This window comes from Lentibacillus sp. CBA3610 (genome assembly GCF_013373365.1).
Taxonomy (GTDB): Bacteria; Bacillota; Bacilli; order Bacillales; family Amphibacillaceae; genus Lentibacillus.
On record NZ_CP035925.1, the window covers coordinates 2,940,995 to 3,171,680 of the forward strand.

Here is a 230,686-nt window from a genome sequence, read left to right on the forward strand (position 1 = left end):
TGCCATACTTGGGTACTTCCTGTTCGCGGCATTGTTTATAGGCGTGGGTGCAACCATGGCGGACGTGTCATCAGCCGGCAATTTCCAGGGTATGGTCATGATGCTGCCATTCCCTGCCGTTTATTTTCATTGCACCGATCATCAATGACCCGAGCGGCCTGATGGCACAAGTTGGTACCTACGTGCCATTCACGACACCGGGTGTGCTCTTAATGCGGCTGATTGTGATGGAAGAGTGGCCGTGGATGGAAATCATAATTGCGCTGGCCATTCTAATCGTCAGTATTTGGATTTTCATGAAACTGGCCGGGAAAATATTCAAAACCGGCATCCTCATGTACGGAAAAAATGCCACACCAGCCGAGATCTGGAAATGGATCCCGGGCTTAATAAGCGAAACGTTATTCAGCGGAGCGGGTTTTCCTCCGCTGAATGTCAGCCCGAACAGAATCGGGCATTTACGGACAGTTGCCCGCCGTTCTTAGGCGGGTTACTGTCGTTAGTTTTTTCTAAGTTAACAATAAAAAACAGGGTACTAATCGATATGTGATTAGTACCCTTAATCCTTTGCTATTCCAAAAACTGAATTTGTTACTATTAGAGGTTGTTCCCTTTTTTTGCTTGACACCCCTTCTCACGTTAAGCATTGGAGTAGAGTAAAACAGCACTTGCTTCTATGGAATCTATGCCAACGCCAGTACTGGTAGGTACAGAGGGATCACCCGTATATTCGATTATCAGAAAAAACGCCACCATAAGCACAGCCAGCACCACAAACGTTACCAGTGTTTTTTGCATATATAACACCGCCTTTCACAAAACTTAATGACCTTCAGCAAAAGTCCGTCGGGAATTCCGTGACAATAGTTTTGCCCTACTGTTTAGATTATAAGGAATGGCATTACTATGATACTTCCGATTTTGCCAGCCTAAAATAGCATTGGGATAATTGCTAACACGTTTCCTGAAGGCTCATTCATCTAAGGGCCGGCGTGCCATTCCTGTTCCGGTAAGCGGCATTCGCTCCGCACGATATGCCTGCTTGTGACTCTTTTTTTCAAAACTTGATACAACCAGCTCATAAGTTACATCGGCAGGCTGCTTATCATTGACTTCAACGATTCTGCTGTTCATACCTTCTTCAGCTTCAATATACCCTGAAGTCAACAAACGATTGCCGGTCTCCTCCAGATAATCGGCATCACCGACAATTCTCGAATAAAAGTCTTCGCCGCGTTCCCGGCCAAATTGCCAGACCTCCTCAACTGTCATTTCCTCAGGATTGATCCGGTACTGAACACCTTGACTGAAGTCTCCACTGAGCGGATCTTTTCCACGGGTGACCACGACATTATTATCAAATAACAAATAATCATTGGTTGCTTCATTGTTATCAAAGTCCGGCATTGTCATGGGAGCATGGGGACCGGCAGGGAATTTAAAGTCATCATTTACTGGCTCCAGCAAGTATTTGTCATAGGCGTCAGGCCATTTCTCATGATCGGCTAAAATCCAGTCAATTTCTCCATCGGGATAGGACAATTTCATAATTAAATCCTGGTGACGGCTGGAGACAAGGATTGAGTCATCTTTTTCCACATACCAGATGGCATTCTGATGGAACCAGTCGACACCATTGTCAAATGTATTGGAGATTATATTGCCATAATCCTCGTAGAAATCTTCAGGGAACAAATCACGGAAACTGAAATCCCGTACCGTTTCCCCCGTCTCCCGGTCAATCTCAATCATTTCATCTTCAATATATGGTGATGCCATATCGTGCACAGTTGCCAGTAAATTACCATTCGGCAATTCAATTATCTCATGGTGCACGACATTTGTTTTCTCATAATCATCCAGTTGTATCAGATAGGAGTTGTACACTTTTCCAAGCATATCCATCTCAAGAACTTCATTATATTCATCCTGACCTTCTTCCTTTGTGATGTACAGGACATTTCCATTATCCAACCGTTTGAAAATGTGCGAATTCCATAAAGTCGAGTACCATCTGACATCAGCGTTATGATCAACCGCATAGGCATGACGGGTGCTTGGAATAATAAACGTCATACCGTTCTCCATTTTTTCCGGATGGGCTTCAGCTGCTTCATTCGTCAAAAAATCATCCGGCAGCGGATCAGTTTCAACGGTAAATGTATGCTCGGCTGTATCCCCCGCTTCGTTCGTCGCTTCGATAGTTACCATATTTTCATAATCCGGATACAAACCAAGCACAGGAATCGAGTGTTTTGTTTTATACGCATCAATGGAGTGGCTGACATCACTATACTCATCTTTACCCTTAACGGTTACTGTAATCCGAACAGGGTCGTCCGTTTCAAACATCGTGAGCGCCGTTAATGGGGCAACACCATACGGATCATGCTTCACAAAAGGGTTTTGCAGTGAATAAGAGCCGGCATCATATTCCTTTTGAAGTGCTTGTTCCACTTTTTCCTGTTCACGGATACGACGGGTGTCAGAGGTAGAGAGTTGCTCCACCTCTCCATCAGGTTTAAATGAAATGGTGCTGTTCTGTGCTGCTTCCACCTTTTGTCCGGCACCCTTGGCGAGCTCATCCGGAGCGTCTCCGGTATACTCCAGGATGACAAAAAATGCAATCATTATAATCGCCAGCACCACAAAGGTTGCCAGTGTTTTTCGCATGATGCTTCCCCCCTTCCAATAGACTGATAGATTTCAAACCGTACATTTATGAATTGAAACTTATGATTTCAGTATAAATTATACAACCGCTATCTACAAGCAATCGTTTATGAGGGCTCTTCAAACCATGAAACTAGGTCCCAGGCCAAACCCGGGATTAAAGACCTTCATAATTCCTCCCAATTCGGGAAAACTTTAACGGAGGTGATAACGTGGATAAAAATGATTTGAAACTGACATCGGCTGAAATCGGGACACTGTGGAGCGAGTATGTCAATGGATCCGCCATTAACATTGTGAATAAATATATGTCTTCCATCATAGAAGACCAACAGATAAAAATGTTGTTTGACGAAGCAATCCAAATATTCGAGGGTCAAAAACGCCAAATTGAAACGTTTATCAGGAATGAAGGATTCCCAGTGCCAATAGGCTTTACCGAAACTGATTTGATCGGCGGTGCCAAACGGCTGTTTTCGGACATATTCTGCTTGCATTATTTGCACATTATGACGTCACATGGGTTGCTGGGACATATTTCGGGACTGCAGGCCTCCACCAGAAAAGACCTGCGTGAATTTTATGATGCCTGTGATAATGAAGGTAAAATGCTATATCATAAAACCACTGATTTATTACTGGAAAAAGGTCATTTTCAGCGTGACCCGTACATTTATCCTGAAGGGAATCCGCAATTTGTATCAGGGCAACAATTCCTGAGCAGTTTCTTTGGAAAAAACCGCCCGTTAAGTGCCATGGAACTTGTTAACCTAACCTTTAATATCAAGAAAAAAATTACTGCCAAAACGTTGTCCATCGGTTTCAGTCAAGTAGCACGATCGACGGAAGTCAGGAAATTTTTAAAGCACGCACAGAAAACGTCCGATCAACAGATTCAATCGTTAAGCACTATTTTGCATGATGACAGCCTGCCGATACCAATGTCATGGGAATCAGAGATAACAACTTCACAGGAGTCTCCTTTTTCAGATAAATTGCTATTATATCACATAGGTTTTCTATTTCAGACCTCGCAGGCGTATCACGGTGCGAGTATTGCAACAGCCATGCGGACTGACCTTTTGATGGCCTACGAAAAAATAATCTTCAAGAACATCATGGTCACAAAGGAATGGTTCAACCTCATGACAAAAAATAAGTGGTTTGAACAGCCGCCACTCGCTCCCGACCGGCAAAACATTGCCAGAAACAGATGAAGGAAGCCCCCCTTAACCAGCGGGACAATCGGCAACCGGTTAAGGGGCTAAATAAAGGGAACATGATTAAGCCTGATTAGAGGCCATGCACACCCATATCAATATTGGGGCAGTTGATGATGAATAATATCATAACTCCGTCGAATATCCTCTTCCTTTACCTTAATATGATATGTCGTCACGGTGCCATTCCTTCTATTATTTCCGGTATCAGTCGTCAAGGTATTTATTTTGTAGGCTATACGGCTTTTACTTAGTCTTGTTTTGGCTTTGTAATAATCATCAATACGCTGTGTGGCATAAACAATTTCCCATTTCTGAAACAAACCCTTTAATAACTGACGCATAAGGGGATTCCTCCTCGTACCGGTCACCCGGATATAATGTGATTCTCAGAAACAGCCCCAGCCAGTGTGATCAATCATTGGATTAACCACGGTGCAATCGCCCGAAAGACGCCCACTTCGGAACATAAACTAACGGACGCTAACATTCTTATTCATTTAACGAAGCATCAGTGAGTATTTAGGGACACCCACCGATGAAGCTTCATTTAGGTCGCTGCTTTCAACTCCTTTCTTTTCACTATATTCTATGCTCTCTCCCCTATGGCCAATTCTTAAACAAAGACAATATTCCTCCCACAAACCATTTAAAAGGCCAGACAATTAACTCCGGCATATTAATTAAAAATTCAGTGAGCCAGCCCCGGTCTTTAGATCTTTTTCGTTTTTCCTTTTTGGCTGTCATGCTTTTATCCACCTCACGATTGATTGCAAAAAATAAGTTTCTGCAATGACGGGATAATATGATGATCTTGCAGCCACTTGGTTTTATCTTTTGCATATGTTACCATATTTTTCATATTCAATTACCTATATATTCGCGACTATTTTTTAATAATCCTTCTATTTTTCTAAAACTTTCGATTGATTTTACCGATATTGAGTTTAGAATTTTTTTGTGATGGAAACTATGAAATAAAAAAGGAGAGGTTTTATGGGGAAAATACGTTTTTTTATGATTACAACAGGCTTCGTTTTGTTTTTCGCATTATTAGTCCCAACAGCACAAGCGGAGGCTAGTGATACATATCAGGTCGGGACTAATGTGCTGAATGTCAGGTCCGCTCCATCACATAGTGCAGATGTTGTGGGTTATCTTGGCAATGGTGACCGTGTTAATGTTTTTCAGGAACGGCATGGATGGGCGCAAACCTATTATGACGGACAAGTTGTATGGGTAGCGTCACAGTATCTTTTTCCGGCTGAAGGTAACAACACAGCAGTCAGCGGCGTATCCTCCGCTGGAAATGAAAGCAGCGACGAAACTCAAGCGGTCAATGAATCATCCGCGGCACTGAATGGCTACACGATCGTCCTCGACCCCGGGCATGGCGGAGCGGATCCAGGTGCCATTGGTATTAGAGGGACACTTGAAAAAAGTCAAACAATGAAAACAGCTGACAATGTTGCTCAAGGATTGCGTGAGGCAGGTGCAAATGTTGTCCTGACACGTTCAAGCGATTCATATGTGTCACTTGAGGAACGTGTCAATACCAGTAACACACACGCAACAGATGCTTTTATCAGTTTGCACTATAATGCATTCCCGCTTGAAGGAGTAAATGGTTTCAGCACCTATTATGATACAAATGGGAATAACCGTGCACTTGCGGACGACATCCAATCCGGCCTTGAACAGCACATGGATCTGAACAGCCGCGGCCTTATGCAAAATGACTTTCATGTCCTGCAAGAGAACAATGCTCTATCCGCATTGGTAGAACTCGGGTTCATTACCAATCCATATGATCTGTCGGTGATACAAACTGCGGATCATCAAAGGAATGTTGCGGATGGAATCGTTGACGGGGTTACGGATTATTTTAATGACTAACGATAAAAGTTTTATCACCGTATTTATCAGTTTATTTACAAGTTAAAAGCAATAAAAAGCCAACCTTCTGAAATGATATCAAAAGGTTGGCTTCTTTTGTTCATATATTAATGAATGCCTTCCAACCATTGTTCTACTAAATCCGGATTGTCATCCATAAATTTTTGTGCGGCAGCTTCCGCGTCCATACCTTCTTGAACGTCAAACATCATTTCTTGTGTATCTTCTTTCGTGATGCTAAATTGACTGATGAACTGATAGGCTGCCGGTGCATCTTCCTGGAATCCTGTTCGTGATACCGATAATATATCGTCTGGATCACCAAATGCATTTTGCGGATCATCCAAGAGTTTTAAATCGAATTCATTAAAAGTCCAATGCGGTGTCCACAACGTGACAACAATGGGCTCTTGATTACTAATGGCATCTGATAAGGAAGCTGACATGGCAGCACCTGAACTTTCCAGCAGAGTCCAATCATTATTCAGTTCATATCCCGGCATCACTTCACTGTTCATTAGTTCCATTTGTCCGGCTCCCGGGCTGATCCCAGTGATTTCCCATTCCAACTGTTCACCAATATTATTCGTGTTGTCTCTCAGATCCTCAATCGAATTAATATCCTCCATGTAAGAAGGAACAACTAATGCGAGCTCAACTTCTTCTGTAACTGTACTAATTTCTACGAGGTCATCTTGATACTCTTCCCAATAACTGCCATGTGTATTTGGAAGCCATGCACCAACAATGACATCTGTCGTCCCGTCAGCTAAGCCGGTATATTGTACACCAACGTCCGTTTGGTTAACTTCGACAGTATAACCGATTTCTTCAAGTAATAGTTTGGCCAAATACGAGTTCACAGTGTTGGACACATAGTTATCGGTTCCGAGCGCAATTTCTGTCTGCCCGAGATCGATTTCAGCATTGGTGTTATTATCTTCTGATTCTTCAGTCTCATTATTTTCATTATTGCCATTACTGTTTCCACATGCTGCTAACACGATGATTAACGTCATAACAGCCAATAATCCTAAGATTCTATTTTGTTTCCACATTGCGTAATTTAGTCTCTCCTTTTTTAAACAATTATAGGACTATTATGCTGCAGGAATCATATTGAATACAAATACAGTATTATTTTCTATTTGGATAAATATCAGCATTTGCGCTTTATGAACGGGTTGTAAAATGCCTGTTCTCTTGATTTCTCTATTTTATTGGATGACACACTTAATTTGCTGATTGCAGAAAAAACGAATCCTTCTCAAACAACAGGAAGGGGCCTCCCTCTAAAGCTGCTTATGCAAAACCATTTGTTCTCCCTATTTTCTGATGCCGTTCCAGTGTTCAAGCCATGCAGCACTAGATAGCCGATGACTGTCTGGTTGTTTAAAATAACAATTGGATGAAGGTCCTGACCCCGCTCTTTTACGGTATCGTCCTATCGCTTCGCATAAATCATACTTAAAATATCGTTAAACTGATATGTTTCGACTTGATAACCCCTTGCCGTGAACCATTCAATCAGCTTGGACCTGTCCGCGTAAAATTCATCTTCTATTGCATAGACTGCTTCCGAGTTGCCATCATCCTCAAAACGTCTGACCATATCAGTACGGTGCTGCATGTTTTTGAACATCAGGTCAACTATGCAAATTTGGCCGTGACTTTTTAGTACGCGTGACATTTCGTCCAGTGCGAGCAGTTTTTCATCGTCCGGTATATGATGAAGCGCATAGCTTGAAACGATGGCATCAGCCTCATGATTCAGTAATGGCAGTGCGAGAAAATGACCTTTCCGTGTATCAATGGCCGGATATTTTTCAGTACATACCTTGAGCATTTCTTCAGATTGATCGACACCAATGACCCGGGCGGCTTTATCAAGAAATTTCGCGTCCAGATTACCGGTTCCAACACCGACATCCACGCAAATATCAGTCGGCTGCAGATGGATTGTTTCGGCAGCTTTGGACAGTGCTTTATCATAATCCTGATGAACATTGAACCGATAGCCGGCCATTTTGATGTTTTGATCATACCCTCTGGCCTGATGATCAAAATGCCACTTGTCCTCCCAGTTATTCCGCACGCTTTTCATGTTTTTCAAATGCCTGGATAATGCGATAATAGCTTCGGTAGCATCTGTATTTTCAGTTGTCCTTTCAATCATTTGATCGATTGTTTGAATCATATCCTTCATTTCAATCCATTTTTCAAATAATGCCGAGCGCTGGACGTTCAAATAATCAGTCATGTTCATATCCTGATCGTCCAGGATGGCTTTAATGGTGTCGATGCGCATGCCAATTTCGCGCAGTGCGAGAATGGTGCTGAGACGGAGCAGATCGTTATCCGTGAACATACGGTAGTCGTTGTCCGCATCCTTCTGCGGTTTGATCAGTCCTTTTTCCTCGTAAAAGCGGATCGTTCGCGATGTGGTGTTCAATTGTTTGGCGGCTTGTTTGATGTGCATTGGCCTCCCCCTTTCATAACCTACTATAAACGTTGACGTTACGTTAATGTAAAGCGTTTTTTCATTTTATTTCATTATACGACAGCTATTCTTTTGTGGACCCCTGAATCCTGCTCGGCTGCAGTGATTACTGAGCTCTGAAATATGAATTCTCCAAGAAAGAACTGTCCTATCCAAAAGACGGCAGTTTACTCAAGTAACAATTTACGTGAAATTGCCAGTGTGACAATAAACAGGACAATCACCGCTACCCGGCAGTGCTATGATAACACTGTTCAAGTCAAAAGGTTTTGCGAGCGAAATCTTCCACAGCAAGGTTACTTTTACATTAATTTTGTGCCGTTTTAAATGTTATACTTGAGATGATTACACGTAAGTGAGGTTTACATATGAATGAGCAATTACAGAAAATGATAAATGATATCCGCGAGAAGCTGGGACTCCATCAACATGAAATGAAACGATATGATTTTTACCGTGAAAAAAATCATCTTGATGAAACAACCTATATTTTCAGTATGGAATGGTTTCCGAATGGTAGTGAGGCCTCGGATGATGGTTCAAATCCCGCGGGGACTGCCGTTGTGGATATCGATTTTCATTCCGGATCAGTGCGGCGGCTTATTTTCGTCCGTGGTGTCAACAGTGCGGACAACAGCCTGTATCCGACGTCATCGGTCAAGGAAAATGTGATTGAGTGGATTGAAGAGATGACCGGGCTGACGTTTGGCCGGCAATTTTTGATAGACCGTGATGAAGAGAAAGAACTGCGATTTGAGGCGGCGGTTGATATATTCCGGTATCGCCTGGTGGGACGATCAATGTTCAATTCAATGATGACGGTGTGCTGACGTCGTTTTATATTGACGGGGAATTCCCGAATGAGGAGCAGATTGAATGGGAGCCGTTTGCGCTGACACCTGACAAATATGAACCACTTGCAAAAGACCAGTGCCAGCTGCTGGAACTGCCTCACCAGGAACAGGAAAAATGGCTGCCGATCTTTGGTATTGAGGAAGTGTTTTTAACCAATGATGCTAAGCGGACCATCCCCTTTACGTTTACTGAGGACGGCAGCTCGTTTGTGGCATTGGATAAAGTTTTGCGTTGGGATTCGCCGCTGGACGGAGGATTTGAACGGAAAGAAATTGATCTGTCGTCGGAAGTGACACTCGATACGGTGCTTGCCAACGCGCCCCACCCGGATACGTTTCCATTATCGGATGACGAAATGGCAACTTGCGAACGGGAAATACTAAGGTTTATGCGGATTGTATATCCGGAGGAGAGCGGCAAACGGAGACTAACAGGATTACATCTGAAGGATGGCTATATCAAGGCCGAAATCAAACGCGTGGAGGACGCAAAAAGCACACTTGATATTAAAATAAATCTGCTTATTGAACGAAAAACACTGACTGCGGTTAATTATTTTGATCAGGACAAATTATTCGCAGCATTCAGGCATTTTACGGAGGCCGGGGAACCAGTTGTGTCGCTGGAAGAAGCATTCGAAAAATTGCGCGGGTATCTCAAAGTTGACCCGGTTTATGTATATGACAGCGAGAAAGATCGCTATATCATGTGCGGCAAGGTGGACAATAAGTATGGCGTGAATGCGGTGACTGGTGAGGTTATGACGCTGAATGAAATGGGGTAGGTGGGACAAAGAGTCTGACCCCATGTCCCACTCATAAATCATCAAATCCGTTCAGGTCGCTGGTTTTGGTATACTGGCGTGATTTTTGTTCAAAAAAGTCAGTTTTGGTGCTATCAAAGTTATCGGCGTACGCGCGGATCCATTTCATTGGGTTCTCCGTATGTTCCGGGTAAATGTCATCCAGCCCTATCATCCGAAGCATTTTGTTGGCGCGGTACTTGATATAACCGGCCATTTCGTCCAGATCAATCCCGTCAATATTACCAAGCACATACGTGGACCATTCGATTTCGAGATCAACCGACTCGCTGAACCTGCTGTAAACCCAATCGGAAAATTCACCTGTATTCAAATCAGGATTTTCATGTAACGTTGCCCGGAATAACTCAGCAATAAAGCGGCCGTGCTCGAGTTCGTCCCGGTTGATATAACTGATCATCGTTGACGTGCCGACCATTTTATTTTGCCTGGCAAGATGGTAGAAGAAAGCGAATCCGGAATAGAAAAACATCCCTTCCAGAAGTGACGTATATACCAATGTTTTCAAGATATTTTCAACCGACGGCTCCTCGACAAAGGCATTATATTGCCGCATGATCATCTCATTCCGCTCCAGCAAAACAGGATCTGTACGCCCGAGCTGAAATGACGCGTTCTGCTCATCGAATGACACAACCGACGACAGAACATACGAATAGCTTTCATTATGGACGGCCTCCTGCTGAGCGATTACCGCCATAATCGACTGGACGGACGGATCGGTCGCATACAGTGATAACAGCAATGCTGTCCGTGTCTGCGGGGCATCCAGTGTTGACAATAAACCGATTATTTTGAGGTAGGCATCCTGTTCCTCATCCGTCAATGAAGCAAACTGGCGCAGATCATCAGACATATTGACTTCATCCGCTTGCCAGTAATTCCCAATTAATCGCTTGTACATTTTATACCAGTGCGGATAAGCGATGTCGTTCCAGTTTAAAATGCCGCTTGATTCCCCGCCAAACAGTGCTGTCGATTTGTTCGGATTCATGGGTTCCAGTGTTTTCGCTTTTTCAAGCAAGTCTTTTGACATCATGAAGCACTCCTTCCAGCCAATTTTTTACGTTAAATTCTTGTGAGCCGCGTGGTGACTGTTCAATTTTCAATCCGTCCCAATTGCTGCCATAAAACTTAGCCAGTTTATCCACTGCCAGGCAAAAAAGCTCATCACCGCCGAATTGCGTATCTCCTGTGCCAAATACAGCGACGTTTTCCGGTTTATAGCCAACTTCGAGCACAAAATCCTTCACTTCATCAGGAGTTGCGCCCATTTCCCACGTGAATGTGCCGATAAAAATCAAATCATATTCAGACGCATCGATCGGCGCATCAACGCCAATTCGATGCATATCAATTATCAACCCATCTTCCGCCAAGTGCTCTGCAATCATTTCTGCCGATTCCTTTGTATTGCCGCTATATGATAAATACGCTACCAAGGTTCTCAACTTTCACACCACTCACATTCCTCGACATCATTGGCTGTTGACCGAACATAATACGTTGTTTTCAAGCCCTCGCGCCACGCCTGCAAATGCAAATCCAGCAAAACCGAGGCCTTAATCGTATTCGGTACATAGATATTAAACGAAATGCTCTGATCGATATGTTTTTGCCGAGCCGCATTCTGCCTGACTGACCAGCGCTGATCGAGAATATAGGCAGAGCGCCGGTAAATGTCATACGTGTTATGGTCCAAATCCGGTGCGGTGAAGGCAATTTTAAAATCTTTCTTTTCTTCAAAATAAAATGGTTTGAACACCGGATCGATACTGGCAGTCGATCCGGCGATCATCGACGTGGACGAATTCGGCGCCACCGCCATCAGATAGCCATTGCGAATGCCGTGCTTCGCTACATCCTGCTGCAGCTCTGCCCATTCGTCACTCGTATACCCTTTGTCGGTGAAATAACGGCCTGTCTGCCATTTGCTGCCTGCAAACGCCGGATAGCTGCCTTTTTCTTCACTCAGCCCCATGCTTGTTTTAATCGTCAGATAGGCGATTTTTTCATATAATTTATCAGCATATTCGACTGCTTCATCCGACTCCCAGCTGACATTTTCTTGTGCCAGCAGGTGGTGCCAGCCAAACGTTCCCAGTCCGATGGCGCGATATTTCTGGTTGGTCATCTGTGTCTGTCTGAGCGGCAGTGTATTAATATCAATGACATTATCAAGCATGCGAACCTGAATGCTGATGAGCCGCTCCAGCACCCGATCAGGTACAGCACGTCCAAGATTGATTGAGCTCAGGTTACAGACGACATAGTCACCTGGTTTATATTTTTTCACAATCGTGCCGTCCGCCTCTGTCAACTCCTCCAGAAATTCAGTTGGTGACTGGTTCTGTGTAATTTCAGTGCACAGATTTGAACAGTAAATCATGCCTTCGTGCGGATTGTTATTCTGCCTGTTCACCTCATCCCGGTAAAACATGAATGGCGTACCTGATTCGAGCTGTGATTTCATAATCCGTTTCATAATATCAATTGCCGGTACAGTTCGTTTGGTGAGCTTATCAGACGCGACACATTCCAGATACCGGGAACGCCATGAACCGGAACCTTTTTCTTCATCATAAGCATCTTCAAGCGAATAGCCCATGACCTCCCGTACTTCATGCGGGTCAAACAAGTACCAGTCACCGCGTTTTTCCACCTGCTCCATGAAATAGTCAGGGAGATTAACGCCTGTGAAAATATCATGTGCGCGCAATCGTTCATCACCATTATTCAATTTCAAATCGAGAAACGCCTCAATATCGGCATGCCAGACATCCAGATAAATCGCGATGGCGCCTTTCCGTGTACCGAGCTGATCAACACTGACAGCCGTGTTGTTCAACTGTTTAATCCATGGCACGACACCACTGGACATGCCTTTGTAACCTTTGATCGAACTTCCGCGGCTGCGGATTTTTCCCATGTAAACACCAATTCCGCCGCCATTTTTGGAGAGCTTGGCAATATCGGTATTGCTCTCATAAATCGACTGCAGGCTGTCATCAACTGTATCGATAAAGCAGCTCGACAACTGTCCGTGCGTTTTGCCGGCGTTGGTAAGGGTCGGAGTTGCCACCGTCATATAAAGATTGCTGAGTGCCCAATACGCTTCGGCAACATAATGGCGGCGATTGGCCGGGTTCTCCTGCTGCATCAGGTGCATCGCAATAATCAGCCAACGCTCCTGCGGCAACTCGAATGTATTTTGATCATGATCGGTTGCCAAGTACCGGGTAGTCAGTGTATAGAGACCCAGATAGTTGAACAGCAAATCACGCTCAGGTTCAATCAGTTCGGCAAGAGCATCAATCTCATCTTTTGTGTAAGTTTGCAGCAGCCGCTCGGTATAAATACCCTTTTCAGTAAGCATCCGGATCAGCTCATAAAAACTGCCGTACCGCTCATCGGCATCATATCCCCTGTTTGCTGCGGCTTGTTCGTATAATCTCTGCAAGTACAGGCGGCTGGCCACAAATGTCCAATCAGGACTGACTTCATCAATGTTTTCCAGCGCCCGTTTGATTAACTGATCTTTATTGGCAGTTGAACCTGCTTGATATACTTTTTCCTGAAAGATTTCCCTGTTCACATTCAGCCCTTCTGTTAATTGGTCAATCCATTGTGTCTGTTTATCGACTGTAGTCAGTGTCATACGCTTTGCCTCCTTTATGATTGCAAAATAAAAACCGTTCATCCCGGGGCCCCCGGGATGAACGGCTGCAAAACGACAGAAAAAATGTAACATGTTCCGTCGTTTCGCCTTCACTTGCCCCGAGGAATCGAAACATCCAAGCTCTGGCAGGTCTCCTGACTCGTGCGTCGCTCTACTAGGACCTTCCCGCATGACAGCCTTAAAGCTTCAGTCATGCAGTGGTTCACCCGTTCGTCTGCACTCACAGTTGCGGGGACAGTTCCGGATTTGCACCGGATTCCCATTTCAGACTTAAATGTCACCATAGCTTGTCGAACACTATATGTAGTGTCAATATGTGATTTTTATATTCATATATTGTATTGACCAGCTTAGCATACAATCTTGGTCGATGCAATAGAATTTTGGAAAAGTTCTCCGGGATGCCTGCCTGAAACACAAAACACGCTATTTTTCAAAATTTCTTGACTTCCAGTAAAATAAATGTTAAGTTAAATGAAATGGAATAAGTTCTCTTACTTCAATACGTTGAAGTGAGGTAGAGGCGCGAAGATCATCAGTACGCAATCAGAGGTTGATGAGGTCCGGTGACGATTGCGGAAAGGGAAATTCGCCGAAACTTAAGAGAATCTCATTTTCTCGGGAGTTGGTTCTGCTATTGAAGAAATACAGGACTGTCATATAGGCAACTATATGGAGGGCTATCTTGCGTATAGGGACGGTTAAGTGACGTTTCTAAATGCAACAGCGACCCCTCGTTGTTGTTTTTATTATGCTCAAAATAATGATAGCCCTTTTTTAAACTTTGAAAAAGGGTGTGACTAACGATGAATTTCGGACAAGTATTAACCGCTATGGTGACGCCATTTGATCAAAATGGCACTATCGACTTTGACGCAACACGGACATTGGTCAATTATTTAATCGCAAATGGATCGGATGGATTAGTCATCGCAGGAACAACCGGTGAATCCCCGACCCTGACAGATAACGAAAAACTGGACTTGTTTCGATTCGTTGCAAACGTCGTCAGCGGACGTGTGCCCGTCATTGCGGGAACCGGATCCAATAACACGCTGGGCTCCATCGAATTGACCAAACAGGCTGAGCAGACTGGTGTCGATGCGATCATGCTTACGACCCCATATTACAACAAGCCTTCTCAGGAAGGACTTTATCAACACTATAAAGCCATTGCCGGAGCCACATCTCTCCCAGTGATGCTGTATAACATCCCGGGCCGGAGCGCAGTGGGCATCGCACCGGAAACGATTATCCGGCTTGCTGAAGTCGACAATATTGTATCCGTCAAAGAAGCAAGCGGCAGCCTTGATGCGATGACCAGCATCATTAGCCGAACACCTGATGACTTCACGCTCTACAGCGGTGATGATGATTTGACACTTCCAGTATTGTCAATCGGCGGAAATGGCATCATATCCGTCTCCGCTCATATTCTCGGCAACGACATACAGGAAATGGTGCAAAGCTTTCAAAATGGCGATGTTAAACGAGCGGCTGCCATCCATCAGCAAATTCTGCCGGTGATGAAGGCCATGTTTGCACAACCAAGCCCTGCGCCGGTAAAAGGTGCCCTCAATATGACAGGTGTTTATGTTGGCGATGTCCGCTTGCCAATGATTCCGTTGTCTGGCGAAGAAAAACAGCAACTAAGGCAAATGCTGCCACCCAGTAAGGTAACTGAAGCAGGCTGAGTTGAAACAGCTGTATGAACGTTTTTTCTCCGCTGAATATCAGTTAAACAGAATCGGGTAATTACGGCCAGTTACCCCCCGTTTTATGGCGGAGAACTGGCCGTTATATGCAAGCGAAAGTGAAACGTTATTCAGCGGGGCGTTTTTCTGTGGCTAAAATCCGTATATATTTATGGATAACCGATACCGTTTCTAATCTTGAATAAAAAGAGTGCTAAGCCACGCAACTAATTGATAATTCCTTAGTTAGTTCTCGTGATGGTATTGATTCTATTTTATCATATATTATCTTCATGGTGTATCTCATACAGACAAACCTCTATAAAATCCAGGCATTATAGTTGGGTTTGAGTTGAATCTTATTACGGAATCGCGTCCGATTGCCTAATTGTGCTTCTTTTCCCATTTGGCGCATATTAATGCTCGAATGTACTTTCCTTCTTTTGCAACAGCAATAGCCTCGCTTGTGTTCGTTTCCTTGATTTTCAAATATTTCGTTCCTTCCTTAAGGGCATTTGAAAAGTTTCCTGAGTATGTCCCTTCTCTATCTAAGTAATTTGTAATTATATTCAGTTTGCGCCAATACTTATTCCTGACTGGCGCCTGTTTGCTTAAATACAATTATTCACATTAACGGGTTTTTAATTACTTTTAAATTCAACAAATCTAAATGTTATATGAAATAAGGATAAGAAACGGTGTTTGCTCACCTTCTTATCCTTTCTTTATTTGACTTGTTGCTTTCTCACATATAAGAAGTGAATCCTAGAGATAATAGAATTATAAAGTGTAATTTTTCGGAGGGAGCTTTTGTATGACTATGGAGCAAATTATTTTAGTACTGGTGTGGGTAACCTCTATCTCTATTCTTTTAATATTTATTCCAAAAGATAAAATTCTTAATGCCTTAGTAGCATTCCAAGTTAAGCAGGTATTAACATGGTTGTTTGGTCTTTTGGTTGTTGAAATGAGACTGATTAAGTATCCTGTCAGGTTGTTTGATTATGCAAGTAAGGCAAGTTTCACTTTTGAATTTTTGGCATACCCTGCAGTTTGTGCCATCTTTAATGTTCATTATCCAGAGGGAAAGGGTAAAATAGCTCAATTTGGTTATTATGCTCTATATACTTCAGCTATGACAGTTACTGAGACAATACTTGAAAAATATACTGATGTAATTGACTATATCGACTGGTCATGGTACTGGACTTGGATAACATTGTTTACAACATTCTTTTTGGCACGTTCATATTATAAGTGGTTTTTTAAGAAAATAACCACTGGACATACCAAATAAATAGAGGGAACTGCATACAAGGGCTTAGGTCAGTTTGGTTCGTTTATCCATTCTTAAATTTCTCCGTTTGATTTCATCAAAGTAAATTTGAATAGTCTCAATAAAGACAACGACAGTATTGACAACTCTTTGTCTTTATTTGTTTCTCTGCCCTTTTGACAATTTCGTTCTGTCCTGTGCTTGTGGAGGTTCCTCCATCCAACCGTTTTTAATCATGACCTGTCCGGTGTTTTTAGAAAGTGAAGACGTCTTTTGCAATTTTCGCCAATTTTAGAGGTAAATCGCTTCGCAAACTAAAAGCTGAACCTATAGCATTGCTTGTCAGACCAAAACTGCTAAAAACACTGGTACATCATCAATTTGGCTGAAAAAGGAGTATTGGTCGAATTAGATGTACTGTTAAAAGTCCCATATTGATGGCTGTAATCATACGCAAGTGCATGATATCAAACATTTCATCGAATAAACGAGGTGCACCAGGTTCTACGTCTTTTTGAGTAAAACCAACCGGCAGAACAGCCCCTTCGTCCTGAAATATTTCTATCAGTGTTTCGACATGTTCACGTTTCTTGTTGTAATAGGATTCTAAAATATCTTTGGCTTCCGGATTCTCTGCTTTTTCAATGTAATATTCCAAAAACCGCATGTTCATCGTCTTGTTTTGATAAGATTGCGCGAGAATTTACCAAAATTTTTTTACGATAACTTTTAATTGTTCCGCTAAATAGCCCGATGATTGAAAATGCCTGTTCGACAATCGTGCCAGTTTACGGAAGATTGAATAACACGAAAAGGTCATCAACGTTCTTTAATTTTTTGGTACTGCCTTTACTAAAAGAGTACCATTTCCTTAGGGTTCTATTTCTTCTAACTTGTTACTTTCTTTTCCAATAAACATTTTCTCGCTTATGTTTAATACCATCAATCCACACAACAGATTCTTCTTCATTAACCTCAAATATTAGAGTTACTTGATATAAACCAAGTCTTACCCAATAGCCTTTTAAAGTCCCATAGGGTATTTGTTTTGCAGTCAAAACAGGCATATATGACAATCATTTATAAGCATCCAAATATATCCGTTCCTTAACTTCTGGAGGATATGCAAGTATATTGCCTAATTCATCAAGGGCAGTTTGTGACCAATAGACATTATAAGTTTTGTTCACTTTCAAACTCCCTGATTTTATGCTGAAGATACTTTAATCCCTGCTCTTGATCATAAATACGTCCATTTTCACGATCATCCCGACTTTTCTGTACTTGCTGAATGAGTTCCTTATCCTTAGAAAAAAGGTCTAAATCCATTTGATCAATGGCTTCTCTTTCCCGTTTCATATTTAAATAACCAATAAAGTCATATATCTCAGCCGTATCTTCTTCGTGAATAAAGTCAATTAGCCGTTTTAGTTCTTCACGATTAACACTCATTTTAAACACCGCCTTATTATTTACTAACACCATTATACCATTGAATGAATCATTTCTAGAACCCATCCTTATTTCAATATAAAATTTACTACCAAATCTTATTCAATAAGCGCACCCATTTGCTTAACAATGCACTTTTCCACCCCCTGCTTCTCTCGGAAAACCTATTCTGATGGTTGGTTAGATAACAATCGACGATAAGAAGTAACGAGATACAATGTAGAGCTTTTCATTAGAGAAATGGAAATTTTTACCACTTCCTATTGTATAAGAACCAGAAGACTTATGAGTGAGAACAAAAACTGCCGAATTCTCGACAGTTTTTATACAACACAAAGTCTTATATTAATGATAGCTGGTATCTTGGCTGTTGTTTAGGTCGACCTTATCTTTTATTTTTTCTATGCCTTGTTCAGCCACTTCGCCTGCAATCGTCACAACGTCTGTATCATAATTTGCTTCTTTTGATACCTCGAATTGGAGTTGCTCTGCATAAGGTGCTGGTCTATTCATCATGAAAGCAGAGATTGCTTCACTATTTTTATCACGAGCTTCTTCAGCGCTTAATTTGCCTGTAACGATATCATTCATTAAATTGAGGGCAGCGATATTAGCGGCTTCCATATCACATCGAGATGATACTTCACCTTTTGTTCTTTCAACAATCACGCTTCCATCAAATTTTGCAAGCTCACTAAACATTTCGGATGGGACGGAATAGTTAATATAGTTTTCAATACAGTCCGTATGCGGTTCTGGAAAATCGTGTGGAATCTCATCGCGATATACAATCGTTCGTTTCCAAGGTCCATTATTATACCAAATCAATCGGCTTTGTGTTGCTTCATTTGGTGAACCGTATTGTTCAATTGTAAGATTGGCTGCTTTTTTAGGCATATCATTCCAATCATTAACAATATCTTTAACTTTCCCTATATCTTCAACTGTTTTAGTTGTTTGTTCACCACCCCCAACGGTCTGCAATTTAAAATCACTTCTCATAGCAATTGCGGCAGTCTTCAGCTTTTCTTCTTGTTCCATTAATACCTCCGTGTATTTGTGTTTAATATCTATTTTGTAATTTGTACTTCCTCTGCGAAAATATTCACTTTCCTTGAATGATTGTGATCTTTTTTAAGGAATCTTATATTAGTGTTAAATGCAGGTATTATTGCATTTAGAATCCTTTGAATTTTATTTTTGAAATACTTTTGTACAGTTAATACTTCCGTGCCATAACGATCTTTCACACTAATTTTCCTTGTAGAGTTTTTCATTGCGGGGAGTTCATATTCTAAATAATTTATAATTATAATCATCTCCATAATCAACAGCGTGGTCCGATAAACCAATAATCGAAGAAAGCACTTTTGTTCAGAAAAGCGCCTGATTGTTCAATATGCAGTTGCTGTTTGTAAGCTAAAATGGCCCTTTAGGCGCTCATACTTATTCAAGGAAAGCGCCCGATTGTGGCAGAATGTGTACTTTCCTACAAAAATGGCAATCTAAGAAGTCCCATTTGACTATACATGTATATAGAACAGTAGCTAAATCCCCTAGCTACTTTGCTGAAAATTCCTTATTCCTGGAGCATGATTTGAAAAAAGCTTGATTGTTTCTAAAAAGAGTTCCGTATTTCCTTTATTAACTAATTTCACGGCAACAGAAACACCGTTGTGAAATGAAAATAAAGAATTCACTACATCTATCCGAATAATTTCTTCATAATGATAAATGGCTGTCTCGCTTTGTCCAATAAGAGGATATTTGGTATATAAAATTAACCTCTTATTGGTCGCAAGCATATTGCCAAATTTATAGGTTATGCCAAAATTCTCTTTGACTTCAAAGGTGGCTGTTATTTCATCAATTATGCTTTCATCAGGTGATAATAATGAGTTCTTCCATTTCTCCACAGTTCTCACTCCTTAAGCCCAAATGTTTTTAAAGCGCTTTAATTAAAGCTTAATTTATGAAAACATTATCAGGTCAAGGAGTTTAATTTTAATTTAAGCTATGGTAGAGACAGTATGCCGTTTCACTAACTTAAAAGGAATTTTAACTTGCTCATTAGAATCGGTATAGAACAACGTAAACGCCTGTTCCCCAATTTCTTTTATGTTTGACTCCAAAGTTGTCAGTCCTAAAGCTTCTGACATAGGGTTATTATCAAATCCTATAATGGATAGTTCTTCAGGCACTTTTAATCCAATCATTTCAGATTGGGATATCATACCAGCAGCCACTTCATCACCATTTGTTAAAATTGCCGTTGGAATACTGTTTAGATCCCGCAATTTGTTAATTATTCTTTTTCCATCATTCATTGTGTAACAATCTGTGAACATCCAGTCATCCAGTATTGGTTGATCAATTTTTGTAAGAGCTGCTTTAAACGCAGCATAACGCATTTTACTGCTTAGACTATACTTTCTTCCAGTGCAATAGCCGATTTTTCGATGACCCTCTTCAATAAGATAATTTATACCAGTAAGAAATGCATCGTAATGGTCTGTATAAGCACAAGGTAGTTTTTCAAATCGTTCACAGGACACAATAGGACCATATTCTGTATATGGAATAATTGTATTCCAGTCATTGGAACGAGAGCAGATTATTAAACCATCCAAGTTCTTTCCCTTTAGCATATCGAGGTATTTCAATTCTTCCTCTTTGTCATAACTTGTAGGGCAACATAGAACTGAATAGTTATGCATAAATGCGTTTTTCATAACCCCTCCCACCATTGCCTGAAAGTAGGGATGATCGATATAAGGAATGATAACTCCAACCGTAAGTGTTTTTCCTTTAACAAGATGGATAGCATTTAGATTTTGGTGAAATTTTAATTCCTCAATAACCTGTTCCACCTTATTTCTTTTTTCATCGTTCACATATGGATGGTTATTCAAAACCCTTGAAACCGTGGAAACAGACACCTCAGCTAATCTTGCAATGTCCTTGATATTAGTCATTTTTATTCACCCGTTAGGTTATATTATTTAAAAGACGACCTTTTTACATATTACCATATGATATTCCTTATTAGGGAAAAGCGCCTCATACTCCAATAGCAGGAAACTTTTCCTCATCATAATCAAGCTCAATATATTCTTTCCATACCTTTTGATGATCCTCTAAAATTGGACTCATCTTCGTTACTTCTTTAATCCCTGCACCTTTATGTTCTCCGTAATGCATTGACGTGTTCGTTTCATAATCAGTTCCAAGCATTAACACATAACCGTCATTACGATATATATAAGCAAGTGGTGAGTCATCACCCAGTCCGTTATCTAATGAATGATTATTTGCGATTTCATCACTGTTCTTTCCCCATACTGAAAAAGAGTGTACAGGATGATAACTACGTTTCACATCCGAGTATGTACGAAAGGACTCTGGAATAGCCCCCATTGCTAATGTTGGTGTTATATTGGTATCAAATGGTGGCAGTTCATTCATCACTTCGGTGAGCCATTCTTCTGGAATTGCTGGATTATCCCACTCTCTTGGATCCGATACATCAGCACTGTGAGCTGGCATGATAATCGTACCTTTTGAAGTAATCACATCTTGTAAAGCTTGAATTACAGCTACTGATCCCCCACAGACCCAACCTAACGATTTCATTGAAGAGTGCACAATAACAACCATACCCTCACGTAAACCTAACTTTTTTAAGTCATTTGTAAGCGAACTGCGTGTTTGTGGTGCGTTAGATTGTTGTATTAATTCTGTTTGACTCATAATGAAATATCTCCTTTATATGCATAAAAATACCGATATTAGACTACCAGTATTTTAAAATTGTCACAAATTTTCTTTTATTAACTGTTCTGATATAAAACCGTTACTCCGCATTATGGCCCCTCAAATCAAGAAAGAAGGCAATCCTTATTCCATTCTCGTTTGCGTAAGATCGATGGCACAAATATTGGCTGTCTCTATAGTGTGCTTCTACCAAGTATCTCCGCCCGTAGGAGGTGGCCACTGATTCAAAAAGCGTCTGATAATCACAACTTGCCCGGAATGGTAACTATTATGGGAAATTAACGAAAGAAGATGCTCCACCTGACCATTTGAAACGCCATGCTCGTTTTCTGCAAATCCTACAGCTTCATTTAAACCATCTATAAATTTGTTTACAGCCAATTCCCAATCCTTTTTGGCAGATGGTTTTATCTCTGTTGGCCATGTCTCTGAAGCATGTTTTGGCGGTACTGTCTCTTTTCCCTTCAAAAGACGTAAAATATATTCTTGCCAGTAGATCATATGATTTAGAATTTGCCAGATTGAATGCTGGTTAAGAACCACCTTACCTGCTTGCTCGATGCCTAATCCATCGAAAAGCGTCAATGTGTTAACGTGAGCATTTTCTCCGTATAATCCTTTGGTTAAATGGTTCATAGCTTAGTCACCTCTATGTAAAAACTACTGAAACATTCCATCATTATTCAATTCTTGCTCCCGATCATATTGCTTAAGATCCAATCTTTATATTGGTGTAAATCTTGAAGAGGTTGTTACTGCTACTATCCTATCATTTTCTTCTACTAATTGATCTCTAATAATTTGGTTAGTTGCAGCAATTACAGTGGATGATGATAACTCTAAATGAATCCCTGACCTGCTCATCAATGCTTGAGATTCTAAGGCATCTTCTTCTGTTATATTAATAGCATACCCGTTACTTTCAATGACTGCTTGCAACGCCTGCCATGTAACTGTTGTACCAGCAATTGACTTTAAATTAGTTTTTCCACCAAAGTGTTTTGTGTAATCCTCACCATCTAAAACCTTGCTAATTCTCTCAAATGGTTCAACAGCAAACAACTTAGGAATTTTTTCAATAAATTTTGCTTGCTTAAGTTCAGAATAACCTTCATAAATTCCCCAAATTAAATCTCCTCGTGACGTTGGTACAACCAATGCATTGGGATTATACCCTAATTGACGGTAACATTCCCTTGCAATCAATTTATAAGCCTGAACACCAATAGGCTGACTTCCTACTGGTGGATCAATAAAATTCGTGGCGGAAAGAAATCCATCTTTGACATACCTCTCAGTTAATTCCCATCTTTCTAAAGATGTTTTTGTCAAGACTAGTTCAGCTCCGGTACTCTTAATGTATGAAGCTAACTCATGATTCAGGCTATCAGTAGATATAATCACACAAGGAATGTTTGTATAACTCGCATACGAAGCGAGGGACAACCCTGCATTTCCACTTGAAGCAGCCACAACTCCTTTATACCTTTTTGAAATCGCCATAGATACGACAAAAGAACTCATTCGATCCTTATGTGAGCCGGTAGGATTTAAAGCTTCATTTTTTATGTAAAACTTCCCATATTCTGTTGTTACATCAAGTAATGGAGTTCTTGCCTCGCCAAGACTAACTGGTTTTAGAAATGGGAGCCAATTTTCACCGTCGAAAAAGCCTTTGTAAATCGGTTTTACACTAGCGGGCTTGCCATTCAACTTACATTTAGGACACCCTTCATACATGTCTTCAAATGGGTACTCCCTTTTACATTTAATACATTGGTAACCAATTATTTTGTCACTAAAATTTATTTGATTCATCAGCAGTCCTCCCTCTTCACTATCCCAGTATTTCGCATGAAAGTTTGAAAACGGTCATCTACAACATACTTTTTCGTATTATCCGATATTGGCGCCATTCCTTATTAGGGAAACGCGCCCGTTTGTGTAACAAAAAGGTTCATTCTCCATATACCTTTACAGGTATTTGTCAAACCAGGAAAGCACCCGATCATAATAATCCTGTAAATTTTCTTTTTGCCATGTCCCTTGCCAATGACCTTCGTCGTAAAGAACCAACTCAGCTGTTTTATCCAATCGTTTAAGAGACGAAAAAATTGGTCCTGCTTCATTACGACATAAATTATCACGAGTTCCTTGGACTACAAGTACTGGAGTTTTTATTTTGTGGAAATCAAATAATGGGGAATTTCTAATATATCGGTCTCTATTCTCCCATAAAGTCGCTCCCATATTCACTTGCCCATCCTCAATCAATCCGTAATTATGATAGAAATTATCATAATCAAAATCTGTATACAAACTAATTAAATTCCCAATACCAGCAGATACTACAGCAGCTTTAAAACGCTGTAATCTCGTAATAGCAATCAGTGTTGAATAACCGCCAAAAGAATGGCCTATAATACCGATCCTGTCGGAATCTATATCAGGATGTTCTGCAAGCGCGTTAAAAGCAGATTCAATGCCATCAGTGATTTCACTTGCCGGTTCATGGTCTTGTGCCATTGGAAGATCAGGCAAGAATACAGCATATCCATGGGATGCAAATAGCTGATGGTTATCAGCTGCTGAAGGACTTAAACCAAAAAATCGTACGTTTTGTGATTGCATTGAACCGCCATATACACGCATAATCGCTGGAACTTGACCTTCCCTATTTTTTGGTAAAAGCAAAGCACCTCTTCGTTTATTCCCTCCTTTTGTCCATGTGATTAACTGCGTAGATCCTAACTCCACTTTTGTTTGCAATTTTGTAAATTCAACAATGCATGAACCTGTTTTGGATGCTATATCAAACACTCTTATTGCTGGAGGCTGATCAGCAGCCTGAGTCCAATAGATAATCATGTCAACATTATCACTTTTCCCGCATACTGCTCCTCCCCCATACCACGGCAAGTGCCTTCCAAATTCCTCCACTATTTTCTCTGTTTCTCCAGTTGTATAATTTACTCTCCAGAATCCATCGAGTGCTTCTGCCGGATCGCTGGTTTGAACAATGACATTTGTTCCAGATTGATTTCCTTCAGGCAAAATCGCAGTAACTTTCCGCTCACGAGGTAAAGTAAACTTTTCGATATGCCCGGTTAACGAGAAATAACACCATAAATCCCCATTAGCTACCATCAAAATTGCACCATTTGACATTGGAAAAGGACCTTCGTAATCTCGCCCAAAAGAGATGTCTTTTTGTTCATAAAGACGTTTTTGATTTGATGAAGCAAGATCAACTAACCATAGACTGCCATCTGACAAAGGGCCAGTCGTGGAATAATAAATTGATTGATCATTGTGACTCCATGAAAAACTCATGCCATAATTCATACGAATTCGTTCAGCAATACACTGCTGTTCACCATGGCGTTCCTTAGTTTTCAAGGGAGAGATCCACAAGTCGAACACATTTTGTTGTGTATTTTTCTTTTCTTCTCCCAAACAACTTGTAAAAACAATATGCTCCCCATCATTAGCAAGAGCTATTCCGACCGGCCTCAATCCGCTGCTAAGAATGGTAGAAGCCTCCGTTTCAATATCAATCATAACAATATCAGCTCGATAAATATTTACCCAGGACTGTTGATTTTTTTCCTTTTCTTCTACCGTATTTCCCATTGTGGTAAACACCTTAGGCTTTGAATTGGAAGAATTCTGATTATGACCAGTTTTTGAGAATGAGTTGAAGCCATTATCTGGCATGGATTTAATGATAACGGAGCCCCCATCCTTCGTCCAAATCGGTTTTTCGAATCCAAAAAAGGGCGGGCAATGATATCAGATATAATGTTTAAGTTTCGATTTAAAGCAAACCACAGACAAAGGCGAGCTGCACCATCTATATCAGCAAAAAAAGCGAGAATTGTACCATCAGGTGACCATACCCTGCCCAACTGCTATCAGATTGAGGAGCAACCTGAAAAACACTTTCTAATACAAAATTATAAACCCATTGGGAATTACCTTTAACAGCCTCAGACACCCCGACTGATTCTTTTCCTTCAGATGTTCCACTTGTACAAAAAGCCAGCCATTTATTATCTGCTGATATAGACATATGAACTCGATCAGCAGGTTCTTCGATGCATAAAACATCTTCAAGCGTCAAGGTTTTATTCATTGAATCCCCCATAAATTAATTTTTTGGCTCATGTCACTTCTATGCAATTCTTCCAACTTAGATACATTATGAAATGATATTCAGCTATCCTGCCTAATTGAAATTATTCCCTTAAATGGCCTTTATCTACAATACGGGCGCAGATCTTTATTACAGAAAAGCGCCCAATTGATGAACATTTAGTAACTTAATTCTGTTTGATTTTAAAACCTTTACTGTATATAGTATTTTCTTAAACTGAACCCGTTCACTTTTGACTAGCATGAATAAGGCTAATACGTTGTCATATTACTACCAGTAACAGCATTGCTAAGGAGAGTGGGCAAATGTAGGTTTTAAAAGTAAAGTCTTGATACCATAATTTTTATTAGTGGCTTAATTCTATTCCTAATCGTTGATTTCAATGGAAAGTCTTTGGCTCAAGATAATACATTTGAGCAGCAAATTAAAAATTTTGGAGAAAAACAAACAAACAAAGTTCCTGAAGACTACACACCAGAAGAGGCAATGGAAAATGGTGATATTACTCCAACTAACATCACTCCAAAGCAACGTGAAAAAATCAATCAGTTTAAGAAGAACGCATGGAATGGTAATCTGACTTATTCGATTTACCCAATTTTTCAAAGTCTGGAGACCCATATATACTGAATTCCAATTTAACGGTGACCTATATACTATCGTTGGGATTACAAGAGATGAAAGCGGATCATTAGCAGAAAATATGAATACAGGGGGATTTAGCGTACAAGAAGATACTGTAAGAAGCTTGTAGACAATCCCGAAAATTGCCGTTATATCACAAAACTTTTATAAGTATGAAAGTCATGAGTTTTAATTTATTCCATCTTAAATGTAGATTTAATTTTGCACCCTCAATTTTGTGGTGCTTTATTATACAAAAAAATAACCCAGTACGGCAAGAACTCAGTAATTATTCGTATATGCTTTTAATTTTATTATTTAACTAAAGCGCCCGATTGTTGCACTAATCAATATTTCTACGGAAAGCTGTAGACCACTTCACCTTCCTGATCAAGAAATTCAAACTTCGGTACAGCAGGCAAGTTTAACGTTTGACCCGTATCTCCAAAATGAAGTATTTGGGATGGGAATGGTTGAACAAGATGGAAAAAGAGAAGTCGCGCTTGTTTGCAATTTTTATTCCTGATTAGCGCCCGTTTGCTTAAGGCCTGGTCATTGTTAATTCAGATTACAAACGTACTTATAACAAGAAACGTTGTTGACATTAAAGATAGTAAAAAAATGAATGCTGCGTAAAACAACAACTTCGCCTTTTCATTCATAGATGAAATATTGTTACGTAACGGTGAAAACCCTAACAGCACACCACTTAGGACTGTTATTAAACCGAATAATATATTGATTGTACTAGCCATAAATGTCCCAATCATAAATAACATTAAAGCCAAAGCTGGGTGAAAAAAAGTCCTAATAGCCACTTGATATCTCCTTTCTTCGTAATCTAAACAAACAGTTTTCAATAATGGCGCCCGATCGTATTCTGGAACTACTACCTTAAATTAAGAAAAAGAACAGGAATCATTAATATAAGAATTACACCTATAACAGTTACTGATATAATTTTAGTTAAATCTTTTTTTACTTTTTTCTCCAAAAAAATACCACCAATATATTTGACATTTATTCCACAACTGCGACTGACTGTAGATCGGTTTAACTCTCTTTCAAAAATTTCTTATATGCTCTTGAGGTGATTAAAGATATAACGCAAACCGCTGCAAATGAAGCAATTCCTACAACGAGCAGATAAACTGCTGTATTAGGCTTAGGGTTATCTACAACAAGAAAAGCAATAATAGTAAAAAGCAGTGAAAGTCCGATTGCCTTTAACACTGTGTTTTTTCTTGTTTTTTGCATAATTTACACTCCCTCGTAATGAACCATATTTTATTTCGCAATCTGGCCCTTCAGTCAAAAAAGGGCACAATTCTTATTCCGGATATGCGCCTCGTTTACGGAATATCGTTATAAGATCATTCTAAGCAACTGACCTGATTGTTTAGTATAATTTGTCACGATGCCTTTTCGTATTGAACAACAAATGGTGTGAAGAAAGAACCGACAATTAATATAAGAGATCCTGTACCAATGGTTACAAAAACATTATTGAAAGGGGTAAGGAAATACATAAATATCAGCATTGGTAAAATAGTCAGAATCACAAATGTAAATCTGCCAAAAATAGTTATTTTATGTCTAGCACCGCAGTTTTCACATTCAATTGGTTTATACATCCACCAAAACGATTTATAGATTTTACTCCAGCTAAATTGTGCATTGCAGTTTTCGCATTTTTGCAAATCAAACCTCCCTCCCTCCTTCTACTTTTCTGGAATAATCCATATTTATTTATTATATAAACCGATAATACCTCAACGAAATATAGTTTTCTCCCTCTACATTCGCGTAACCCGGCTTTTCGTATTTAAAAGTAAACCCTCTTGCTTCATAAAAAGGGATTCCCTTTTGATTACCCTTTTGAACTGAAACCCACTGTTCCCTGGCTCCAAACTCCTTTTGCTGATCAGTAATTGCATTTAAGATTATTGTACCTATTCCTTCATTTCTCCTCCCAGGATCTAGATATAACACAAAAATTTCACCAGTAGTATTTCCGATCATACCTCCACCACCTGCGCCAATTACTTTTTCATCCTCCACAGCAACAAAGTAGCCTCCCCAACCTCTGTTAGACACTGATACTTCCTTGGAGATTCTGTCGTGATTATAAAATTCTTTAACAACTCGACGAATGTAGTCTTTCGGATGAGTATTGTTATATGTAGCCCAGTATGCCTCAGTACATACTTCTGCAATTCCATCTATGTGTCGTTCATCTGCTTTTAGAACACTAATCATTGCTTGCATCACATCTTTTCCAATTGGTAAGATTTTGACCTTATTCTTCATCCAGTTTAGTCGCTAATACTTATTCCTGATTTGCGCCCGATTGTTGAACAGTCATTTCTTGATATTTCCCATCTTTTCTACATGTGGAAGAAGAATTGCCCAAGCAAGAAAGGTTCCGATAAACGAAGTAATTGTAACCATCCAATGAACAGAACCAAGTTGACTTTCAGTTAGGAATGCTGTCGAGATTGCTATAAAAAGTGCTGCAGATAATGCCATTCTGAATCTTTTGTTCATAAGCGTCCTCCTCACCATTTAGCTGTTTTCTATGCTCTGCCGATCTTCAACAAAATAGCCATACAATGGCAAATTGGGCGCAGTTTTATTCCATATTTGCGCCCGTTTGCGGTATAGTCAGATCAAGGCTCTCAAGCTAACATGTCCATTGTCTTAACAAATTAATATTAAAAAAGTCATTAGCAATTTTATTCATTTCATTTGGCTTTTCCACAACGGTCCAGTGACCGCAATTTTCTACTTCAATTAACTTTGCATGAGGTATATGTTCTAACAATAATTGGCTTATTAATTTGGGAGTTAAGATGTCGTGGCTGCCTTGTGCAATTAAGATAGGGATATTCTTAATCGTATCTAATTTATCAGTCAAGTCATAATGTTCCAGAATATCGTTTCCAATGGCATCATTTACTGTCTGATCAATAGATGTTTTGGCTTTTCGCTTTAATGATTCCTCTGAGTAAACGTAATATTTGTCCAGAATTGACAGGATCTCTTCATTTGATGATTCCCCTCTTTTGACACCCTCCTCCAATTTAGAGAGCTTTGTCTTGTCTTTTTCTGACAATCTTTTTTCTAATTCTTCTCCAAAGGTTTTAAAACCTTCAGCTGTAACACCTATGGCAGCAGTTAGAAGAATCTTATTTACCCTTTCTGGATAAGTGGTTGCATATAGTAGGGCAAGCATCGAACCCCATGACTCACCGAATAGATTGATTTTTTCTAGTTTAAATTCCTTCCGTAATAACTCCAATGTATTTACTTCATCTTTCATCGAATATTGATTATCTTTAGATGGTTCTGATTTTCCGCTACCTCTTTGGTCATAAAAAATTAACCTAAAGTTATGAGATAAGGGCAAAACATGAGGAAGAAAAAAACGTTGTTCGCTTCCTGGCCCACCGTGTAAGAAAACTATAGCTTCACCATCACCTATTGTATTGACATGCAATCCTTGAAAATCAGCATTAATGAAATTGACCACCTTTTCATCTTTATTATTCATTTTACGTGTCCTCCGAATAATATTTTTTTAAACCTTAATAATAATTGTTTCAAATCTCTGTTATTTTCACAAGGAGTTATTCCGTTAAATGGTCTAATTAGCCGATAATAGAAGTATTTTGTTCCTGATAAGCGCCCAATTACAGAAGAGTCGTTTATTATTTTAATGCCCTAGTAACCAATAAAATATAGCATTTGCCCTAGGACAGCATAGAATAAAGGATCTTGAATGGAAGCATCTTCATCGACTTCAATATGAGTTTTGAATTTTTCTTTTATTTTAGATTGCCACTTTGCAATCTCTTGTTCTTCTTCGTAAAACCGAACCCAATCGAACGTATCTGTTTGAGAAATGATTTTTATATTGTCACTTTCTATTAAAAACTCAGAGTTAATATTTGTATAATTTATCTGTTTTGCGTGGAATGTTAACTTTTTCTTATCCTTGCTTAAAAAGTGTATGTAATAGTCCGGCTTTTTAATCATAGCAATCTTTACATAACCGTCAATCTCCATCTCACCTGTTGGATTCATTGCTTTCACTCTAACAATTAAATTGTTTTTACCTATGAGTGAATCAATTATGCTATGAAAAGTGGAATTGTAATACCTTTGGACACTTCCCATCAATTCCCCATCAGCCCTAAGTACTTCGCAACTCTTAGTAGAATTTTTAGTTAATGGGGCTTGATAAAAATAAGTATTCATATAATCCTCCCATAATAAAAATATCATATATTATTCCATTAAATGGCCCTATGATGCAATATTAGCGCTAATCCTTATTACGGAAAAGCGCCCGTTTGCAGTAATACGTTATACCCTCGTTTTACATCTCATTAAAAAGAGTGGCTACCATAATAAATACAACAGCAACAAACCATGCCAGTTTCTTAGAGAATTCGGCGACCCTTTCCAAACCAAACGCTGTTAAAATAGTAATCCAAACAGCAAAGATCCAATTAATTATAGTATTTGTAAATAATACTTCAGGATTTCCGCCCATCATAGAAATGGTAATCCCATTAACTATTTCATTTATCCCTAATATAATCGAAATATATGCATTCATAGAACATAACTGTTTAAAAGTAACAGTTGATTTAGAGGCAATTGTTGAACTAAGCATAAATAACCCACTCAGAACAGTAACTCTTAAAATAATCCCGATGATAACTCCAATGATAATTATAATGATGGAGGTTTCATTTATACCAAACTTAAGTAATAATCCGCCGGCACATAAAACCATTACACTTACTATTGCACGCCAGATAAGTGGGCTTTCATAAATCCGATCGAATTGCTGTGACGGATTTGTAATTATTCCACTAAGAGAAGGATTTGGAACTCTTGTATTTTCGTCCGACATGTTTATTAAACTCCTTTAATCATTCGATACCCCTAATTTTCATTTCATAATCTAGCCTTTATCAAAAAGAACTGGCGTAATGAATTATTCAACTTTCGCGCCCGTTCGTATTACGGGATACCAGATGAACATCTTAGTCAAAAATTCATTTTCTAGAATGCTCATTTCCCATAGCTCCTGTATCCGGCACCTATTTGTGAAGTCTAAATGAGAAAAAAGCCATTAACGGTAGGATTTTATCGTTGATTGAAATCATTGTCTATCCCTCTATTTATCATTTTCATTGGCAGTAGGCCGTTTAACATCACTTGGACGTACTTGAAAGGGACGTTTGTTTTGCGTGTTAAACGGCAAACGGATTAAGGCATCCTTGAAATCTTGAGGGCGGAATGGAAATACCGGCGCAAAGAACGGCCTTCCTAGCGATGTCAGCCGCAGCAGGTGTACCATAATGTAGGCAATGGCAATCGCCATACCAATGATTCCGTAAACACCCGCAACAATGATTAATGGAAATCGAATAAGCCGGATCGTGTTACTCATTTTATACACCGGAATTGTAAATGATCCCAATGCAGCCAGTGCCACAAGAATCAATAGCACTTTACTTGTCAACCCCGCCTCAACAGCCGCAGTTCCGATAACGATACCGCCCACAATACCGATTGTCTGACCAATTTTGGTGGGCAGCCTGGCACCCGCCTCGCGCAGCAATTCAATGGCGAATTCAAGAATGAGCGCTTCCAGAATCGGTGGAAAAGATACCTGTGTTCTGGAATGGACGAGTGTAACGAGCATGGCCTGTGGTATGATTTCAAAATGATGGGTCAGTACCGCAACGTATAATGGCGTGATCAAAATTGAGAAAAAGACGGCAATCAAACGAATTAGTCGGAACGACGATGCAATTATCCAGTTATAAAAATAGTCGTCGAACGCCCCAAAAAATTCAATCAATGTAGTTGGACCGAGTAATGCATGCGGCGAACCATCAACGACAATCACAATTTTCCCCTCCGCCAGTACAGAGGAAACCCGATCAGGTCGCTCCGTATCCAACAGCTGCGGGAAGGGTGAATTTTGGTTATCGGCAATTGTCTGCTGAACAAACGAACTGTCAACGACCTGGTCGATTTCCACATCTTTGATACGCTGAACAGCCGTGTTGACGTTTTCTTCATCAGCTATCCCATCTATTGAAACAACAGCAACTTCTGTTTTCGTGATAGTACCGACTTTTAATTTTTTAACATTTAATTCAGGAATCGCCAGCCGTTTACGAATCAGATTCAGATTCGTATCAATATCTTCAACAAACGCTTCTTTAGGTCCAACAACACTAAATTCGATTTCAGGAGTGGATACCTGACGTTTTTGATCAAGTGGAAGCGGAATCAGCAAATATGCCGGGCTGACATTCTCCATGTAAATAAATACAAAACCATTCACAAGCTTATCGTGAATTTTATCCTGACCAGGATTATCCGCTAATTCGGTTTTTGTGAACGGGATATACTCATTTAATTCGCTTAAATCGTTATATATGTACGCTTGTATACGCGGCAGAATATATTTTTCAAGTTTTTCCGGATCAACAGCTGCTTTTAGATAACCTAAATATATTAGGCCTTTTTCATGCTCATGCTGATAATGAATGAAACCATCTTTCTGTTTTAATTCTTTTAACAGCCTGTCAAATTCCCTTTGCACTTTTTCTGTGACGCTTTCTTATTCATGCGAACATCCTTCTGAGCTAAACGATATGTTGACTTTAGCATGAAAAATTAAGTGCGTTATTATTCACCGGCTGGACCAGGGTGCCATATAGTGGTCTTTTAGAATGCTATTCAAAATTAACTTAATCACTTTATTCACTTCAGCATTAGCTTCATTCAACACTATGTTCTTATTCAATTAAATGGCCCTTATATGCGATCGGCGCTATTCCTTATTAGGCAATAGCGCCCGTTTCATGAAGAAACAGAGCTTATATTAACTGGTATTGAGCGCCAACCTTCCTTTTTATCTGGAGTTAAAAGTAATTCACAAGAAAGTCAGACAGATCACAATATACTTAATTTAGTCAAAAGCATAATTCGCTTGAATGAATTGAAAAATCATATTCTATTCCATTTAACGCTTAAAATGATATCCCCACGGCCATTTCCATAATCCTCTTTGTTGCCAAAATTACTTCTTTAATTTTTTCCGAAAATCACCTAGACATCGACCCATCAAAGGTGTAACATAACTATTCGTGATTAAAAAAGCTAAGGAAAGGGGCGTGCCTATAATGCGCTTAAACTTCTCAAGAAACATAATCCTAACCGTATTTATGCTTGGTACTTTTGCCATTGGGATGACAGAATACGTCGTGACAGGTTTATTGACACAGTTTGCTGCAGATTTAAACGTGGATGTGTCAACGACAGGATTGCTGCTGAGTGTCTACGCGATCAGCGTAGCCATCTTTGGGCCACTCCTTCGAATGACAACGATTAAATTTCCACCCAAACCGCTTCTCCTAGCGCTGACGGGTGTATTTATCATTAGCAATATCATTGCTGCCACCGCACCAAACTTTGAGGTCTTATTACTATCACGACTATTATCGGCAACCATGCATGCGCCCTTCTTCGGCTTATGTATGAATTTGGCTGTGAATATATCTAAACCTGAAGAGCGAACAAGAGCGATTGTCGCCGTACAAGGTGGGCTCACGATTGCCGTCATGCTTGGTGTTCCTTTTGGTTCATTTCTCGGAGGAGCACTTGACTGGAGACTTGTTTTTTTGTCTATAGCTATCCTCGGGATTTTGACGTTTGTTGGCCTTTCGTTCGTTACACCGAATGTCAAACCAACGGAAGCTCCGAAATTGAAAAAAGAACTTGGGATCTTTAAAAATAAAAATGCACTCATGGTGATTGCCATTATTGTGTTTGGCTTTTCTGGGAATTTCACTGCATATACGTTCATAGAACCAATGATGCAGGAATTTGCTGATTTTGGCGTGACTGGCATTACGACCGGGTTATTTTTCTTCGGACTTGGTGGTGTCGTTGGAAACCTTGTTTCCGGCAAATTTCAACCCCCTCGTCTAACAGAACGACTTATGGCAGCCTTAGGCATTTTTGCGGTTGTACTTGCGTTGTTTACTTTCTTACTCCCATACGCTCCCTTAACATTTGTGATGTGCTTCTTGTTTGGTGCAGGAGCGTTTGGAGTCGTACCCATCTTAAATTCCAAGATTATTATTGGTGCTCCCGAAGCACCATCCTTATCAGGAACCATTGCAGCCTCCGTCTTTAATTTGGCCAATTCCATCGGTGCAACATTGGGAACCATATTGTTAAACACTGGATTGACGTATACCATGATCACCTTTGTAGCCGCAGGTATGATGTTGTTTGGAATGCTTCTCACAATTTTCATGCACAGAGTTGAAGACAAATCGTTATTCCAGACGCACGGAGAAGTCGAGCAATCTTGAGGCTCGGCTTTCTTTCTATTACTAGGATTATCTTAATAACCTGAGGTACCCAGAAGTCCCGAAATTTCATGTTTGATGTCTTACATTGTTCACCCTTACATGCTAATGGCGCTGTTCCTTATTAGGGAGAAGCGCCCGTTAAAGAAGATAGATATATGTTATGTTGGCAGTAGTGATCTTCAACTTTGCTTCCGATCATTTTTTCAATGTTATTTTTGTAAGGTCTTGGAATTTAGATATTAAGTCTCTTACACATTGCTCACTTTTATATTCACCGTTTCCATTTTTGGACAATGTCCAACCTCGCATACACTTGCTTTAAAAGAGCTTTGGCATCTCCATTCATTATATTTATACTGTTCAAAGTATCTTCATATTGTTTCACAGATTCCTCAGAAGGTATCTTGTCTTCAAACATTAAACATTCTCCTGTCCCATTGATCTGTCTTATTACAGAAGAGCGTTCCATTCCACAATAACTATGCTTGCGGTTATTCCAATAAAGCGCCCTATTGAGGAAGATTGGTTTAAAGATTAGACAGCTTTAAGTGGTACTTTACTCCAACCCACGCTTATACCTTATAAACATAATACCGGAATAAACCACTGTGAAGGTTATTGAAGAAATAAGAAAATTGGATAAACCCCCCGGAAAATAAAACAAAATTCATTATAAAAAATGTGATGTTCACCAAAATCAAGGTAATAACTGTCCTACTCAATAAATTAAAATTTTTCCATTTGGGCGAGCGATCCAACATCAAAGCGAATATCCCCAAAACTAACACAAAAAAGAATCCAAATAACGATACCATTAGACTTTTCTGTTCCACGACATAAGTAGTATAGAAAACAGCAGCAGATAACACAGCAAACAGTAAAATACTAATCCACATCTTAATACCGATTGTCCAATTCATTTTTCCCCTCTTTTTAAAAACGATTTTATTCCGTAATTGGATCCATTATAACTGATTTTAGCACCATCATTTTATTAGGGAAATGCGCCCGATTACTGAATAGTCTTTTCCGATATTTAGCTGGTATTGAAGAACAAAAGGTAACCATCACTTTTGCTACTACTACCACTGCATTATACACGATAAAACAGTTTCGCTACAATGGAACTAGAGAATGTTTCAAAAAGTGAGTGATTCCATTGTCCAACATTTTGCTAATTGAAGATGATACAAGCTTGTTTCAAGAAATAGAGGAACGCCTTTCCAGTTGGGATTATGAAGTATACGGTGTAAGTAGCTTTAATGAAATCATGCAAGATTTTACAAGCCTAAAACCAGATTTGGTTATTATTGATATACAATTGCCGAAATACGATGGTTTCCATTGGTGCCGGATGATTCGGACGCACTCCAATGTTCCCATTATCTTTTTATCTTCCCGCGATCATCCGACCGATATGGTCATGTCGATGCAGCTTGGCGCGGATGATTATGTTCAGAAGCCGTTCCACTTTGATGTATTGATTGCAAAAATACAAGCGATCCTCCGACGCGTTTATGATTACAACACGGACCAAATAGAACTGCGCACGTGGAATAGCGCGACGCTTGATTATGCCAAAAATACAGTAACCAATCAGAAAGGTACGATTGAGTTAACGAAAAATGAAATGTACATTCTGAAAGTTTTAATCGAGCGTAAAAACGAAATTGTCAGCCGCGAAGAAATCATCCAGAGGCTTTGGGATGACGAACGTTTCATTAGTGACAATACCTTGACCGTCAATGTGAACCGGCTGCGAAAGCGGTTGGATGAACTCGCATTAGGCCGTTTTATCGAGACAAAAGTCGGGCAAGGCTATCAGGCAAAAGAGGTGGCCCAACCAAATGATTAAAAAGTACTTAATCGAGCGATGCAGCTGGCTAATCCTATTTATCGGGCTACAACTGCTTACGATTTTTATTGCCCTGATCGACCCGAGTATCACCGTCCGTCCCGTGTTATATATTGTTTTTTTATCGACTGTTATCCTGGTTGTATTTGTCATCGTCCGCTATCAAAAGGAAACAGCATTTTACAAACAACTACGGGATAGCGATGACGACTTAACGGATATAAGAAAAGGAACGAGTCCGTTCGAAAAAATCGTTGAAGAACGACTTGATGAGCAAACGAAACAGTACAAAAATGAGCTCACGCAGCACCATATAAAATTGGAACAGGAAAAAGATGAGCTTTTATCGTGGATTCATGAAGTGAAAACACCATTAACCGCCATGCAGCTTATGATAGAACGCGTAGAAGATAAAAAGGTTAAAGAGCAATTAAAGTACGAATGGCTGCGAATGTACCTGCTTCTTGATCAGCAGCTGCATCAAAAGCGCATTCCTTTTATGGAAAACGACTTATATATCGAACAAACCAGCCTGGAACCATTGATTTTCCAAGAAATAAAAGCATTACAGTCCTGGTGTATGCGCAAAGGGATTGGCTTTGAGGTTTCTTTAGAAATAGAGGAGGTATTAACGGATGCCAAATGGCTTGCCTTCATTATTCGGCAGCTGTTAACCAACGCCATCAAATATACGGAAAGTGCTGATATTTCGATCACCAGCTATCGTGAACAACAGCACACAACGCTCGCCATCCAGGATCACGGCAGAGGTATTGATGTCAAAGACTTGCCGCGCATTCTTGACCGTGGTTTCACCTCGACGACTGCCCACCAGGACACCGCTTCATCTGGTATGGGGCTCTATTTGGTTAAAAATGCAATAAAGCCATTACACATCAAGATCGGTGTCCAATCCAATGTCGGAGAAGGCACAACATTTACATTAACATTCCCCAACAAAAATGAATTTGTTGCGATTACTGGCATGTGACAAGATTGTCACATGCCAGTATCATTTGTTCGGTGAATCGTAGGAAAAATGGATGGCATACGTTTATGATGGAAATAGTTTAAAGGAGTGAGGACATGATGTTACAAGCAATGAAAATTCATAAAAGCTTTGGAAACAAATTTAATAAACAAGAAGTCTTAAAAGGGATTGATATTAACGTCGATAAAGGCGAATTCGTCAGTATTATGGGGGCATCTGGTTCTGGAAAGACAACACTGCTTAATGTGCTTTCTTCCATTGACCGGGTAAACCGAGGAACGATCATCATTCAAGGACAGGAATTAACATCGATGAAAGATAAACAGCTCGCAACATTCCGTAAACATCATTTAGGATTTATTTTTCAGGAGTATAATTTGCTTGATACGCTGACCGTCAAGGAAAATATTTTACTGCCACTGTCCGTTAATAACGTATCGAAAAAAGAGGCGAACCAAACGTTTAAGGAAGTAACAGACGAGCTCGGCATCTATGACATCCGGAATAAGTATCCGAATGAGCTTTCCGGCGGACAAAAGCAGCGCACATCGGCAGCGCGTGCGTTCATCCACGAACCAAGCATTATTTTTGCAGATGAACCGACTGGGGCCCTTGACTCGAAATCAGCATCCGATTTATTAGATAAACTGAACAACTTAAATCACACACGGGACGCAACGATTGTTATGGTCACCCACGACCCGGTCGCTGCCAGCTATTCAGGACGGGTTGTTTTTATCAAAGACGGCCAAATGTATACCCAGCTCAATAAAGGTGATCAAACACGGCAGACCTTTTTAAAAGACATCATGACAACACAAGGTGTCCTGGGCGGTGTTTATAATGAGCATTAAACGTCTGATTTGGCAAAGTCTGAAGAAGAATATCCGGAGCTACTACCTGTACGTATTCGCCTTGACCTTTAGTGTGGCGCTATATTTTGCATTTGTCACGCTGCAGTTTGATCCGGCATTGGACACCATGTCGGGTACCGCAAAAGGATCAGCGGGAATTTACGCCGGATCAGTATTACTTATCGCCATTGTCACCGTATTTCTGTTATATGCCAACAACCTGTTTATTAAACGTAGAAGTAAAGAGATCGGTTTATTTCAGTTGATTGGTATGACAAAAGGCAAGATTTTTCGCATTTTGAGTATCGAAAATAGTGTCCTTTATGCCGGATCGATAGTCATTGGCATTTTTCTCGGTTTTGCTGGTTCGAAACTGATCAAACTTATTTTCTTCCAAATAACGGGGATTGATCAGGTTGCGGCATTAAATTTTTCAGCTAAAGCCACGGGACAGACGCTGCTTGTCTTTCTCATCATTTACCTGTTCATTATGGTCATGAACTATTTGTTTATAAACCGGCAGAGCGTTCTGTCCCTGTTTCAGATAAGGTCCAAATCAGAGAACGTGAAAAAAATGTCGATTATGCAGATACTGATCGGAATTATTGGTATTGGACTTATTATGACCGGATATTATTTATCCACGAAACTATTCAGTGGAGATATTGATAACCAGCTCTTTTTTGCGATGTTGAGTATTTTAGGTTCGGTTATCATTGGCACCTACTTGTTTTTCAAGGGATCGGTCAGCTTTATCCTGCAGCTAATTCGCAAATCGAAAGCCGGCTACTTATCGATTAACAATGTGCTATCCTTGTCGTCGATCATGTTCCGCATGAAGTCGAATGCTGTACTGTTGACGGTCATAACAACCGTTTCTGCTTTGGCAATCGGCTTATTATCGCTCACGTATATTTCCTATTATTCAATGGGAAAATCGGCCCAGCAGATAGCGCCTAATGACTTTTCCCTTACAGATGCAGATGATGCCGATAGTTTTATGGAAGAGTTGAATGCGGAACAAATCGGATATGAAGAAACGCGGATTGATTTTATAACTGTCCGTGCCGATATAACAGACGCTCTGGAATCGGCTCTGAGCAATTTTAATGGTGAACTGGAGAATACCAGGATAGTGGTCGTCAGTGACCAAGCAACAGCGGACATCAATGTTTCGCTGGATGAAGCGGCCCTTACCGGGGTCGGTGGTTCCATTTCGCAATTCCTTTCCTTTCAAGAGGAGGGCAACATAACCCTGTCCAGTCAAACCAGTACCATTTTACAATGACGGCGGACACCCTAGCATATTATTTTTCCTTTAACATTGAATACTTTCGATAAAACTTATAGAAATAGCTACCAAAGATAACAGCCAGAATTACGGGAGACAACTTCAATAGAACAAATGGTGTTTCAAATATAAATGCTTTCCAAAATAATACGCCATTCATACTCCAAAGACCTTCATGATATAATGGTCCCGAATCCGTGTATAGACCGAAAGACATAGCTAAAAACATGATACCCAACGAAAAAGAATAACCCATTAATCGTTTATAATAATTACCCTTTGATTGACAATCCGAAAAGATTTCACTTTGACCATCGTCTTTTTTTTGCCAATAGCGAGTCCCACCAAGCAAGGTGTCTGTTATATAATTCCAGCCGAAGTCTTCGTATATCCCTTTGTATTCTTCAAGCTTTGTCTTTGGTAAATATTCTTGATAATCAAGTCGCATAACATATCTCTTATTGGTTTTTTCGAAAGTATATATTCCTAATCCACTAATATTTGTACAACGATAACCTTTTTGTAATTGCTCGTTCAGCCATTGCTCTTCTTTTTCAATATCAAAAAATACCTTTACACTCTTCATTTGATTCACTTCCTTCATACAAGGATAAAATATGCACTAGCCTCTCTTGTTCCATGTTCAAAACGGCGCGTCCTTCTTCCGTAATTTTATATATTTTTCTCCGGCCTGACTTTCCGACAGGTTCAATCCAGCCATGTTTATTCAAGTTTTCATTTGCGCCGTATAATGTACCAGCTGCTAAAACAACGGTACCATTACTTAATTGTTCTATCTTCTGCATGACTGCATAGCCGTGGAGTGGCTCACGTAGAGCTAGTAAAATATAGTGCATGGTTTCAGACAACGGCAATAATTTATGTTTCATACTTTTTCCCTCTATTCGGCTTAACTATATAGTTTGACTTTATAAAAACATAATACAGTTCAACTGAATAGTCAACAGTATTTTTAAAATTCATCGAAGTAACATAAAGTAAAATCTTAATAACAAAGCAAAATTTAATCCAAAAAAGTCGATTTCTATTACGTAGGAAAATCGACTTCTTGTGCTAATCTTATGGAAATCCCCTTTAGACAAATTACATCTAAAGGGGGCGAAAGGATAATACGTTTTTATTAACTGTTCGATTTCATTTTAAATGTGAGCACCTTGACATGCGTGAAAAATAACGGGAGCAGGATCAGAAAAATCACCCGCTACTTTTGTAACATGCATGCAGCGGGGTTTCATTTGATCGGTGGCAGCTGATCGCCAAATCTCCAGCAGTCGGTCAACATAATTCGAAAATTTGCTGCTTACTAAAACATTCATACTCGGAACATTTTCAATTGCAAGATCATCCATAAAGTGATGGGCGAATTCAATCATCTCGTTTTCCGCCAAATTTTTCGTGCCCTCAATGGTAATAAAGTTTTCGCCATTCACGATTCACCTTAGAATAATTCGGTAATCTGTTCATAGCTCCCATAGAATCCTGCTCCCTTTCCGATGCTTTATCATACGTCCCCTGTTTATCGGGAATGCGGCTGAATGCCAATAATCCTCCAAACATACCAGATTCATGCATAGCCTCTCAACAAAAAGAAAAGCTAACCGGTAGAGAGGGTGAGAAAAATGAACAAGAATTTGATTGATTGGCCTACATTTATCGGTGCTTTATTTCTGCTCTTGGCTGTCTCCATCCCCTTGGCACTTTTCCCTGAAATAGGCAAGGAAGTCGTCAATATGGCCAATGATTTCATGACGGGGAATTTCGGTGTGATGTATTTGATTTTTGGTCTGGCCGCTTTTGCCTTTCTGATTTATGTTGCATTCAGCAAAAACGGTCATATCAAACTTGGTGATAAAGATGCTGAAAAAGAATTCGGCACGATATCATGGGCTGCCATGCTGTTTGCTGCAGGTATCGGTTCAAGTATCCTTTATTGGGCGATGATTGAGTGGGCATACTACTATCAGGGTCCGCCGTTTGGGATTGAAGGTGAATCGCAGGAAGCAGTCGATTGGGCATCGGCATACGGTATATTCCACTGGGGACCAATCGCCTGGGCCATCTATACATTGCCGGCTTTACCGATTGCTTATTTTTATTACGTTCGGAAAAAGCCTGTCCTGAAAATAAGTGAAGCTGTCAGACCTGTTCTCGGCCGATTAGTTGATACACCACTTGGCGTCGTGATTGATGTTTTGTTCATGTTTGGCCTGATGGGTGGTGCTGGAACGACGCTTGCGCTGGGAACGCCGATGATTGCAGAAGGGGTTCATGACATAACCGGGTTGCCGGTCAACCTGGGGATGCAAGCGGTTATTATGCTGATTTGCACAAGTATTTTTGCGATCAGTGCCTACTCCGGTTTGCGCCGTGGGATCAAGGTACTAAGTGATATTAACCTATGGCTGGCAATCTTTGTCCTCGCGTTCATCTTTCTGTTCGGACCAACGCTGTTCATCAGTGAAACCACATTCACAAGTCTCGGCCTCATTTTGGATAACTTTTTCAAAATGGCTACATGGCTTGAACCATATGCGAATGTTGGCGGTTTTACAGAATCAGGCTTTCCGGAATCATGGACCGTCTTTTATTGGGCATGGTGGCTTGTCTATGCACCTTTTGTCGGGCTGTTCGTTGCCCGTATTTCCCGAGGACGAACCATTCAGGAAATGATTTTCGGTACGATGGTGTATGGAACCATCGGCAGTGTTCTGTTTTTCGGGATAATGGGCAACTTCGGCTTACACCTGCAGTTAACCGGAAGTTTTGATGTGATCGGCTTTATGAATGAAAATGGTGCGCCAGCTGCAATTATTGCCATTATGAATCAGCTGCCAATGGCGGGTCTAATGGTATTGGTGTTTACTGTTCTGGCAATTATTTTCCTTGCGACAACATTTGATTCATCGTCGTACATTCTCTCTGCTGTAGTTCAAAAAGAAGTACAGTCTGAACCATTGCGCTGGAACCGCCTGTTTTGGGCGTTCACCTTATGCCTGATGCCACTGGTTCTCATGTTCATCGGTGATTTGCAGACATTGCAGACAGCGAGTATTGTAGCCGGCTTTCCGGTCCTGTTCATTATGGGTCTGTTAGCCTGGTCGTTTATGAAGGCATCCAACGAGGATATACGCGCTTCCAGGGACTATGAGCCGCCTACGATCCATATCAATCGACGCGAAATATTGGAACGGATGCGCAGCCGGAAAAAGAAACGTTCGGCACTTGAAGCATTGGAAGACAGAAATATTGATGATTAAACAGGCAGAGGCAAAGCATTGCCCCTGCCTGAATTGAAAGGGGGCGAATGGATGGATTGGCTTTCTCTCATTCCCTTTGTGATTGTAATCGGACTCTCGATCTGGCTAAAGAAAATTTTACCCGGACTTGTACTGGGTCTGCTCGTTGGCGGACTGCTGGTGGAGTTCAGTGTACTGGGCGGAACACAAAAAACAGTCGACTATATTGTGACAACTTTATCGGATGCCAACAATATCAAAATCATTGCCTTTCTTTATTTATTCGGCGGTCTGATCGGCATGATGCAAATTTCAGGCGGCATTAAAGGCTTTTCCGAATGGATCGGTGATAAAATTGATTCACAGCGCGGATTGCTCAGTCTGGTGTGGCTGACACTGCCGTTTACATTCATGATGCCAATGTTCCGGATTATGATGATTGGTCCGGTAGTGAAATCACTCATGAAAGATATGAGCATCTCCAAACGCAAGGTCGGGTTTACCATGGACGTATCGACAAGCTCGGTTATCGTCCTTTTACCTGTTGCAACAGCGTTTGTCGGTTTCATGGTTTCACTCGTGGAGAGCGGTGTCCAAAAATATAACATTGGCATGGATCCATACCAGATTTTCCTGCTCAGCATTCTGTTTAATTTTTTTGCCATTGTGATGCTCGTCATCGGACTTATTCGGACATTCTGGTCATCATCGGAAAAAGAGAGGTCCAAAAAGCAGACAGACGAGGAAAATAACGGTCATGACTACCATCGGGCCGGTATTGAAAAAGAGCTGTCGACAGTAAAATCCCAGCCATGGAATTTGATTGTTCCTCTATTTTTACTGTTGGGTCTGACATTGTTTCTTTTATGGCAGGATGGCGTGGCAAATGGGGCGGATACTTTTTTCGAGGCATTTTCGGAAGGCGACGCAACGTTTGTTATGCTGCTTGGCGTATTTGTGACATTGATTCTGACGTTTGTGTTTTATATGATTCGCCGGCAATCAATGGAAGAATCAATTTATCATTTTTATGATGGCGGCAATCAGCTCATGCAGGCAATTATATTGCTGATTCTTGTTTGGGCGTTGTCACTTGTCACAGAAGATCTTGGGTTTTCACAATTTATTAATGCCACACTCGGCTCATTCCTTCCCGGTTTTACGATACCAGCGATTGTATTTATCCTGGGAGCAATCGTCAGTTATTTTATCGGATCATCCTGGGGCACATGGGGAATCATTATGCCGCTCGGTATGGCACTGGCAGTCTCCACGGGGGCGTCAATTCCTTTGACAGTCGGTGCTGTATTTGCCAGTGGTTCATTCGGAGCCATGACCTCACCACTCGGGGATACGACGATTACCACTGCTTCTATTCTGGAAATGCCACTGGTCGATTATGCTCGCTATAAATTAAAAATCTGTGCTGTCGGTGCCGGGATAGCGGTGGCGATTTATCTTGCTGTCGGTTTCTTTTTTGTCTGATTGAATGTAGAACAGGAAACCCCCCGCCATTACTGCAAGTGTTTCGGCGAGGGGGTTTCCTGATTCTCTTCATCGATTTCTTTAAACATAGCCCGTTGCGTTTGCATTTGTGCAATCTGATTATTTAAATCGTTCAGTTGGGTTCTGAGCTGATTCATTTGTGAGTTGGCATTCAGTTGAGATAAGATTTCCTGAACATCTGATGACAACTGATTGAATTCCTTTTTCGTAGCGGGCTGGGCGTCACTTTTTAAAGTGAAGCCGACTTGTCCATTTGGTTCAAGCGTTGCCCATTCCACGTCATCAAGGCTTTGAACATTATTGATCCGCAAATTCATCTCCAGCTGGTCAACCGTCATACGCAGTTTTTTCAGGTTTTGTTCAATGATGTTGCCATTTTCGATGAGCACCTTTGATTTGCCGGTGATGATTTTTTCAAATATATTCCCTTTCACCTGGATATATTCCATAAAAAACAACGTGCCAACGAGAATTCCTCCAACAGCCAGTGTGACCCAGATATTTTCACCGGCAACGGGCTGGATGAGCAGGGACCCGATCCCAATCATGATAGCCGTTTGCGGGAGCGTCATTTGAGAGATCGATTTTCTGCCGGCAAGTCTCAGGAGAAATGTGCCGCCCAGAACAATGAGTACAGCTTTCCATATCCAGTCGAATTCCACTGTATCAAACTCCTTTCTACGGATAGTTTGATTGGAATACGTTATCTTATGCACGTCTCACAAGATTCAGCCGGTAACACTTTCTCGTCCTTTCTCACCAGAAAAAACTGCCCCGATAATAGCCTCAGGACAGTTATAATGGTTCCATTATTTATTCATTTTAGAGAAAAAATCTGCCAGCGGATCTTCATTCGGATCATCCGGTTCTTCATGGTTTGCATCATGTAAATTATCTAAATTATCAACGTCGACCGCATCCAAATCAGGCTTGGGTTCTGAAACAGCTTCTTCAGGTTTTGGTTCTTCATATGGCTCAGCTTCCATAGGCTGGTTGCCGTTCAACGTAGACATAATCGCTGTCGCCCGCATCGGATCCTGCAGCAGTTGATAAACGATTGTCCCAATCAGTGCTTCCGATTGTTCGTGTTTCAGCCAATTTTTTTGTTCCTTGGTAAGCTGACGGGGAAGCGGAATTGTGATCGTTTCGCGTTCCCGGGCAAATGTTTCATTGACACCGTTCAGAACATATTGGGCAATCTGACTGGAAAAGTTGCGGCGTTCGGTTTCTTTCAGTTTCTGCAGCTGTTTCAAAAGATAATCGGGTGTATCGGACGGAATGCGGAATGTAATCGACTGTCCGCGTTCAATACTTTTTTTAGATCCTTGCATGGTATCACCCTACTCTTCTTTCGTTGCGGCTGCTTCCTTTGCCTCGGCCTGGGTCTGTTTATTCACAACATCCATAATCAGCTTATAATAGGCATTGGCCATCATCCAAATGCTTTCTTGTTCGTCTTCAAAGAAATCAATGTTAAAGCCGTCCAATTTGTTATTAAGGGCTTTAATATAATCTTTCAGTACAGCTGATCCGCCCCCGACGAAATAGCAAATTTCCGACTGGGAATTTTTTTGCCAGACATTACGGAGATTCCGGTATTCCTTTTTGGCCAGTTCCAGCAAAACGCGGTCCGTGATATCATGGATGTTCGTCCGGCTGCCTTTGACCATAATGTGATGGCGGTCGTTTTTTCGTGTGATGATATCGACAACATCACGGCGGCTGTCCAGTTCCACACCATGCCTTGTCCTGATTTCATCGCGGATCTCTTCCAATGATTCAGCAACACCGAGTGGAAACCCCTGCGCTTTATCATCATCAACATTCCGGTTGCGGATAACGGCTATATCGGTTGACAGTCCGCCAATATCCTGAATCAAAATTTGCTTATCGATCAGTTCTTTATTAATCACGTTCAATTCATTATCCATAATCAGGTTCACGTATGCGGCAAAGCCTTCCGGGTATACCTTGACTTCATCAAATTTAATGTTCACTTTTTTGCCCTGATGTTGGGGTGTAACCAGGAATTCAATTTGGTGCACCGATCCGAGCAGATGTGAGCGATAGCCTACATCTTTCCCTTCCTTCACTTCTTTTAACGGTAGTCCGGTTCCAAGGGTGTAATTTGCATCGATTACACCATTCTTGCCTTTCTTAAAGGTATTACTGCTGACAGCGTCCAATGCAATTGATGCAAACAGCATAATTAATGTCTGGTCTTCCTCGGATTTGCTGCTTCCCTGGTCAAGTTCAGTGGAGTTATTCGTTTTCGTTGCCAGTGTGCCGACACGATACACCGCATTGTTCTCCTCAAGTGCAGGGGAGTGAACCCGGATGTGCAGGTTATCAATCGGATCTTTCTCATCCAGGTCTTCAATACCGATGACCGGCCTGTCCTCAATATCCTGTGCAATAACATTCGGTATGTAATAGGCATTTTCCATTTTGCCGAAATTTGCTTTGACGGCATCGTTTCCTACATCGACTGCTGCTATTCTTGAATCTTTCATATTATGATGCTCCTCTCGAGAAAAATAGATTTTATACTTTTTCTATTAAAGCCCCTTTACTAATAGGATAATCTTTTTCATCATAATACGCAATCAGACTTTTTTTGTATTCTTTTTTGTTTTCTTGTATACATTTATCGCACACGTTGTTATATCAGTTTGTGTACGTTTCTGTTTACTTGAATACAGTTTTGATCACTTTTGTGTACTTATTGTGTACATGTGTGCAATTTTGTGTATAAAAATTTCTCCTTCAGTGAATGTACAAATAAAAAAATACGCCCCCTTTTATGGGACGCATTTATCTTAAACAACATTTTCCTTTTTAACCTGCTTACTTCTCAGCTGGCCGCATGCTGCATCAATGTCCGCACCGTTTTCCCAGCGCACACCGCAGTTTAGGCCATTCTCTTTTAATGTTTCATAAAAAGCCTGAATGGTTGATGAATCACTGCGCTGATACTGGTCATGCTCACTGACTGTGTTGTATGGAATCAGATTCACATACGATAAGTGCCGCTTATCAGACAGCAGTTCAATCAGCTCTTCCGCATCTTCCTTATGATCGTTGACATCTTTGAGCATGATGTACTCGTATGTGATCCGGTGTTTTACATTCTCCAGATAATAATCAACGGCCTTCATCAACTTTTCAATCGGGAAGGCACGATTGATTTTCATGATTGATGTACGTAATGCATTATTTGGTGCGTGCAGCGAGATAGCCAGATTGACCTGTGTACCGGTATCCGCCCACTCATAAATTTTATGGGCAAGCCCGCTCGTTGATACCGTGATGTGTCTGGCTCCGATATTCAGCCCTGCATCGTCATTGACAACATTAATGAAATCCATCAGGTTGTTGAAATTATCAAACGGTTCACCGATTCCCATGACAACGATATGGCTGACGCGCTCATCCTCGTCCTTTATGTCCATATCTTTTTGCACATTCATGATCTGTTCAACGATTTCACCGCTATTCAAGTCGCGGTTTTTCCGCAGCAGTCCGCTCGCACAGAATGAACAGCCGATATTGCAGCCGACCTGCGTCGTGACACAAACGGAAGAACCGTAATTAAAACGCATCAATACGGTTTCAATCAAATTGCCATCAGACAATCTGAAAAGATACTTAATCGTACCGTCCTCAGATTCCTGCTTGATTTCCTCTTTCATCGTATGCAGGACAAAATTTTCCTCGAGCAGCGCAATCGTTTCTTTATTAACATTTTTCATCTGGGCAAATTCATTAATGCGTTTTTTATACAGCCAATTCCATACCTGGTCTGTACGGAAACGGCGCTGGCCTTGATTCGTAAGCCATTTTTCCAATTGGTCATATGTCAAAGCGTAAATGGATTTTTTGCTCATGTATCTCCCTCATTTCAGAACGTTCCGATGGTCTATTGTACTATAATAGTGGATCAAGAGCAATGTGGCAAGTGGAGCGTCTCTAATATAGAAAGGGGAAGATAAATCTTTTATTAACTATTTGTGTAAAGAGACGCCTCTAACATTCTAGGGGTCTCTCTTCAATCTAAAAATACTTCGCAGCCAACAGTTCCGCCGTTCGTGCAGCAAGCGCCTGTGTCGTCAACGTCGGATTTGGACCACCAAGCGAATTGTTATCAGCACTGTTATCGGCAACATAAAGCCGCTCCACCTGATAGGCTTCACATGATGGATCAACGACATGCCCCATTCGCATTGTGCTTTGCAGGTGGATGTAGTAATTCGCTGGCATATCCGCCCGGTGAACGCTGTTGGCACCTGCCTGCTGTAATATATCGGTGGCGATTTTGTTTAATTGTTCCCGTCTTTCTTTCGATTTTTTGGTTGGCTCATAGTGAACGCGTGGTACGGCGCCATGCTCATCCTGAATATGCGGGTCCAGTTCAACCCGGTTATGAAATGCTACCTCATCATCGGTAATGGCAGAAAGAGTGAGCGTCCGGCTGTAGCCCTCCATAGCATTGGCCAGTTCAGAACCGACAAGTCTGCCGCGCTGATCCCACATGTCTGAACCGTCGTGATGAAGGCTGTTATAGCCAAATTGACTGAATCCAAACACTTGCATAGCTGATAGCCCGGGACTCTCCCCGATATTTTCAATCATGCCGAGACCAGGATAATCAAGCCGTGCGCCTGAGGTATGCCCAACAAATGGATTCGTCGTGCGACTGCCGACAACCTCCATTAACGTTTCTTCATCAAAAGTCCCTGTTATCAAATCAAAGTAATGATTCGTCAAACCTCGGCCGACCCAAGGATTATATGGCAAATCAGAGTTCAGCCAAAGACGTGGCGTTTCAATAACCCCGCCCGCCATCACGACGACGTTCGCACGTAATTCCTCCATTTCACCTGTCCACGTATCCCGGATCCTGACGCCTGTCGCCCGCTGATTTCCACTGGCATTAAATTCTGTTAAAACCTTTGTCACAAATGTATTCGGCCTGAACGACACATTTCCGGTCTTCATTGCCAACGGTACATAGCTAACCGTTGTTGACCGTTTTGCCATTTTTTCAAGCGTCGGGCCATACGGGCACCCCTGACCACAATGACCGCTTAATGTACAGCCTTCCATATGGCTGATTTCTTCCATCGAATAGTTTGGATCCATTAAATGTTCATTCGGCGGCAAAATAGCATTTGGCTGCGGACGGTATCCGCTGGTCGTAACATCTAACGTTTTATTCAGAGAAAAACCGGCCTTTTCCGCCCCATAGTAAAAAAGTGCTTCCTTCGTAGTGGTTGGTGCAAATTCAACGGGTAATGTCGCTTCCACTTTTTCATAGTAGGGAACGAGGTCATCGTAATTAATCGGCCACTCATTATCAATCGCTTCCGGAAAAGCCCGTAGTGAGTTGGCATAGTAATGCAGAGTTCCCCCTCCAATGCCTGAACTTTGCCATAACAACGACCGATCAGGAACGTTCCGGTACCAGGGCGCGCGTCTCCTGTCAGCCGCGCCCCAACGGAATTTGCCGCTGACCAGATCATCCATATCATTTTCAAGTCTTGTTATCTGCTGGCGATAAAGTGACCCATCCAAATCACCTGGATCAGAGCTTTCTTTGGCAACACCGCGATTCTTATTGGGTTCAGGCCATTTTTTATTGCCGTACCAGGGGCCTGCTTCTAGAACCAGCACATTGATACCTGATTCGCCAAGCTCTTTGGCCACCACAGGTCCGCCAGCACCAGCTCCGATTACAATCACATCAGCATCTATTTTCATGTCTTCACCTCCGCCATAGTTATTAAAAAACCGCGGAAATCACGGTAACCTAAAGATACTCCTGGATAGCCAACCTGCTGCCAGCTCAGAGGGAACCATTCAAGGCAGCGATCTTCTGGAGGGCAGAGCCGCGTTGACCCATATGCCGACCATTCTGAATAATAACCAAACATGGAAAAGCGATTTAAGGCATCCGTGACATGTTTGACCATGCCGGCATTATTTTGAAACGGGGATGGTAATAAGTAAAGGTCGACTTCAAGGTTCTCGAGTGCGGATAACGTTCGAATGCGATCTTCCCGGGAAAGACACGAAAACATCCGTCCGCCGGGAAAAAGACTTTGCGAATAGGCTTGTGCCTGATGTGTCATCACAAGCTGTGTTGCAGCAGCGTCCAACATAATCGCTGTGGGGTAACTAAGCGGGATAGTAAAGTGATGTAGTTGCTGCTGAACCGATACGTAATGATCCAACGCATAGATGATGTAGTCATGAACCCCCATATCTGTATAAGGAAATCCATTCGCTTCCTGTACTGATGGTACTAAGGCATCTGTCAGCGCCTGAAAACTCGCATGCACATATTCGTGTGAATAGCTATTAAAACTTATGACGTTTCACCCCCCTCACATTTAACAAACTATTACTAACGTATTGTTCAGCTTCCTCTTATATGACCAGATTTCGAAAACTTTCCCTCCCGTTATTTTCAGAATGTATCGTTAAGAAAAATAAGAAATACATTTGGCCAAATAACATACAGGGGGCACTTAACGCATAGTATTTAAGGGTGTATATGTATCTAAATTATCTACGTTCTATCACCGTCCTATCGATGGTGATAAATTTTACTTCAGGAGGGATCATGTGAACCAAATGGAACACAAGCCATACGCCCAGCTGCCCCACAAAAAAGCCACCTTCATGGCGTTTGTCGACGCAGTCATTCCACCACCCTTGGGAGGCGTGTCTATTCAGCTGGATGACTACCTGGTGTGGATATTGGATCATCACATTTCGATGCAGGAAAAGTTGAGTGTCAAAACGGTCCTTTTATCAACGCCAGCAGCTGCGATGCTTGATGCATCCGCCACACAACTCATGGCACTCAAAGGTATGAAAACTTCGGCTGATTTGCCCACTTATCCTCAAGAAGGGGCATTTGCAGCGCTTTGGCCCAGTGACCGGTTTGAAGCCATTCGTTTATTGGAGACCCTTCAAATTGATTTGGAAGCCCTGCCCTCCCCGTACCGTAACAACGCCGACCTGGTCAAAAATATCGTGACATTTCTTCATCAAATGGCTATGTTTGGCTATTATTCAGAATGGTTTGCTTATGGTTCGACACGACTGGCTTATCCTGAAGATCGTGTGCTTGAAGGAAGATCCTTCACATGGGATTTGGTGGACTACCCTGGTGTTTCATACGGCTATCGTGCACTTCGGGGATTTCCGGTTGTCGAATTTACTGAAAAGGAGATATGATAAATGAGCAGAGATGCAGATGTGATCATCATTGGGGCCGGTGCTGGCGGTGCCGTTGCTGCCAAAGAGCTTAGTGAATTGGGAATCAACGTCCTTGTTCTGGAGGCAGGTCCTTGGTACGGCAATCGCCAATGGGAAAAACCGAACCAGTATCGTGGCCCTGTCAGCAGTTCAAATCCTGATGACTTGGACGTTAACCTTTTGCGGCAGCAATATACCCGATATGAACATACGATGAATGATATTGTTGCCGGACGCTTCCGCTGGGGTCCGGCAGATCGCCGCCGGCCGACATGGTACCGAAATATCCCGGAACAAGGAATGGCCTGGCAAAACGCCGGTGTCGGCGGGACAACACAACATTACTGGGCAAACTCACCACGTGCCTATAAAATGGCGATTGATGACGTCTGGCCGATTTCCTATCGGGAATTAATCCCCTACTATCAAAAAGTTGAAGATACACTGCCTGTCCGACCTGCCCCTGCCACACCAAAAGAAGAATTGTTTTACTACGGAGCCGAAAAAGCGGGCTGGTCCTTGCTTGATACCTTAAATCCTGTTTCGCCCGGCTACCGGCCACAGCCAAATGCCATTCTGCCCCCTAATGAACGGTTAATGGATCCTCATACGAGTCTATATGAATTATCCCACATGGAAGGCTGTACACTGGCCGGGCATTGCGTCAATGGCTGTCCATATGGGTCATCCATTGATAAAGTGGCCAAACGCTCAACCCACGTCAGTTATGTCCCTCAGGCACTCAGGACTGGGAATGTCGAAATCCGGCCCAATACATACACAACTAAAATTCTAACCGATCGTCATCCAAATGAAGGTATCATCGCCAACGGTGTCCAATTTCGGGATACATGGACAGGTGAAACCGGGGAATTGTACGCAAAAACCGTTGTCATGGCGGCAGGTTGTATCGAAAGTCCACGGCTGTGGCTTAATTCGGATCTGCCCCATAATGATTGGGTTGGTCGCGGTCTGACAACCCATTATTGGAATTGGGTAACCGGCGTCTTCGATGAAAAAGATCTTATGCGTATACTGGGGCAGAACCATGTTGATCCAAATGTCGGTCACACATCCGCTGCCCGATTGGACTATCCGGGACTTGGCGTTATCCAGCCATCCGGACTCAGCCCTGGTTTGTTTTCATCGTTAACGTTTGGGTTCAGCCAAAGCGGGGATGCCTCCCATAACAAGCTGTCACCTGACACTCCGTGGGATTTAGAGGGAAGGTTAACAGGAAATGAATTGCAAAAATGGATGGACAATTACCGAAATACGTTAAGCTTTTTAATCCTTGCCGATGACCAGCCACATAAACAAAACGGTGTCACGGTTGATCCTTTGATAAAAGATGAACATGGACCGGTGCCTGTCGTTCAATATAAAGCCAGCAAGCAAGATGCCATGAAACGATATGAGTTAGCCAGAATCACCACAGACATCTTGCGTAAAGCCGGAGCGAAGAAGGTGATCAGGACTAACTGGCCCGCAACCTTATTTGCCCATATGGAATCCACCATGCGAATGGGCTATGTTGCGGACAGCAATTGTGAAGCGTACCAGGTCAAGCGGCTGTTTATCGCTGACAACAGCGTCCACTATAATGGGATTGGCGGACCGAATCCCACGATGACGACACAAGCGTTGGCTACCAGAACAGCCGAAAAATTGGCGATGAAATATTTTGGCTGAAGCACTGCTGCTTGGATCGGAGAGCTATTTCACTTGCTTGCTTCACGCCTCTTTATTTAACGACAATTGTATTCCATATTAAAAGGGGTTACGCCGCATTTCATGCGTCGTAACCCCTGTGGTCCGATTCATTTAACCATTAATCAGAAGAAAAAGCCTCACTAATTGACGGCTCACTTCGCCTTCACGTTTGGTGGTTCTTTCATAACCCCTGTTACTTTGTCCTCTGTCACATGTACCTGACATGTTTTGCCTTCGTTGTTAACAAATTTAAAGACACCGTTGTTAAAATCTGTGCCAATTTCTTTATAGAATATACCTTCGTAAAGGTTATTTTTTGATCGGGTGAAACTAAGGCTATAACCGTCTTGATCCTTTTGTAAAAATCCGCGTACACCCTTTTCATAAGAGGTGTCATCTGCGCTTTTCAGTCTCCGATCCACGGATACAACGTGAATATCAATAAACGTTATCTCACGCAGCAAAAGATTCACAAAAGAGCCTTTCGTTATTTCTTCCCATCTCTTTTGCGGGCTTTGACCAACAATGATTTGTGTAACATTATGGTCATGCGCGACTTCTTTAATTGCCTTAACAGATGATTTTTTTTCATTGTCGCGAAGAATAAATTCATCGACATCAAATTCCTCGCACAACTCTTTCCACCGGTTGACATATCGGGACTTTTCCTCATCAAATTCATCATATGGCAACGGATCAACTGTTAACACATATAAAGGACAGTCCAGGATCTGAGCTAATTTATGACCGCGCCTGATTAATCTCTCACCATTCGGCCCATAATACACACAAACAAGAATACTTTCATCCATGCGTCCTTTTACTTTTTTCATGACGGCAATCACCCCTCTAACTGTCCAAGTTATATTTCAATTATGCTTTCAAACTAATATATTGTAACACGCCAACCATGTTTGTCAAACCCTTTATTGCAAGAGTTCATAGCCTATCGTAAAGGTATTTTAACGCTCTTATGATAAAAATACAATACGTATTGTTATCGATACTAAAATATCCTTCATCATCAGTGGGAAATACACCCACAGCATGAAGATTCGTTTAATATATCATAATGTATAATGTACAAAATTGCTACAATCCATATGCAAAAAAACAAAAAATAAAACAGCATCATGTGTGCATGTCATGTCAGATTCATGTATAATTTAATTAGATGAAAAATCGTTAATGGCAGTTTGCTGATTAGTAAGTGGGCTCCTCATATTATTCCTATTTTGAATATAACATTTCGAAAAATAATCTTCTTTATCAAAGGGTATTCTACAAATAATAACATATCTGCTGACTGTTATTAGCGTTCGAATTATTATGTATACTATTCATTATTCCTTAATCACGAGTCTGAAATGGAGGTTAGCCTTTGTTGATTGTAAACCTGGCAATCTTGATTCCATTTATTATTGCCGCATTTATTCCGTTTGTACATAAAAAAATAACACGCATTCACATTGGATGGATTGTGCTATTCGTTCCTCTTTTGCTGTTTATCCTGCTGGCGAGTTTTATCCCATCAATTTCAGATGGACAGACATTCGCATACACGATTCCATGGATCCCATCTGCCGGAATCAATTTTACAACTTACCTCGATGGGTTAAGTCTAATATTCGGGCTGCTTATTACAGGCGTCGGAGCACTTGTTGTCGTCTATTCGATTTATTACTTATCCAGTAAAGAATCGCTTACCCACTTTTATATCTATTTGCTGTTATTTATGGGAGCAATGCTCGGTGTTGTCTTGTCAGATAACATCATGATTTTATACGTCTTTTGGGAATTAACAAGTATTTCCTCTTTCCTGTTAATTGCTTTTTGGTACCATCGTAAAAGATCAAGAGAAGGTGCCCAGAAGTCATTACTTATCACAGTCGCCGGCGGTTTTGCCATGCTCGTTGGTTTTATTATGATGACCGTGATGACGAATACATTCAGTGTGCGCGAGATGATCGGTGCAGCGGGAGAAGTATCCGATCATACCCTTTTTCTCCCTGCATTGTTATTGATATTGCTTGGCGCTTTTACCAAATCGGTACAATTCCCGTTTCACATCTGGCTGCCTGATGCGATGGAGGCACCGACACCGATCAGTGCTTATTTGCATTCCGCTACCATGGTTAAAGCGGGGATTTATCTCGTTGCCCGCTTCACACCAGTGTTCGGCGGTGATACAACCTGGTTCTGGCTTGTGACGGGAATTGGGCTATTAACCCTGTTCTGGGGTGCTTTCAATGCGATCAGACAGACTGATCTGAAAGCATTGCTTGCCTATTCAACGATAAGTCAGCTTGGTATGATTATGAGTATGTTCGGTATGGGATCTGCCGCGCTTCATAATGGCTATTCGCCTGATTCGGTCGTCTATACACAGGCAACATTTGCAGCACTTTTTCACCTTGTCAACCATTCAACGTTTAAAGGGGCGCTTTTCATGGTTGTCGGAATCATCGACCATGAAGTGGGGACCCGCGATATTCGCAAGTTGAGCGGTTTGATCACATTAATGCCGATATCATTTACAATAATGGCTATCGGCAGTTTCTCAATGGCTGGCTTGCCACCCTTTAATGGCTTTTTGAGCAAGGAGATGTTTTTTACAGCCGCGTTAGATACGGGTGCTCTGTCAATTTTCTCATTAGATACACTTGGCGCCACTCTCCCAGTGATTGCCTGGACAGCAAGTGTTTTAACATTTGTTTATTGTATGATTCTTGTGTTTAAAACCTTTTTCGGACCTTATCGGGAAGAGAAACTTGAGCGCCCGGCACATGAGCCGCCTGTGGGCATGATAGTCCCGCCGGCTATTCTGTCATTCTTTGTTATAGCGATTTTCTTCTTTCCGAATATACTCGGAAACCATTTGCTGCGGCCGGCTATAAACGGTATATTCCCGACGTTTGCAGCTGCCGGGGAGTCATTGGGAAGATCAATTTCACAATGGCACGGATTTAATACGGAGCTTTATATGACGATAGCTATCGTCATACTCGGCACAATCCTGTTTTTAACACTGCGTTATTGGGCAGGCATCTATCATTTATTTCCGGAAAAGTTGTCATTCAATGCATTATACGACTTTTCCCTGGAGCAACTGGAAACCCGGTCGAACTCAGTGACTAAATCGTATATGACTGGGTTTCTCCGTGACTATTTTGTATATATCTTCCTGTTATTTATTGGTTTAACAGGCGGTGCCATGATTTTCACCGGTGCTTTCGATTTTGATATATCCGGTAATGCACCAATAGCCACATATGAATGGGTACTGGTCATCATAATGTTTTCCGCCGGTATTGCCATTCCTTTTGCCAAGTCACGTTTGACGGCAGTCTTGCTTTACGGTGTGATTGGCTATCTGGTTGCCATATTCTTTGTATTAATGCGGGCGCCGGATTTAGCACTCACCCAGATTGTCATTGAAACCGTCACAACTGTTCTCTTCCTGGTGGCATACTATTTTCTGCCGGAGTGGGGCAAAGAAAATACACCAAAACGTACAAAAGTTACCAACTTAATAATTTCCCTGTCCGTTGGTGCCATTTTTATCGTGGTTGCACTGGCTGTTCAGAATGGACGTCTATTCGAATCCATCTCCAGCTTTTATGAAAATGCCTATGAACTGGCGGGCGGCCGAAATATTGTCAATACCATCTTAGGTGATTTCCGTGCATTGGATACCATGCTTGAAGTTGTGGTGCTTCTGATTGCCGGTCTCGGTGTCTACGCGTTTATTAAGCTAAAGTATGGAAAGGGGAACCAGAACCTTGAAGATAAATGATGTGATTTTGCATTCCGTTACAAAAGTCGCTGTTTTTATCATATTGACACTGGCCGTTTACCTTTTCTTTTCAGGACACCATAACCCGGGAGGAGGATTTATCGGCGGCCTCATCCTGTCGTCTGCGTTTGTCTTGCTTTTTCTTACCTTTGATGTTGAAACAGTCAAGACAGCGGTTCCTGTTGATTTCAAAACGGTTGCCGCAGTCGGGGCTTTTACTGCCGTTGCGACAGGTCTGGGGTCTCTGTTCTTCGGTCAGCCGTTCTTGTCACAGGCGTTTGGCTATTTTGGGTTGCCTATTTTGGGTGAGACGGAGCTTGCAACGGTAACACTCTTTGAATCGGGTATTGCCCTTGTAGTCGTAGGTGTTGTCGTAACAATTATTCTTAGTATCGGGGAGGATGTATAGTTATGGAAACAGTCATTACAATCCTTTCAGGTGTTCTGGTGTCTATTTCCACCTATATGATCCTGTCCAGAAGTGTCATCAGAATCATTTTAGGTATTTCCATCTTTTCACACGGTGTCCATCTTTTGCTGCTGACGATGGGTGGATTAAAAACAGGTTCAGTCCCACTTCTGGGCCGGGGAGCAGAAAGCTTTACAGATGCATTGCCTCAAGCACTGATTTTAACCTCGATTGTGATCAGCTTTGCTGTAACGGCACTGCTGCTTGTTCTGGCTTACCGCGTTTATCAGGAATTGGGGACGGATAATGTTTATGATTTGAGAGGTTTTAAAGATGATTTATAATTTGATTGTCATACCGGTAATCCTCCCTATAATAGCTGCTATTATTTCGATTTTCCTTCGTCGCTTTATAAAGACGCAGCGGTGGATTGCTTTTGGTGTCATGATTATCAATACAGGTATAAGTATCTATATTTTACAGTTGATTCAGCGTGAAGGGATTCTCCGGATCGACTTTGGCGGATGGGAACCGCCGTTTGGTATTCTGTATGTAGCTGATTCATTTTCCATGCTGCTCGTCCTGACGACAAGTATCGTTACGGCGATATGTCTTCTGTTTGCTTTTTCTTCAATCGGCGAGCATCGGGAAAAAATGTTTTTCTACCCGCTTGTGAGTTTTTTGGTGGCAGGCGTCAATGCCTCCTTTTTAACAGGGGACTTATTTAACTTATATGTCAATTTTGAGATCATGCTGCTGGCCTCTTATGTCCTTATTACCCTTGGCGGAACAAAAGTTCAGTTAAGAGAATCCATCAAGTATGTGGTCATTAACGTTGTTTCATCATTCCTCCTGCTCCTGTCGATTGCGTATTTATACGGGACAGTCGGCACATTAAACATGGCCCATATATCCGAACGCATTGCCGAGGCCGGGCAGACACCTTTATTAACCGTTATCAGCATATTCTTCCTGTTTGTTTTCAGCTTAAAAGCGGGGCTTCTTTTGTACTTTTGGCTCCCGGGCTCCTACAGTGCACCACCTGCAGCCGTTGCTGCCCTATTTGGCGCACTGCTGACAAAAGTCGGCATCTATGCACTATTTCGGGTATTTACGCTGATCTTCTATCATGATTCGGCTATTACCCATACGCTGATTGGTATAATGGCTGCATTGACCTTAATCGGAGGCAGCATTGGTGCAGTGGCATACAAGGATGTCAGGCAGATTGTATCGTACAATGTGATTATCGCTGTCGGTTTTATTCTCGTTGGACTGGCTGTTGGTACACCTGAAGCGATTGAAGGTTCTATCTATTATCTAATACATGATATGATTGTCAAAGCTTTACTGTTTTTAATTGCCGGCATCATGGTTGTGGTGAGCGGTACCGCCAGAATCGATGAAATGAGCGGGCTGATCCGAAATTATCCGTTATTGGGATGGGTCTTTTTCATCGCCATGTTATCATTAGCAGGGATTCCGCCCCTTAGTGGATTTATCGGGAAAGTATTGGTTGGACAGGGAGCTGTCGAGACAGGGGCTTATATTTTGCTCGCCCTTGCTTTCCTATCAAGTATTTTTGTCCTGTATTCCCTATTGCGCGTATTCCTGAACAGTTTCTGGGGGGAAACCATTATCACCGTGGAAGACGAAATGCCGATGAAAAAAGGCTGGATCATACCAAGTGTTATTCTTATGATTGGCACGATCGGATTAGGCCTTGGACCGGAATTCATTGCAGTGTATGTATCAGATGCGGCAAACACACTATTAAACCCTGAGACCTATATTAATGCGGTCATGACCGACTGATTGACAGTTAAGGAGGAGGTCGTTATATGGCAGCCCAGTTTCTGCTGAATATTGTTATTGCATTTCTATGGACACTCATAGCTGATGAACTGTCCGTTAACACATTTACATCCGGATTTTTAGCAGGTATCGTGATTGTATTTCTGATGCGGCGCTTTTTCGGACAGCAATTTTATTTACGAAGAGTTTATGCTGCAATAAAATTACTGGTTATTTTTATGACCAATTTATTGACATCAAGTATTCATGTTATCAACCACATTTTAAAGCCGACCATTCGCATCAAGCCTGGGATATTTAAATATGATACCGTGCTGGAAGGTGAATGGGAAATTCCCGCTCTTGCCCTGTTGATGGCATTGACACCAGGTTCGGTGGTAATGGAAGTAACACCTGAAGGCGACGCGGTGTACATTCATGCGATGGACGTTGAAGAATCCAAAGATATGCTGTTAAGATCTGTGGTTAGATACGAAAAGGCTATTATGGAGGTGACCAGATAATGATAACATTCATGCTGGTTGCTTCGCTGATATTGTTCGGGGTGGCTGTTGGTATAGCCCTGTACCGCATCATTGCAGGACCGACTTTACCTGACCGTATTACAGCAATGGATTTTATTGGTGTTAATCTCATTTCGGTTATAGGGGTTATATCGGTACTCTTTAATACACTGGCTTTTTTGGAGGCCATTCTGGTTATGGCGATCTTGCTGTTTATCAGCACGGTTGCCTTTGCCCGGTATATCGAGAGGGGTGTTATCATTGAACGTAAGCGAGATCGTTGAATTTCTGTCGGCACTCCTAATTTTAATTGGCAGTATTACAGCTGTCATTAGTGCAATTGGGCTCATACGCTTCCCGGACGTTTATACCCGTCAGCACGCTTCAACAAAAAGTATGACACTTTCCGTATTGTTAACGATGGTCGGCGCATTCTTCTTTTTTCTGGCACTTGAATCCCACATAAGTATCCGACTGCTGTTGGGTATTGTATTTATATTTCTGACAGCACCCGTATCCGGACATCTTATCGTCCGGGCTGCCTATCGCCGGAAAATTAAAACAGCTGACTCAACCCTTGAAGATGAGTTATATGATGTGTTGCATAAGGAAGAAGAACAAGACAGAGGCGAGTAGCTTGTTAACAGCAGATACTCGCCTTTTGGTCATATTTCACAAACTACCGGGCAAAATATTGGACCTTCCATCTGTCAGGTCGTATCATCTTTCATAAGGAGTGAGACATATGAGTGCCAAAACATTCAATAATATTCCACTATCTGTTCTGGACCTTGCCCCGGTTCTGGAAGGCAGCACACCGGAGCAGTCGTTCAAAAATAGTGTGGCGTTAGCACAGAACGTGGAGAAATTCGGGTTTAACCGTTACTGGCTGGCCGAGCATCATAATATGCCGGGAATTGCCAGTTCAGCAACATCCCTTCTGATCGGGCATATTGCCGGAGCCACGAACGAGATGCGTGTCGGTTCAGGCGGTGTCATGCTGCCGAACCATGCCTCTCTTGTCATCGCGGAACAATTCGGAACACTGGAAACGATCTATCCCGGTCGTATTGATTTGGGGCTGGGACGGGCTCCCGGAACCGATCAGGCAACTGCCTACGCATTACGGCGCACACTGAATCAGCGGGTTGAAGATTTTCCAATGCAAGTGGAAGAACTGGAAAACTACTTTGCCGGAACAGCCGGCGTACGCAGCGTACCCGGTGAAGGACTAAATATCCCTATTTGGCTGCTCGGATCAAGCGGGTTCAGTGCCCAGCTCTCAGCGCAAAAAGGACTGCCATTCTCATTTGCCAGTCATTTTGCACCGGATAACACGATTGCAGCGCTGAACTTATATCGCGACAATTTTACACCGTCTGAAGTAATGGATAAGCCACATGCGATGATTGGCGTTAATATCATTGCAGCAGATACAGATGAAGAGGCAAACTATCTTGCCACAACGCAACAGGAGCAAACGTTGAGTATCCGGCGCGGACAACCGGAGAAACTGCAGCCGCCGATTAAGAATCCTGATCAAGTCTGGTCGGAAATGGAAAAAGCCGTTGTCGAACAATCGAACAGCTCCCCATACACGCTGATCGGCAGCAAAGAAACCATCAAACAAGGATTGGACAAACTGCTTGAAGAAACTGAAGCAGACGAAATGATCATCAATTCGCAAATCTATGACATTAAAGCCCGGATCCGCTCGTATGAGATTGTCGGGGAACTGATGGAATAGACGATGCTTAATAAGTAAAAAGCCCGGCCATGTACCGGGTTTTTTGCTTTGGATTGCTTTCCTCAAATGTGAACTTTAGCATTTTATTTGTGAACTTTAGCGAAAACAATGTGAACTTTAGGAGTTTTAGTGTGAACTTTAGCAAAATCACTGTGAACTTTAGCATTTTGCCAAAATCCTTCAAACAAAAAGCCGTACCTCCAAACGGGAGTTACGACTTTTATTAACTGCGGTCAGTGTATATGTTTGTTCTCTAATCCAAACCCGCCAGCTTGACAGCTATCTCCGCGCCGACATGAGCGTTATGCTTAACCAACGCTATATTGGCATCCAAGCTTTTGCCGCCGGTCAGCTCTTCCACTTTGGCCAGCAAAAATGGTGTGACGTCTTTGCCGGTTACCCCGTTTGTATCTGCTTCTGTCAGAGCCTGATCAATGACCGCTGCAATTTCTGTTTCGGGGATGGCATCTGCTTGCGGAATCGGATTGGCGATAACTGCCCCGCCGGCGAGGTCAAGATCCCATTTCGTCTTCAGCGTCGAGGCAACAGTTTCCGAATCATCTGCTCGGACGTTAACCGGGAATGGACTTGTCTGGGTATAAAACGCCGGAAGCACATCTGTTTCATACCCAATAACCGGTACCCCTTTCGTTTCCAAGTATTCCATTGTCAGACCAAGATCCAGAATTGATTTTGCCCCGGCGCACACCACCGCGACATTAGTCCGGGCCAATTCCTCCAAGTCTGCCGAAATATCCATCGACGTCTCGGCACCCCGATGAACGCCGCCAATTCCGCCGGTCACAAACGTCCGGATATCGGAAAGCTCCGCACAAATCATTGTGGCTGCCACCGTCGTCGCACCTTTTTGCCCTGTTGCAACCAAGTACGCCAGATCACGCCGCGAAACTTTGGCGATGCCTTCTGCCTGGGCAAAATCCTCCAGTTCCGCATCACTCAAGCCAATTTTGATTTTGCCGTCCATGATGGCGATTGTGGCCGGAACCGCACCGTGTTCACGTATAATCTGTTCCACCTCGCGTGCCGTCTCAACGTTTTTCGGATAAGGCATGCCATGGGAAATAATCGTGGATTCGAGTGCAACAACAGGCTTGCCCTGTTCTTTCGCAGCCTGGACTTCTTCTGACAGTTCAAGATAGTGTTTCATCATGATTCCTCCAAATCTTTCTGTAATTGAGATGCTGTTAGGTCAGGGCGTACGGTATAAGATGAGCGCAATGTTTTCGTCGCGTTGGCAACGCCGGCCTGTGCACTAAGAACGGAATCATCTCCTTGCAGCCAGGCATAGGCGACAGCCGCTGAAAAGGCATCTCCCGCCCCGGTCACATCGACAATTTCTTCGGTTTCAACCGCCGGAATATGGTGAATCCCGTCTGTCTGATTGCCAACAATTGCGCCTTCTTTGCCATTGGTGATCACGACATTGGCAATGCCGATTTCCAGCCATTTTGCTGCTGAATCACGGCCTGAAAAACGTCCCTGAAAATAGGCCTCAGACTCATCCTGATTCGTGATCAGCCATGTCAGTCCGCTCAAATCATCCGGCAAACGCGTCATTTTCGGTCCGGATACCGTCACGAATATAAGCGGGATTTGGTGACTCGATGCAAAGTGATGTAAAAATGTGAGTGTTTCTTTTGGACAGTTTAAATCAGCCAGAATACACTTTGCCTGTAAAAGTACTGGTACCTGTGCCTGCAGCCATTCCTGTGTCATCAATTCAAAAATATCCATGTCAGCCAGGCCATATAATAAATCTCCTGACTGATCCAGTACAGCCGTATATGACCCGGTTGCAGCTTCCGTATATTGAGTCACATCCTGCAAATTCATATAGGGAGCTGATGCCTCCGCAATAGAATCCCAGTCTCTATCAATTCCACCAGCCGTGAGCAGCTTGGCATTCATTCCAAGCCTGCCTAGATTTTCAGCAATATTCCGGGCAACCCCTCCCGCATTTTGCGTCGACGTAATCGGGTTAGATGTTTCCGGCTGCAGAGACGCTTTCGCATAAAACTTACGGTCAACATTCGCACCCCCGATACAGACGATTTCTTCCATATCGTTCAGGACATATGCTTTGCCACGGATATAGCCTTCTTTCATCAGGCCTGAAATCAGGTTCGCTACAGATGGCCGGGACAATCCCATTTCTTCAGCCAATTCCTGCTGTGATATATATGGATTTTTTTTGATAAGCTGAAAAAGCTTGTGTTCTTTATCGTTCATAATTGCATCCTCTTATTAACATTTGTTTATATTTTAAACTTTTGTTTTAGAATCGTCAAGTGTTTTGTCAATGTGATGTTTTATATCTTCAACCGCTTCTTCTGTCAGCCAGTCGATATTAATCTGTAGTTCGCGGTCATGTTTTAGTTTAAAAATCAACAGCGGATAGTATTCAATGTAACGTTCAATCGAACTGAGGGGCAGTTTTTTCCTGGGCAGGATTGGGAAGCCCCGGTTAATCAGCATGACGCCATCTTCAATGCGAATATAGTCCTTCTGATCCATATTGATATATTGCATGCCCTGAATGAGTGCAAAAAGAAACACGATCATCGTAATGACCAGGATCACCGGATGGATTTCTCCCTGCAGCAGAGCATCGACAGTCAGCCAAATGATACTGAAGATCGCAGTGATGAACGATGATCGCCCCCACTTCACCCAAGCCTTATGATTAGCGTATTTATAAGACAAACGAATCACTCCTTATCATCATTTACGATAGCGTCCAGGCAAATGTTTCATCGTTTGGAAATAGGGCAAAAATTGTTATAGTGGAGTTAGACTAATAAAAAGTGAGGGATAACATGAACAATCTAATTATTTCGCAATTTAATATCACACACAACGGCTTCATGAATGAAATTAAAGACTTGGACAAGGCCACGCTCGATACCCAGCCGGAGGGATTTAATAACACAATCCGTTGGCACATTGGGCATGTGCTGACAACGAACGAACAATTTTTATTCGGATTTCCGGATAATACGGAGCATCTCCCGGAGCGCTACAAAGATTTGTTTGGTTTTGGCTCCAAACCGGCGGACTGGCCTGAGGATGTGCCGAGTGCAGACGAGCTGGCAGAACAATTAAGCAGTCAGCTGGAACGGATCAAAGCCATTCCCGAAGAAAAATATGCTGAAAAATTACCGGAACCTGTACTGGGCGCCCAGACATATGGCGAACTGGCAGCCGTGGCAGCATTCCACGAAGGCAACCACGCCGGCCGCGTGAATGCTATGAAAAAGGTTCTTAATAAATAATGATACTACAGCACGCCGTAGTATTACGGGTTTACTTTACTTGTGAGGTGCAAAATACTAATTTGCAGAGGAAGGCTTTCGCAAAACTAGCTAAATCATAGTTAAAAAGGTTTAGGGAGATTCTTATCTCTAAGCCTTTTTTTATTCAACTGAAGCGTCTTTTTTGCAGCTGATTATACCAATGCCATATTCCAAAGTTCTTTGTCGCCATCAAACCCCCGTCTATTAGCCGATTTATGGATTATACCGTTCAAAGCCGCATAATCCATTTTTTAAGGCATCAATGTATAGTTTACACTACTTTATGTATATGATAATCTACATTAGAGGTGGGTTTTTTGAAAAGAGGAAAAGTCTTAAATAATGTCCGTTTACATAGAAGAATGCTTGAGATGACTCAAGAAGAGCTTGCCGAACAGGCAGGTGTACACAGGCAAACCATCATTGCCATCGAAAAACAGAAATACGAGCCTGCTATTGGTGTGGTAATGGCTATATCCAAAGCGCTAAACGAACCAATTGAAGCACTGTTCTACCTGGAGGATAAAAAGGAAACCTGACTTTTTGGAGGGAAAGAAATGCGTTTAAAGAAATGGGTGATATTACTTTTTTATGTTTACTTATTCGGAGCTTTTGCATATTTAAGTTACTTGGAATTTATGGACGACAGGGGGATTATGTGGATACTTTTGGCGGTAGCGGCTATTGGTTTGGGATACCAGATCATTGACTTTTTAATCAGGAAAAAGGGTGATCGCTGGAATAGCAGTTATGTCGTTGCAGATGACCGCATTTTTCGTAAAATCCTGATTTCGCTTGCCCTCTCATATGTTTTTATTTTGGCCTTCCTATTAATTGGCACCATCGGATTATATAATGGCTTCATTGCAGGACACCCGATAAATGTTATGGTAGCTGCTATCATTTTAAGTTTGCTCATTTTTATGCTATCTCAAATTGTGCAGCGATTTATAGGGTGAATGAGCATTTTTCACCCCCTTCCTTTTAATACAAAGTAAACATATTGCCGGGCAATAATATTTTATCCCGCCCGCCCATATGTGAAGAAACACTTTGAGTACAGAGCAACTTCTATCAGTAGCATTTCATACTTCTCGACAGTAGTCATTCCAAACACGTACTCTTAATTTTTAATAATGGTGTCTTTGCTTTTTATTATATTTAAACTCATGAGTATTTTTTTAATTAATTGATAAATAATTAAAAATAGTAAAACAAGAACTGGTCCATGTAGTTGTTGAACTAAATTAAAATGGCCAATATCTGCTACAACCTCTATTAATGATCCAATTAGAAAGAAAAATATACAAACTGCCATGTTCATAAAGATAAAAATATTTAAATTATTGCTTTTCTTTTTGATAAGCCAATACGCTACTGCTATAAATAACAGTGTTAATGCAAATTCAATTACAGATGCCATGTTGTTTAACAGGTTTAGCTTATTAAATGATTCTTCGGTTATACGCTGATTGGTTCCCCAGGGCCTAGTAAAGCTATTTTTATACAATTTAAGACCTAAATAACTACAATTAACGATAATTATAAAGCTTACAAGCAACCTCATATTCTGATTAGTCACTTTCCCCCTCCTTTATTCTTTGTATTTTTCTTACGCTTAATGTTATAAAAAATTACACTAGATTTAAAGTCGTCAGGTCAAAGACGTTTTTAACGTAAAGGTCACTTGCTTCAAACCCAGGTACCGTCAGTTTTCATTATATAAGTAAATTCTGTTACCAAATCATAAACCCCGGCATCGTCTAAGCTGACGATGCCGGGGTTTTTCAATAGAACATTCATGAGCAGTGATTGATACGTTACAGCATGAACGCTGAATTACATGATGTAAGCAGTCCCCACCCCCCAATGGGTGCTAGACAGTCTCCGGTATGTGCTCTTTCATCGTGCCATGCTCGGCAAAGTGCGCATGCCAGGAGAAGGCTTTCTCCAATATATGTGGTGTCTGACCGCCGCGTTCAAGCGCTTCATTGTAGTAATCCCATAGTTGCTGGCGGTACATTGGATGAGCGCAGTTTTCAATGATCTTCGGTACACGTTCTCTTGGCGCCAATCCACGCAGATCGGCATAGCCTTGCTCAGTGACGACGACATCCACATCATGTTCCGTATGATCGATATGGGAGGCGAACGGGACAATGCTGGAGATATCACCGTCTTTTGCGATAGATTTGGTCACGAAAATGGCCAGTTTGGCGTTACGCGCGAAATCACCCGAGCCGCCGATCCCATTCATCATTTTTGTACCGGAAACGTGTGTTGAATTCACATTGCCGTAGATGTCGAATTCAAGCGCCGTATTGATGGAAATCAGTCCGAGACGGCGGATGATTTCCGGATGGTTGGAAATCTCCTGCGGTCGCATGATAAGTTTGTCACGGTATTTTTCAAAATCCGAAAAGACCTGCTTCATTTTATCTTCTGACAGCGTGATCGAACAGCATGATGCAAAATCCACTTTACCGGCATCGATCAAATCAAATACGGCATCCTGCAAAACTTCCGAATACACTTTCAGATTTTTGAATTCCGAATCAATCATACCATGCAGCACCGCATTCGCCACGGAACCAATACCTGACTGAAGCGGGGCCAGCTCTTTCGTGAGACGGCCGGATGCTACTTCATCCCGCAGAAAATCAAGCAGGTAGTCGGCCATCATTGTCGTTTCTTCATCAGGTTGTCCGATCGTTGAAGGCGAGTCTTCCTGATGTGTTAAAACGATGCCTTTAATTTTGGCCGGATTAACCTGGATGCTTGTCTCACCAATACGGTCATCAGGTTTTGTGAGTGGAATTGGCTGACGCTCGCCCTGTTTAGCCGGACTATACAGATCATGCACACCTTCAAGCAGCTGTGGGTGTGCCGTATTGATTTCTACAATGATGTTGTCCGCATTCTCAGCGAATACAAGTGAATTGCCGATGGAAGTTGACGCCACAATGCTGCCATCCTCATTTATCGCAATCGCTTCCAAAATGGCGTAATCAATCGATTCAATAACATCGTGCCGGATCCATTCCGACGTATGGGACAGATGGTGATCAACAAACAGATGCTCACCCTGATTGATTTTTTTCCGCATAAGCGGGTCTGCCTGGAACGGTAAACGCTTATTAATGATTCCTGCGTCAGCAAACATTTTATCAATATCCGATCCAAGTGATGCGCCGGTAAATACGTTTACTTTAAATGCCTCATCTTCTGCCCTGTCAACGAGAGCTGTTGGCACCGCTTTCACATCACCTGCACGTGTAAAACCGCTCATCCCCAATGTCATGCCATCCCTGATCCATGAAGCAGCATCTTGTGCTGAAACAACACGATCACGGAGGCGCTTGTCATGAATACGTTCTTCCTTAATGTTCATGATGTAACCCCTTTCTTATGAGTTGTAGAACAATTCTAACGTACTAATGGGAAATGATTGGGATTTTTTGAAGGGAATAGCAACATTCATTATGAAAAAGAAAATTCTATGAATGAAGCAGCAGATTTTTGTATAAAGCAGAAATTTTGATGTTGAAATTTAGGGAGGGCTATTAATATCAGTAGCTGAACGGGGGTTTTTCAGGCACTTGTTCCGGCTCTCGTGCCCATGTCGGCTCGTTCCGGAACATGTTCTGACTTTCCAGCCCATGTTTGACTCTCTTCGGAACATATTTTGATTCTCCAGCCCATGTTTGGCCCTCTACGGAACATATTCTGATTCTCCAGCCCATGTTTGACTCTCTTCGGAACATATTCTAATTCCCCAGCCCATGTTTGCATCTCTTCGGAACATATTCTAATTCCCCAGCCCATGTTTGGCCCTCTACGGAACATATTTTGATTCTCCAGCCCATGTTTGGCTCTTTTCGGAACATGTTCTGATTCTACAGCCCATGTCCCGCTCGCTCCGGAACATGTTCTGATTCTCCGGCCCATGTTCGGCCCTTTCCGGAACATGTTCTGATTCTACAGCCCATGTCCCGCTCGCTCCGGAACATGTTTTGATTCTCCAGCCCATATCCCGCTCTCTCTGGAACATATTCTGCTCCTTCAACCCATATTCCGCTTCCCGGGAACATAAACAGCATCCCGGATCAGTAATGTTCACCACGTAACGTCTCCATCTTTCCTTAGAACCCGAGCAGCTTCCGAAAATAGCTCGAATACGACTGGCTGACCGGTACTTGAAGACCATTATCCATCGCCAGAATAAACGTGGAGTGCGTATCCGGAAAAATATCCCGGATATGATGGACATTGACGATAAATGAGCGATGGCAACGAATGAACGTCTCCCTTGGAAGCGAATATTCGTAATCCTGCAGCGCCCGCTTTGTTGTGCCGGCCAGCTCATTGGCATACACGTGCGTTTTACGGTCTTTTGCTTCCATAAAGACAACATCATGAAATGGGATAGGCCGCCAGCCGTCTGCCGTTTTGACGGTAACAACAGACTTTCCCTCAGTCATGACCGGATAAATCGCTGTCACACAGCCTTCCATTTTACCATCCTGATGAAACGGTACAGCCATTCCGTGGTAAGGCACACCGAACACATTGCGGTCAATAAACTCCGATACCTTTTGCTCGGTATGTAACGCTTTATGCGCGATCGTCCCTTCCACCACCGGATCGCCTGGGCTTATTTTCAAATCAATCCGTTTGCTGGGACGGTAATAAATATATTCATTCATGTCTGAAACAGCAATCGATATTTCATCTGAAAACAGTTCGCCAATCACATCCAAAAGTGAGCCAAATGTTAAGCGATTCATTAGAAAACACCTTCCCTGATTGATTATCCAGCATGTAACTGGCAATACTTTATAACCATACTGTATCACTGCGACACTTTACATAACAATTCCTTTCTTTTCCTAGTTTTCCAGCGGCACTTTTGGTAATCTTAACAGTGAGAGCACTTATACATAGTTAAGGAGTTTTAAAGATGAAAAACATTGTTATCCTTGGCGGCGGATATGGCGGTATGAATATTCTGCAGAACTTAATTGAACAAAATTTGCCCGAGGATGTGCATATTACACTAATTGACCGTAATCCATATCATTCAATTAAAACGGAATTTTATACGATAGTGGCCGGTACCTCCGCTGATAAAGATGTACGCATGGACTTCCCGGAACATGATAAAGTAAGCTATGTATTCGCTGAAATTAACAAAATTGATGTCAGCGAACAACAGATTCTTTTCCAGGAAAGAAGTGAACCCGTCCACTATGACTATTTGATCATTGCCCTGGGTTGTGAAGACAATCATCACGGTGTTGAAGGAGCAGAGGAATTTACCGAAAGTGTTCAGACATTCAACAAGGCACGCAGCGCTGGAATGGCGGTCGGCAACCTCCCCGCTTATGGAAAAGTGACCATTGTCGGTGCGGGGCTGAGCGGGATTGAAGTGGCAGCGGAAACCCGGGAAAGCCGTCCTGATTTAAATATTCGGCTGCTTGACCGCGGACAATCCGTTCTTAAAGCATTCGATACAAAAATCCAGAACTATGTTGAGGACTGGTTCATGAAAAATGATGTGGGTGTGATTCATGGGGCCAACGTTGAATATGTGGAAAAAGATGGCGTCTGTGACAATGGTATCTGTTACGTAAACGACGTCACCATTTGGACAGCAGGCGTTCGTCCCAATTTTCTGGTGCGTGAACTACCGCTTGAACAGGATAACCAGGAAAAAATTGTCGTCAATGACTATTACCAGGTACCGGAACAACCGCACATTTATGTTGTCGGTGACTGTGCTTCCTCTGAACATTCCCCGAGTGCACAGCTGGCCAGGCAGCAAGGAGAGCAAATTTCAGATATCCTCGCAGCTGTCTTAAAAGGCGATAAACCGAAAAAACCCGGCAAACTCAAGTTGAAAGGAACACTTGGCTCGCTCGGAAGTTCTGAAGGCTTCGGCGAGATGATGTCCCAATCAATGGTCGGCTACATTCCGCGGCTGGCGAAATCCGGCGTGCTTTGGCTTAATAAACGGCACTAGCTGTTATGATTCATGTTTACCCGTATAGTCTTTTCCGAAAGCTGTACGGGTTTTGATTTTGCCGTGAAGACAAATGCATGTTAATGCTTGTTCAGATTGTGAAGGTCCAGGTAAGGGATGACTCTTCCAGGTGTCAGCTTTTGTAATTTAAAAAGCAAATGAAAAAAGAAGGAAGATTGATCTCTTTAAGTAGTTCACTTACAGTGGAGAGAAAATAAAAAACAATACATTTGGCGTACTACATCACATAACATTTAGTGCGCTATTTTTTACTATCATAACAACCTTTTGAAGGAAAAAATTGATGTTTTATCATTCGTATTAGCTCAATAATTAACAAAGTGACAATAAATATTTGTCATTATCCTAAGAGTATTGATAAAACGGCTAAAATACCTTTTAATTCAAACGCTATTTTAGCGTATATTATGTAAATAGAGTTACGCTTTGAAAATTTTATCCAGGTATTCTGAATATTTGTGTTAAAATAACACTAAAGATTGTAACGAATGGTCTTATTTTAAATATGTAGGCTTACAAGTTCTTTCAACAATCGGGCCATTTTGTTGAAGAAATCCGTAACCTGTTATGAATTCAATTCGTCTAACATTACAAAAGGTTTTAATAGGGAGGAAGTATTTTGTAATGAAACATTCAATATTGACTTTAACAGTTTTCACAGTATTTCTTTTGTTGGCAACTGGCTGTTCAAGTTTTAATACCCAGGACTCATCTAATCCAGAATCATCAGCAAACTGGGCATACCGATTTGTAGTGTGGAATGGCGATATGTATCGTTTGAGTGATGAATATGTTGATGAAGTATCTAAAGAAATCGGAAAAGTCACGAAGTATTCAGATATAGAGGGGACATACTCTGGAAATTTTTCTAATGAGTACGAAAAAGGTACTAAGTACTTTTCCATCAAAGATGTTAGTACAGACGAAGCTATAGCTATCCAAGAAAAGAATGGTAAATATAGAAAAGCGTTAAACGAAGGAAAATATGGAAAAAAGTAAGCTTCCTCTGTTAACGGGCGCGCTAATCGAATAAGTGCGCCCTTATAAAAAGGACTGCATTGTTGATTTAAAAAGAATAAGGATTACAACGTTAATAGGGTTGAGGAGCTCATTCTTGTGTGAGTAAAAGCAGTGTAGAAAGAAGGTATATTTAAATGGTCAACACTGAACAGATAGAAATAAAAAACCTTTCAATTGGGTTACCAAAAAAAATGAAGTGCGGAAATGGAAAGGAAATAAATACTGGAATTCGTAAACAGACAGCGGAAGAAGCTTTCCTAACAAAAGATGGCTTTAAGAGAGATGGCGTTGGGGACTTAAAGAATCACGGTGGTCTAGATCGTGCCGTATGTGTATACCCGTATGAACATTATTTACTTTGGGAAAATGAATTTGGAAATGCTTTACCACCCTCAACTTTTGGTGAGAATTTAACCGTAACGAATATGTTGGAAAAAGAAGTTTGTGTGGGGGATGTTTTTCGTCTAGGAGAAGCTATTATACAAGTTACACAAGGAAGAGTCCCGTGCAGTACAATTACAAAAAGAACTAAAAACCCTTCATTTTTGAAAAGGATGGTAGAAACAGGTTTTACAGGTTATTTATGTCGCGTTTTAGAAGAAGGTGTTGTCCGAAAAGATTCTAAAATTACATTATTGGAATCACATCCAAGAAAAGTATCTATTCTATACGGAAATGAGATTTATTTTCATAAGCAAAAGGATATTGAAGGCATAAAAAGGTTATTAGCTGTTGAAGAACTAGCTGACGAGTGGAGAGAACCACTGATGAATCGGTTAAATAAACTGACTACCCTTCATTAAATTCTTTCGTGATTCCCTTAAGATTTTATGTAGAGATATAAATTTATAAACTAATCAAGTATTTCTTAAATTAACGGACGCTCTCACGACATAAGAAATACGCCTTATCGGGCGTCATTAAAGAAGTTAGAATGATATACGAGGGGGAGGAAAGTGTGAATAAACTAGGTTTAATTTTTATCTTTTCTGGAGCCCTTCTGATGGGCTTAAGTGGATTAGAAAAAATACTTATTTTCACATCATTCAATGGTAATGCTCACCAAATGCAAGCCATTATTGATTTAACGCCATCATACTTATGGAACATTACGAACTTCACTTTTGGATTTGGTCTTGTATCTTTTATTCTTGGATTAATAAATTTTTTTAGAAAATATCTTTATCAAGTTATTAAACAATAGGGCGCAGTTGGGGAATAAAGACCAGCGCCCAAATGCCATTGTAGTGCACGTTTATGTAACACGATAAGGTAGAAGGGAACAAGTGCCTGTCAGTTAGAGCATCGTTATTTGGTTCGTGTATAATACGGTTCATGAGCATACTGCTTAATAAAGTTATGGGCAGTATGCTAGAATATATTCGAGAATGATAAAGGGAGGAAGTGCTATATGAGTCGACACATTGCAGTCCTTGTAACAGACATGGTAGAAGAAATTGAATTAACTGATCCTGTGAAAGCTTACAAAGAAGCTGGGCATACGGTAGATATTATCAGTAATGAAGCAAAAAAAACCATCAATGGCAAAAATGGGGACGAAATACAAGCAGATAGAGGCATAGATGAAGTAAATGCAAACGATTATGATGCATTACTCGTACCTGGCGGGTTTTCTCCTGACTTACTACGTATTAATCCGAAGAATAGTGAGTTTGCGAAAACATTTTTCCAAGATAATAAACCCATATTTTCAATTTGCCATGGTCCACAGTTTCTCGTTAATACAGACCAACTAAAAGGTAGAGAGCTAACAAGCTTTGTTTCCGTAAGAAAAGACTTGGAAAATGCAGGAGCAACTGTAAAAGATGAAGAAGTAATCGTAGATGGAAAACCTTGTAAACAAAGCAGAAACACCTGATGAATCTTCCTGCCATTCAATCGCGAATCTCTAAAGCTTTTAGAAAAATAATTCGTCGATCGTATAGGGGGGCTGTTAATCATGCAGCCTCTCTTTATTTTTTATTTGATAATAGATAAAGCGCTCATGCCCATCTGCCATGATCTTCCTCAAACGGGCGCGATTCTGGAACAATAATATGCATCCTGTATTGCGGAATGGGGCCAGTTTGTTGAATAAGACCTTCGATAGTTCTAAATTCCCCACGAAATAACTTTTTATGAAGGTATATGGAAGTGACAAACATGCTGGATCTGTAATATAATTAACTTAAAGGACTTTTGGAGGTGAAGTAATGGCAACAAAAGACATTCGAGAGTTAGCTCATCAAATTTTAGATGAATTGGAAGAAGAAGAGTTGTCTGAAGCCATTAAAGTGATACGCTATATAAGGAACCAAAATGTTGAAGCCCAAGAAACGGGCGATAAAGGTTTTCCTATTGAAACACCAACCGATAAAGAGCTTAAAGCTATAAAGCAAGCGAGGAGAGAATTCGCTAACGGCGAAAGTTATTCTCACGAAGATGTTTTTGAGGAAGAAGATTATGTATGACTTGAAATATTCTAAACAAGCAATGAAGTATATAAAAAAGCAGGATAAGCCAACAAAGAATAGAATTCAAAAAGCATTGCTCACCTTAGCTGAAAACCCATATCAGAGAGGGCTTCTGGATATTAGCTCACTTCAAGGTGCAGACAATGCTTTTCGTTTGAGAGTTGGAGATTTTAGAATTGTTTATGAAATTCATGATAAGGAGCTTTTGATATATATTGTTGCAGCCGGGAGTAGGGGAGATGTATATAAGTGAATGGGTAGTTAGCTGTTACAAAGGCGGACGCATTGTACAATTATAGGGCGCTATAATTGTACAGTGTTATGTTTTTAAATGGGTCATATTGTGACCTATAGTGAAGGAAATTTCTATATAAGAACAGATAATATTAAAACATGGTATAATATTTTTAAGATCAATGAAGAATGTGGGGGATGTGTTGTGTTATATGATGTTCTTCAAGAAAAGCGTGATGTGATTTTGAAAATAGCGGATGAACAGGGTATTCAAAATGTACAGATTTTTGGTTCTGTTGCAAGGCTAGAGGATGGATCTGCAAGTGACCTTGATTTACTTGTCGAATTTGAAAAGGGAAGAAGTTTGTTTGATTTGATTCGCTTTAAACAAGAAGTTGAAGACCTGTTAGACGTTAAGGTTGATGTTGTAACAGAAAACTCAATTCATTGGAGTATGAGGGATAAGGTATTAAACGGAGCAATTCAATTATGAAGGATGACAATGTTTATTTGCGTCATATTTTGGAGTGTATAGAAAATATTGAATCATACATCCCCAATGGCGAAAGTGACTTTTTCAGTTCAAAATTAATACAGGATGCGGTAATTCGCAATCTGGAAATTGTCGGAGAGGCAACTAAACGTATATCACAGGATTTTCGGAAGCAACATCCCCAATTGCCGTGGCGCGAAATGGCTGGATTAAGAGATATTCTAATTCATAATTATTTTGGGGTGGACAATGGGATTGTTTGGAATGTGATTGAAAAAGAAATACCAACATTAAAAGAACAAATAACAGATTTACTAAATGGATAATAGGCTATGAGAAGGCTTTGTTCTTAAATCTAAGGTCTTTTAATTCTGTTTAATTAAAGTTACATTTTAACTAATGGATGCGTTAGCAAAATTAATTAAAGATCAATTTTTGAATCCTTAATATTGTTTTTCTTCCCCAATCGGGCGCTTATCCGGAATAACTAACATTTGATAATCCCAAAATTTTATAACCGAACCAATTTTCCACGTCTGTAAAATTGGTTCGGTTATAGTTCTGTTGGTGGTTTCTTCTGAAATTGCTGATATAAAGGCAGCACCCAATGGGGGAGCTGATTAACTCGAAAAGTTGGTTTTCTGTCATTTATTTCTAGTATAATTTCTCCACCGTCTTTACTATTATCAATCAGAACAATGTTATCGATAATAGGTGCACATTCATAAAGGTGTTTAAATGACGTTTCATCCCTCCTGAGAATATCTTCAGTTGGGATATGATGACCGCCATTCCTAACCCTCATTGCAACTCTTTCGATATTTTTACTAACATTATTGAGTGCAATGTCATCAGGATCATCTTCCTCAAGTTCGACGACAATCTTAATCACATCATCTTCCATATTCTCAAGCTGTGCGGTATTTGCGTCATAACCTTGATATTGTTCATCACCAATTTGCCAGAGCAGTACATCCTCTTCTTCCCAGTTAAATGTGTCCGCATGTGATTCCGGATGGTCCTTTTCTGTATAGAACCAAATTCCGGGAATCATCAGAGGGTGACACATCAGGTGCTGTGGAACCACAATCAGCATCGGAAGTCGTTTCGTTCGAGCAGGTAACATGGATTGGAGGTTCACCGGATCGTCATAATCAACTTTTTCATTACAGAATTGCTATTTTATCATCATATCAAAACCTTGAAAATTTTCAATACTAAAGTGAAACGTCAAGTGAGGAATATACCTGAATATACCTGACAAAAACACTTATCTTTACACTATATCAGCAAGTTTACTCATAAGTCCCAGTCTTGCAATCTCTTATTCCTCAACCTGCTTCATGCGCCGCCACTGAAAGGATATCTCCATGATGGCTATCGCCAGTGCTGCCCAGAAAATACCCTTATCAAACGCAATGCCAACTTGGGATTCCCCTCCCAATGCTGTCAAAAGAGCCATCAATGCAACGATATAGATCAGAAAAAACACCTGTGACCGGAAGATAATCTTTTGATCAGGATTATGCTTGCGGTTACGATAGACTGTCACCATAAATAAGCCAAGCATGACAAGGATTAATACCTCCAACGGGACAGCATCAGCAAACGGGATACCGGGAAAATAGTCATAAATCAGCAGAACGGTTACAGATAATGCGAGAATCATTTCGATCGGACGAAAAAACTTCAGAATGAATCTTCCTTTCTATCAATTCTATCTGGTTTTATACTACCGTTTTACGGCTATTCACACCAGTCATAGAATTGCCACATCATTTTATCAATCATCCGTTTGCTTTCTTGCCAGCCATTTGAAGAAAAACGGGACAAACGACATAATGATCAGCAGCCGAAACAGCTGATAACTGGTTACGACAGATACATCACCGCCAATCGCCACTGCTGTCAGTCCCATTTCAACCATGCCGCCCGGGGCTGTGCTTAGCAAGGCTGTCGTGAAAGGCAATTCATACAAGAATGCCAGACCATAGCCAAGCCCAAGACCGAACAATACCAGGACGACCACGGTTACTCCTGTATAAGCCGTCACTTTTCGCCAATTGGGCAAATCTCTCGGCTGCATTTGCAAACCAATGTGCACACCGATGAAAATTTGTGCCAGATCAATGAATCCAACCGGTAGCTCGGGTGTGGGAAAGCCGACAAACGTCATCACGATTGTCAGCACCATTGGCCCAAGCAATAACGCTGTCGGTACCCGCAATCGGTAAAAAAGCCACGCACCCGCAACCATGAGCAGCGGATATAAAAAATATGTATACCAAGGCATGTCCAACCAGTTGATAGAGCCGTTCCCCATCCCGGATGGTGCCACGGCACTCGAATCACCGCCAAAGATATACACCGTCACAATCGGTAAAACAATGACAATCACCATTACGCGCATGCTCTGCAGGAACATGATCACAGTCGGATTGACGCCTTTGATCTCATCCATCAGCACCATGATTTGGGATAAGCCGCCCGGGACACTCCCAATCACACAGCTGGTAAGATCAAGCCCGGTTATTTTTGAAAAAATATACCCAAGCAGCAAGCTAAAGCCGATAGTCAGGACCGTTACCGCAATCATTGACGGAACATGTTCCCCCATTTCAACCAGCGTATCCTCTGTAAATGACGTGCCAATTAAATACCCAAGCAGGACCATCGCTATTTTCCGAAACGTAAACGGCCAGTACAATTCCCTCTGGGTTATAATACGCCAAACAGCAACCGTTACAAGTGAGCCAATCAGCCACGGAAGCGGTATATTCATAAATGAAAATATGGCAACACCAACCAGTGCCACCACAAGTGCCTCAGCAAATGCACGCCATTCGTTCAACATGTTCATCTCCTCTACTATGTACAAAAAAGAACCACCATGCAAAATGATGGCTCTTTGACATATTATAGAGGAAAAACGGCATTTGTTAAAGATGGCCTGAATTCACTGCCTCTGACCCTCTAAAACCTCTTATAAAACGAGCGCTGCAATCACACCACAAATTAACAAAGGAATGTTGTAATGGATAAATGTCGGCACGCAGGTATCCCAGATGTGATGATGCTGACCATCGACATTCAATCCTGATGTCGGTCCAAGTGTGCTGTCTGATGCCGGCGAACCTGCATCCCCAATGGCTCCGGACGTTCCGATTAAAGCTGCTGTCGCCAAAGGACTAAATCCAATCGATGCGCACAACGGCACAAAGATGGCGGCAAGAATCGGAATTGTCCCAAAAGAGGTGCCGATACCAATCGTAACCAGCAGTCCAACGCCCATCATAACGATAGCCGCCAGCAGATTGCTGTCCCCCAGCCAGGAACTTGTTGATGCTACAAGTTCCTCAACAGCACCTGTCTCCGTTAATACAGAGGCAAAACCGGATGCAACAAGCATAACAAACGCAATAGCTCCCATCATTTTCACGCCATCTTCCACGACAACTTCACCGTTTTTCCACGTTTCTGCCCGGAAGATAAATATGACCAATATACCGCCTAATGCTGCCAGAACCAATGAATCATAAGCAATTTGCAGCCCTAACGTAACAGCCAGACCAAGCAGTGTTACAAAATGCTTCATGTGCCACTTTTCGTTGCTTTCTTCTGTCGTTGCTGCTACCTCTGTGAATTCTGTCGGGATATCTTTATATTCGCGCGGCTTCCGGTAAGTGATTAAAATGGCAATGGCCAGTCCGATGACCATACCGGCTACCGGGATCGCCATCGCCAAGGGGATTTGCGACAAAGCAATTTCCATACCATTCGCGTTCATTTCATCAACGATAATCCCTTGGAAAATCAACCCAAAACCAACCGGAACAAGGATATAAGGTGCCTTTAACCCAAACGTTAGAGCTGTAGCAATCGCGCGGCGGTCAACTTTCATTTTGTTAAAGACTGCTAACAGCGGTGGAATAAGAATCGGAATGAAAGCAATATGAATCGGAATGACATTTTGTGATAAACTTGCAAGCCCTGCCAGTAAAAATAACACGACGCCACGCCTCCCGCGCATAACCGGTAAAATACGCCGAATTAAAAATCCCGTAATACCGGAGCGGGCAATCATCACGGCCAAAATACCCAGAAGAATATAGCTTAATGCTGTTTCACCCTGTCCGCCCAGACCGCCAACCAGGGTAGTAATAGTTTCCTCCAGTGACAGCCCCGCGGTAAGACCACCTACAACGGTTGCGATCAAAAGAGCAATAATGACATTGACACGTGCAAGACTAAGGGCAACTAACACAATGACAGACAAAACAACCGGGTTCAATAACATTTCTCGACTCCCCCTCAGGAATAATTTTGTGTTCCTTCATCAAATGCTTAGTCTTCAAATTTTCATGGTGTCAGTTGATCCAATAGGTTATGTTTATATTCAAACTTGCTGTCAGATAACGGATTTAAGGCAGCACTGACCGCTTCAATATCCTCCGAAAAAGCACGATCACTCGTTATCGTTGGTACAACAGTTCGAAAATCGCTCCAAAGCTTCCGTAATTTTGGTGCGGATTTTTCAGGTTCTTTATAATCAATCGCCTGTAATGCACAAATACATTCAATCGCGAGAACCCGCCTTGCATTCTGAATAATTGATCCTGCATGACGCGCTGCTATAGTGCCCATACTGACATGGTCTTCCTGATTGGCTGAAGATGGAATGGAATCCACACTGGCGGGATGTGCTAATGTTTTATTTTCTGAAACCAGTGATGCAGCGGTATATTGCATAATCATCGCCCCTGATTCCAGTCCAGGCTTAGGGCTTAAGAAAGGCGGCAGGTCATTAAGCTGCGGGTTGACTAAACGCTCGACTCTGCGCTCAGCTATGTTGGCAAGTTCGGCTATAGCAATTTTTAAAAAATCCATGGCTAACGCAATTGGCTGGCCATGAAAATTCCCGCCGGATATGACCAGTTCACCGTCATCGAAAATAAGCGGATTGTCGGTTGCTGCATTCATCTCAATCTCCAGCTTCTCCTTTACGTAATCGAGCGTCTGCCAGGTGGCACCATGAACTTGTGGAATACAGCGGATCGAATAGGCATCCTGAACCCGTTTGTCACCTTGTCGTGTGATCAATTGGCTGTCTTCCAACCAGTTATTCATTCGCTCCGCTACTTGTTCCTGCTGTTTATAACCGCGTGCTTTATGAATCGAAGGGTGAAACGCATCAATTATGCCGCCCAGCCCCTCTATTGTTAATGCTGCTATCCATTCACTGTCGTATGCCAGCTTCTCTGCTTCAATATAATTAAGGACGCCCATAGCTGTCATGGCCTGTGTCCCGTTAATCAGTGCCAGCCCTTCTTTTGCCTTTAACGTAATCGGCTGAATCGCCTTAGCATCCAACACGTTCTTTGCATCAACTGAATGCCCATCGCTATCATAAACTTTGCCCTCTCCAACCAAAACAAGCGCCAAGTGTGCTAAAGGTGCCAGATCACCGGAAGCTCCCAATGACCCCTGCTGTGGAATAACCGGATGAACCTGTTTATTGATCAGTTCCTGCAAAGCTTTAACAACTTCCGGACGAACACCTGAAAACCCTTTTAAAAGGGCGTTCAATCGGAGAACAACCATGGCTCTGGACACCACTTCAGGGAAAAACGCACCAACACCACATGCATGCGAGCGAATCAGATTCAGCTGCAGTTCTTCCACGTCTTCTTCGTTAATGATGACATCACTAAACTTTCCAAAACCTGTATTAATGCCGTAAACGGTTTGATGATTGGTTACGATCTCATCTACAGCAATCCGGCTATTTCGAACATCTGCCATGCTCTGTTCTGATATGGTGACGTCTTCCAAGTCCAGACAGATTCTTTTCATCTGGTTGATCATCAACGAATGACCTGTTAATTCAATCATTTATGAGTCCTCCCATTATTGTCTGCAACCACCGTCTCTCCCTTTTTAATAACCGTCTCAATATGATTCATCCCATAGTTGTACGACAGCATCATATAGTTCGGTACGTCAAATATAGCAATGTCAGCTTGTTTTCCCACCTCCAGACTGCCAATTTCATCAGCACAATCAATCGCATGTGCCGCATTAATCGTGGCTGCTGTCAGGACTTCTTCCGGGGGCATGCCCATTTTCAGACAGCCCAGATTCATGATGAACTGCAGGGATAATGTTGGCGATGAACCGGGATTGGCATCGGTCGACAGCGCTACAGGCACCCCGTTTTCAATCATTTTCCGTGCATCCGCAAATTCCGCCATCAGGAAAAAGGCTGTTCCAGGCAGCAGGACGCCCATCACATCGTTCTCTGCCATCTTGCGGATACCTTCATCAGAGGCTTTCAATAAATGATCAGCAGAAATAGCACCGACTTCTGCTGCCAGCTCAGCTCCGCCATATGGCTCAATTTCATCAGCATGGATTTTCGGAACCAGTCCATATTCCTTGCCGGCTTCCAAGATCCGACGTGACTGACCCGGTGTGAAAACACCCCGCTCGCAGAACACATCGTTAAATTTGGCCAGGTTCCGCCGTGCCATTTCCGGCAGCATGTCATCAATTACGCGTCTGACAAATGGTTCCGGATTGTCCCGCTCATCAATAGGAACGGCATGCGCTCCCATAAATGTAGAGACAATATCCATTGCATGATCCTCGTTCAGTTTCGCAGCAACCTCCAATTGTTTAAGTTCATGCTCCAAGGACAGTCCATACCCACTTTTGGCTTCCACTGTCGTGACTCCATACTGGAAAAATGTATCCAGACGATACTTCGACTCTTCATAAAGCTGATCAAAATCTGCATCCATTGTCGCTCTCGTTGTCGCATGAATCCCGCCCCCGGCATTCATGATTTCCATATACGACTGACCTTTCAGCCGCATCACATATTCATTTTCCCGGGTGCCGGCATGAACCAGATGTGTGTGCGGATCAATCAGACCGGGTGTAACCGTCTTCCCGGTCGCATCAATCACCTTTGCTCCGGCAATCAATCCCTGATATTGCTGTTCGAGATCTGCCAGCGTGCCAACTGCCTTGATTTTCCCGTCTTCCACGAGCACACTGCCATTTTCAATCATAGTCAATTCGCGCATGGCATCACGCTTCGCCGGACGTTCCGAATGCCCTGCCATTGTCACGACTTGGGCTGCGTTTTTGATTAAAAGTGTTTGTGCCATGTATGTGCCTCCTCTTGTTATTCTTGACGAATAAATTTTTCTATGATGCTCCTCTACCACTTATTGCCATCTACAGCGTTTTTCTAGTAATCTATTGCAAATTTCGATTTAACTATAGCGATTCCCGCTCAATCTACAGCGATTTCACACTCTTCTACAGCGCTGCGCTTCAGGTGGCAGCGACAAAAACGATGACTACTCTTCCATATTGTTCAGCATTGGAATATTGACACCTTTTTCCCGTGCGGTTTGTTCCGCCAGTTCATAACCTGCATCAACGTGCCGGGCAACCCCCATACCAGGGTCTGTCGTCAACACCCGTTCAAGCCGGGCTTCTGCATCCTTCGTGCCATCTGCAACTATCACCATCCCGGCGTGCAGTGAATACCCCATGCCGACACCGCCGCCGTGATGCACACTGACCCAACTGGCACCGCCGACACTGTTGATAAGCGCATTCAAAATCGGCCAGTCCGCAACAGCGTCACTGCCATCTTTCATGCCTTCTGTCTCACGGTTTGGCGAGGCCACCGAGCCGGAATCAAGATGGTCACGTCCAATGACAATTGGGGCTTTCAGTTCGCCGCTTGCCACCATATCGTTAATGATTTTACCGAATCGGGCGCGTTCCCCGTAGCCAAACCAGCAAATCCGTGACGGTAGTCCTTGAAAGCTGATTTTATCCCGCGCCATACGGATCCAGTTGCAGAGCGATTCGTTATAGCTGAACTCTCGTAAAATGACGTCATCCGTCTTATAAATGTCTTCCGGATCACCCGACAGCGCCACCCAGCGGAATGGGCCTTTGCCTTCGCAAAACTGCGGCCGGATATATGCCGGAACAAATCCCGGAAAGTCAAATGCCCCCTCAACCCCTTCATCCTTAGCGACTTGACGAATGTTGTTGCCATAGTCAAACGTGATGGCACCCTGTCGTTGCATCGCGAGCATCGCCTCCACGTGACGGGCAATACTTTTCCGGGACAGCATCGTGTAATGTGCTGGATCCTGACTGCGCAAATCTGCCGCCTCCTCCAGTGTCATATCCACCGGCACATAGCCATTTTTTGGATCGTGCGCTGATGTCTGATCGGTCAGTACATCCGGGACAAACCCTTTTGCAATCATGTCCGGCAAAACTTCCGCAGCATTCCCAAGCAGCCCAATCGATAGCGCCTTACCCACATCGCGTGCTTCACGGGCCAGCGTGAGCGCATGATCCAAATCATCAACCTGCGTATCAAGGTACTTCGTTTCCAGACGCCGATCAATCCGGTGCTGATCGACTTCAACAGTAATGCAAACACCATCATTCAGCGTTACCGCCAATGGCTGTGCGCCACCCATGCCGCCAAGTCCTGCTGTCAATGTAATTGTTCCCTTCAAGCTGCCGTCAAAATGCTGGCGCGCACATTCCGCAAATGTTTCATATGTTCCTTGTACAATCCCCTGACTGCCGATATAAATCCAGCTTCCGGCCGTCATTTGGCCGTACATCATCAACCCTTTTTGATCGAGTTCATTGAATTGATCCCAATTAGCCCATGCCGGAACTAGATTGGAGTTTGGCCAGCCAGTACTTTCGGTGCGTCCTTGTGTGCGTACGGAAACCCGCAACAGGCTTGCCTGGACTGCACGAGGAGCGTCCTCATCATTTTCCAGCCGCTTTCATCTCCCTGAACAATCGCCCTTCATAGCCTTGCCCAGTTTGCGTGCTGCTTTTTTCCGATACCGCCCGTAGAACTACCAGTCATCCGGATTTTCCGCCCACGTCCCGGATTCAGGTTGTTGTTCAGCATCCGGAGTGCTGCTTCCTGAAGCCACCCTTTTGTGTGTAATTTTTCGTGCCGCGATAAATACTCAACCGTATTTTCGTTTTCCCCAGTCATACCACCATCTCCCTATCATTTAATTTTAAAGCGCTTACAAAACTGCCTATTTATGAAATTCCCGTAATGGTTTTCTGCCACTAGATTTGCCGCAAGCTTTGACCGTTTCTATCCACTTTCAATCCACCAGCGGGGTTCACTTTCCGATATATCAAAACTCAATGTATTTCGCCCTTCCCCGCAATATAGTCAAAAGTGTTTTTTCACCGTTTTCGGATCAAGCCCCAGCGGTGACGGCGCACTCACACCCGGAGCCGCTGATGCCACAATCGAATCGGTGCATAATGTCATAATCAGATAATCATGCCGTTTTGAAAAATCATCGATCGCAGCAAATGAATCCTTAAAGTCATTCACTCCAAGATTTTTCTCCAAAATATACTCACAACCGAATTTTTCAGCAGTCTCGAATAAAGCTTTTGTATTGCCAAATTCCTGGATCCCCAGGCACATATAACCAGCCTTATCATCTTCCTCTAAAATTTGCCTAAACATCGTACCTGACGATGGCTCAGGGTCATCACGCATATCGAAATGCGCATCAATATTGATTATTCCGAGCGTTTTGTCAGGTCCTATAAACTCCCTTGCACCAAGATAGTGCCCATACAGCGTTTCATGTCCGCCGCCAAGAACGGTGGGTGTCATCCCTTTATTTAAAACACCTGCTACGTGCTGACCAAGTTTCAGCCTGTGCTTCCTCCAGCTTTATTTTCCCTCGCAGTATATCGTGCCACCATCGGCAAATCTCACCTGATGCATCCAAATGATACGGCAGTTTTAGCCAGGGGACTGACGAATGGCGTCCGGAGCCTGTGCAGCACCCTGCCGGCCCTTGTACGTCTAACACCTTCATCACTGGCAAAGCCGATGATTCCGAACCCTTTTTAACCGAAGTCAGATCATCCAGCTTCATCCATTTGACCATCTGATGAATCGAAAGCTCGCCCGAATCTTCAGTACCCAATCAACCCTGCCGCTCCAAAGCTTATTGTCTGTTTGCATATAAATATTAGACCACCCCACTTCATGCTGCTGATTTCAGAAAATAGTTATTATACTTAATATTATATTTTAACTGTGCTATAATTACTAATACTTATTTATTATATTTCGATAGTTTTTATCTATAGAGGAGTATAAGCGATGGATATCCGCCAATTAAACTATTTCATCACCCTTGTTGATGAACAGACTTACACGAGAGCTGCCAATATACTGCACATCTCACAACCATCTTTGAGTGCTGCAATCAAAAAACTGGAACAGGAAGTCGGATTGATTCTCATTGACCGCTCTGATCGCCAACTCCGGATCACGAAGGAAGGCCAGATTCTTTATCAGGAGGCTCAAAAATTGCTCCGGCACTATGAGCATGTTTCCTTTGAAATGGACAGGCTCAAGCAGCAGGGACCACTTGAATTATCAGTAGGCCTGATCGAATCCTCGATGTTTTTTGTGCCTGACATTCTAAACCGATTTAAACAGGAATACCGTGATGTACGCGTCAGCCTTCTGGAAACTCTTAGTCTCGGTGATGTAAAAAAGGCTTTGAACAACTTTGATATCCATCTGGCCATCACCAATCAGTATATTCACCAGGAAGATATCAAAACCATCCCGATTTACGAGGAAAACCTCGTCGCACTCATTCCTCCCGAACATGCATTGGGCCATAAAAGCTCACTTCACATTCATGATCTGGAAGGCGAAAATTTTATTGTCTGCAAAGAAGGATTCCAGACACGGCAGGACATCTTAAACGCCTTCAGCAAATCAGGTGTCAAACCGAATATCCAATTCGAAATTGAACGATTCGAAACCGGCTGCAGTCTTGTGGAAGATGGTCTTGGCATCACTGTCATCCCGGAAAATTACGTCCGCTATTCCAAACAGACAAACTGTGCTATCAAGAAAATCGATGACGTCAATATCTCGCGCATCGTGTATCTCGCCTATGACAAAAACCGCTACCAGCCACCGATTGTGATGCGGTTTATCGCATTAGTGAAAGAATTTTTTACGTGAGGGGGGGGTTTCATACCTATAATCGAAACGAGTCACGAGGAAGGGGGCATAATTCTTTAAAAAATATTCTCAAGAAATACGCCCCTTTTTTGTTTTTCATTTCGATTGTAGTTATGACCAAAGCCTTTTATAGTGTTAGGGAAATCTATTATTTATAAATCATAAGGAGATTGATAAAGCTGATAGTATAGGAGGCATAAACATCCGGGGATTAAAAGAAAGTGGCACGTGGCCAAAATCGGTTGGATGATTAACAGCCGTTGAGCTGGCATTAGTCCATCAAGCGAGTCCGGTGATTCTCTTTTAATCAAACCTTAAATGGCATACGATCGAACAAGATAACGCTCGATAAATTCAGCCAAGCCATCCTGTTCATGATGGCCGGTCACCACATCAGCGGCCATTTTCACTTCCGGGCCGGCATTTGCCATGGCAGCACTAATTCCGGCATTCCGCAGCATTTGGATATCGTTGGGACCGTCACCGATTGCTGCCGTTTCTTCGGGATTGATGCCAAACGCTCTAATCAGCACCTGGATTCCCGCCCATTTTGAAATACCGGGTGCCATGATTTCAAATCCGTCTTGCCAATCGATCACATCCGCTTCATCACGAAATAAGTGTGACAGATGCGAACCATGACGTCCGGTCCTAACATTGTATTTCAGCACGTTCCTGTAATCCGCATTCCGCAGATCACCGATATACTTTGGTGGAATGCGACTTTCTTTGGTCCACACATCGATTTCTTTGCGCACCCTGTTGCAATAAAGTCCATCTGCGGTATGCACAATGACATCACACGCGTTTTCATTCGTTACACGATGAAAATTCGCCTCATCCAGTGTGACCGGATTCATCTGTGCAATTCTTCCTGTAAATCCTTCATAAATGGAAGCGCCATTCAGACAGATCATCGGTGTCTTCAAGCCAAGCAGACTATGGTAAGGTACCGTAATCTCATAATGACGACCTGTCGCAAGGAAAACTTTAGTACCCTGATTAATCAATCTGGTTATTGCCTCTGCATTGCGTTTTGAAACTTCATTTGATGACGTCAGCAATGTTCCATCCATATCAATGAACAATGCGCGTATACTCATATATTTCTCCCTCCTTCTATATCACAAGCATATCACCTGAGTGTAAATTGCAGATTAATGTGGTGTAATGATTGTGTGAAGCATTGCTTGCAGCGGGTTCCATTCTTCTCTAATGCAACACACTTTACGTTGAATGAGCGATTTTTGACGGACGGATATATTTCATGATGAGCCCATGTTTTGGCGAAAACAAAAAGCTCAGCATAAACAGAATACCTGTTGCAAAGGCCATTGAACCGGAAATCGACGTATCAATCCAGAATGCAATCACATAACCGGCAATGGCTGCCACAACGCCAAATAGGCCACTTAACACAAGCATCACCGCAAGTTTATCTGTCCATAGATAGGCGGAGGCGGCTGGTGTGATCAGCATTGCTACAACCATAATGGCGCCAACCGCATCAAATGAGGCAACCGTTGTCACCGAAACAAGTCCCATTAAAAAATAATGCATGAATAGGACTGGAATGCCTAAACTGGCGGCCAGTGCTGGATCGAATGTTGTTATTTTCCATTCTTTATAAAAAGCAACAATGAAAAACAACACAACCAAAAAGACAAGGAGAAGAATTACAGTAGCTTCGGGAATGTCTCCGACGATTGGCAGTGTCACTGTTTGAAACGGAATAAACGTGATATCGCCCATCAAAGCATGTTGGACATCCAAGTGCACGTTACCGACCGATGTCGCAATTAAAATAACCCCAATCGCAAACAAAGTGGTAAAGACAACCCCCATTGAAGCATCATGCTGGACATTTAAGGAATGCAGCCATTGAACAAAAAAAGCCGTTAATAGCCCCGCCGCGATACCACCGACAAGCATCGCCGGGCCACTTACTTCCCTTGTCACGAGGTAGGCCACGACGATCCCCAGTAATACCGTGTGACTGATCGCATCCGCCATCATCGCTGTCTTTCGCAAAACTAAAAAGACACCGACAAGACCACAAGCCATTCCAACTAATGCAGCCGTTAAAATAATCCAAGCCGTATAAGTCATATTAAGTCACGCCTCCCGTTCTGACACGAACCCTTGTTTTTGCCTTTTTCCGATGCATCCGGAACTGAATATAAGTGACAAGCAAACCTTTTTCTTTCCCAAGAATGAGTGATACAACAAACATGCCTGCTGCTGTCACCACAATGAAAGGACCTGTTGGCAAACCGCTCCCCATTGCGCTGATCCATGTCCCCACAGCTCCGGATACACCACCGAACGAAGCGGACAACAAAATCATTGTCAGAAAGGAACGCGTCCAATATCTGGCACTGACAGCCGGCATAATGAGCATCGCCGCCATTAAAATTACCCCGACTGCTTGAATACCGATGACAATGGTGGTCACTAAAATAACCGTATATAATGTATTCATCCCGTTGATCGAGAGTCCGATCCCTTTGGCAAACTGTCTGTCAAACAAGAATAGTTTCCATTCCTTGAAACCAAAGAACACGACAAGAATGACGAGTAGAGCGAGCGTAAGCATTGTCAGGACATCTGAGGTAACCATGGCGGCTGCCTGCCCGTAAATAAAGCTATCGAGCCCGCTTTGATCGCCACCCGGAATCCGGTTAGCGATGGTCAGCAGCATAATGCCCAAGCCATAAAAAACGGCCAGTATCATCCCCATGGCACTATCCTCTGATATCCGGCTTGTCGTGGTGATCCATTGAATCAGAAGTGCACCAACGAAAGCACTGATAGCTGCGCCAATCACCAGAAAAAACAAATTCTTTTCGCCGATCAGCAAAAAGGCGATGACCACACCCGGCAAAGCAGCATGTGATAACGCATCACTCATTAAATTTTGCCTTTTCCAATAAGCCAGACAGCCAATGATACCTGCTGCTACACCTAAAATCGTGGTACTTAATAAGACCCACTGCGTATTACTGTTTAATAGAGTGTCCCACATCCTTCTGTTCGCCTCCCATCCATCGCATATTACCACCATATGCGTCAGCAATGTTTTCTTTTGTGAACGTTTCTTCCGTCTTTCCGTAATGCAGCACGGTACGATTCAGCAGCAGCACATGATCAAAATAATGTTCCACCGTTTGCAGATCATGATGCACCACCATCACGGTTTTGCCTGCTGATTTTAATTCCTTCAAAATTTCCATAATAGCGCGTTCTGTTCCCGCATCAACACCTGCCAGCGGTTCATCCATGAAATAGATATCTGCTTCTTGAACCAATGCCCGCGCCAGGAAAACACGCTGCTGCTGCCCGCCGGAAAGCTGGCTGATTTGTCGATTGGCATAGTCCTTCATCCCCATTTTTTCTAAAGCCGACATTGCCTGGGCACGATGGGTCTTGGATGGCCGTTTCAACCATCCAATCTTCCCGTACAGCCCCATCGTGACAACATCCAAGGCATCTGTTGGAAAGTCCCAATCGACTGATCCCCGCTGCGGAACATAACCAATCCGTTTCTTTACCTTGTGAAACGGCTGGCCAAAGAACGAAACATTTCCTGTCAGAATGGGGTGTAAATGTAACATCGTTTTGATCAGAGTTGACTTTCCAGCTCCATTTGGTCCGATAATACCTGTTAAGGAACCGGGGGCAACGTCAAACGTCACATCATACAGGACAGTATTTTTCTGATAGAAAGCCGACAAATGATCGACTTGAATAACCGGTTCGGACATCTTACGCGCCCCCTTCGCTCAGTGCCTCGTAAATCGTGTTGACGTTGTGACGATACATGCCAATATAGGTGCCCTTTTCAGTCCCGGATTCACCCATCGCGTCGGAAAACAGTTCACCGCCCAGTTCGACTTCTACCCCTTCATTGGATGCCCCTTCAATCACAGCTTGAATCGAATCCTGATTCACGCTGCTTTCCACAAAAATGGCAGGCACCTCATACGCCTTAATCACTTCAATGGTTTCATTGACATCTGATACACCAATTTCATCTTCTGTACTTAAACCTTGCAGTCCAACAACTTCCATATCATGCATCTCTCCAAAATAGCCAAAAGCATCATGTGCTGTTACAAGAACCCTTTGATCATCCGGGATATCAGCAAGTTTCTCCGATTCTGTTTTCATTTCTTTCATGTCTTCAAAATAATTTTGCTTATTTTCTTCCAATTGATCGGCATAGTCAGGTGCATAGGCTTTCAATTCTTCAACCGCCGCATCTAAAGCTTGCTGCCATAAATTAAGGTCAAACCAAATGTGCGGGTCAACGGCACCTTCTTCGTCCGTCAGCAAAGCATCCTCCGGGAGGGTTTCCCCAATGGCCAGCACGGGTTTTGATTTGCCAATCTGCTCAAAGACTTCCACCATATTAGCCTCTAAATCCAGACCGTTATAAAAAATCATATCCGCTTCTTCTACCGTTGAAATATCACTTTGGGTCGGATTGTATAGATGCGGATCAACCGACGGCCCCATTAAACTTTCCACATCAACCATTTCGTCACCTATCACGGATAACGGCTCACCGATTTGCGCAATAGTTGTCACAACTCGTATTTCGTCATCAGTGTTGTCATTATTATCTGATTCGCTCGCAGCATTCTCTTCCTCAGACACACAAGCTGTCATAAACAATACCAGCATGCTTAGTACCACGAACCCACCTATCCTTTGACGCAAACAATGCATTTTTACCTCTCCCTTCATTTTTTCATTAATACTTAAAAGTTGCATCAGGTAAACTTTTGATTTGTTATCAATCATTTTATGTAGTTTATTTGTAATTGTCAATACATTTTTACCTTTTATTACTTTTTTTACTTAGGTAAACTTTTTATGTATGTGCGAGTAGATTTTAATGTCCAAAAAAAGGGGGCAATTCTCATGATTAAGAACTGCCCCATGCCATTTTTGGAATTTAACTATTCAACTATTGAACCGCAATTTCTCCTGTTTTAAAACCAAAAAACCGCATGTCAACAGACGTGCGGCTTTTTTCACTTAAATAAACTATGAATCATCCTAATAGATTGTCTGATATTAAAAAAGATTGAAAACCCACCTAACAAACTGCACAATCAAACGGGGGAAAAATAGCAATACATCAGCTATGGTCACAAGCCACTCGAAACGGTCATATTTTTTATGCGTCTTACCCGTTTTTTGCGTTATAATAATCGCCTCCTCATTTGGCCTTATGATCGATTTCTGCATAGTTATCACGATTACCATGAATCAGTCCATGTCATTTTCCAAAGACCAATCATAATCATCCCGTTCATACACTGTGAACTGTGGTTTGCTTGGATGATCCAGAACGAGAGCCGAATTCGGAAATTTGGCCAGCTTCCGGTATAGGGCAATATCCCCCAAACACCCTGTCATCAAGATGATTCCCAAAAAAGATAAAGGCAATAAGTCGATCGAAACACCAAGTGCAAGCGGCAAAATCCCTGTTGGAATCAATGGAAGCAGCAGTACCTTTTTCATATGAACGGCTTTTACCGGTTTTTTAGCATGGGCATAAGCAGCACCCAATTTCCAATTAATGCCCCATGCCAGCTCCTGCCGTGGTACACCGGCTATATAGCGAAAACCCATCAAATGGATTGCCTCGTGAATACAGACGATTATGATCATTGCAGCCAAAAACAGTATTAATCCGGGAAGGGTCACCGTAAAGCCAGCCTCTCCAAAAATGGCTAAATGTATAATCGGTACACCGAAAAGCATGACGATCGTCACAATAAGAGCCCAAATATTCAGTTTAACCATTGAAATGGATACGACGGTTCCCTGTTTGTAATCCATAGATTCACCCGTATTTCCATAAGACTTAACTTAATATACGTCCAATCAGTCTCAAAGTTTCATAATTTTTCCGGACGGGCGTTTATCCCGCCCGAAAACCTACACCTTAAAACGGATTCGTTGCCCACTGCAGCGATTGTTTAATGAAAATACGCGGATGCAATTTCAGTTGTGACACCATATATTCAGCAAGGTCTTCCGGCTGCATGAATTTCTCTTTATCATTTTTATCAGGATTATCACCGAATATCATGTCCGTCCCGACCATACTCGGATTCAATGTAAAGACCCGTATATTATGCGGGCGCACTTCCTGCATGAGCGCTTCTGTCATGCCCTGCACCGCAAACTTGGATGCACTGTAGGACGTTGAACCGGCCGTTCCTTTCAGTCCGCTGCTTGATGAGATATTAATGATGTCACCCTGATTTTTCTCGATCATTTGCGGCAAAACGGCACGTGTCACATGATATGTACCGAATACATTGGTCTCAACAGTGCGCTTCCAGTCTGTCGGATCAATCTCCAGAAAATCACCGTGCATGCCGACACCCGCATTATTAATGAGAATATCTGCCGTGCCGAGATCATTCTTCAGCTGCGTTATCGCTTGATTAACAGCTTCCATATCTGCAATATCAGCAGTCACGTAATGTGCACTGACACCATATGTCCTAGCTTCTTCTGCGACTGCTTTCAGTTTGCTCTCCGTCCGGGCAATCAACCCGACATAAACACCTTCACGTGCGAGCTCCAGCGCTGTTGCACGCCCAATACCACTTCCGGCACCTGTAATATAGGCGATTTTCCCTTTGATATCTTGTCCCATTGTATATCACCCTTTTGACATTAGTATTTATCATCATTGTACGTGCTGGATAGTGCATATTCCAGTGAAAAATCTATCGAGAATTAACTTAAAGGACTGATCATTGAACGCCATTGTCCACCAGTCATTACAAAAAATAGATGAGAGCAGAAATACCAAGTGAAGCAAAACCGGCCAATCCAAAATACAGTGCCGGTTTCAGCCTCACACTCCGAGGCTCATGATATTCAGTATGAAAAGTCGTTTGCTGTTGCTCACTGCTCCTCAGACCGCCCATAAATATATTCGCCACGAAAATACATATCACCCCGACAATGAGAAAAAACGTCATCATGGCTGTTATCTCCTTTTTAAAAGACGTCATTATATACTAACCACATATATCAGCCAGCACTTATAAACGCAACAAAGGTGACGATACTCAATATGGCCAAAATATGCATGATAATACCAACAATACTGCAAATCAATCCGGAAATCGCAAAGCCCCTGCCAGTTTCATTTGTTTTGTCAATTTCTTTCAGCGCTTTTCTCGAAACGACAAGTCCTGCTATGCCAGTAAAAAACCCAATGATGGGGATGAAAATTGAAAGAATACCAAGTGTTAACGAAACAATCGAATTGCTGTTTATTTTTGCAATATCACTCAAGCGTACCACTTTCCTCTCGTCATTCGTACCTTATTCCGCAAGTTTGGGGCGCCGCTGCGCGAAGTTTAGTAGTTGTCGCGCGAAAATCCGTCTGAGTCGCGCGAATTTGGACCAATGTTGCGCGGAATTAAGCCATAGGTGCGCGAAATCATGCATAAGTCGCGCGATTTCGCCCCTTCCTTGCGCGAATCAGGTCATTTTCCAGGCGTGCCAAACCGATAAAAATATCACAATGAAAGATACTGTAGGAGCTATGAATTTTATATTTTAAAAAGGTGCAATTCTATCAAAAAGAATTACACCCATTTTAATTGCTTAACGCTTAAGCATCATCCGCAGATTCCCTGGAAGCATCTCCCTCTGCTGAATCGGCATTTTCATCTGATCCTTTGGCGGCCGAAGCTTCCTGGTAGTACTTTTCCTTTTGTGCGCCAAAATGATCAGCGTTGCCGCGGGACACATAGCTCTCAAGCATAGCCTTCAGATCCATACCGGTTGTTTCCTTGAGTGATTCCTGAATACTGAGCATGGTTGAGGTCACATTGTTGGCGACTTTTGATGAACCGCCCTGTGAATCACTGCCGCCCATATCGATTACCTTCATATCCTGAATTTGAGAAATTGGTGCGGAAACTTTTTCGGCATACTCAGGCAATACGTTGATCAGCATTTCCACAATGGCTGCCTCGCCGTATTTCTCCATCGCTTCGGCCATCCGTTCTTTGGACTCGGCTTCGGCAATACCGCGCTGACGGATAACTTCTGCCTCGGATTCACCTTTAATCCGTTCTTTTTCCGCGTCGGCTTCAGCTGCTTTTGTCGTTTTATAAGCTTCCGCATCAGCAATCGAGCGGCGGCGTTTATTTTCTTCTTCTTCCAGTTCAACCGCACGCTGCTTCTCGATGTATTGAACCTTCAATTCTTCATCCTTCACTTGCTGGGCGAGGCGCTGCCGTTCCAGTTCACCCGCCTGTTCCGCGTTAGCTCTGGCACGGTTGGTTTCTTTTTCAAATTCAGCTTCCTTAATGTCTTTTTCCTTTTTGGATTGGGCAATCGCTGTCAGGCGGCGGTTTTCCTCATCCTGTGCTTCCTGATCGTTCTGCGCTTGATAAATACGGGTTTCCTTCTTCGCATCAGACTCTGCCTGATTCGCATGTTTTTGCACTTCAGCGATATGCGGACGTCCTAAGGCATCAATATAGCCATTTTCAACATCGACGTCTTCCACATCATTTAACGCAAACGATGTAATTTCAAAACCCATGCCTTTCAGATCCGCTTCAGCAATATGCTTTACTTGTGTATTAACTTCTTTAAAATCATTATAGATTTTTTCAATGGAAAGTGATGCAATAATCGCACGCAGATGACCATTCAACACATCCCGTAATTCTGCTTCACGTTCATCCTGCTCTTTACCAAGGAATTTCTCGGCAAAATTGGCCATAATCTCCAGCTCACTGCCGATACTGATGACAGCTGTACTGACGACGCGCACCGGAATGCCTTCCTTCGTGTACGCCTTCTCTGAATCAACCTGCAGCTGAAAGGACGTCAAATCAATCGGTGTAGCAGTCTGAAACATACGGAGCCGATACCCGCCGCCACGGATGATTTTCACTGAACGTCCATTTTCATCCTGAAAAACATTCCGCTCTTCTTTAGGATCTCCCAGCTTTGGCCCGGTTACGACTAACGCTTCATTGGAGCTGGCTGTTTTATAGCGGAGTCTGAAAATAATAAACGCAATCGCTCCCCCAATAATCACTACAGCGCCAATAATGGCAAGTATTATTAAAAATAATGCATCCTGAAACAAAAAACCCACTCCCTTTTAAATTATGAAATCCGATCCACGGGTCTATGTAAGTGGATCTATATTACAATACGGTTACAAGCCACATAAAGTTTCAACATTCATATCATTCATTTAAATAAAACACTCACTTTTACCTTATTCCGGCGTGATAGGTTATAGAAGAGCAGTCGCATACGAATTAGATCACACTGGCTAAATGTTGAATCATCGATGCCGCATTCACGGCAAAACATGCCATTAAAAGGCTGCCATATACCTTTCGTCCTTCTTTGATCTCTTCAATACCTAATAACAGGAAGAACACGGGCATCACGACAAGGTAAAAATTCGGGGAGAGTTCAAAACTGCTATCAACTGTCAAACTGTATCCCATTGTTACCCCATTGTTAAAAGAATCATCGATGCCAATACAATATTGATTATACGTAAAACCAAACTATCTTGCCTCTTTCATCATTGTCATTTTAATCAGTATTAGGCCTCTCCCAATCGATCTCATCGCTTTCGACGAGTTCCTCAATCGTTTGTAAATGATTGGTCCCGCTAACAATTTCATAGCGCCCGTGGGAACTTGCTGAAATGTTAGCGTAATTTTCATCCAGTTCCACACGCAATCCCTTTGTTTCAAAATGATCCTCAGCAACCTGATTAGTCGTCTCGATCGTTACATTGTACTTCCTGAACTCATGCAAGCCATCATCTTGTTTAAGTTCCATTTCCGAAAAAACTTCCAAAATACGTCCGATTGTTTCCTTATCCTCAATCGTGACCCGGGCCTTTGTTTGCGGTATTCGTTCAGACAGGTCATTAATACGGATCGTAATGCTGTTCACTTCAGTTTCTTCATGAAGCTGCTCTGATACAACATCCTGAAATGTCGTATGTTTCATCCAGTCATCGATGAAAAATATCACCAGAACGCCAAACACACTAATGGCCATTAACAGAAGCGGAATGACATACTGTTTCGTTCCTTTCAGATATTTCCACTCCATCAATGCCTGAATACTGCACATCACGATTAACACGCACAGCAGAAACCACATCAGAGCACTGTCATTATCCCTATCAATAATCGTTGTTAAAATGATAAGACTGATGAATATACTGACAAAAATGACCCAGCGGTGGACCTTTTCGCCTTCTGTTTCAGAAATCTTCACCCGCTGCTCACCCAGCAGCCATTTGCTTAACTTAGCGTTCATTATAAGCAGTAACAGCGCCAGCCCCAATAAAGCAAGTTCCATAGTTGATCCCCTATTCTACAGATTTCCCGTCCTCTGGCATAGGCCCGCTTTTATGTAGATACCTTTTCTGCTGATTCTCACGCTATCCTGTTGATTCCGCCGCTCTTCTGTGAGCTAGCGATTCCGTTTCAGCAAATTGGCAGTACCTATACAGCTTAACCCCAGCACGACAATGAAGTAAGCGACTGCCTTATCACCCACCAGTCGATTAAATTCAACCAACCCAATCAAAAACAGCTGTCCGGTACCAAACAGAGTTAAACCAGACCAGAATAGTGCTTTATGCGACACGTCATTCACTCATCCCTTATGAATTTTTTAACGATCAAACATTACTTAACTCCATGTTCGACAAATCTACCAATATTTCCTTTCAATCAGTAAAATTCTTATAAACAAATTCATTCATGGTCATCCAAATTTGAGATAGATCAGCTGAATTCCCTAATGATACGTTTATTCATAGACGGCAAGATTAAGAAGCACAAAAAGCGCTTTTCTTAATCCGGGAAAAGCGCTGGAATATCCGGGACCCGGAGACCCCGGGACATGAACCGTGCAACTTTTTGAGCTTGTGCTGGCAGAATTCCTTTTACAGCATACAAAAAACGTACAGTCCCTATGTCGAGAATCTGTACGTTTTTGCAATCAATATCTTTTATTTAAGTTTATTGAAAAATACGGTCAATTTCCTGAATCTCATCATTTGTCAATTGAACATCATTGGTTTTCTGATTATTGAGTACCTGCTCAGCCCGTTTCGCACCAGGAATGATGGCATCAATGGTATCTCTGGTTAAGTACCAGGCTAACACAACATGTGCCACTTCTGCATCTTTTGCATCCGCAATTTGACGCAGCTTGTCCACTTTCGCCAGATTCTGCTCGAAGGCTCCTTCCTTGAAGTATGGTGAGTTCGCCCGGATATCATTAAATTGTGACTGCTTATCATATTTTCCTGCCAAAAGCCCTGCTGCGAGAGGAAAAAATGGAATAAACGAAATATTGTGCTCAGTTGTATAAGGGAAGAACGTATTCTCAGCTCCCCGGTTCAATAGATTATACTCACCCTGATAAACATCGACATAACCGTCCTGGTCGGCTGCTTTCAATTGTTCGGGCGTGAAGTTGGAAAGGCCGATAGAACGGATTTTTCCTTCATCCTTCAATTCTTTCAATGCACCGACTGCTTCGGCTTCAGGTGTTTTCTCATCCGGATAATGGATATATAATAAATCAATATAATCTGTTTGCAGCCGCTTCAGGCTATTTTCAACTTCCTGTTTTAAAAAGTCAGGTGAATTGTCATTGACCATGCCATCATCTTTAAATATTGGCGATACTTTTGTGGCAATCACCAGATCGGAGCGCTTACCGCTTTCCTTGACCACTTCACCGACCAACTCTTCTGAGCGTCCCGGGCCATATAAGTAAGCTGTATCCAGAAAGTTTACCCCATTATCGATGGCTGTTCTTACAAGTTCTTTCCCTGCTTCTTCATCTGTGTCAGGAAATAGGTTATGCCCGCCGACAGCGTTTGTACCCAGTCCAACCGGATTTACGTATAAACCTGATTTTCCGAGTTGCACGTGTTTTGTCATGTGATCAGTCTCCTTATGTTCGTAGTATATTGAAAACATTAAATCATTTGTCTGCAATATTCAACGTACATGCCCACTATTCTTGTTACTTGCTAAAAATATGCTCCACTTTTTCTTCTTCGGTTTTTCCTTCTTCTCTTTTTTGCCTAAAAAGACTTCTCTGACTTGATTCCTTTTCTTCTTCTCTATTTTATTTTACCGATTTTAATGATTTCAAACACAAAATCCGATAATTAAATTACCGGATAATATGGCGCATAGCGCGGATTGGTATAGTACGGCGGTCTTGGCCCGACCACAGGGACTGACCATGAATTGGGATTGTTATCATATAATATCATCGTTTTTTCGTCCGTCTCAGGCATTAACAAACACATCACTTTAAAGTTGTTATCATAATCATACATGTTATCCATCTCCCTTCTTACTTTCTGTCAGCCTATTCATCTTTTCCGGCTATTGAGCCTGTATATATGACAAACCAGACACGGCAACCGCCCATCTGGCATAACTTAACATGAGAGTCTATTACAAGGAAGGAGTGAATGTGATGACTGAAAATAAACAAAATAAGCGACTATACCCGCTGTATCCCAACTACGGGAAAATCACACAATATGAGGATGTTGCTATAACAGTTCCCGAGCAGCGCCAATACCGCCAACCGGGTGTCGAGCATCTTATGGTACCTCGCCCGATTGTGGAAAATCCGCATGAAAAAGGCAGTGGAAGAATGACCGGCAAAGTCGCACTTATCACGGGTGGTGACAGTGGCATTGGGGCAGCAGCTGCGATTGCTTTTGCCAAAGAAGGTGCGAATGTTGCCATTGCTTACCTCGATGAACATGAAGATGCGAATCGGACCAAACATCGTGTGGAAGAGATCGGACAGCACTGTTTACTTTTGCCGGGGGACCTCCGTGACAAACGGCAATGCATCGATGTTGTTGAAAAAACGGTTACAACATTTGGTAAACTGGATGTCCTCTGCAACCATGTCGGGATCCAGTTCCAGCAATTAAATTTAGAAGACATTACCGATGATCAGTTCGATGATACATTCAAGGTGAATATTTACTCGCATTTTTACACAACACGTGCAGCGCTGAAATACTTGGAGGCAGGTGCTTCAATCATCAATACAACCTCTGTCGTTGCATTCGAAGGAAACGATCAGCTAATGGATTACACAGCGACAAAAGGTGCCAATGTCGGATTTACCCGCGCTCTGGCCAACAATCTGGTCGATAAAGGCATCCGCGTCAATGCCATCGCGCCCGGCCGCATCTGGACACCAATCATTCCGGCAAGCTTTTCCGCTGACCAAGTAACACTTGCCGGCAACCCGATGGATCGGCAGGGACAGCCGTTCGAAGTCGCCCCGACGTTTGTCTACCTGGCCTCAGACGACTCACGCTTTGTCACCGGGCAAGTGCTGCATGTCAACGGGGGGCAGGTATTTGTCTGAGGCGATCATTGGCTGAACGGCCTTTCGGGGACAGCCCATCAGTGAACAAGCATATACCGTTCTGAACGCATTTACACGCTGAACACCAGTCCCTAAACGAACATATTGGTCCAAAGCGCCGAACCAATAAAACTGTTTTGTTAATGGCCGCTCCGGTCGTCTACTCCCGGTCGTGACAGGTCACGCTTATTAACCCAGACACGATCCTGATTTTCGGTTTCCGGAAATTTGTCACCAGCTTCCAGTTTCACTTGCCGCGGTTCCTCCACGTTGCTGCCTGTTTCACCTTTTTCAATATAAACACCGCTGTTCGGCGCTTTTTCACCGCCATGAAAACGTGACTGCTCTGCCATTTTCATCACTCCTATCGAATAAATTTGCCATTTTAGTATGCTACCGAACCCTGTTGCTTATAACTGAAAAATGAGATTGTGCATAGCTCTCCAGCAGAATATTCATTCACGTGATGTCCTCTTTTTACCCTTGATGATTACTCAAGACCGCTCATCCCCTATCTTTCGCTGTTGTCTGAGAATCAGCTCATAATATAGTGCTGTCGTCGTTTGAACGCCAAGAAATATGACAACTGAAAAGTAAACACTGTAACCATCTCCATAATGCGTCATTTCCATAAATCGTGATAATTGCTCCATCAATATCCCCAATATTGTCCATCCTGCTATGTAGAAAATAATACTTTTTCGGCCAACCTGAAAATAGTGGTAGAAATAAACGAAGAAATAACTGAACGGCGCAAACAAAAAGTAAGTAAGTAAATCCGATAGTTCATATTGACCGGAGTCGTTAACGCTATATAAATCCATCACTTTACCGCCAAGCGTAAAATCAAAAAATGTGGCAGTTGCAAATCCCCACACCAAAAACAATAAGGTGATATGCCGTGGAATTTTCTTCGGCAAAATAAAAAAGACAGTATACACGATAACTAACGCTACCAGGATATAGATTTCATTTTGATCAAATGTCTCCCATAATATCATGATTGATTCACCGCTTTCTCAGATACACTCTCCATGACCCAGTAAGCAAAATAGGCGATGAGGTTGAGCAAAAAGAAATAAATAGCATCCAAACCAAGATTCCAGTCCGTATTGTCCGTTATATTCAAAGCGGTCATAAGATAACTCAACCCGACCAATACAAGGACAGCAGACAGCATAACAACCGTCTTCCATAAGAATGAATCACGTGCCATTGACATATTCAGCTGTATTAGAAGAAGAACAGGGATTATGATGCTGCGGTTCAACAAAGATGCAGTATATGGCAGCGTTTCCTCAGTACGCTTAATCAATTCCAGCTCGTTCATCACTATCCATGAAAAGTTTATACTCACAATCAGGGTAATGAGAAATACAAACGTGTTCTCCACTAAAGACAACTTTTTCTGTATAACACCGAATGTAAAAACAGCAAGCCATGTCAGAACGAAAAATATGGAAAAAGCCAATGATATTTCCTCCAAATCGATAGCGTTTATGTGTAGTTTGACTTAACTCCATGGAGATATTCATGATAAAATCGGCTGGCCTATCTAAATAACACTGGCATTAAGCACCAATGATGCACATTAATTTGTATATACCTTTTCATATAATAAAGTCGAGTTGAAATACAAGAAGGAACGTCCATTTATATACTGGAAAATTCAAAAACTGAAGATGTGGAGTCCACACCCCTAATCTACAGTGCAGCAAGTAATGAAGATTTTGAAGATCTTGGTGATGAGGTAGATATTGAATTGGAGTTGGAGAAATAAAACTTTATAAAGCTCTTAAAAAGTATGCAGTACAAATTTGCCCGATCCCTTTAAGGGGGCCCCAGAAGAAATAGACCCCCCCTCGATACCTAGCCATTGCTCAAGGGAGGTCTATTTTTAACTTGAAAATCGCGATTCCAGTGATGATATTTCAGTTATTGTTTCTGATGATTAAATTTGCAACTTTAGCTTTTGGGTGCATCTTAACACCTCTTTTACAACACATTTTTATTCGCCTTAGGTACAAACATCGGCGGCATCTCACGCCGTAAACGCCAAACAAAATTCATTGGCTTACTGCCCGAATGCTGCACATATTCAGCAGTACCAAGAAAAATATAAGGTGAGGTATAACCATTTTCTTTCTTATATTCACGGACAAATAACATAATTTGATGGTTATTTTTCCTATGATTAATATAACGTTTAGCTGTTTTACTTGTTGGCGTCACCGTACTTTGGGTTTGCCAGTGAAATAATCGCTCATTCATGGCATAATCTTCATATAATGTCGATGGTGAAAAATCCTTTTCTGATTTGTTTAGTGTTATGAAAAACGCATCCGTATTCTTATCTTTGAAGTGTTTAACGCCCTCGCGAAAAGCCGGTGCTTTTTCCTCATTGTAGTAGCCCATCGCAGCCATTATCTGGTTAATATTATAGTTCGCATGAACACGTAATGGTGATGGATATTCCAAATCATGCATGAATTCCATTTCAGTTAGATGCTGGCGATTATAATCCAAGATTTGTAGAATCTCTGTTTTCACTTCAGGAACGCTTATAATATATTTGACGCCTGCATCGATTGAATCAAATCCTTCTTTACTCGGTTCATTCTGATAAAACGAATAATAGAACATATTAGCCATCATTTGTTCCTCATCATCACGAATCACAAAGTCATCTAAGTAACGTAAATAAAAATCAAGAATTCGTTTGGAATCTAAATGGAAAAGGTTCGGCAACCGTTTTGTAATCATTTTTTCGTCACGAAAATAAAAATCATCATTAACACCAGCCTCAACTAGCATACGGCTGAATGAGCGATCACCACTCCTGCCGTAAAAATCATATATCGACAGTTGATAATACGTTAAGAAGTACTTCAGTGTTAATGGCTGATCTGAATTAAAATGAAAATCCTTTAACTTTTGAATCATATGACTACGGCGATTGCTCAGCTGCTTAACATTCCGCAAAACATATTCCTTTGCTTGCTTCTCCATTACAATAAAAGAACCTCGAGGCAATGAACTGAACCCGTTCTCAACATAATGCTTGATTGAATGCTTTGTTTTGCCAACAAGTGCACGGAATTTATCCTCAAAATTGTAGTTTTTATGTGCCTGTCCAATAAAGTCCAATACCGTTAAGCACTCTTTTCCTTCATGCAATCGCAAGCCACGTCCAAGCTGTTGTAAAAATACCGTCAGGCTTTCAGTTGGACGCAAAAACAACGTCGTATTGACAGCCGGTATATCCACACCTTCATTATATAGATCAGCGACAAAAATAAACTTGGTAGAGCCTGATTCTAATTCTTTTTTGGCCGTTTCTCGTGTTTCCTTATCAGAGCCACCGTGCAAAGCAATTGATGAAACGCCTCGTTGATTGAAAAACTCCGCCATAAACCGGGCATGCTTAACGCCGACACAAAACCCTAAACCTTTTACATTATCTAAATCTGTAACGTATGCCTTAACACTTTTTAGAATTTGCTGAGCACGCATCGTATCACTGGTATATAAGTTTTCTAACTCCCGTACATCATAACCATGGTTCCGCCATGTAACTTGCGATAAGTCAACAATGTCTGTTATACAAAAATATTGAAATGGACTTAAAAGTTTCTGATCAACTGCTTCGGTTAACCGCATTTCAGCAGCGATTCGATCATCAAAATAGGGTAGAACGCTTTTACCGTCCATTCGTTCTGGGGTGGCAGTTAAGCCAAGCAAAACTTTCGATTGGTAGTACTGAAGCAGCTTCTGATATGAATCTGCAGCAGCATGATGAAATTCATCAACAATGATAAAGTTATAGTAATCCGGTGACGTATATTCATGTAACTTACGACTATTGAAGCTTTGGATACTGATAAATAAATGCTCGATACTATCTGGCTGATTTGAACCAACCAATAAATCGCCAAAATTTAAATCCTGCATAACCACTCTGAAGTAATCGAGATTCTGCTTTTAAAATTTCTTCCCGGGTGAAGCAATGAATAATAACCGTTTGTGGCGATCCATTTTTCCCTGAACCAAATCGCTTGTAATCAAATGCTGAGATAAACCGTTTTTCCCCACACCTGTCGCCAAGCCCACTATAGATTATTATATTTTACCGGTGTACCTTTCGTTCAACATCAAGGTTTTCAAGAATTTCCTTTTGAAAATAGTATGGCTTTATTTCAAAGGAAAAATTAATCGGCTGCTCGTCTTGCTCTTTTTTACTTAAGCTGGCTCTTAAATGTTCATGGTCATCTTCCTTATCATACAGAAAAGTTTCAAATTCTTCGTTATTCCAATAAGTTTCAAATGTAGCATCAACTTTTCTCATCACATCGAACGAATCTCTTTCCGTAATTTTAACATTCCATTCCAAACCCGATGTTAGAGCCGGGTTAGATAGATTTGATGACCCGATATAAGCCGTGCTGAAATTTGTGTCTCGCTTAAACATATATGCCTTAGCATGAAGTCTTGTTCGATCCACATCATACGAGATTTTAATCTCTGTATTTGGTAATTGACTTAATTTCCATAATAGCTTTGTTAATCGGGTCGCTTGCATATATTGAGTCGTGATAATGCGAAGTGTACCACCTTTTTTCTCAGTAAACTCTCTTAATTTTCCGGCATATACCACGGATGGCCGCTCCATTTAATAAATGATACGAGCATATCAATTTTGTCGGAGGATAAAATCTCATTTCGAAGCTCGTTCATCATATTGGGTTCAGCCTTTGCACCCGTAAACAGCGAGCTTTCGGAAATTGGCGTTACTGGACGTACTGGACTTTCATTTTTTACGCTCTGAACGCTATTTAGTTTGGAATAAATTGATGTTAAAATTTCGCCATCGTGATCCAATTCCAACTGCTTGAAGTCTTCTTCGGGTAGCAGTTCGCTAAGTTTATGGATGAGGGCATTACTAGCTTGAATCTGTTTTAATAAGGCACCCTGATCATCCTTTTTATCATGTTTATCTCGTATGTAATATAAAGCTTTTCGGGTGATTTCGGAAATATAAGCTGCTAATTTTTTACGTGCTTCTTCAACATCAAGCGTTTCTCTTCCAATCTCATAGTTTTGTCCTTCAAGCGTTTCTAAAGCGTGTTTCATCTCATTTGTTATGATTTCCTCATATATGCCTTCGTATAACAAACAATCACCTCGTTATTGCCAAATTACTCTGGATGAGAATAGATTTTAGTTAGTTAATCAAATCCAGTGCTTCTATTTTTTCAACTGTCGGAATATCTGCTGGTGCCCATTTTAAATCTCTTAACTCAGTTTGAGGTACCCATTCCAAAGCATGATGCTCTGTATTTACAGGGGATCCCTTTATAAGTTCGCAAAAATAAGTTGTTAGATGAACGACACCAAAGTCGTACTCATAAACGGTATACTCGATCTCCTCACCAACCTCAATCTGACAACAAAATTCCTCATCAATCTCCCGTTTCAATGCTTCTTCAGGTGTCTCATCATGTTCAATCTTCCCACCAGGAAATTCCCAATTATAAGGTAGCTCCATGGAAGGCCCTCTTTCCGCACATAGAACTTGATTGTTTGCTAAAATCGCGGCACCGACAACGTGTATATCTTTTTTCATAGTATCCCTATTCTCCGATGATTCTGTTCCAGCTAGAAAGAAATTTCTCTCTTTTTCTCCCCATGTCGTTAGCATATCAATGACGTGTGAAACACCTGACAATTCACCGGCAATATGCCCGTGATTATACGAAAAACGTCTTTCTCCATCAAGTTGACCCCTGAGTGTTTCTCTGAACTTGTTTAAATCCTCCAAAAGCTCATCTTTAGATATTGCGTTTTTGATTTCTTGCATAGGAAACCCTCCATTGAAAAAATTTTCATCCTAATGTCTATACTACCACAACACCTGTACACAATTATGTACAACCTCGAGCTTTTTTAAATGCATGTGAGTTTTGATATAATAACAATACATACAGTACTTATATGCTTACTTAAGTCCCCGGAATCCCCAAATCCGTATCATCCGGTACATATCCAAGCTGACGAGCCATGGAAACAATCTGACCCTTATGATGAAATTCATGAGTGATTGTATGGGTAAAGAGCCATAACACCGGCAATTCCTCATCCTCTTTCTGCCACGGCACAGGGCCTTTCACATTCATATCGAGTTTATCCGCGTATGTGTCCAGAAACCGGTAGACCAAACTGTCCACATCGCTGAAAATATTTCGGATATCCTGCACATTGCTGACCATCCGTGGTTCAGCCACCCTGGTGTTTTCTTTCAACCCAAAATTAGCAAGCCACGATTGATAGCATTCGGCTACATGTGTATGCAAATTCCGGATGGAGCCCCAGCCAAAGCCATCAAGTTCTTTTATGTAATCTTCCGGATCCAATTTTTCACAAAACCCAAACAGCAGCTCGCGTGAATTTTTAACCAAATCGTATTGACGTTTTAAAGCTATCATGTGGATCCCCCCTTAGCTCAGCATGTCGACCGTTATTAACCACCACTTTTCTAAGTATATCTATGTTAACACAAAATTGAAAAACGATTGAGCGGTTGTAAATATTTCATCGCATTCAAATTGTTCATACTATGCAAAAACAGAAAAAGGAGAGACTATGCCTCTCCTTCTATTGTGCATCAATACGGCTTCCACTTAACCTGCTTCGCCTCGGCAAAACGCTGGTTCACACTGTTCCAGCAGACAACATTCCACCAGGCATCGATGTAATCACTGCGGTTGTTGTGATACTGCAGATAATACGCGTGTTCCCAGACGTCAAGGACAAGCAGCGGAATAACATCCTGCTGGGAGAGGTTCTGATGCTTTTCGGCCTGCAGAATTTCAGTCCGCCATGAGCGCGGTGACCAGACCAGCATCGTCCAACCGACTGCCTGAACGTTTTCAGCTGCCTTCGAAAAGTGTTCTTTAAATTTATCAAAACTGCCAAATGTCTGTTTGATCTCTTTTGCGATTTCACCGTCTGGCTTTCCGCCGCCATTCGGGCTCATGTTATCCCAGAAAATCGTGTGCAAATAGTGTCCGGCTCCATTAAAGGCCGCTTCACCTTCCCAATGCTTAATCAGTGAGAAGTCGCCACTTTTTCTGGCTTTCTCCATCTCCTTTTCCGCTTGGTTCAAACCATCCACATAGCTTTGATGGTGTTCGTCATGATGCAGACGCATGATTTCCTCGCTGATATGCGGCTCCAGAGCATTATATGCATAAGGCAATGGCGGCAGCGTATGTTTGCCTATCGGGACAGCTTGATGTTTCGTTGATTTCCGATCATTATCAATATCTTCATCGTCTGTGCTCTCTACAAGTGGTTCCTCCAGCCTGTTATCCGGTTCCCCTTCCATCAACCGGGAAAATTCATTCTTGAGCTGGTGGGCTGTTGTATTCAATGATTCGATTTCACCAGCACCATCAACAATTTCGTCATCCTGCAGCAATTGTTCCCGGTAGGCATTCGCCGTTTCACCCAATTCCCGAAAACGTCCCTGCCATTCTTCCGGGTTTAATGTCACCAGCACATCTGATCGTGTTTCTATTGAAGCCACCAGCTGCTCACATTGTTCCGCCCATTCCGCTAATTGATTCAGCCAGTCTGCTTCTGTTGATTGTATTGTCATAACAGCAATATCCTCCTCTTTCTAAATAAAAATCTTCCAATCTCAGCCTATGCCGGAAAGCCCATTTTGGTAACACGTTGTTAAGTAACATGAACAGAAAATGATAGAATGCTGAAACTTTATGATATTGCGCTGACAGAGTATGAAAAATCGCTAATAACAAAAGGCCAGCCATAAATAATTGAACGTATTAAACAGCAGTCCTGATTTATTGGTTGATTATCACACCACTCTAAACAAACAGCTCAGGTTCCTGTATAATAGCTTTGTTAGCAAGGATTAAGAGGAGACTTACCATGGACGGAAAAATTCACGCTGTTATTGGGGCTGGAACAGGGGTAACCGTTGCACAGTCAATCGGAATGGAGCCGGTGGAAACGGCTGTACTGATGACAACTGGTATTATAGCTGCTCTAGTACCGGACTTGGATACAGCAGGAAAACTGGCGAATCGGATTTCATTATCACATAAAATGATTCAGGGATTTGTGCGGACAACCGGTATTATAACGGGGGCGTACGCGTGGTTTGGATTATCAGGCTATGCCATGTATATCGGTCTGGCTTTGGGTGTGTTCCTGCTATTAATTGCACCTAAATTTTCCCAAAAGCTGATGCTGTTTGTCAGTGGTGCCGCTATTATTGCCGCAGGTGTGGCCATGATGGAAATTTGGGTTTGGCTGACGGGCGTTTATGTTGCCATTGCAGCCTTAGTGGCACACAGAAGCTATACACATTCCTTAGTCGGTTTACTTTTTTTTGCAATCATTGCTTTTTATATCCAGGAACGATTTGCAATGGAAGGTTTATTTTGGACGCTCGTTTTGGCCTATGCGAGTCATTTGCTGGCGGACATGCGGTTTGTTCCGGGGAATAAGCGAGGAATCAAATTATTTTTGCCGTTCAGCCAAAAGGGGATTTGAGTGGGGAGAACGGAAACCACCCACTATCTCCTCTTTATACTTTGTCCTGTTTTGCAGGTCTGTTTAAACTTAGCATTAATGATTCCTGCAGTGTATTAATTCCCTGATATATTTGCGCGTGGTTTGGAACCTCAGGGATGTTAAACGTCTCAAGCAACTGTTGCTGCTCGATGGATTGGGCCATTGACTCAAACAGATAAACAAACCGGGCCGTTTCACTTTTCGACAATACTGTTCTCCCGCCTCTCTCTGCAGCCACCTCAAGGAAGTAACCAAGCTGTTCCATCGAAAAAATAGCCGGCGATAAACGACTCAGGTAGTCAAAGTCATTCGGGATTTCACCTAACGATGTGTTATAAACTGTACGTAAATTATTTAGATTGGTCCGCATTTTATTTTGCGTACGACGATAGTCAGCAGCAACGGACGCACTGTTATCTGAGAAAATCTTGAAAAATAATTGTGATTGACTCCTTATTGTTTTGGACACTAAATGCGGGAGGCGGCTTGAGGCTGAATGCCGTCCGACCAGCAGAACGCCCAGAATCCCAATAATCGATCCGATAATGACATCCGTTATACGGGCCGTAGCAAAGTAAGATAAGTTCGCCATTTGCGTTGTACTTTCAGCGATTAAAATCGCATTAGGTGTAATGAACGTAACGGCGAATGCATAGTTGCGAACCATAAACGTTTCTGTGAGAAAATGCAGCGCCCCGATTAATAATGCCACAACAATTGGTGCCGGGCTGATGGATAGAATGATAACAGCAACAAAAATCCCTGCCAGTGTCCCAAGCGAACGCTGAATAGAACGGTGAAACGTACTGATGATGGTAGAACCAAGCATGACAGCACCGCATGTAACGGGGATCCAGTATGACCGGTCAAATTCAAACGAAAAGGCAATTAAAGCCGCAAGCCCCAGAACAATTGCATATCGGAGAGACGTTAAAAATACAACAGCGTTTTTATCAAACGCATCCGCCAATTTTTTGATAATCGGCTGTTTTTTAAAGTGAACTTTCCCGGTCCAAATTTGGAAAAGACTCGTGAATAACGGCATTTGCCTCGATGAATTTGGCCAGCAAACGCTCCTCCAGGGCACTTAACCGTTTCATGGAAGGAGCGGTGTTGATTGTTGCCGGATGCTTTTTTCCCAGCGACTGGGTCACCTGCTTTAAAAAATCGCTCATTTCTGAGGGAACTTCCGTATTCCCTTTAGCCTCCAGCTCCAGAATGTCCATCCAGATACTATGTGCCAACTCTTTTAAAACATATAAACGCTTGAACGAATCTGTGCTGCGCCATGAAATATAGCCGGATGCCAATGTCCTTTCCGTATCCTGTAAAGAAAATAACGTTTTTTCCTTCATCTCATTGAATGTCCCCGTTCCAATCGCATCAAGTAAGTTGGATAGTGTAAGGTAGAGGCGGTAAATCGATTTCTTCTCCGGCTGATAGGGATCAGAAAACCACCCGGCCATTGCAACCAGCCAGGAGACTGTACCTCCCATAGCAACCAACCCAGCCCTGAGCAGTGCGTCATCCGGATTAATGTCCATCGCTGATGTCATGGCAAAAATAATGACAAAGAAAATCGCTGCCGGCCCCGGGATTTTCAATGCCCCAAAGACGAACGTCCCGACTCCGCCAATTAACCCTAATAAAACAGCGAATAAAACCGGAGAACCGGCAGTCAACGTACCAAGCCCCATAGCAGCTGCTAATCCCAGAATAACGAAAAAGACTTTTTTAGCCCGATGTTTATAAGGCTCGTTAAATACATATAACGATGAGAATCCCCCAATCCCGGCAATTAAGCCATATTGGAAGTTCCCGAGTAAAATGCCGATTATAACAGGAATGGATGCACTTAATGCTGCTCCGATTGCTCTTCGCAGCGGAAAGGGGGTTTTTTTAACTTTGAAAGCATCTTTAATAATCGATGTTGCCAATCAATATTCCTTCTTTCACTTAAACAAATTCATTTATATTAATATACCCAAGATCCCTTGAAAAATCTCGAGATGGCTAGCGGATGCCATAAACTAATTTTAAAGAATAAATTTGAAATGTCAATTTCCACATCTCTGTCATGACCTGTTAATAGCCTGTCTGGCCAGTCGGTCCGCATGGTAATTCTGCTTTTCAGGAATCCATTTGATAAAGAAATAGGGGAAGTCACTTGCCTTTTCATTAATGGCTGCGAGCAACGGCTGGTAGGCCGAATTTTTAACGAAACCGTCTTCGATTGCATCAACAACCAGCTTGGAGTCTGAACGGAATGATAGGATTTCTCCTGGAAAATATGCTGCACAATTCTCCAGGGCTTTTAAAACAGCATAAAATTCTGCCTCATGATTGGACATGACACCCAATGGAAAGGAAGATTCATATACCTGTCCATGGGCTTTGATGTAAACCCCCGCACCACTGACACCCGGATTACCGCTGGATGCCCCATCTGTATAAACTTCAATCAAATCGCATGACTCCTTTCCTGATGCACTGTCCGACCTGTGTAACAGGAGTAGTTTAGTCTTTATTCTCCACGTTATCCCCATGATACGCCATTTCCTCATAGCGTTGCTGCTGGCGGTAACCGTACATGATGTTTCGGGCTGTCTTTTCGCTCTCCAGGCCTGAGCCGATCGCCCCGGCAACTGTTGCAATTGAGGTGACAAGCCATCCCAGTTTTATAAAATAACCAAACCCGGCCACATCCTCCAGCCCTGCAATTTCACTGAATAAATCCGGCGGTACGATAAAGGCAACCGCAGTCAGAAACAACACCATCAGCATCATGTAATACACGACGACAGCAACGGTAATGGTCAGGATTGTAGCTGTATTATACAATAATCTGAGTTTCCGATGGCTTTTTGTGCTTGGCTTTTCCCATAGCTTATGGGCAATAATCAGCCATACAATCATACCAGTAATAGCTGATAGGGTTAATATCAAAAAACGGCTCAATTCATACGATGCACTCAGCCGCCAAAGGGTGGGAAATATTAGCCCATATGCACCGGTGGCAAAGGCGACAGCCATCACGCGTTTAAATGACGGGATAATCGACCAGGGTTTGTTTGCATGCGTCATACCGAGCAGCAGCTTTAATCTGCCATATAACTTCGGCTTCAAGATAAAGCGTACATCCGTTTTTTCAACCTGATCAGGCGGTGTTATTTTACGGATTGGCGAAAGCAGAAACTTTCTATTAAGCAGGCCTTTATGGCTGTCGACAGTGTTTCCATTATGAATGAGCTGCCCATTTACCCTGAAATATAATTCAACCAGCTGGATAATGGTTTTCTTTCACTCTTTTTTTAACAGGGGCAGCCCGAAAGCCGGAATGGATATCTGTGCAAACGCCTTCGTTGTCATTAACATCCCCCAGTACTACACCCTTATTGGAGAAGATGGGCAAGTCAGTCAGGCACACTGTGTAATCCCAGTTATTTGCTTCTCTAATGGCTTCCGCCCGGTGAATCAGCTTGTCCACATTTTCAGCAGCACCTGTCAATGGATCACGGATCACACTGAATTCCCATGAAGTATCGCCATCAATATTCTCATTGAATTCTTCAGGTAAACTGCCGACCAATTCAGAAGCAATTGTTTCCGGAAGCTCGGGAGCCGGGATTAGTCCAACCGTTATCTTTTTTGCCAAAACAAAGCGCCCCCCTTACAGCAGTTTGATATGTCTTTAGTCATTCAAGTAGTTTTTGCTTTTAATCACCTTAGACATTCCCGATTTAAGAAGCTGGAAACCAGATTGAATCACTGGAGGTTACGACATCATTTATGACTCCGGATATTTATGGCTGATAATATCTTTATTCCACTCGTTATTATCAGACTTCCTTACGAAAGAGACGATTTAAGGTACGATTTATAACAAGATAATTTATTAAATTTTGAATTTTGCTCCTTTGCATACCCAGTCTTAAATAATGAAACCCGTTCATAAAGATAATGGTAAAGCAGTTACACGCGCTAAAAGAAGGTGAGCCTGTGAACCTGACTTATTTTCTGTTTTTCCTGTGCATTATTGTGTGCACGTTAATTATTACCTATTGGGCAGCCAAGCAAAGCAAAACGACGAGTCAATTTTATGTAGCGGCAGGCAGTTTAACCGGCATCCAAAACGGCATGGCGATTGCGGGGATTACATCAGTGCGGCTTCCTTTGGGGGATTTATCGGGTACCATTGCCATTAGCGGTACGACGGCTTTTATATGCGATTTGGCTTTTGGTTTCCTATTTGATTGTATTGTTTTCATTGCTGAACCCGTTCATCGTCTGGGTAAATATTCACTCGGTTGATGTAGTATGTTCGCGCTTCCCGTAACCGTACGTTGGATGATGGCGCAAATGGTGCGCTTATTATTTCGATTTCTTTTATATGATTCCCCATTGGTGGCTGCGGGGCTTTTGCTCCGGCTGCTATTGGATAATTAATTTCCGCATCTGTGCTGATCATCGGCAGCTTAATGACCATCTTATGTTGTGTTTGGCGGGATGTTTGCCACTTCATGGGTGCAAATTGTGAAAACAGTCGTGCTCATGTCAGGGACGTTTCTTCTCGCTTTAATTGTGTTTTCAGGATTTGACTGGAATGCTGCAGAATTGGTGGCCCAGGTGAAAACGGGTACACCATTAGACGAACAATTCTTCCTGCCGGGCAACTTATACAATGAGCCATTGGAGAGTCTGTCACTGCATCTTGCGTTAATTCTCGGAACAGCAGGACTCCCGCACATTTTGATCCGCTTTTTTACGGTACAGAATACGCGGGAAGTACGCAAATCACTGCTGACTGCCAGTTGGATTATTGGGAGCTTTTATATAATTGCCCTCGTTCTCGGCTTGGGTACTGTTGCACTGATCGGGTACCAGGAATTAGTGTCACTTGATCCCACGGGAAATCTGGCTGCACCATTACTGGCAGAAGAATTGGGTGGTGATTTTCTGATGGCTTTCATTGCGGCCATCGCGTTCACAACCATTATTGCGGTGGTTGCCGGCTTAGTGATTTCAGCAACGACTGCCTTTTCACATGATGTCTACTTCCACATTCTTAAAAAGGGACAAGTCACTGAAAAAACACAATTACGTGCCGCCCAATGGACCGCTTTCGTCGTTGGCCTTATCTCAACACTATTTGCGATTGGATTGGAAAATATAAATGTGACGTTCCTTGTTTCGTTAACGTTTATTGTGGCCGCCTCGAGTAATCTGCCTGTGCTGCTGTTTACGATTTATTGGAAGCGGTTTAACGAGGTTGGTGTGATGACGGGAATGATCAGTGGTTTGGTGGCTTCTCTAACGCTTTTGTTACTCGGTCCGCATATTATGAATCCGGAGGGAGGCTGGATTCCGCATGAACCGGTTATTCCATTAGCCAATCCTGGTATTATTGCGATTCCAATCGGTTTTTTAGGCGCATTTCTCGGATCGATTTTAACACAGCGATCAGCGCAAGCCACCACAGAATTTCGCCAATTTTACCTGAAGGCTCAGACAGGGATTGAAACGAGGGAAGATCGGCCATGAATCATTTAACGCTGATTTTATTCGAACGGCTGGGTTTAATACTCGTCATTGCCTTTGTGCTGACACGCACCCGTGGTTTCAGAACGCTGCTTGAGCGTGAGTTCAGCAAAAAGATGACACTTGTTCACGCCTGTGTGTTTGGCTTTTTCGGGATTGCCGGAACCATAACAGGTGTTGTCCTGGAAGGGGGGACAGTTGCTGCCAGGGACTTTGTCTGGACGCCTGTCAGTGATGGCCGGATGGTCGTCAGTTCAAGTCTTGTCGCTACTGTTATTGCCGGTTTATTGGGCGGCCCTCTTGTAGGTCTGGGTGCAGGTATTATCGCCGGTGTACATCTTTTTTTCCTCGGAGGCATAGGCTTTATTGCAAACAGTCTGGTCAATCCGCTGACAGGACTTCTGGCCGGCTGGACAGCCCGATTTTTCTCAAATGAGCGCGTCATATCACCAATGAAAGCATTATTTATCGGTGTCTTTCCGCCGGTTTTACATATGCATATGCTGTTAATTGCTGAACCAAATTCAGATGACATGATAGCAACCGTCAACACAATTGGTCTGCCGCTTGTGTTATCAAACAGCATTTCCATTGCCATTTTTACCGCCATGATCGGAATTGTGCTCAGGGAGCAGGAACATGAAGCAGCACAGGCGACCAGAAGGGCTTTAACCATTGCGGAAGAAGCACTGCCATTTTTAAGAAAGGATTCCTCCCATGAAATGGCTGCCGGAATTGCTGATTTACTCTATGACCGCCTGAAACCGGCTGCTGTCGCCGTAACCAATGAACACGAAGTTTTGGCGCATAGGGGAATGGGCGGCGATCACCATAAAGAAGGTGATTCGGTTCTGACGTCTTTATCTGTTCAGGCAATCGAAACACGTCAGATGCAGATGGCCTATTCGCGTTCGGAAATACAGTGCCGTTATGAAAATTGTCCCTTTGAGGCTGCTATTATCATCCCTATTATGGACAAGCATGAATCGACAGGCCTTATTAAGTTTTATTTCCAAAAAGCACAACACATCCGGCCGGTCGAGCTCATGCTGGCCCAGGGGTTAGGTGAATTGATCTCCAATCAGCTGAATACCATCGCAACGGAAAAACTAAAAACGCATATACGTGATGCGGAATTAAGAAATCTTCAGGCACAGATCAACCCGCATTTTCTCTTTAATACACTGCATCTGATTGCAGCACTTTTTCGGAAAGATCCGGAAAAGGCACGTCAGATCACGGTGCACCTGGCCCATTATATGCGTTTTAATATCGGATTGGTTTCGTCATCACTGGTACAGCTGGAAAAGGAATGTCAGCACGTTAAAGCTTATATCGAGATCATCCGGACACGCTTTTCCAGCCGCTTGACCATTCAGTTTTCAGGACCTGACGAGCTTTCTCAGATATCCATCCCGCCCTCAACCATTCAGCCACTGGTCGAAAACAGCGTCCAGCACGGTCTGGAGAACGTAACGGATGGCGGTGAAGTTAACGTCACAATGACGAAAGCCGATAATAATATCCTGATTTCCGTACGTGATAATGGAACCGGTTTTCCGGATGATGTTTTAGATGATGCCGGCTACACGCCACTTGCAAAAACTAACAACGGGGGCGCCGGGCTATATAATGTGAATCAGCGTTTAATCAATCTGCTTGGTGAATCGTCACGGCTGCATATACGCAATTTGCCTGACCGCGGAAGTGAAGTCTATTTTACAATTCCATATAACGATTAATGGAGAAAGAGGGTATAATGATGAAGACCATTCACGCCATGATTGCTGAAGATGAACAACTGGCACGGGAAGAACTCATCTACTTATTGAAAAAAGAACCTGATGTCATGCTCTGCCCAAGTGCTGAAACGGGCAAACAATTAGTCGACTTATATACTGAACATGAACCTGATGTTATTTTCCTTGATGTGCAAATGCCGGGAATATCCGGTGTTGAGGCAGTCAAGCAAATTGTTGAATTAGCCTATGTCCAAAGACCGTTATTCATTTTCACAACAGCATATGATGACTATGCGGTTGATGCATTCGAAATAGAAGCTGTCGATTATTTATTAAAACCTTACGATGATGACAGGTTTCAAAAGGCAATAAAGCGCGTCCGAAAACAAATGGAACAAAACGTCCTGACCAAAGACAAATCCCCAATATCCGCGAGTCAATCAGCTGGGTCCAAACTGCTTGTTGATAATGGCGATCGGATGATTGTGTTGTCACCGGATGCCATTTATTATGCCGTCCCGTCCAACCGTATGCTGGAAATCCACACTAAGGATGAGGTGATTGAAAGCCGGATGACCTTACAGGAATTAGAGGAAAAACTGCAGGGTCTCTCTTTCTTCCGGACTCACCGGAGCTATTTGGTCAACCTGAACTACGTCAAAGAAATCACACCTTGGATTAACGGGGCCTACAATATAACTTTGCAGGATAAACATCAGACCATATTACCGGTCAGCCGCTCAGCACGCAAAATTTTACTTGAGACATTTAAACAGTAACCATTCAACATTACATTTTAACTTTTCAAACATCATGACCAACAATTGATACAAAATCCCCCACAATCACCCCTAAAGTCATCTATACTCCTGGGTAAGCGTTTACAAAATGGCGGGGGTGATAAGTTCGGCTAATCTTATATTAATTACACATCAGGCTCAACCGGAAAGCCAGGAGATCTACCGACCATGGAAAAATAAAGTGACGTTTGAATGGGGGATTTTCCACGTCAACAGGAAATTCCCCTTTGGCTAATCCAATAAGGAGGTTCTGTTATGAGCGATGTAACTGACCAGAACACAAGCAATCGTCCCCACCAAACGATTGACTTCGAAAAGGTGGAACAAAGCGGACAGTTTAAAAGCTTTATGCAAAACAAGAAAAAATTCATCATACCTTACACGCTATTTTTTCTTATTTTTTACTTTTTATTGCCGGTTTTAACATCTTACACAACCTTTTTAAATACACCTGCCATTGGAGATATTTCATGGGTATGGTTGTTTGCATTTGCGCAATTTATCATGACGTGGGTTTTATGTACCATTTATGTGAAAAAGGCTGCTTCTTTCGATGAACAGGCAGAGCAGATTATTGAACAACAGATTGACAGTGGAGATGGGGGGAGAGCCTCATGAGTACAACCGTTATTGTTTTGTTTCTGGCTATTGTTAGCTTAACACTGGCTATTACGTTCTGGGCCTCGAGACAAACCCAGACAACCGGTGACTTTTACACAGCCGGCGGAGGCTTAACGGGCTTTCAAAACGGGCTCGCCATTTCAGGTGACTACTTATCGGCGGCTTCATTTCTTGGAATCGCCGGGTCGATTGCACTTTTTGGTTTTGATGGTTTCTTTTACAGCATCGGCTTTTTAATTGCCTATCTGGTTGTTATGTTTTTAGTGGCAGAGCCGCTGCGCAATCTTGGCAAATATACGATCGCGGATATGATCAATGCCCGATTTGATGCCAAAAAGGTAAGAGGCGCCGCGGCGTTGAGCACCATTACAATCTCCCTATTTTATATGATTGCCCAGCTCGTCGGGGCAGGTGCTCTTATCCAGTTATTGTTTGATATTCCTTATACGATAGCTGTTTTGATTGTTGGTGTCATGATGACCATTTATGTCCTGTTTGGCGGCATGGTTGCCACTAGCTGGGTGCAAATCGTCAAAGCAGTTCTTTTGATGGCTGGTATGCTGATTCTTTCATTCCTTGTTTTATGGCATTTTAACTTTAATATCGGCGCCATGTTCAGTGAGGCTAAAACAGCCACCAGTCACGGGGCGGATTATTTGAATCCGGGACTGCAGTATACAGTGCCGCTTGATACCATTTCCCTGATGCTGGCGCTTGTTCTTGGTACAGCGGGACTTCCTCATATTCTCATGCGCTTTTTCACGGTTAAAGATGCCAAAACGGCCAGAAAATCAGTTGTTACCGCCACCTGGATTATTGGAATTTTCTATGTGCTGACGTTGTTTCTCGGGTTTGGCGCAGCGATTTTTGTCGGTGAGGCAACGATTGTTGATGCGAATCCAGGCGGTAACATGGCCGCACCATTACTCGCCGAGGCAATAGGCGGTGAATGGTTGTTTGCATTCATTTCTGCTGTAGCCTTTGCCACCATTCTCGCAGTTGTTGCAGGTCTTGTCCTGTCGGGTGCGTCAGCGTTCGCCCATGATTTATTCGGCCAAATCATCAAAAAGGGCAAAGCTTCAGATAGACAGCAAATGCTCGCAGCGCGCTATGCCGCGTTGGGTGTAGCCGTACTCTCGATTGTCTTGTCATTGTTCGCCCAGTATTTGAATGTGGCATTTCTTGTCTCACTCGCTTTCTGTATTGGAGCAAGTGCCAATTTGCCGGTCATCCTGTACACCGTATACTGGAAGCGATTCAATACAACAGGTGCTATTACGGCAATCTTGTCCGGCCTGATTTCGGCATTGATTCTTGTATCCATAAGTCCAAGTGTCTTTTCGCCTGTAGAAGGTGAGGCATTATTTGTCGGAGATCCGATATTCCCACTCAGCAACCCGGCACTGGTCTCAGTCCCACTCGGCTTCCTTGGCGGTTATCTGGGCACCATACTCTCAGGTGGAACAGATGCCAAACGTTATGCCGAGGTTAAAGTGAAGGCACACACAGGCTATCGGGAAACAGGGAGTTAATCTCTATTCATCAAAGGCGACTGCTTTAGCGGCAGTCGCCTTGTATGTGTATGACTGTCATAATCACTTGAGGGTTGGCTCAATTCATTGCTATCAAATGTGTCACGACACTGGAATGCTACCGATAACTCTGTCAACGTACATCTTCCCTGGCATTTGCGTCATCACGTTCAGCCATTTCTGTAAATTCATCCCCAACAGTCCGATTCCGGCCAGCACCAAAACCGACAATCGCCATGGCCAGCGACACGAAAAGCATCATGATCAGCGGTATTTCCCAGCCCATGGTGATATCATTCAAAAAGCCGATAAAAATCGGTCCCAATGCAGCCAGAAAATAACCCAGCGCCTGTGCCATTCCGGATAACTCCGCCGCCTGCTGTGCATCACTTGTCCGCATACCTAAAAAGGCCAGTGACAATGGAAACAAGCCACCCATAGCAATACCAAGTAACGTGACACTCGTAACCATGATAAAATTGGATTGTCCGAACAATAATCCGGCCGTTCCTGCAAATGCCAGCAGACAAATGCCGACTGTCAGACCGCTTTGTGATTTCAGCTTTCCGGCAACTACCGGCAGCAAACTGGCCGGCAATCCGATAAATTGTGCATATGACAGCATCCAGCCAGCAGTCCCGCCGCTTGCACCATAGTCCTGTAAAATAACTGGAAGCCAGGCAATTATGACATAATACAATAACGCCTGCAGTCCGAGAAATACAGCCACTTCCCAGGCAAGACGCGATTTCCACATCCGCACATCGCTGGCCGCGACATAATGAACGCTCACCTCATTGGCGGATCTGCGCTGCTTGACAAAATAAATCCAGATGACAATTCCAGCTGCTGCAGGCAGTGCCCAGATAGCCAGAGACACCTCCCACCCCAAACCAGCCGTATTCGCAAGAGGCAGACTGACACCGGATGCCAATGCAGCCACGAACCCCATCGCTATCGAATAGACACTCGTCATGAGCGGGACCCGATTTGGGAACCTTTCCTTAATGACGCCGGGCAGAAGGACATTGGAAACAGCAATCCCCAGCCCAATCAGCACTGTCCCGCCAAAGAGGAACGGAACCATTGGTATCGAACGTGCCAGTATCCCAGCGAGAAGCACCATCATGCCGGCAATGAGCACGACTTCATTTGAGTACCTGGATCCGAGTTTAGGAGCAATCGGCGACATCACGCCAAATGCCACAAGCGGTAAACTGGTCAGGATTCCAACGCTCCAGCTGGCGAGTCCCATATCGTCACCGATGACGTTTGCCAATGGGCCAACAGAAGTGATAGCCGCGCGCAAATTAAATGCAATTACGACAATCCCGATAACAAGTAAAAACTGATTATAGCGTTTCATGTCCTCATATTGATAAATCCCCATAAAAAATGATGCTCCTTCCTCTTAACAGATTCCACATGCATCATGTCACACGAATTGATTTCTTTTGTATCCTAACTATTCCATATGATTGGTCAATTCAAACAAAAAAACTTCTTAAACCCGTACCCTTCCGATTATCATCACTTTGTAGTATCATACAATATGAAAGAATATTTGAATGCGACAAAGGAGGTGAATACAGATGATCATTGAAATGCTAAGTGAACTATTTGCCGAAACGTCTCCTTTATATTTTTATTTTAGCGTCTTTCTGTCTGTTCTCGGCCCAGTTAAGTTCACACAGTTCGGTTTGCATAAATTCATCGGACATGCACATGTGTCTACAAAAAAGTCCCATGCCATCCAAATCCAGTCCGCCCCAATTCAGGAATCAATCGGGGGGACGACGGACATCATGGACTGGATTGTGACAAAAGCCAAGCGAATTGATGCACCGGATGACGATACCGACGACCATACCTTCTCTTTTTTCAAAACAATGATGAAAAAACGAGGAGGACATAAATGGAACGAAAATCTGTATTCACATTTGCGAAAAAATATAGCCTGATTGGGACTGGACTGATCTTTATCATTTTCCTGGCAGGCTGCGGATCACTCGATGAGCCTATCGATGCTGACACGGAAGGGTTTTTCAATCACTTCTTTGTCTACAATTTTTCCCTTTTGATTAAGGGGCTGGCATCATTTTTGAATGGGAGTTACGGGCTGTCGATAATTATCATGACACTTATCATCCGACTTGCTGTCATGCCGTTCATGCTGAAACAGACGAGAGCAGTCTCGAAATGCAGGATAAGATGCAAGAACTCAAACCGGAAATGGACGAAATCCAATCTAAATACAAGGATAAAAAGGACAAAGAATCACAAATGAACATGCAGCAGGAGATGATGCAGCTCTATCAAAAGCACAATTTCAACCCGCTTGCATCATTTGCCGGATGTTTACCAATGCTGATTCAAATGCCAATTCTAATTGCTTTCTATTATGCGATTCACCGGACACCGGAGATTGCGGCACATCAGTTTTTATGGTTTGACCTGGGAGAAACCGACATGTTGCTGACCATCCTGGCAGTTGTCATCTATTTTGTCCAGTTTAAAGTATCGCAAATCGGCCTGGACCCACAGCAGAAAAAACAAATGGCCATAATAGGCATGATGTCGCCGATTATGATTGGCATTATCTCCCTGAATGCACCGGCAGCACTGCCTTTGTACTGGGCTGTCGGGGGATTATTCATTATTGGACAGACACTGATTACCAAGAAAATTTATTTGGCACACAAGATAAGAACCGCTGAAGCGTCCTAAATAGATTAAGCTTCATAAAAAATTCAAACAAGGAGATTGCCCAACTGCAATCTCCTTGTTGAATGTTCCGGGACTTACTTATAGGAAACCGGACAGGAGAAACAAAATACTTCTCATCTGCCCGGTTTTCATAAACTTCTAATTTAATATTTGTACGATTGTCCGCCGTCAATTGGAATGACAGCCGCGTTGATAAATCCGGCTTCGTCAGACAACAGGAAGGAAACCAGATTGGCAACTTCCTCAGGCTTTCCAAACCGTTTCATTGGATTGGAGCTAACGAAATCTTTACCTGCTTCCTCCCAATTGTCTTCACCGCCCATTTGTTTCAATGACGCTTCAACCATTGGTGTCATAATCGCACCCGGGGCAATCGCTTTAATGCTCACACCATATTCCCCATACTCAACAGCTGAATTCCGGGTCAGTCCGACAACACCGTGCTTGCTGGCTGCGTAACCTGATTGATTGCCGACACCACGGATTCCGCCGACAGAAGCTGTATTGACAACAGAGCCGGATCCTTGTTTTTTCATAACATCCAGAACATATTTCATCCCATAAAAGACGCCATTGAGATTGATGTTGACAACTTTTTGGAATTCATCACTGCCGTAATCTCCGGTCAGATTTTGTTTCCCTTCAATACCTGCATTATTGAAAAACCCATCAATTCGATCGTATGTTTTAACCGTTTCATTCACATAATGTTGTACTGCTTCTTCATTCGAAACATCAGCTGTCAGCAAAAGCACTTCCGCCTCAGGTGCAGCTTCCTTTACTTTTTTCTGCGTATCCTGTAAACCGTCCTCGTTTAAATCGACCAACGACAGTTTAGCGCCTTCTTTAGCCGCTTTAATAGCTGCAGCCTGTCCCAAACCTGAACCACCGCCAGTAATTAATACAACTTGGCCTTCAAATCTGCTCATGAGAATCCTTCTTTCTTTTTGTGTTTTCAGATATGTTTTAGCGATAATTTATTTTTAATTAAAAACATCTGAATTCAGATTAATTATATGCCTGTTTGTATTTCCGGTCAATTAAAATGCTCTTATCGCGGGCCGTGTACTATTTAAATTTACGCATTCATAGACCCTTCACCACCCGGCTCGATCATCGACTGGTAAATGTCATCAAGCGACCACGTTTTGCCTTTCTCATCCTTATACACCACATGCTCGCGCTTAAAATGCAGTGGCGATTCAAGTCCCGCGGCCGCTGCTACCCGGTATAATCCTTTGCGCATGGAAATCAAGTAATTGGCGGTCCGGTGTTTCTTTTCGTCAACAACAAGTGCCTTTTGTAAATCCGGATCGGTCGTGGCAACACCTACCGGGCAAATATTGGAGTGGCATTTCAACGTCTGAATGCACCCGACCGTGATCATAAATGCGCGGGCAATATTCACAAGGTCAGCACCCATGGCCAGGGCAATAGCCACCCGATCAGGCGAGTACAGTTTCCCGGCAGCAATGATTTTCAACCGATCCCGGACACCATATTTTTTTAGTGCGTTGTCGACCAGAGGCAGGGCCGAGTTAATTGGCAGACCGACACTGTCGGTCAGCTCCTGATATGAGGCGCCCGTACCGCCTTCACTGCCATCGATTGTGATGAAATCAGGCCCTTTACCAGTGTCGCGGATCGCTTTTGCCAAATCATCTGCTTCGAAGTGACTCCCCACGACGATTTTCATACCGACTGGTTTTCCGGAATGGTCCCTCACACGTTCAATAAAGTCAAACAATGAAGGAAAATCACCGAATTCCGGAAAACGGTTCGGGCTGTCGATAGACGTAAACGGTTCAACCATCCGGATCCGTGCTATTTCTTCGTTCACCTTCTCAGCATCAACATGCCCACCGCGTGTTTTCGCACCCTGGGCTAATTTCACTTCAAACGCCTTTAGCTGTGGAATCTGACTTTTTTCCTTAAGCTCATCCCAATTGAAATTGCCTTCCTTATCCCTGAGTCCGAACATTCCAGGGCCAATCTGCATGATAAGATCGGTGCCGCCTTTTAAATGATAATCCGATAGACCGCCCTCTCCTGTATTCATCCACGTACCCTGGGCAATCCCAAGCCCTTCTGACAAAGCTGTAATCGCCCGTTCACCAAGCGATCCATAGCTCATTGCCGACATACCAATCTGCCCGCGCAGTTTAAACGGCTCCCTGCAATTCTCGCCAATCACAATCGTATCTTCTTCATCAAGCAGATAAACCGGCGACTTCTCTTCTTCCAAATGCTCTTCCCGCTGCGTAAACAACGGATCTTTGGTCAATAAATAGCGATTAGTCGTCACTTTTGACTCCCTGTCCATTTCCAATTCCTCAGTCAATTTCGGAAACATGCTATTACGGATAAAATAACCCTCTTTTTCAAAGTCGCGCTGGGAGCCAAATCCTTCAACATCCCGTTTATATTTTGCTTTTTTCACGATATGCCCGAACTCTTCCCGCGAAATCGGTTTGCTTTCACGGTCATTGTTGAAAAAATACTGCCGCAGCTCCGGACCGATTTTTTCAAAAAAATAGCGTGCCCGGCCAACAACCGGATAATTGCGGAGCACCGGATGCTGGCGCTGTGTACGGTCGACAAAGTATATGTATATGCCAATGCCCAAAAGGATAAGCACAATGATTGAAACAACAACAAACCCTATCACTGTCATAATATCTGCTACGTTCATTTGTCTGGTCCCCACCTTTTTTATAAAAACTCTATATATTTAGGGTGTGTTATTATGTGTGAAATATCCATAATGGGAAAATCCAATAAAAAAACAGCAATGATTTATCTCACTGCTGCCTGCTTAAACCTTTCACTTCTGTTTCGACGTTGAATACACGATTGTTCAGAGTATCTGTTTTATCATCAAAATGGCCAATGATTTTTTCAGTATAGTCACCTAAGCTGGCTACCATGTTTTTTTGAAGCCTTTCCTGACCGTCTTCAATTCTTTTCTGCCCCTGTTTCAAATCAGTTATATCTGTGCGCATATCAGTCATCCCTGTACGCATATCAGTCATCTCTGTGCGTACGTCCGTTACATCTGTGCGTACGCTGTCTAAACCCGTCCGTAATTCCTTCAATTCACTTAAAATCTGATTTAACGTTTCTTCCATCGAGCTTCTCCCCCTCCTCGTTTAGGTTATTATACCACTGGCGGACAGAAAAGACCACAAATCTGTCAATTTATCCAAGCTCTATCTATCCCAAGCCTCCACCGGCCTTGATGCCGTTAGTGATTAATCCAATGCTTATGGAAAACTACAGCGATTTTGGTCTGATCTAGAGCGGTTCCTGCTTTAACTACAGCGATTCTCACTTTATCTACAGCGATTTTCCATCAATCTATAGCGGCGCGCTGCAAACTACAGCGATTTCACCCGAATCTACAGCGCAAAAAGGGGAAAATATCCATATCGTCTGGTTTATCCACCTTGTACCTCAGCCAGAAACTACACCAGCTTGTACATATAATATTCATTCGCTGGCTTCCCATCGATCATTAATGAATGGACTTTCTCGCCTTCAATCTGGAAGCCCATTTTCTGATAAAGCTTAACGGCCTTCACATTATCTTTTATGACCGTAAGTTCCAGCCTTGATATGCCATTGGCTTCGGCCCAATCAAAGACTCTCATAACAAGCTTTGTTGCGATGCCCTGGCCGTGAAACGCATCATGAACACCCAATGCGAGGTATGCCGAATGACAATTCCGTTTCATTTTACCGCCAAATGCCGCTATAAAACCGGCGAGCCCGCGATCGGCTTCCGCTACAAAAAAGACTGACCGCGACTCAGATCCAATTCTTGTGATAGCTTCCTTTTGCTGCTCGACGGTTGTTTTCCGTTCGCCGGGCTCATGCAGCATGAATCCGGATTCATCAATTCGTTTACTCAATTCCAGAAATTTTTCCGCATCACTTACGTCAATTGGCCTAACCCTCAGGTTGGTCACTTCCCTTCATACAGCTATTCTTTGATTTCTCCATCACTCGTTAGCTCCTCTGGTGAAACGAGCACGCTTTGGCCTCCATCACTTGCCTGTTGTTTTGATGAATCATTGTCATCAGGTTGATCCTGGCTTTCTTTCAGTTCACCTGATTTTGCCGGTGAATTAAACTGGAAACCATATTCAAGCTCGCGGCCCAATTCCGCAATCGCCATTGGGTAAGTGAGTGCTTGTATATTAAAGCTTCCTTCCTCCGGTTCAGTGACATTATATGTGACCTCAACAGTTCCAGGACCTGCTTCAGATTCAGGGGAAACAATTTTGGAGAGCTGTATTTGTTCAATTTCAACATGATAGCCACCAGTTGATTTTTCACCCAGTAAAATGATCACATAAGTCTTCCCGTCCACATGGAAAACCTTTTTCGCTTCCTCAGACCTGTTCTTTTCAATCCATTTTCCAATCCTGTCCGGCGCTTCATCAACATCAATCGTGCTGAACGGTAGATCCGTTTGTTCCCTGGTAATTGGTCCTTCTCCATTCATTGTATCATCCTCCGTTGTTCCTGACCCGCAGCCAGTTAATAATAGGACTGATAAAATCATTAGCATGAAGTTGTTCATAGCATTCCGTTCCATAACCGATACCCCTCTTTCAGCTATAGTACTTATTCCAGCTGAATCCCGTGAACCCTTTTAAAATTGAACAATTAATCCCGTTGAACCCGTTCGAGCAGTTCTTTTTCGTTTTGAATCTTCATCGTTAACCCCTTATCATTTTTTCTTCCCATTTCCCATAGAAGCTCCAACCCCGGCGCCTATAGCAATACCAAGCGTCATGCCAATTGCAGGATTATCAAACAACAACCCAAATGCCACACCAACGCCGACACCCAGGCACATCCCTATAGCCATTTTATTTTCGGATTTATCGTTATTGCTCACAGTAATCCCCCCGAATTGGTCGTTGCTTTTCTATCATTATAATACGAACTGGATTAGTTTTCAGTTCCGTTTTTTGAATCTTTCCGCCAATTATATGCGGAGATTAACGACCCACTCCTGATAGTTCAATTCACTGTAACTGCCCAGAATTAAAAAGTATACGAATTGAAATTATTATTGTTATGTATGTCGCATCGTGATATAGTCGTGGTGTGACATATTAAAGGATGAAACAAATGAAACAGACAAAATTAATGAAATCATACATCCCCATGACCGAAACCGCATTTTATATCCTGCTGTCGCTGACTGAACCCCGTCACGGATACGGGATTATCAAGCATGTTGAACACCTGACAAATGGACGGCTACGACTGGGGTCCGGGACGGTTTATGGAACACTGACGAAAATGCAGCGGGACAGTCTTATTACTGTCTATGCCGATGAAAAACGCAAAAAGATTTACGAAATCACCGATGCAGGCCGAAACGTCATACATAAAGAAATTGACCGGCTGAAAGAGCTGCACGCAAATGCCGTAAAATTTGAGGAGGCCTTTTAATGATGCTGAAAAAGTTCAAGCCATTCTGGAGTTATGACATCACGAAAACGGAAAATTGGCTCACTTCCATGGCAGCACAGGGATGGCATGTTGGCGAACTGAACACCGTAACCCGGCAATTCTTTTTTGAAAAAGGGGAACCTGCCGATGTGACATTTCGTATTCAATATGAAACGGATGAACTGTCTTCAGCGTTGACGGATGATGGATGGCAGGACGTATTTCAGCATAACAAGTGGCATATTTTACGTAACGGGAAACCGGTACAAGATATCAGCAGATTTCCGGTTCGGGATGGTATCATCAAGCGCAACAAAATAGTTATGAATATATTTGGCGGTATCTTTCTTTATCATCTCTTAACATTTATTATTTTTCTTTTTATAAGCGGATCCATTCTCCTATTGAGCGAGGGCGGGAGTTTCAATGTGGAAGGAAGCCCTTTTTGGGTCATAACAATTGCTGCCTGGATTCTGATGTGGACATTCGTGCCATACTCAGCGATTAAACTTTATCGATCTGTCAAACAGCTTTCCGAAAACCCTGAAGTCACTGAATTTGATATGATCTCCGCCAGTAAATCAGCAGGCAACGTGAAAACAAAGTGGAAATTTGGCTGGAATTATGAACCTGATAAGTTGAAACAGTGGCTTGAGAAAATGGAACAAGATGGCTATAACCTAGTTCGCATCAGCATGGCTGGAGTCCGATTTCATTTTGTAGCAGGAAAACCGCGAAATGTCAGCTATAACGCCGATTACCAAACCACTCGCAATCAAAATTATTTTGCGATACACAAAGAGGCAGGGTGGCGACTGATGTATACGAGTGGTTCTTTCCAAACCAAATGGGCCATCTGGGCTAAAGAATACCAGGACAGTGAAGAGCCGCCGCAGCTGTACAGTGACAGTAAGCATATGCTGAAACATGCCAGAAGCGTTACGATAACCCATTTGGCGATATTCAGCCCGCTTATTGCTATGTACATCGGCTTGATTGTCATGAACATCCATCTCGCCCAAACCGGTGGAATAGACACATTGAGTTGGTTCAATACTATCTTGTTTGGGATTGTCATTATTGAGTTCGGCTTGATCTGCCTGAAGTCAGGTTTGTATTATCGGCGAATGAAACAAAAAGTGGCTGGGGTTGATTAAAGGTCTCCTTTTCTTTCAAATGGATATATTCCTATAACCACGAACGGGTTAATCCTTCTTCCTTTTTATAAAGAAATTCGACATAAGAATCAGGACGGCACCGATTATGATCGCGGGTGCAGAAAAAGAAGCGAAAATTTCGGGTCCATCTGAAATTGTACCCAGTGTTTCATTAAATACTATTCCAAAAATAAAAAGTAAAAAGCCTGTAAAAAAAATGATGTTGCCAAGCCGGGAAAGTTTCCCCATCGTTCCATCCCCCCAAAATCCATAGTAACTATTGATTCATTCCTGCTCAGACACACTAGTGCCTGTCTGTTTATGATAGGCTTCCATCAATTTATCCCGTCGGACGAATAATGTTATAATAAGAGCTGCTTCACTGACAACAAGCAAAATTGCTCCCAATACCAGGCCGCCGAAAAAGAGCTCCTCATTTATCCCCCAAGAATAAAGAAACCAGCCAAATATCGCACACACCCATAAAAATAAATTAATAAAACCCGCGACAAAAACCTGGGATCCGAACCAGCCGGTCATTTCAATCATTTTCCAACCATACAGGTAACTGACAGCCAATGCCATAACAATAGCGATAATAAAAATAATGATAGCTGGACTACTGCCTTCTAAAGTCATGCTACATGTACACCTGCCATTTTACTTAAGAAATATCAGCTTCAGAAATCTATTCCCAGTGAAATATAATATTATTATATCAGATTTATCCATTTCTACTCGATCGGATTTAGCGGTTTTCACCTTGAATCTAGTTCGATCAAATAACCAGCCTTCCAACTCAGCAATATTAGTCAATCGCCAACAACGCGCCAACGGCCCCACTGTATTCACCGTTCTGTAAAAACACCGGTTCCTTTCCAATCATCCTTGTATATGTTTCTATAATCTCCTGCAAAAGTGGATTGGAGCGGAAAGATGACCCGATATAGACAATCGTCTCTGTATTATATTGCACGGCCAGTTGACTGCTGATTGTCACAATCACTTCCCCAATGAGACCAATGATGGATGCCAGTATATCCGGTTCGGAAGGCGGTTGTTCAATCATTGTTTCTGTTTTCCCGAAGTTGCTGGCGGTCAAATCACCGGAAATGGGCGGCACCGCTCCTTCAAAAATATCCTTCACCTTGAGATCGACATTTTCCCGATTACCATCGCCGGCAGTCTGAATGATCGTTTCATAATCTTTCATACCGGTTGTCAAATGAGCGAGCCCGAGCAATGTACCGCCGCCGATACCGGAGCCGCCAACCCGCTCCTGCTTTCCATCATTCACATAATGTATCGATGTTCCGGTGCCCACATTCACAAATAGAAAATGATCGTCCAATGGGCGGTTTTCCTGATCTGCCAGATAGGCAATGCCTTTTGTGGTGGCATCGAATTCGACGACGGATTTTGCCGAAACATCCAGTCTCTCTACCAGTGCATGACTTTTCCCGCCGGTGATACATATGGCAGGATTTTCAAAATGATTGGTAATCCATGATACGACATCATCCATAGCCCGTGACGGAAACGACTGATAGTGAATCCTTTCATTTTCCGGATATGCTATTTTAATGAGTGTCCCCCCGGCATCGATGCCTATTTTTGTTTGACTCATATTATTGTTGACCTCCGTGTTTAAATTGAAATACGTTGCTGGTGTTTTCCTGGCCATTTATTGGTGACTTTATCGGCGCACTCCGCATTCTATCAACGTATTTTACTCTTACATATCAACACTTTCCCTCTTAAAACGCAAACAATCCAAACCCACCTGATTCCAGCGCAAAGTAGGTGACAGCAAGCAGAAATACCAATTGGCTGATCGTAAACAGATAATCATTGCTTTCCTTTTTATATTTCCACTCCATGACCGCACGAAAGACTTCACCAAGCGCCGCTAATAGCACGGAAGCGATAAACAATACTAACGAATAAGACTGGTGCGGCATATGTCCAATTCCTAAAATGGCAATGACAATAATCACAGCAACACTTATTCCCCTTATAATCCAGTCACCTTTTCTATGGACCGAATTGATATGGTCATTGCCTGCGAAAAATTTCCTGCGCTCAACATTCAGCACCTTACGCATGATCGTATTGAAACAATAGATCAGCAGCACCAATCCACCTATAAGTCCCAAGAATTTCAGCCAGAAATCAGGCCCAATTCCCATATGATCCATAAGTCATCACTCCCATCTGCTGCTTACTGTTCGGTTTGCCCTATTTTACCGTGCAAATTGTAAACACGCATATTTTTTCCCGCAACCCATTTGTCAAAATCAATATCAAGCACCTGATCACTTTGGGCTATAGCGGTCAGTATCCGTGAATCCTCGTAGCCATACGAAAATGTGTGCAGCGTACCAAACAAATCATCATAATCCGTATAGAAAAGCGGTGATGCGTTACTCCGGAAATGGTCAAATGCTTCTTCCTGCGGCAGCTTTTTGCCGTCCATCGTTTGCAAATATGTATGGCGATCAACAGAGTGAGTGAAATCAGGTCCGTTTTTATTTTGCAGGGACTCGTTCTGAAAATGATTAACACACGTCAAAAACGATTGGTCACGCCGGATCACCACGTCATCCGGACTTGCCTCAATGACAGCACTTCCGCCTTGATCCCCTATGGAAAAATTATAGCAAGCAGCATGCGGAATCGCCTTCAGCATATCGATTGCTTCCGGGACTGTCGAGCACGTATCGAGTACCATCCGCACCGCCGTCCAAGCCGAAATGCCGGTTGTATAGCCATGATTGCTCACGAAATGAAGACCCGCGACAAGCCCATGCTGATTGACACCGTCATGTCTGCCGAGCACCTGCAGATTGTACCCCGCTGATGCAAACGCTTCTTCCGGCTGAACCAGGCTGAAATAACCGTCATAAAGATCGGGCGAAAAATCGTAATTCCGAACATAATAAGTATCCGTGAGCATGGCCGAACAGCCCAGCGCTCCTACTTTCGGAAGGTTATACCCACTGAACAGTGCAGCCGCTTTTACCCATGGAATCTTCAGACCATCCGCCAGCCCTTCCAGCTCATCCAGCAAATGCGGTGCAAACGACCGGTAAATAGCCTTCATATTGTCCACATCAATTACCGGGCAGGTTATGTTTTCAAACATCTGTGGAATACGGGTGCCAATCAGCTTCCGGCCAAGATTCAGCCCGATTTGATACGAACTTCCTCTATATTGAAATATATTCACAGTAAAATCAGACATATCGCATCTCCTTTAAAATCCGACATTAACTGATTCGATAAGAATATTTGAAATTCCTTTATTTTGTACGGATGAAAGTGTCTGAAGTTTTCATTTTCCCGATGAAAAACCCCGGGATCATCTGTCAAATCCTGGGGGTAAATTACATATTCTTCAGTTTTTCTATTTCCGTCCTTTCAAGATGCGTCAAACCAACAATACGCTCAATCGAAATATTCTTTCTCAGCATTTCAACAGCTGCTTCTTTTCTGGTTTTTTGTTCGCCTAATTTTCTTCCTTTCTCCTCATAGGAAATTGTCACACCCAATTCCTTTCGATAGAACTCAGACTGCAATTCCTCTACTTTTTCCCTTTCAAGGTGCGTGATCTCCATAATAACGTCAAATATATACCCTTTTCTGAACATTTCTATGGCAATCTCCTGTTTTGCTTCCTCCTCACCTTCTTTCTTACCCTTTTCCTCATATCCTGTTATCAATTCCATAATCTTTTCATCGTCGTTCATCTCACCTGTGACCCCCATTTATTAAGAGTTAGAATTATCCGTAAACTCAACAAATATTATTAGCAGGATTTGACTGTGAACATCTCCCCATTGATAAAGGGATGATTCTCGCCTCGATTGCTAACCTTATTATAGCAGAAGTCACTAATCGGAATAAGGGTTCGTATAATTATTTTTCTAAAAATTTTTGTTTTCCCTGGCTGTTTTGCTGCATCTTCCCACAACTAGGCAATTTACAGACGCCTCTAAAGTTCATTTATTTTAAATTGTATCTTTTTAGATGTCAGGTTATATTATACTATATACTTAAAGAACTATTTTCAGATACATTGAGACATACCATCACAACCATTTTTGAAAGCGGGGAATAACGATGCGTTTTGAAACAAAAACGATTCACGCCGGCCGCTCAGTGGATAACACAACCAGTGCGGTAACGATGCCAATACATCTCTCAACCACGTTCGAACGGGCTGAAGATGGATCGTATCCAAATGAATTCGTCTATAGTCGTGAAAATAATCCGAATCGCCGGGCTCTGGAAGAATGCCTCACATCGCTGGAGGACGGGTATGACTGTGTCTCGTTCGCATCAGGGATGGCAGCCATCTCGTCTGTAATCGAAGCGCTTCCTGCTAATAAACCACGCCGGGTGATTATGCCGAACGATATGTATTATGGGATCCGTTCTCTACTTTCAGACACGGATATCGGTACAAATTTCGATATCGACGTTATTGACATGACAGATCTCAATCAAGTTGAGGAAGCGGTCAAAAGAGTGCCAACCGGATTGGTATGGATCGAGACACCATCTAATCCGCTTGTGAAAGTTACCGATATTGAAGCTATTGCCAAAATAGCACAGCAGGCCGGGGCTTATACTGTCGTTGACAATACGTGGGCAACGCCGGTTCTGCAGCGTCCACTTTCCCTTGGCGTTGATTTCTCGGTCCATGCCGCGACGAAATATATTGGCGGTCACAGTGATCTGATGATTGGTGCAGCTGTCGCAAGAACCGATAGCCCGATGCTCACCAATCTCCGAGCCTGGCAGCATTCAAAGGGTGCTGTGCCTTCTCCATTCGATTGCTGGCTTGCATTGCGTGGTGTGCAATCACTTGCCCCGCGTATGACGACCCACTGTTCCAATGCATCGGCCATTGCGGATTTTTTAAGTCGTCATCCGAATGTCGAAGCTGTTCATTATCCTGGTCTTGCTAGTCATCCGGGTCATCCTATTGCAGCACGGCAAATGAGCTCATTCGGTGGCATGCTGTCATTTCAAGTGAAGGGTGGTCAGCGTGAGGCAATGGCTGTTGCTGCAAATTTACGATTGCTGATTCGTGCGACAAGTCTGGGTGGAACGCACAGTCTTATTGAACACCGTGCTTCCGTTGAAGGCAGTACAACGACAGCGCCGCCTAATCTCTTACGTCTATCGATCGGACTCGAACACGTCGATGATCTCAAAGAGGATTTAGCGCAGGCGCTGGACCAGGTAACGTGATATGTCAATCAGGGGGGAGTGCTTCTTTTCCCCCTGTTTCAATATCTAATTACCAATCGGACTTCTGCAAATGCCAAGCGGGATACCTTTTTGGTTAACCATGTCTTTCACGTTTACGATAGGATTTCCTTGATAAACCTGTCCCATAATGGTTTCTATCTTCACGCTTTCTTGTTCCGTCATGTTTTGATTCGTAAGCATTTTATGAAACCATTGGGAGATTTCCACAGGTGCTGCATTGCCAGCAATTGACGATAGACGGTTAATCCCATAAGACACTTTTTCCTCTAAATCCTCTTCGCCCCCTGCATAAAAATAAAAGTCCTCTCGTTTAATATCGCTTTTTAACTGTTTGACCTTTTCTTCACCACCAGCATCTTTCACACCCATCACAAATTCTGTCTTGCTTAAATGCGTAATACTTTGTGCTGATAAGTCAAATCCGGTTCGTTTTGGGTTGTTATATAAAATAACAGGTTTTTGACTCAGGTTAATAACCTTTTCTGAATAAACGAGTGCTTCTTCCTGCGTCGGTACAACATAAGGCGGATAGCCAAGCATAATACCGGATATCGGCGTATTTTGAATTGTTTTAGCGAGTTCTTCTGCTTCCTTCTGTCTAATCGACGATACGCCAAATATGATTTCCATATGATTCATAAGTTCTGTTTCCGATACTATCCCATTCACTAATTCGATTTTCTCTTTAAGAGTCAGACTATGCTGTTCGCCGGTCGTACCTGAGACAAGCACAGACTTGACACCCTGCTGATACAGATCTTTTACATGTTCGATGGTTCCCTGAATATTTAAGGATTCATCTTGATAAAACGCTGTTGGTACAGCAACATGAAAGGCTTCTCTTAGCATAATGATCCCCTTTGTACTTTTATCCCTGCTTGGTGTACTCAGTGGTTTTTGTTTGTTCATATTATCATGCATGAAGACTCTAAAAAGATTTTGCATGTTCTTGTGTTACGGCTGTTAACGATTATCTGATTTGACATTTTTCTGATTGGCACTTTAATCATTCACCAGGAATTATCGGTTAATGCTTGGCGTTTGCAGCATAGGATATGTTTTTCAAAACAATCTTCACCTGTAAAAATGCACTAACAATCATAATCAATGTAAAACTGATGGTATGAAGGTATGCTGGGATGAGCACAATTAGTGGAAGAATAAGCCCGGTAATGAAAAAAACCAAACCCAGCTTTTTCGTCAGCCCCCTGACCTTCTTGGGATCCTTAATGGCAATCGATGCAGGAAAGGAATAGTCCTTATCCAGGCGCGGGAGCTGGTTCCCGATGATAATATAGATCCAGGCAACCAGGAAGGCGATCCCAACATAAGGTGTTGCGATCCACCCATCCGCGTATCCATACAATACCACCTGCACGCCAAATAGAAGAAACAATACATTGTTTTGAACCGTTTGGAAAAGCGGAATATGTTTTGGACCTATACTGTTAAAATAGCGTAATCCGAAAAACAAAGCAAAAATGCCGACAGAGAGAAGCGGGAAAAATAGAGCTGTCTGTAATTCTCCAAAATTCATCGGCTGCCCCGTAATCCAAAACCCAATAGATACATCGTTTTCTGCATGTAACATCACAGGGGTTACTATAGTCGCAAGTATCCATATCATCGCCCATCCATTTTTCTTCATCAACTGACTCCTTCTGACTCAATTTTTGTAACCATAAGACCACTTTATGAAATAATGTCATATTTAACGAATACACGACATATTGCCCGCGTTTCTCACGATACACAAGATCTGCACCGTGCAAGAGGCTCAAATGATTGGAAATACTTGGTTTCGTCATCTCAAAGGCGTCAGCAATTTCCCCCGCTGTCATATCTTTTTCCCGAAGCAATTCCAGAATATCTCGACGTGTATCATCGGCGAGTGCTTTAAAAGTACGTGTAGGATCCAATTTGGTTTTCTCCATTCATTATTTAGGAAAATATCTAATTACCTAAATAATACATGGAAAATAATCTAATTGAAAGAAAATTTATTAAAAAATTCCGTGGTTTTTCTTCATCCTTCCGATAATATATTCATCTTGCCTCTTTCCCTTGTTCATGCTCAAAGGAAGGGTAAACAATATCAACCCTTTTAATTCAGGGCTGCAAACTGTATCTTTGAGACACAGCAAATTTGGAAGCAATATAAGCACCGGCTGATCAACAGAAACCCGAAACGCCTCAACGAATGATATATCTCAATCCAAAAGTTCTCCTTGCCAGGCTTGAACGTCAGAGAGAAAGCTCCTCAAGTTCAAAACGACCTTCGTAAGCATGCAAAACGTCAGAGAGAAGGCTTATCTCCGCCGAAACGCACTCCGGAAGTGGTCGAAACGTCAGAGAGAAGGCTTCTCTAGCCCAAAACGACCTCCGAAATCGAGCGAAACGTCAGAGAGAAATTTTTACTATATCAGACAGCCTTTCGCTGAAAATAAATCCATCCAGCAGCAAAAAAGATCACGAGACTGCCGCCAACCACTGTCAGCACCTGCTCCCACGGAACAAAGAACACACTCTCCTGCGCCCCGCCGGCATACATCATCAGAAATGGCTGTCCCCACGGATAATAAGGACCGTACGTCTCAGAATTCACCGCCAAAATCGACGGCAACGTGAAGATAACATTAACGGCGAACGGAGCCGCAAAGCTTTTCCAGAGAATTGACAGCGTCAGTTGCAGGGCTACAAGCGGCATTGTCGCAACCCATCCGCCAAAAATGCTTTTCCAAATGATCATTATCGGAAATGGGTCCGAAATCCCCTTCATCTGACCAGCAAAGAAAACAGCTGCCAAAAACAAAAGCTGCATGACCAAAACAGCGGCCATTAATAACACATATTTGGCCACAAACACATTGCCCCTTGTCACCGGCAGCGATAAAAATTGCTTCCAGCCGCCTGCCTGATGTTCATAACGGCAGATGATACCAGCAAGCACCCCTGTCATCAACGGCAAAAACAGCAACGCATACGGCAGGATCATAAACTGCAGCAGCAGATACCATGAATTCACCCCAGCTTCGATTTGCGAAAGATTCGTCATCAGACCGATCATCAGCCCAACCAACGGACTGACAAGCAGGATGGGCAGCATACCGGACTTCCGGAACTTAAACCATTCGGAGTGTAAAGCTTTCCAAAACATATCAGGACACATCCTTTCGCACAAAATGAACCATCCCGGCGGCATATAAAAACAATCCGCAACCAATGCCAAGCCAGATAATCGTGGCTGGTTCCGCCCATCCATTCATCAACGCCGGCCACTTCCAAATCAGCCAGTCCGGCAAATTATAGGCCATATACGCTAAGATAACACCGATCACACCCATCGTCACCGGAATTCCCTGATGGCGGCTCACCAACGCTATCCAAAGATGTAACGCCAGCACCGGCAGCGCAGCCATTAACGGATAAAAGCTGAATTTGACAGCTTCAAGATATGGAATGTGGTCACCCAAATCGAGGTACATACCAAAGCCAGTGTTGAAATCAAGCAATAACACGGATGCTACAAAAAGCAGTAAGAGAAGTACCATAAACTTTGATAAATAAACGGCCATTTTAGACACGGTAAAGCGACAAGCTGCTCCATGCATTGGTTTTCATTTTCACACTGGCCGTGAGCGACGTCAGGATTTACAATGCCCAGCACCACGGCAAGCGGTGTGACATATTCACATTCAGCAAATAATATTGCCAGTTATCGTCACTCTGCTGGAGCAGATAGTCTTTACGCACACCGTAGTTACCATTTGCATGAACACGACACCGAGCGGCCAACCAGCGTCAACAGCCAAAACCTTTCGTCTGATTTCAGAAAATCCGAGCGCAAAAGTTGTCCAATCATAACGCATTCCCCTTCGTCATCTCTAGGAAAATATCCTCCAGCGACCGCTTTTCTTCTTCCGCCCGGTAGACCGCATAACCGTCCTGAACAAGCATCTGAATAGCCTTCGCAACATGCTCATCCGAACCTTCATCCAAATAAACACGCCCATCCCGGCTCTCAGCATGCATGCCCCTGACCAAAAGTGCCTGACTTGCCTCTATACTGTCACTGACACGCAGGACAACGCTTTTGCTGAGCGTGTCACGTATTTTCATGGAATCCTGAAAATCATTTTTCGTCCGAAATAATCCAACTGATGTGGCAATCTTGATCGATTTCCGATACAAATGGCTCGAGATTTAAAACAGTTTATGGCCAAATCCTCTGGCAGCTGTTTAATCAAATTTCGGATTTCAATAATGCCTGACGGGTCGAGTCCATTCGTCGGCTCATCGAGAATCAGCAGGCGGGGCTCATGCAAAAGCGCAATCGCAATCCCGAGCCGCTGCTTCATGCCAAGGGAAAATGCCTTCACCTTTTTATTGGCGACATCCTGCAAACCGACAACTTCCAGCACCTCACCAATCCGTGATTTCGGAACCTGATAAATCTTCCGGATCGCTTCAAGATTTTCCTTTGCCGTCAGATGCGGGTAATATGATGGATTTTCAACAAGTGAACCGATTTGCTTCAAAATATCAATGCGTTCCTTCTTTAAATCCTGGTTAAAGATATGAATGGAACCGGATGTCGGCTTCATCAGACCCAAAAGCATCCGAATGGTGGTGGTCTTCCCGGCACCATTCGGTCCAAGAAACCCGTACACTTCCCCTTCAGGTATAGCCAGGCTGATGTTGTTCACCACCTTGTCCGGCCAAATTGCTCAACTAAATTATTTGTCTGTATTACATATCATTTGTTTCACCTCTTCTTAAATGGTAACATCGCCATTTAAATCCTGGTTCAACAAAGGTTAAAATTTGTTTAAAAACGGGGAAGCTGCTGAAAAAATACGCTCGGAGCAAAAAGCCCCGAGCGTATTTTTATAGTGGAAGTATTCACAAAAGCACCAATTTAACGAAGAAATGTTAGTCTATAATGTAATCAACTGATTCGTTATTAGATGACTTATAAACATTTATCTTGTTAATTTCGTTGCCCATCAACCGCCAGGTCAGCAGAAATCATTGAAAAGACTAGAGAATGACACCATAACCATTATTAACAGTAGCCAAGACGATTGCAATGGCTGCTTAATAAAATTAAAATGGATTGTAATGCCAACCACTTTTTGTCTTTTAATACTGGCCAGTTCATCATCACACCACCGCAACATTCTACAAAATTTTGTTAGATATTAGCACCAGATAGTTTAATTACTATTTTCTTTACTAAAATAGTAGCATATACCAGCTGCACATGCCGAAAAAATAACCATTCCCGTAATAAGGTTTCTATGAGATAGTACATTTAGAATCATTTGAGCTATTGTAGCAATTAAAACCAATATAAACATTATATTGAATATTGATTTTGAAGTAATTGTCCTATCTCCTATTTTTATTTCCATTTTATTACCCCCTTTAGCGGAAGAAGCGACTGTACTTATTGAACAATCGCACCTTTTTGTTTACCCTACTTGGTAACCTGTTTTTTATATTTATCACTTTGTAGAGCAAACAAAAACCAAATCACAACAATAAAGATGCATAACCCTATCTTTTTCTATAGGCTACCTTCTTGAAGTATCCTGCCAGTTAGCTGAATAATGTTTGAATTCCTTATTCAAGATTTGCAACCCCATAACCTTTTTGACTATGTAAAATCACGAAGAAATTCGGATGGTGTATAGACCGTTAAATATCCTTAATTTCATCAGTATGGAAGTCTTTATCGCCGGTTATCAAAATATCAGGTTCAGCAATGACAAGTGACACGAGAATAGGGAGGGATATCCTTTTCATCACGAATATCTGGAATTAAATATGGCCTATGATCAGAAGGCGTATATGTCAACTCAAATTCAAGGGTTGTTAAAAAACGATCCCATGTGTTCACCTTATTTGGAAATTTTCTATTAATCACCTTTGAAACTTCATTAATAGAATAACTGCAAATAACCAATTGATGGCACTCGGGTTATATATTCAAGTACATGGCTTGATATAGACTTTTGGGAAAGGACAGCAGAAATGAGAATATTTGAAATCAACAAATACTCTCAGGTGTTCATTTTTTTTGCTCATTCCACATTTCCTCCCTGACCTTTTCCAGTTCAGCTTGTAAGTCTTCTTCTGTGATGCCTTGATTTTCAGCTTCCTGCCCAATTTCCTTTTGTAATTCACGCAAAGCTAAAATACTTGCCTTTGTAATAACGATCCTCCCATTATCCTCAATAAAAGCTACACGATCGCCTTCATCCAGTTTCAACTTTTGTCTAATCGTTTTCGGTACGGTTACTTGCCCTTTAGAACTAATTCTTGATACTTCCACAATCATCACCCCTTTACATTCTTTACTTCATTACATTTATTATATCACATATCGCCATTTAACGGCGGTTAAGGGCTGCTTACTGCCATCCTCTTTGTCCTCAAATATAATTTCCAGCGCAGCCAGCAGCAATGCAACTATGATCTCTGTTTCCAGGGAAAGGGTGATACCTCTCATAAACTCGTCAACTGTGAACAGGACTACCCAGTTCGATATGCTCTCGATACTGAACTGAAGAAAAAGTATCTTTAATTTTTCTTAATTGTGACTAACGACTGATGTACTTATCCTTTTATTAGAGTAACCTGCCAGTTGATTCAATAACGACAACTTCTATTTTAATCGATAGTTTGCTTTTTAATCCGAACCGCAGTCCCGCTTTCATCTGAATCAATATCCCAGTCCAGCCCCATTTGCCGAACCATCATATCAACAATTGACAACCCGATGCCGGCACCTTTTTCAGATCCTTCATTATCCATACCGGGGCCATGGTCGGTGATGAGAATGGCGTCATAGTCATGCGTTGTCTCGGTTGCTACGCCGACATACCGTCCTTCCTTGGCATAACGCATGATGTTTTGCAGCAAATTATCAAGAATCCTGTCCATCCAGAGCGGGTCGACCAGCCAATCGTTATTATCAAACGACTCCAGATTGACATTAATTTCAAAGTTTTCCTGTTCGAACAGCGGGTACCATGATGCGAGAGACGTCCGGACATGACGGATTACATCAGTTTCTTCCGGCTGGTATTTCAGTTTGCTCGCTGTTAATAACGTATATGACATCAGGTTTTCCATCAGCCGGTCGACATGATCAATGGATTCTTCCAGCCGTTCGAAAGCCTGCCCGCCCTCATCAGACAAACCTTCCCTGGTGATGGCATCCATCTGGGCCCGCATTTTGGTTAATGGCGTGCGCAAGTCATGTGACAGATTGGCAACCAGCTCGCGTCTCAGCTGCTCTTCTTCCTGTTCACGCTCCCTGCTTTCACGCAGTTCATTGACCATGTTGTTGAATGCTGTTTCAAGCTGGCCGATTTCATCATCTTTTTTCACATCAATCAATACCGGCAGATTGTCAACGTCCCGTACTGCCATCGCCTTCTGCAGATTCAGAAGCCGCTTCCGGATCTGCCTGAAAAAAATGAGTGATACGATCATAAACAGAAGAATTAAAACAAGAAATGTGACTGAGTATACCCAGGTCCGGTCACTTGTTGCGTTATCCATGACGGCTCTGGGCAATTCCAAAACGATAAAGCCTTGATTTTCTTCCTGACCGAGAAATGCGACAACTGTAAATGGATTCCCGTTATACCGATCCTTAATGAACTGCGCTGTATACGCAGCATCCCACTCCGCCAGTAAATCTGCCGCGGTATCAAGTTCTGCCGACAACCGGCCATCGTCATTCACCCAGAACATGCCGGCATCAGGATAGGCTTGTTTCCACTCCCGGAAGTGAGCCATGACCGTTTCCCTTGAAGCGTCCTGGATATCCCCGGCATCCCTGTGCCATTTATCTTCCACCCCTGAATAATCCCGTTCCAGTTCACCAACATCCGCATTAGTCAGAATTAAAGCCGATATGATCAGACTTATTTGCATAACGAAAATTGCGACAATGATAATCAGCAAATATTTCGCTTGCAGTGATCTAAAAAATTTGAAAATCCTCATTTTCTCACCCTGTATCCAATGCCCCGAATTGTCTCAATAATCGTTGGATGGGCCGGATCTTTTTCAAGTTTTTCTCGCAGGTGACGGATATGCACCATTAATGTTTTATCTCCCTCGATATATTGCTCATTCCACACGCCCTCGTACAGCTGCTCTTTTGTTAAAATCTGATTGAGATGACGCAGGAAATAACGGAAAATATGATACTGTTTGCCGGTAAGCTGGATTTCTTCTTCCGTTTCCCGGTTGGTAATGTGCAGATCCTGTGTGTTAACGGTCAGGTGCTGGAATTGCAAGAGCTCGTCCTGTTTATCAAAACGCCTTAGCAGGACATCGACACGTGCCACAAGCTCATCGGGATGAAACGGCTTTGTCACATAATCATCCGCAAAACTTAAGCCTTCCAGTTTATCTTCTACGGCCGTGCGGGCAGACAGCATCAGAATCGGCAAATCCGGCTTTTCCTTTTTTATCCGCTTGCCGAGTGAAAAACCATCCAACCCCGGCAGCATGACATCCAGAATGACAATGTCCGATTCCTGAATATAACGGCCGGCCATTTCACCGGATGACAGCCACCTAACGTCATGGTCTTTTTCCGTCAGACGCTGCTTCACCCACTCGCCAATATCTGTTTCATCTTCAATGTATAATATACGGGCCATGCTTAAACCTTCTTTCAATCATATCAGTCTGTCTATTATTTTAAGTCAAAATGAAAAGTTTTCAATGGCTCTGAATCATCATGATTTTAATTTTTAAAAATCTAACGTAAAATAGAAGTAATTTTGATAAAAGGATGAATGCCATGACAAATATACATGTTGATATCACCCAGTTCCGCGGCAGCCATTATGATTTCGGCTATGCTCAAGGGATGACACTTCGGGATTCTGCTGTGCTGCATAATCGGCAGGATAACTGGCGTGTAAGGACACCCCGTTTTAAAATTGATGAGCATGAGGCGGAGAATGCGTTTATCCAGTTTGCTCCCGGCATCTGGGATGAACTGCTGGGACTGCGCGATGCACTGAACATGTCAATGCAGGGGGTACTGCGTGATTTTGGCCATTATCGCGTGAATATGAAACCAAGCGGCTGCTCGATTTTAACTGGAGCGGATTTTATGGTGCGCAATTATGATTATCATCCGCTCACCTATGACGGCCGCTACAGCTTTTTTCAGCCAAGCGACCAGGGCTACGCCATTATCGGGCCGGCCTCACGCATTACCGGACGAATGGATGGCATGAACGAAAAAGGCCTGGTTATGGGTTACAACTTCATGCAGCGGCGTAAACCTGGTGATGGTTTTACGTGCTTCATGATCGGACGTATGATTCTGGAAACGTGCGTTACCGTTGATGATGCAATTCAGCTGCTGAAGGAAATCCCCCACCGCGGATCGTTCAGCTATGTTGTACTGGACCGGAATGAAAAAACATATGTGATTGAAGCATCGCCGCGATCGGTGGAAGTGCGGCAAGCCTATATCTGTACCAACCATTTTGAACTTCTCAAGCATGAAAACCGCCATCATTTGGATGATTCCTACAGACGAATGAATCGGATTAAGGAAGAAAACACCGGATCAATCAATGCATATGATGCTTTCCGATTGCTGAATGACAAGGGTAAAGGTGTCTTTTCGGATCTGTATAAAAGCTGGGCCGGGACTATTCATACGACTGCCTATTTTCCAAAGGATCTGAAAGCATGGTTTGCCTTAGGCGGCGATCAGGAACCAGTCGAGTTTGACTTTGCCAGCTGGCTTAAGGGTGTAGATGTTGCTCAAAAGCCAATCTACGGTGATCTCGATACCCATTTAGGCATAGCGAATATGAACTAGTGTCATAACTACAATCGAAAGTTATCGCAAAAAAGGGGCGTGTTTTCAAAAAATTTTTGAATGTCATGCCCCTTTTTTGTCATTGGATTCGATTGTAGTTAAAAGAAGGATTTATTGACGTTGCCCGATTGGGTTGTTGTCGCGCGATTTGATGGGATTTCCGCGCGAAATCATGGCTTCCTCGCGCGAGTTCATCTATTGCCGCGCGACCTGCCAAGTCCACAGTCGCGCGTTCTCGTTTGAATCAATGCAGTTAAAGCCGCGTTCACAAATTTAATACGACCTCAATGCATCCATAAACAACTGCCAAAATCTGTCCGGGTTCAGCTGGCGGGCAAAATGAACGTTTGCTTTTCTGCCCGTTGCACCTTTTAAATCAACAACGGTCATGCCATACGTGAATTCACCGGTTGTTTCCACATCGACTCGAACGCTATCCAGTTCAACTATAGCCGGGTCAATCAGGTAAGCGATCGGACAAGGGTCATGGAGAGCAGCCCCGGCAAATTTTCCTTTGTATGCGCCGGAATAAAAGGTCAGCATATCAGCAACTGCTGTCGCGACAGGATTATCAATAGCTTTCAGCTCCTCCAGCTTATCTGAAGTTGCCAATGCCTGATGGGTAACATCCAGTCCGAACATCGTAATCGGAGCGCCGCTTTCGAATACAATCTTAGCCGCTTCTGCATCCGCATAAATGTTAAATTCAGCAGCTGGTGTTCTATTCCCATATGTACCGCCGCCCATCAGTGCAATCTCTTTGATTTTCGGAACGATACGCGGTTCTTTCCGGATAGACAATGCAATGTTCGTCAGTGGTCCGATTGCTGCAATTGTAATAGCCCCATCAGAAGCCATCAATTTCTCAATCAAGACGTCTACCGCGTGCTGATCAACCGGTTGTTTGGCTGGTTCTTGCGGAAGTGCCGTCCCGTCCAGGCCGCTTTTGCCATGAACATGCGAAGCCTCCAATGGCTCACGGACGAGGGGCCGGTCAGCTCCCATTGCCACAGGAACATCATGCAGTCCAATCAGTTCACATACCCGCAGTGCATTTTTAGTGTTTTTCGCCACATCCACATTGCCGGCAACTGTTGTGATCGCGTCTAACTGCAAATGACTCGCTCCGGACGCCGCCATGATGATAGCCATCGCATCATCATGGCCAGGGTCACAGTCAATGATGATTTTCTTTTGCATTTGTTATCACCTCTTTTCTATTATACAACCGTTTGCTCTATGTAAACCAGTGAACGTAAAAAACACCAAAAGCCACCTTGGCCTTTGGTGTTAATTCGTATATTACAGGTTCTTCAAGGAATCAGCAATCGCTGTCTCACCCGACACAAGATCAAACGCTTGTTTATGCGTATTTTCCTCAGACAGCGAGGCGATAACTGTTGCCGCGACATCTTCGCGCGGCACAAATCCACGCTCGTCCAGGTTTCCAGCTATATGCACCTTACCCGTTCCGTCCTCGTTTAACAGTCCGCCCGGCCGCACAATCGTGTAATTCAGATTGCTTGCCTCGAGCATTCTGTCAGCATAATGTTTGGCCACATAGTAATGCCTGATTTTTTCGCTCCATTTTTCTCGGTTATTGGCTTGCAGGGCGCTTACCATCACAAAGCGTTCAACACCTGTTTCCTCAGCTGCTTCAATTGCTTTGACAGCACCATCCAAGTCAATGAGCAATGTTTTATCGGCACCGGTGCTCCCGCCTGATCCAGCTGTGAAAATAACCGCGTCGCAGCCTTTTGCCGCTTTGACCAATGATTTTTTACTGCCCTCAAGGTTTGCAATGACAGCGTCGATTCCATTTTTCTTCAGCTCTTCTGCTTGTTCTTCTTTTCGGACCATTGCCCGTACAGTATGTTCATCGCTTTTTTTTAATTGATTGACAATATGTTTTCCAATTTGACCATTCGCACCTATTACCAAAGCTTTCAATACAGTTCACTCCTTCATAATTTATATTTTACCATTGCAATCGCCTGCAGGTCTTATCACTTTATAAATCACACAATGTTCAGGTGGAAATCCACAGTCGCCAGCACCTTCGACTCGTATACATACTCATATTATTCCAAATGGACGGTTTCATGACAATTATATTGCTTCGTGAACTACATCGCCATTAAAATGGCGAGCTTCTCGTTTCACAGAGACGGCAACCCACCTCTCCACGAAGGCCTGTTCCGTGCCTATATGTTCTAAGATTAAGAAGCCGTTTCCAGTTGTTCTTTTGCCCTGTTTAAAATGTTCCCGGCCGCATTGACATCCCGATCCACCGTGTAACCGCAGTTTGGACAACAATGTGTACGTTCATCCAATGTTTTGCGAACCATTTGGCGGCAATTAGAACATTCCTGGCTTGTATTTTGTGGATTCACTTGAATGACACACTTACCAGCCTCTTCCGCTTTGTAAGTCGTATACACAACAAGTGAACGCCACGAAGCATCCAGTATCCATTTTGATAGTGTCTTATGTTTAACCATGTCTTGAATGTTGAGATCTTCAAAAGCGATGAGGTCGTATTGATCTACCACTTGGCGGCTCACTTTGTGCGCTCGGTCACGACGACGATTTGCCAACTGTTCATAAGCTTTTGTCAGTTGTTGCTTTGCCTTGTGCCATCGACGCGACCCTTTCTTTCGTCGTGACAGGATTTTGTTCCAATAACGAATTTTCTTCTCGGATTGTTTTAAAAAACGGTGGTTGTCGTATAAATCGCCGTTCGAGGCGGTTGCCAGATTCAGAATACCCAGGTCAATGCCGATTTCTTCGCCTGTTGATGGGGCCGGTTCCACATCAATCTCACAGGAAAAACACGCATACCATTTGTTGTTTTGACGGCGAATGGTACAAGTTTTAATCGTCCCCTCGATTTGTCGATGACACTTAATGCCGAACATTGGCCGATTTTGACAGCTTGAGGCATTTTCCCGTTTAGAGCGAAGCCACTTTGAGGATAGGTAAAACTATGATAGCGATTGTCACCCTGGAATCTCGGAAATCCTGCTTTCTGTTTAGCCTTCAGTCGTCGAAAAAAGGCTTGGAATGCTTTGTCCAGGCGTCCGACAACATCCTGTAACACTTGAGATTGTATCTGCTTGTATTCAGGGATTTCCTGCTTTAATAGGGGAAGTTCCTTTTTTTGACCATAATAACGAATGGCGACACCACGTGTTTTATAAGCAAAGATTCGCTGCTCAAGCATGGCATTATATAACTGACGGCACATCATTAACACCCAATTCATGCTGGCTTCTTGTTCCTGGTTCGGTTCAAGTTTAAACTTATACGTTTTTTTCATTATCATCTCTACCCTCTTTTGGATTGATTCGCAATATATTTTTGGATAGCATCTTCCGAAATAGAGCCAACCGTTTCAATATAAAAGCTACTGTTCCAAAGCCGTCCTTTCCACAGATATTGCTTTATATGAGGAAATTCCAAAAATAGTTTACGGGCAGAAATCCCTTTTAGCATTTTCACCATATAGGAAGGAGCTACTTTTGGATGAGCGGACACAAAAGCATGGATAGACCCGAGTTCACCCACTTCGATCATATGGACGATAAAACCTTTTTCTTCCGCTATATCCCGGAAAATTTCTTTGAGTCTTTTTTCAATGGCCTCATTTAGAATTTTTCGACGATATTTCATGGACCAAACAAGGTGATAATTGATATTATAGACACAAGTTCTTGCGTGGATAAGATTATTTTTCTTCATACATGTAGTTTATCATTTATAAGAATTAGCTTCCATTATAATAGTTATTATTGAATAACATATGGTTTAGATGGCGGTGATTCATCTCCCCATTCGAAATGAGGAGGATTCTCACCGATTATCCTAAATAGACCATCTACTCTCAGGTAGAACTTAAGCTGAAAGTAATATTAACACGAGAAAATATATTGAAAAATTCAGTAATCAAAAGGGCGAAAAGTCCCTCTACGCCACTATCAAACATAGAGGGACCTAACATTATTCCGCACGCGGCTCACTTTCAAAACCGACTTTCCGGTGGGTCCCATCGCAAAATGGTTTATTGTTTGAATGACCGCAACGGCAAAGGGAGAAAGCCTTTTTGGTTTCAAATACATTGCCGTCTGCATCTACCATCTCCACATTGCCTTTCACCAGATAAGGTCCATTATCATTTACTTTGATTTGTGCATTGTCACTCATTTTCATCCCCCTTACGCAAATATGTCTCATTAGTATATTCAACATCCTGCGCCCAAAACCCTTTTTACAACGAATATTTTCGACAGCGGGATAAACACTACATTAGTCAATCGTAATCCCGTACCACTAAGTGACACGGGATTTTTTGGTTAAAAGGGTGCTATTTCTGTTTTTTCCTCATGTGGTAATCATTAAAGAACTTTCCTTGCTTTTTGACAAACGGGTACAGCTTCTGTTCTTTGGCTTCTTTAGCATGCTGTGTCATGATTTCATCAAAGAGTGTTTCAGCATCCTTGCTTTCTGTCTCCATTCCTAAAGCTTCAGCTGTCTGAATAGTTTTCTGTTCGTGAATGGCTTTTTTCAGTTCCAGGACATCTTTTTCTTTAGTATCGATGCCTAATGTATTCGCTTCATTATCGATCGATGCTTTCATAACACTTTTCTTCAGTTCTTCTACATCTTTATTTGACTGATCAACACCCAGTTCCTCAGCCCGTTGCTTTAGCATCGTTTCGAATACTTCTTCTGCAAGTAATTGGGGATCTTTTCCGTCTTGATTAACGCCGAGTTCCTCTGCCTTATCCTTTACCTCCGCATGATGAACTTCTTTGGCAAGTTCTCTGACATCTTTACCTTCCGTTTCAATCCCATTCTCTTCTGCTGATTGTTTAATTTTTATCTCAGCTACTTCTTTGTGTAATTGCTCTTTATCTTTGCCATCTGTTTCAATCCCTAATTCCTCTGCCTCAAGTTCGAGGAAAATATGGTGATAGGTTTCCTTTCTGGCGTCTTCTGTTTGTTCTTCACTTTGCAGGTCCTCGGCAAACCCTTTATAAAAAGCAGATACAGAAGGGGCGCTCGTGAAAAACATCAGGGACATAGCCATCAGGGTAATTAAGCCTTTCATGCCGGATTCATCCTTTCGTTACTAAATTTTGCGACAAGATTTAGTGTTCCCCGAAAAGATAGATCCATGAAAAATTAATCGTGTTTTTTAACCCAGTCGGCAAATGACATAAGGTCCGGAAAATACCAATCTGCTTTGACCGTGTGCTCATTCCTGCCACCCACAAGGACTGTTTTGGTGCCTGCCTGGTTTCCGGCCTCGATATCCGGGGCCCTGTCACCGGCCATATAGCTTTCGGACAAGTTAACGTTATGTTTTTCGGCCAGGTCCAGAATCATTTGCGGTTTAGGCTTGCGGCAGGGGCAATTTGCATGCGGCTCATGCGGGCAATAGGCAATATCATCAATGACCGCACCAAATTCACCGAAATCCGCTTCCATTTTATTATGTATATCTGTCAGCGCGTCTACCTTCATATAACCAAGACCGATTCCACCCTGATTGGTCACGATGAAAACATAATACCCCATGTCATTGAAAATTTTAACCGCTTCCCCAACACCTTCCAGCAGGTAAAAATCACGCGGTCTATTGACGAATTTGACCCGCTCACTTAGTACTTCATTGATAACACCATCACGATCAAGGAACATTCCTTTGTTCATACAATCGCTCCCCTTATTCTCATTAGAAAGCGGTGTGACTCAGCCATATCACACCGCTTATTTATAATTCAGCTGTTCACAGGAGATAGCAGAGCCATTCCGGTGAATACACTTTTAATTAATCATCCTTTTTATTATCAACATATTCATTCAGCTGCTCACCATGTACACTGCTGTTTTTATATTGGCTTTTGCGGCCGTTCCGAAACTCACCATGGTTCTTATTTTCTTTGAATTGGTTGTTCTTATTCGGCATTGTGTGCACCCCTTTCCTCACCTTCATCTTTTGGAGGAGGGCTCATTTTTATACATGTAACGCCTTTCAGGTACATCGTTTCCGGGTGACTCTAAAACCACCCAAATGCTGATACGAGTACAAATCCAAACACGGCCAGCAATACCGATCCGATTAATCCGGCCAAAAACGACTTGAGACCGAGGCGTCGGAATGTGCCAATATTGACACCTAATCCAATACCGGCCATCGCCATCGCAAGCAGCAGATAAGCGACATTGACAACCTGGTTCCGGTACTATTCAAATTGAGTTAAAGGCACTTACAGGCCAGGAAGCCAAAAAGATAAAACCACGGGTATCATTACCAGGAAAATTTGCTTCTGGCAGTATTTCCCCTCCTGTTTTGAAAGAGGATTAACCAATCAATAGGATAACTGGGACAAGCAAGGCCACGCGTGTCAGCTTAACAATCACAGCAATATCGACAGCTTCATCCCCCGCCTGCTGCAGCTGCTTGCGACAAACATGGGCGATTTCATGCAGTGTCGCACCGGGCAAAAAATACCGAAAACTTCTGACTGAGACAAAGCACGAAAAAGAAACGTATAGACAAGTTAACACGTGCCCATACGGCAATCGTTGCACCCCGACAGCCTGTTTCGTCATCTTTGCCTTCACTTTGCGGGCAATCGCAACATCGCTGCCGCACCGCAAATAGCTGCCCGCCTGCCGTCAATATACCCCAGCTTTTTGTCAACGCCCATCCAGCGTGAGATGGCAATAAAAACAACGAACAAGGTGCAAATTATTTAGATTAAGCGCGGCAATCGTAAACACACTCCAGCCTGCTTCGTAAATTTCCACCAAATTCAGCCGCATTCCGAGAAGAATAATACCAAATCTCAGCAACTTCTTGCCGGAAAAAGTGACACCCGTCTTGACACTCTCGGGCAAGCCAAAAGCTGCCCGCCAGCCAATAACCAATCAGAAATCGCGATCACAAGCTGTCCCATAATCGATAAAAATGGAAATGGGCTAAAATTGAGCGATCAAGGCAATTCACAAAGTTATTTAAAATTTCCATTCAGAAACGGATGAATGGCTGTTTTAGCAGTTTTTTCATTATTGCTTCCATCGATGTACACACTCTCTTTGCGGATTTAAAAATTATCTGTTTTTACTTTATCGAACGTCTTGTCATTAGTAAAATACATATAAATGATTGTTGTCATTAATATTTTTAATAATCGGGAGGCGACAGATGTGTACTACGATGCACTAAGGACATTTGTTACGGTTGCGGATAAACAGAATTTCACGAAAGCCGCCGAGATATTGCGAATATCCCAGCCGAGTGTCAGTTTGCATATCAAAAATCTTGAAGAGGAATTTCAGACGGAATTATTTGTCCGTACTCCAAAAAAGCTGACCATTACACCAACCGGGGAAATGCTCTATGATCGCTCCAAACAGATACTTGGCATGTATGAACAGACACGCCAGGACATTCTCGAACATCACCATGCTGTAAAGGGAGCGATCAAAATTGGTGCCAGTTTTACGGTTGGTGAGTATATTGTGCCATCATTATTTAAGAAGATGCACTGGGCATTTCCCGACCTGGATCTTGAATTGGTTATTGGCAATACTGAGGAAATCGTACAGTCAGTGAAACGGCTGAACGTCGATCTTGGTTTGATCGAGGGGCAGACCAATGAACCGGAATTGCTGATTCAGCCATTTATGGAGGACGAATTGTTTGTCGTAGCACCTTCTGATCACTCGCTTGCCCATCAGGATGAAGCGGATATAGCCGATCTCCACCATGAAACATGGATTGCCCGGGAAGAGGGCTCAGGCACCCGAAAATACCTTGATCATATCATCCGCTCAAAATGGGATTTCAAGATCAAATCCATGATACAATCAGCAGCAAATCAGGTGTAAAGAATCGTGATCCGTGGACTGGGATTATCAGTTCTATCGAAAAGTGGTGTGGAGCGAAACGTGGAGACATAGCGACCTTGTTGATAATTCCCTAATAAAAAGCCATCTTTCAAGCGCCGCTTTTCCTATGTCTGTTCCCCAATTATGGCGAGGAAAAGGAATGTGGAGGCATTTATGGAAGTGTTAAATAATTAGAGAAAGATCGTGTAAAAAAAATAATCACCCGCTTCAGAGTGATTACTTTTCTTCACTAATCACTGGAGTTCACCCGCCAGCGCCCGTCCTGCTTGCCTGCCGGAAAACAGACAGCCACCCAGAAATGTGCCTTCCAATGCCCGGTAGCCATGCAGACCACCACCGCCAAATCCGGAGACTTCTCCGGCAGCGTAAAGACCGGGGATAGCCGCACCTTGTTCATTCAATACCCTGCCGGACAAATCCGTCTGCAAACCGCCTAATGTTTTACGGCTGAGAATATGCAGCCTGACAGCTATCAGTGGCCCATTTTTCCGGTCGAGCATTTTATGTGGCGCTGCCACCCGGATCAATTTGTCACCGAAGTAGGTGCGGGCTCCGCGCATTGCCGTTATTTGCAGGTCCTTTGTGAACTTATTATCCATCTCCCGGTCACGCGCCTGTACCTGCCGTTTGACATGTTCGATATCCAGCAGTTTCTTCACCTGTCAGTTTATTCATTACCGACGACCCAGATTTCAAATGTTATCGGCAATCACAAAAATCCTTCCCCATATTCTTAAACGCTCAAACCGGATCCGGAGCACCGGGCAAAACCACGGCTTCAATAAACTTTTTGATGTTCTGCTCGGTCAAGTCAGGATTTTGCTCTGACCCTGACAGCGCAAATTCCCGTTCGATAATGCCCTGTGTCAGTATAAACCACGAATAGCTGTAGCCCGTTTTTTGGATCGTTTCAAGCGTGCCAAGTGTATCGTATCCGGGGAAATTGGGGGCCGGTAACCGATGACCCTCTGCATCAAACCACAATGACGATGGTCCCGGCAAAATACGTATCCCATGATTAGGCCAAACGGGACTCCAATTTTTGATTCCCTCTGTGTAGTGCCACATGCCGATTCACCGGTTTGACGATCCGCCCGCCGGCTTGTTCGGTAAATGCAAGCATTCGTCCACAACATGAGCCGAACTTCCGGAAATCATAGCCTTAGGTGGCTCCCAGACGGCTTGGCCAGTTTCCCGGATCAAATCAAAGTTGGCGCCAATACCGCCGCTGGTCACCATTACTGCCTGTGCGCCATACTCAAACGTGTCGACAACTACCCTTGAACTTTCTTCTCCGCGCCCGACTGAACTTGGAGCAAGCACCGATCCCTCGACACCAGTTATCACACCATCTTGCATTAAAAGCTCATCAACACGGTGCCGCGGCAAATAATCGACCTTTCCATTTTTCATATGATCACGGACGCTCTGTTCAAATGGCTTCACAAGTCCGGGGCCTGTCCCCCAAGTAATATGAAAACGGGGCACCGAGTTGCCATGACCCTCTGCATCATAGCCGCCGCGTTCTGCCCAGCCGACAACCGGGAACATCTTCACCCCCATCTGACGGAGCCATTCCCGCTTTTCACCAGCTGCAAAGTCGACGTATGCTTCTGCCCATTGACGTGCCCAATGGTCTTCATCATCTTCACGGTCAAACGCTGCCGTTCCCATCCAGTCCTGCCATGCCAATTCTTTGGAGTCTTTAACACCCATCCAGCGCTGTTCCGGTGAATCAATCAGAAACAAACCGCCAAATGACCACCAGGCCTGCCCGCCGAGAGATTCTTCCGGTTCCTGATCCAGGAGCAGTACTCTCTTCCCCGCATCAGCCAATTCTTTTGTCGCAACCAACCCTGCCAATCCAGCTCCAACGACGATCACATCATGATCTGTCATGTTATCTTCCTTTCTATGTAAGGCATATTACTCTAACATTATTTTAATTTTTTCGAAAAGTCAATGCAGGGCTTAAGGATCGGAAATTAGCCAATTTCAAAACGGTATTCTCTTTCTTTTCGGTCTAAAAGGAACGCTCGGAGCTTTTTCTGCCCCGAATGTTTTCCTTCAGCTAAACCAGCAATATCATAAATTGACCGCCACAAGTAAGATAAGACGAACGGATATTAACATTATTTACTTCCGACAGATCGCTATTCCAAGCGGAAAATGCATATCTTCATCATGCTCAGCCGGCTTGATTAACGGCCCATTTTGAAAATAAAATGCTGACAACGTATAGTCCGGAAACAAATCCATAAACTCCTCAACGGTCAGCTGATGGACATGAAAAGGCGACCCGCACGGCTTGCCGCGACCTTTGCCAAACGGTGTCGACAGTATAAGGGTCCCGCCAGGCTTAAGCATATTAAACACATTGGCCAGAAATTGTTCTTCTTCTGCAACATGCTCAATCGTTTCAAAACTGACAATACAATCAAATTCGCCAAGCTTTTCCGGTAATGACGAATCTGTGATGTCGGCTTCTTTAAAAGTTGAATGAGGATGATGATAAGCACCCCGGGCATATTTTATAGGGAGATAACCCATTCGTATCAAAAATGGAAATGATATGAAACGTTATCCCGGTATTGATCATAGCCGGAATCCCCACACTAATCAGAATACCCCAGAAGGCCCACGTGCGCATCGCTTCTTTTAACGTCCAGTCCTCCTCAGATTCAGGGAGGGTCGTTCCCATGACCGGTTCGGCACCCTCGTCCTGTGACGATTTCAAACCATCCGGCTCAAGCCCCATCTGCTCCGGACGGTTACGGACACCAAACAACGCAAACGGAACAAACACCACTAAGAGCATCAGACCCCAGAACTGCCAGGCAGCCTGCCAATTCCATGTTTGGATCAGCCAAGTATTTATGATTGGAAAGAGCATGGCACTGATAAAGCTTCCCATCGTCATGAAGCTGAAGGCGCGGCCTCTTTTTTTCACAAACCATTGGGCGACGAGTGTATTCGGAATAAGCGACATCGTGCCCTGGCCCAATAAACGAACTAAAAAGAAACCAATCGCCAGCATAAACATATTCGTGACTATACTGTTAAAAAAGCAGGCGAATGCGAATATTGTCCCAACTGTGACCATCATAAATCGTTGGCCATACCGGTCAATAAACCGTCCGACAAACATCATAATCAGCCCGGCAATGAGTGTTGCAGTTGAATATAAACTGGAAACCTCTGTGCGCGACCAGCCAAAATCATTTATGTACGCATCAATAAAGGCCGAATTCGAATACGTCTGTCCGGGTCCTGAAAAGAAAATCCCCAATCCGCCGATAAAAACGATGAACCAGCCATAGTAAATCCTTTGAAATGTTTTTTTCTGCCAGTCAATTCTGCACCAACTCCTGAAAAGCATACATTTTACAGTCTAACGTCGATTTTACGGCAAACTTTAAACAAATACAATCTGTAAAATGGTTAATTCACCCTCGAATAATCGCTTCGAACCAGCAAAAAATAACCTTAAAGCCCATGTGAAAGGAGATTACGATGGATCAGGAACGCGCACAGGATATCATCAATTCCATAACCATGATTAACGTGAAATATCACGGCTTTCCTGTTTATTTAAAAGAAATAAACCCCGATCAGGAAACAGCAACCGTGTTCCCGCTTGATGAAATGGATCACGAACAAGACGTTGATTTGAATGGTTTGTTTGAAGATGGACCATAATTAAAAAGCAAATAAGTTCCATTGCATCAGCCAAAGCAGGATTTATGAACCGAAATTGGACTTTATCGACCGGATTTTAGATATGTGAGCCAAATTCAGTAAATATCAACTGAATTTTAATGTTATCAACCAATTAGGGTAATGGCCTAATTGGTTGATTAACAGCGACATCATTAACAAGGGAGGTGAATTTGATTGAATAAGCAGCGCGCAGAAGAAATTGCCCAATCAGCAGATATGAAAGATGTTACCTATAACGGACAACAAATCTATATCCAGCATGTGAACGATCAGAACACAGCCCGGATTTTTCCACTTAATGACCCTGAAAACGAATTTGATGCGCAACTGGCTAAGCTGAACGAAAGACTTTAGCAGCATGTCTGTTTTGCCGCACATTTCCGCCAATCATTATTGATGGGAGCGGAAAATTAAGCAAAAGGAGACTCCATATGAAGGCATTTAAAAACTTCTTCATTTTAATGGTAATTATCATGGTTTTAGGAGCATGCAACCTTAATGACAATGCTGCCGATAACCAATCCCGGACTGATGTGGATGATAATCAGCTGCCCATCTCTGCTGTAAAAACGGATTCATCGAGTGATGGGGCAGGTCCGGGCACTCAGAAAATCGGTTTTAATGAGGGCACAAACCATCCGAACGGTTTCAGACGTGAAAACCAAAACGATAACTTTGATGGTTTTAACGGAACAATGCGTAACCAAGGGCCACTCAGCGGTAACGCCCGTGACCCCGGCCGGGAACAGGATCAAGAACTACTAGAGCGAAACCAGCAAAGACAGGGCAGGTTACAGCCTGAACAAAACCAACCGGAACAACGGAACCAGCTAGGCCAAAATCAATCACAGCAAGGAGTGAGTGAGTATGCATCGCAAGTCATTCAGTTAACCAACGAAGAACGCAGCCAACACGGATTATCCGACTTGAAAGCCAGTAAACCATTAAGCCGGGTGGCGCGCAATAAATCCGAGGATATGCACGAAAAAAATTACTTTTCGCATACGAGTCCGACGTATGGCTCCCCGTTCAATATGATGAAAGAATTTGATGTTACGTTTGAGTCAGCCGGGGAGAATATCGCAAGAGGACAGCAATCACCAAATCAGGTTGTTGAAGCCTGGATGGACAGTGACGAACACCGTGAAAATATCCTGGATGAATCGTTCACCCATATCGGTGTCGGCTATACCGATGATGGACGCTATTGGACACAGATGCTCATTGAGAAATAATCACAAAGCCATGTTCACCGGAGCATGGCTTTCTGTATTTTGGATTAGCGAATCATTACTTTTGACAGAACAGTCCTGGAAAGATAATGTCTAATTATGAATTCTTATTAATTTTATCGGAATAGGGATCAAAAAATTTTGTACAGGATTACAAACTTTCAGAGGGGAGGTTACGAGATGAAGAGCATTTGGAGAGGATATATTGAGGCATCCTTGATTTCAAAAATTACAGTTGCACTTATTCTTGGTATTGCAGTCGGCCTGATTTTCGGGGAGGATGCAGCCGTATTGGCGCCGTTTGGGGATTTACTGCTTCGTCTCTTGCAATTTCTGATTGTTCCGCTGATATTATTCACACTGATTGTCGGGGTTAACCAGACAAAGCTGGGTGATCTTAGCCGTATGGGCGGAAAGGTATTTATCTATTACTTACTGTCATCTGCGTTTGCCATTATTGCCGGTATAGCCGTGGCCAGTATTTTCAACCCGGGAACAGGGATGACGCTGGATACAAGTGAAACATTTGAAGTCCCGGAAAACCCCGGGGTCGTCAGTGTTTTGTTAAGTATTGTCCCCGATAATATTATCACAGCGTTCAGCGAACTGAACTTGCTGGGAATCATTTTTACGGCAATAGCATTCGGAATTGCAATTTCCGCACTCAGGTCATCCGAGTCACACAAAGAACTGGGTGAAACGGTGTTTAAAGTAACTGATGGATTAAATGAAGCTACCTTGCGTATCATGAAGGCTATTATTCAGTACGTGCCGATCGGTATTTTTGCCATTATTGCTGAAGTTGTCGGCAATCAGGGTGCTGATACATTATTGGAATTAGGAAGTATGATTGGCGTTCTTTTTATATAGCGTTGATTGTTCAAGTCATGTTTTATGTCCTTGTCATGGTCTTATTCAAAATCAATATTAAGGATTTTTTCCGGCATGGACGCACACCGATGATTACAGCGTTTGTAACACAGAGCAGCTCCGGTACATTGCCACTTACGCTCAATGCCGCCAGAGGCCTGAATCTGCCGAAAAGTCTGTACGGATTCAGTTTACCACTCGGTGCAACGGCCAACATGGACGGAGCTGCCATCCGTATTGCCGTATCAGCTGTATTTGCCGCAAATGTGATTGGTGATCCGCTAAGCTTTGCAGAAATCGTGCAAGTTGTATTGATCGGTACATTGGCCTCAGTTGGTACAGCGGGCGTACCTGGTGCAGGCATCATCATGATCGCCACCGTATTCGCACAATTGGGTCTGCCAATGGAAGCTGTCGGGTTATTGACAGCAGTTGACGTCCTGGTCGGCATGGGATGCACAGCTGTAAATGTTACCGGTGACCTTGCTGGAACAAGCATTATCAGCAAGACTGAAAAATCACAGGAAAATGAGCAAATAAGTGCGAATTAACGTAAGACCATCTCCTTGAATTAGGGGGTGGTCTTTCCTTTTAAAGCTAACTATAAAAATTCGGATGATGTTTCCAATACAGAAATCGGCTAACTCGCCGATTTCTTCCAATCCGACTTCTGACCTCTGGCATCTAAAAAACCCGGACAGCGTTTTTTCTTATTGATAAAGTCCTGTTTTGAGCAAGTTCATTTCAATGTTGAAATGATACATGGCCTCTTCGTCCGATAAATTACGGGCAAATTTTTCTGCAAAATTACGGACGACAACAGATGTGAGAATTTGCATCACGTAGAATAATTCCCTATCATCTGAAATGTTCAGCTTTCGTTTATCAATCAATGAGCTGACTTCCTTAAATTGTTCATTGGTTTTTTGATCATTGAAAATCCTTGTAAATGCATCCTCTATTTTATACGTCATATTCAAAAAGGCATTTCTCATGAAATCGAGGTTTTCATCTTTCGTAATAACCACTTGAAAAAAACCTGTTATGGCATCAACCAGATCACCATCCCGTGTTTTTAGCAAGTCTATAAAGATCTCTTTTCGTTTGAATGAAACATCATCCAACAGGAAGAAGAAAGCATCTTCTTTATCATCAAAGTATTGATAAAAACTGCCTCTTGGTATGTCTGCTTCTTTTACGATATTGGAAATGGAAGCTTCGTATAGCGGCACTCTCGAAAACTCCATTTCAACAGCACTGATTAACGTTTGTTTCTTCTCCTCCGGTAAATTATAAAATGTCTGCTTCGGCACCTGTTCTTCCTCCTGTTCTTCCATAATGGGGTTACCTTGCTTGAGCGAAAGCCAGTTTTTCATAGTGTTTGTATAACGCGTGAAATTTTCCACTGTAGCGTTTTTTCCATGGCTTTTTCTTGCCGCAAAAGTGAAGGATCACAGTGTGATGAATAATATAATCCATATCACAGACGCCGTTTGATTTATTCTTATAATGGCTGTAAAACCGCGTATCGTAATTGTACAACGTTTCATCAAGGTTCTTTATTTTCTTAGAGTAAAGAGCATTTAAAACATCCTGATCCGGCATGATTAATCTGGCACGATTCTTTTCCACAAATTGATAAATTTCATGTTCGTCAATCTGCTGCCGCTGCTCTTCCAGATTCATCAGCAGCACACCGGAGTTATAGTAGGCATCAATGTTATAGGGTGTCAGTCTGATCTTATTCACTTCATTAACAGACACCTTATTATGATAGGCCGCTGCAAACAGGTAATCCGTTAAATCAGTTTCATAAAGTTCCCTGATTGGATTAATCACCAATATATCCGGATCAAGATATAAAATACGATCCAGCGTCTCAGGTAAAAATTTGAAAGCGAGGAGACGATAATACATTTCTTTCGTGTAATAGGCGTGTGCCGGCGCATCCTTAAAGTAGTCATCCGCAACGTAAACAGGTTTCAGTTCACTTCCATGCCTATCAATGTACTGGGTTAAATCATCTAATTCTGATTGTTCAATACTTGAGTGCATGAGATAAATGGCAAACGTCTCATCCTGATTGTTCAGAAACATTGATTGTAGGGCAACCTTTAAAGGCCTGATATAGTTGGCGTCCAATGCGACCAGTATATTCAACCTGATTCACCCCCTTTTTCTGAGATGCTGCAGGTTACTGTTATTATATGAAATTTAGGGAGTTTACATGAGACATCTCTTTTACCTGCGCCTGAACACATTATTTCCTGTTTTGCTCTTCTAATGTTATTACTTTCTGTCCGGTCTTTTGCAAAGTTCGGCATCAATCCCTTGCATTTGCAGTATGGACCAGGGCGTTTTTAATTTTTCTTCATAAACTCTGTTGCCATTTGTCAACGTAGAAATCTCACTCCCAAAATGTGACATTGCGTCATTCACTCCAATTACTATAATAAATGACACCATGTCACGCGTCAACCGGATATGACACGATGTCATTTTGTTGTCATAAGATTGTAATGAAAAAGCAAAAAAAGGTGATTTAATGATATTATCGCGCGAAAATCGGGTGATGCTGCGCGAAATTGGGGCATCGCCGCGCGAAATATCGGATTGCTGCGCGAAATCCTGCCATCGTCGCGCGATTTCACCCTTTCCTCGCGCGAATGAGCACATTTGCCGAGCGTGCTGCACTGTGTAAATAAATCCATAAAAATACCACAGTGACGGGTACTGTGGCAGCCATGAAATTTATTCTTTTTTATCCTTTAAGACGGGAAGTGCTCAATCATCAATAAACACCGTCAAGACCTTCGCGCCATCATTATCGACCGGCATAAACAAGTGAGGTTTAACACCTTTAAAGTGGCCAGTGTCGCCTTTTTCCATATAATGCTTTTCCCCGTCATAATAGAGCTCAATAGCACCTTCAACAATGTATATGAATTCATCCTGAGTATGGGTATACGGCTCATGCCGCACATTAAAATCCTTCGGGGTGACGTGAACAATGGTTGGCTCAATCCGTGAAAAGCGGGAGCGATTGGCAAGCAGTTCAAGCGAATAACCCATATTTTCATCGTCAGCACTGATACGCCTTTCCGCTTTCGGCAGCACAACAAGATCTGTTTCAGGATGCCCGTCCAATACCCAGGAAAGCTGAACATCCAACGTTTCTGAGATTTTAGATAATGTGGCAACCGCAGAAGATGTCTGCCCATTTTCTATTTTTGATAACAAGCTTTTGGAGATACCGCATTGATCAGCTATTTGCTGTTGTGTATGTTTACTTTTTAAACGGGCTTGTTTTAATTTTTGACCAATATTTTGAAGATCTATAGTAACTCGCTCCTTTCACCTTACTCGTGTACAAGCTTCTTTATCATAGAATAGATGAATTTTTCCGATATGGCAACAGGTAGCCTGTTCATGATGTTTATGACTTTTTTCTAATCTGCAGCGATTACAGGTCAATCTACAGCGAAAATTACAGCGATTTTATGTGAATCAACAGCGGATTCGGGCCAAATATGCAGCGTCTTGCCCGAAACTACAGCGAATTCATCTTGATCTACAGCGTTTATTTACATTAATTCTCATATCATTTAGCATACGATCTTATGTTAAGCTCTTTTGAAAGACTCTCAGGCTAAGACTTTATCAGTGATCAATTGAAATATAAAAACCCCCACCCGATGACCGGTATCCGACCGGGGGTGAGGGTTCTTTGCTTTCTATTATTTAAAAAAGATTCAGCTCTGGCTTGCGGCATACGCCAATGATTTGCTGGGCAACACTTTTCCGAGTTTATTTTGAATAAATAGTGCTGCTTCCTGAAGTTTCGTCTCATCCATTCCGGTTTTAACGCCAAGACCATTTAACAGATACAACACATCATTTGTTGCCACATTGCCGGCTGCTCCCGGTGCATATGGACAGCCGCCCAGACCGCCGATTGCACTGTCAAAACGGGTTATCCCGTGTTCCATTGATCGCATGATATTAGCGATGGCCATACCGCGTGTATCGTGAAAATGCATAATAACTTTTTCGCTCGGAAAACGGTTAAGCACTTCGTCAAGTAACTGATCCACCTGTGCCGGAACCGCTGTGCCTATCGTATCACCAAGGGAAATATCATCGACACCGAATTCGATGAGCTGTTCGCAAACATGTACGACCTGTTCAGGCGTGATTATTCCTTCATACGGACAATCAAATACCGTCGAAACATATCCTGTCACATGTTTACCTGCATCTTTTGCTTCCTGAATCACTTCCTGCAGTACCGGATACGTCTCATCGATTGATTTATTAATGTTTTTCCGATTATGCGTCTCACTCGCCGACATGAAGACAGAAGCCCCGTCAATTCCGGCTTCAAGCGCCAGATCCAAACCTTTCATATTTGGAACCAGTGCCGAATAGCGGACATCCGGGTTTCGCTTGATCCTTCTCCCGACCTCATGCGCATCAGACAATGCAGGGACCCATTTTGGATGGACAAAGGATGAATACTCAACTTCCTTCACACCCGATTCAGACAGGGTGTTTATCCAATGAATTTTATCTGCCGTCGAAATCCGCTGCTTTTCATTCTGCAGTCCATCACGCGGCCCCACTTCCTTGATCTGCACAAACTCCGGCCAACGTTCCATATACAGCCCTCCTTTAAATTTCATTGCACACCATAGACACGTTTCAAGAGCATATTGAATACGCTTACAATGATTAAAAATAATTAAAGGTTACTTCTATAAATTCCCTTGTCTTTGCTATATAGTATTCAATTCAGTTTCTTTTGATTCAACATTGTTGAATCAAGTATATAATAAAAATTCCCAAAATGTCAAATTTGGGAACAGTTAGTAACTCATTCTCTGAATTTTTCATTCAACGCAGCATGTCAACAAAATGGGAGAGGACTTTTGCCGTCAGACCCCAAATGACTTTCTCCTGATAAATATAAAAGTACTCATGAATTTGGCTGGTGCGCCAATTGTAATTCTCACCACCGGGAATCAGCTCCAGTGGAAAGGATTCGTCCGGCTGAACCTGTATATTCACATGATGGATATCCGGATCCGTCTCCAGGAAAAAAGACAATGGCACCGTAAATATCTCATCGACTTCTGACGGGTTGGGATCGAACTGTTCATCCATCCTTATCAAACCAACATGAGGGTAAACTATCATACCAAAGGGTGTAACCATGAAATCAAGCGGGTAAACATCCGAAATCAATCCTTCGCTGATACCCAACTCCTCTGTCGTTTCTCGAATAGCTGCCGCCTGAACGTCCTTATCCTGTGCATCGACCCGCCCACCCGGAAAGCAAATTTCACCCGGCTGGCGCCTCATCGTTTCCGACCGCACCTCAAAAAGCAAGTGCAGCTCGTCCTCTTTCTGAACGAGGGGCAACAGAACAGCGGACTTCATAAATTGCTCATGTCCAAGTACTGTTGGCATATGACGTTTAACTTTGTCCGTGATGCGCTCCAAATCCATTAAACCACCTCAACCCTCAACCTTGCTTAATTATACTATAGCAGAAGACATTGCTTTGTATAAACTAAATGCTCCTTCTCTGACAGACTGTTCCAGGTTGGGTAAAATGATTCGTATGTAGTAACGCCGTATCAAACTGTACTAATTAAAACTACATTCAGCGGATGATTTTCTCCGCTGAATGTAAGTTGACCCAAATCTTACATATACTGGCAGTTGATATCAAATACAACGCCATATTCTACAATGAAAGTTCCCCGATATTTCTAAGATACGACACAGACTGATTATCATTTTCCGTTTCCCTAATACTCCCTATGCTGAGCCTTAAAAGGGGTTGCAGCATACTCTTTTGCTTTCTACCAGATAACTCGATCTCCCCCAATACATCTACGGCTGCAACACTTTTCTTAAGTGTCGCTTCAGTAACATCATCATCAAGTATAAGTTTACCGTTGACGATAAAGTTCGTTTCGTTTTCCAGCGCAAGGAATTGATCATTCGACCAAACTTCCTCATCATCTATCATAATAAAGTGATATTCATATGGCAGAACCTCTGTATCAAGCAGACTGCAACGTTCGTATATAAGGTCTTCCAGCGATTCATGACAAACGATAATCGCTGACGAATGAATCGCGTCAATTGCCATTGCAAGCTGTTCCCGAGTTACATCCGCCTCAATTATAATTGGTTTTTCCGTATATATTTTTTTACTTTGAAAGCGGTGGATAGAACGTGCATTTAACTTTAGCTGCTTATTGATAACCTCAAAACCTATCGGGTAAATTTTAAATTTGGCAGTCGTTAATGAGTCTATTTTTTTATATAAAAATTCCTCCTGCTCTTCATATGCATAAATGACCCCGTTTGCCTCCAATATGCTGATTTTTTCCATAAATTCACGCATATTTAAGTCCTTTGAAAACGAAAGGACACCATTAACGACTAAATACAAGGGCTCTTCAATAGATTGAAGGAATGAATTGGTGAGCTTGAATTCGCCATTTTCAAATCGAGGCGGATATCCATCGTAAATTTCAAAATCACCCGACTCACCTTCCGACATTAATTGGTTTGCTGCTCCAGCAAGGTGGGACGGACAATAAATCTTGCCATTCACCATTAGATTTAAATACCCCGAAGAAATGTGATCAGCTTCCACATCATTGTCAATCACAACTAAACCATTGACAAGAATATTTTCCGGTTCCGTTATGGATTGGAAATACGCCTTATTCAGGTGCAGCCATCCGTTATGGAAACGGTATCCTTGTGGTATTTCGACAGTATTACCGATATTGCCTATATTCAGTGCCGTTAATAGATGCGCATTTTCCTGACTGTAAACAACAACACCTGCGTTTTCGATGCGTTCGACGTTCTTAATGCTTTCTTCTGTCGCGTGAACCAAATTCAGTACACCAATATTGCCGATCTGTTGACTCATTATGAATCCTCCTCAACGATTTTTCGCAGTTTTTTAATTGCCTGATGAAGCTTATACCTTACTGAGGCAGCAGGTAATTCCAGCTGCTTACCGATTTCCCGGCTCGACAGCCCGATCCAGTAACGCTTAAACACCATGTCACTTGCTTCAGGAGATAAATATCCCAAGAGTTCTGTCATTTCCATATGAGTCAGAGCTACCTCTCTGATGGAAAAATCCAACTCCTCATTCCACCACGTTAGTCGTTTTTCCTTGCGCCGGTCATCAATCAGTTTGTTTTTCATGACACGGAAGAACCAGGCTCGCTGCTTATATTCAGACAGATTAACTAATTCCGTTTCTGTCAGAGCCTTTTCCAGCCCATCCTGCACAAGATCATCGGCTTCATATTCATGACGGGCGATGGACCGGGCAAACCTGAGCAAATCATCTTTTAAATGTTCATAAAGATCACTCACTTCCATGATTAATCACTCTTTTCTAAACTTATATCGTTCTCATTAAGATAACGTTTCAGGAAGGAAAAGTGTTTAAAAAAAATTAAGAAATCTTTAAGAAATTTTTATGTACTTTTAATAAAGAGATCTTCCAGGCCTATTTGAGAAAAGACGCAATTGAAGACCAGGAAGATTTAAATCACCAAAATTGACCCAGGTCAAGGATTCAACGTGATATAGGCTCTATACTAAAGATAGAACAAAACAAAGGAGCGATTAATATGAAAACAGTCAAATTCCAACTAGAACCACTTACTTGCCCATCCTGCATTAAAAAGATAGAAGGCAAACTTGGCAAAATGGACGGGGTGGAAAACGCCAAAGTGTTGTTCAACTCCAGCAAAGTGAAATCCACCTATGATGAAGAAAAAGTAACATCCGATGAACTGAAAGATACAATTGAAAAACTGGGTTATCCAGTCGTGAGTTAAGTTTTGAACCGGGTGGCTCTCTCATTCGGGCCGGCTGGTTCTTACGTATCAGACAAAAAATCAGGAACATTTGTGAAATAGCCCAATGTGCACCCGTTTCTGTCTTGTTTTATTTGCATATTTATTATATACTTGATCTAAGATATGGTATGGGAGAGGATAAGATTCCTCCCCCATAGGTGATTTAGAGCTTCTCCTTATTGCCCAAGGAGTTGCTCTTTTTCTTTTTGCGACAATTCAGCAAAACAGCCATCAAATTAATAATGGCAACAGCTAAGTTAACGATCGCAGCCAGAAAAAACAACCACATCTCCATACCCTATCACCCCCTTTCATCAGGGGATGTCTATATTTTACTATATCTTTCCTTTAATTACAAACATACGTTCGCATAAACTTACAACAACTGGGACAAGGTGCCTGTCCCCATGTCCCGACAAAAAGACGCTTTGATTTTTAAGACAAAAACACCTCAGTATCCGTCCGATGGATATTGAGGTGTTCGATTAGCGTACATCTATGTTATCCGTGCATATACGTTTCAACCAGCTCGTAGCATCTTTCCCTGGTCAGCTGGGCCATGACGTTTGCATGCTCATATGGTTCCAGTGACCCGTCTTCAAATTTTGATGCTTCCTCTTCGGCAGCTTCATCCCGATGTGTGATCCACTCACGCTGTTCTTCCCTTAATGACTCCATGTCTCCTTCAGAAAGTTGCTCTTCCAGAGAACCATAAATATCATTCAGGACATCATCCCATTGTGTAAAAATCTCTTGCATCGCTTGATTTCTTTCCGTTTGTGTACCGTTTTGAGCCTGGGTTTTCAATGGCGCCAATTCAAGTTCTGTTTGTTCTAGTTCCTGTATATATGCTTCTTTCGCAGATTCCGATGTACTGTTTTCTGTTGTTTTGCTCTCAGTTGACGCAGTTGTTGATTCGGATTCATCTTCCTCATTTTCTGCAGCATCATTACTCTCTGTTTCCGCTGGGTCACTTGTTTCATTGGCGTCCTCGTTTTGTTGGACGTCATTGTTTCCCGCGTCTGCTGGTTCAGTTGGTGCATCATTCGTACACCCGATTATCAATATTATTGGCAGCATAAGTCCAAGAAGTTTTTTCAAATCCAATCCCTTTCCTCCCGATGGCTTTCATTTCCAGTATTTTGTGATTTTAGATGTGAAGTAAAGGTCTGAAATCATCAGGTATTAGTGTTTCCTTCATCAGATCCACCCTAAAACGCATCTTCCGTCTCTATTTTACCCTAATTCAAGCATAAATTTAAATGTACAAAAGGACCGATCTATTCCACTCCACTTTCCAAAATCGAAAATGTGCCATGGCTGCAATCCACTTCAGCCTTGGCTCCATAAGGCAAAATCATCTTAGGTTCAGTGTGCCCGAAATTCAAATTGTACAGTATCGGCAGTTGTTCCAGCTGGTACTCCTTCATAACCATTTGAATCACTTCTTTATATTCTTCATAATATGTTTCATCCTGGGGTTTGCCGAAAATAATGCCGTTCGTTTTGTGCAAAATACCTTGTGCCGCGTAATTACGCAGCCAACGGGAGATTAATTCAGGGGAAGTCTTTTCTTCCGACGTTTCAAAGAAAAGAATGCTGTCTTCCCAGTATTTTTCTTCCGGCCAGATGGAAGTGCTTTTCGCAAATTCCAGTACTTCGATGCACCCGCCGATCAGACGCCCTTGCACCACACCGGATCCTTGCAGCACTTCATATCCCTGGTTCGACTGCATCATACGCCGGGTGTACTTGTTTTCAATATTCCACTCCAGACGTTCACTCGTCCACTCCTCAGCAGGTTGGATTTGCCCGATGGGATCACTGGAAAACAGTACCCTTTTAACCATTTCAACCGTATACGGAAGCATCTCAACATTCTCGGCAAAATCAGTCATAATCGCCGGTCCGTAAAACGATGACAGCCCCGCTTTATGACAGAACAAGTGCGAAATGGTGACATCCGAATAGCCCATGAATATTTTCGGATTGTCCCTGATTACGTCAAAATCAATGTACGGCAAGAGCCTGATGCTTTCGCTGCCGCCAATGTTCGCAATAATAGCCTTGATAGAGTCATCCTGGAATGCAGCCATCAAATCCTCAGCCCGTGCCTCCGGATGTTCATAAAGGTAATCCACACCTTTTAAACTATTCGGCATCGCGACAACTTCCAGGCCGAATACATCACGCAGTCGCTCTACACCTTGTTCATAGCGCCATCTCAGTTCCGGCTCCCCGGCCAATCCAGCTGACGGACTGACCGTGGCTACCTTATCGCCGGAATTCAACTTTTGTGGTTTGACAAGCATTCCGAACACCCTCTTTTTTAATAATATATTTCATTATATTAACATAAAAACTGGTTAGTCGGGATCCTGTTTCACACAATTATTTTTATATTTTTTAAAGTCTAATAAGAGTATATGCACACAAAAAACGATATTCACAAGGTCATAGAAGTCTGCTCAACCCCAAATATCCCTTGAGAAAATTTACGTCAAAGAATTTTCCGAATATAAAAATATATGATATATTAAGAATGTCTAAATTTCCCTGCTAAGATTATTTAGCAGATATAAAGAAGTCACTAACAGGAGAAGTGATTAAAATTGCATTACTTACGAAACGTTGATTCTGATACACTGATGCCTTTTATCACCACAACCGGTCTTCTTTTAATTATTTTTTCCGTTTTTGTTCCTTTCCCGGCAATTCTTTTTATCCAGGATACGTTATTCTTTTCATATGATCATTTGTCCTTTATCCGTCCAACGGCAAGTTATGTTGGCTTCGGCGCCGGGATGATCTGGTTAGCCATCGTTCTTTTCTCTTTTTTACTTACGAAAAGGTACTTTGAAAAGAAAGATCGGAAGTATAAATTGACAGGGATTCACCTGGCTTTCCTAACACTTGGTTTTGTTTTTTTTGCCGCCTCCATTTTCCATTATCACTACTTAGATGAGCACGGAATTCAAAGCAATTTGTTCTGGTCGTTGTCCGAGGAAAGTATGGCGTGGGATGATGTAAAAGAACTATCCCGTGTAGTCGAGGAAGATTCCTATCGAGTCTTGTCTTATACATTCTCAAGCAATGATATGTCTATTACAATTCCTTATGATGCAGAGGATGCAGATACAAGCTATACTATTAACCGTGCTATTGACATGTATAATTGGGAGGTTGTTGATAACTTCACGGCTGAATAAAACGGAAGTTATGCACCCATCTATTGTAGATTCGGCTGAAAATCACTTAAAAATAACTCACGAGTTTTCATCTAATCAGAAAGTCTATTTTACTGCAAAAAACACCCTTAAACTTTAACAGAGTCAGTGAAGTAAGCAGCTTAAGTCAAATAAAATATTTTAACAGTCGTATGTAAGGAGAGTAAAACATGTCACACACAACATTTCACCAATACCTCCCCGCCATTCAGGCATTGCCCGATGATCGCCCCCTCACAAAACAGGATTTATTGACGGCCTCTTTATTGATGAGAAAAGAAAACAGTATCAGTATGTACTATGCACCTCACAACGAACACATCAACTACTATGCAAAAATTGTGATTGTTGGCATCACCCCCGGATGGCATCAAATGAAAACGGCCTTTGAGTATTTTGTCAAAAGCCACTCTTCTGGAGAAACATTGGATACGTGCCTGAAAAAGGCCAAAAAGGCAGCCGGATTTGCCGGTTCCATGAGAAAACCCTCGTTGACATGCTTGATCAATGTGGCATCCCGGAAGAACTTGGTGTGGACAACGCTTCCGATTTATTTGAAAAAAGCAGAAACTTCCTGCATACAACATCGATCATCAAATATCCGGTATTTAATAAAGGAAAAAATTATACGGGACACAGGCCGCCCATCAATCGTTCACCGCTTTTAGAAGATTATGCCTGCAGGGAGTTCCCAATCGAATTAACACAAATTCCTGCACCAGCACTGGTCGTCTCCCTTGGTAAAACAGCAGAGCGTGTTATCTCCAGATTGATTGAGGAAAACAAGCTGCCCGATCACACCTATTTAACCGGTTTTCCGCATCCATCCGGGGCAAACGGACATCGCGTCAAGCAATTCCAGCAGCAAAGGAAGCAGCTCCGGGAGAAGGTAAAAACATGGGGTTGTAATCTGCTTTAGCAGCCACTTCCCAAAGACTTATATCAACGAAGTTCCCAGCCTTGTCGACACGTCTAATATATTGCATATTTCATTCATGTACTGTTTCGTGTATACTATATTCACAGGAAAATAATTGTATAGAAAGGCGGATCCCCATGCCAATCCCTGCAAATCATTCAAAACCTGTTCGTCAATCTGCAAAGGAAAATGCATTCAACCAGCTGCAGCAGTGGATTATTGACGGAACATTACTCCCCGGTGAAAAATTAAATGATACTGAACTGGCCGATGCATTGGGAATCAGCAGGACACCAATCCGTGAATCTTTGCAGCTGCTGGAAGTACGAGGGTTTGTTAAGATGTATCCGGGCAAGGCGACACAAGTCACTGAAATTGAACAGGAAGCCATTAAAGATCTGCTCCCGCCACTCGCAGCGCTGCAGTCTTTATCCGCCGAACTGGCGATTGACCATGTGACACAGGATGAGCTCACACAACTCGAAAACATTAACGAGCGCTTTGCAAAATCAATTTATTCCAATAACGGCTATGCCGCGTTAAAAGTCGATGAGGAATTTCACCAAGTGATTGTTGACATAACGAACAACACGTATATCCACGGAATGCTAAAATCATTACAGGCACATGTTCGCAGGCATTTTTTCCATAATTCGATTGTCTTAACCGAACAATCAATTGAAGAACACAAAGCCATTATCTCCTCCATGAAACATGGCAACAAAGAGAAAGCTGCAGCCATCATGAAAGAAAACTGGCTCCGTACATTACAGGAATTTCAATAAAGCGGAACTTCAAGCAATGGGAGTGGTGCTTTGCCAATTATAGGCGGGATAAAAATCAAAAAACTCCGGCCCCTCGTGAAAAGAGGGCGCCGGAGTTTTTTGATTATGATGCATGAACGGCGGCTGTTTTTTGAAAACGGCTGATAATACCGGTGACTGCAATAACGACAAGAGCCGGGATCAGCCAGCCGAGCCCCTGACTGTATAGAGGCAACGATTGTTCATAGAAAGCGACAATAGGCTGCATCCAGCTGAAATACTCGATTCCCAATGATTCACAGAGTGCCTTGAGCCCGTCAAAGATACTGATCAAAAACGTAACAGCGATGGTTGACCCATAAACCACCCGTGCATGATTGAACAGTGGAGACAAGAATGTTAAGAGCATTAGTACAATGGCCAGCGGATACAAAAACATCAAAACCGGTTGCGAGTAGGTAATAATGTTTGACAATCCAAAGTTTGCAATCACAAAGGTTAAAGTTGCAAAGAAAACAACCAGTGTTTTATAACTGATCTTCGGAAAAAGTGTATGGAAATATTCCGCATTAGCCGTTGTCAGGCCGATTGCCGTCGTCAAGCACGCCAATATAATAGCAATGGCAAGCAGAATGGATCCAAACGTTCCAAAATAATGAGATGCAGCGCTGCTTAAAACTGGTCCGCCAGTTTCAAAGATTCCGAAAACCTGGGTACTTGTTGCCCCCAAATACGCAATCCCAAGATAAATCGATCCCAGCAGCAATATGGCAATACTGCCTGCCTTCAGAGTTGTTTTGAGAATACCTGTATTGGATGTTACACCCATTGCCCGGATGGCATTAATGACGATGATACCGAATACCAGTGAAGCAAGAGCATCCATGGTATTATATCCTTCAAGGAAACCGGTGATAAATGCGCCGCTTGCATACGCTTCCTGAGGGGACTCGATCGCTCCCAGCGGATTGATAATCGCTGTAATAAGAAGAACTAAAAGCAGAACAACCAGCCCTGGTGCCAAAATCTTTCCAACATTATCAACAAGCTTGCCAGGTTTTAATGAAAACCAGAGTACCACCGCGAAAAAAAGTAAGGTAAAAATAAACAACGCAATTTGCTGCGACGACTCGTTGACAAAAGGCGATATACCAATATCAAACGCTACCGTTCCTGTACGGGGAGATGCAAAGAACGGTCCGATTGTTAAATAAAGCAGGGACGTAAAAAATACGGCATAAACCGGATGGACACGGCTTGAAAGCTCCTGCAGATTATTACTCCCTGAAAAACTCATGGCTATAATACCAAGCAGCGGCAGTCCCACTCCTGTAATTAAAAATCCTGCAATAGCCGGCATGAGGCTTGTACCGGCATTTTGGCCAAGCTGTGCCGGAAATATCAAATTTCCAGCTCCAAAAAACAATGCAAACAACATAGTCCCAATTGCTGCGTAAGACGTAAAAGACAGTTTCCCCTTCATTATAAGATCCTCCCGTAATATATATTGTTACCCATATGCAATATATCGATGACATTCATCATACTATCTTCTGTCGCGAAATGCAATATATTACGCGGAATTTTTTGATGATTTTCGGAAATTAAAAAATACCAGCCATTGTTTTTATAACCATTGGCTGGTATTACGGGCATTGGGAATCCTTGTTGAAACGAAGCTCCCGTTAATGAAAGAGGACAGAATAAATTATAAACCCCAATATAATGACAAGAATAAGTATTCCAGTTCCCTTCCATCCCAAACTGCCTACCAAATCAGCAAGACTGCCATTGTTTGCTCTGTTAAAAGAATCGTTCAAATTGCCTGTTGGATTGTTTTCTAATTCTTGTTGTCTTAATCTTTCTCTTTGCTGCTCCGGGCTTTCTTTGTCGCTCATCAAATAACCTCCCTCCAGGTACTTATAATGAACCAAAAAGCTTTTCTAAGGACTAATCTATTTTTCTGCTTCCGCCAAAAAGTTGAACAGTCAGCCTTATCCGAAATATTAAACGCGATAATCTTTTCTAGTAACGCGAAATCAACCGGCCTATCCCACGGGAGGCGTAACAGCTGCTGGCTATGATTATAGCCGGCCTGCACAATTTCATCCGAAAAATGGATAATACCTTCTCTTTCAGGAGCAACAGCCAAATGATGTTTGGCTACGCTAAAGCCAATAATAAATGTGCCGTGATCGGTAAACATAGGCTGATTCCACGCAAGTTTTGGCATTAAATCCGGAAATTTTCCAGTTACCCATGCTAAAACTTCTTCCATTCGAGCCCGATGTTGCGGGTTATCAATAGTCGCTAAATAATCCGCAGAAACATCCATGTTAAGTATCATTCCTTTCGCTGTGCTCAAGGCACAAAAATGTAATGAAAGAAACTCTCCATCCCCGGTAAAAGTTGTTATAATATAGTTGGATAAGCAGATACACTACAGAGCACGGGGAGGTGAGTGGTGACAGTTATATACTGCCCGCATGTTAAGATGTGCCGTTTGCCTTTTTCAAGAACAAATAAGTGTGCCATCGAGCACGTAAACTAATCCTTGTATAAACAATTCCAGTTTAGTATGGGGCAAACAGTCAATGTCTGTTCTATCCACTATAAATTTGTAAGGGTTGTGTTATAAAACGCAAGCATATAATCCCAAGCAAGTACGATGATATTATAAATTTTACATTTTTTACCAAGTTTACTTTTTAGTAGGCTTATTTGTTATGCACATTTTTACTTATGATGTATTTTCACGTTCTTTCAAACTATTCCCTCTTTTCGATATTGGATGTAATCTTTTATGAATAATGAAATACTCAGCCATCTGCATTGTGAGTATAAGTGTCATCCTTTACAATCTTTACGGCTATTTTAACATCAATCGCCATTTTACAGGTTATATTATTGGAAATGAATATACGATATGTATTAATCCATTGTCATCAATAATCCATTCCAAACAAAAAAAGCAGCCCAATCAATGTGTTAATTTGGACTGCTAACGTTATTTTTCCAGTATTAAAACCGAATCCGTTAACCACATCGGACAGATTTTTACCGAAATAGATCCATCAGCCGATCCCAAAAGCTTGGTTCCTCTTCTTCTGATTCATCCGTTGTTTCGGGTTCTTCCACTTCAATGGATTCTGTTGACAGAACAAATTGCACGACGTCAACATTTTCATTTTCATCCGAGACAAATGACTGAGGTTCAAAATCTGAAGCGTCATATTCATCCATCATGTCATCGACTTCCGATTGCATTTGGCCGGGCAAATTACTGGTTTGATCCTGAAGCTCCTCTGTTCCGTCTTGCAGCTCACTTGCACCGCTGTCGAGGGAGGACGTGCCATCAGACAGTTCCTGAATACCGGTATTGAGTTCCTCATAGGAAGATGCCAATTCGCTGACACCACCTGTATACTCAACCAAGCCGCTATGGAACGTCTGGTACTGGGAAGCCATAGTCGATACCCCTGACTGCAACTCACCAAGTGCATCCAGTTCATTCATGTTCTCCATGCCGGATTCAATTTCGCCGGCTATTGTTTCAGCTCTATCTGCCATTTCCCGCATTGAGCCTGAAATTTGATCCAATGTGCCCGTAACCGAACCAAACATTTCCTGCATGCCAAGATACGTCTGCTTAGCTGTATGAGCAGCTTCGTAGGTACCAATCAATTGGTCCACGACTTCCTCATCGGCATTACTATTTCGCAGCTCTGCAAATTGCTCATCAGTAATATCATCATCAGGAATTCCGCTAATGGCATCATCCAAATTCCCATATGCCTGATTATAATTATCACTCAATTCATCCAATCCATCTGCCGACTCCTGTAAGTCGCCAGCCAGTTCGCGCATGCCACCCGGTAAGGCTTCAAGTTCACTGATATCCGGTGTATCGGGTGCGTCCTGCACTGCGTCATTCACATTTTGCAAAACATCACGAATTTCCGCTGACCCGCTGACCAGCTCGCCGGATGACTGATCGAGATCGCTGATACCACTTAGGTACTCGGCTGATCCACTGCTCAAATCCGCTGCTCCCTCATTTAAATCCGAGATACCGCTATTCAATTCACTGACACCGGAATTCACCTCACTGATGGCATCTGACAGCGACTGCATGTCGCCCTTCATGCCGCCCAGATCCGGTTCCTCCATTGGCATGGAAGCCGGTGTGGCCGATATATCAATCGGATCCATTTCAAAATCGGTGACATTAGCGGATACAATAAACTCTTCCTCTTGTTCAGGCATTACAGTAAACGTAATTTGTTTATTTTTACCTGACGTAGCCTCAGTTCCATCGGGTGCCTGAATATCATCAAAAATCGAAGGATCCACCGTCAACGAGATTTGCATCATATAGTGTTCAAAAAACACAGTATCAACCGATTCATTAGCAGATGTGGCAATCTGAATTTCCAGCTCACCGCTTTTTCCAGCTAATTCATCCGGTGCCACTTCTTCACCATCAAGTATATAGGTGATATCGATATTCCAGGGAAGCGGCTGATTATCCATGTCTCCCTGGTAATAAAATTCCCCTTCTTCCGCCTGAACACGGACTTCACCGTCGTTCTGTTCAATATCAGTTAAGTTGCTTAAGTTACGCACATTGGTGTAATCCCCATAATCAACGATTTCACCAGGTTCGGTAACGTGGAAGGTGTTCACCACATACATATCCTGCAGCGTGCCACTTGTATTCAAATTGCCGTAAATCGTTTCATCTTTTGCATCGTACTCGCCGGACCCTGATTCTTCTTCGGCGTTGTTTTCGGCCAAAGCAGGCAAAGGAAGTGAGCCAAACACAAGCACGGCACACATCATCATAATCGCTAATTTTTTTGGCCGCATTGAATCACCCACCTTTATAAAAATTTGCTTTCCATGTCGTTTTTTCAATAACCCGATCAAACACTAAGAGCAATGCCGGCAGTAATAGCACTACCATTAGAAACGCCAACGCTGCACCGCGTCCGAGCAGTAGACCGATGGACGATACGATTGGATCTGTTGATGTCATCGACAAGATAAAGCCGACACTGGACAGGATCGATGCGGATACACCAATTGAGAAGATTTTCTCATTAATTGTCTTCTTAATCGCAGCCCTGGCATTCATTTCTTTCCGGTTGTGTGTATAGTTTTCGGTCATTAAAATCGCATAATCGACTGTCGCCGCAAGCTGGACTGTGCTGATAATCAGATACCCGATATACACAAGCGGTTGATCAGTAAAGTATGGCACTGCCAAGTTAATCCAGACTGACGACTGAATTGTCAGCAGTAGGACAACCGGGAATGATATCGACCGGAATGTGACGAGCAGGACAATCGCAATCGCTACAACAGTCAACAGGTTGACCAGCGTATTATCCTGTTCCACGATGTCTCGCATATCATACAGGGTGACACTTTCGCCAATGGTACGATAATCGTCACCATAATAATCAGCGGCAATCGCTCTGACATCTTCTACAAGTGCAAATGCCTCCTCACCTTCCTTATCAGTTGTCGTATTTAACGTAATCCGGCTGTAATTTTCCGAAAAGAATTGCTCAGTCTGAGATTCGTCGAGATACTCCGGTGGTATTCCGGCCCCGATAGTATTCACATAAGAGATGTTGCTTTCAATATGATCAAGGTCATCGAGTTCCTGAACAAGTTCTGCTTCTTTCCCAATCTCTCCCTTTGGAACCAGCAGTACCATTGGTGTGGATTTGCCGAATGCATCTTCAATTTCAGCCGCATCACTTCCGGCACGCGTATTCTCCGGCTGTTCGCCGGTGCCATAAAGAAATTCTGTCTGACTCTGCCCCAGAAAAGCCGGAACGATCAGCACCATAACAACCAGCAATACCGGAATACGAAATTTAATGAAAAAGTTTCCGATATTATATTTGCTCGGAATCCATGGCTTATGCTGTGTTTTATCAATCCATTTATAAAGTATCAATGTCAATGCCGGGAGAAATACCATCACACTGATAAAGCTGAGCAAGATCCCTTTCACCAGGTTCAAACCCAAATCGGCACCAAGTCCAAACTCCATAAACGACAGCGCCATAAACCCGAAGAACGTTGTGGATGCGCTCGCTGCGACGGCCGGGAACGACCGCTTCATCGCCCGTCTCATAGCTTCTTTCGGATCCGCTATCTCCTGACGGTAATCGTCAAAGCTATGAAGCAGAAAATATCGATAATCGAGTGACACGGCAAAGCTGCCAGATCGGTGCCACTTGCCTGAGTGAATAAAAGAAATCTCACCATAAAGATTTTCGTGTGCCCATGTTAATCAGTACCGAACACGCCGATAGCTTCCAGGAAAACACCGGCTCGATCCATGACCTTTGTGGACAAGAGAAAGTATTAAAAATAATTCGGAATCAGAATCGCTGCTGCATTCATGGTCTCTTGGGTCGTCATTTTTTTGCGAATCGCGCTGTATCACAGGCATCCCCTGACATAGCGTTCTCCTTCACCAAATCAGGTCAATAAACTGCATCTGTCGTTTTCCACTTTCTTTCCTTCTTCAACGTGGAAGGAATACAGCGCATTTGCTATCCTCATTAGTATGATTCAACGGTATCGGGATCCGCCATTTTCAAATGGTGTTGTCATGTCGATTGCATCATTCGAGCCACGTGACTTCAGAAACCCCGTCAACCGCTCAAGTTCATCCTTGAAGGCAAGAGCTTCCGGACACTGATGTTCTTCATCATAACCCCGTGTGTTGACCATTTCCCCGCCAAATTCTTCATCCATAATCTCTGTCGCTTCAATCGATGGGGTGTCATCCGGCAAGTAATCAACCATATCATGCTGGACCGGCACCCCAAACTGTACGACTGCACTGATAATTGACAGGACTAAGAACGTGATGACAATCGATTTTCGTTTGTTTAAAATGTGTCTTGCCATATCAATCGGTGTTCATCCTCTCTTGCATTATCCATTCGAACACTATAATATTATATACGACACCGTGTTGGATTTACAACAAACAGTTTTGTAAATTGCGTACAAAAACCAACACTTCGAAAAAATATGTTGTCAAACCCTAAAAAGAAAGTGTGACGATTTAATGAACGAAAAACTTGACCGCCGAAAAAAATATACCCGCATGTTTTAAAGGATAGTTAAATCGATTTAATTAAAAAAAATAAACCCATTAACAGGCAATCACAGTCAAAGAAATTTGCCAGCTGCCGCCGATATTAACCGTTCCACATTCTATACCCACTACAATGATCAGTATGACTTGCTTGAGCAAATCGAAAAAGAGCTCATCGACGACTTAAACACCTATCTGAATCAATATAATTTCGAGCAGGAAGAGGAAGCATTGCAGATGACCGAAAGACTTCTCGAATATGTCGTGTCCAAGAAGGAGATCTGCCAGACACTCCTGGGCGGACACGGCGATCATTCTTTTGAGCGGCGTGTTATGGACGTCGCCAGGCCATTTCTGATCCAAAATTGGCTGGACAATAATGAAGTCGATCCCGATGTATCAGAATATGCCAGCACCTTTGTCATCAGCGGCAGCATCTACGTCATCAAACATTGGCTGGCAAACGACATGGACAAGTCACCGAAGCAGATTGCCGAGCTAATCAATAGTTCAGGTTCAGGAATGGAGCGTCCCTTGTATCATTGATGCCGGACATCAAACCCTTTTTATCTATATCGAAAGAAGTTCCGAAAAGAGTCATCCCATGCCCTTTTTGCAAATTCATTTCGATTATAATAGTAAGAAGGGTTTGACCAAGTTGATTAAATTTTTTCATATAAATGGATGTTTGTGTTATCGGCATTCTTCGGGTGTTTACCGGTGGTCAATCGCGTGACAAATCCCGATGCTTATATTGACTTGAAAACGAAATGGAAAACATCTTTACAGGTTTTGGGGTATCGGGCGGCGGGTTTAGGTATAATGGATTCAAAGCGTCATCGTAACTTTTATGCAGCACTTCATCGAAAGGGATATTTAAAAAGGGAACCACTTGATGAAGAAATACCTCTTCAAAAGCCACAAAAGATGAAATCGATTATTGATTTAGCTGTCAAAAAAGGACTGATCGACATCCGTCAAATGATCGAAAACCATTGGATGGCTGATCTTAACTTCTTTTATCGAATTACAGGTATTGATGCAGGCTTTTTTGATCGATACATAGTTAGCAAACAGGACTTTGAATTGGATAATGTAACTGATTTGTCACCGGGTATACGTAAAAGGAAAGTATAGTTACAAGTTCAATTTATAAAAAAGACCAAAAACGAAAGGAAGCAAACACTTGCTAAATAACAAATGATGCTTCCTTAAATAATTTATATAGTCAACGTACTTTTCCTTATACTACAAAGCTCTTTTATCTCCTTTTGAATAATAATTAGGATGTGCTAAGCGTCGTGGTAGAGGATATTTCAACTTGCCTGTAGGTTTCATTTGGCTTAAAGTCCTCTCCACCTGAGTGCTTAAAGGGACAATCACCTTGAGCTGAAGGTATCTATCTTTGTGATTTCCTTCTTTCGTTTGGTAAATCAGGATATTAGTTAACTCTTTTATTATATCAGAATAATACAACATCATTGCCATTGATACAACAAATGTTCTGTTTATTTTTAAATTATTTTGAAATTAATTCTCCCAATTCTATTATTTTATGCTATAATAATAATGCCCTTGCATATCCTCCTTTTTTGCCGCTCTGCTTTATCAATTTTTTCAGCTTTTAAAAAATTTAATAGAAAGTAGATGATATGACCATGTGGAACCATATTTTCCAGGACATTAACTATGACAAGGAAAATGGCGAGAAGAAAACAGAAGTAAACGCTTGGATGCGTCCATATGCCTATCCGGGTGAACGCGAGGAATTTGTGGAAAAGGCAAAAATCGCGAAACAATTTGATATGCCGTTCCGCGGCCTTGTCGAGTTTTATGGCGATGATTTAATTGCTTATAAGCAAAAAATAGGAAGCTGCAGACATGCTAATGCGTTTCTCCGTATATTCACCAATTATGTAGCCGATCATTTGGAGGATCAATGCCCAACCTCCTGGCAAGCGTGCCAGCCCGCATTCTGGGAAGAGCTCATCTTCGCTTATTTCCCCAGCCAATTGAAAATCACCACCAAGCAAAGCGAATCCGAACTATTCCTGATACAACTGAAAAAATTTGTCCGTTGGCTTGATCAGCGTACGGGCTGTGCGTGGTATCCGACAGTTGAGAAATATACGGAAGAAGCCCGAACGGAATTGATTATTTGTGAACGGCTGTTTAACAATCTGGTTCTGCGTTTATTTCCCAATGCTCACCTTAAAGAACAGGAGAGGGAGAAGGATCTAGACAAAATCAAAAACGCAATAAGAGCTGCCAGCGAGGTTTATAACAGCGTATATAAAGTAACTGCTGTAACAGAGGATTTCATTACGGTAACCGATATTGATTCCACCCGCGTATTCCAAATTGTTGGTCTCCCTGCCGACGAACTGGCACTCGGAGTTCTCCTGGAAGGCGTTATGGGCCGGTATCATCATGATGACTTTTTTTACACCTGGTTTTTCACAGAAAATGTCTATCCGGAAAAGGCTGAGAATTATTTCGTGTTTGTTGACTGAGATGGAATAGTCGCCCATGCCAGTGGGGAGGTGCATTGCAACTCCCCTTCAGTAGTTGGCTCGCTGATTATCATGCACCGCAGCGTTTTTATGTTTTCCTGTTCCCGCAGGATTATTTCGCTTCGATGTTGGCTGAGCAACCAAAGTCTAAGGATTAAATTTCCTGTAAACGGGAAAATTAACAAAGAGATTGTTTCCGAACAGGAGGTTATAGCGATGAATCAATACCAACAACTCAATAAAAGTTTCATCAACGGCAAATGGGTCGATGGAACCGAGGATACAACGATTGAGATGCACAATCCGTACAACATGGACGTGCTGGCAAAAGTCCGAATTGCTTCACTTGATCAGGTAAACGAAGCATTCTATGGTGCCAGGGAAGCACAAACAGCCTGGGGCAAGAACGCAGCATTGCGCAAAAAGGTTATGGAAAAAGCCATTCAATATTTCAAGAATCATAAAGCGGACATTATGGAAATCCTGACGCTTGAATCAGGTTCGACAACCGTCAAAGCAAATCTCGAATTCGATTTGACGACAGGCGTGATGGAAGAGGCGCTGACAATGGTCGATAAAATTGGCAAATTTGAGGAAAAAACCTCAATGATCCCGGACAAAATAAATGAGAATTACCGCCTGCCAAAAGGTGTCTTTTCATCCATAGCACCATTTAACTTCCCGCTTTATCTATCGATGCGCACCATTGCACCGGCGCTGGCACTCGGCAATTCAATCGTCCACAAAGCCGACCTCCAATGCGGCCTGGTGTCAGGTTCAGTGGTTGCCAAGGCATTTGAAGAAGCCGGCATGCCTTCAGGTGTTTTTCAATCACTGCTGACAACACCTGATGCAACCGGTGATGCCATGTTCAATCATGAAGCGGCAAATCTTGTCAGCTTCACCGGCTCCACACCTGTTGGACGCCGAATCGGCAAAGTGGCCGGCGAGCAGCTGAAAAGTATGTCATTGGAGCTTGGCGGCAATGCGCCGTTTTGTGTCCTGAGTGACGCCGACATTGACAAAGCCGTTGATGCCGCCATCTTCGGAAAATATCTGCACCAGGGCCAAATTTGTATGATGACCAATCGCTTCATTGTTCATGAAGATGTGTATGATTCGTTCGTGGATAAATTCGTTGCGCGTTCCAAAGAAGTAAAACATGGTGACCCACGTGATCCGGATGTTATCATCGGACCGCTGATCAACGAGGAACAGATGGAAAAATCACTGAACAATATCCAGAAAGCGAAAGATGCCGGATACGACATCCTGCTGGAAGGCGAACAGATCGGCAACATTTTAACACCAACTGTCATCGGCAATGTGGAGCACGACAGCGATTTGACTCAGACAGAAATGTTCTCAACAATCGCTCTGATCATTAAAGCTTCATCAGATGACGATATCATCGCAAAAGCCAATGACACCGAATTTGGCTTAAGCTCAGCCATTTTCTCGAAGGACGAAGAAAAAGCACGTAAGTATGCTATGGAGCTTGAATTTGGCATGACCCACATTAATGATCAACCAGTCAACGATGAACCAACTGCCATGTTCGGCGGCATGGGCCAAAGCGGCATCGGCCGTTTCGGTAATCCATATGTGATTGATGAGTTTACAGAGGGCAAGTGGATTTCCGTGCAGAAAAGGGCGAGGGAATTTCCGTTTTGATATAAAATATTAAGAAGACCCGGTCCTGAATACGGACTGGGTCTTTTCGTATGACGTTTACTTATACTCCCGCTCAGCCACTTTAATCAACAATTTTCCAATATTTTTCCCTCTAAACAGATCAAGGAAAGCATTCGGAATGTTTTCAAACCCTTCCTTAATAGTTTCACGATACGTCAATTTTCCTTCCTGCAGCCATTGACCGAGCTGCTTGGCGCCTTCCTTGAAACGGTCGGAATAGTTGCCCACGATGAAGCCTTGCATCAGGGCGCTTTTTTTAATCAAGGTCTGCTGTACACGCGGACCGGTGTCTTGTTCTTCCTTATTGTAGGAGGAAATTGCGCCGCAGACCGGGATGCGTGCATACTTTTTCAACTGTGTCATGACAGCATCAGATATCTCTCCGCCGACATTATCGAAATACACATCAACACCATCCGGACAGGCGCGATTTAAGTCGGCTTTGATATCGTCTGTTTTTCTGTAATTAATGCCTTCATCAAAGTTCAGTTCGTCTTTCAGAAAGTTGATTTTCTCATCAGACCCGGCGATGCCGACGACGTGTGCGCCTTTGATTTTGGCAATTTGGCCGACAGTAGACCCGACCGAACCGGCTGCACCTGAAATCACGACAGTCTCGCCTTTTTTTGGATTGCCGATATCCAAAAGGCCAAAATAGGCGGTTAAACCGGTCATGCCCAATATGTGCAGATGGGTGGTGATTGGCGCAATGGATGGATCGATTTGCCGCACCTCATTGTCACCGGCAACATAGTATTCCTGCCAGCCAAACATACCTGTTACGACATCACCTGCTTTGAATTGATCGGATTGTGATTCAATAACCTCGCCAATCGAACCGCCTTCGATCACTTCATTCAGTTTAAACGGTTCGACGTATGATTCCACGTTCTCCATCCTGCCCCGCATATACGGATCGACGGAAACATACAGCGTCTTGATCAGAATCTGACCTTCCTTGACATCCTCAACATCCTTTTTCACAAATTCAAACGTATTGTCATCCGGCATGCCTTGTGGCCGTTCAGCGAGAATGATTTGGTTATTAACACGTGCCATTATAAAAGTCCCCTCCTGCAAAAACGTTTATGGTGCTTTGTTTCCTATGGTAGTGAAGATAGGAGTTTTATGCCAGTGAAAGTGATTGTGTGAGGAAATGGTAAAGGAATTTCATACAATATAAAAGGCTGAAACCCTTGTATTCCAATATTCGGAACTGCCAGGGCTGCAGCCTGGAAGAGATTAAATCTCTTTTTTCATATTCTCGATTTTCTCTTTATCAAGCCGAGTCACTTTCGCAATAAATTCAACGGACGGGCCTTCTTTTAACATTTCGCGTGCAATTTCTCTTTTTTCATTCATCTTACCTCTTTCTTCCCAGAAATTTGGCAACATCGAGAGTTTTTCATCATCTTCAGTTCTTTTAATTTCCTCCATCACTGTTTCCTCCTCTCCTTCATCAAGTTTTAAATATGTCTCGAAAAATCCATTTAGCCAGTATGTCTTAGCTTGATTAAGTTCCATGTTCATCAGCATTCTAAGAAATTCTTTTCTTACCTTTATTCTTTCTTTCTCTGTAAAATTCATTTTGCTTAGCAGCGCTGCCGCAACTGGATTGTTGGATTGAAGATATTCCCGCCAATTCATCTTCCGCAGTTCAAGCATCAAAAAGTTGAATGTCAGTACATGAAAGAAAGGAAATTCAATCGTAAATTGATCACGTTCATATCGATTTTCGTCATAACTGAATACAGCAATGGGTACAATCGGTCTTCTATACTTATTATACAACAAACTGAAATAATGATACATCCTTTCATGGAAATGAGGCTGTCCGGAACTTTGTGGTTCGACATGTATGATGATAAGTGTATTCTGACCTTTTAATCTAGCTTCAATGACAATGTCTGCGTGGCGGCTTTCACCTTCAATCATGTCGGTGAACACTTCACTGGACAATGGCTTGATTGAGCTAAAATCGATGTGGTGATGTACTTCCGGAAAGAATACTTCCAAACACTCAGCAAAAAATGTGTCGATTAATTCTTTGAATAGCTGATCATGGCGGATATACTCGGTGGGGTCTTCACGTATGGCTGTTGCGATTGGCATGGCTACACGTCCTTTTGGTGAAGGAATACTGAGGTGTTAGCGTCTATCAATAGTGTACATTATTAGCCGTATGGAAACAAGTGTTCCCATTAACGTTATGACAATATTTTTTCCTTCCTCAAAAAAAGTGTGGGCCTTTTCTAAAAGCACCCACACCATTCATCATCTTTCTATCACATCATCCGGATCCACCAAATTCGCAAATGACCACGTTTCGCCATCGTCCACGGAGACAAATCGCGCCTTCACATTCCCGCCTTGGTAATCGCCGTTTGGGCCTTGGTTTACCAGCAATGTGCCCTGGGACCCGTCAAATGTCGGGGTTTCCGCAACCCTGAAAATGCCCTCGTACTCGGCTGGAATGGATACGTCCACCTGTGTCCAAGACTCTCCGCCGTCTGCTGTCCGATACAAGTCTGGCACTGGCGGATTATCATTTCTGGTAATCGACCCGAACGACACGAATCCAAGCGCGTCATCAATAAACCCAGCACTCGTCACTTGCCGCTCTGTTGGCACACTCCCGACTTCTTCCCATGTTGCACCGCCATCATCCGTTTTGAAAATCCTATTGCCTTCCCAGCTCATCGTGCGGCCACCGGTTAAAATCAAAAAGCCGTCGCTCTCGGATACAAAATCAAGAATACGCATCCGGACCGCCTGGAATCGACTGGGAACTGATGATGACTCCCAGGTTTCGCCCTGATCCGTTGATTGGAGCACTTTTACACTCTGATGGCCGCCAACCACAAAAGCTGTCCGCTCCGGTGTGATCACGTAGCTGTCTTCAATTAATTCATCTTGTGGCCCGTTATAATCCCCTTCAAATAATTCATCGACCTCTACCGGTACCTCCGTCCAATTTGCGCCATTATCATAGGTGACTTCGAGTGTGCCATTTCGAATCCGGTATCGATTGTTCTCATCGGGGACTTCAATGCCGGCTTCTTTTTGATAAGTATCCTCAACTGGGGGCAAGTCACCGACAGCATGGGAGATATCATCAATCCTGAGCAACGTATATTCGTTTTCGCCTGTCTGCTTAATCCGGAACGTCCATTGGATATTTTCCACCGTTCCATCCTCTTGCACGTCTCCCCAGCTATGATGGGTGGACCAGTTCCCCTTTTCCAACTGCACCCAGAATGTTGCCTCAACAGCAAATTCTTGCTCCTCGCCGGCCAATAATTGAAAATCGTTGTAACGTGCATCCGTCAGCCGTTTCCAGGAGCCTACATCATCTCCTTGATATTGATTCATATAATCAAACCAAAAGCTATAAGCAATGTCTTCCGGTTCCTGATTGTCTTCCGCATCAACCGTGACAGTCATCGGCAGCGGTTTGTTTAAGTTTTCTTCGTAATAAAAATAGTAATAAATGACTGATGCAGCTGCCAATATGAGCAGGAGTAGAATAACTGCTGTCACAGTTCGTTTTTTGGATAACATCCTAATTCTCCCTTTTAGCAAGTTCATGCTTAAATTAAATTTCAGCCATTTCTATCATATCATTCATCCTTCCAAGATTTATACCGCCTCAAGCCCGTCGCAAAATAAATAGAGCAAACAAAAATTTGTAAGCTCCATCACATCATTAGATTTTCAGCACAATGGTGTTTGTTTATTTAAATAATTTCTTTTACCTTCTTAAGGACATGCTCCGCCAAAAGCTCATGGCCTTCCTTGTCCAGATGCATATAATCGATATCATTCATTGATACTGCTTCACTTGTATCTAAAAACTCAATATCTGTACCTGCTATTAATTGCTTTAAATACACAGGGAGCTCTTTTGACTTAACATCACAATTTTTCCCCATTGAAAATCTAACGTTTGTATTACAGTAATTAGGATCAATAATAGGTGGGGCGACGACTAATACTTTTGGAATACCTGTTTCTTTTCCGGTTTCCGTACTTTTGGCCTTATGGGCAAGTCTGACAATACCTTGTGCTATGTTATAAGCAGTTAAACCGAATCTTTCTTTCGTATCGTTTGTGCCTAGCATAATTACAACAAGTTCCAATGGCGCATGGCTTTTTAAACAGGGGTGAATATAATGATAAGCATTTAAACCCTCAAATAAAGGATCTTCACTTACACTTGTTCTTCCCGGAAGACCTTCTTCAACTACCTGATAATAATCCCCCAACCACCTTTGTAAAAGACATGGCCATCTTATATCTTCAGAAAATCTGTCTGTATTTTCAGCATTATAGCCCCACGTATTTGAATCGCCAAAACATACAACCCGTTTCTGCATATTTACATCCCCTCCACCTTCTGATTCAGTTCGTATTCATACAACTGATATACGGCACCTTGCAAGTTAGCGTCATTACCGTTCTGTGCCAGCTTTAATTCTAAGGAGCGCTGAAAGGAGGGCATGATTCGAGCGTTCACGCTTTTTTGCAGCTTTTCCAGTAAATAATCTCCCTGCTCAGAGACTCCCCCTCCAATGACAATCAAAGGAGGATTAAATATATGGACAAGTGACTTGATACCTAATGCCACATCATCAATCCATTTATAAATGACCATTTCTGCTGCCTGATCACCATTTTTGGCATTGTTAAATAACGCCAATAATGAGATGCTTCGTTTAAAGTAAACCTGTGCCCGTTGTTCCAAGGCTCTGCTGGAAGCATATTGCTCATAACAGCCTTTATCACCGCAAAGACAAGGATTTCCACCGGGATAGAGTGTCATATGCCCAAATTCCCCGGCGGAATAAGCAGCACCGTTATAAACGCGGCCATCCATAATAATGGCGCCTCCAATGCCGGTTCCAAGGGTCATACAAAGAAACTGATCAACCCCCTGTGCCGCACCTCGCCAATATTCTCCAAGGGCCGAACAGTTTACGTCATTATCAACTGCCACAGGCAAATCGAACGCCATCTCCAATTCTTTTTTTATATTCAGGCCGGTATAACCAGGGAGGGATTCGGTAGCATAGATGACGCTTCCCTCCTGTTTATTAATTTGACCGGCTGTACTGATGGCAATGCCGCTAAGCTCATAATCCGCCTGCAGACATTTGGCAAGTTCTTTTACTTGACCTATAATAGCCATACCGCCTTCACTAGCTTTTGTAGCGGTTTTTGATTTATAAAGTATATCGCCTTTTTCATTCAACACGCCATATTTAATGTTTGTACCGCCGATATCAAAAGCGCCTGCAATCACTTGTGTTCCTCCATTCTCGTTTACTTACTCATTCAGTATGTCCACAAGGAAAGTCGAAAGCTCAGGGACAAAGATCATTACTAACATGACAACCACGAGCGGAATCAGGAATGGAAGGACGCCTCTGTACATAGTACCGACCGGAATATTGCCAACCCGTGATACGACAAATAAAGCCATTCCCATTGGTGGTGTTAAAATACCAATCATTAAATTCAGGATGACAAAGGCACCGAAAAAGACCGGGTCTATGCCAACACTTGTGACCACCGGAATCAGAACCGGTACGACAAGAACCAGTAATGCAAGCGCCTCAATAAATGTCCCAAGAGCTATCAATAATAGACTAATTAACATAAGTAGAAAAATAGGGTTTTCTGTAATACCCAAAAAGGCGTCAGCTATTTTAATAGCCACTTGCTCTCTGGCTATGAATTGTCCGAAAAACTCGATGGCAGCAAGCATCAGTACAACCACACCGGTCATTTTCATGGCTTCTACAAGATTGGTATACACTTTTTTTAATGTGAGTTCTTTATAAACAAAAAAGCCAAGAAATAAAGCATAAACAGTACTCACGACGGCAGCTTCGGTCGGTGTGAAAAACCCTGAGAAAATCCCAACAATAATAATGACAGGTGTCAGCAATGCCCAAAAAGCCATCAGGAAATTTTGGCCGATCACTTTTAGATTGGCACGCTCAAGGACTTGATAGTCACGTTTTTTAGCTAGAATAAACGTCATTACAAAAAGAGCTAATGCTACGAGAAGTCCGGGAACTAACCCTGCAATAAACATGGAAGCAACCGAAACATTGGCAACTGCCGCATAAATAATCATGTTCAAGCTGGGCGGGATTATACCGCTAAGAATGGCAGTAGCTGCGGTCAAACCACCGTTAAAGTCATCATGATAGCCTGCCTTCCGCATTGTTCTTATTTCCAGTTGACCCAGTCCGCCTGCATCTGCCAGTGAGGAGCCGGACATGCCGGAGAACATTAAACTGGCGGTTATGTTTACATGGCCTACTCCCCCAGGTACATGCCCCAATAAAGATAAGGCAAAATTGAAAATACGATCCGTGATCCCGGAAGAGTTCATCAATGTACCTGTTAATATAAAGAATGGAATCGCCAATAGAGTGAAATTATTGATCCCCGTTATTAATTGTTCTCCTGACGCAAAAACAAGGTTCCAATCTCCTATTATAAAGTACAACAGACCAGCGATCAGTAATGTGAACCCGACAGGAATGCCCAAAAAGAGTAAGACTAGCCACGCAATGAAAATAGTAGCTATCTCCATCTACTTCACCTCCGCAGCTGTGTTCTTGCGCCATTTTTTGACGATTCGCTCAATCAATCGGTAGATCATAAGCAGCGTGAGGATTGGGAGAGCTGCAAACAAATAGACTTGCGAAATTTGCAGCGTCACAATATCCAAATGTGTCTGGTTTTGCACAATAGGGATACTAATGATAAACACGGTAATAAGCGTACAGAGAATTAATAATTGATTAAATGTATACACCCATTTTTGAGCTTTAGCCGGAAGTTTTTTAATGAAAACATCAATGGAAACGTGACTGTCATCTTTTATACAGGCCACTATTCCCAAATAACCGGCATAAATGAAAAGAAGTTTACTTAATTCCTCTGTCCACACCAAGGGCTCACCGATCCCTTGGCGTGTCAGAGTTTGTGCAACTAAAACAACCAGCATGAACACAAACAAGGTGCTGCCTGTAATTTCTTCAAAGTTGTCATATATTTTCTTGAACATGGATGATCACCTTCACGATTGGTTATTCTCGAGCCTCATCTATGATTTCCATATATTCCTCTGCATCTTCACCGATATTGTCCAGGTATTTAGGATAAACTTCTGAAACTGCTTCCCTGAATTCATCCAAATCCGGTTCCGTAATTGTTAAACCTTCACCTTCAAAGAACTCAATCAATTCTTCTTCCTCTGATTGGAACAATTCTGTGTGATGGTCTGTGGCCTCGTCAATACCGTCATTCAGGATTTGCTGAAGGTCTTCAGGCAGCTCTTGCCACGTCTGTTCACTTACCACATAGGTATTGTCATTCACGACATGATTGGTCAATGCGATATAATCCTGTACTTCGTGAAAACTATTTGCTTCAACGCCGGACAACGGGTTATCCTGGCCGTCAACCTGGTTCGTCTGCAAAGCCAGATAAACTTCTCCAAGATTCATAGGTGTCGGGCTTGCTCCTACAGATTCCGCATAATCAAGCAATGTTTCTGCTTCCGGTACGCGAAGGTTCATACCTTCCATATCTGCCATTTCATTGATTTCAAAGTTTGAGGATGTCACGCGTGTGCCGTTATACGCACTGTCTACCACGCGCAAATCATGCTCTTCGATTAATTCATTTCGCAATTCTTCGCCAAATTCTGTGTCATAAACAACACGCTGGATATGCTCAAAATCCTCAATCACATAAGGTACCGCCAAAAGCTCCGAACGGGGAACCCATTCACCAAGCCGCCCCATCTCTGATAATGTGATATCAAGTGATCCGTCCTGCAGTTGTCCCAGCATGGAAAGATCATCTCCAAGTTGAGCGTCCGGATAGAGGGAAATAGTCATTTGGCCATCACTTTCTTCTTCAACATAGTCTGCCAGATATTCAGCTGCCTCGTATTCATTGGATTGTGTGTTCGGCTGCATTCCAAATTGCAGCTCATATGTTTCATCTGAACTGGCGTTACCATTGTCCCCATTATTCCCGTTATCCGATGTAGCTTCTTCGTCCCCTCCGCAAGCTGCCGAAACCAACATAAACGTTATCCCTAACACAAAAATCAGACTTTTCTTCATTTAATAGCCCTCCTTTTTATTTCACTTCATTCATTTTCATAGAAAAAACTTCTTGGTTATTTCCTGTGGTCTTGTAATGGCACTTCCTACCACGACAGCGGAAGCTCCTAGTTCAAGCGCTCGCTTTGCTTTTTTCGGTGTATTCATATTTCCCTCGGCAATTACTGGTACATTTGTTGATTGGAGGATTGCTTCTAACGTCTGGAGTGGATCGTCACCTTCTGTATCAGCCGTATAACCGACCAGCGTGGTAGCCACTAAATCCACTCCAAATTTCTCGGCATGGATAGCTTCTTCTACCGTCGACACATCCGCCATAAATTTTTGTCCGGGGAATCGTTCCTTCACCTTGCTAATAAAGGTTTCAAACGTTTCACTATGAGGTCGCGCTCTGTCTGTTGCATCAAAAGCGATAACATCAAGCCCTTCTTCGTACAGAGCCTGTACTTCTTATCGTTTGGGGGATCTTGACCTCACTGTCCTCATAACCATGTTTTAATAATCCCTATATAGGAAAGATCGACTACCTTTTTTTTATGGCTTGGATATCAGCGACAGTATTGGCGCGGATGCCACTTGCTCCGCCTTGATAGGCAGCCAGTGCCATTTTGGACATAATATATGAACTGTGAAGCGGTTCATCTTCTAAAGCTTGACAAGATACAATTAATTTTTTACTCATTTACTAAACTCCCATTGAACTTTTACATGATTTATTTTCCTGAGGATATGATGTCGACAATTTTTTCTGCTTGTTTCCTTTCATCTTCTGTAAGTTCCTTGAAAGGGAATTTCATATGACCCGCGTCCACCCCATATTGTTTTAATACATGTTTAATTGCCTGATAAACGCCGAGTTCTTCCAATTGCACAATCACTTTATTCATCTGTTTCTGTAAAACGCGTGCATTCTGAAGGTCAGAATCTTGTACAGCCTCATATAATGCATTAGCCTCTTTACCTATTACGTTGTAGGTGCTGCCGATCGCTCCATCTGCTCCGGATACAGCAAATTGGAGCACCATATCATCAGCCCCGCTGAAGAACACTTTATCTTGATGCAACTCTTTTAATGCAGCCAGTTTCGAGAGATCAGTATCCGTATACTTGACACCGATTACATTCGGCAATGCCAATAACTCACCGTAGTCTTTGATCGAAAACTGAGCCCCAGTAAAGGCCGGATTGGAATAGATAACCATCGGATGATCTGTTTCTTCAGTCAGCCGCTGATAGTAAGCCTTAATTTCCGGAAAACTGAATTTATAGTAATAAGGTGTTTATAAGCTGAATAACGCACATCATACAGTTCTTGGCCTCTTTTCTAACTTAACTGCTTCCTCATGTTTAAATGATCCAAATCTGGCGCAATCAGGGTCTTCATTTCGGCTTCCTCTTTGACAATTTTCAGCAGATCTTTTCGATTGCTTTCGTCCATCAGGAAACTTTCCCCTGTGGAACCGCCTACATATAACCCATTTACATTCATTTCGTCAATGTTATGGCGAACCACCTCCCGCAGTCCTTTTTCCTTAAGGGTGCCATCCTCATTAAATGGCGTCAGCAAAGGCTGTCAATTATCCCTTCAATACCAACCCTCCATTCAGCAATCTTTCCAAGAAGACGCTTTCATTTTTAATGAATTTAAGGTGTATCATACAATATGAAATAAATTTGTCATTATTTTATTGAAGTGGAGTTTATCTCCAAAAAAGAGAACAGATAACATTAACGGTAAGATGAAAATCACAAGGAAATAGGTTCAGAGGAGGATGGACGTGGTAAATCATTTTAATGACAATACGATTAATTTAACCGTCTTGATGGAGCAATATAAGAATACATTCACAAAGTCCGAGCAAAAGCTTTACAACTACATCACCAACAACTTTGAACAAATTGTTTACCAATCACTGACCGAAATCGCTATTGACTGTCAGGTCGGGGAAGCCACAGTTCTGCGCTTTTGCCGTAAATTGGGTTATAAGGGTTACCAGGAATTCAAGCTGGCACTGGCCAGAGAGCTTCTCGTTCGTGAGAAAAAACGGCAATGATGACGTAATATCGATAAAGTGAGGAACAAATATGAGAACAAAGCCTTGATGATACGTATGAATTAAGTCGACGATGATCAATTAACAGGAGCAATCGAATAGGATATTCGATGCAAAAAGGTTATCGTATTCGGCGTTTCTTCATCAGGGATTGCCGGACTGGATATGCAAAACAGATTGATGCGGGTTGGTATGAAATATCGAAACCATCACGGATTCCCACAACAGGTAAATCCGCTCCAATTCGCCGACAGTGAAACAGTCATCATCGCGATCAGTCTGAACAGGAAGCACCAAAAGAATATCATTGGATGCAGTCAAACCGGAAAAAACAACGGTGCTTCGGTAATTGCCATCACGAACTATACCGAAGTCTCCTTTAACGCGATATGCTGATATGGTTTTAACTGAAATCTGCGAAAGAAACCATTGGACAAGCGGTTCACTTGTATCGAAAATTTCCCAGTTGTTTATCATTGATCTTTATGTACAGGCATTACTATGAGAATTATGAAAAAGCCAAACAAACAAAGGAACAAGTAGCACAGACGATATCTGAAAAATTTTATTGAGCAAAAAGGCTGGGACAAAACAATTTTAATGAAAGGAAAATCCGAACGAACTAACTGGTCAAACAGCCTTTCCTCCATATTTTTTAACCGACAGATATAGATTGTGAATAAGCCCACCATGCCGATTAACCACGCGGCAATTGCGATGTAAATCATAAATTGCGGGATGACCTTTAAGAAAGAAACGGCTGAAAAGAGAAAATTGTATTTGCAGTTCCAAATTTTATAATGTATAATTTTTATGCATAAAAATAAATATTTATGCAGTTAGTGAAAACGACTTTTTAATATAATTGGCAGTCTGAAAGATTAAACACAACAAACAACAAAGACGTATCAGGTGAAAAATAAAGGTGGGAGAGGCATGACACATCATTTAAACAGAGTCGTAATAGTAGGTACTGGATTTGTTGGATCCAGTTACGCCTATGCCATGGTCAACCAAGGGATATCGGAAGAACTTGTGTTAGTCGATGTAAATAAGGAAAAAGCAAAAGGCGAAGTGATGGATTTAAATCATGGGCAGTTGTTTTATGAAACGCCTACCAACGTATGGCATGGAACCTACGATGACTGCAAAGATGCGGATATCGTTTGTATTACTGCAGGGGTAAGCCAAAGTGACGAAGAAACACGATTGTCAGCAGTTGAAAAAAATACTCAAATCACAAAATCTATCGTTGGCGATGTAATGGCATCTGGTTTTAGTGGCATTTTTCTTATTTCTACTTAATCGGTTGACATCATCACACATGCAGTATGGAAGATTTCCGGACTCCGAAAGAAAGGGTGATTGGTTCCGGAAACACTGGATACTGCGGTACCTGCATATGCTAAGTGAATACTTCAGCGTGGATCCCAAAAGCATCAGTGGTTATATCATCGGTGAGCATGGTGATTCACAGGTAGCTGCTTTAAGTAATGTAGCCATTGGCGGTCAGAACGTCATTGATATTGTCAATTCGAACAATCATTACCATTTGAGTGACCTGAAGAAATGGCCATTAAAACACGAGAGTTTCGCAGATGTTGTTATTGAGAAAAAGGTTCTACTTATTACGGAATCGGGGCAGGTTTAGCACGCATACAAAAGCCATTTTAAAAGAATGAAAGTGCTGTTCTGCCCGTATCAGCATTACTGGATGGCGAATATGGGTTCCATGACATTCATGCCGGAGTCCCTGCCATTATTAATCGACAGGGTGTTCAGGAAATTATCGAAATAGATTTAAATCAAGAGGAAAAGGAAGGGCTCGTATCTTCCATTGAAGTGTTAAAGACAACCTGACACGGTTTGCTTGATAGAAAAACTCGACATTCCGTCTCGTTTAATAACGCGTGTCGAGTTATCCATATAAGGCTTCCATTTTCTGAACGTTAAAAAATATGACTGTATATTTGTATAAGGGGTAATGAGAAAGTGGAGAAAAAACCAAAGCTTAAATGGGAATCATAACAGAAACAAGATCAAAACCACCTGAAATTTATTATCTTCTCTCTGCTTGGCGCGGGTCTGTTTCTGGTACCTGTACCATATAAAGAAGAAACGAATATCGGTGTTGGTATTCTGGCTGATTTACTTGAAACGGCATTTATAGATTTCTGGCCGGTGTTTATGACAGTCATTTTTTGTTTATCTACTCTATTGGCCATTTATACAAAGCTGGCTCAGCCGGAATTTATAAAAAAGAATGCTTTTATGACATCATTATTTGATGTATCTTATTTTTGGATTACTATGCGGCTCTTCGGCTCAATTTTTGCCATTATGACGCTTTATCAATTGGGACGGAGTGGATTTGGTTCTGATCTCACCGGGGGTACAGTTTTATATTCTTGTTTCTGTCCTGGCACCTTCTTTTTAGCTGCCGGGAATATTTATGCCGCTGGCTGCTGGAATTTGGATTGATGGAATTTATCGGTACAATGCTACATCGGATTATGAAACCAGTATTTCGATTGCCGGGAAGATCGTCCATTGACGCAACCGCTTCCTGGATGGGGTCCGGTACAGTCGGCGTTGTTATCACAACAGAACAATATGAAAGAGGGTTTTATACCGACCGGGAAGCCGCTACAGTTGCGACAAACTTTTCAATCAACTCAATTGCTTTCAGCTTTGTTGTCATCAGTGTCATAGGATTAACGGATATGTTTATTCCATTTTACCTGACTGTTTGTATCGCAAGTGTTATTGCAGCGATTATTTGTACACGTATCCGCCCTATCAGAAAGAGGATACGTATTATGAGCCTGTTGGAAAACAGATTGACGAAGATAGCCCGGCAGGTGTCTCAAAATTCAGATGGGCAATTGATAAAGCTCTTGAAAAGGCTTCTAGCGTTAAAAATTTCAAGGAAGTCAGCATTAGCGGGTTCAAGATTGTAATGGATATATGGTTTGCCTTGATTCCGCTTGTCATGTCCCTTGGTACGATTGCGCTTATCATCGCTGAATTCACACCGATTTTCACGTATTTATCCTATCCTTTCGTGCCAATTTTGAAAACTCTTCCAGATCCGGAAGCAACTGCCGCAAGCACAGCAAATGATTGTCGGTTTTGCCGATAATGTTTTTTGCCGGCTGTGATTGCCAGCGGAATCGAAAGCGAGTTAACACGTTTTGTCATTGCAGCCATGTCGCTCACTCAGCTGATTTATATGTCTGAAATAGTATTTTACTCTTAAGATCTAAAATTTAAAATCAGCTTTTGGGAATTTAGTTATTATTTCCTGGAAAGAACAGTCATTACACTTCGATAGTCATATTAATTGCTCATGTGTTTTCTATTCTAAATACGATGTAATAACAGGGCAGTTTCACAGGGACCGTACTTGTTTGAGAGCTGGTGCAGTTATCCAAAAAATATGATTTTAATTGAGAGTGGTGCTGTGCAAATGATTTAACTAGTCATCTGTGTATGATTTGGAAGAAACAGAAAGAGTGAGAGAATAATAGGACAAACAGAAATGGCAGAGTGTTAGGAATTAGTCAAGCCATCCGTTGTACGTAGCTTAAAAATATTCAATTCTAGCGTAAAGGAGATTAACATGCATGAACAAAATATGGATTGGGTAAAATTAACAGACTCGATTGGTAACTATCTTGCACCAAGTATGGCAAAGGATCATCCAAATTTACCGGTCGTCAAAGCAGAAGGATGCTACTACTACGGGACTGACGGTAAAAAGTATTTGGATTTCACATCCGGCATCGCAGTTGAAAATGTTGGCCACCGTCACCCCAAAGTTGTGGAAGCCATCAAGGATAGTGCTGATCATCTGGTACTGGTCCATCCGGTGTGAATTATGTACGAATCTATCTTTAAAGCTTGCCTGAGGAGCTTCAGGGATATTACGCCGAAACTGGATAATTTCTTTTTCGGAAACAGTGGTAACGGAAGCTATTGAAGGTGCGTTGAGCTAAGCGAAACACGTTTTCGGGTCGGACCTTATGTTATTTCATTTACTGGGTGGCTTTTCAATGTCGGACCATTGGGCGCACTCAGTGGTCTCCACATCAAAAAAGTAAATATCGGAAGCATCTTCAGCCGTCATGGTTAAACTATCACCTGCCATATGCAAATCCGGATGAAGCCCCGGATGGTGTTGATCACAACGTGTATTTTCCTGAAAAACTGGAGGAAGAAGCAGCGACATTATTCCGTCATCAGGTTGACCCGGATGAAGTTGCATGCATGATTGTCGAGCCGGTACTTGGTGAAGGTGGTTATATCATTCCACCTCAGTCATGGCTGAAAAAGATTCGTGAAATTTGTGATCGTCATGGTATCTTACTTATTTTTGATGAAGTACAGACAGGCTTTGGCCGTAACAAGGTAATTGGGTTTGCGGCCCAAGACATTCGACGTCACACACCGGATATTATGGCCGTAGCCAAGGTGTTGCAGCCGGTTTGCCACTCGGGGTCACATTGCTTCCAAAGAACTGAATGGGAATCAATGGCCATGGGTGCACATTGCGACAACTTTCGGCGGTAATCCGATAGCCTGTGCAACCGCACGAGCCTCCATTGGCGTGATCAAAGAGGAGAAGCTTCTTGAAAACAGCCGGGAAGTCGGAAAATATGCGCTCAAATCGTCTGAATTAAGTTGAAAGATAAGTACCCAATGATTCACGATGTCCGTGGTGTAGGCTTAAATGATTGGCATGGCATTCAAAGATCCGGAAACAGGTTGAACCAGATGGCGATGCTGTTATGAAAGTGCTGATAGCTGTCTTGAAAGGTGTCCTGTTTACGTGGGCGGTATTCAGGTGAGGTATGCGTATCATCCGCCACCTAATCATGACGAAGAGCAAATGGGACTCTGGGTTGGATGTGCTTGAGGAAGTTCTGGAATCAATGTAGGGAAATAGTGATATTACGACATATTGCAGAAAAAACGGAAGGGAAGGTTCTTTTGAAATGAACCTTCCCTTTTTAGTGTCTATTATACTGGTTTCACTTCGCTCTTATCCGCTAACCCTAGTGTTTTAGCTGTTGTTGTGCGAATATCCTTCACAAGCTCTGGATGGTCTTTCAATGATACGCCGTAAGAAGGAACCATTTCTTTTATTTTTGGTTCCCACTCTTCCAATTGCTCTGGGAAACATTTTTCCATGACGTCAAACATGATGGAAACCGCGGTTGAAGCGCCCGGAGATGCACCGAGCAATGCAGCGATTGAGCCATCCCGGGAATTGACCAGCTCCGTACCAAATTGGAGCGTTTCCTTTGCCGCCATCTTTGGTATCCTTGATCACTTGCACACGCTGGCCAGCCGTGACAAGTCCCATCCTCGCTCCTGGCATCCGGGACGAATCAACGCAATGCTTGAATATGTTCTTTCTTTTGATAACATCACTTGCTGATCAGTACTTGGTTAACGGCATATTTTTGGCGCCGGCCGCTAACATCGTAAAGGCGTTGTTTGGTTTGACAGAACCCAATAAATCCATATTTGAACCGGTTTTCAGGAATTTTGGTGAGAAACCGGCAAATGGCCCGAACAATAATGTCTTCTCCCCGTCAATATAGCGTGTGTCCAGATGCGGGACAGACATTGGGGGTGCACGACTGCAGCTTTGCCATAAACTTTGGCGGTATGCTTCTTTTGCCACTCGGGATTTTTGCAGACAAGGATTGGCCGCTTACGGAAATCCGCCAATATGTTTCACTTTCAGGAATACCTGTTTTTTGCAGCAGCGGCAGGGCAGCTCCACCAGCACCGATAAACACGAATTTTGCCGTATGGTGCTCAAGGGTGCCGCGTTCAAAGTTCCGCACTTTCACTTCCCATGCACCATCATCAGTACGCTGGATATCATCGACTGTACTGTTGTAACGGATATTCACATTTTGGTTCTCCAAATGTTCCAGCAATTTGCGTGTGAGCACCCCGAAATTGACATCGGTTCCGGAATCGACCTTGGTTGCTGCCATCGGATGATCAACAGTCCGGTCCTCCATGATCAGCGGAATCCATTCCTTCAACGTTTCCGGGTCGTCCGAAAACTCCATGCCTTCGAACAGGGGATTTTCTGTCAGTGCTTCAAACCGCTTTTTCAAAAATTGTACATTATTTTCCCCATGAACCAGACTCATATGAGGCAGCGGCATGATAAAATCCTGTGGGTTCTCGATGTGATTGTTGTTGGCCAGATAGGACCAAAACTGCTTCGACACTTGAAACTTTTCATTGATATTCAGCGCTTTGGTGATATCGATGGATCCATCCGGTTTTTCGGGTGTGTAGTTCAATTCACACAGTGCTGAATGGCCCGTTCCCGCATTGTTCCATACGTTCGAGCTTTCTTCGCCTGCGTCTTCAAGTTTTTCAAAAAGTGTTATGTTCCAATCTGGCGCCAATTCTTTTAAAAGAGATCCCAGTGTTGCGCTCATGACTCCAGCACCAATCAGGATAACATCTGATGTCGTATGTTTGTTGCTCATGTCATTCATCCCAATCTTCTATGATTTGCAGAAAGGATGCTGATGCTCCTTGGCAGGCTTCACAGTAACCCGGGAGCAAACAAATTGCACACCTTTTCTAGGGCTATGATAATCCACTATATAGTGTATCAAAATTCTTGGGAAACTGAAATGTTTATGTTATAAATTGTTACTTCCTCTCAGTCAAATTGGGATAAGTATCTTGAAAAAAGGGGGCGAATTAAACTGCAACCTCATAATCTTGCCAATAAGATGATTGATTACCTTGATGAAGATGAGATAGAGTAAAAACAGGGGGAGTTCAGAGGAAGATGAAGCAATATACAATAGATACGAATGTAATTAGATATAAAGCAAATCCAAATGCGGATCAGTCCTATAAAATAGCAGCTAAACTCTTTTGGCGAAAAACTTCATTGGAAATCAGAACGCAAAATCCAGCCATCCGCAGACAGCTGGATTTCTATATTTTAATAGACGCCGACAGCATTGTAAGCTTGTTCGACAGCTTCAACCTGATCAGAGTTACTGCCATACAAGTCTCCTGCCGCCTGAATGGCTGCCTGTCTCATCATGCTGAAGTCAGAGCTGCTTGTTAAATAAAGATCAAGCGCACGATAATAGATTTGTTCGGTTGCTTCACGTCCAACACCGTCAACCGTTACCCCGTAATGTTCTCCGCCTTCTGACATCAGATAGGCAGCTTTGTTATTAATACTGCTGTTGATGTGAACACCGCCGTTATCCAAATCACCTGTATATCTCAAGCTCCAATGATCGGGATAAGGTGCTTGTGTCCGCCTTTCAGTCAGTGCAGCCGGGTCTTCCAATGAACGTAATGCCATTGTGCCATCTGCCATGATTTCTTCTCCAATCAGCCAATCATTCCTGTCAACCATTGCACCAAATATATCTGCTAAAGATTCGTTTAACGCGCCAGATTCATCTCGGTAAACTAGATTTGCTGTATGTTGAATAACACCGTGAGTCATCTCATGTGCAGCAACATCCAAACCTGCAGCAAGCGGGTGGAAACGTTCGCCATCACCATCCCCATATGACATTTGTCTGCCATTCCATGATGCATTGTTCCAATTGTCACCAACATGGACAGCAGAAATTAATATTTGCCCGTTATCATCAACTGAATCACGTCCAAATGTATCCATATAATAATCATATGTTGTTTGGGCATTTGCATGGGCATCAACTGCTGAGCCATCTTTGAACATTTTATTAATGCTCACTACATCGAGATTGACCCCCGTTTCATTGTCATAAGTTACGACGCCATCTCCGCGCATCTCATCAAACAGCCTGTACATGCCTTCATATGCCTGTGCCTCAAATTTTTGCCTGTCCCCGAAAACGCCGGTACCAAATGCTGTCACATTATGTGTGGCATCAAAATAGTCAATAATGTTTCCATTTGCTGCATCGATGAAATAATGCCAATACCCGACTTCCGGATTTGTGGTGGAAGCTGTCACAAGATATGTGTCATAAAAAGTGTCCTCATATTCATAAATATACCGGTCAGCTTGAATGTCGCCATCATACTGGTTTACCTTGCCTATTTTGTTTTCAAGTTCACTTTTAAAAATGTCGACTGCCTTCTCTTCAGAAATAGGTGAATCGGTTACGTTATTTTTAACATTTAAATCTGAAACGACTTGTCCAAAGTAAGCTGTAACCGTATTATCCTCTTCCAAAGCTATTGTCTGATCTGCTCCATAAACCGGTATACCCTTATATGTTTGTTTAAGCTTAGCATGATGTGTGCCCGTTTCCTCATCCGCTGTTTCATCTGTTACTTCAAAGCTTACATCCGTATTGTTGAATAGTTTAAATTCCTCACTATTTTCCTGGATGTATGCCAGTGCAATTTCTTTCTTGGATAATGCTTCAGGGGCCTCCCAATTTTTAATTATGTATGATGGCGTATCATACGTTTCATTCAGCTGCATCTTTTGTTCATCAGCATGTACAGCAGAACTCTGTGTCACGATGCCTAACGATACAACCAGAGCCACTGCAGAAGAAAACAACTTCTTATTTATTGTCAACTAACTCATCCTCCTATTAAATGGTGATTTTCAATTATTTGCATTGACCGTATAGCCTTATAAATCTTCACCCTCTGCTTGTGTTGCATTGAAGGTCCATGCCAGTTCAAGACTGTCACCCTGGAAAATATTCTGATCCTCGCCATTATCAACGAATTCAAATTCCACCCAAAAATCATGCGTCTCCTCAGATTCAAGTCCGCCCTTCTGTTCCCATAAAGGATCCCAAATATCACGTTTCACAATATCCGGATCCATTTCCTTTAATTCATATAATGTCGTTTCAAAAACGGGCTCACTCTCCTGATTCCAATTCCATAAGAAATTTACTTTAATATGCTTACCTAAATCATCATGATTGTCACCATTCTCATCTGTTACGGAATAACCCGTTTCTAAATGCACATTTTCTATTTTCAGACTCCCATCATTGGATAGATTAAATTCGCGCATCATCGTATCACCGGGTTTCAGATTATCGATATAAAGGCATTATTTTGTGTTTTTCCTGACATGAAAAAGCCAAAATTGTGCTTCCAGTGAACTAATGGCAATTTCCCTAAATGCACGCTGATACCATACTCAAGGCCCTAACTTCTTCTTAATAATTCATTTTTGCGTCCTCCCAGTTTCCCGTTTATAAAGTATTATTATTACATTTCGTTCTGGTTTTTGAAACCAGCGGAATCACTGTCCCCTTCCCCGGCCGAATAATTTCCATTGTGTGGATTTTTCCTTGAATTAGCTTTCTGCGAGTCTGAAGCTAGCGGTCCTTTTCTTTCTGCCCCCATCTATTAAAATAGTCGTGATTTTTTGTTCTAGCATTTAATAGAGCTATCAATAAATAAAAACTCTGGCCGCTAAAGTGTCGAAGCCTGGCAAATAATTCAAAATGATTAAATAGAACTGCATTTTATGTGCAATATAGACAAAAAGGCGGAAATTTCCGAAGTGGGTGTTTAAAAGTGGAATGATAGGATCTAATTGCCTATACAAGAATGGAATCGAGTTTGAATCAGTGTTGAGAATCCCAACTCGCTTTGATACGCCTGCATACTCTTCAGTTAAAGGATCATTTAACAGAACAAACCGCCCCTGGCCCACTTTTTTGACCAGACAAAAAACACCATAACCTTTACAAACCTCTTCATCATATTCAAGTGTATCATCGGAGTCGAACCTTAATACTTTGGAATAATTATACCCGCAGCGTCTGCAATGAATATATATTTCATCAGTTTTATAGTGGTTATCCTCTATCGCAGGACAGCCGCATTGGGGACACTCGACAGCATAAAGAATTGAACCCATTCTTATGATCATCTCTTTTCCTATGAAATTGTTTTACTTGAATGGTGCCCGGATTGGCGGGTTTATTAATGTTACTGTATGCCGGACAAAATGATGGGAATACGTTTGTGGTGTATCGCGTGAGGACGGATCTCCCCTGATGCCAGCAGCAGTGAAATGACTGACTTATTTATATCTATGTTAATGATATAAATGTCAAATGGTTTATGAAGGGTTTTGACAAAGTAATGCAAAGTTCCAGCAGAAAGAATATCCGATGTCTGGTAATTGCAGAAGCCTGTCCACGAGACTTTTTTACTTATGATACGGTTCATTCCTTATGATCCGAAACGCCCGATACACCTGCTCCAACAGAATCATCCGCATCAATTGATGGGGAAACGTCATTTTTGAAAATGATAAAGCGAGGTTACTCCGCTTCTGCACGTCTTCACTGATTCCGACCGAACCTCCAATAACAAAAGCAATCTTACTTTTACCATAGGTGGCGAGTTCATCCAGTTTGGCGGCGAATTGTTCCGAAGTCAGCATTTTCCCGTCTATCTCCAGTGTGATGACATAGGTGTCCTGGGTGATATTGGAGAGAATCCGCTCGCCTTCTTTTCGCTTCACTTTCTGGATTTCGGCTTCACTCATATTTTCAGGCGCTTTTTCATCGGCAACTTCCTTGATTTCCACTTTCGCATAGGGCCCGAGCCGCTTCAGGTATTCCTCGATACCCTGCTTCAAATATTTTTCCTTTAGCTTTCCGACAGCGATTATGGAGATATTCATGGGCGGTCATCCTTCTTCGTTTCTTCTTTTCTAAGTTTACCAAAAATGCAGCATAATAACATGGACAATCCTGAATTTCATAAATCCCTTTAACACAAAAAACAAAATGACGCCACCCTCCAGTACCGCCATCTTACATCAATTCTTTAGCTTTTCATTACAAACAATTTCCAGTCCACCGGCCAGTGAATGGGCAATCAAATCCACTCACTGGTTTAAAGTGGACAGAATCATTTTAGTTAGGAAATCAGGTCATTATACTGAAGATCTTTTATTCAAGAGGATGTTTCCTGATGATTTTCCAGGAAAATGATACGTTCGATTTGCAGTGCAACAGACAAAACGTGGATAAACGCTTCATACGTCGAGGCTTCTGAGTGCTTTTCATAATTGTGGACAATGGGACGTGCCAAATCTTGACTGGCCTCAACATCGAAATGGTAAAAATCATTAATCGGAAAGTGTAGTGCATCACCAATTGGAATCAGTGTGCCCATGACAATTTCGCCTTTGTTTGGCGGGACAGCTGTCGGATCATACACGATGACATCCAGCGTTTCATTTGTCAGCATATCAACGACGACGAGGACACGGTCATTATATTTATATCCCACATAATAAAATTTTGGCACTGCCTTATCCCATTCCTTCAGCCACGATGAGATGAGCGGCTTTTTGTGCAAATTGTGACGGTTATCCTCGATATAGTCTTCGGTAAACGTGACCTCAGCGTCATCTGAATCATACATTAATTTCCACCAAAACAGATTACTTTCCAGCGCCTGCCGTTTTTCCGTCCGCGGATGGTGGTCATCGATGAATTCACGCAGGTCCTCCTGGTACAAAGCAGAATAACGGTCGACCAAAAAATGTGTAAAATCTTTGAAGACATCCAGGAGTAATTCCTCCCTCATCTCATCTGAAATCGGGTAATCATGCCGGAATGTTTTGCCACGGGACGCTGACTGTGTGAATGGCACCACTTTTTCAGTTGTTCTGTTTTGTTTCATAACATCATTTCCTTTCAAGGAGAATTTTGGGGCAATTAGCGAGGGCTTTAATTGACCTTCTTAACAGATTCGACATTCGTCCTTCATTTCCTCTTTTTTATTGAAAAAATTGAGCCATTTCCCACATTTATTGGTATAATAGAGCTGATCAATGAAAGGATGTGGGACATGCCGTATAAACCGCGTACGAAACATGCTGAGCTGCAAATACTTGACTCATTGAACATTCGAATGACTTTATCGTCAAAGGATAGGCAGCATTTTTTCAATCTGAAGAGGGGCTATGAAGGCGAGGTCAAATTTGACGCATTGACGGAAAAACTTCAATGCGATTGCCTCGTATTAAATGATCTCTTGCTGCAGACAAATAACACGCTATTTCAAATTGATTCGCTGCTTATCACATCAAAGAAGGCACATATGTTTGAAGTTAAAAACCATGCAGGGGATTATTATTACGAAGCAGATAAATTTTTCAAACTGCCTCAATATGAAATCCTCAATCCCCTGCATCAATTAGGAAGAAGCGAATCACTGCTGCGCCAATTATTCCTCAAACATAGAATTAATCTTCCAATTGAAACTTCGGTTATTTTTATCAACCCAGAATTTACGTTATACCAGGCGCCCCTCGATAAGCCAATTATTTTGCCAACTCAGATCAAAAATTACTTCAGTCAATTAAATTCAACACCTTCCAAATTAGATGAAAAGCACAAACAGTTAGCAGACAAATTGTGTTCGCTTCATATTGAGGAATCGCCTTATCAGCAGCTGCCATCCTATACGTACGAAAACCTTCGAAAAGGCATGATATGCGCGGCATGCGATTCCTTTTCCACCAGGATTGAGGGAAGAAAAATAATTTGTGTTGACTGTGGGCAAAAGGAGAATCTTGCTGCAGCTGTCGTGCGATCTGTGGAGGAATTTAAGCTGTTATTTCCGGAAAAGCGCATCACGACAACTGTTATACGGGAATGGTGCAGCATCGTGGATTCCGATAAGCGGATCAGGAAAATATTGGATGATAACTATACGAGGAAAGGAGATAACCGATGGACTTATTTTGAATGACAGCAGAGGACATGGCTTTGGGGGATGAGAAGGCGTTTCTCTCTGACGTTTTGCCTGTTTTCGAAGGGTGCTTCGGATGAGAGAGGCTTCCTCTATGACAATTCGGCCGCTTTCGAAAGCTGTTTTGGACGAGAAAAGCCTTCTCTCTGACATTTTGATAGCTTCTCGAGGGCGTGTCGGCTGAGAGAAGCCCTCTCTCTGACGTTTCGACCACTTCCCGAGGGCATTTCGGCATAGAGAAGTCCTCTCTCTGACATTTCAACCACTTCCCAAGGGCATTTCGGCTGAGAGAAGCCCTCTCTCTGACATTTCAACCACTTCCCGAGGGCCGTTCGGCTGAGAGAACCACTCTCTCTGACGTTTCGACCACTTCTCGAGGGTGGTTTGGCAGAGAGAACCACTCTCTCTGACATTTCGACCACTTCCCGAGGGCGGTTTGGCTGAGAGAACCACTCTCTCTGACGTTTCGACCCCGGACTTGACTGACAAAAAACGTAAAAATGACGATACCCACCAGTATCGCCATCATCACTTCAATCCCGCTTCTCATTTTCGACCTTTTTCTGATCCACATACCACGTCAGCGGCTGTTCGGACCCGCTCACCAGTTTATAGAAGTACGATGACGTCAGGTTATAGTTATCCTCAATTTTTTCGGCGAGATGACTGCTCCGCTCAAACAGAATTGAGCGGAATTCGCTGATTTGCCGGTGGATTTTTTCCATCAGGGCACCCTGGTTCTCAAGCCGCTCAAGCACATTCTCCTGTGTCTGATCCTGCTCGGCGGCGCGATCGGCCATTTCTCTGTTCATGTCCACAATCTCTGTCATTTGTTGCGCCATATCCTGATTGACAGTTTCGTATGCTGCAAGCCGTTCCATAATTTTTTGGCTTGACTCATGTAATGATTCAACCTGACCTGCCACTTCTTTTTTCATCATATCTTCATGCTCGATTATGTGGTGAAGCTGCTGATTGTTTCGGTCCAGCTTTTGCAGCCACTCCATCGCCTGGTGTTCAAATGTTTTATGCTCGCGTTCGCGCTCTTTCAATGCTGTCAGTTGATCACTCACGCCCTTCCATCTGCTGGCATTGGTGTGATTCTCGCGGTGATGAATCCTTTTTAATTCATGAAACGCATTTGACAGTGTTTGATTAATCTCTTTTTGTTCGTTAATCATGTCAGCAAAATTATCTTTATGATAATATGCCTGGTTAGGCTCACGGATGTTGCCTTCATTCATATAAACTTCAGGGTGTTCATGATTATTAATGAATAACCCCATATTGATCACTTCCCTTACCTGCGTTATGTTACGATTCTATGTGACTATCGATACAGGACAGTCAACTAATAAAGTATTATATGCTAAAATGTTACGGTTCGTTTTTATCATTATTTTCTATTGCAGGAAGTGAATCTATGAGTATTGAAAGAAAACCAGGTAAGTGGGTTCAGCACCTGTTGTTACCTTCAATCAGGGCCTTTGTTGAGCGTCGTTCGACCATCGTTATTGAACGCAACGATACAAGGAACATGAAAGGACCGTATCTGATTTTAGGAAATCACGTTAATAACTGGGATCCAATCATCCTGAATTGCTACGTGAACGAGCCGGTCAGTTTCATCGCTGCCGACCCGCTTTTCCGCACCCCATTTCTAAAGCATATATTGAATTACGTGGGGGCAATCCGAAACAAAAGTTCAAAAATGACACACGCACGATTCGAAATATCCTGAAGCCAAAAAACATAACCGCATCATCGGTATCTTTCCAGAAGGCAATCGAAATTGGGACGGTAAGACCGAACCGCTTATATATTCCACGGCCTAGCTGGTAAAATTATTGGATATTCCAATTGTCATCGCAACGATTCGCGGCGGTCATCTCAGTCATCCGCGTTGGGGAGACGGCCACCGGAAATATCTCGTGCCAGTCCTGCTCTTGACAACGATAGGCGGATTTGTGACCATCTTCTTTTTACTGTGGATCAGTCCGAGACTGTTTCCTGACGATAAACTTTCAAATCTGCTTGGTTTTTTCGGCATGCAGACTGGTACGATTTCAACCGGGATGGCACTTGTAAAGGCGGTTGATCCCGGTTTTCAGTCCAATACAGCCGAAAACCTGGTCTTGGGAAGTACCACGGCGATGACGTTCGGATTCCCGCTTCTCCTTCTTTTGAATGTGCCAATCGTCGGCTACGTGCAAAACGAACCGATTATGTATGTCTATACATTTTTGGGGCTTCTCGTTTATTTTATGGTGCTGGGTTGGTGCGTTGCTTTACAGGACACGGAAAGCAAATGTATGAGCGGGGTAGGTCACCCCACTCTGCCATACTTATACCTTAAACTCCTCACAGAAACTTCCGATGCACTTTCTCCCCATCATACGAAAACATAACCCGTTTATCTTCCACGACGGTTTCCAGATGCACATGCCGCCCCCACAATTGATAAATATACGGCAGGACATTTTCCAGGTAATGCAGATCGAGTTCGGTGCCTTCATAACCGTGTGTTAAATACAATTCACCATTTCGCATATAATCGCCGTTTTCCACTGTAATATATGGAAAACCGCCGTTCACACGCTGGGACACCAATTGATTCCGGACGTTTTCATAATCTTTATCGGTTATCGTATAGTCGCTCCCCTGTTTCTCAAACAAGTACATGTCTTCCCGATTCACCAGGTCTTTGGTTAAATAATTTCGGATAAACGACTGATCCGACTCAATTTCCCGCACTTCAAAGATCTTTTCTCTGCCTGTATTTGGTTCAGCCCCTATCTTTCTCATCTCTTCGGTCGGGTTGTTATACCGCTCTTCAATGTCCTCATACATTTTAAGCCCCAGGTAATACGGATTGATCTGCTGCTTTGAAGGCTGCACAACACTTGCATTCAATGAGGCAAATTCAACTGCCTCATCAGATGTCAGATCCATTTCCCGTAAAATACGCTGATGCCAGTAAGACGCCCAGCCTTCATTCATGATCTTCGTTTCGAGCTGCGGCCAAAAATAGTGCATTTCCTCGCGCATCATTGTTAAAATATCGCGCTGCCAGTCTTCCAGCTCACGGCTGTACTCCTCGATAAACAGAAGCAAATCTTTTTCCGGCTTCGGGGGAAATGTCTTCTCGCGCTTTTTAACCAGCTTAGGCTTGTTATGATGTGCTTGAGATTTATCCAAATCCCATAAATCATCATACGGTGTTTTAACTTCAGGCTGCTCAAGTACATCCTCAGCCTCGTCTTGTACATTATCAGGCAATATTGGCCGAATAAGCGATGGATCAATATGCTCCTGAATCGACAGGATCGCATCCAGAAAGCGCTCCACTTCTTCACGGCCATAAATCATTTCGTAGTTTTCAATCCGCTCTGCTGTTGCCGTCATACTCTCCACCATATCCCGTCTTGTATTGGCGAACCGGGCGTTATTTTTGAAAAAATCGCTATGTGCCAGCACGTGAGCGATAATCAGCTTATTTTGGATCAGGCTATTGGTATCAAGCAGAAAGGCATAACACGGATTGGAATTGATGACAAGCTCATAAATTTGACTGAGACCGAGGTCATAATGAAGCTTCATCTTATGGAATTGTTTACCGAAGCTCCAATGGGAAAATCGTGTCGGCATACCGTATGCACCAAACGTATAGATAATATCAGCCGGACATATTTCATACCGCATCGGGTAAAAATCGAGGCCGAATCCTGAGGCGATTTCCGTAATCTCATCAATAGCCCGATTCAGTGTTTGTGTCTGCGTCAAAATAATCCCTCCAAGTATCCTTTTTACAGTGTATGACACAGGCGGGAAATTTTGACTGATAATCAGTGGATTAAGCGGACAGATTGTTTGGGGGGAAAATGAGGAATCTGAAATTTTTTATGGCGTTGTACCCCCAATCGAATCCTCTCCTTTATTTGCTGAATGTGAATTTTTAATCGAAAAATGTGTTGCACATGATTGGGATTGAAATGAAAAAGATTTTTTCAGGAAGGCCAAAAGAAAGATGGGGGGCACTCTACATATTACGATAATTCGTAAAATTGTCAATGGGTTTTCCACACAGTCAGACGGCTTGTTAAAACGCTTTCATACCTTTAAAAATATTCTGTATTCTTGTCTTTATCGGCTTTTTCATATAAAATAGTACTAATACATGTCAATTTGCCTAAAAATATTTTACAAAAATGATCAAAAGGGGATGACCGATGAATACGATAGAAGCAACGTTACAATCCAAAAGAGAAACAGCAAAACAATATGTTAAGAAAATTTATAATGCCACTGAACAACGTAATCCTCATGAAACTGAATTTCTGCAGGCTGTTAAAGAAATAGTTGACTCCCTCATCCCGGTATTAGCCCGTCAGCCACAATACATGAAATCCGGCATACTTGAGCGACTTCTTGAACCGGAAAAAGTGATTTCATTCCGTGTTCCCTGGGTGGATGATCAAGGAAACGTTCAAGTCAACCGCGGGTACCGTGTCCAATTTAATAGTGCACTTGGTCCGTACAAAGGCGGTTTGCGCTTCCATCCGTCCGTGAATGCCAGTATCGTGAAATTTCTGGGGTTCGAACAAATTTTCAAAAACTCCTTGACCGGGCAGCCAATCGGTGGTGGAAAAGGCGGATCGGATTTCGACCCGAAAGGCAAATCGGATATGGAAATTATGCGTTTTTGCCAAAGTTTCATGACGGAATTGTATCAGCACATTGGACCGGAGACCGATGTTCCGGCTGGTGATACCGGTGTCAATGCACGGGAAATTGGTTACATGTTCGGCCAATACAAAAAACTTCGCGGAGCTTTTGAAGCCGGCGTACTGACCGGAAAAGGACTCGAATATGGCGGCAGCCTGGCACGTAAAGAGGCGACCGGGTATGGGTTGGTTTATTTTGTCCGGGAAATGATGAAAGACAACGATCTCGACTTTAACGGCAGCAACGTCATCGTATCCGGTTCCGGCAACGTATCCATCTATGCGATGGAAAAAGCGATGGAATTCGGGGCAAAGGTTGTGGCGTGCAGTGATTCAAACGGCTGTATTTATGATGAAAACGGCATTAACCTGGATACTGTGAAAGAACTCAAAGAAGAAGATAATGAACGGATTAGTGCCTATGCTGAAAAACATCCGCATGCCCAATATTTGGAGGATTGTAATGAAATCTGGTCGATTCCGTGTGACATCGCGTTGCCGTGTGCGACCCAGAATGAGATTGATGGAAAAACCGCTGAAACATTGCTTACCAATGGTGTGAAAGTCGTTGGGGAAGGGGCCAACATGCCATCGACTATAGAGGCAATTGATATGTATCTTGATAACACTATCCTCTTCGCCCCTGCAAAAGCTGCAAATGCCGGGGGGGTAGCGGTATCCGCACTGGAAATGGCTCAAAACAGCAGTAAACTTATGTGGTCATTTGAAAAAGTCGATGCCAGATTGCAGGAAATCATGAAGGATATTTACCAAAACAGTATGCAAGCTGCATCAGATTATGGCACACCAGGTAATCTCGCAGCCGGCGCGAACATAGCAGGCTTTGTAAAAGTAGCCGATGCGATGATCGAACAAGGGGTTATTTAAGAAAACGAATGGGGACTGTCTCGTTATCGCGGGGCGGTCCTTTTCTATTTGACAGCTCCATGCGCTGTAAAAATTACCACAGTCACTTACTGCATGATTATAGCGTTTGTGCTCAATCTATGGGCAGGAGGGATCTACATGGAACTGCAATTTTTAACGGTTGAAGAGTTCAATGACTTATTACAGCAATGGAGCGGGGAGACCATTAAAATTTCCAAGCATGAGCTGGATGATATGGATGAAACGCTGATGACGCTCGAGGATATAACGTATGAACACAACACACGGGGGCGCATCGATGATTACGAGCCAACGCATGCGCTACACCTGAATGGGACAGGCACGATTGAAACGGACACAAGCGAGGTTCAGTCACTGCCGTCGTCCGTATACGAAATTCCGCTTGAAGACAGCTCATTATACGAGTACGACGGCCATCAGTTTTTGCTGAGCACCACCCGCGGTGTGTATAAGATTGAAAAGGGATAGACGAAGAAACTTCTCTCATACAAAAATGAGCCGGACTGAGCATGAAACGTCAGAGAGGAGGCTTCTCTCTGCCGAAATGCCTTTCGAAGGCTGGCCAAACGTCAGAGAAAAGCCTTCTCTCTTACAAAAGTAAGCCAAACTGAGATCAAAACGTCAGAGAGGAGGCTTCTCTCGTCCGAAAATCCCGTCGAATGTCGGCCAAATGTCAGAGAGAAAGCCTACCTTGCGTCATAAGTTTTTAATAGCCTGTTTTAGGCAAACTATAGCAAAAACACGTAAATCTACAGCATATAGGAAAACCCCGCAAGCGCGGAGATTCAGACAGCAGCCGTATTTTTATGGAAAAATGTTCTCAATGCATGATAAACATCTTCTTTCCCTTTTAAAATATGATGGCGGAATTTTGGATTTTCAAATTCTTTATACGCCCGCATCAGCGTTGACTGACGCTGATACATATTCACCTCGGCGTACCCGAACATATTGGAGGCATCCATTATTTCATTGACAAGCTTGATACACCGCGGATTATCGGAAGTGATGTTCTCCCCATCAGAAAAGTGAAACGGATAAATGTTGTACCGGGATGGGTCGTATTCATCACGAATCAGCTCCAGGGCTTTTTCATAGGCAGATGAGCAAATCGTTCCGCCGCTTTCGCCTTTTGAAAAAAAAGCCTCTTCAGTGACGACTTTTGCTTCGGTATGATGGGCAATAAAAACAATTTCAACACGTTCATATTTCGAGCGCAAAAATTTCATCATCCAGAAAAAGAAACTCCTGGCCAGGTATTTTTCGAAATTCCCCATTGATGCGCTTGTATCCATCATGGCAAGTATGACGGCCCGGGATTCCGGCTTCACCACGTCGTTCCATGTCCTGAAACGCAAGTCATCATTATAAATGGGTGCAATTTGCGGCTTTCCTTTGATCGCATTCCGTTTAAGCGCGGTCAATATTGTCCGCTTTTTATCTACGTTACCCATCAGACCCTTTTTTCGGACGTCATTAAATTCCACTTTTTCCGTCGTGACTTCCGCTTCATCTTTTTGCTTCAGATCAGGGAGTTCCAGCTCCCGGAACAGGGCCTCCTCCAGTTCGGCCATTGATACTTCCGCTTCATAGTAGTCATTTCCCGGCTGATCCCCTGCTTTTTTCCCATCACCTGAACCACTCTGGTCACCTCGTGGATCACGTGCGATGACATCACCCACTTCACTGTCACCGTCGCCCTGCCCGACATGTTTGGACTTATCATAGTTATAACGGATTTTATATTCATCCAATGAACGGATCGGAATTTTGATCACATCACGGCCGTTTGACATAATAATGTTTTCTTCACTGATTAAATCAGGCAAATTGTTTCGGATCGCATCTTTCACCTTATCCATATGGCGTTTCTGATCTTGATAACCTTTGCGGTGGAGGGACCAATCTTCCTTCGAGACAGTGAAACTTTTATTCTCTTCCTGCACATTTTCCCCTCCTGTTTAACGTTTTTGGAAAAACCATAAAACGAATCAGCTCGTTTCTTTATCCTATGCAGCCGGCAAGGATTTCGTCGATATAGAAAAAACAACAAGACAGATTCGGGCTGTCTTGTTGTATCGTTACAAACCATCACCGGTTCAACAGACTGCCGACATACCGCAGCAGTTCATTGGCCGACACTGAATTGTAGCCATAATCATCAATCAGACGGGCGATGACTTCATTAATTTTCTTCAGTTGTGATTCATCCGGCGTTTGGGAAGTTGTTGTAATTTTGACGACATCTTTCAAATCGGCAAACAGTTTTTGCTGGATTGCTTCCCGTAAACGCTCATGGGAGCTATAATCGAATCGCTTTCCTTTTCGGGCATAGGCGGAAATACGGATTAGAATTTCCTCTCTGAATGCTTTTTTCGCATTTTCCGAGATGCCAATCTGTTCTTCAATTGAACGCATCAACTTCTCATCCGGATTCATTTCTTCACCCGTCAGCGGATCGTGAAGCTTCGTTTTATTACAATATGCCTCCACATTGTCCAAATAATTATCCAAGAGTGTTTTAGCTGATTCTTCGTATGAGTACACAAACGCTTTCTGTACTTCTTTCTTGGCAATGTCATCATATTCGCGTCTGGCAACGGCAATATAATTCAAATAATGTTCTTTATCTTCCTCTGAAATGGATGGATGCTGCTCGAGCCCCTCCTTTAGCGAACGCAGAACATCCAGTGCATTGATTGACGAAACGTCTTTACGGATGATTGTTGAAGAGATCCGGTTGATAACATAACGCGGATCAATCCCGCGCATCCCTTCATCCGGGTATTCTTTCCTTAATTCTTCAACATCCACCTGGTTATAGCCTTCAACACTGTCACCATCATAAAGCCGCATCTTTTTCACAAGATCGACACTTTGTTTTTTCGATTCTTCAAGCCGTGTCAAAACCGAAAAGATGGCAGCAACCCTCAGGGCATGTGGCGCAATATGCACATGCGCCATATCACTTTCATTAATCATTTTTTGATAGATGCGTTCTTCTTCAGACACTTTCAAATTATACGGAATCGGCATGACGATAATCCGTGACTGCAGTGCTTCGTTTTTCTGGTTGGCAATAAACGATCTATACTCCGCTTCGTTCGTGTGCGCAACAATTAGCTCATCGGCACTTATAAGGGCGAACCTGCCTGCTTTAAAATTGCCTTCCTGGGTGAGCGACAATAGATGCCACAAAAACTTCTCATCACATTTCAGCATTTCCTGAAATTCCATCATACCGCGATTTGCCTTGTTCAATTCACCATCAAAACGGTATGCGCGCGGGTCCGACTCCGATCCATATTCGGCAATCGTTGAAAAATCAATACTGCCGGTCAAATCGGCGATATCCTGCGACTTCGGATCGGATGGGCTGAAAGTGCCAATCCCGGTGCGCTTATCCTCGGACAGAAAGATGCGCTCCACCATGACATCTTCAATCCGCCCATCATATTCTGTTTCCAGCCGCATGGCATTTAATGGTGAGAGACTTCCCTCAATGCGAATACCATACTCGTCGTAAAAATCCTCACGCAAATGCTGCGGAATCAGGTGAAGCGGATCCTCATGCATTGGACAGCCTTTAATCGCATAAACCGCACCTTCATCTGTCCGTGAATATTCTTCAAGCCCACGCTTCAGCATCGTGACAATTGTTGACTTCCCGCCACTAACCGGACCCATCAGCAAAAGGATGCGTTTCCTTACATCAAGTCGTTTGGCGGCAGGATGAAAATATTCCTCCACCAGGTTTTCAATCGTCTCTTCCAGACCAAATATCTCTTCACCAAAAAAATCATACATTTTCCTTCCGTCTTTTTCTTGCAAACCGGAACTTTTGATCATATTGTAAACACGTGAATGCGCTGTCTGCGCAACTTCGGGACGCTGTTTGACAATCTCCAGATACTCCGCGAAAGTCCCTTCCCACTTGAGCCGCTGTTCTTCCTCACGATGATGTTTTACCTTGTTGAGAATATCCATTTCATTCCTCCATCCAGGGAACGGTTCATCACGCATAAATGAGCCAGCCGAACAAACATCGCCACATTCGGGCGACAATGCCTGCTCCAGCACGTCTTTAACGCGAACCCCCAATGATTGAAGTTTCATTTTATACAGCCTATGCACACGAGTTCATGAAGATGCCGGCAGGACTGGAATCAAAAAATTTTTTTATCCAACGGGAAGTTTCATTTTTCCCCGTATTTAATGGTCCGCCAAACGACGGTGGCTAACTGCCCCTAAACGTTCGGTAAGTTTCACTTTACGTTCATAATTCTGCATTTTTGGCAAAAGCTAACACAAGTAAATCTTAAAAAGGATGGGTCGAACATGAATGTAGCAGAATTATTCGTCAAATGTCTTGAACAGGAAGGCGTTGAATACGTGTTTGGTGTTCCGGGAGAGGAAAACATTGACCTTCTGGATGCCATTGCTGATTCTGAGATTGAATTTATCGTTACACGTCACGAAACAAGTGCTGCTTTTATGGCTGGTACATACGGGAGGCTGGCAGGAAAACCCGGCGTCTGTCTGGCTACATTGGGACCAGGAGCAACAAACTTGATGACCGGGGTTGCCAACGCGAATATGGATCATGCACCACTTGTTGCCATCACCGGTCAGGCTGGACTGGACCGGCAGCACAAAACCTCCCACCAATATTATGATCTTATTAATATGTATGAACCGGTTACCAAGTGGAATGCACAGATCAAATCAGCCAAAATCACACCGGAAGTTGTCCGCAAAGCTTTCCAGGTTGCGGGTCAGGAGAAATGGGGCGCAACACATATTGACTTGCCGGAAGATATAGCCGGCATGGATGTTGAGGCGGCAACACCGCTTAAAACGAATGAACGTCCACATACAATGGCCAGTCAAAGTATAATTGAACAAGCCGCCCATATGATTGAAAAGGCCGAACACCCGCTTATCCTTGTCGGTAATGGTGTTAACCGGCAACATGCTGAGAATGAATTGCAAGCGTTTATCGAAAAAATGCAAATACCGGCTGTCCACTCATTCATGGGTAAAGGGTCCGTTTCATGGGAAAACGACTTGAGTCTTCTGACAGCCGGTATAAGCGGAAATGATTACATCACATGCGGCTTTAACGGTGCTGATTTAATTATGACCATCGGATTTGATATGGCCGAATATCCGCCGAAAAACTGGAATCGCCAAAACCATCCAATCATCCATATTGACACCGAAGAGGCTGAGACGGATGCCAATTATCCGGTTGCATTTAACGTTTTAGGGGACATCCCGGCAAACCTTAAGCAGCTTACTGAAAAAATCAGCCCGCAAAAACGTGATATCGATTGGGTAGCTAATGTGAGAGAACAAGCCCTGAATGAGCTGAAGGAATTTGAAGATGATTCCCATTTTCCAATCAAGCCGCAAAAGATTATTTCTGATTTACGACATGTGCTCAATGAATCGGATATCGCCATATCAGATGTCGGCGCCCATAAAATGTGGATGGCCAGGATGTATCATGCCCATGAGCCAAATACGTGCCTGATTTCCAATGGACTCGCCTCAATGGGGGTTGCCGTCCCAAGCGCGATTGCAGCTAAAATGGTTCATCCGGAACGAAATGTTGTGGCTGTTTGTGGCGATGGTTCATTTCAAATGACCGGTGCTGAATTGGAAACAGCCATACGCCTCAACCTGCCGATCATTGTTCTGATGTGGCGGGATGATGGCTATGGACTAATTGAATGGCATCAATTAAAACATTTTGACCGGTCATCCTATATCAAATTTGGCAACCCCGACTATCAACAGCTTGCAGCATCATACGGGTTTGAGCCTATGAAAATTACCAGTACTGACGAATTAAAACCGGCATTGGAAAAAGCCGTTTCCATGAATAAACCGGTGTTCATTGATTGCCCGGTTGACTACAGTGAAAACATGAAATTAACCGAGAAACTTGGCGACATCATCTGCTAAAACCCTGGGAAAAAAAGGAGGAGACGACATGATCGGTTCAATTATTGATGGTCAGGACTTCAATGCCAGCGACAATTCGCTGCACGTTACAAATCCTTATAATGGAGAGGCGATTGCAGAAATTGCTTTAGCATCCGATGAAGAATTCGAAAAAGCTGTCACGAGCGCGTACGAAACATTCCATCAGACCATGAAAGATATGCCGGCACACGAGCGATCGGATATCTTGCGGAAAACCGCTGATTTAATGGAAGAAAATACAGAAGAATTTGCTCAAACGATTATGGAAGAGGCGGGCAAACCGATTCATTTCAGCCGCGGTGAAGTGCAGCGTGCCATTCAGGTTCTCCGTTTCGCTTCCGAGGAGGCAAAACATATAACCGGCGAAGTTATTCCAATGGATGCTGCCATCGATGGAGATGGGCGCCTCGGGCTTGTTAAACGATTTCCGCTCGGTGTCGTTGCTGCGATCACGCCGTTTAATTTTCCATTGAATTTGTCACTGCATAAAATTGCACCGGCCATCGCAGCAGGCAACACGGTTATTTTTAAACCGGCTGAAAAAACACCTGTTTCGGCCTATAAACTGGCCAAACTGTTTCATGAAGCCGGACTGCCTGGTGGCGTGCTGAATTTGCTTATGGGAACCGGTGAAATCGGTGAAGGGCTTGTCACACATGATAAAGTGCATAAAATATCCTTTACCGGAAGTTTGCCGGTCGGAAAGTCAATCAAAGAATCAGCCGGCTTTAAAAAAGTGACACTTGAACTGGGCTCCAACTCACCAAACATCATATTTAATGATGCCAATATTAATGAAGCCGCCAAGATGCTTGTCAAAGGTGCCTTTTCCTTTTCCGGACAAGTATGCATTTCGGCACAGCGCGTTTATGTACAAAAAGACGTCTATGAGCCTTTCCTTAAAGAGTACATTAAACAAACAGAAGAATTGACGATTGGCGATCCCGCTGATGAAGATACGAACATTGGCCCAATGATCTCTGAAGACGAGGCCAAACGTGCCAAACAATGGATTGATGATGCAACTGAAAATGGCGCCATTATTGAAGCTGGCGGTGAACGGGACGGAACCATTTTACAACCAACCATTATGACGAATGTTGAAAGCAACATGAAAATAATTGCCGATGAAGTTTTTGCACCGATTGTCTCGGTTATTCCATTCGATACTGAGGAAGATGTTATCGCTTATTCCAATGATTCGATTTATGGTCTGCAGGCAGGTGTGTTTACGAAAAATCTGGACAGGGCACTGAGAGTAGCGGATCAGCTTGAGATGGGCGGTGTCTGGATTAACGAAATTTCAACATACCGGCAGGATAACCATCCATATGGCGGTGTGAAACAAAGTGGTATAGGCAGAGAAGGCGTCAAATATGCCGTGGAAGACATGACCGAACCGAAATTCATTGGATTTAAACTGAAAGAATAACAAATTTCAATTAGCAGCAGGCTTCTGATAATAAGAGCCTGCTGCTTATTACTGTTTCTTAATAATCTCCTTGAATACTTTAATAAAGTCCTCCGGCGAATCCTTTACCGTATAAACCATTACGCCTTTGCTTGTATGCAAATACAAAAGACCTCCCTTACCATCAACTTGGCGGTATGACATGTCCCAGACTTTTTCAATCGGAAATTCATGGTGCTTGCTGGCAATTCGATCTTCATACATATACAGAATGCGATCGTCTTCAATATAGCTTTTGCCGACACTCGTCATTTCCCGTTCCACTTTGATATATGGCTGTTTAGCAATCAGCGTCATTGAGATTCCCTCCAATAAAGTTCTGCTAAACTAAAGATTTTCCAAAAACACCCGGATAACGTCAGCCCCGCCAATAAATGTACCTAATGAACTTCCAATGTTTGCCAAAACAACAATCAGGAGAATGCGTGTCACTTTGTTATGCCAGAATCCCTTCACACTATGAACATCCTCGGATAATTCCTCAAAATCACTTACATGCGGTTTACGAATCAAGGCCTGGACAATACCGGCAAACCAGCCTGCCGCAATCAAGGGATTCAATGATGATATTGGGGCCGCGAGAAAAGCTGTTAATATCGTCAATGGATGTCCTAAAGCAATGGCTGTCCCAATGGCCGACAGACTTCCATTCCATAAAATCCAGCTGACCGTTTGCTGCCATCCTGCCGCAGGATTTGTAAAGAATGTATAAGCGATAATGGAGATGATTAAAATCGGGATTGCCCAGGCAATGATTTTGGGTGCCTTTGATTTAGGCGGCCGTTTATTGAGCTGATTTAAGTCATGCTCTTTTCTGATTTCATTTGTAATACCCGGGACATGTGCCGCACCAAGCACCGCAACAACTTTATCGCCCGGTGCTTGTCTGATTTTTTGGGAAAGATATTGGTCTCGTTCATCGATCAATGGTTTTTTCAACCTTGGAAAATGCTCGGTGAACTCTTCCAGCATACTATCCAGCATATCTTTTGATTTGAGTTTTTCCAATTCCTCTTCCGAAATCGTTTCCTTGCTGAAAATACTGCCAATCACCTGCATAAGCAGCATCGCTTTTCCTTTAAAACCAAGATTCCCCCAGATGCGGGAAAAAGTAATCTGGATATTACGGTCGGCCAGCACCAGCTCTGCATCAATCTTTTTCGATGACTCAATCCCCTGAATCATTTCCTGTCCCGGATTGATACCGAACTGTTTAGCCATGCGTTTCTGGAATGAAGAAATGGCCAGATTCATCAGCAATAGCGTCGCTTTTTTCTCCTTTATAACCTGGAATATGTCCATGTTTTTCCATTTGTTGCCTTCTGTAACGTACCGCTGTTTATCCAATTCGACACAAACAGCATCCGGCTGTTCCGCTTCTATCACTTCTTTGACCTGTTCGGCACTATTTTTGGACACATGTGCCGTACCAATCAATATATACTCTTTATGATCCAGATGGATTCGCATAATATTCTCTTCGGACATGTCATAAACTCCTGTCAAAAACACTTTTATCATGTTACACAAACACTATTATAGCCTGTCTCAAAATTTATGCCAAACAAGAAAGCGGCTTAAGATAGATACCTCTAATCAACAAACAAAAAACCCGGTGCAAGACCAGGTCTCCCTTATCAAGCCATCCACTTCGGCGGAATGTTCTTATCCCAGTAAATTTCGCCGATGTCATGGTGCTTCTCAAAGCCGTCACTGCTTACGTGATAGTGAAAATTGAACCAGTATCCTTCCGCGGGACGTTTCTCACGTCTGACGTCAAATCTGGCAATATCTTTCCCATTCCGTTCGTCATAAATATTAAAAATGCGTTCACCAAATCCCTGTGACGGCTGCTCCGTGATGCTGTAATACTGAAAATCTTCCGTAGCTGTCTCTTTCAGAATGTGATGAAGTGCTTCTTCTATTTTCGGCAAAATATCTTCCTGCAATTCATCCTCCACTTTGTTTGCAATACGCGGCCCCATTTTAAGCATTGCCTGTTCTGTTGCCTTCTCACTTAGTACCAGCATTGGATCAAATACCGGGAGTTCAACATGGAATTCAGGCAAGTCTGCGGTCTGTATTGCTGGTTCATCACTCTCCGTTACATCTGTTTTGGAATCAGCATCTACTTCTTCTTTCTTTTGTTCTGCTTCAGCATCTGCATCAAATTCCGGGATATATAACCCTAACGTAATAACGGCGATAATCGCTACAAAAATCTTCTGCATCCAAAGCTTCATCGTCATTATTCCCTTCTTGTTCTTCTACTGAAATTTTATCACTTATCAGATAAATATGCTATATGATTTAGGATATTTAACGGAAGTGAAACACGATTTACATAATTTTGCCGTCTGTAATCACCTTTTTCTGATTTAGCTTCATTTTCTGCTAAGCATAGCTTCCCTTCAACTAAATTCTACTATTTTGAGCTGACGTATCAACTACCAGTGTTTTCATGATTTCGAATGTTTTAGCGATAACTTATACGGGAAACGCTTTTATAACTAATCGTGTCAAAGGAGCAGTTAATCATGGAAAAGATTCTTTTCATCCAAACAGGAAGTGGAATAGACGTTCATGGCCAAAACATCACAAAAGCTTCCGTTCGTGCCGTTGAAGATGCGATTTTAGCTAATTCAATGCCCGGAATTGAAAATAGTCTCCCGAATGGTAAGATTGAAAATATGAAGGTGAATGTCCGATTGGCCGTACCGCTTGATCGTGATCAATTGAATATTGAACAAGTCAAAGGTGCCATCCCATACGGATCTGTTACAACTGATGTGACAGATGGCGGAATGGCCACTTCGAGCGGAATTATGCTGGATGAGAAAGATGACGAAAATGATTTAATGTACATTGTTAATGCTGCAGTTGAAGTGGGTTATTAATGAATACCCCAGTCCCTCCTAGCCCTTCTTCCAATTAAGAAGGGCTTTCTGCATTTCGGGAAGTATTTTTTTCAAAAATACTTCCTTGTGTAACTGCAATCGAAAGTTTTGTGGAAAAGGGGGCATGGAAATATCGACAATTTTGTGGAATTTATGTTGGAAAAATTAGTGAGGAATCCCGAAACCAGAATTCCTCCTTGTTTATTAAAATTCATGCCCTGCCAATGTTGTTGCGATGGCATCCTCAATTTCTGTATCCGAGCTTCCCAAATAGTTATTAAACATGATGGAAAACACAAGTTCTCTTCCGTCTTGTGAGCTTACGTACCCTGAAAGTGCTGAAACCCCTGTCAATGAGCCAGTCTTGGCGACGACATTTCCTTCTGCAGGAGCCTCTGTCATCCTGTATCTAAGTGTACCGCCAACGAAGCGTTCCTCTGCACCTGCGACAGGCAAGGAGTTTTCAAATGCCGGAAACCAGCTTTCATCTTTGGCAGCCGTTAAAAATGCTGTTAGCTCATTTGCAGGAATCATGTTTTTATGCGACATTCCTGATCCGTCACGTAACAGTATCGTATCACTGTCCAATCCAAAATCTGTTATGACATCTTCAATGACATCAATCCCTGCATCCCAACTTCCTTCATCATGCAACACTCTGCCCATTTCTTTCGTTAAAATTTCACCATGACCATTATTGCTCAGCTTCATGAATGGGATAAAAAGTTCTTCCAACGGCATAGATTTCCTGGAAGTAAGAACGGTAGCATCTTCAGGTGCCATCACACCCGTTTTGACATCGCTATTACCGATGAATCTCACTCCATTTTCCTCGAGTGATTTTTTGAAAACATCAAGGGCATATCCAGTCGGCTCCCAAACCGACACCCAAGACCTGGACATCGTACCATCCACTGGAATCGTTCCTTCAACGACAATTTCATTTGTTCCATGCTCACGCTCAATTGATATATCCTTGCTCTCTCCGGCAGCAACTGTCTCCGTATTATTAATGATTGTGACATAATCAGTTGCTGGGGTAACCGTAACACCCGCTTCATTACCAGTTTCATCGGCAGGATGAGCTTCAACAATCACGGTGCCCGCATCATAATCTTCATTCGGTGACAGCGTTAAAGCTGACACTTGTGCACCCGTGTAATACGGCTCGTCCGACCAGTTCAAATCAAGAGACAGGCGCACATCATCGTACCAGGTGTCATCACCGACCAGGTCGCCATGAATATTTTTAATACCCCTTTTTTTTAAGTCTGCTGCAAATTGATCAAGGTCCTCCTTCATTAGTGTCGGATCACCTTTTCCTTTCAAATACAAATCCCCATGAAGAACTTTCCCTCGCACATCACCATCCGTCAGCAATTCAGTTGAAAATTGATACTCCGGCCCTAGTGTTTCCATCGCTGCTGCACCGGACAGCAACTTCATGTTTGAGGCTGGGTGAAGACGCTGATCGCCATTACGTTCATACAAAAGATCCCCGCCATCCGCTTCTCGGACACTCACACTCATACTTGTGCCGTCCAGACTATTATGATTCAGAATCGCATCAAGCTTGTCTGCCAGTTCTTCATGTGCATCTGCTGTTTGTATTTCTTCTGATTCATCAGACCTTTCTGCCGGTTCTTTGGATGCTGTTACGAAAGATTGCTCCTGATTAGCAAATGGCAGAAACACAACCATTGCCAACAAGAAAAATAGAAACAATTTCTTCCCGTAATCTTTCATAATCACGTTATCATCACACCCTTTATTATTTTAAATACTTTAATTGTAACAAAATTCATCGACAGTTTGGCCAATTTTTAGAAAAGTCATTCTTTTAACCTATGGATGAAGTAAATTTTAGGAAGAACGAATCAGATAGCGAAAAGAAGGTATCAAGCAGGACTGGAAAAACTATTTGAAGAAACGAGTGCTAACGAAATAATCATCAACTCGCAAATCTATGACCATAAAAGTCCACGTTTTATAACCAATCAACAATGACAAAATGTGGTGCTTGATACAAATCCCCTGAGATTATGCAAATAATTCATATTTTAGTGAAGAGTTGTTTTAACAAAGCTTTTCTTTTATAATTCACTATAAATCCATTAATGATGAAACGAATCCTTCTGCCATTACAGATAATGTTGCCATTACGACTGCAAGCGTACTAACTCCCAAAATCGTCCAAATAAACACTTGACTTCTTGAGGCCCCAAGAGTCGTCATTGTACCAGCACCAACCTGGCTACTAAACAAAATAGATGATAAAAAGCACACTCCGGTTGCTCCAAAACGATCGAAAGTTCTTTTTATTCGAGGATTAATTCCCATGGGCGTTTTTTCTCTCCTGCGAACTTTATTATATATGGTGTTAAAAAGTTTGTTGATTTCAGCACCAAAAAACATAAAAAGAAGGACACTCATTGCATTCCCGAGAATGGCTACGATTAATACTGCAAAAGGCGGAAAATTGAAAACGATGATTGCCGTTGGAACAGTTAAAAAAACTTCAAGGAAAGGAATCATACTTACAAAAAAAATAAAGATACACTGAAGAAAAACGTTTTCCATATAAGTACCTGCCTTTTTCCTAATTAAGTCAATTGACTTAGAAAGATTATAATACAACTGACTTAAAAAATCAAGGGAGTTATAATATGCCAAAAAAAATAGATCATGCTGAAAGAAAAGATCAAATTGTAGAAGCAGCGTTTCGCATCATTCATTATTATGGTTTCGAAAAAACGACATTACGCGTAATTGCCAAAGAAGCAAAATTATCTTTAGGTTCTGTTCAACATTTTTTTCCAAAACAAAAAGATATATATATGTACGCAATGGACGTTATCTATAAAAGATTTGAGGAGAGAATGAAAAAGGTAGAACAGGCAGATCAGGGGGTTTTTGAAAACGCGGTTCGTATGATAAAACAGATTGTTCAAGTTAATACAGAAGAAGAAAGAATTGAAAATGATATATGGGTGAAATTTTCCTTAATGGCAACTATGAACTCGGACTACCAGGGATCAAAGAACGAATTTCGAGAAATAAACCTTAATTTTGCAAAGGATATCTTAAGGATGCTTCATAATAATGGGTATATTCAAAATCCCATAAATATTGAGGACAGCGCAAATTCCTTAATTATATTCATCCACGGTTTAGTATTTGAATCTGTCATTTATGCCAATTTATACAACGATCAAGTTGTTGAAAAAGAGGTCAGAGAATATTTACAAAGGATCAATAACTAAAAGATGATCTACTGTGAACCTCTCCACCTAAATCCGAGATTTTGATGGAGCATCCCTTATCTTGAATAAACCACAAAACCCAGCTGTGTAACCCCTTACAGAATTACTGCGCCGAATGAAGGGCAATTAACGAAGACAAGGTCTGTTGTGTCTTTTTGACAATTCAGGAATTGTCCCTCCATTGCTCTTATCAAACCGTCGGCAAAGAATAAAACCTCTACCCAGAGTCATTCACCGGGTAGAGATTTTATTTTTCAATTTTCTACTGATCAGAAGGTATCCTTTTGCTTACCTTATTATATAGTTTTATTCAAAGCTTGTCCCAGCCACTGCCTACAATGATATGATAACATCTTTTCTCAGCCTGATTTTTCTATTGGGGAACAAGCTTATATTCTCTTACTTCTTAACTGTGCCTGTCTCCGTTGGATGTACGCCATGACGGTAATAGTCCTTATACTCAGGCTTCATTGGTTTTTGTCCACGGATGATGTCGGCAGCTTTTTCTGCCAGCATTAACACCGGTGCATGAATATTTCCATTCGTCGTATGCGGCATAGCAGACGCATCCACAACCCGTACGTTGTCCAAGCCATGAACCTTCATGGTCAGCGGATCGACGACAGCCATCGGATCAGTTGCAGGACCCATTTTTGCCGTACAGGATGGATGGAGTGCCGTTTCCGCGTCATTCGCTACCCATTCCAGTATTTCCTCATCTGTTTGAACAGAAGGACCAGGTGAAATTTCACCTGTACTGTAAGGCGCTAACGCTGGCTGAGAAAGGATCTCCCGCGAAACGCGTATTGCTTCAATCCACTCACGCCGATCCTCTTCGGTAGACAGATAGTTAAATATGATACTTGGATGTTGAAAAGGATCACGCGAACGGATCTTCAGGCTTCCTCGGGAGTTGGAGTACATCGGTCCAACATGTACTTGGAATCCATGCTCCGTGTCTGCTTTTTGCCCATCATATCGCACTGCAAGCGGAAGGAAATGGAACATCAAATTCGGGTAATCCACCTCTTCATTCGAACGGGCGAATCCGCCCCCTTCAAAGTGGTTCGATGCTGCCGGGCCAGTACGTCCAAGCAGCCATTGCAAGCCGATCCAAGGCATTTTTGCTTTATTTAAGCTTGGCTGTTCGGAAACAGGCCGCGGACAAGCGTGCTGAATATATACTTCGAGATGATCCTCAAGGTTTTCACCTACACCCGACAAGTCAACGACGGGGTCAATGCCAAGTGAGCGCAGATGGTCTGCGTCTCCTACACCGGACAATTGAAGCAGCTGCGGTGTGTTGAATGCACCACCGGCAAGGATCACTTCACCCGCGTTAACATGATAAGTTTTTCCATTCTTTTGGTATGTCACGCCATTCGCTCGAGTACCATCAAAATTAATAATGGTAACAAAAGCACGCGTCTCGACTGTAAGGTTTTTGCGTCGCATCACAGGTCGCAAATACGCTCCTGAAGCGGAAACCCGCCTTCCGTTATGCACATGGCTGTCGAATGGTCCAAAGCCTTCTTGACGAAAACCATTTACATCGGGTGTTCTCGAGTAACCAGCCTCAACAGCTGCATCGAAAAAGGCTTGAAATAAAGGATTCGTTGCAGGACCGCGCTTTAATTTAACCGGACCATGGTGACCGCGGTACTCATCAGAGGAGTCTGCTCCAAAGGTTGTTTCCAATCGTTTAAAATACGGCAGACAATGCGCATAATCCCACGTTTCCATACCCGGATCAGCTCCCCACCGTTCATAATCCATCGGGTTGCCGCGCTGGTAAATCATGCCGTTGATGGAACTCGATCCCCCGAGTACTTTCCCCCGGGCATGTGCGACACGCCGTCCGTTCATATAAGGCTCAGAATCCGTAGAATAGATCCAGTCATAGAAGCGATTGCCTGACGGGAACATCAAAGCTGCCGGCATTTGAATAAATAGATCCCAAAAATAATCACTGCGCCCCGCTTCCAGAACAAGAACACTGTTTGACTTATCTTGACTTAGACGGTTGCCGAGCACCGAACCCGCACTACCGCCACCAACGATTACATAGTCGTATGTTTGATTCAACTGTAAAACCTCCTTAAAGATTGCTAAATGAAATACAGTGTGCAAAGGAATTTGAAAAGCGTTCATCATAAGCTTCCCTCGTTGTTAACACTGATTGGCAGGATTTTCGTTGTGCTCAGGCGAATCCAGCAATCTTGCAAACTATTTCATCTTCTTCGACTACTGTTTCAATCACTTCTTCATGCTAAGAATGTGTTATGACAGGTCTTGACCAATGAGCATTAACTTTTCCTCATTGATGAACATCTTTCGTCACTTCAACTGTATCATTCATGTTTTATTTTGTTAAATATATTTTTAACATATGAAATAAAATAAATATAACATTGCTTTTTAAACTTGTAAAATCTTGAGGCAGTATTCTATAAAGGACCCCTGAAGAGGTGACGAAACACAGCCTGGAAACTTAATGTAAAAGAGCTCTAAACCTTCCTGTAAAAAAGCTTAGAGCTATTGTTTATAAAGTATTAATTTAACATTACTTTCTCAGGCAACATCTATTCGTTTCAGTATAGAGTCATTATTGAGTACAGATAAGACGTAATAGACCATTTCAGTTAGTAAGACGTATTTCAATGACACGGTTTTCAGAGTTAAAAATTATTTGAACCACTGAATAGCTTCAGGTTGTTTGTTACGGTAAATATGCTTAACTTCGGTATATTCCGCCATACCTTCATGACCAAGTTCACGGCCAATGCCTGATTGCTTATAACCACCCCACGGTGCTTGTGCAAAATAAGGATGGAAGTCATTGATCCAAACGGTACCCAAACGCAGGTGCGCTGCGACAAATTCAGCCTTATCCAGATCTTCTGTCCAGACAGCACCAGCCAAACCATAAATCGTATTGTTTGCTAATTTGACAGCTTCCTCTTTCGATTGAAAGGTTTCTACTGTCAATACCGGTCCGAACACTTCTTCTTGGACAATCCGCATATCACTTGTACAGTTTGTAAAAATAGTGGGTAAATAGAAAAAGCCGTCTTGCAACTCAGGAACATCAGGACGCTGTCCGCCAACAGCTAGTGTGGCTCCTTCTTTTTGACCTATTTCCACATATTGTTCAACTTTCGCACGGTGTTCTTCGGAAATCAGCGGACCACATTGTGTGCTTTCATCGAAGCCATTACCCAATTTGATTCGTTTAGTTCGTTCAACGAGTGCTTCAACAAACGCATCATGAATACTTTCTTCAACTAAAAGCCTGGATCCCGCAGAGCAAACTTGGCCTGCGTGGAAAAATACAGCATTTAACGCCTGATCAACCGCTGTTGTAAAATCAGCATCGGCAAAAACGATATTCGGATTCTTTCCGCCGAGCTCAAGTGCGATTTTTTTTACATTATGACTAGCTGCTTGCATGATTGTTTTTCCTGTCTCAATACCACCGGTAAATGAAATTAAATCAACGTCGCGATTAACAGCTAGTTCTGCACCTGTAGATGCCCCAGGACCAAGTACTAAGTTGGCTGCACCCCTCTGGTATACAACCTCTTCTTATTAGTTTCAAAAGACTTTAAACTTGTGTTAACGTGTAATCTCACTCGTTTCATAACAATGGTGTTACCGCAGCCAAAGCCGGTGCGATCTTCCACGCAGCTTGTAATAAAGGATAATTCCATGGTGTGATTTGACCACAAACACCGACAGGCTCGCGAACGACCTTACTTTCAGTGGCTGGTATCGGGGATTGAATGACGTCACCACCATCTTTATCCGCTAAGCCACCGAAATAAAGAAAAACATTAGCAATGTCCGCCATATCATCACGGCTTTCCTGGACTGTTTTACCTGTATCCCTTGTCTCCAATTCAGCCAGCTCTTGTAAGTCTCGACGAATCAAGGTACCTATTCTGTAAACGAGTTCACCGCGTTCATTGGCAGGCAAAGTGCGCCAGCTGCTTTCGTCAAATGCAAGCCTTGCTGCTCGAATGGCTGCTCGAGTGTCTTTTTCATTTCCTTCTGCAGCAGTTGCAATGATTTCTTGATTATAAGGGTTCACGATATCTCGCGTGTCCCCGGATTGGGCGTTTACCCAATCGCCATTAATAAACATTTTTTGTAAGCTCAAATCATCACTCCTTTGCAATATCTTAATTGTTAAATATATTAAATTAAAATTTAATATTGTTAATAAGATTAGCCTATCAGTACGCTTATTTATTTGTCAAACTTTGAAAAATATAAAATCCTTCCATCGTTGATAAGACAACAATGAGACGGGATGAAATAAATTTTAGGATTTGACAAAACAATTTCTTCCGTTATTCTGTTAAATAGAGTTTTTTTATTAAAAAATTATTTAATTTATTTAACAAAAAGGAGGGGATGAAGGATCCAACGAAACCCGAAAATTAGCTAATAGCACTCCTGGCAAAAGTGTTTTCTTTCTCAGGTAGACGTTTGCCTAAATTATACTAGAAAAGGTGTATGTTATTTAATGCGTTTTTTAGAAAAAGGTCAATTGATTGTATTTACCCGTTTTACTTTTGTCTTGCAGCTTGCGTTCAAATAATGCAAGTGATGAATCGAGCAGTTCAAGTGATGAATCTAATGAAAATAATAGCAAAATCACTATTGGACAGATTAATTGGCCTGAAAATATTGCAGTTACGAATATGTGGAAGGCTATACTGGAGAATGAGGGTTATGACGTGGAATTAACACTTGTTGAAATGGGTCCTCAGATGGCCTCTTTAGCTGAAGGGGATTTAGATATTGCCCCTGAAATTTGGTTACCGGTACAGGATAAGAGTTATTATGAAGAGTATAAAGACAGTGTTGATTTTGCGGAAGACCCTTGGTATGAAAATGGGAAAGTTGGATTGGCCGTTCCGGAATATATGGATGATATAAATAGCATTGAAGATTTAAATGAAAACAAAGATAAATTCAATGGTGAAATAACAGGATTTGAGCCTGGGGCGGGAACAATGATAACAACGGAAGAAATGATCGATGCATACGATCTTGATTATGAGCTGGGGTGAGAGCAGTGAAGCAGCAATGATTGCATCCATTAGGAGTGCAGTGAGCCAAGAGACCTATCGTTGCACCGTTATGGAAACCGCATTATGTGTTTTCTGAAATGGACTTGAAGTTTTTGGATGATCCTGAAAAAAGCTTTGGTGAAACAGAAAAAATTTATATGGCAACCCGTGAAGGATTTGCCTCAGACTATGAGGAAGTAAATAAATGGATGAGAAATTGGAAATTGAGTGACGATCAACTTGGGGAATTAATGATTGATGTCAAAGAGAATGAAGATGATCCTATTAAAGGTGCGCAAAAATGGGTGGAAGAGAATCAGGATACCGTTGATGAATGGATGGAATAAACATAAGGGAAAGAGACGATCTCATGCTGAGAATCGTCTCTTTTCTAAATTAAGGACGTTTTTTGTCAGGAATTCTATTAATATAGCTCTCCGATTTTTGTACAATGAAACTCACTCCAGCAGCCGCCTGCCCTATAGATGCAATTAGATAATCATAACTTGTTTAAGAATTTTTAAATAGCACATTATCTGTATCCGATGTACAGCATTTTGTCCGCACGTATATTACAGTTGGGGCCTTGACACTGTTTGAATTTAGTTGACATCATGTAATTGTTCATTATAAATGGAAAAAACATTAAATTAAATTATAACGAATTAATAGTGAAAGTATATCAATTGCTCTTATTTCCTCGGAAAAGAGGTGCCACAATGGAAGGTAATGGGAATAACTTTAATTATGAAAACGACAAAGAAAAAATCGACCAAGCTGAAATATGATGATAATACAATTTCAGAAACGATGGAACTTTATGGTGTTTACCCTCGGTTGACGTTTGTATGGAATGATGTATTTTAAACATCAGCCAATCACCCTGGATGAAATGAAAGAAGAACTTGGTATGAGTAAACCAAGCATGAGTGACATCTGTTAGAGCTTCAGGATATCAATATCGTTCAAAAAGTATGGCAGAAGGGATCGAGAAAGATTCATTCATAGGTGAGAAATTTTCTTAATTATTTCTCACATTTTTTTGGCATGAATGAAGGAATAAATAATGTATTATATGTTTTTCAACGCTCAAAAACAACTCAACGAAGTGATTGAAAAACAATGAAACAGATGAAACATTACGGAAAGAGCTATACTGGATTACCAACAACTCGATAAACGCCAAGATAATCATTGCTGGAGATCTTACAAATCGCGGAGTATAACTATATACGCGTAGAAGATGAAATGAAAGGATTAGTTAATAAAACGTCGTTTAGATTACCTGAGCTGCTCTCTCTCCAAGCCTCTGCTATCTTAAGCCATGTTATAACCGAATGGCTTTTGGCCACTTTTGATTATAAATAAGCCCGCAGAGATGGTAAATACCAATCCATGGACTGTGGCAGCCTCAAATTTTATACTTTAAAAAAGGCAGGTGTTACCCTGCCCGAGTCATTCCCCGATCGTATTCTCCACGTTCAAATAGCCCGCACCGTACACATTCGGATCCTTATCCGTCCAGACATCAGCTCCATTTTTCAAAAGGTCTTTCAATTCATCAGGAGAAGCATCCGGGTATGCCTGTTTCATTAAAGCAACGGCTCCCGCACAAATTGGCGTTGCCATAGAGGTTCCTGACAGCATGAAATAATCATTTTCAACACGACTTCCGCTTTGTGTTTTATCGAGATACGAATTAGGTGCACGCAGCGAAACAATATCAACACCTGGCGCCAATATATCAGGCTTTACCTTACCATAAACCGTCGGGCCTCTTCCGGAAAATTCAGCCACCGTGTCATCGTCACGAGTTTCGGCAGTGTCCTGATCGTCAAGCGCACCAACTGTAATGACCTGATCACTTACACCTGGACTGGCAATACTCTGTGGTTCCGGCCCCGAGTTTCCGGCGGCAACACACATGACAATGCCCGCTTCCCAAGCTTTTTCAACCACTTTTACCATCGGATCATCATC

Annotated in this window: 240 protein-coding genes, 13 pseudogenes and 2 riboswitches (2 of these 255 cut by a window edge); of the genes and pseudogenes, 84 read left to right on the top strand and 169 right to left on the bottom strand. The window is 42.6% G+C overall.

All coding sequences use genetic code 11. From position 1 onward, the window contains the following. Together Len3610_RS14360 and Len3610_RS21895 are read left to right on the top strand one after the other, a co-directional pair. Positions 1 to 148, top strand: partial view of an ABC transporter permease gene (locus Len3610_RS14360; protein WP_369693585.1) — the 3' portion only. The gene continues 863 nt to the left of window position 1, outside the view; the window shows 148 of its 1,011 coding nt (coding positions 864-1,011); the start codon falls outside the window, past its left edge; the stop codon is at positions 146 to 148. A gap of 13 nt (positions 149 to 161) precedes the next feature. Further along, entirely contained in the window at positions 162 to 485 is a 324-nt protein-coding gene (locus Len3610_RS21895) for a hypothetical protein (RefSeq protein WP_369693586.1), read from the top strand. A gap of 154 nt (positions 486 to 639) precedes the next feature. On the opposite strand, the gene Len3610_RS14365 is transcribed toward Len3610_RS21895, so the two are convergent. Continuing rightward, positions 640 to 798, bottom strand: a complete 159-nt coding sequence (locus tag Len3610_RS14365; RefSeq protein WP_176448564.1) for a hypothetical protein — start codon at positions 796 to 798, stop codon at positions 640 to 642. A 174-nt stretch (positions 799 to 972) separates the two neighbouring features. Then, positions 973 to 2,673 (bottom strand): aryl-sulfate sulfotransferase, encoded by a 1,701-nt coding sequence (locus tag Len3610_RS14370; RefSeq protein ID WP_176448565.1) that lies wholly within the window; start codon positions 2,671 to 2,673, stop codon positions 973 to 975. Between the two features lie 212 nt (positions 2,674 to 2,885). On the opposite strand from Len3610_RS14370, the gene Len3610_RS14375 reads away from it, so the two are divergent. Then, positions 2,886 to 3,890: a DUF3231 family protein gene (locus tag Len3610_RS14375; RefSeq protein WP_176448566.1), complete on the top strand. Its 1,005-nt coding sequence runs from the start codon at positions 2,886 to 2,888 to the stop codon at positions 3,888 to 3,890. Positions 3,891 to 3,988: 98 nt separating this feature from the next. Here the strand turns inward: Len3610_RS14375 and Len3610_RS14380 are convergent, their stop codons facing one another. Beyond that, positions 3,989 to 4,237, bottom strand: a complete 249-nt coding sequence (locus Len3610_RS14380) for a hypothetical protein (RefSeq protein ID WP_176448567.1) — start codon at positions 4,235 to 4,237, stop codon at positions 3,989 to 3,991. Positions 4,238 to 4,496: 259 nt separating this feature from the next. Next, positions 4,497 to 4,640, bottom strand: coding sequence for a hypothetical protein (locus Len3610_RS14385; protein WP_176448568.1), 144 nt, complete (start codon positions 4,638 to 4,640; stop codon positions 4,497 to 4,499). A gap of 249 nt (positions 4,641 to 4,889) precedes the next feature. On the opposite strand from Len3610_RS14385, the gene Len3610_RS14390 reads away from it, so the two are divergent. Beyond that, positions 4,890 to 5,789 (top strand): N-acetylmuramoyl-L-alanine amidase family protein, encoded by a 900-nt coding sequence (locus tag Len3610_RS14390; protein ID WP_176448569.1) that lies wholly within the window; start codon positions 4,890 to 4,892, stop codon positions 5,787 to 5,789. Between the two features lie 107 nt (positions 5,790 to 5,896). Here the strand turns inward: Len3610_RS14390 and Len3610_RS14395 are convergent, their stop codons facing one another. Further along, positions 5,897 to 6,847, bottom strand: coding sequence for a glycine betaine ABC transporter substrate-binding protein (locus Len3610_RS14395; RefSeq protein WP_176448570.1), 951 nt, complete (start codon positions 6,845 to 6,847; stop codon positions 5,897 to 5,899). A gap of 386 nt (positions 6,848 to 7,233) precedes the next feature. Beyond that, complete coding sequence (locus Len3610_RS14400; protein ID WP_176448571.1) at positions 7,234 to 8,268, bottom strand: MerR family transcriptional regulator; 1,035 nt, start codon at positions 8,266 to 8,268, stop codon at positions 7,234 to 7,236. 389 nt (positions 8,269 to 8,657) lie between these two features. Between Len3610_RS14400 and Len3610_RS14405 the strand changes: the two genes are divergently transcribed. Together Len3610_RS14405 and Len3610_RS14410 are read left to right on the top strand one after the other, a co-directional pair. Beyond that, a complete protein-coding gene (locus Len3610_RS14405; protein WP_176448572.1) occupies positions 8,658 to 9,119 on the top strand; it encodes a hypothetical protein in 462 nt (153 codons plus the stop codon). Then, positions 9,113 to 9,928 (top strand): hypothetical protein, encoded by an 816-nt coding sequence (locus tag Len3610_RS14410; RefSeq protein WP_176448573.1) that lies wholly within the window; start codon positions 9,113 to 9,115, stop codon positions 9,926 to 9,928. Before Len3610_RS14405 ends, Len3610_RS14410 begins: the two co-directional genes overlap by 7 nt. A gap of 31 nt (positions 9,929 to 9,959) precedes the next feature. On the opposite strand, the gene Len3610_RS14415 is transcribed toward Len3610_RS14410, so the two are convergent. Genes Len3610_RS14415 through Len3610_RS14425 form a run of 3 tightly spaced genes read right to left on the bottom strand, consistent with a single transcriptional unit; the run spans position 9,960 to position 13,625 of the window. Continuing rightward, positions 9,960 to 11,003, bottom strand: coding sequence for a ribonucleotide-diphosphate reductase subunit beta (locus Len3610_RS14415; protein ID WP_176449693.1), 1,044 nt, complete (start codon positions 11,001 to 11,003; stop codon positions 9,960 to 9,962). Next, a complete protein-coding gene (locus Len3610_RS14420; RefSeq protein ID WP_176448574.1) occupies positions 10,984 to 11,418 on the bottom strand; it encodes a flavodoxin in 435 nt (144 codons plus the stop codon). Before Len3610_RS14420 ends, Len3610_RS14415 begins: the two co-directional genes overlap by 20 nt. Further along, complete coding sequence (locus Len3610_RS14425; protein ID WP_176448575.1) at positions 11,415 to 13,625, bottom strand: ribonucleoside-diphosphate reductase subunit alpha; 2,211 nt, start codon at positions 13,623 to 13,625, stop codon at positions 11,415 to 11,417. Before Len3610_RS14425 ends, Len3610_RS14420 begins: the two co-directional genes overlap by 4 nt. A gap of 127 nt (positions 13,626 to 13,752) precedes the next feature. Then, positions 13,753 to 13,946: riboswitch (cobalamin riboswitch) on the bottom strand. 210 nt (positions 13,947 to 14,156) lie between these two features. Then, positions 14,157 to 14,337: riboswitch (Lysine riboswitch) on the top strand. Between the two features lie 115 nt (positions 14,338 to 14,452). Here Len3610_RS14425 and dapA point away from each other — a divergent pair. Continuing rightward, positions 14,453 to 15,340 (top strand): 4-hydroxy-tetrahydrodipicolinate synthase, encoded by an 888-nt coding sequence (gene dapA, locus Len3610_RS14430; protein ID WP_176448576.1) that lies wholly within the window; start codon positions 14,453 to 14,455, stop codon positions 15,338 to 15,340. An 814-nt stretch (positions 15,341 to 16,154) separates the two neighbouring features. Next, on the top strand, positions 16,155 to 16,637 hold the full coding sequence (locus tag Len3610_RS14435; RefSeq protein WP_176448577.1) for a CBO0543 family protein: 483 nt from the start codon (positions 16,155 to 16,157) through the stop codon (positions 16,635 to 16,637). A 355-nt stretch (positions 16,638 to 16,992) separates the two neighbouring features. On the opposite strand, the gene Len3610_RS21160 is transcribed toward Len3610_RS14435, so the two are convergent. The 10 genes from Len3610_RS21160 to Len3610_RS14485 all read right to left on the bottom strand — a co-directional run bounded on the left by Len3610_RS21160 (position 16,993) and on the right by Len3610_RS14485 (position 25,977). Further along, a complete protein-coding gene (locus Len3610_RS21160) occupies positions 16,993 to 17,283 on the bottom strand; it encodes a DUF3231 family protein (protein WP_255259634.1) in 291 nt (96 codons plus the stop codon). 506 nt (positions 17,284 to 17,789) lie between these two features. Further along, positions 17,790 to 18,068, bottom strand: a complete 279-nt coding sequence (locus Len3610_RS14445; protein ID WP_176448578.1) for a hypothetical protein — start codon at positions 18,066 to 18,068, stop codon at positions 17,790 to 17,792. Positions 18,069 to 18,413: 345 nt separating this feature from the next. Then, entirely contained in the window at positions 18,414 to 19,109 is a 696-nt protein-coding gene (locus tag Len3610_RS14450) for a hypothetical protein (protein ID WP_176448579.1), read from the bottom strand. Positions 19,110 to 19,624: 515 nt separating this feature from the next. Next, entirely contained in the window at positions 19,625 to 19,984 is a 360-nt protein-coding gene (locus Len3610_RS14455) for a PH domain-containing protein (RefSeq protein ID WP_176448580.1), read from the bottom strand. A gap of 93 nt (positions 19,985 to 20,077) precedes the next feature. Continuing rightward, positions 20,078 to 21,043 carry a LacI family DNA-binding transcriptional regulator gene (locus Len3610_RS14460; RefSeq protein ID WP_176448581.1) on the bottom strand — a complete coding sequence of 322 codons (966 nt, stop codon included), beginning with the start codon at positions 21,041 to 21,043 and terminating at the stop codon, positions 20,078 to 20,080. Positions 21,044 to 21,128: 85 nt separating this feature from the next. Further along, on the bottom strand, positions 21,129 to 21,818 hold the full coding sequence (locus Len3610_RS14465) for an AAC(3) family N-acetyltransferase (RefSeq protein ID WP_176448582.1): 690 nt from the start codon (positions 21,816 to 21,818) through the stop codon (positions 21,129 to 21,131). Between the two features lie 210 nt (positions 21,819 to 22,028). Next, positions 22,029 to 22,478: a DinB family protein gene (locus Len3610_RS14470; protein ID WP_176448583.1), complete on the bottom strand. Its 450-nt coding sequence runs from the start codon at positions 22,476 to 22,478 to the stop codon at positions 22,029 to 22,031. Between the two features lie 87 nt (positions 22,479 to 22,565). After that, on the bottom strand, positions 22,566 to 23,660 hold the full coding sequence (locus Len3610_RS14475; protein ID WP_176448584.1) for a threonine synthase: 1,095 nt from the start codon (positions 23,658 to 23,660) through the stop codon (positions 22,566 to 22,568). A gap of 156 nt (positions 23,661 to 23,816) precedes the next feature. Beyond that, positions 23,817 to 25,475, bottom strand: a complete 1,659-nt coding sequence (locus Len3610_RS14480) for a S9 family peptidase (RefSeq protein ID WP_176448585.1) — start codon at positions 25,473 to 25,475, stop codon at positions 23,817 to 23,819. A gap of 220 nt (positions 25,476 to 25,695) precedes the next feature. Beyond that, positions 25,696 to 25,977: a hypothetical protein gene (locus tag Len3610_RS14485; RefSeq protein ID WP_176448586.1), complete on the bottom strand. Its 282-nt coding sequence runs from the start codon at positions 25,975 to 25,977 to the stop codon at positions 25,696 to 25,698. A 414-nt stretch (positions 25,978 to 26,391) separates the two neighbouring features. Here Len3610_RS14485 and Len3610_RS14490 point away from each other — a divergent pair, with 414 nt between their 5' ends. After that, entirely contained in the window at positions 26,392 to 26,628 is a 237-nt protein-coding gene (locus tag Len3610_RS14490) for a hypothetical protein (RefSeq protein ID WP_176448587.1), read from the top strand. A gap of 1,047 nt (positions 26,629 to 27,675) precedes the next feature. On the opposite strand, the gene Len3610_RS14495 is transcribed toward Len3610_RS14490, so the two are convergent. From Len3610_RS14495 to Len3610_RS14530, 8 genes are all read right to left on the bottom strand, one after another. Continuing rightward, positions 27,676 to 27,879, bottom strand: a complete 204-nt coding sequence (locus tag Len3610_RS14495) for a hypothetical protein (RefSeq protein ID WP_176448588.1) — start codon at positions 27,877 to 27,879, stop codon at positions 27,676 to 27,678. A gap of 155 nt (positions 27,880 to 28,034) precedes the next feature. Continuing rightward, positions 28,035 to 28,322: a TIGR04104 family putative zinc finger protein gene (locus Len3610_RS14500; RefSeq protein ID WP_176448589.1), complete on the bottom strand. Its 288-nt coding sequence runs from the start codon at positions 28,320 to 28,322 to the stop codon at positions 28,035 to 28,037. A gap of 52 nt (positions 28,323 to 28,374) precedes the next feature. After that, positions 28,375 to 28,932, bottom strand: a complete 558-nt coding sequence (locus Len3610_RS14505) for a GNAT family N-acetyltransferase (RefSeq protein ID WP_369693587.1) — start codon at positions 28,930 to 28,932, stop codon at positions 28,375 to 28,377. A gap of 51 nt (positions 28,933 to 28,983) precedes the next feature. Beyond that, positions 28,984 to 29,169: a hypothetical protein gene (locus Len3610_RS14510; protein WP_176448590.1), complete on the bottom strand. Its 186-nt coding sequence runs from the start codon at positions 29,167 to 29,169 to the stop codon at positions 28,984 to 28,986. A 136-nt stretch (positions 29,170 to 29,305) separates the two neighbouring features. Further along, positions 29,306 to 30,196 carry an alpha/beta fold hydrolase gene (locus Len3610_RS14515; RefSeq protein WP_369693699.1) on the bottom strand — a complete coding sequence of 297 codons (891 nt, stop codon included), beginning with the start codon at positions 30,194 to 30,196 and terminating at the stop codon, positions 29,306 to 29,308. A gap of 149 nt (positions 30,197 to 30,345) precedes the next feature. Further along, a complete protein-coding gene (locus tag Len3610_RS14520) occupies positions 30,346 to 30,882 on the bottom strand; it encodes a tubby C-terminal domain-like protein (RefSeq protein WP_176448592.1) in 537 nt (178 codons plus the stop codon). Between the two features lie 121 nt (positions 30,883 to 31,003). Continuing rightward, positions 31,004 to 31,546, bottom strand: coding sequence for a Yip1 family protein (locus tag Len3610_RS14525; RefSeq protein ID WP_176448593.1), 543 nt, complete (start codon positions 31,544 to 31,546; stop codon positions 31,004 to 31,006). 267 nt (positions 31,547 to 31,813) lie between these two features. Beyond that, on the bottom strand, positions 31,814 to 33,256 hold the full coding sequence (locus tag Len3610_RS14530) for a spore germination protein (protein WP_255259635.1): 1,443 nt from the start codon (positions 33,254 to 33,256) through the stop codon (positions 31,814 to 31,816). Positions 33,257 to 33,839: 583 nt separating this feature from the next. On the opposite strand from Len3610_RS14530, the gene Len3610_RS14535 reads away from it, so the two are divergent. Then, entirely contained in the window at positions 33,840 to 35,036 is a 1,197-nt protein-coding gene (locus Len3610_RS14535) for an MFS transporter (protein WP_176448594.1), read from the top strand. Positions 35,037 to 35,307: 271 nt separating this feature from the next. Here the strand turns inward: Len3610_RS14535 and Len3610_RS14540 are convergent, their stop codons facing one another. Further along, a complete protein-coding gene (locus tag Len3610_RS14540) occupies positions 35,308 to 35,454 on the bottom strand; it encodes a hypothetical protein (RefSeq protein ID WP_176448595.1) in 147 nt (48 codons plus the stop codon). A gap of 741 nt (positions 35,455 to 36,195) precedes the next feature. Here Len3610_RS14540 and Len3610_RS14545 point away from each other — a divergent pair. From Len3610_RS14545 to Len3610_RS14560, 4 genes are all read left to right on the top strand, one after another. Then, complete coding sequence (locus tag Len3610_RS14545) at positions 36,196 to 36,891, top strand: response regulator transcription factor (protein WP_176448596.1); 696 nt, start codon at positions 36,196 to 36,198, stop codon at positions 36,889 to 36,891. Beyond that, positions 36,884 to 37,882, top strand: coding sequence for a sensor histidine kinase (locus Len3610_RS14550; RefSeq protein WP_176448597.1), 999 nt, complete (start codon positions 36,884 to 36,886; stop codon positions 37,880 to 37,882). The genes Len3610_RS14545 and Len3610_RS14550 overlap by 8 nt, the downstream gene beginning before the upstream one ends. 95 nt (positions 37,883 to 37,977) lie before the next feature. Further along, positions 37,978 to 38,736, top strand: a complete 759-nt coding sequence (locus tag Len3610_RS14555) for an ABC transporter ATP-binding protein (RefSeq protein ID WP_176448598.1) — start codon at positions 37,978 to 37,980, stop codon at positions 38,734 to 38,736. Then, positions 38,726 to 40,024, top strand: a complete 1,299-nt coding sequence (locus tag Len3610_RS14560; RefSeq protein ID WP_303699835.1) for an FtsX-like permease family protein — start codon at positions 38,726 to 38,728, stop codon at positions 40,022 to 40,024. The genes Len3610_RS14555 and Len3610_RS14560 overlap by 11 nt, the downstream gene beginning before the upstream one ends. 19 nt (positions 40,025 to 40,043) lie before the next feature. On the opposite strand, the gene Len3610_RS14565 is transcribed toward Len3610_RS14560, so the two are convergent. From Len3610_RS14565 to Len3610_RS14575, 3 genes are all read right to left on the bottom strand, one after another. Beyond that, on the bottom strand, positions 40,044 to 40,613 hold the full coding sequence (locus tag Len3610_RS14565) for a DUF2812 domain-containing protein (protein WP_176448599.1): 570 nt from the start codon (positions 40,611 to 40,613) through the stop codon (positions 40,044 to 40,046). Then, complete coding sequence (locus Len3610_RS14570) at positions 40,588 to 40,917, bottom strand: PadR family transcriptional regulator (protein ID WP_176448600.1); 330 nt, start codon at positions 40,915 to 40,917, stop codon at positions 40,588 to 40,590. The genes Len3610_RS14565 and Len3610_RS14570 overlap by 26 nt, the downstream gene beginning before the upstream one ends. A 270-nt stretch (positions 40,918 to 41,187) precedes the next feature. Next, complete coding sequence (locus tag Len3610_RS14575; RefSeq protein ID WP_176448601.1) at positions 41,188 to 41,478, bottom strand: hypothetical protein; 291 nt, start codon at positions 41,476 to 41,478, stop codon at positions 41,188 to 41,190. A gap of 189 nt (positions 41,479 to 41,667) precedes the next feature. On the opposite strand from Len3610_RS14575, the gene Len3610_RS14580 reads away from it, so the two are divergent. Further along, on the top strand, positions 41,668 to 43,305 hold the full coding sequence (locus Len3610_RS14580) for a BCCT family transporter (protein ID WP_176448602.1): 1,638 nt from the start codon (positions 41,668 to 41,670) through the stop codon (positions 43,303 to 43,305). A gap of 51 nt (positions 43,306 to 43,356) precedes the next feature. Further along, positions 43,357 to 44,769 (top strand): Na+/H+ antiporter NhaC family protein, encoded by a 1,413-nt coding sequence (locus tag Len3610_RS14585; RefSeq protein ID WP_176448603.1) that lies wholly within the window; start codon positions 43,357 to 43,359, stop codon positions 44,767 to 44,769. Positions 44,770 to 44,798: 29 nt separating this feature from the next. Here the strand turns inward: Len3610_RS14585 and Len3610_RS14590 are convergent, their stop codons facing one another. From Len3610_RS14590 to Len3610_RS14615, 6 genes are all read right to left on the bottom strand, one after another. Then, positions 44,799 to 45,452 carry a DUF421 domain-containing protein gene (locus Len3610_RS14590; protein WP_176448604.1) on the bottom strand — a complete coding sequence of 218 codons (654 nt, stop codon included), beginning with the start codon at positions 45,450 to 45,452 and terminating at the stop codon, positions 44,799 to 44,801. A gap of 147 nt (positions 45,453 to 45,599) precedes the next feature. After that, a complete protein-coding gene (locus Len3610_RS14595; RefSeq protein ID WP_176448605.1) occupies positions 45,600 to 46,121 on the bottom strand; it encodes a hypothetical protein in 522 nt (173 codons plus the stop codon). 9 nt (positions 46,122 to 46,130) lie between these two features. Next, entirely contained in the window at positions 46,131 to 47,303 is a 1,173-nt protein-coding gene (locus Len3610_RS14600; protein ID WP_176448606.1) for a ParM/StbA family protein, read from the bottom strand. 306 nt (positions 47,304 to 47,609) lie between these two features. After that, positions 47,610 to 48,677 (bottom strand): dual-specificity RNA methyltransferase RlmN, encoded by a 1,068-nt coding sequence (rlmN, locus tag Len3610_RS14605; RefSeq protein WP_176448607.1) that lies wholly within the window; start codon positions 48,675 to 48,677, stop codon positions 47,610 to 47,612. Between the two features lie 166 nt (positions 48,678 to 48,843). Then, a complete protein-coding gene (locus tag Len3610_RS14610) occupies positions 48,844 to 50,550 on the bottom strand; it encodes a GMC family oxidoreductase N-terminal domain-containing protein (protein ID WP_176448608.1) in 1,707 nt (568 codons plus the stop codon). Continuing rightward, on the bottom strand, positions 50,547 to 51,131 hold the full coding sequence (locus Len3610_RS14615) for a hypothetical protein (RefSeq protein ID WP_176448609.1): 585 nt from the start codon (positions 51,129 to 51,131) through the stop codon (positions 50,547 to 50,549). The genes Len3610_RS14610 and Len3610_RS14615 overlap by 4 nt, the downstream gene beginning before the upstream one ends. 286 nt (positions 51,132 to 51,417) lie before the next feature. Between Len3610_RS14615 and Len3610_RS14620 the strand changes: the two genes are divergently transcribed. Beyond that, the gene (locus tag Len3610_RS14620) at positions 51,418 to 52,035 is read left to right on the top strand and encodes a hypothetical protein (protein ID WP_176448610.1); all 618 of its coding nucleotides are present in this window, start codon (positions 51,418 to 51,420) and stop codon (positions 52,033 to 52,035) included. 3 nt (positions 52,036 to 52,038) lie between these two features. Further along, positions 52,039 to 53,748: a GMC family oxidoreductase N-terminal domain-containing protein gene (locus Len3610_RS14625; protein ID WP_176448611.1), complete on the top strand. Its 1,710-nt coding sequence runs from the start codon at positions 52,039 to 52,041 to the stop codon at positions 53,746 to 53,748. A gap of 173 nt (positions 53,749 to 53,921) precedes the next feature. Here Len3610_RS14625 and Len3610_RS14630 read toward each other — a convergent pair whose 3' ends face one another. Further along, positions 53,922 to 54,602 (bottom strand): adenine nucleotide alpha hydrolase family protein, encoded by a 681-nt coding sequence (locus tag Len3610_RS14630; RefSeq protein WP_176448612.1) that lies wholly within the window; start codon positions 54,600 to 54,602, stop codon positions 53,922 to 53,924. A 548-nt stretch (positions 54,603 to 55,150) separates the two neighbouring features. Between Len3610_RS14630 and Len3610_RS14635 the strand changes: the two genes are divergently transcribed. The 8 genes from Len3610_RS14635 (at position 55,151) to Len3610_RS14670 (ending at position 62,039) form a co-directional block, all read left to right on the top strand. After that, the gene (locus tag Len3610_RS14635; protein ID WP_176448613.1) at positions 55,151 to 57,565 is read left to right on the top strand and encodes a Na+/H+ antiporter subunit A; all 2,415 of its coding nucleotides are present in this window, start codon (positions 55,151 to 55,153) and stop codon (positions 57,563 to 57,565) included. Then, on the top strand, positions 57,552 to 57,974 hold the full coding sequence (locus Len3610_RS14640) for a Na(+)/H(+) antiporter subunit B (protein WP_176448614.1): 423 nt from the start codon (positions 57,552 to 57,554) through the stop codon (positions 57,972 to 57,974). Before Len3610_RS14635 ends, Len3610_RS14640 begins: the two co-directional genes overlap by 14 nt. A gap of 2 nt (positions 57,975 to 57,976) precedes the next feature. Beyond that, complete coding sequence (locus Len3610_RS14645) at positions 57,977 to 58,318, top strand: Na(+)/H(+) antiporter subunit C (RefSeq protein WP_176448615.1); 342 nt, start codon at positions 57,977 to 57,979, stop codon at positions 58,316 to 58,318. After that, a complete protein-coding gene (locus Len3610_RS14650; protein WP_176449695.1) occupies positions 58,311 to 59,789 on the top strand; it encodes a Na+/H+ antiporter subunit D in 1,479 nt (492 codons plus the stop codon). The genes Len3610_RS14645 and Len3610_RS14650 overlap by 8 nt, the downstream gene beginning before the upstream one ends. A gap of 26 nt (positions 59,790 to 59,815) precedes the next feature. Continuing rightward, positions 59,816 to 60,292, top strand: coding sequence for a Na+/H+ antiporter subunit E (locus Len3610_RS14655; protein ID WP_176448616.1), 477 nt, complete (start codon positions 59,816 to 59,818; stop codon positions 60,290 to 60,292). Next, complete coding sequence (locus Len3610_RS14660) at positions 60,292 to 60,576, top strand: Na(+)/H(+) antiporter subunit F1 (protein WP_176448617.1); 285 nt, start codon at positions 60,292 to 60,294, stop codon at positions 60,574 to 60,576. The genes Len3610_RS14655 and Len3610_RS14660 overlap by 1 nt, the downstream gene beginning before the upstream one ends. After that, positions 60,545 to 60,928 carry a Na+/H+ antiporter subunit G gene (locus Len3610_RS14665; protein ID WP_369693588.1) on the top strand — a complete coding sequence of 128 codons (384 nt, stop codon included), beginning with the start codon at positions 60,545 to 60,547 and terminating at the stop codon, positions 60,926 to 60,928. The genes Len3610_RS14660 and Len3610_RS14665 overlap by 32 nt, the downstream gene beginning before the upstream one ends. Positions 60,929 to 61,037: 109 nt before the next feature. Then, positions 61,038 to 62,039: an LLM class flavin-dependent oxidoreductase gene (locus Len3610_RS14670; protein WP_176448619.1), complete on the top strand. Its 1,002-nt coding sequence runs from the start codon at positions 61,038 to 61,040 to the stop codon at positions 62,037 to 62,039. Positions 62,040 to 62,292: 253 nt separating this feature from the next. Here Len3610_RS14670 and Len3610_RS14675 read toward each other — a convergent pair whose 3' ends face one another. From Len3610_RS14675 to Len3610_RS14685, 3 genes are read right to left on the bottom strand one after another with little or no spacing between them, the layout of a single operon-like run. Then, positions 62,293 to 63,207 (bottom strand): pseudouridine-5'-phosphate glycosidase, encoded by a 915-nt coding sequence (locus Len3610_RS14675; protein WP_176449696.1) that lies wholly within the window; start codon positions 63,205 to 63,207, stop codon positions 62,293 to 62,295. Beyond that, positions 63,207 to 64,289 carry a carbohydrate kinase gene (locus Len3610_RS14680; RefSeq protein WP_176448620.1) on the bottom strand — a complete coding sequence of 361 codons (1,083 nt, stop codon included), beginning with the start codon at positions 64,287 to 64,289 and terminating at the stop codon, positions 63,207 to 63,209. The genes Len3610_RS14675 and Len3610_RS14680 overlap by 1 nt, the downstream gene beginning before the upstream one ends. Before the next feature lie 33 nt (positions 64,290 to 64,322). Further along, complete coding sequence (locus tag Len3610_RS14685) at positions 64,323 to 64,763, bottom strand: hypothetical protein (protein WP_176448621.1); 441 nt, start codon at positions 64,761 to 64,763, stop codon at positions 64,323 to 64,325. Positions 64,764 to 64,876: 113 nt separating this feature from the next. Here Len3610_RS14685 and Len3610_RS14690 point away from each other — a divergent pair, with 113 nt between their 5' ends. From Len3610_RS14690 to Len3610_RS14700, 3 genes are all read left to right on the top strand, one after another. Beyond that, positions 64,877 to 65,332, top strand: a complete 456-nt coding sequence (locus Len3610_RS14690) for a DinB family protein (protein ID WP_176448622.1) — start codon at positions 64,877 to 64,879, stop codon at positions 65,330 to 65,332. A gap of 338 nt (positions 65,333 to 65,670) precedes the next feature. Then, entirely contained in the window at positions 65,671 to 65,892 is a 222-nt protein-coding gene (locus tag Len3610_RS14695) for a helix-turn-helix transcriptional regulator (protein ID WP_176448623.1), read from the top strand. A gap of 18 nt (positions 65,893 to 65,910) precedes the next feature. Beyond that, positions 65,911 to 66,312 carry a hypothetical protein gene (locus tag Len3610_RS14700; RefSeq protein ID WP_176448624.1) on the top strand — a complete coding sequence of 134 codons (402 nt, stop codon included), beginning with the start codon at positions 65,911 to 65,913 and terminating at the stop codon, positions 66,310 to 66,312. A 164-nt stretch (positions 66,313 to 66,476) separates the two neighbouring features. Here the strand turns inward: Len3610_RS14700 and Len3610_RS14705 are convergent, their stop codons facing one another. From Len3610_RS14705 to Len3610_RS14725, 5 genes are all read right to left on the bottom strand, one after another. Next, on the bottom strand, positions 66,477 to 66,935 hold the full coding sequence (locus tag Len3610_RS14705) for a hypothetical protein (protein ID WP_176448625.1): 459 nt from the start codon (positions 66,933 to 66,935) through the stop codon (positions 66,477 to 66,479). Positions 66,936 to 67,229: 294 nt separating this feature from the next. Beyond that, positions 67,230 to 68,744: a succinyl-CoA:acetate CoA-transferase ScpC gene (locus tag Len3610_RS14710; RefSeq protein ID WP_176448626.1), complete on the bottom strand. Its 1,515-nt coding sequence runs from the start codon at positions 68,742 to 68,744 to the stop codon at positions 67,230 to 67,232. Between the two features lie 200 nt (positions 68,745 to 68,944). Then, positions 68,945 to 69,178: a hypothetical protein gene (locus Len3610_RS14715; protein WP_176448627.1), complete on the bottom strand. Its 234-nt coding sequence runs from the start codon at positions 69,176 to 69,178 to the stop codon at positions 68,945 to 68,947. 10 nt (positions 69,179 to 69,188) lie between these two features. Then, positions 69,189 to 69,476 (bottom strand): hypothetical protein, encoded by a 288-nt coding sequence (locus Len3610_RS14720; RefSeq protein ID WP_176448628.1) that lies wholly within the window; start codon positions 69,474 to 69,476, stop codon positions 69,189 to 69,191. Positions 69,477 to 69,495: 19 nt separating this feature from the next. Further along, positions 69,496 to 70,140 carry a LytTR family DNA-binding domain-containing protein gene (locus Len3610_RS14725; RefSeq protein ID WP_176448629.1) on the bottom strand — a complete coding sequence of 215 codons (645 nt, stop codon included), beginning with the start codon at positions 70,138 to 70,140 and terminating at the stop codon, positions 69,496 to 69,498. A 173-nt stretch (positions 70,141 to 70,313) separates the two neighbouring features. Between Len3610_RS14725 and Len3610_RS14730 the strand changes: the two genes are divergently transcribed. The 9 genes from Len3610_RS14730 (at position 70,314) to Len3610_RS14770 (ending at position 75,943) form a co-directional block, all read left to right on the top strand. Further along, positions 70,314 to 71,375, top strand: coding sequence for an NAD(P)/FAD-dependent oxidoreductase (locus Len3610_RS14730; RefSeq protein WP_176448630.1), 1,062 nt, complete (start codon positions 70,314 to 70,316; stop codon positions 71,373 to 71,375). Between the two features lie 645 nt (positions 71,376 to 72,020). Beyond that, on the top strand, positions 72,021 to 72,395 hold the full coding sequence (locus tag Len3610_RS14735; RefSeq protein ID WP_176448631.1) for a hypothetical protein: 375 nt from the start codon (positions 72,021 to 72,023) through the stop codon (positions 72,393 to 72,395). Between the two features lie 155 nt (positions 72,396 to 72,550). Next, the gene (locus Len3610_RS14740; protein ID WP_176448632.1) at positions 72,551 to 73,219 is read left to right on the top strand and encodes an MOSC domain-containing protein; all 669 of its coding nucleotides are present in this window, start codon (positions 72,551 to 72,553) and stop codon (positions 73,217 to 73,219) included. 155 nt (positions 73,220 to 73,374) lie between these two features. Beyond that, positions 73,375 to 73,620, top strand: a complete 246-nt coding sequence (locus tag Len3610_RS14745; protein WP_176448633.1) for a hypothetical protein — start codon at positions 73,375 to 73,377, stop codon at positions 73,618 to 73,620. A 207-nt stretch (positions 73,621 to 73,827) separates the two neighbouring features. Then, a complete protein-coding gene (locus tag Len3610_RS14750) occupies positions 73,828 to 74,295 on the top strand; it encodes a type 1 glutamine amidotransferase domain-containing protein (RefSeq protein ID WP_176448634.1) in 468 nt (155 codons plus the stop codon). 334 nt (positions 74,296 to 74,629) lie between these two features. Continuing rightward, a complete protein-coding gene (locus tag Len3610_RS14755; RefSeq protein ID WP_176448635.1) occupies positions 74,630 to 74,887 on the top strand; it encodes a hypothetical protein in 258 nt (85 codons plus the stop codon). Beyond that, entirely contained in the window at positions 74,880 to 75,143 is a 264-nt protein-coding gene (locus tag Len3610_RS14760) for a type II toxin-antitoxin system RelE family toxin (RefSeq protein ID WP_176448636.1), read from the top strand. Before Len3610_RS14755 ends, Len3610_RS14760 begins: the two co-directional genes overlap by 8 nt. 90 nt (positions 75,144 to 75,233) lie before the next feature. Continuing rightward, complete coding sequence (locus Len3610_RS14765; protein WP_217994030.1) at positions 75,234 to 75,617, top strand: nucleotidyltransferase family protein; 384 nt, start codon at positions 75,234 to 75,236, stop codon at positions 75,615 to 75,617. After that, positions 75,614 to 75,943, top strand: a complete 330-nt coding sequence (locus Len3610_RS14770; protein ID WP_176448638.1) for a HepT-like ribonuclease domain-containing protein — start codon at positions 75,614 to 75,616, stop codon at positions 75,941 to 75,943. Before Len3610_RS14765 ends, Len3610_RS14770 begins: the two co-directional genes overlap by 4 nt. A 227-nt stretch (positions 75,944 to 76,170) precedes the next feature. Here Len3610_RS14770 and Len3610_RS14775 read toward each other — a convergent pair whose 3' ends face one another. The 10 genes from Len3610_RS14775 to Len3610_RS14815 form a co-directional block, all read right to left on the bottom strand. Then, the gene (locus Len3610_RS14775; RefSeq protein WP_176448639.1) at positions 76,171 to 76,671 is read right to left on the bottom strand and encodes a hypothetical protein; all 501 of its coding nucleotides are present in this window, start codon (positions 76,669 to 76,671) and stop codon (positions 76,171 to 76,173) included. A gap of 270 nt (positions 76,672 to 76,941) precedes the next feature. After that, positions 76,942 to 77,286 carry a hypothetical protein gene (locus Len3610_RS14780; RefSeq protein ID WP_176448640.1) on the bottom strand — a complete coding sequence of 115 codons (345 nt, stop codon included), beginning with the start codon at positions 77,284 to 77,286 and terminating at the stop codon, positions 76,942 to 76,944. Between the two features lie 114 nt (positions 77,287 to 77,400). Further along, the gene (locus Len3610_RS14785) at positions 77,401 to 78,495 is read right to left on the bottom strand and encodes an AbrB family transcriptional regulator (protein ID WP_176448641.1); all 1,095 of its coding nucleotides are present in this window, start codon (positions 78,493 to 78,495) and stop codon (positions 77,401 to 77,403) included. A 105-nt stretch (positions 78,496 to 78,600) separates the two neighbouring features. Then, positions 78,601 to 79,914 (bottom strand): Na+/H+ antiporter family protein, encoded by a 1,314-nt coding sequence (locus tag Len3610_RS14790; RefSeq protein WP_176448642.1) that lies wholly within the window; start codon positions 79,912 to 79,914, stop codon positions 78,601 to 78,603. A 62-nt stretch (positions 79,915 to 79,976) separates the two neighbouring features. Further along, positions 79,977 to 81,509, bottom strand: coding sequence for a histidine ammonia-lyase (hutH, locus tag Len3610_RS14795; protein WP_176448643.1), 1,533 nt, complete (start codon positions 81,507 to 81,509; stop codon positions 79,977 to 79,979). After that, positions 81,506 to 82,789, bottom strand: coding sequence for an imidazolonepropionase (gene hutI / locus Len3610_RS14800; protein ID WP_176448644.1), 1,284 nt, complete (start codon positions 82,787 to 82,789; stop codon positions 81,506 to 81,508). Before hutI ends, hutH begins: the two co-directional genes overlap by 4 nt. 195 nt (positions 82,790 to 82,984) lie before the next feature. Beyond that, positions 82,985 to 84,406 carry a urocanate hydratase gene (gene hutU / locus Len3610_RS14805; protein ID WP_303699847.1) on the bottom strand — a complete coding sequence of 474 codons (1,422 nt, stop codon included), beginning with the start codon at positions 84,404 to 84,406 and terminating at the stop codon, positions 82,985 to 82,987. Between the two features lie 74 nt (positions 84,407 to 84,480). After that, positions 84,481 to 84,678 (bottom strand): hypothetical protein, encoded by a 198-nt coding sequence (locus Len3610_RS21470; RefSeq protein WP_303699848.1) that lies wholly within the window; start codon positions 84,676 to 84,678, stop codon positions 84,481 to 84,483. A 189-nt stretch (positions 84,679 to 84,867) separates the two neighbouring features. Continuing rightward, positions 84,868 to 85,326, bottom strand: a complete 459-nt coding sequence (locus Len3610_RS14810) for an arginase family protein (protein ID WP_176448645.1) — start codon at positions 85,324 to 85,326, stop codon at positions 84,868 to 84,870. 4 nt (positions 85,327 to 85,330) lie between these two features. Next, on the bottom strand, positions 85,331 to 85,645 hold the full coding sequence (locus tag Len3610_RS14815; protein ID WP_176448646.1) for a hypothetical protein: 315 nt from the start codon (positions 85,643 to 85,645) through the stop codon (positions 85,331 to 85,333). A 179-nt stretch (positions 85,646 to 85,824) separates the two neighbouring features. Here Len3610_RS14815 and Len3610_RS14820 point away from each other — a divergent pair, with 179 nt between their 5' ends. Further along, on the top strand, positions 85,825 to 86,706 hold the full coding sequence (locus Len3610_RS14820; RefSeq protein ID WP_176448647.1) for a LysR family transcriptional regulator: 882 nt from the start codon (positions 85,825 to 85,827) through the stop codon (positions 86,704 to 86,706). Positions 86,707 to 87,020: 314 nt separating this feature from the next. Here the strand turns inward: Len3610_RS14820 and Len3610_RS14825 are convergent, their stop codons facing one another. From Len3610_RS14825 to Len3610_RS14895, 15 genes are all read right to left on the bottom strand, one after another. Then, positions 87,021 to 87,809, bottom strand: coding sequence for an HAD family hydrolase (locus Len3610_RS14825; RefSeq protein WP_176448648.1), 789 nt, complete (start codon positions 87,807 to 87,809; stop codon positions 87,021 to 87,023). Between the two features lie 124 nt (positions 87,810 to 87,933). Continuing rightward, the gene (locus Len3610_RS14830) at positions 87,934 to 88,815 is read right to left on the bottom strand and encodes a metal ABC transporter permease (RefSeq protein WP_176448649.1); all 882 of its coding nucleotides are present in this window, start codon (positions 88,813 to 88,815) and stop codon (positions 87,934 to 87,936) included. A gap of 1 nt (position 88,816) precedes the next feature. Further along, complete coding sequence (locus Len3610_RS14835) at positions 88,817 to 89,731, bottom strand: metal ABC transporter permease (protein ID WP_176448650.1); 915 nt, start codon at positions 89,729 to 89,731, stop codon at positions 88,817 to 88,819. Then, the gene (locus Len3610_RS14840; protein ID WP_176448651.1) at positions 89,706 to 90,470 is read right to left on the bottom strand and encodes a metal ABC transporter ATP-binding protein; all 765 of its coding nucleotides are present in this window, start codon (positions 90,468 to 90,470) and stop codon (positions 89,706 to 89,708) included. The genes Len3610_RS14835 and Len3610_RS14840 overlap by 26 nt, the downstream gene beginning before the upstream one ends. A 1-nt stretch (position 90,471) precedes the next feature. After that, a complete protein-coding gene (locus Len3610_RS14845; RefSeq protein ID WP_176448652.1) occupies positions 90,472 to 91,437 on the bottom strand; it encodes a metal ABC transporter solute-binding protein, Zn/Mn family in 966 nt (321 codons plus the stop codon). Between the two features lie 546 nt (positions 91,438 to 91,983). Further along, the gene (locus tag Len3610_RS14850) at positions 91,984 to 92,559 is read right to left on the bottom strand and encodes a DUF3267 domain-containing protein (RefSeq protein ID WP_176448653.1); all 576 of its coding nucleotides are present in this window, start codon (positions 92,557 to 92,559) and stop codon (positions 91,984 to 91,986) included. A 106-nt stretch (positions 92,560 to 92,665) separates the two neighbouring features. Next, a complete protein-coding gene (locus Len3610_RS14855; protein ID WP_176448654.1) occupies positions 92,666 to 93,388 on the bottom strand; it encodes a 3-ketoacyl-ACP reductase in 723 nt (240 codons plus the stop codon). Between the two features lie 127 nt (positions 93,389 to 93,515). Next, positions 93,516 to 93,722 (bottom strand): DUF5316 family protein, encoded by a 207-nt coding sequence (locus Len3610_RS14860; RefSeq protein ID WP_176448655.1) that lies wholly within the window; start codon positions 93,720 to 93,722, stop codon positions 93,516 to 93,518. A gap of 49 nt (positions 93,723 to 93,771) precedes the next feature. After that, positions 93,772 to 94,047 carry a DUF4190 domain-containing protein gene (locus tag Len3610_RS14865; RefSeq protein WP_369693589.1) on the bottom strand — a complete coding sequence of 92 codons (276 nt, stop codon included), beginning with the start codon at positions 94,045 to 94,047 and terminating at the stop codon, positions 93,772 to 93,774. A gap of 313 nt (positions 94,048 to 94,360) precedes the next feature. Next, positions 94,361 to 95,857: a flotillin family protein gene (locus Len3610_RS14870; protein ID WP_176448657.1), complete on the bottom strand. Its 1,497-nt coding sequence runs from the start codon at positions 95,855 to 95,857 to the stop codon at positions 94,361 to 94,363. A gap of 178 nt (positions 95,858 to 96,035) precedes the next feature. Beyond that, positions 96,036 to 96,230 (bottom strand): hypothetical protein, encoded by a 195-nt coding sequence (locus Len3610_RS14875; RefSeq protein WP_176448658.1) that lies wholly within the window; start codon positions 96,228 to 96,230, stop codon positions 96,036 to 96,038. A gap of 91 nt (positions 96,231 to 96,321) precedes the next feature. Next, on the bottom strand, positions 96,322 to 97,104 hold the full coding sequence (locus Len3610_RS14880) for a DUF4181 domain-containing protein (RefSeq protein ID WP_176448659.1): 783 nt from the start codon (positions 97,102 to 97,104) through the stop codon (positions 96,322 to 96,324). 114 nt (positions 97,105 to 97,218) lie between these two features. Then, entirely contained in the window at positions 97,219 to 97,395 is a 177-nt protein-coding gene (locus Len3610_RS14885) for a hypothetical protein (RefSeq protein ID WP_176448660.1), read from the bottom strand. 377 nt (positions 97,396 to 97,772) lie between these two features. Then, positions 97,773 to 98,705, bottom strand: coding sequence for an aldo/keto reductase (locus tag Len3610_RS14890; RefSeq protein ID WP_176448661.1), 933 nt, complete (start codon positions 98,703 to 98,705; stop codon positions 97,773 to 97,775). Between the two features lie 233 nt (positions 98,706 to 98,938). Further along, positions 98,939 to 99,112, bottom strand: a complete 174-nt coding sequence (locus tag Len3610_RS14895; protein WP_176448662.1) for a hypothetical protein — start codon at positions 99,110 to 99,112, stop codon at positions 98,939 to 98,941. A gap of 143 nt (positions 99,113 to 99,255) precedes the next feature. Here Len3610_RS14895 and Len3610_RS14900 point away from each other — a divergent pair, with 143 nt between their 5' ends. Beyond that, positions 99,256 to 100,173 carry an SDR family oxidoreductase gene (locus Len3610_RS14900; protein ID WP_176448663.1) on the top strand — a complete coding sequence of 306 codons (918 nt, stop codon included), beginning with the start codon at positions 99,256 to 99,258 and terminating at the stop codon, positions 100,171 to 100,173. Between the two features lie 140 nt (positions 100,174 to 100,313). Here Len3610_RS14900 and Len3610_RS14905 read toward each other — a convergent pair whose 3' ends face one another. From Len3610_RS14905 to Len3610_RS14935, 9 genes are all read right to left on the bottom strand, one after another. Then, on the bottom strand, positions 100,314 to 100,526 hold the full coding sequence (locus Len3610_RS14905) for a YjzC family protein (RefSeq protein ID WP_176448664.1): 213 nt from the start codon (positions 100,524 to 100,526) through the stop codon (positions 100,314 to 100,316). Positions 100,527 to 100,667: 141 nt separating this feature from the next. Then, the gene (locus tag Len3610_RS14910) at positions 100,668 to 101,174 is read right to left on the bottom strand and encodes a hypothetical protein (protein ID WP_176448665.1); all 507 of its coding nucleotides are present in this window, start codon (positions 101,172 to 101,174) and stop codon (positions 100,668 to 100,670) included. Next, positions 101,171 to 101,644: a hypothetical protein gene (locus Len3610_RS14915; RefSeq protein ID WP_176448666.1), complete on the bottom strand. Its 474-nt coding sequence runs from the start codon at positions 101,642 to 101,644 to the stop codon at positions 101,171 to 101,173. The genes Len3610_RS14910 and Len3610_RS14915 overlap by 4 nt, the downstream gene beginning before the upstream one ends. Before the next feature lie 524 nt (positions 101,645 to 102,168). After that, positions 102,169 to 104,130: a DUF3427 domain-containing protein gene (locus tag Len3610_RS21165; protein WP_369693590.1), complete on the bottom strand. Its 1,962-nt coding sequence runs from the start codon at positions 104,128 to 104,130 to the stop codon at positions 102,169 to 102,171. Between the two features lie 169 nt (positions 104,131 to 104,299). Continuing rightward, the gene (locus Len3610_RS21170) at positions 104,300 to 104,827 is read right to left on the bottom strand and encodes a phospholipase D-like domain-containing protein (protein ID WP_255259637.1); all 528 of its coding nucleotides are present in this window, start codon (positions 104,825 to 104,827) and stop codon (positions 104,300 to 104,302) included. Beyond that, positions 104,806 to 105,345: a hypothetical protein gene (locus Len3610_RS21175; RefSeq protein WP_255259638.1), complete on the bottom strand. Its 540-nt coding sequence runs from the start codon at positions 105,343 to 105,345 to the stop codon at positions 104,806 to 104,808. The genes Len3610_RS21170 and Len3610_RS21175 overlap by 22 nt, the downstream gene beginning before the upstream one ends. Positions 105,346 to 105,394: 49 nt before the next feature. Continuing rightward, positions 105,395 to 105,796, bottom strand: a complete 402-nt coding sequence (locus tag Len3610_RS14925) for a (deoxy)nucleoside triphosphate pyrophosphohydrolase (protein WP_176449697.1) — start codon at positions 105,794 to 105,796, stop codon at positions 105,395 to 105,397. Between the two features lie 376 nt (positions 105,797 to 106,172). Continuing rightward, the gene (locus Len3610_RS14930) at positions 106,173 to 106,655 is read right to left on the bottom strand and encodes a DinB family protein (protein ID WP_176448667.1); all 483 of its coding nucleotides are present in this window, start codon (positions 106,653 to 106,655) and stop codon (positions 106,173 to 106,175) included. A gap of 179 nt (positions 106,656 to 106,834) precedes the next feature. After that, positions 106,835 to 107,830: a superoxide dismutase gene (locus Len3610_RS14935; RefSeq protein WP_176448668.1), complete on the bottom strand. Its 996-nt coding sequence runs from the start codon at positions 107,828 to 107,830 to the stop codon at positions 106,835 to 106,837. 296 nt (positions 107,831 to 108,126) lie between these two features. On the opposite strand from Len3610_RS14935, the gene Len3610_RS14940 reads away from it, so the two are divergent. Beyond that, a complete protein-coding gene (locus tag Len3610_RS14940; protein ID WP_176448669.1) occupies positions 108,127 to 108,753 on the top strand; it encodes a metal-dependent hydrolase in 627 nt (208 codons plus the stop codon). A 34-nt stretch (positions 108,754 to 108,787) separates the two neighbouring features. On the opposite strand, the gene Len3610_RS21180 is transcribed toward Len3610_RS14940, so the two are convergent. The 5 genes from Len3610_RS21180 to Len3610_RS14960 form a co-directional block, all read right to left on the bottom strand. Next, complete coding sequence (locus Len3610_RS21180) at positions 108,788 to 109,819, bottom strand: FUSC family protein (protein ID WP_255259639.1); 1,032 nt, start codon at positions 109,817 to 109,819, stop codon at positions 108,788 to 108,790. Further along, positions 109,767 to 110,711, bottom strand: coding sequence for an aromatic acid exporter family protein (locus Len3610_RS21185; RefSeq protein ID WP_255259640.1), 945 nt, complete (start codon positions 110,709 to 110,711; stop codon positions 109,767 to 109,769). Before Len3610_RS21185 ends, Len3610_RS21180 begins: the two co-directional genes overlap by 53 nt. A 138-nt stretch (positions 110,712 to 110,849) precedes the next feature. Beyond that, positions 110,850 to 111,239, bottom strand: coding sequence for a ribonuclease HI family protein (locus Len3610_RS14950; RefSeq protein ID WP_176448670.1), 390 nt, complete (start codon positions 111,237 to 111,239; stop codon positions 110,850 to 110,852). Positions 111,240 to 111,291: 52 nt separating this feature from the next. Further along, on the bottom strand, positions 111,292 to 111,900 hold the full coding sequence (locus tag Len3610_RS14955; protein ID WP_176448671.1) for a hypothetical protein: 609 nt from the start codon (positions 111,898 to 111,900) through the stop codon (positions 111,292 to 111,294). A gap of 148 nt (positions 111,901 to 112,048) precedes the next feature. Then, a complete protein-coding gene (locus Len3610_RS14960; RefSeq protein WP_176448672.1) occupies positions 112,049 to 112,429 on the bottom strand; it encodes a hypothetical protein in 381 nt (126 codons plus the stop codon). A gap of 344 nt (positions 112,430 to 112,773) precedes the next feature. Between Len3610_RS14960 and Len3610_RS21190 the strand changes: the two genes are divergently transcribed. From Len3610_RS21190 to Len3610_RS14985, 6 genes are all read left to right on the top strand, one after another. Beyond that, positions 112,774 to 113,085 carry a hypothetical protein gene (locus tag Len3610_RS21190; protein WP_255259641.1) on the top strand — a complete coding sequence of 104 codons (312 nt, stop codon included), beginning with the start codon at positions 112,774 to 112,776 and terminating at the stop codon, positions 113,083 to 113,085. A gap of 222 nt (positions 113,086 to 113,307) precedes the next feature. Then, a complete protein-coding gene (locus Len3610_RS14965; RefSeq protein ID WP_255259642.1) occupies positions 113,308 to 114,315 on the top strand; it encodes a solute symporter family protein in 1,008 nt (335 codons plus the stop codon). Beyond that, positions 114,312 to 116,054 carry a LytS/YhcK type 5TM receptor domain-containing protein gene (locus Len3610_RS14970; protein ID WP_176448673.1) on the top strand — a complete coding sequence of 581 codons (1,743 nt, stop codon included), beginning with the start codon at positions 114,312 to 114,314 and terminating at the stop codon, positions 116,052 to 116,054. The genes Len3610_RS14965 and Len3610_RS14970 overlap by 4 nt, the downstream gene beginning before the upstream one ends. Positions 116,055 to 116,071: 17 nt before the next feature. Next, a complete protein-coding gene (locus Len3610_RS14975) occupies positions 116,072 to 116,833 on the top strand; it encodes a LytR/AlgR family response regulator transcription factor (RefSeq protein WP_369693591.1) in 762 nt (253 codons plus the stop codon). Positions 116,834 to 117,109: 276 nt separating this feature from the next. Beyond that, positions 117,110 to 117,472, top strand: a complete 363-nt coding sequence (locus Len3610_RS14980; RefSeq protein ID WP_176448674.1) for a DUF485 domain-containing protein — start codon at positions 117,110 to 117,112, stop codon at positions 117,470 to 117,472. Further along, positions 117,469 to 119,007: a solute symporter family protein gene (locus tag Len3610_RS14985; protein ID WP_176448675.1), complete on the top strand. Its 1,539-nt coding sequence runs from the start codon at positions 117,469 to 117,471 to the stop codon at positions 119,005 to 119,007. The genes Len3610_RS14980 and Len3610_RS14985 overlap by 4 nt, the downstream gene beginning before the upstream one ends. A gap of 133 nt (positions 119,008 to 119,140) precedes the next feature. Here the strand turns inward: Len3610_RS14985 and Len3610_RS14990 are convergent, their stop codons facing one another. Next, positions 119,141 to 120,397 carry a CynX/NimT family MFS transporter gene (locus tag Len3610_RS14990; RefSeq protein ID WP_176448676.1) on the bottom strand — a complete coding sequence of 419 codons (1,257 nt, stop codon included), beginning with the start codon at positions 120,395 to 120,397 and terminating at the stop codon, positions 119,141 to 119,143. 202 nt (positions 120,398 to 120,599) lie between these two features. Between Len3610_RS14990 and Len3610_RS14995 the strand changes: the two genes are divergently transcribed. Continuing rightward, the gene (locus Len3610_RS14995; RefSeq protein WP_176448677.1) at positions 120,600 to 120,968 is read left to right on the top strand and encodes a hypothetical protein; all 369 of its coding nucleotides are present in this window, start codon (positions 120,600 to 120,602) and stop codon (positions 120,966 to 120,968) included. Between the two features lie 238 nt (positions 120,969 to 121,206). Next, on the top strand, positions 121,207 to 121,734 hold the full coding sequence (gene yidC, locus Len3610_RS15000) for a membrane protein insertase YidC (RefSeq protein ID WP_369693592.1): 528 nt from the start codon (positions 121,207 to 121,209) through the stop codon (positions 121,732 to 121,734). 143 nt (positions 121,735 to 121,877) lie between these two features. On the opposite strand, the gene Len3610_RS15005 is transcribed toward yidC, so the two are convergent. The 6 genes from Len3610_RS15005 to Len3610_RS15030 form a co-directional block, all read right to left on the bottom strand. Further along, positions 121,878 to 122,663 (bottom strand): SDR family oxidoreductase, encoded by a 786-nt coding sequence (locus tag Len3610_RS15005; protein ID WP_176448678.1) that lies wholly within the window; start codon positions 122,661 to 122,663, stop codon positions 121,878 to 121,880. Between the two features lie 149 nt (positions 122,664 to 122,812). After that, positions 122,813 to 124,426, bottom strand: a complete 1,614-nt coding sequence (locus Len3610_RS15010) for an FMN-binding glutamate synthase family protein (protein WP_176448679.1) — start codon at positions 124,424 to 124,426, stop codon at positions 122,813 to 122,815. 109 nt (positions 124,427 to 124,535) lie between these two features. Then, positions 124,536 to 124,862: a hypothetical protein gene (locus Len3610_RS15015; protein ID WP_176448680.1), complete on the bottom strand. Its 327-nt coding sequence runs from the start codon at positions 124,860 to 124,862 to the stop codon at positions 124,536 to 124,538. 336 nt (positions 124,863 to 125,198) lie between these two features. Continuing rightward, on the bottom strand, positions 125,199 to 125,702 hold the full coding sequence (locus Len3610_RS15020; RefSeq protein ID WP_255259643.1) for a GNAT family N-acetyltransferase: 504 nt from the start codon (positions 125,700 to 125,702) through the stop codon (positions 125,199 to 125,201). A gap of 14 nt (positions 125,703 to 125,716) precedes the next feature. Next, complete coding sequence (locus Len3610_RS15025) at positions 125,717 to 126,334, bottom strand: protease complex subunit PrcB family protein (protein WP_176448681.1); 618 nt, start codon at positions 126,332 to 126,334, stop codon at positions 125,717 to 125,719. A gap of 135 nt (positions 126,335 to 126,469) precedes the next feature. After that, positions 126,470 to 126,640 carry a glycine zipper domain-containing protein gene (locus Len3610_RS15030; protein WP_176446156.1) on the bottom strand — a complete coding sequence of 57 codons (171 nt, stop codon included), beginning with the start codon at positions 126,638 to 126,640 and terminating at the stop codon, positions 126,470 to 126,472. Between the two features lie 236 nt (positions 126,641 to 126,876). On the opposite strand from Len3610_RS15030, the gene Len3610_RS15035 reads away from it, so the two are divergent. The 3 genes from Len3610_RS15035 to Len3610_RS15045 all read left to right on the top strand — a co-directional run bounded on the left by Len3610_RS15035 (position 126,877) and on the right by Len3610_RS15045 (position 128,634). Then, positions 126,877 to 127,203, top strand: coding sequence for a PadR family transcriptional regulator (locus tag Len3610_RS15035; protein WP_176448682.1), 327 nt, complete (start codon positions 126,877 to 126,879; stop codon positions 127,201 to 127,203). Then, complete coding sequence (locus Len3610_RS15040; RefSeq protein ID WP_176448683.1) at positions 127,203 to 128,360, top strand: DUF2812 domain-containing protein; 1,158 nt, start codon at positions 127,203 to 127,205, stop codon at positions 128,358 to 128,360. Before Len3610_RS15035 ends, Len3610_RS15040 begins: the two co-directional genes overlap by 1 nt. 106 nt (positions 128,361 to 128,466) lie before the next feature. After that, a complete protein-coding gene (locus Len3610_RS15045) occupies positions 128,467 to 128,634 on the top strand; it encodes a hypothetical protein (RefSeq protein ID WP_176448684.1) in 168 nt (55 codons plus the stop codon). Between the two features lie 11 nt (positions 128,635 to 128,645). Here Len3610_RS15045 and Len3610_RS15050 read toward each other — a convergent pair whose 3' ends face one another. The 5 genes from Len3610_RS15050 to Len3610_RS15070 form a co-directional block, all read right to left on the bottom strand. Beyond that, complete coding sequence (locus Len3610_RS15050; RefSeq protein ID WP_176448685.1) at positions 128,646 to 128,999, bottom strand: hypothetical protein; 354 nt, start codon at positions 128,997 to 128,999, stop codon at positions 128,646 to 128,648. A gap of 169 nt (positions 129,000 to 129,168) precedes the next feature. Continuing rightward, on the bottom strand, positions 129,169 to 129,987 hold the full coding sequence (gene coaW / locus Len3610_RS15055) for a type II pantothenate kinase (RefSeq protein WP_176448686.1): 819 nt from the start codon (positions 129,985 to 129,987) through the stop codon (positions 129,169 to 129,171). A 130-nt stretch (positions 129,988 to 130,117) separates the two neighbouring features. Further along, the gene (locus Len3610_RS15060; protein ID WP_176448687.1) at positions 130,118 to 130,558 is read right to left on the bottom strand and encodes a DUF4181 domain-containing protein; all 441 of its coding nucleotides are present in this window, start codon (positions 130,556 to 130,558) and stop codon (positions 130,118 to 130,120) included. A gap of 23 nt (positions 130,559 to 130,581) precedes the next feature. After that, on the bottom strand, positions 130,582 to 131,604 hold the full coding sequence (locus Len3610_RS15065; protein WP_176448688.1) for a C45 family autoproteolytic acyltransferase/hydrolase: 1,023 nt from the start codon (positions 131,602 to 131,604) through the stop codon (positions 130,582 to 130,584). 142 nt (positions 131,605 to 131,746) lie between these two features. Beyond that, entirely contained in the window at positions 131,747 to 132,109 is a 363-nt protein-coding gene (locus Len3610_RS15070) for a hypothetical protein (protein WP_176448689.1), read from the bottom strand. Positions 132,110 to 132,482: 373 nt separating this feature from the next. On the opposite strand from Len3610_RS15070, the gene Len3610_RS15075 reads away from it, so the two are divergent. Beyond that, complete coding sequence (locus tag Len3610_RS15075) at positions 132,483 to 133,619, top strand: trans-sulfuration enzyme family protein (RefSeq protein ID WP_176448690.1); 1,137 nt, start codon at positions 132,483 to 132,485, stop codon at positions 133,617 to 133,619. A 45-nt stretch (positions 133,620 to 133,664) separates the two neighbouring features. On the opposite strand, the gene Len3610_RS15080 is transcribed toward Len3610_RS15075, so the two are convergent. The 11 genes and pseudogenes from Len3610_RS15080 to Len3610_RS15135 form a co-directional block, all read right to left on the bottom strand. Next, positions 133,665 to 134,549, bottom strand: coding sequence for a dihydrodipicolinate synthase family protein (locus Len3610_RS15080; RefSeq protein ID WP_255259644.1), 885 nt, complete (start codon positions 134,547 to 134,549; stop codon positions 133,665 to 133,667). A 118-nt stretch (positions 134,550 to 134,667) separates the two neighbouring features. After that, a complete protein-coding gene (locus Len3610_RS15085) occupies positions 134,668 to 135,288 on the bottom strand; it encodes a hypothetical protein (protein ID WP_255259933.1) in 621 nt (206 codons plus the stop codon). A 28-nt stretch (positions 135,289 to 135,316) separates the two neighbouring features. Then, positions 135,317 to 135,574: pseudogene (locus tag Len3610_RS21195) on the bottom strand (autorepressor SdpR family transcription factor); the annotation flags it as partial. A 488-nt stretch (positions 135,575 to 136,062) separates the two neighbouring features. Further along, positions 136,063 to 136,797 (bottom strand): ABC transporter permease, encoded by a 735-nt coding sequence (locus Len3610_RS15095; RefSeq protein ID WP_176448693.1) that lies wholly within the window; start codon positions 136,795 to 136,797, stop codon positions 136,063 to 136,065. Position 136,798: 1 nt separating this feature from the next. Then, positions 136,799 to 137,251 carry an ABC transporter permease gene (locus Len3610_RS21200; RefSeq protein ID WP_255259645.1) on the bottom strand — a complete coding sequence of 151 codons (453 nt, stop codon included), beginning with the start codon at positions 137,249 to 137,251 and terminating at the stop codon, positions 136,799 to 136,801. A 247-nt stretch (positions 137,252 to 137,498) separates the two neighbouring features. After that, positions 137,499 to 138,390, bottom strand: a pseudogene (locus Len3610_RS21475) (ABC transporter ATP-binding protein). 466 nt (positions 138,391 to 138,856) lie between these two features. Next, complete coding sequence (locus tag Len3610_RS15115; protein ID WP_176448696.1) at positions 138,857 to 139,054, bottom strand: hypothetical protein; 198 nt, start codon at positions 139,052 to 139,054, stop codon at positions 138,857 to 138,859. Positions 139,055 to 139,713: 659 nt separating this feature from the next. Next, positions 139,714 to 139,977 carry an AbrB/MazE/SpoVT family DNA-binding domain-containing protein gene (locus Len3610_RS15120; protein ID WP_176448697.1) on the bottom strand — a complete coding sequence of 88 codons (264 nt, stop codon included), beginning with the start codon at positions 139,975 to 139,977 and terminating at the stop codon, positions 139,714 to 139,716. Between the two features lie 39 nt (positions 139,978 to 140,016). Then, on the bottom strand, positions 140,017 to 140,223 hold the full coding sequence (locus Len3610_RS15125) for a YrvL family regulatory protein (RefSeq protein WP_176449701.1): 207 nt from the start codon (positions 140,221 to 140,223) through the stop codon (positions 140,017 to 140,019). A gap of 92 nt (positions 140,224 to 140,315) precedes the next feature. Continuing rightward, on the bottom strand, positions 140,316 to 141,662 hold the full coding sequence (locus Len3610_RS15130; protein WP_176448698.1) for a sensor histidine kinase: 1,347 nt from the start codon (positions 141,660 to 141,662) through the stop codon (positions 140,316 to 140,318). Continuing rightward, complete coding sequence (locus Len3610_RS15135; protein WP_176448699.1) at positions 141,659 to 142,327, bottom strand: response regulator transcription factor; 669 nt, start codon at positions 142,325 to 142,327, stop codon at positions 141,659 to 141,661. The genes Len3610_RS15130 and Len3610_RS15135 overlap by 4 nt, the downstream gene beginning before the upstream one ends. 143 nt (positions 142,328 to 142,470) lie before the next feature. On the opposite strand from Len3610_RS15135, the gene Len3610_RS15140 reads away from it, so the two are divergent. After that, on the top strand, positions 142,471 to 143,511 hold the full coding sequence (locus Len3610_RS15140; RefSeq protein WP_176448700.1) for a C45 family autoproteolytic acyltransferase/hydrolase: 1,041 nt from the start codon (positions 142,471 to 142,473) through the stop codon (positions 143,509 to 143,511). Between the two features lie 273 nt (positions 143,512 to 143,784). Here the strand turns inward: Len3610_RS15140 and Len3610_RS15145 are convergent, their stop codons facing one another. From Len3610_RS15145 to Len3610_RS21905, 11 genes and pseudogenes are all read right to left on the bottom strand, one after another. After that, positions 143,785 to 144,711 carry a nucleoside hydrolase gene (locus Len3610_RS15145; protein ID WP_176448701.1) on the bottom strand — a complete coding sequence of 309 codons (927 nt, stop codon included), beginning with the start codon at positions 144,709 to 144,711 and terminating at the stop codon, positions 143,785 to 143,787. Positions 144,712 to 144,813: 102 nt separating this feature from the next. After that, entirely contained in the window at positions 144,814 to 145,461 is a 648-nt protein-coding gene (locus Len3610_RS15150; protein ID WP_176448702.1) for an SDR family oxidoreductase, read from the bottom strand. 269 nt (positions 145,462 to 145,730) lie between these two features. After that, positions 145,731 to 146,375 (bottom strand): RNA-guided endonuclease InsQ/TnpB family protein, encoded by a 645-nt coding sequence (locus Len3610_RS15155; protein ID WP_255259915.1) that lies wholly within the window; start codon positions 146,373 to 146,375, stop codon positions 145,731 to 145,733. After that, positions 146,270 to 146,836: an RNA-guided endonuclease InsQ/TnpB family protein gene (locus Len3610_RS15160; protein ID WP_176448704.1), complete on the bottom strand. Its 567-nt coding sequence runs from the start codon at positions 146,834 to 146,836 to the stop codon at positions 146,270 to 146,272. The genes Len3610_RS15155 and Len3610_RS15160 overlap by 106 nt, the downstream gene beginning before the upstream one ends. Before the next feature lie 2 nt (positions 146,837 to 146,838). After that, entirely contained in the window at positions 146,839 to 147,252 is a 414-nt protein-coding gene (gene tnpA, locus Len3610_RS15165) for an IS200/IS605 family transposase (protein ID WP_176448705.1), read from the bottom strand. 258 nt (positions 147,253 to 147,510) lie between these two features. Next, positions 147,511 to 147,714, bottom strand: coding sequence for a CDGSH iron-sulfur domain-containing protein (locus tag Len3610_RS15170; protein ID WP_176448706.1), 204 nt, complete (start codon positions 147,712 to 147,714; stop codon positions 147,511 to 147,513). A 160-nt stretch (positions 147,715 to 147,874) separates the two neighbouring features. After that, entirely contained in the window at positions 147,875 to 148,621 is a 747-nt protein-coding gene (locus Len3610_RS15175; protein WP_176448707.1) for a hypothetical protein, read from the bottom strand. Between the two features lie 74 nt (positions 148,622 to 148,695). Then, complete coding sequence (locus Len3610_RS15180) at positions 148,696 to 149,226, bottom strand: D-glycero-alpha-D-manno-heptose-1,7-bisphosphate 7-phosphatase (protein ID WP_176448708.1); 531 nt, start codon at positions 149,224 to 149,226, stop codon at positions 148,696 to 148,698. A gap of 118 nt (positions 149,227 to 149,344) precedes the next feature. Then, the gene (locus Len3610_RS15185) at positions 149,345 to 149,482 is read right to left on the bottom strand and encodes a hypothetical protein (RefSeq protein ID WP_176448709.1); all 138 of its coding nucleotides are present in this window, start codon (positions 149,480 to 149,482) and stop codon (positions 149,345 to 149,347) included. 91 nt (positions 149,483 to 149,573) lie between these two features. Beyond that, positions 149,574 to 149,711: a hypothetical protein gene (locus Len3610_RS21900; protein ID WP_255259646.1), complete on the bottom strand. Its 138-nt coding sequence runs from the start codon at positions 149,709 to 149,711 to the stop codon at positions 149,574 to 149,576. A 166-nt stretch (positions 149,712 to 149,877) separates the two neighbouring features. Then, positions 149,878 to 150,447 (bottom strand): annotated as a pseudogene (locus tag Len3610_RS21905) (putative sulfate exporter family transporter). Positions 150,448 to 150,726: 279 nt separating this feature from the next. Here Len3610_RS21905 and Len3610_RS15195 point away from each other — a divergent pair. Further along, positions 150,727 to 151,605 (top strand): annotated as a pseudogene (locus Len3610_RS15195) (LysR substrate-binding domain-containing protein). A gap of 59 nt (positions 151,606 to 151,664) precedes the next feature. On the opposite strand, the gene Len3610_RS21485 reads toward Len3610_RS15195, so the two are convergent. The 4 genes and pseudogenes from Len3610_RS21485 to Len3610_RS15210 form a co-directional block, all read right to left on the bottom strand. Continuing rightward, positions 151,665 to 152,090, bottom strand: a complete 426-nt coding sequence (locus tag Len3610_RS21485) for an FAD-binding protein (RefSeq protein ID WP_217994032.1) — start codon at positions 152,088 to 152,090, stop codon at positions 151,665 to 151,667. Positions 152,091 to 152,172: 82 nt separating this feature from the next. Then, a pseudogene (locus tag Len3610_RS20310) lies at positions 152,173 to 153,330 on the bottom strand (FAD-binding dehydrogenase). Positions 153,331 to 153,567: 237 nt separating this feature from the next. After that, a complete protein-coding gene (locus tag Len3610_RS15205; protein ID WP_176448710.1) occupies positions 153,568 to 153,981 on the bottom strand; it encodes a class I SAM-dependent methyltransferase in 414 nt (137 codons plus the stop codon). Then, positions 153,920 to 154,810: an MFS transporter gene (locus Len3610_RS15210; protein WP_369693593.1), complete on the bottom strand. Its 891-nt coding sequence runs from the start codon at positions 154,808 to 154,810 to the stop codon at positions 153,920 to 153,922. The genes Len3610_RS15205 and Len3610_RS15210 overlap by 62 nt, the downstream gene beginning before the upstream one ends. Before the next feature lie 134 nt (positions 154,811 to 154,944). Between Len3610_RS15210 and Len3610_RS15215 the strand changes: the two genes are divergently transcribed. From Len3610_RS15215 to Len3610_RS15230, 4 genes and pseudogenes are all read left to right on the top strand, one after another. After that, a complete protein-coding gene (locus Len3610_RS15215) occupies positions 154,945 to 155,130 on the top strand; it encodes an H-type small acid-soluble spore protein (protein WP_176448711.1) in 186 nt (61 codons plus the stop codon). Between the two features lie 195 nt (positions 155,131 to 155,325). Next, positions 155,326 to 155,505: an H-type small acid-soluble spore protein gene (locus Len3610_RS15220; RefSeq protein ID WP_176448712.1), complete on the top strand. Its 180-nt coding sequence runs from the start codon at positions 155,326 to 155,328 to the stop codon at positions 155,503 to 155,505. 77 nt (positions 155,506 to 155,582) lie between these two features. Further along, positions 155,583 to 156,386, top strand: coding sequence for a CAP domain-containing protein (locus tag Len3610_RS15225; RefSeq protein ID WP_255259647.1), 804 nt, complete (start codon positions 155,583 to 155,585; stop codon positions 156,384 to 156,386). Between the two features lie 177 nt (positions 156,387 to 156,563). Beyond that, positions 156,564 to 157,804, top strand: a pseudogene (locus tag Len3610_RS15230) (dicarboxylate/amino acid:cation symporter). Positions 157,805 to 157,963: 159 nt separating this feature from the next. Here the strand turns inward: Len3610_RS15230 and Len3610_RS15235 are convergent. The 7 genes from Len3610_RS15235 to Len3610_RS15265 form a co-directional block, all read right to left on the bottom strand. Next, complete coding sequence (locus tag Len3610_RS15235) at positions 157,964 to 158,566, bottom strand: TetR/AcrR family transcriptional regulator (RefSeq protein ID WP_176448713.1); 603 nt, start codon at positions 158,564 to 158,566, stop codon at positions 157,964 to 157,966. Positions 158,567 to 158,597: 31 nt separating this feature from the next. Continuing rightward, positions 158,598 to 159,413: a glycosyltransferase family 8 protein gene (locus Len3610_RS15240; RefSeq protein WP_176448714.1), complete on the bottom strand. Its 816-nt coding sequence runs from the start codon at positions 159,411 to 159,413 to the stop codon at positions 158,598 to 158,600. A 624-nt stretch (positions 159,414 to 160,037) separates the two neighbouring features. Further along, complete coding sequence (locus Len3610_RS15245; RefSeq protein WP_176449703.1) at positions 160,038 to 160,592, bottom strand: helix-turn-helix domain-containing protein; 555 nt, start codon at positions 160,590 to 160,592, stop codon at positions 160,038 to 160,040. A gap of 413 nt (positions 160,593 to 161,005) precedes the next feature. Then, on the bottom strand, positions 161,006 to 161,911 hold the full coding sequence (locus tag Len3610_RS15250; RefSeq protein ID WP_176448715.1) for a hydroxymethylglutaryl-CoA lyase: 906 nt from the start codon (positions 161,909 to 161,911) through the stop codon (positions 161,006 to 161,008). A gap of 235 nt (positions 161,912 to 162,146) precedes the next feature. Further along, on the bottom strand, positions 162,147 to 162,761 hold the full coding sequence (locus Len3610_RS15255) for an NUDIX hydrolase (RefSeq protein WP_176448716.1): 615 nt from the start codon (positions 162,759 to 162,761) through the stop codon (positions 162,147 to 162,149). 241 nt (positions 162,762 to 163,002) lie between these two features. Then, positions 163,003 to 164,211: a hypothetical protein gene (locus tag Len3610_RS15260; protein WP_176448717.1), complete on the bottom strand. Its 1,209-nt coding sequence runs from the start codon at positions 164,209 to 164,211 to the stop codon at positions 163,003 to 163,005. Beyond that, positions 164,211 to 164,675: an RNA polymerase sigma factor gene (locus tag Len3610_RS15265; RefSeq protein ID WP_176448718.1), complete on the bottom strand. Its 465-nt coding sequence runs from the start codon at positions 164,673 to 164,675 to the stop codon at positions 164,211 to 164,213. Before Len3610_RS15265 ends, Len3610_RS15260 begins: the two co-directional genes overlap by 1 nt. Positions 164,676 to 164,929: 254 nt before the next feature. On the opposite strand from Len3610_RS15265, the gene Len3610_RS15270 reads away from it, so the two are divergent. Further along, positions 164,930 to 165,139: a heavy-metal-associated domain-containing protein gene (locus Len3610_RS15270; RefSeq protein WP_176448719.1), complete on the top strand. Its 210-nt coding sequence runs from the start codon at positions 164,930 to 164,932 to the stop codon at positions 165,137 to 165,139. Between the two features lie 184 nt (positions 165,140 to 165,323). Here the strand turns inward: Len3610_RS15270 and Len3610_RS21220 are convergent, their stop codons facing one another. From Len3610_RS21220 to Len3610_RS15280, 3 genes are all read right to left on the bottom strand, one after another. Next, a complete protein-coding gene (locus Len3610_RS21220) occupies positions 165,324 to 165,455 on the bottom strand; it encodes a hypothetical protein (RefSeq protein WP_255259648.1) in 132 nt (43 codons plus the stop codon). A gap of 206 nt (positions 165,456 to 165,661) precedes the next feature. Further along, a complete protein-coding gene (locus Len3610_RS15275; RefSeq protein WP_176448720.1) occupies positions 165,662 to 166,267 on the bottom strand; it encodes a lysozyme inhibitor LprI family protein in 606 nt (201 codons plus the stop codon). A 173-nt stretch (positions 166,268 to 166,440) separates the two neighbouring features. Further along, positions 166,441 to 167,472, bottom strand: coding sequence for a S66 family peptidase (locus tag Len3610_RS15280; protein ID WP_176448721.1), 1,032 nt, complete (start codon positions 167,470 to 167,472; stop codon positions 166,441 to 166,443). Positions 167,473 to 167,772: 300 nt separating this feature from the next. On the opposite strand from Len3610_RS15280, the gene Len3610_RS15285 reads away from it, so the two are divergent. The 3 genes from Len3610_RS15285 (at position 167,773) to Len3610_RS15295 (ending at position 170,091) form a co-directional block, all read left to right on the top strand. Then, entirely contained in the window at positions 167,773 to 168,369 is a 597-nt protein-coding gene (locus tag Len3610_RS15285; protein ID WP_255259649.1) for a hypothetical protein, read from the top strand. Positions 168,370 to 168,820: 451 nt separating this feature from the next. Continuing rightward, entirely contained in the window at positions 168,821 to 169,306 is a 486-nt protein-coding gene (locus Len3610_RS21910; RefSeq protein WP_369693594.1) for a uracil-DNA glycosylase family protein, read from the top strand. Between the two features lie 137 nt (positions 169,307 to 169,443). Continuing rightward, entirely contained in the window at positions 169,444 to 170,091 is a 648-nt protein-coding gene (locus tag Len3610_RS15295) for a GntR family transcriptional regulator (RefSeq protein ID WP_176448722.1), read from the top strand. A 103-nt stretch (positions 170,092 to 170,194) separates the two neighbouring features. On the opposite strand, the gene brnQ is transcribed toward Len3610_RS15295, so the two are convergent. The 6 genes from brnQ to Len3610_RS21225 all read right to left on the bottom strand — a co-directional run bounded on the left by brnQ (position 170,195) and on the right by Len3610_RS21225 (position 177,006). Beyond that, positions 170,195 to 171,553, bottom strand: a complete 1,359-nt coding sequence (brnQ, locus tag Len3610_RS15300) for a branched-chain amino acid transport system II carrier protein (protein ID WP_176448723.1) — start codon at positions 171,551 to 171,553, stop codon at positions 170,195 to 170,197. A gap of 202 nt (positions 171,554 to 171,755) precedes the next feature. Next, on the bottom strand, positions 171,756 to 171,968 hold the full coding sequence (locus Len3610_RS15305; RefSeq protein WP_176448724.1) for a DUF6366 family protein: 213 nt from the start codon (positions 171,966 to 171,968) through the stop codon (positions 171,756 to 171,758). After that, the gene (locus Len3610_RS15310) at positions 171,968 to 172,405 is read right to left on the bottom strand and encodes an iron chaperone (protein WP_176448725.1); all 438 of its coding nucleotides are present in this window, start codon (positions 172,403 to 172,405) and stop codon (positions 171,968 to 171,970) included. Before Len3610_RS15310 ends, Len3610_RS15305 begins: the two co-directional genes overlap by 1 nt. Positions 172,406 to 173,127: 722 nt before the next feature. Beyond that, on the bottom strand, positions 173,128 to 174,939 hold the full coding sequence (locus tag Len3610_RS15315; protein ID WP_176448726.1) for a methyl-accepting chemotaxis protein: 1,812 nt from the start codon (positions 174,937 to 174,939) through the stop codon (positions 173,128 to 173,130). A 4-nt stretch (positions 174,940 to 174,943) separates the two neighbouring features. Beyond that, complete coding sequence (locus tag Len3610_RS15320) at positions 174,944 to 176,299, bottom strand: efflux RND transporter permease subunit (protein ID WP_255259650.1); 1,356 nt, start codon at positions 176,297 to 176,299, stop codon at positions 174,944 to 174,946. A gap of 365 nt (positions 176,300 to 176,664) precedes the next feature. Further along, positions 176,665 to 177,006 (bottom strand): hypothetical protein, encoded by a 342-nt coding sequence (locus Len3610_RS21225; RefSeq protein ID WP_255259651.1) that lies wholly within the window; start codon positions 177,004 to 177,006, stop codon positions 176,665 to 176,667. Positions 177,007 to 177,283: 277 nt separating this feature from the next. Between Len3610_RS21225 and Len3610_RS15325 the strand changes: the two genes are divergently transcribed. From Len3610_RS15325 to Len3610_RS15340, 4 genes and pseudogenes are all read left to right on the top strand, one after another. Beyond that, positions 177,284 to 177,745 (top strand): TetR-like C-terminal domain-containing protein, encoded by a 462-nt coding sequence (locus tag Len3610_RS15325; protein ID WP_255259652.1) that lies wholly within the window; start codon positions 177,284 to 177,286, stop codon positions 177,743 to 177,745. A gap of 186 nt (positions 177,746 to 177,931) precedes the next feature. Beyond that, a pseudogene (locus tag Len3610_RS15330) lies at positions 177,932 to 178,336 on the top strand (transcriptional regulator); the annotation flags it as partial. A gap of 515 nt (positions 178,337 to 178,851) precedes the next feature. Beyond that, entirely contained in the window at positions 178,852 to 179,712 is an 861-nt protein-coding gene (locus Len3610_RS15335) for a hypothetical protein (RefSeq protein ID WP_176448728.1), read from the top strand. A gap of 216 nt (positions 179,713 to 179,928) precedes the next feature. Continuing rightward, on the top strand, positions 179,929 to 181,386 hold the full coding sequence (locus tag Len3610_RS15340) for an aldehyde dehydrogenase family protein (protein WP_176448729.1): 1,458 nt from the start codon (positions 179,929 to 179,931) through the stop codon (positions 181,384 to 181,386). A 57-nt stretch (positions 181,387 to 181,443) separates the two neighbouring features. On the opposite strand, the gene Len3610_RS15345 is transcribed toward Len3610_RS15340, so the two are convergent. The 11 genes and pseudogenes from Len3610_RS15345 to Len3610_RS15390 all read right to left on the bottom strand — a co-directional run bounded on the left by Len3610_RS15345 (position 181,444) and on the right by Len3610_RS15390 (position 191,127). Next, positions 181,444 to 182,466 (bottom strand): NADP-dependent oxidoreductase, encoded by a 1,023-nt coding sequence (locus Len3610_RS15345; protein WP_176448730.1) that lies wholly within the window; start codon positions 182,464 to 182,466, stop codon positions 181,444 to 181,446. A gap of 183 nt (positions 182,467 to 182,649) precedes the next feature. After that, positions 182,650 to 183,519: an RpnC/YadD family protein gene (locus Len3610_RS15350; RefSeq protein WP_176448731.1), complete on the bottom strand. Its 870-nt coding sequence runs from the start codon at positions 183,517 to 183,519 to the stop codon at positions 182,650 to 182,652. Positions 183,520 to 183,681: 162 nt separating this feature from the next. Next, positions 183,682 to 184,968, bottom strand: a complete 1,287-nt coding sequence (locus Len3610_RS15355; RefSeq protein WP_176448732.1) for a WD40/YVTN/BNR-like repeat-containing protein — start codon at positions 184,966 to 184,968, stop codon at positions 183,682 to 183,684. 176 nt (positions 184,969 to 185,144) lie between these two features. After that, positions 185,145 to 185,783 (bottom strand): GDSL-type esterase/lipase family protein, encoded by a 639-nt coding sequence (locus Len3610_RS15360; protein ID WP_176448733.1) that lies wholly within the window; start codon positions 185,781 to 185,783, stop codon positions 185,145 to 185,147. Between the two features lie 2 nt (positions 185,784 to 185,785). Then, on the bottom strand, positions 185,786 to 186,709 hold the full coding sequence (locus Len3610_RS15365) for an ROK family protein (RefSeq protein ID WP_176448734.1): 924 nt from the start codon (positions 186,707 to 186,709) through the stop codon (positions 185,786 to 185,788). 24 nt (positions 186,710 to 186,733) lie between these two features. After that, on the bottom strand, positions 186,734 to 188,014 hold the full coding sequence (locus tag Len3610_RS15370) for a TRAP transporter large permease (protein ID WP_217994035.1): 1,281 nt from the start codon (positions 188,012 to 188,014) through the stop codon (positions 186,734 to 186,736). Continuing rightward, the gene (locus Len3610_RS20315; protein ID WP_217994036.1) at positions 188,015 to 188,491 is read right to left on the bottom strand and encodes a TRAP transporter small permease; all 477 of its coding nucleotides are present in this window, start codon (positions 188,489 to 188,491) and stop codon (positions 188,015 to 188,017) included. Between the two features lie 22 nt (positions 188,492 to 188,513). Further along, positions 188,514 to 189,560 carry a DctP family TRAP transporter solute-binding subunit gene (locus Len3610_RS15375; protein ID WP_176448735.1) on the bottom strand — a complete coding sequence of 349 codons (1,047 nt, stop codon included), beginning with the start codon at positions 189,558 to 189,560 and terminating at the stop codon, positions 188,514 to 188,516. 36 nt (positions 189,561 to 189,596) lie between these two features. After that, positions 189,597 to 190,242: pseudogene (locus Len3610_RS15380) on the bottom strand (N-acetylmannosamine-6-phosphate 2-epimerase). A 31-nt stretch (positions 190,243 to 190,273) separates the two neighbouring features. Continuing rightward, a pseudogene (locus Len3610_RS15385) lies at positions 190,274 to 190,828 on the bottom strand (dihydrodipicolinate synthase family protein); the annotation flags it as partial. A 56-nt stretch (positions 190,829 to 190,884) separates the two neighbouring features. Beyond that, positions 190,885 to 191,127, bottom strand: coding sequence for a dihydrodipicolinate synthase family protein (locus Len3610_RS15390; RefSeq protein WP_176448736.1), 243 nt, complete (start codon positions 191,125 to 191,127; stop codon positions 190,885 to 190,887). A gap of 211 nt (positions 191,128 to 191,338) precedes the next feature. Here Len3610_RS15390 and Len3610_RS15395 point away from each other — a divergent pair, with 211 nt between their 5' ends. The 5 genes and pseudogenes from Len3610_RS15395 to Len3610_RS21240 all read left to right on the top strand — a co-directional run bounded on the left by Len3610_RS15395 (position 191,339) and on the right by Len3610_RS21240 (position 194,574). Continuing rightward, entirely contained in the window at positions 191,339 to 191,614 is a 276-nt protein-coding gene (locus Len3610_RS15395; protein WP_176448737.1) for a MurR/RpiR family transcriptional regulator, read from the top strand. Between the two features lie 165 nt (positions 191,615 to 191,779). Further along, positions 191,780 to 192,010, top strand: coding sequence for a phosphoheptose isomerase family protein (locus Len3610_RS21915; protein ID WP_369693595.1), 231 nt, complete (start codon positions 191,780 to 191,782; stop codon positions 192,008 to 192,010). 540 nt (positions 192,011 to 192,550) lie between these two features. Continuing rightward, positions 192,551 to 193,474: pseudogene (locus Len3610_RS15405) on the top strand (L-lactate dehydrogenase). Positions 193,475 to 193,801: 327 nt separating this feature from the next. Further along, a complete protein-coding gene (locus Len3610_RS21235) occupies positions 193,802 to 194,095 on the top strand; it encodes a hypothetical protein (RefSeq protein ID WP_255259654.1) in 294 nt (97 codons plus the stop codon). Beyond that, the gene (locus Len3610_RS21240) at positions 194,095 to 194,574 is read left to right on the top strand and encodes a nucleoside recognition domain-containing protein (protein WP_255259916.1); all 480 of its coding nucleotides are present in this window, start codon (positions 194,095 to 194,097) and stop codon (positions 194,572 to 194,574) included. The genes Len3610_RS21235 and Len3610_RS21240 overlap by 1 nt, the downstream gene beginning before the upstream one ends. Positions 194,575 to 194,668: 94 nt before the next feature. Here Len3610_RS21240 and Len3610_RS21245 read toward each other — a convergent pair whose 3' ends face one another. Continuing rightward, complete coding sequence (locus Len3610_RS21245) at positions 194,669 to 194,824, bottom strand: hypothetical protein (protein ID WP_255259655.1); 156 nt, start codon at positions 194,822 to 194,824, stop codon at positions 194,669 to 194,671. Positions 194,825 to 195,236: 412 nt separating this feature from the next. Here Len3610_RS21245 and Len3610_RS15415 point away from each other — a divergent pair. After that, positions 195,237 to 196,554 (top strand): annotated as a pseudogene (locus Len3610_RS15415) (aminotransferase class III-fold pyridoxal phosphate-dependent enzyme). Between the two features lie 82 nt (positions 196,555 to 196,636). Here Len3610_RS15415 and mqo read toward each other — a convergent pair. The 6 genes and pseudogenes from mqo to Len3610_RS15445 form a co-directional block, all read right to left on the bottom strand. Next, positions 196,637 to 198,138, bottom strand: a pseudogene (mqo, locus tag Len3610_RS15420) (malate dehydrogenase (quinone)). A gap of 470 nt (positions 198,139 to 198,608) precedes the next feature. Next, positions 198,609 to 200,198: a M4 family metallopeptidase gene (locus tag Len3610_RS15425; protein WP_176449707.1), complete on the bottom strand. Its 1,590-nt coding sequence runs from the start codon at positions 200,196 to 200,198 to the stop codon at positions 198,609 to 198,611. Between the two features lie 63 nt (positions 200,199 to 200,261). Further along, complete coding sequence (locus tag Len3610_RS15430) at positions 200,262 to 200,687, bottom strand: TasA family protein (RefSeq protein ID WP_176449708.1); 426 nt, start codon at positions 200,685 to 200,687, stop codon at positions 200,262 to 200,264. 354 nt (positions 200,688 to 201,041) lie between these two features. After that, positions 201,042 to 201,515: a hypothetical protein gene (locus Len3610_RS15435; RefSeq protein WP_176448738.1), complete on the bottom strand. Its 474-nt coding sequence runs from the start codon at positions 201,513 to 201,515 to the stop codon at positions 201,042 to 201,044. 294 nt (positions 201,516 to 201,809) lie between these two features. Continuing rightward, a complete protein-coding gene (rlmH, locus tag Len3610_RS15440; RefSeq protein WP_176448739.1) occupies positions 201,810 to 202,289 on the bottom strand; it encodes a 23S rRNA (pseudouridine(1915)-N(3))-methyltransferase RlmH in 480 nt (159 codons plus the stop codon). Between the two features lie 275 nt (positions 202,290 to 202,564). After that, positions 202,565 to 203,299, bottom strand: coding sequence for a hypothetical protein (locus tag Len3610_RS15445; RefSeq protein ID WP_176448740.1), 735 nt, complete (start codon positions 203,297 to 203,299; stop codon positions 202,565 to 202,567). A 168-nt stretch (positions 203,300 to 203,467) separates the two neighbouring features. Here Len3610_RS15445 and Len3610_RS15450 point away from each other — a divergent pair, with 168 nt between their 5' ends. Beyond that, positions 203,468 to 204,373, top strand: coding sequence for a nuclease-related domain-containing protein (locus tag Len3610_RS15450; protein WP_176448741.1), 906 nt, complete (start codon positions 203,468 to 203,470; stop codon positions 204,371 to 204,373). A gap of 533 nt (positions 204,374 to 204,906) precedes the next feature. On the opposite strand, the gene Len3610_RS15455 is transcribed toward Len3610_RS15450, so the two are convergent. Next, on the bottom strand, positions 204,907 to 205,659 hold the full coding sequence (locus tag Len3610_RS15455; RefSeq protein WP_176448742.1) for a hypothetical protein: 753 nt from the start codon (positions 205,657 to 205,659) through the stop codon (positions 204,907 to 204,909). Positions 205,660 to 205,796: 137 nt separating this feature from the next. On the opposite strand from Len3610_RS15455, the gene Len3610_RS15460 reads away from it, so the two are divergent. Together Len3610_RS15460 and Len3610_RS15465 are read left to right on the top strand one after the other, a co-directional pair. Continuing rightward, positions 205,797 to 206,114 carry a lysophospholipid acyltransferase family protein gene (locus Len3610_RS15460; RefSeq protein ID WP_176448743.1) on the top strand — a complete coding sequence of 106 codons (318 nt, stop codon included), beginning with the start codon at positions 205,797 to 205,799 and terminating at the stop codon, positions 206,112 to 206,114. Between the two features lie 106 nt (positions 206,115 to 206,220). Then, positions 206,221 to 206,781: a hypothetical protein gene (locus tag Len3610_RS15465; RefSeq protein ID WP_176448744.1), complete on the top strand. Its 561-nt coding sequence runs from the start codon at positions 206,221 to 206,223 to the stop codon at positions 206,779 to 206,781. Here the strand turns inward: Len3610_RS15465 and Len3610_RS15470 are convergent. Continuing rightward, positions 206,735 to 208,162: a SpoVR family protein gene (locus tag Len3610_RS15470; protein ID WP_176449709.1), complete on the bottom strand. Its 1,428-nt coding sequence runs from the start codon at positions 208,160 to 208,162 to the stop codon at positions 206,735 to 206,737. The genes Len3610_RS15465 and Len3610_RS15470 overlap by 47 nt on opposite strands. 440 nt (positions 208,163 to 208,602) lie before the next feature. On the opposite strand from Len3610_RS15470, the gene gdhA reads away from it, so the two are divergent. Together gdhA and Len3610_RS15480 are read left to right on the top strand one after the other, a co-directional pair. Then, positions 208,603 to 209,985 carry an NADP-specific glutamate dehydrogenase gene (gdhA, locus tag Len3610_RS15475; protein WP_176448745.1) on the top strand — a complete coding sequence of 461 codons (1,383 nt, stop codon included), beginning with the start codon at positions 208,603 to 208,605 and terminating at the stop codon, positions 209,983 to 209,985. Between the two features lie 138 nt (positions 209,986 to 210,123). Beyond that, entirely contained in the window at positions 210,124 to 210,474 is a 351-nt protein-coding gene (locus Len3610_RS15480) for a protein YmzB (RefSeq protein ID WP_176448746.1), read from the top strand. Positions 210,475 to 210,791: 317 nt separating this feature from the next. Here Len3610_RS15480 and yhbH read toward each other — a convergent pair whose 3' ends face one another. Together yhbH and Len3610_RS15490 are read right to left on the bottom strand one after the other, a co-directional pair. Beyond that, positions 210,792 to 211,952, bottom strand: coding sequence for a sporulation protein YhbH (gene yhbH, locus Len3610_RS15485; protein WP_176448747.1), 1,161 nt, complete (start codon positions 211,950 to 211,952; stop codon positions 210,792 to 210,794). 145 nt (positions 211,953 to 212,097) lie between these two features. Then, a complete protein-coding gene (locus Len3610_RS15490; protein WP_176449710.1) occupies positions 212,098 to 213,993 on the bottom strand; it encodes a PrkA family serine protein kinase in 1,896 nt (631 codons plus the stop codon). A gap of 351 nt (positions 213,994 to 214,344) precedes the next feature. Between Len3610_RS15490 and Len3610_RS15495 the strand changes: the two genes are divergently transcribed. Beyond that, positions 214,345 to 215,976 carry an acetolactate synthase large subunit gene (locus tag Len3610_RS15495; RefSeq protein WP_176448748.1) on the top strand — a complete coding sequence of 544 codons (1,632 nt, stop codon included), beginning with the start codon at positions 214,345 to 214,347 and terminating at the stop codon, positions 215,974 to 215,976. A gap of 28 nt (positions 215,977 to 216,004) precedes the next feature. Then, positions 216,005 to 217,429, top strand: a complete 1,425-nt coding sequence (locus Len3610_RS15500; protein WP_176448749.1) for an aldehyde dehydrogenase family protein — start codon at positions 216,005 to 216,007, stop codon at positions 217,427 to 217,429. A 48-nt stretch (positions 217,430 to 217,477) separates the two neighbouring features. Here the strand turns inward: Len3610_RS15500 and Len3610_RS15505 are convergent, their stop codons facing one another. The 3 genes from Len3610_RS15505 to Len3610_RS15515 form a co-directional block, all read right to left on the bottom strand. Continuing rightward, the gene (locus Len3610_RS15505) at positions 217,478 to 217,765 is read right to left on the bottom strand and encodes a hypothetical protein (RefSeq protein ID WP_176448750.1); all 288 of its coding nucleotides are present in this window, start codon (positions 217,763 to 217,765) and stop codon (positions 217,478 to 217,480) included. 30 nt (positions 217,766 to 217,795) lie between these two features. Further along, positions 217,796 to 218,956 (bottom strand): TraB/GumN family protein, encoded by a 1,161-nt coding sequence (locus tag Len3610_RS15510; RefSeq protein WP_176448751.1) that lies wholly within the window; start codon positions 218,954 to 218,956, stop codon positions 217,796 to 217,798. 149 nt (positions 218,957 to 219,105) lie between these two features. Next, entirely contained in the window at positions 219,106 to 219,717 is a 612-nt protein-coding gene (locus tag Len3610_RS15515; RefSeq protein WP_255259656.1) for a YpjP family protein, read from the bottom strand. A 288-nt stretch (positions 219,718 to 220,005) separates the two neighbouring features. Here Len3610_RS15515 and Len3610_RS15520 point away from each other — a divergent pair, with 288 nt between their 5' ends. Further along, on the top strand, positions 220,006 to 220,365 hold the full coding sequence (locus Len3610_RS15520) for a Lin0512 family protein (protein ID WP_176448752.1): 360 nt from the start codon (positions 220,006 to 220,008) through the stop codon (positions 220,363 to 220,365). Positions 220,366 to 220,569: 204 nt separating this feature from the next. Here Len3610_RS15520 and dacB read toward each other — a convergent pair whose 3' ends face one another. Both dacB and Len3610_RS15530 read right to left on the bottom strand, forming a co-directional pair. Next, positions 220,570 to 222,111 carry a D-alanyl-D-alanine carboxypeptidase/D-alanyl-D-alanine endopeptidase gene (gene dacB / locus Len3610_RS15525; protein WP_176449712.1) on the bottom strand — a complete coding sequence of 514 codons (1,542 nt, stop codon included), beginning with the start codon at positions 222,109 to 222,111 and terminating at the stop codon, positions 220,570 to 220,572. A 357-nt stretch (positions 222,112 to 222,468) separates the two neighbouring features. Continuing rightward, the gene (locus Len3610_RS15530; protein WP_176448753.1) at positions 222,469 to 222,945 is read right to left on the bottom strand and encodes a small multi-drug export protein; all 477 of its coding nucleotides are present in this window, start codon (positions 222,943 to 222,945) and stop codon (positions 222,469 to 222,471) included. An 86-nt stretch (positions 222,946 to 223,031) separates the two neighbouring features. Here Len3610_RS15530 and Len3610_RS15535 point away from each other — a divergent pair, with 86 nt between their 5' ends. Beyond that, on the top strand, positions 223,032 to 223,628 hold the full coding sequence (locus Len3610_RS15535) for a TetR/AcrR family transcriptional regulator (RefSeq protein WP_176448754.1): 597 nt from the start codon (positions 223,032 to 223,034) through the stop codon (positions 223,626 to 223,628). 399 nt (positions 223,629 to 224,027) lie between these two features. Here the strand turns inward: Len3610_RS15535 and betA are convergent, their stop codons facing one another. After that, entirely contained in the window at positions 224,028 to 225,713 is a 1,686-nt protein-coding gene (gene betA / locus Len3610_RS15540; protein ID WP_176448755.1) for a choline dehydrogenase, read from the bottom strand. A 600-nt stretch (positions 225,714 to 226,313) separates the two neighbouring features. Then, positions 226,314 to 227,772 (bottom strand): annotated as a pseudogene (gene betB, locus Len3610_RS15545) (betaine-aldehyde dehydrogenase). Between the two features lie 562 nt (positions 227,773 to 228,334). Between betB and Len3610_RS21250 the strand changes: the two are divergent. After that, entirely contained in the window at positions 228,335 to 228,706 is a 372-nt protein-coding gene (locus Len3610_RS21250) for a glycine betaine ABC transporter substrate-binding protein (protein WP_255259918.1), read from the top strand. Positions 228,707 to 228,804: 98 nt separating this feature from the next. Next, complete coding sequence (locus Len3610_RS21255) at positions 228,805 to 229,053, top strand: glycine betaine ABC transporter substrate-binding protein (RefSeq protein WP_255259657.1); 249 nt, start codon at positions 228,805 to 228,807, stop codon at positions 229,051 to 229,053. Between the two features lie 1,108 nt (positions 229,054 to 230,161). On the opposite strand, the gene Len3610_RS15555 is transcribed toward Len3610_RS21255, so the two are convergent. Further along, positions 230,162 to 230,686 carry the 3' end of a S8 family peptidase gene (locus Len3610_RS15555; RefSeq protein WP_176448756.1) on the bottom strand. Its footprint extends 804 nt past the window's final position, so the window shows 525 of its 1,329 coding nt (coding positions 805-1,329); the start codon falls outside the window, past its right edge — the gene reads right to left on this strand; the stop codon is at positions 230,162 to 230,164.

What these genes read in the sequence shown, in the direction of transcription:
- Len3610_RS14475 (WP_176448584.1), bottom strand. Translation starts at nt 23,660, where the DNA reads ATGAATCAAATAAATTTTAGTGACAAAATAATTGGTTACCAATGTATT.
- Len3610_RS15045 (WP_176448684.1), top strand. Translation starts at nt 128,467, where the DNA reads ATGATCGCGGGTGCAGAAAAAGAAGCGAAAATTTCGGGTCCATCTGAA.
- Len3610_RS15025 (WP_176448681.1), bottom strand. Translation starts at nt 126,334, where the DNA reads ATGGAACGGAATGCTATGAACAACTTCATGCTAATGATTTTATCAGTC.
- Len3610_RS14770 (WP_176448638.1), top strand. Translation starts at nt 75,614, where the DNA reads ATGAAGGATGACAATGTTTATTTGCGTCATATTTTGGAGTGTATAGAA.
- Len3610_RS14425 (WP_176448575.1), bottom strand. Translation starts at nt 13,625, where the DNA reads ATGACACTGACTACAGTCGATAAACAGACACAATGGATTGACCAATTA.
- Len3610_RS14560 (WP_303699835.1), top strand. Translation starts at nt 38,726, where the DNA reads ATGAGCATTAAACGTCTGATTTGGCAAAGTCTGAAGAAGAATATCCGG.
- Len3610_RS15005 (WP_176448678.1), bottom strand. Translation starts at nt 122,663, where the DNA reads ATGAGCAGATTTGAAGGCCAAGTTGTATTAATTACTGGCGGTGGTTCA.
- Len3610_RS15210 (WP_369693593.1), bottom strand. Translation starts at nt 154,810, where the DNA reads ATGCTTTTCAGGAGTTGGTGCAGAATTGACTGGCAGAAAAAAACATTT.
- Len3610_RS14385 (WP_176448568.1), bottom strand. Translation starts at nt 4,640, where the DNA reads ATGACAGCCAAAAAGGAAAAACGAAAAAGATCTAAAGACCGGGGCTGG.
- Len3610_RS14505 (WP_369693587.1), bottom strand. Translation starts at nt 28,932, where the DNA reads ATGAAGAATAAGGTCAAAATCTTACCAATTGGAAAAGATGTGATGCAA.
- Len3610_RS14565 (WP_176448599.1), bottom strand. Translation starts at nt 40,613, where the DNA reads ATGAAGAGTGTAAAGGTATTTTTTGATATTGAAAAAGAAGAGCAATGG.
- Len3610_RS14510 (WP_176448590.1), bottom strand. Translation starts at nt 29,169, where the DNA reads ATGAACAAAAGATTCAGAATGGCATTATCTGCAGCACTTTTTATAGCA.
- Len3610_RS14940 (WP_176448669.1), top strand. Translation starts at nt 108,127, where the DNA reads ATGGACGGAAAAATTCACGCTGTTATTGGGGCTGGAACAGGGGTAACC.
- Len3610_RS15180 (WP_176448708.1), bottom strand. Translation starts at nt 149,226, where the DNA reads ATGAACAAAGGAATGTTCCTTGATCGTGATGGTGTTATCAATGAAGTA.
- Len3610_RS15175 (WP_176448707.1), bottom strand. Translation starts at nt 148,621, where the DNA reads ATGAAAGGCTTAATTACCCTGATGGCTATGTCCCTGATGTTTTTCACG.
- Len3610_RS14930 (WP_176448667.1), bottom strand. Translation starts at nt 106,655, where the DNA reads ATGATAGCTTTAAAACGTCAATACGATTTGGTTAAAAATTCACGCGAG.
- Len3610_RS14655 (WP_176448616.1), top strand. Translation starts at nt 59,816, where the DNA reads ATGGCAGCCCAGTTTCTGCTGAATATTGTTATTGCATTTCTATGGACA.
- Len3610_RS15250 (WP_176448715.1), bottom strand. Translation starts at nt 161,911, where the DNA reads ATGGAACGTTGGCCGGAGTTTGTGCAGATCAAGGAAGTGGGGCCGCGT.
- Len3610_RS14725 (WP_176448629.1), bottom strand. Translation starts at nt 70,140, where the DNA reads ATGAATCGCTTAACATTTGGCTCACTTTTGGATGTGATTGGCGAACTG.
- Len3610_RS15080 (WP_255259644.1), bottom strand. Translation starts at nt 134,549, where the DNA reads ATGAACAAACAAAAACCACTGAGTACACCAAGCAGGGATAAAAGTACA.
- brnQ (WP_176448723.1), bottom strand. Translation starts at nt 171,553, where the DNA reads ATGAAGGGGAAACTGTCTTTTACGTCTTACGCAGCAATTGGGACTATG.
- Len3610_RS14415 (WP_176449693.1), bottom strand. Translation starts at nt 11,003, where the DNA reads ATGTCAAAAGACTTGCTTGAAAAAGCGAAAACACTGGAACCCATGAAT.
- Len3610_RS14570 (WP_176448600.1), bottom strand. Translation starts at nt 40,917, where the DNA reads ATGAAACATAAATTATTGCCGTTGTCTGAAACCATGCACTATATTTTA.
- Len3610_RS15510 (WP_176448751.1), bottom strand. Translation starts at nt 218,956, where the DNA reads ATGTCCGAAGAGAATATTATGCGAATCCATCTGGATCATAAAGAGTAT.
- Len3610_RS15170 (WP_176448706.1), bottom strand. Translation starts at nt 147,714, where the DNA reads ATGAGTGACAATGCACAAATCAAAGTAAATGATAATGGACCTTATCTG.
- Len3610_RS14760 (WP_176448636.1), top strand. Translation starts at nt 74,880, where the DNA reads ATGTATGACTTGAAATATTCTAAACAAGCAATGAAGTATATAAAAAAG.
- Len3610_RS14925 (WP_176449697.1), bottom strand. Translation starts at nt 105,796, where the DNA reads ATGAAAAAAGATATACACGTTGTCGGTGCCGCGATTTTAGCAAACAAT.
- Len3610_RS14775 (WP_176448639.1), bottom strand. Translation starts at nt 76,671, where the DNA reads ATGATTCCCGGAATTTGGTTCTATACAGAAAAGGACCATCCGGAATCA.
- Len3610_RS14580 (WP_176448602.1), top strand. Translation starts at nt 41,668, where the DNA reads ATGAACAAGAATTTGATTGATTGGCCTACATTTATCGGTGCTTTATTT.
- Len3610_RS15265 (WP_176448718.1), bottom strand. Translation starts at nt 164,675, where the DNA reads ATGGAAGTGAGTGATCTTTATGAACATTTAAAAGATGATTTGCTCAGG.
- Len3610_RS14600 (WP_176448606.1), bottom strand. Translation starts at nt 47,303, where the DNA reads ATGAAAGATTCAAGAATAGCAGCAGTCGATGTAGGAAACGATGCCGTC.
- Len3610_RS14555 (WP_176448598.1), top strand. Translation starts at nt 37,978, where the DNA reads ATGATGTTACAAGCAATGAAAATTCATAAAAGCTTTGGAAACAAATTT.
- Len3610_RS15455 (WP_176448742.1), bottom strand. Translation starts at nt 205,659, where the DNA reads ATGGGGTTATTCATTAATAATCATGAACACCCTGAAGTTTATATGAAT.
- Len3610_RS21915 (WP_369693595.1), top strand. Translation starts at nt 191,780, where the DNA reads ATGCAAAACAGATTGATGCGGGTTGGTATGAAATATCGAAACCATCAC.
- Len3610_RS14485 (WP_176448586.1), bottom strand. Translation starts at nt 25,977, where the DNA reads ATGAATAAAACCTTGACGCTTGAAGATGTTTTATGCATCGAAGAACCT.
- Len3610_RS14365 (WP_176448564.1), bottom strand. Translation starts at nt 798, where the DNA reads ATGCAAAAAACACTGGTAACGTTTGTGGTGCTGGCTGTGCTTATGGTG.
- Len3610_RS21180 (WP_255259639.1), bottom strand. Translation starts at nt 109,819, where the DNA reads ATGCCGTTATTCACGAGTCTTTTCCAAATTTGGACCGGGAAAGTTCAC.
- Len3610_RS15215 (WP_176448711.1), top strand. Translation starts at nt 154,945, where the DNA reads ATGGATCAGGAACGCGCACAGGATATCATCAATTCCATAACCATGATT.
- Len3610_RS14810 (WP_176448645.1), bottom strand. Translation starts at nt 85,326, where the DNA reads ATGACACCCACCGTTCTTGGCGGCGGACATGAAACGCTGTATGGGCAC.
- Len3610_RS21900 (WP_255259646.1), bottom strand. Translation starts at nt 149,711, where the DNA reads ATGGCCGGTATTGGATTAGGTGTCAATATTGGCACATTCCGACGCCTC.
- Len3610_RS21220 (WP_255259648.1), bottom strand. Translation starts at nt 165,455, where the DNA reads ATGGAGATGTGGTTGTTTTTTCTGGCTGCGATCGTTAACTTAGCTGTT.
- Len3610_RS15070 (WP_176448689.1), bottom strand. Translation starts at nt 132,109, where the DNA reads ATGAACGACGATGAAAAGATTATGGAATTGATAACAGGATATGAGGAA.
- dapA (WP_176448576.1), top strand. Translation starts at nt 14,453, where the DNA reads ATGAATTTCGGACAAGTATTAACCGCTATGGTGACGCCATTTGATCAA.
- Len3610_RS21225 (WP_255259651.1), bottom strand. Translation starts at nt 177,006, where the DNA reads ATGGCAAGACACATTTTAAACAAACGAAAATCGATTGTCATCACGTTC.
- Len3610_RS15350 (WP_176448731.1), bottom strand. Translation starts at nt 183,519, where the DNA reads ATGCCAATCGCAACAGCCATACGTGAAGACCCCACCGAGTATATCCGC.
- Len3610_RS15255 (WP_176448716.1), bottom strand. Translation starts at nt 162,761, where the DNA reads ATGGATTTGGAGCGCATCACGGACAAAGTTAAACGTCATATGCCAACA.
- Len3610_RS14830 (WP_176448649.1), bottom strand. Translation starts at nt 88,815, where the DNA reads ATGACTTATACGGCTTGGATTATTTTAACGGCTGCATTAGTTGGAATG.
- Len3610_RS15335 (WP_176448728.1), top strand. Translation starts at nt 178,852, where the DNA reads ATGACCATGTGGAACCATATTTTCCAGGACATTAACTATGACAAGGAA.
- Len3610_RS14900 (WP_176448663.1), top strand. Translation starts at nt 99,256, where the DNA reads ATGACTGAAAATAAACAAAATAAGCGACTATACCCGCTGTATCCCAAC.
- Len3610_RS15115 (WP_176448696.1), bottom strand. Translation starts at nt 139,054, where the DNA reads ATGGAAATAAAAATAGGAGATAGGACAATTACTTCAAAATCAATATTC.
- Len3610_RS14845 (WP_176448652.1), bottom strand. Translation starts at nt 91,437, where the DNA reads ATGCATTGTTTGCGTCAAAGGATAGGTGGGTTCGTGGTACTAAGCATG.
- Len3610_RS21245 (WP_255259655.1), bottom strand. Translation starts at nt 194,824, where the DNA reads ATGGCTGCAATGACAAAACGTGTTAACTCGCTTTCGATTCCGCTGGCA.
- Len3610_RS21200 (WP_255259645.1), bottom strand. Translation starts at nt 137,251, where the DNA reads ATGCATGGAGCAGCTTGTCGCTTTACCGTGTCTAAAATGGCCGTTTAT.
- Len3610_RS14780 (WP_176448640.1), bottom strand. Translation starts at nt 77,286, where the DNA reads ATGATTCTCGCATTATCTGTAACCGTTCTGCTGATTTATGACTATTTT.
- hutI (WP_176448644.1), bottom strand. Translation starts at nt 82,789, where the DNA reads ATGGCACAAACACTTTTAATCAAAAACGCAGCCCAAGTCGTGACAATG.
- Len3610_RS15085 (WP_255259933.1), bottom strand. Translation starts at nt 135,288, where the DNA reads ATGAAGAAAAATGGATGGGCGATGATATGGATACTTGCGACTATAGTA.
- Len3610_RS14835 (WP_176448650.1), bottom strand. Translation starts at nt 89,731, where the DNA reads ATGTGGGACACTCTATTAAACAGTAATACGCAGTGGGTCTTATTAAGT.
- Len3610_RS14405 (WP_176448572.1), top strand. Translation starts at nt 8,658, where the DNA reads ATGAATGAGCAATTACAGAAAATGATAAATGATATCCGCGAGAAGCTG.
- Len3610_RS14710 (WP_176448626.1), bottom strand. Translation starts at nt 68,744, where the DNA reads ATGAACATTAAGGAAGAACGTATTCATGACAAGCGCCTCCGTGATCGT.
- Len3610_RS15530 (WP_176448753.1), bottom strand. Translation starts at nt 222,945, where the DNA reads ATGGAAAACGTTTTTCTTCAGTGTATCTTTATTTTTTTTGTAAGTATG.
- Len3610_RS15310 (WP_176448725.1), bottom strand. Translation starts at nt 172,405, where the DNA reads ATGGATGTTTCTGCGGATTATTTAGCGACTATTGATAACCCGCAACAT.
- Len3610_RS15520 (WP_176448752.1), top strand. Translation starts at nt 220,006, where the DNA reads ATGGAAAAGATTCTTTTCATCCAAACAGGAAGTGGAATAGACGTTCAT.
- Len3610_RS15205 (WP_176448710.1), bottom strand. Translation starts at nt 153,981, where the DNA reads ATGGGTTATCTCCCTATAAAATATGCCCGGGGTGCTTATCATCATCCT.
- Len3610_RS14690 (WP_176448622.1), top strand. Translation starts at nt 64,877, where the DNA reads ATGAACAATCTAATTATTTCGCAATTTAATATCACACACAACGGCTTC.
- gdhA (WP_176448745.1), top strand. Translation starts at nt 208,603, where the DNA reads ATGAATACGATAGAAGCAACGTTACAATCCAAAAGAGAAACAGCAAAA.
- Len3610_RS14480 (WP_176448585.1), bottom strand. Translation starts at nt 25,475, where the DNA reads ATGGGAAATACGGTAGAAGAAAAGGAAAAAAATCAACAGTCCTGGGTA.
- Len3610_RS14610 (WP_176448608.1), bottom strand. Translation starts at nt 50,550, where the DNA reads ATGAAAATAGATGCTGATGTGATTGTAATCGGAGCTGGTGCTGGCGGA.
- Len3610_RS15185 (WP_176448709.1), bottom strand. Translation starts at nt 149,482, where the DNA reads ATGCCGAATAAGAACAACCAATTCAAAGAAAATAAGAACCATGGTGAG.
- Len3610_RS14670 (WP_176448619.1), top strand. Translation starts at nt 61,038, where the DNA reads ATGAGTGCCAAAACATTCAATAATATTCCACTATCTGTTCTGGACCTT.
- Len3610_RS14910 (WP_176448665.1), bottom strand. Translation starts at nt 101,174, where the DNA reads ATGATATTATGGGAGACATTTGATCAAAATGAAATCTATATCCTGGTA.
- Len3610_RS15095 (WP_176448693.1), bottom strand. Translation starts at nt 136,797, where the DNA reads ATGTTTTGGAAAGCTTTACACTCCGAATGGTTTAAGTTCCGGAAGTCC.
- Len3610_RS14860 (WP_176448655.1), bottom strand. Translation starts at nt 93,722, where the DNA reads ATGATGACGTTTTTTCTCATTGTCGGGGTGATATGTATTTTCGTGGCG.
- rlmN (WP_176448607.1), bottom strand. Translation starts at nt 48,677, where the DNA reads ATGAGCAAAAAATCCATTTACGCTTTGACATATGACCAATTGGAAAAA.
- Len3610_RS15010 (WP_176448679.1), bottom strand. Translation starts at nt 124,426, where the DNA reads ATGAACGTAGCAGATATTATGACAGTGATAGGGTTTGTTGTTGTTTCA.
- Len3610_RS14645 (WP_176448615.1), top strand. Translation starts at nt 57,977, where the DNA reads ATGGAAACAGTCATTACAATCCTTTCAGGTGTTCTGGTGTCTATTTCC.
- Len3610_RS15060 (WP_176448687.1), bottom strand. Translation starts at nt 130,558, where the DNA reads ATGGATCATATGGGAATTGGGCCTGATTTCTGGCTGAAATTCTTGGGA.
- Len3610_RS15050 (WP_176448685.1), bottom strand. Translation starts at nt 128,999, where the DNA reads ATGACTTTAGAAGGCAGTAGTCCAGCTATCATTATTTTTATTATCGCT.
- Len3610_RS15450 (WP_176448741.1), top strand. Translation starts at nt 203,468, where the DNA reads ATGCCGTATAAACCGCGTACGAAACATGCTGAGCTGCAAATACTTGAC.
- Len3610_RS14370 (WP_176448565.1), bottom strand. Translation starts at nt 2,673, where the DNA reads ATGCGAAAAACACTGGCAACCTTTGTGGTGCTGGCGATTATAATGATT.
- dacB (WP_176449712.1), bottom strand. Translation starts at nt 222,111, where the DNA reads ATGAAAGATTACGGGAAGAAATTGTTTCTATTTTTCTTGTTGGCAATG.
- Len3610_RS15340 (WP_176448729.1), top strand. Translation starts at nt 179,929, where the DNA reads ATGAATCAATACCAACAACTCAATAAAAGTTTCATCAACGGCAAATGG.
- Len3610_RS14700 (WP_176448624.1), top strand. Translation starts at nt 65,911, where the DNA reads ATGCGTTTAAAGAAATGGGTGATATTACTTTTTTATGTTTACTTATTC.
- Len3610_RS21255 (WP_255259657.1), top strand. Translation starts at nt 228,805, where the DNA reads ATGGACTTGAAGTTTTTGGATGATCCTGAAAAAAGCTTTGGTGAAACA.
- Len3610_RS14525 (WP_176448593.1), bottom strand. Translation starts at nt 31,546, where the DNA reads ATGTCGGACGAAAATACAAGAGTTCCAAATCCTTCTCTTAGTGGAATA.
- Len3610_RS14625 (WP_176448611.1), top strand. Translation starts at nt 52,039, where the DNA reads ATGAGCAGAGATGCAGATGTGATCATCATTGGGGCCGGTGCTGGCGGT.
- Len3610_RS15260 (WP_176448717.1), bottom strand. Translation starts at nt 164,211, where the DNA reads ATGAGTCAACAGATCGGCAATATTGGTGTACTGAATTTGGTTCACGCG.
- Len3610_RS15345 (WP_176448730.1), bottom strand. Translation starts at nt 182,466, where the DNA reads ATGGCACGTGTTAATAACCAAATCATTCTCGCTGAACGGCCACAAGGC.
- Len3610_RS15355 (WP_176448732.1), bottom strand. Translation starts at nt 184,968, where the DNA reads ATGTTATCCAAAAAACGAACTGTGACAGCAGTTATTCTACTCCTGCTC.
- Len3610_RS21250 (WP_255259918.1), top strand. Translation starts at nt 228,335, where the DNA reads ATGTGGAAGGCTATACTGGAGAATGAGGGTTATGACGTGGAATTAACA.
- Len3610_RS14735 (WP_176448631.1), top strand. Translation starts at nt 72,021, where the DNA reads ATGAAACATTCAATATTGACTTTAACAGTTTTCACAGTATTTCTTTTG.
- Len3610_RS14675 (WP_176449696.1), bottom strand. Translation starts at nt 63,207, where the DNA reads ATGAAACACTATCTTGAACTGTCAGAAGAAGTCCAGGCTGCGAAAGAA.
- Len3610_RS21235 (WP_255259654.1), top strand. Translation starts at nt 193,802, where the DNA reads ATGACAGTCATTTTTTGTTTATCTACTCTATTGGCCATTTATACAAAG.
- Len3610_RS15445 (WP_176448740.1), bottom strand. Translation starts at nt 203,299, where the DNA reads ATGAAACAAAACAGAACAACTGAAAAAGTGGTGCCATTCACACAGTCA.
- Len3610_RS21470 (WP_303699848.1), bottom strand. Translation starts at nt 84,678, where the DNA reads ATGACTGGGGAAAACGAAAATACGGTTGAGTATTTATCGCGGCACGAA.
- Len3610_RS14660 (WP_176448617.1), top strand. Translation starts at nt 60,292, where the DNA reads ATGATAACATTCATGCTGGTTGCTTCGCTGATATTGTTCGGGGTGGCT.
- rlmH (WP_176448739.1), bottom strand. Translation starts at nt 202,289, where the DNA reads ATGAATATCTCCATAATCGCTGTCGGAAAGCTAAAGGAAAAATATTTG.
- Len3610_RS14730 (WP_176448630.1), top strand. Translation starts at nt 70,314, where the DNA reads ATGAAAAACATTGTTATCCTTGGCGGCGGATATGGCGGTATGAATATT.
- Len3610_RS14855 (WP_176448654.1), bottom strand. Translation starts at nt 93,388, where the DNA reads ATGGGACAAGATATCAAAGGGAAAATCGCCTATATTACAGGTGCCGGA.
- Len3610_RS14400 (WP_176448571.1), bottom strand. Translation starts at nt 8,268, where the DNA reads ATGCACATCAAACAAGCCGCCAAACAATTGAACACCACATCGCGAACG.
- yidC (WP_369693592.1), top strand. Translation starts at nt 121,207, where the DNA reads ATGCAGGATAAGATGCAAGAACTCAAACCGGAAATGGACGAAATCCAA.
- Len3610_RS14825 (WP_176448648.1), bottom strand. Translation starts at nt 87,809, where the DNA reads ATGAGTATACGCGCATTGTTCATTGATATGGATGGAACATTGCTGACG.
- Len3610_RS15375 (WP_176448735.1), bottom strand. Translation starts at nt 189,560, where the DNA reads ATGAAGAAAAGTCTGATTTTTGTGTTAGGGATAACGTTTATGTTGGTT.
- Len3610_RS15160 (WP_176448704.1), bottom strand. Translation starts at nt 146,836, where the DNA reads ATGATAATGAAAAAAACGTATAAGTTTAAACTTGAACCGAACCAGGAA.
- Len3610_RS14445 (WP_176448578.1), bottom strand. Translation starts at nt 18,068, where the DNA reads ATGAGTGTTAATCGTGAAGAACTAAAACGGCTAATTGACTTTATTCAC.
- Len3610_RS14890 (WP_176448661.1), bottom strand. Translation starts at nt 98,705, where the DNA reads ATGACAAAACACGTGCAACTCGGAAAATCAGGTTTATACGTAAATCCG.
- coaW (WP_176448686.1), bottom strand. Translation starts at nt 129,987, where the DNA reads ATGAGTCAAACAAAAATAGGCATCGATGCCGGGGGGACACTCATTAAA.
- Len3610_RS15075 (WP_176448690.1), top strand. Translation starts at nt 132,483, where the DNA reads ATGCGTTTTGAAACAAAAACGATTCACGCCGGCCGCTCAGTGGATAAC.
- Len3610_RS21240 (WP_255259916.1), top strand. Translation starts at nt 194,095, where the DNA reads ATGGAATTTATCGGTACAATGCTACATCGGATTATGAAACCAGTATTT.
- Len3610_RS15145 (WP_176448701.1), bottom strand. Translation starts at nt 144,711, where the DNA reads ATGCAAAAGAAAATCATCATTGACTGTGACCCTGGCCATGATGATGCG.
- Len3610_RS15040 (WP_176448683.1), top strand. Translation starts at nt 127,203, where the DNA reads ATGATGCTGAAAAAGTTCAAGCCATTCTGGAGTTATGACATCACGAAA.
- Len3610_RS14435 (WP_176448577.1), top strand. Translation starts at nt 16,155, where the DNA reads ATGACTATGGAGCAAATTATTTTAGTACTGGTGTGGGTAACCTCTATC.
- Len3610_RS14495 (WP_176448588.1), bottom strand. Translation starts at nt 27,879, where the DNA reads ATGCAAAAAACAAGAAAAAACACAGTGTTAAAGGCAATCGGACTTTCA.
- tnpA (WP_176448705.1), bottom strand. Translation starts at nt 147,252, where the DNA reads ATGAAGAAAAATAATCTTATCCACGCAAGAACTTGTGTCTATAATATC.
- Len3610_RS14465 (WP_176448582.1), bottom strand. Translation starts at nt 21,818, where the DNA reads ATGAGTCAAACAGAATTAATACAACAATCTAACGCACCACAAACACGC.
- Len3610_RS14535 (WP_176448594.1), top strand. Translation starts at nt 33,840, where the DNA reads ATGCGCTTAAACTTCTCAAGAAACATAATCCTAACCGTATTTATGCTT.
- Len3610_RS15500 (WP_176448749.1), top strand. Translation starts at nt 216,005, where the DNA reads ATGATCGGTTCAATTATTGATGGTCAGGACTTCAATGCCAGCGACAAT.
- Len3610_RS14995 (WP_176448677.1), top strand. Translation starts at nt 120,600, where the DNA reads ATGATCATTGAAATGCTAAGTGAACTATTTGCCGAAACGTCTCCTTTA.
- Len3610_RS14840 (WP_176448651.1), bottom strand. Translation starts at nt 90,470, where the DNA reads ATGTCCGAACCGGTTATTCAAGTCGATCATTTGTCGGCTTTCTATCAG.
- Len3610_RS14790 (WP_176448642.1), bottom strand. Translation starts at nt 79,914, where the DNA reads ATGTTATTGAACCCGGTTGTTTTGTCTGTCATTGTGTTAGTTGCCCTT.
- Len3610_RS15270 (WP_176448719.1), top strand. Translation starts at nt 164,930, where the DNA reads ATGAAAACAGTCAAATTCCAACTAGAACCACTTACTTGCCCATCCTGC.
- Len3610_RS15035 (WP_176448682.1), top strand. Translation starts at nt 126,877, where the DNA reads ATGAAACAGACAAAATTAATGAAATCATACATCCCCATGACCGAAACC.
- Len3610_RS14880 (WP_176448659.1), bottom strand. Translation starts at nt 97,104, where the DNA reads ATGGAACTTGCTTTATTGGGGCTGGCGCTGTTACTGCTTATAATGAAC.
- Len3610_RS14990 (WP_176448676.1), bottom strand. Translation starts at nt 120,397, where the DNA reads ATGGGGATTTATCAATATGAGGACATGAAACGCTATAATCAGTTTTTA.
- Len3610_RS15305 (WP_176448724.1), bottom strand. Translation starts at nt 171,968, where the DNA reads ATGAGCGACAAAGAAAGCCCGGAGCAGCAAAGAGAAAGATTAAGACAA.
- Len3610_RS15280 (WP_176448721.1), bottom strand. Translation starts at nt 167,472, where the DNA reads ATGCTTGTCAAACCACAAAAGTTGAATTCCGGCGATAAGGTAGCCACG.
- Len3610_RS15135 (WP_176448699.1), bottom strand. Translation starts at nt 142,327, where the DNA reads ATGGCCCGTATATTATACATTGAAGATGAAACAGATATTGGCGAGTGG.
- Len3610_RS21895 (WP_369693586.1), top strand. Translation starts at nt 162, where the DNA reads ATGGCACAAGTTGGTACCTACGTGCCATTCACGACACCGGGTGTGCTC.
- Len3610_RS15460 (WP_176448743.1), top strand. Translation starts at nt 205,797, where the DNA reads ATGAGTATTGAAAGAAAACCAGGTAAGTGGGTTCAGCACCTGTTGTTA.
- Len3610_RS14750 (WP_176448634.1), top strand. Translation starts at nt 73,828, where the DNA reads ATGAGTCGACACATTGCAGTCCTTGTAACAGACATGGTAGAAGAAATT.
- Len3610_RS15490 (WP_176449710.1), bottom strand. Translation starts at nt 213,993, where the DNA reads ATGGATATTCTCAACAAGGTAAAACATCATCGTGAGGAAGAACAGCGG.
- Len3610_RS14595 (WP_176448605.1), bottom strand. Translation starts at nt 46,121, where the DNA reads ATGCAAGGATCTAAAAAAAGTATTGAACGCGGACAGTCGATTACATTC.
- Len3610_RS14975 (WP_369693591.1), top strand. Translation starts at nt 116,072, where the DNA reads ATGATGAAGACCATTCACGCCATGATTGCTGAAGATGAACAACTGGCA.
- Len3610_RS14985 (WP_176448675.1), top strand. Translation starts at nt 117,469, where the DNA reads ATGAGTACAACCGTTATTGTTTTGTTTCTGGCTATTGTTAGCTTAACA.
- Len3610_RS14755 (WP_176448635.1), top strand. Translation starts at nt 74,630, where the DNA reads ATGGCAACAAAAGACATTCGAGAGTTAGCTCATCAAATTTTAGATGAA.
- Len3610_RS14390 (WP_176448569.1), top strand. Translation starts at nt 4,890, where the DNA reads ATGGGGAAAATACGTTTTTTTATGATTACAACAGGCTTCGTTTTGTTT.
- Len3610_RS15505 (WP_176448750.1), bottom strand. Translation starts at nt 217,765, where the DNA reads ATGACGCTGATTGCTAAACAGCCATATATCAAAGTGGAACGGGAAATG.
- Len3610_RS14935 (WP_176448668.1), bottom strand. Translation starts at nt 107,830, where the DNA reads ATGACAATACAATCAACAGAAGCAGACTGGCTGAATCAATTAGCGGAA.
- Len3610_RS14550 (WP_176448597.1), top strand. Translation starts at nt 36,884, where the DNA reads ATGATTAAAAAGTACTTAATCGAGCGATGCAGCTGGCTAATCCTATTT.
- Len3610_RS15515 (WP_255259656.1), bottom strand. Translation starts at nt 219,717, where the DNA reads ATGACGATGAAGCTTTGGATGCAGAAGATTTTTGTAGCGATTATCGCC.
- Len3610_RS14585 (WP_176448603.1), top strand. Translation starts at nt 43,357, where the DNA reads ATGGATTGGCTTTCTCTCATTCCCTTTGTGATTGTAATCGGACTCTCG.
- Len3610_RS15295 (WP_176448722.1), top strand. Translation starts at nt 169,444, where the DNA reads ATGCCAATCCCTGCAAATCATTCAAAACCTGTTCGTCAATCTGCAAAG.
- Len3610_RS14680 (WP_176448620.1), bottom strand. Translation starts at nt 64,289, where the DNA reads ATGAACGATAAAGAACACAAGCTTTTTCAGCTTATCAAAAAAAATCCA.
- Len3610_RS14970 (WP_176448673.1), top strand. Translation starts at nt 114,312, where the DNA reads ATGAATCATTTAACGCTGATTTTATTCGAACGGCTGGGTTTAATACTC.
- Len3610_RS15480 (WP_176448746.1), top strand. Translation starts at nt 210,124, where the DNA reads ATGGAACTGCAATTTTTAACGGTTGAAGAGTTCAATGACTTATTACAG.
- hutH (WP_176448643.1), bottom strand. Translation starts at nt 81,509, where the DNA reads ATGATTGAATTAACAGGTCATTCGTTGATGATCAACCAGATGAAAAGA.
- Len3610_RS15315 (WP_176448726.1), bottom strand. Translation starts at nt 174,939, where the DNA reads ATGCGGCCAAAAAAATTAGCGATTATGATGATGTGTGCCGTGCTTGTG.
- Len3610_RS15140 (WP_176448700.1), top strand. Translation starts at nt 142,471, where the DNA reads ATGACAAATATACATGTTGATATCACCCAGTTCCGCGGCAGCCATTAT.
- Len3610_RS14630 (WP_176448612.1), bottom strand. Translation starts at nt 54,602, where the DNA reads ATGAAAAAAGTAAAAGGACGCATGGATGAAAGTATTCTTGTTTGTGTG.
- Len3610_RS15535 (WP_176448754.1), top strand. Translation starts at nt 223,032, where the DNA reads ATGCCAAAAAAAATAGATCATGCTGAAAGAAAAGATCAAATTGTAGAA.
- Len3610_RS14850 (WP_176448653.1), bottom strand. Translation starts at nt 92,559, where the DNA reads ATGGATTACAAACAGGGAACCGTCGTATCCATTTCAATGGTTAAACTG.
- Len3610_RS21160 (WP_255259634.1), bottom strand. Translation starts at nt 17,283, where the DNA reads ATGCGGTTTTTGGAATATTACATTGAAAAAGCAGAGAATCCGGAAGCC.
- Len3610_RS15370 (WP_217994035.1), bottom strand. Translation starts at nt 188,014, where the DNA reads ATGGAGATAGCTACTATTTTCATTGCGTGGCTAGTCTTACTCTTTTTG.
- Len3610_RS15225 (WP_255259647.1), top strand. Translation starts at nt 155,583, where the DNA reads ATGAAGGCATTTAAAAACTTCTTCATTTTAATGGTAATTATCATGGTT.
- Len3610_RS14905 (WP_176448664.1), bottom strand. Translation starts at nt 100,526, where the DNA reads ATGGCAGAGCAGTCACGTTTTCATGGCGGTGAAAAAGCGCCGAACAGC.
- Len3610_RS14395 (WP_176448570.1), bottom strand. Translation starts at nt 6,847, where the DNA reads ATGTGGAAACAAAATAGAATCTTAGGATTATTGGCTGTTATGACGTTA.
- Len3610_RS14715 (WP_176448627.1), bottom strand. Translation starts at nt 69,178, where the DNA reads ATGGGCTGGGGAATTAGAATATGTTCCGAAGAGATGCAAACATGGGCT.
- Len3610_RS14875 (WP_176448658.1), bottom strand. Translation starts at nt 96,230, where the DNA reads ATGGGATACAGTTTGACAGTTGATAGCAGTTTTGAACTCTCCCCGAAT.
- Len3610_RS14895 (WP_176448662.1), bottom strand. Translation starts at nt 99,112, where the DNA reads ATGTATGATTATGATAACAACTTTAAAGTGATGTGTTTGTTAATGCCT.
- Len3610_RS15015 (WP_176448680.1), bottom strand. Translation starts at nt 124,862, where the DNA reads ATGGAAGAAACGTTAAATCAGATTTTAAGTGAATTGAAGGAATTACGG.
- Len3610_RS14540 (WP_176448595.1), bottom strand. Translation starts at nt 35,454, where the DNA reads ATGTTTGAAGACAAGATACCTTCTGAGGAATCTGTGAAACAATATGAA.
- Len3610_RS14740 (WP_176448632.1), top strand. Translation starts at nt 72,551, where the DNA reads ATGGTCAACACTGAACAGATAGAAATAAAAAACCTTTCAATTGGGTTA.
- Len3610_RS15495 (WP_176448748.1), top strand. Translation starts at nt 214,345, where the DNA reads ATGAATGTAGCAGAATTATTCGTCAAATGTCTTGAACAGGAAGGCGTT.
- Len3610_RS15065 (WP_176448688.1), bottom strand. Translation starts at nt 131,604, where the DNA reads ATGTCTGATTTTACTGTGAATATATTTCAATATAGAGGAAGTTCGTAT.
- Len3610_RS14380 (WP_176448567.1), bottom strand. Translation starts at nt 4,237, where the DNA reads ATGCGTCAGTTATTAAAGGGTTTGTTTCAGAAATGGGAAATTGTTTAT.
- Len3610_RS14450 (WP_176448579.1), bottom strand. Translation starts at nt 19,109, where the DNA reads ATGGAACAAGAAGAAAAGCTGAAGACTGCCGCAATTGCTATGAGAAGT.
- Len3610_RS15435 (WP_176448738.1), bottom strand. Translation starts at nt 201,515, where the DNA reads ATGGGTTCAATTCTTTATGCTGTCGAGTGTCCCCAATGCGGCTGTCCT.
- Len3610_RS14460 (WP_176448581.1), bottom strand. Translation starts at nt 21,043, where the DNA reads ATGACTAATATCAAGGACATTGCAAGATTAGCTGAGGTGTCTGTTTCC.
- Len3610_RS15360 (WP_176448733.1), bottom strand. Translation starts at nt 185,783, where the DNA reads ATGCAGAAACGGGTTGTATGTTTTGGCGATTCAAATACGTGGGGCTAT.
- Len3610_RS14470 (WP_176448583.1), bottom strand. Translation starts at nt 22,478, where the DNA reads ATGAACCATTTAACCAAAGGATTATACGGAGAAAATGCTCACGTTAAC.
- Len3610_RS20315 (WP_217994036.1), bottom strand. Translation starts at nt 188,491, where the DNA reads ATGTTCAAGAAAATATATGACAACTTTGAAGAAATTACAGGCAGCACC.
- Len3610_RS15130 (WP_176448698.1), bottom strand. Translation starts at nt 141,662, where the DNA reads ATGAGGATTTTCAAATTTTTTAGATCACTGCAAGCGAAATATTTGCTG.
- Len3610_RS14980 (WP_176448674.1), top strand. Translation starts at nt 117,110, where the DNA reads ATGAGCGATGTAACTGACCAGAACACAAGCAATCGTCCCCACCAAACG.
- Len3610_RS14520 (WP_176448592.1), bottom strand. Translation starts at nt 30,882, where the DNA reads ATGAATACTTATTTTTATCAAGCCCCATTAACTAAAAATTCTACTAAG.
- Len3610_RS14820 (WP_176448647.1), top strand. Translation starts at nt 85,825, where the DNA reads ATGGATATCCGCCAATTAAACTATTTCATCACCCTTGTTGATGAACAG.